Origin of the sequence: Micromonospora sp. A202 (genome assembly GCF_006715105.1) — a bacterium.
GTDB classification, from domain to species: domain Bacteria; phylum Actinomycetota; class Actinomycetes; order Mycobacteriales; family Micromonosporaceae; genus Micromonospora; species Micromonospora zamorensis.
The window spans coordinates 1,303,141-1,532,047 of the sequence record NZ_VFMP01000001.1; the positions used below are offsets into that span (position 1 = coordinate 1,303,141).

The following is a 228,907-nucleotide window of genomic DNA, read 5'->3' on the forward strand; positions in this document are numbered from 1 at the left end:
CGCTGAGCCGGTCCACCCTGATCTACCTGGCCGTCGCCGGTCCGCTGATCCACCTCTTCGACCGGGCATCGGTACGCCTGCTGCGCCGGATCGGCATCGAGCCGATCGAGGAGCTGCCCAGCGGCGCCACCCCGGCGGACCTGGAACAGATCATCGCCGAGTCCCGCGAGGAGGGCAGCCTCGACGTCGAGATGTCCACGCTGCTCGACCGAGGTCTGGACTTCCGGGAGCTGACCGCCGGGGAGGCCATGGTGCCCCGGGTCGACGTGCACACCGTACGGGCGCACGAGCCGGTCAGCCGGGTGGTCGAGCTCCTGGACACCGGCCACTCCCGCTTCCCGGTACGCGGTACGGAGGGCGTCGACGACCTGATCGGCGTGGTCGGCATCGCCGACGTGCTCGGCGTACCCCCGGGGGAGCGGGCGACCACCCCGGTGAGTGCGGTGGCGGGGCCGCCGCTGCTCGTACCGGAGACGTTGCCCCTGCCCACGGTGCTCGACCGCCTGCGGTCCGGTCATCGGCAGATGGCGTGTGTGGTCGACGAGTACGGCGGCTTCGCCGGCGTGATCACGCTGGAGGACATCGCCGAGGAGCTGGTCGGCCCGATCCGGGACGAGGACGACCCACCGGAGCGGGCACCCGCCCGGCAGGACGACGGGTCCTGGGTGGTGCCGGCCCGCTGGCGGATCGACGAAGTCGCCGACAGCACCGGCATCGCCCTGCCCGAGGCCCCGGAGTACGACACCCTGTCCGGGTTGGTGATGCGGGAGCTGGGTCGGGTGCCGGAGGTCGGTGACCGGCTGGAGATCAGCCTGCAACCCGAGGGGGCGGACGGCGAGGTCGACGAGGCGGAGCCCCGCGCGTTGGTCGAGGTGCTGGCCGTGGACCGGCACGTGGCCGACTCGGTGCGGCTTCAGCTCACCAAACCGGGGGTGAGCGCGTGAGCGCGAGGAGTGAGCTTGCGAGCCCCGCAGTCGCGAATGAAGGAAGGCACCGATGAGCCCCGGGATCGCGCTGTTCAGTTCGGTGGTCCTGCTGGCGCTGAACGGGTTCTTCGTGGCCGCCGAGTTCGCCCTGGTGGCCAGCAAGCGCTACCGCCTGGAGCAGGCGGCGGCGAACGGTGGTCGGGCGGCTCGCGCCGCGCTGGACGGCGTCCGCGAGCTGTCGCTGATGCTGGCCGGGGCGCAGCTCGGCATCACGCTGTGCACACTGGGTCTCGGCGCGTTGGCCGAGCCGGCGATCGAGCACCTGCTCAGCCCTCTGCTGCACGCGGTGGGCCTGCCGGACGCGGCCAGTCACCTGATCGCCCTGATCTTCGCCCTCGGGGTGGTCACCTTCCTGCACCTGGTGGTGGGGGAGATGGCACCGAAGTCCTGGGCGATCACCGACGCGGAGCGCTCGGCGACGCTGCTCGCTCTGCCGTTCCGCGCCTTCGCCCGGGTGTCCCGGCCGGTGCTGTCCGCGCTCAACGCCCTGGCCAACGCGATCCTGCGGCTGTTCGGGGTCAACCAGCAGGACCAGCTCGCCCAGGTGCACGGCCCGGACGAGTTGCGGATCCTGCTGGAGCAGTCCCGTGAGCACGGGCTGCTCGGCGCCGAGCAGCACCAGCTGCTGACCAGCATGCTGGAGTTGCAGGGCACGTCGGTGGCGCAGGTGATGGAGCCGTTCGCCACCATGGTGACCGTCCGTCGGGAGGACCCGGCCGGGCGGATCGAGGAGGTCAGCCGCGACAGCGGGCGGTCCCGGCTCGCGGTGCTCGACGAGGCGGGCGACGTCTGCGGCCTCGTGCACGTCCGGGAGGCGGTGCGGGTGGTCACCACCGGTCGCGTCGCCACCGCCGGCGAGTTGATGACACCCGCGTTCACCCTGCCGGCGACGTCCTCGGTCACCGAGGCGGTGGCGGCGATGCGGGCGCGGCAGTCGCAGCTCGCGTTGGTGCGCAACGGCGGTGGCCCGGCCCGGCCGATCGGGTTCGTCGCGCTGGAGGACCTCCTGGAGGAGGTCATCGGCGAGTTCGACGACGAGACCGACACGGTCCCGCGCGGGCGTCGGTTGCGCTGACCTGCCGACCCGGCCGCACTGACGAAGTGCGGCCGGGTCGGCGGTCGGCACGGCAGCGGGCTTGAGCCGACCCCGACCGGGTAGGCGCGCCTGGTGGGGGCCGGCGGGGCCCCGTCCCGGGAGGGGGCGCGCGGTGCGGTTGACGGGAGTGTCCCCGGAGTCCGGCGGGACCGGGCTGTCCGTGCAGACCACGCTCCCCAACCCGAGCACCCGGCCGGGCCTGCGCCTGCCGGGGCGGGTGACCCTCGCGGCCGGGCCGGAGGACGTGCTGGTGCGGCATATCCGGCTCGGTCTCGTCACCACTGTCGAACCTGACGACCCGGCGGCCCCCCGGCGTCTCATGCAGTTCCACCAACTACCGATCGCCGGCCGGTTCGTCGTGCCCGCTGGTCGGCGGCGGGCGGTCGACTTCGCGTTGCCGCTGCCCTGGGAGACCCCGGTGACCACGTTCGGTGGGGTGCCGCTGCTGAGCCTGCGGATGGGTCTGCGGACCGAGGTGTCGCTCGACCCCGATCTCGACCAGGGCGCCATGGTGCCGGTCTTCGTGCATCCGCTCCCGACGCAGCAGCACGTGCTGGCGGCGCTGGACACCCTCGGTTTCATGATCCGTCAGTCCGGGTTGCTGCAGGGCGGGCTGCCCGGGGTGGAGCACACCCTGCCCCTGCACCAGCGCTGGGGCTACTGGGTGGGGCCGCTCTACGCCGGCCCGATCACCGAGCTGGAGGTGATCTTCGTGACGAACTCGGCGGGCCTGGAGGCGATCCTCTGGATGGATCGTCGGCTGGCGCTGGCCGGGATCACCCACCAGAGCATCAGCCGGTTCCGGATCTGGCACGAGGACGCCGAGCGGCGGGACTGGGTCGCCACCGTCGACGGCTGGATCCGGCAGGCGATCAACCGGCACGCCGCCGCGGCCGCGCACGCCGACTGGTCCGCGCAGATAGCGGGGTCCGCCCACGTCAGCCGCCACCCCGACGAGCCGATCCGACCCGGTTACGGCCTCGGCGGCACCGCCGGCGGTGCCGGCGTGGGAGGAGGCGGCTCCGGCGGCGGCGACGGCACCTGACCCCGCAGCCGGGTCAGCCGGCGCTGGCTGTGGCCAGCTTGAGGCTGAAGGCCAGGAACAGAGCTGCCACGGCGGTGGTGCCGCCGGCCGCCAGGCGGCGGCGCTGGCGGAACTGCGAGGCCAGGAAGGTGCCCGCGAAGATCAACGCGGTCAGGTACAGCGCGCTGGTCACCTGGGCGATCAGGCCGAGCAGCAGGAACGACAGCGCCGGCCAGGCGTAGCCGGGGTCGACGAACTGGATGAAGAACGAGATGAAGAACAGGATCGCCTTCGGGTTCAGCAGGCTGATCACCAGCGCCTTGCGGAACGGGCTGCGCATCGCCGCCGGCTCCGCGGCGTCGATGAGCCGCGGCGTGCTCGGGTCGTTGCGGTCGCGCCAGCGCCGCCAGGCGCCGAGCAGCATCGTCACCCCGACATAACCGAGGTACGCGGCACCCGCGTACTTGATCACCATGAACAACGGGGGGTACGCCTTGAGCAGCGACGCCACCCCGGCGGCGGAGAGGAACATCAGCACCCAGTCGCCGACGAACACGCCAGCGGCGGCCCGGTAGCCGACCGCGACACCCCGTTTGGCCGCGGTCGAGAGCACGAAGAGTGAGTTTGGCCCGGGCAGCAGAATGATGGCCACGGTGCCCAGCACGTACGTCCAGATGTCGGTGATCCCCAGCACGCCCGCCATCATCACGCCACCGGTGCCGTCCGCAGAAGCCTTTCTCGCAGCGTGGCCTGTGCGTTCGGCCACTCGTCGACGGTCATCGCGTACTGGACGGTGTCCCGCCAGGAGCCGTCCGGGCGTTGCCGGTGCATCCGCAGCACCCCTTCCCGGGTCGCGCCGAGGCGTTCGATGGCCGCCTGGGAGCGGACGTTGCGGATGTCGGTGTGCCACGCCACCCGTACCGCGCCCAGGTCGTCGAAGGCCCGGCTGAGCAGCAGCAACTTCGCCTCGGTGTTGATCCCGGTACGCCACCAGGGTCGGCCGAGGAAGGTGTGCCCGATCGCCACCGACCGCCGCTCCGGGTCGATCTCGTAGTAGGACGTGCTGCCGACCACCGCCCCGGTCGCCGCGCACCGCTGCACCCAGGCCACCCGCTCGCCACGGTGCTGGGCGGTCAGGGCGGTGCTGATCACGTCGGCGGTTTCGGCGGGGGAGGTCGGTGGTGCGACGCTGAGGTGCCGCCACACCTCCGCGTCCCCGGTGGCGGCGTGCAGCTCGTCGGCGTGCGCCAGGTCCAGCGGCTCCAGCCGGACGTGCTCGCCGTGCAGCGTCACGGGGTCGTGCCAGGGCGTGCGGGCCGTCCGCAGGTACGCCGGCAGCGGTGCGGTGACTCCGGCGTCGGGCTTGGGTTGCCCGGCGGTCACCCGCAGCGGCAGCACCCCGGCCCAGTGCGGCAGGTGCAGGTCGTCCTCGTCCTCGCGCACCCCACCGCTGCGGGCCCGGACGGACACCTCGTGCAGGGGCAACGCCAAAACGGCGGTCTCCGCCAACTCCCGCCGGCTGGGCGGGCGGGTCTGGGTGCTGCGTCCCGCGCCGACCTTCTCCACCAGCGCGGTGAGCATGGCGAGCTTCTCCCGCTCGTCGGTGACCAGTCGGGCGGTGCCGTGCGCGACGACCGAGCGGTAGTTGGCGCTGTGGTGGAACTGGGACCGGGCGTAGACCAGCCCGTCGAGCACTGTCACCGCGACGCAGACCGGGAGACCCTCACCCCGGGCGGCGAGCAGTGGCCGGCTGCCGGTGGAGCCGTGCAGGTAGAGCGTGTCCCCGATACGGACGTGCAGGGTGGGCAGCACCCGGGGCTGGCCGTCGACGGTGAAGCCGAGCGCGCAGTCGTACGCCTCGTCGAGCACGGCGTGTGCGGCGGCCCGGTCGTAGCTCATCCGGTCGCGGGAACGGTGGGGTGTGGTCCGGGCGGTGGGTGGATACATGCGCGCGCCCCTTTGTTCTAGTACAATGTCCTGTTTGTGTCAGCACGCTATCAGCTCAGTGGTACGACGGCCGTCGAGATTTCGGCCAGCATCGAGTCAGGGATCCGTACGGGCGCCCTTCCTCCGGGGGCCGCGCTGCCACCGGTGCGGGCACTCGCCGCCGAGCTGGGCGTCAGCCCGGCCACCGTCGCCCGCGCCTACCAGGAGCTGCGCCAGCGTGGTCTGCTCGCCACCGCCGGTCGGCACGGCACCCGGGTACGCCCCCGCCCACCGGTGGCCGCCCGCCGCTCCGCGCTGCGTCCCACCCCGTTACCCGGAGCCCGTGACCTGTCCCGGGGTGAACCCGATCCCCGGTTGCTCCCGCCGCTCGGCCCGCACCTGGCGGCGCTCGCCGCCGACGCCGGCCCGCCGGTCGGCTACTCCCATGCCGGCGTTCTGCCCGAGCTGGCCGAGGCTGCTCGCGCCCGACTGGGCGCCGACGGCGTACCGGCCGGGGACCTCACCCTCACCGGCGGCGCGCTGGACGGCATCGAGCGGCTGCTCGGCGCCCATCTGCGTCCCGGCGACGCGGTGGCCGTGGAGGACCCGGGCTGGGCCAACCTGCTGGATCTGGTCGCCGCGCTGGGGCTGCGCCCGATCGGCGTACCGCTGGACGACGAGGGCCCGCTGGTGGCCGGGGTGGCCGCCGCGCTCGCCGCCGGAGCGCGGGCGCTGGTGGTCACCAGCCGGGCGCAGAACCCGACCGGCGCAGCCGTCTCCGCCGCCCGCGCCGAGGAGCTGCGGGCGCTGCTCGCCGGCCGGCGGGACGTGCTGCTGATCGAGGACGACCACGCCGCCGAACTGGCCCGCGTACCCCTGCACCCGCTGGCCGGGGCGACCGCGAGCTGGGCCTTCCTGCGGTCGGTGAGCAAACCCTTCGGCCCCGACCTGCGGCTCGCGGTGCTGGTCGGCGACGAGACCACTGTGGCCCGGGTGGCCGGCCGGACGCGCGTCGGTGCCGGCTGGGTCTCCACGGTGCTGCAACGGCTGGTCCTCGCCCTCTGGCGGGACCCGGCGGTCGACGAGCTGGTGCGGCGGGCGGCGCAGAGCTACGAGCAGCGGCGCGACGGCCTGCTGACCGCGCTGGCGGAGCACGGCCTGAGCGCGCACGGCCGCAGCGGCATCAACGTCTGGCTGCCGGTGCAGGACGAGACCAGCGCGGTCACCGCGTTGCGCGACGCCGGTTGGGCGGTGGCCCCCGGCGCCCTCTACCGGATCGCCGCCCCGCCCGCCCTGCGCGTCACCGTCAGCTCCCTGGACGCCGACGACCTGGCACCCCTGGCCGCCGCCCTGGCCCACGCCACCAACCCCACCCCGCCGCCGGGCTTCCCCACCTGACCAGACCTCGTCCCGAGGCACGGCCGGCAGGTTGCGGCAGAAAGCTCACGGTTGCGGTGATTCGGGGTGGACGGGATGGGTATGCGGGCCGCCGGAGGTGGGGGCCATGGCTTCAGGTGGGGCGCGCAAGGGAATCTGGATCGCGGTGGCGTTGGCGATCATCATCATCGTCATCGTGCTGATCGCGATCTCTTCCGGCGGCGACGGCGGCGGCAACGGGTACTGACGCGCGTCGGCGGGCGACACCGCGCCGGGTCGCACCCGGCACGAAGCATCGAACAGGTATATAACAGTCCGCATGGCTGAGCAGACCGACAGCGCCCCGGGCGCCCAGCGGTTCATCCCGCCCGATGCCGACACCATCGACGACCTGCGGACCGCGGCCGGCGGCTGTCGGGGCTGTGAGCTCTATCGGGACGCCTCGCAGACGGTCTTCGGCCGGGGCGACGAGAGCGCCCGGGTGGTGCTGGTCGGCGAGCAGCCCGGCGACATGGAGGACCAGAAGGGGTTGCCCTTCGTCGGCCCCGCCGGCAGGCTGCTGCGCCGCGCGGTCGACGACGCCGGGCTGGACCCGGGTCACCTCTACCTGACGAACGCCGTCAAGCACTTCCGGTTCGAGTTGCGCGGCAAGCGGCGGATCCACCAGACCCCCGACCAGGCGCACATCACCGCCTGCCGCCCCTGGTTGGTCGCGGAGTTCGCCCGCCTGCGTCCGGAGATCGTGGTGGTGCTCGGCGCGACCGCCGCCAAGGCGCTGCTCGGCCCGTCCTTCCGGGTCACCCGGCAGCGGGGCGAGCTGCTGCCCTGGCCGGAGTCGGCCCAACACCCCGCAGACTTCGAGCAGGTGCCGGTGGACAACGCAGGAAAGCGGGCCGACGCGCCGCAGGCTCGGCTGCTGGCCACCATCCACCCGTCCGCCGTCCTGCGGGCCGACGACCAGGACAAGGCGTACGAGGGCCTGGTCGCCGACCTCAGCATCGTCACCCGCGCCCTGCCCGATTAGCCCAACGGCTCTGCCGACCGCCGCGGCGACCGCGCGAGTAGAGCCACGGCCCGCACAACATCGGGGAAAGTGCTGCTTCCGGGCGCGCTGACACAGCAACTTCACCGAAGTTGCGCAGATCTTGGGGCGGGCCGACGGTCGTCGGGGGCGGTCGGTTTTGCTGTCGGCAAAACCCACTGCCGCTGGTCGGTGCGGGTGCGCGAGGATGGGTCATCCCTTCCTGAGGAGCGCCGATGGCGACCGACCTGACCGCGCCGCGTACCGTCGCCCGACCCGACGTCGCGTCGATCCAGCGGCGTACCCTGCGGCTGCTCTTCACCACCCAGATCATCGGCGGGATCGGTGTGACCATCGGCATCGCCGTGGGCGCGCTGCTCGCGGCACGGATCGCCGGGACCGCGGTGGCCGGCGCCGCGCAGAGCGCCGGGGTGGTCGGCGCCGCGCTGCTCGCCGTCCCGGTCACCCGGATCATGGCGCGGCACGGTCGCCGGCCGGGCCTGGTGCTGGCGTACGCGATCGGTGCCGTCGGCGGCGTGCTGGTGGTGCTGGCCGCGGCCACCCGCTGGGTGCCGCTGCTCTTCCTCGGCATGCTGCTCTTCGGCGGTGGCACCGCCGCGAACCTCCAGGCCCGCTACACCGCTGTGGACCTCGCAGAGCCGGCCCGTCGAGGCCGGCAGCTCTCCCTCATCGTCTGGGCCACCACCATCGGTGCGGTGGCCGCGCCGAACTTCGCCGCGTTGGCCGACCGGGTCACCACCGGCTGGGGGCTGCCTCCGCTGGCGGGCCCGTTCGCGTTCAGCGCGGTGGCGTTCGTGCTGGCTGCCGTCGTACTCCTCGGGTTGCTCCGGCCCGACCCGCTGCTCACCGCGCGCAGGCTCGCGGCGGCCGACGCACCGACCGCCGGCCCGCCGCTGGCAGCCGACGCGCCGGCGACCGCCGTGGCGGCCGAGGCGCCGGCGGCCGGCGCTGGTGTGACGCCGGCCACCGCGCCGGTCAAGGTGCGCGCGCCGCGTGCCGCCGGGATGCGGACGGCCTGGTCGGTGGTACGCGGGCGGCCCGCAGCCCGGCTCGGCATCGCCGCCGTGGCGGTGGGTCACCTGGTGATGGTGGCGGTGATGGCGATGACCCCGGTCCGGCTCGGCGAGTCGCACGCCGACGCCGACGTGCTGCGGCTGGTCGGCATCGTGCTGAGCCTGCACATCGCGGGCATGTACGCGTTCTCCCCGGTGGTGGGTTGGCTCACCGACCGGTTCGGCCGGCGGGCGGTGATCCTCGGTGGGGTCGGGCTGCTGTTGGCCGCCTGTGCGGTCGCCGGCACGGCCGGGCACCACACACCCCGGCTGTCGGTGGGTCTGGTCCTGCTCGGGCTGGGCTGGTCGGGGACGATGGTGGCCGGTTCGACGCTGCTGTCCGAGTCGGTGCCGGCCGGTGTCCGGCCGAGCGTCCAGGGGTTCTCCGACCTGATCATGGGATTGGCCGGGGCCGCCGCCGCAGTGGTGAGCGGGTTTGTCATGCAGTTCGCCGGTTATCCGGTCCTCACCCTGCTCGCGGCGGTCGCGGCGGTGCCCCTGGTGGCGCTAGCGTTGCGCCCGGTGCCGACCGGGGCACCGGACGAGGAGGGCTGATCACTGTGCGGCTGACCGATTTCTGGACGCGGCTGGATGAGGCGTTCGGGCCCGGCTACGCGGCCAGCATCGCCCGCGACCAGGTGTTGTCCCAGCTCGGCGGACGGACCATCGAACAGGCACTGGCGTCGGGGGAGCAGACGCACGTGGTGTGGCGGGCGGTCTGCGCCGCGTATCCCGATCGAGTGCCCGCCCGACTACGCTGAGCAGCCTTTTCGTCCATCCGCGTGTCGCTTGCCGAGTCGTACACCTGTTCGGCTACTGTCCACAGCTGGGTGCTCGTCCACAGCTCGCGGCCCGTCGGCTGGTTTTCTGTCGGACCTAGCGCCTAGCGTGTCCGCGTGACGCGAAGCTCAGCAAAGACGCCGGCGAAGGCAGGGGTGGCAAACATGGCAGCAGGGCCTGACCGGGAGAAGGCACTCGACCTTGCTCTCGCTCAGATTGACAAGCAATTCGGCAAGGGCTCGGTGATGCGGCTGGGTGACCGGCCGGTCGTCCAGACCGCAATCATTCCGACCGGCTCCATCGCGCTCGACGTGGCCCTCGGCATCGGTGGCCTGCCGCGCGGCCGGGTGGTCGAGATCTATGGTCCTGAGTCCAGCGGTAAGACCACGGTGGCGCTGCACTCGGTGGCCAGCGCGCAGCGGCTCGGCGGCATCGCCGCTTTCATCGACGCCGAGCACGCGCTCGACCCGGAGTATGCGAAGGCCCTCGGGGTCGACACCGACGCGATGCTCGTCTCCCAGCCGGACACCGGTGAGCAGGCGCTGGAGATCGCGGACATGCTGATCCGCTCCGGCGCGATCGACATCATCGTGATCGACTCGGTGGCGGCCCTGGTGCCGCGCGCCGAGATCGAGGGTGAGATGGGCGACAGCCACGTGGGCCTCCAGGCCCGGCTGATGAGCCAGGCACTCCGGAAGATCACCGGTGTGCTCAGCAACACCGGCACCACGGCGATCTTCATCAACCAGCTGCGGGAAAAGATCGGCGTCATGTTCGGCAGCCCGGAGACCACCACCGGTGGTCGGGCGCTGAAGTTCTACGCCTCGGTCCGGCTCGACGTGCGACGCATCGAGAGCCTCAAGGACGGCACCGACGTGGTCGGCAACCGCACCCGGGTCAAGGTCGTGAAGAACAAGGTCGCCGCACCGTTCAAGCAGGCCGAGTTCGACATCATGTACGGCAAGGGCATCTCGCGTGAGGGCTCGCTGATCGACGTCGGCGTGGAGCAGGCGATCATCCGCAAGTCCGGAGCGTGGTACACGTACGACGGCGACCAGCTCGGCCAGGGCAAGGAAAAGGCTCGGGAGTTCCTGAAGGAAAACCCGGACGTGGCCGCCGAGATCGAGAAGAAGATCCTGGAGAAGCTCGGCGTCGGGGTCGGCGCGGGTGACGCCGCCGGTGGCCCGGAGCTGCCGCCGGTCGACTTCTGATCGGTCGCTGACCCATGGCAGGACGACGCGCCCGTACGGGGCGGGGCTGGGATGCCAGTCCGCCTCGTACGGGCGACGCCAGCGACCCACCCCGTCCTCGACGGGGCCGCCAGGCCGAGCCGCAGGCGGACAAACCGGCGTCCCCACCCCGCGACGAGTCGGAGATGGCCCGCGAGATCTGTCTGCGCCAGCTCGCCGTCCGGCCACGCACCCGGGCCGAGCTGGCCGGAGCGTTGGCCAAGCGGGGCATCTCCGAGCAGGTGTCGGCCGAGGTGCTCGACCGCTATGACGAGGTCGGAATCATCGACGACGCCGCGTTCGCCCGAGCCTGGGTGTCCAGTCGGCACACCGGGCGAGGCCTGGCTCGCCGGGCGCTCGCCAACGAGCTGCGCCGCAAGGGTGTGGACGGCGAGGTGGCCACCGAGGCGCTCGGTGAGCTGGACGAGGAGACCGAGGCCGACACCGCCCGCACCCTCGTGGAGCGCAAGCTGCGCACCGCCCGAGGTGAGCCCGACGCGGTCTTCCGTCGGCTGGTGGGCATGCTGGCCCGCAAGGGCTACCCGCCTGGCGTGGCGATCCGGGCAGTGAAGGACGCGCTGGCCGCGCAGAGCGCCGAGGCGGCCGAGTTCGCCGAGCAGATCGACGCCGACGCGCTCGCCGATGCCGAGGGTGAGCTGGACCGCGACAACCGTCCGGTCGACTGAGAGTCGCGCTGGGTGCTGCGGGGTGGTCCGATGTTGAAGGCGTGTCTGAACGGTGGGCGCAACAGTGACGCCCACCCGGCGGTGCCGGTCACCCCGGCGGAGTTGGCCGCCGACGCGGCCCGTTGCGCCTCGCTCGGCGTCGCGGCCGTGCACGTCCATCCCCGCGACGCGTCCGGTGTCGAGTCGCTGCGCCCGGAGGCCATCGCCGACGCGCTCACCGCGATCCGCGCCGCCCGGCCGGGGCTGCCGGTGGGGGTGAGCACCGGAGCGTGGATCGAGCCGGATCCGGCCGCCCGGGTGGCCGCCGTCCGAGCCTGGGCGGTGCTGCCCGACTTCGCCTCGGTCAATGCGCACGAGGCCGGTGCCGAGGCCGTCGCCGCCGCCCTGCACGAGCGGGGTGTGCTCGTCGAGGTGGGGCTCTGGACGCTCGACGCCGTCGAGGCGTACCGGTCCTGGCGGGTGCCGGTCGGGCGGATCCTCGTCGAGTGCATGGCGGAGGAGGCGCCGGTCGCGGTGGCCGACGCGGCGCGGATACTCGCCGCGCTGCCGTCGTCGACGGGGGCGCCCGCCGGATCGCCGTCGGCGGCACGCTCACCGCAGGACGCGGTGGCTCCGCCGGTGCTGCTGCACGCCGAGGGCCCGGCCACCTGGGCGGTGCTCGCCGAGGCGGTCAGCCGTGGGCTGCACACCCGCATCGGGCTGGAGGACACGCTCCTGCTGCCCGACGGCACGCCGGCACCCGGCAACGCCGCGCTCGTCGCCGCCGCGCTGGCCGCCGGCGCTCGCTGAGCTGAGATTCCCACCAGCCCGGGCGTTCGGGTCAGCAGGGTCGCTGGTGTCACAAAAGTCGGCTCGACGCGGGGTGATGCCGTGGCTGATCAGGCACGACATCCGGATCAGCGCCAGTGACTCGCCGTGTTTGTCCCGTCGTGTCCGACACGGCATCAGCTCGGAGTGACACCGCAACTTCGCTCCGTTCGGGGGGTTTGATCATGAGTCCTTGACCAGAGCACCCCCGGCGACCTAGCCTCGCCATACAGGCTCACATTGCCCGACCATTGCAGGCTAAGCGCACAACATAGATCGCGTAACAAGACAGCATCACTTTGGCCGACTCCGCGGCCTTTGGCGGCAACTCCGGACAGGCCGTTCCGGAACGCCGCGACAACTGCACCCGGTCGCCGACGTTGCCCGCGGGCACCGCCGGCGGAGAGAGCTACCCACGGCCAGCCGCTCCGGTCGGGCGTCCACAGCCGCAGGAGTGTGCCCCGGCACGGTCGCTGCGGTCTCGACCTTAGGGGAGGCGGCCATGGCGGGGCGGCGGCACAGGTTCACCGGTAGACCCGACGGGGTCCCGGCATGAACGCCTTCGACGTCGTGCTCCTCGCGGCCGTCCTCGTCCTCGCGGTGGTGGTGATCGGGGCCGTGCTGGTGGGCATCCGGACACTGCGCCGGATGGGCGCCGCGCCGGCTCCGGAGGATCCCGCCTTCATCGCCGAGAAGGACCGTCAGGAGCAGTCCCTCGCTGCCCTGCGGACCGCGGCCGACGAGGTGAACAGCACGATCGACGTGGCGAAGTCCGCCGCTGCGGCGGCCCGCACCGAGGCGGCGGCGGCGAAGGCCGAGGCGAAGGCGGCCCGCGCCGAGGCACGCCGGGTCCTCGACGACGCCCGCGCCGAGGCGGACACCGTTCTGGAGCGCGCCCACAAGCAGGCCGAGGCGGACGCCGAGCAGTTGCGGACGGCAGCCCGGCGCAGCGGTGAGCGGGAGGTCGCGGTGCTCGCCGCCACCACCCGGGAGCAGGCCGCGGAGGTGGAACGCCGGGCCGCCCGGATGGACGAGCGGGAGCGGATGCACACCGAGGAGGTGGAGCGGTTCGCCGAGCGGGAGCGGCAGCTCACCGCGGCGAAGGCCGCCCTCGCGGCCCGGGAGTCCGCGCTCGCCCAGCGGGAGGCCGAGCTGACCGAGTCGGAGGAGCTGCGCCGCCGGGAGCTGGAACGGATCGCCGGGCTCACCGCCGACTCGGCGCGACTGGAGCTGGTCGAGGCGATCGAGACGTCTGCCAAGCGGGAGGCGGCGCTGCTCGTGCGGGACATCGAGTCCGACGCGCGCAACACCGCCGAGCAGCGGGCCCGACACATCGTGGTGGACGCCATCCAGCGGGTCGCCAGCGAGCAGACCGCGGAGAGCGTCGTCAGCGTCCTGCACTTGCCCGGTGACGAGATGAAGGGGCGGATCATCGGCCGGGAGGGGCGCAACATCCGCGCCTTCGAGTCGGTGACCGGCGTCAACCTGATCATCGACGACACCCCCGAGGCGGTGCTGCTCTCCTGCTTCGACCCGGTCCGCCGGGAGGTGGGTCGGCTGACGCTGGAGAAGCTGGTGCTGGACGGGCGGATCCACCCGCACCGGATCGAGGAGGTCTACGACCTGGCCCGGCAGGAGGTGGAGCAGCTCTGCCTCCGCGCCGCCGAGGACGCCCTGGTCGAGGTCGGCATCACCGAGATCCACCCGGAGCTGGTGACCCTGCTCGGCCGCCTGCGCTACCGCACCTCGTACGGGCAGAACGTGCTCAAGCACCTGGTCGAGACCGCGCACATCGCCGGCATCATGGCCGCCGAGCTGCGGCTGGACGTGCCCATCATCAAACGGTCGGCGTTCCTGCACGACATCGGCAAGGCGCTCACGCACGAGGTGGAGGGCAGCCACGCCATCATCGGCGCGGACCTGGCCCGCAAGTACGGCGAGCACGAGGACGTGGTGCACGCCATCGAGGCGCACCACAACGAGGTGCCCCCGCAGACCATCGAGGCCGTCCTCACCCAGGCCTCCGACGCCTGTTCCGGCGGTCGGCCGGGCGCGCGTCGGGAGAGTCTTGAGGCGTACGTCAAGCGCCTGGAGCGGATCGAGGAGATCGCGGCCAGCAAGCTCGGCGTCGACAAGGTCTTCGCCATGCAGGCCGGCCGGGAGATCCGGGTGATGGTCAAGCCGGACGACGTAGACGACATCGGGGCGGCAGTGCTGGCCCGGGACGTGGCCAAGCAGATCGAGGAGGAGCTGACCTACCCGGGTCAGATCCGGGTCACCGTGGTCCGCGAGTCCCGGGTCACCGAGATCGCCCGTTGATGTCTCGACAAGGGGCGGCGGGGCGAGACCCGGGGTGAAGTCTCGTTCTGGCGGCGATCAGCTCGGGCATCGTCGTGGTGGAAAGCAGTCCTGCGCAGGCGGCTCCCTGCACCGCATCACGGGACTGGAACTACACCTGGGGCGCTAAGTCCCAGTGCGTGACGCAACTACGCCGGAGGGACCTCCGTGTCCAAGGTTCAGTGCGGCTCGGGCGCAACCAAGAGCATCTCCAGCTACGGCGTGGAGCAGGGCCAGGACGACTGACATCCACAGCTCGTACCGAAGCGGCGCAGGGAATGACCTGTGGTCACATCCCTGCGCCGCTTCGGCAGATACCAACGCCCGGTCCTGAGCGGACCGGAAACAGGACCAACTGGTCACACCATCCGGGCGGCGTCTTCGCCCGCGTCCTGTGCGGGTAGCACCTTTGCCGCCGTCCGTGGAGTCCGGCTCATCCGCTTCTGCAACCACCAGGCCAGGGCGGACAGCGCACCGCAGATGGCGATGTAGATCGCTCCGACGACCAGGTAGGTCGGCACGTACGGCAGGCCGAACGGCAATCGGCCGCCAATCTGCTTACCCACGAAGAGCAGCTCGGGGTAGGTGATGATGAAGCCCAGCGCGGTGTCCTTGAGCAGCACGACGAGCTGGCTGACGATCGCGGGGAGCATCGCCCGGACCGCCTGCGGCAGCAGGATCAGCCGTAGCACCTGGTTCTTGCGCAGACCGACCGCGTACGCCCCCTCGGTCTGCCCGTACGGGACCGCGTTGATGCCGGCCCGGAAGATCTCCGCGAGCACCGAGCCGTTGTAGAGCACCAGCCCGATGACCAACGCCCAGAGCTTGTCGATCGACCAGCCGTACTGCAGCGGCACGTAGTACCCGAAGAAGATCAGAATCAGCAGTGGAATCGCCCGGAACAGCTCCACCACGAAGGTGGCCGGGGTGCGCAGAACCCACTTGTCGCTCAGTCGGGCGCTGGCGAAGACCGCCCCGAAGAGCAGTGCCAGGATCGCAGCGATGCCGGCAGCCTTGAGCGTGGCCCACAGTCCGCCCAGCAGCTCGCGCTGCACCGACGCGTACTGCAGTTGCTCCCACTTACGGGACTCGAACTGGCCGGTGTCGGCGAACTTGTAGCCGATGTAGGCGAGCAGGGCGATGATGCCGGCGGTGGAGGCCACGCCCAGGATCGCGTTACGCCGTTTGGCACGGGGCCCGGGCAGGTCATAGAGGATCGACGCCTGGCTCAACTCAGCCACCTCTCGTTCACGACTGCGGGGGTCGCAAGCTCACTCACCGGGCGATCCTCCACTTGCGCTCCAGGAACCGCTGCAGGGTCACGAGCGGCAGGATCAGGATCAGGAAGCCGATGGTGATCCAGAGCAGGACGGCGAACTGTGGCTCGCCCCGCTCAGCCATGTACGCGGGGATCGCGCCGGCCTCCAGGACCGAGAAACCGGCGGCGATGGTGGTGTTCTTCAGCATCGCGATGAACACGCTCATCATCGGCGGGACCATCGCCCGCAGCGCCTGCGGTAGCACGATGAGCGTGAGTACCTGACCGAAGGTCATGCCCAGCGCGCGGGCCGCCTCGGCCTGGCCGGCGGCGACCGTGTTGACGCCGGAGCGGATCACCTCGCACACGAACGCCGAGGTGTAGACCGTCAGCGCGATGGCGGCGCTGGCGAAGTAGTCGATGTTGACGTCCAGCTTCGGCACCGCGAACACGAGGAACGCGAAGACCAGCGTCAGAGGGGTGTTGCGCACCAGGTTGACGTATGTGGCGCCGAACGCCCGCAGCGCCGGCACGGGGGAGACCCGCATCGCGCCGAGCAGCGTGCCGAGGACGAGGCTGCCGACCGCGGCGATCAGGAAAAGTTTGACGGTGTTGGTGAACCCGTCAACGAACAGTTGCCCGTTGTCCGTCAGTACGCGGAAGAACTCGCCCATGCCTCGCTCTCAGTCCTCGGACGAGCGCCGGACGGGGACGAGCCCCGCCCGGCGCCGTAACTCGTGTCGAGCCGGTCGGTCAGTACCGCTCGAGGGTCGGCGGGGTGCCCGCCGAGCCGGACTTGCCGAGCGTTCCGTCGTAGATCTTCTGCCAGGTGCCGTTGCCGAACGACGCCTCGATCTGGTTGTTGACGTAATCGCGCAGCGCCTTGTCGTCCTTCGGCAGGCCGATGCCGTACTTCTCGGTGCTGAACGGCTGGCCGACCACCTTGAGCTCGGTCGGGCTCTGCGCCGCGTAGCCCTTGAGGATGGCGTCGTCGGTGGTGACGGCGTCGACCTTCTTGTCGAGCAGCTGCGAGACGCACTCCGAGTAGGTCTTGAACTCGACGATGTTGTTCGCCTCGGTCAGTCCCTCGTCCCGGATCTTCTGGATTGGGGTCGAGCCGGTGGCCGAGCAGACCTTCTTGCCCTTGAGGCTGTCCTTGCCCGTGATCGACGTCTCGTCCTTGCGGACCAGCAGGTCCTGGCCGGCGACGAAGTACGGACCGGCGAAGGAGATGTCGTTCTTGCGCTTGTCCGTGATCGAGTAGGTGCCGACGTAGTAGTCGACCTCACCACCCTTGATCGCGGTCTCCCGGTTGGCCGACGCGATCTCCTTGTACTCGATCTTCGCCGGGTCGATGCCCAGCGTGCTCGCCACGTACTGGGCGATCTCGATGTCGAAGCCGCACCGCTTGCCCTGGGCGTCCTTGTAGCCGAGGTTCGGCTGGTCGAACTTGACGCCGACCGAGACCTTGCCCGCCGTCTTGATCTTCTCGAAGGTCGGGCTGCCGGCGACAGCGGCGTCCGTCTTCGGGGTGAAGGTCGCACCGGAGGCCTGGCAGGTGTCGGACTGGGCGCCACCGGAGGCGCTTCCGCCCGCGCTGGGGGTCGGCTCGCCCTCCTTGCCGCAGGCCGCGGCCGACAGGGCGAGGGAGGCCATCATGGCGACCGCCGCCACGCGCTTCATACGCATACTCTTCTCCTTCTTCAACGGAGCCCACCAAGGTTCGGCATGCTCCACTACGGACGCCTAGTGCGTGAGGATCTTGGAGAGGAAGTCCTTGGCCCGGTCGCTGCGCGGGTTCTCGAAGAACTCGGCCGGGGACGCGTCCTCGACGAGCTTGCCGTCGGCCATGAAGATGACCCGGTTCGCCGCGTGCCGGGCGAAGCCCATCTCGTGCGTGACCACGACCATCGTCATGCCGTCGCTGGCCAGCGAGGTCATCACGTCGAGCACCTCGCCGACCATCTCCGGGTCCAGCGCGCTGGTCGGCTCGTCGAAGAGCATCGCCTTGGGCTGCATGGCCAGCGCCCGGGCGATGGCCGCCCGCTGCTGCTGACCGCCGGAGAGCTGGGCGGGGAACTTGTCCGCCTGGTTGGCGATGCCGACCCGGTCGAGCAGAGCCAGGCCGCGCTCGCGGGCGGCGGTCGGCTTCTCCTTGCGGACCTTGATCGGGCCGAGGGTGACGTTCTCCAGGATGGTCTTGTGCGCGAAGAGGTTGAAGGACTGGAAGACCATCCCCACCTCGCTGCGCAGCTTCGCGAGGGGCTTGCCCTCGGCCGGAAGCGGCTGGCCGTCGAAGGTGATGGTGCCGGAATTGATCGGCTCCAGTCGGTTGATGGCGCGGCACAGCGTCGACTTGCCGGAGCCGGACGGGCCGATCACCACGACCACCTCGCCCCGACCCACCGACAGCGAGACGTCGTCCAGCACGTGCAGCGGCCCGAACCACTTGTTGACCGCGTCCAGCACGATGAGCGGTTCGCCCGTCGTCACGTCGTCCACCGTCCCCTGTCATCTCCCGGATCGGGGTCGGTTGACCCCCGGTGCGGCCACTGTAGGCGGCCTGATGTGGCGGAATGCAACTCAGCGGGTCACGGAGCGGTAACACCGGCCATGATCGGCCTCGGTCGTCCGATTCTGGTCACCGTAAGGGCCACAACGGTGGCGATCGTGGCGCCTTGTCGCGATCATGGGTGGATGACCGAACCGGTACGGCTGACCCGTTACGCCCGCGGCGGCGGCTGCGCCTGCAAGATCCCGCCGGGCGAGCTTGAGATCATGGTGGCCGGTCTCGGCCCGGCAACCGGCACCGCCGAGTTGCTGGTCGGGCTGGATCACGGCGACGACGCGGCGGTGGTGCGCCTTGACGAGCGGACCGGCCTGGTCAGCACCGCCGACTTCTTCACCCCGGTGGTCGACGACGCGTACGACTGGGGTCGGATCGCCGCGGCCAACGCGCTCTCCGACGTGTACGCGATGGGCGGCACCCCGCTTATCGCGCTCAACCTGCTGTGCTGGCCGCGCGACGTGCTGCCGATGGAGTTGGCCGGCGAGGTCCTGCGCGGGGGGCAGGACGTGGCGCGCGAGGCCGGCTGCCACCTGGCGGGTGGGCACAGCGTGGACGACGACGGCCCGAAGTACGGCCTCGCGGTCACCGGCACGGTCCGGCCGGAAGAGCTCATCACCCTGGACGCCGGGCGGGCCGGGACGCCGTTGTCCCTGACGAAGCCCCTCGGGGTCGGTGTGCTGAACACCCGGCACAAGACCACCGGCGAGAGCTTTCCGGAGGCGGTGGCCACGATGAGCGCCCTCAACCGGGACGCCGCCCGCGCGGCGGTCGCCGCCGGCATCCGCTGTGGCACCGACGTGACCGGGTTCGGGTTGCTCGGGCACGCCTCGAAACTGGCCCGGGCCAGCCAGGTCACCGTGGCCATCGACACGGCCCGGGTGCCCTATCTGGCGGGGGCGCGGGAGGCGCTGCGCGACGGCCACGTCAGCGGCGGCAGCCGGCGCAACCTGGAGTGGGTGACCCCGTGGACCGACTTCGGGGCGGCGGGCGAGGACGAACGGCTGCTGCTGGCCGACGCGCAGACCTCCGGCGGCCTGCTGGTGGCCGGAGAGGTGCCCGGCGCACCGGTGGTGGGCGAGTTGCTGCCCCGGGGCGAGCACCTCGTCGTCCTGCGCTGACCCAACCCGGCCGGCACATCGTTCGACCTGCGGTTGTGGTCGTCGGACACGCGGCTGCGATGGTGCGGATCGGGCACCATACCCGATAAACTGTCACCTTCCCGCTACTCCGAGCAATGCTGCTCAGGGAAATTTTGCCCGGAATGGTCACAGACCGGTAACTTGCCCCCGGCTGGGGTCAAATGCCCCCCACCATCGTGTGTAAGGCCCGATTCGGAGGCCGGTGGGGACGAACGCAGCGAGGAGGCGGAATGACCGAGCTGTGGAACTGGAGAATCGACGGGGCTCAACCCGTGGAGGTCTACCCGGCGCTGGCCGAGGCGCTTGGCCGGGTGGTGATGCCGCTGGCGGTGGCCGACCCGGCCCGGTTGCCGGCGTACGCGGTGGTGTGTGACGTCTGGCAGGCGCCGGGCGAGTTCGCGACGGTGGTGGACTGCTACGGGGTGCCCGATCAGCTCCACGAGCACGCCAGCATCGCCGCGCTCGCACGACTGCTGGGCCGCAACTGCCTGTTGCGCGACGACACGCTCGACGCGGGCCGGCACCTGCTCGTGGCTCCGGACGGCACGGTCCGTCCGGTGCACTTCGACGTGCGGGACACCGACGACGGTGAGGTGCTCAGCAGGTGGCGGCTCTGCACGCTGGGCGACCCGGGCTGCCGGGGCTGGTCGCAGTGTCACCGCTCACGGTGGGCGCCCGACACGGTCGCCCCGGCGCTCGCCGCGGCCTGACCCTCTCCAGGGTCAGGTCCCGGTCGGCCGGGGGTGCCGCGCCGGTCCGTCAGACAGGGCTGGCGGTCAGTGGGAGGCGGTGGCCTGCCGGTCCGGGGTGCCCGAGCCGGCACCCCGCACCACCAACTGGTCGAGCAGGGTGCGGGTCGCCTCGGCCACGGTGGCCACCGCGGCGTCGAACGCGGCGGCGTTGTGCGCGGCGGGCGCCCGGAAGCCAGAGATCTTCCGGACGTACTGCAGCGCCGCCGCCTCGACGTCCGCGTCGGTCACCTGCGGGGTGAACGGCTCACGCAAGGTCTTGATGCTCCGGCACATGTGCGCTCCTCTCGGGTTGCCACTCGTGGTGCCGATGGCTGTACCGACGGTGACACTGGGTCGATATTTGTCTATCCTGGTCACGGACCAGAGCCTTTCGAGCCATTCTCGCCGCTCGCGCCCCCAGCGCCCCGGGCCCCCGGAGACTCATTGTGGACCATGCCCCCACCCGCTCACCCCGTCCCGACCCAGATGACCTCGCACGCAGCCTGCACACCCCGTTGGATCGGATCGCCGTCGAGCACGCCGATCTGATCGAGGCGATCCGCAGGCGCGTCGTCGCGGCCCAATCGGTGCCGTCCGGCAGCGTGCCCGTCGCCGCCTTCAACTCGTCCATCTGAGCGATGGTCTGCCGGTGCGGTGCGCCCGGAGCGGGCGGATCCTGCCGGCCGATCAGCCAGTTCGTGCTGAAGGTGCACAGTCGGTGCGACCTCAGCTGCGACCACTGCTACGTCTACCAGCACGCCGACCAGACCTGGCGGGGCCGACCGGTGCGGATGCCACCGGCGACGGTCCGCGCCGCCGCACGGCGCATTGCCGAGCACGCCCGCGAGCACGAGGTGCCGGACGTGCACGTGGTGCTGCACGGCGGTGAGCCGCTGCTGCTGGGTGCCGCCGGGCTGCGCGAGGTGCTGGCCGAGCTGCGGGCCGCGATCACCCCGTGGACGCGGCTCGACCTGCGCATGCAGACCAACGGTGTGCTGCTCGACGAGGAGCTGTGCCAACTGCTCGTCGACTACGACGTGCGGGTCGGTGTGTCGTTCGACGGCGACCGTGCCGCCAACGACCGCCACCGGGTCTTCGCCCACGGCGGCAGCAGCCACGACCAGGTCCGGCGGGCCCTGGCCCTGCTCCGGCGACCGGCGTACCGCAGCAGCTACGCCGGCATCCTCTGCACTGTCGACGTCCGCAACGATCCCGACCGGGTCTACGAGGCGCTGCTGGCCGAGAGCCCGCCCCGGGTCGACCTGCTGCTGCCCCACGCCACCTGGGACCACCCACCGGAGCGTCCCGGCCCCGGCTCCACCCCGTACGCGGACTGGCTGGGGCGGATCCACCGGCGGTGGGTGGACGACGGGCGCCCCGGGTCGATCCGGCTGTTCGAGGCGCTGATCCCGGGTGGCGGCGGCACCGAGGCGTTCGGCCTCGCGCCGGCCGACGTGCTGGTGGTCGAGGCCGACGGCACCTGGGAGCAGGTCGACTCGCTGAAGACGGCATACCACGGCGCGGCCGGCACCGGGTTCGACGTGTTCGACCATTCGGTGGACGAGGCCGCCCGGCATCCCGGGGTGGCCATCCGGCAGGACGGCGTGCAGGGGCTCTGTGCCACCTGCCGGGCCTGCCCGGTGGTCGACCGGTGCGGCGGTGGCCTGTACGCCCACCGCTGGCGCACCGGCTCCGGCTTCGACAACCCCTCGGTCTACTGCGCCGACCTGCTCCGCCTGATCGACACTGTGGACACCTACCCGGCGCCCGACCACGTCGCGCCGAGCGTGTGGTCCGCCGCCTCTCCGGCCGATGACCTGCTGGACGACCTCGCGACCGGGCACGGGTCGCCGCAGACCGTGAGACGACTCGCCGACGACCAGTTGGCCATCACCCGGATGCTGTTGGCGGCCTGTCGGGAGTTGTCCGACAGCGCGGCCGCCTGGGAGGTGCTCGCCGACCTTGAGCTGAAGGCGCCGGAGGCGGTCCGAGCGGTCCTGGAGCACCCCTTCGTCCGCCCGTGGCTGGTGCACCGCCTCGACCCGTCGGCCCGGTCCGGCGCCCGCGCGGCTACCGACCCCCTGCCGGCCGTCGCCGTCGCCGCGGCCGTCCGGGTGGGCGTCGCCGTCACTGTGGACGTCCCGGTGCGGGCCGACGCGATCACGGTGCCCACGCTCGGCAGCCTGCTGCTGCCCGGTCTGGGGGAGCGCGCCGAGGTGACCGTCCTGCCCGGTGGGTTCCGGGTCCGCGGCGGGTCGGCGGACCGGACCGTCCTCCTCGACACTGTCGAGCCGTCGGCCGGCTGGCGACCGGTGCGCGACGTGCCGACGCCGGCTGGTCGGCTGTCCATCGAGGACGGCGACCCGTACCGGGACTGCTACGGCCAGCCGGTGGCGTCGCGCCTGGACAACCCGGCCGCGCAGGCGTTGGGCCGTACCCTGGTCGAGGCCTGGCAGATCGTGCGCCGGGACGTGCCGGCGCACGCGGCGGCGCTCGACGGCGGTCTGCGCGCCGTCGTGCCGCTGGCACCCGACCCGGCGCGACCACTGCGCAGCGCGACCGCCCGGCACGCGTTCGGTGCGGTCGCCGTCACCCCCCATCCGGACCCGGAGACGATGGCGGTGCTGCTCGTGCACGAATGGCAGCACGCGAAACTCGGTGCCGTGCTCGACCGGTACGACCTGGTGGCACCCGGGCACAGCCCCCGGATCACGGTGCCGTGGCGCCCCGACCCGCGGCCACCCGAGGGGGTCCTCCAGGGGGTGTACGCCCACCTGGCCGTCACCCAGGTGTGGCGGGCCCGAGCGGCGACCGGCGGCGGGGAAGCGTCGGCCCACGCCGCCCGTTACCTGGCGTGGACCCGGGACGGCGCCGACGCGCTGCTGGCCAGCCGGTCGCTCACCGCGGCCGGTGAGCGGTTCGTCGGTCAGCTGCGCCACGCCCTGGAGGAGACCCGTGTCGGGTCCCGATGAACGGCATCCGCCCGCCCTGGGCCGTCCCCACCTCGCCGATGATCTGCGAGCGCTGGGCGTACGCCCAGGTGTGTGCCTCCTGGTGCACTGCGGTCTGCGCCGGGTGGGCCCGCTGGAGCACGGCCCCGCGACCCTCGCCGGCGCCCTGCGGGACGTCCTCGGCCCGGCCGGCACGCTGCTGGTGCCCACCCAGACCGACGGCAACTCGACCACCTCCCGGGCCCACCTGGCGGCTGTCGCCGGGATGGACCGGGCGCAACGCGAGCGGTACGAGGCGGCGCTGCCGGGCTGGGACCGCCAGACGACGCCCTCGCAGCGGATGGGCGTGCTCGCCGAGTACGTCCGCTGTGCCCCAGGTGCGGTGCGCAGTGACCATCCTCAGACCTCGTTCGCCGCGCTCGGCCCTCGGGCCCGGCAGCTCACCGACGGCCACGACCTCACCTGCCACCTGGGAGAACGCTCACCGGTGGGTGGCCTGTACGCGGCCGACGGGCAGATCCTGCTGCTCGGCCTCGGTTACGAGGCGTGCAGCGCCCTGCACCTGGCCGAGTACCGACTGCCGGTGCCGACGCCGGAGCGCGACTACCGCTGTTTCCGGCTCGTCGACGGCCGCCGCGTACGCCTCGACTTCCGCGGGCTCGACCTGGACGACCGCGACTTTCCCCGGGTGGGTGCCGCGCTCGACGGCACACCGATCGTCCGGCACGGGCGGGTCGGGCGGGCCCAGGCTCGCCTGCTGCCGGCGCGAGCCGCCGTGGACTTCGCGGTCGGCTGGTTCGCCGCGAATCGCCTGGCGGCGCAGCGTTGACGCGGGGACTACGCTGATGTTCCGGCCGCGTGGGGAGGGCGGAGGGCTGAGCACAGTGGACGCACCCTCCAGACTGCGCGCCCCGCTCTTCTTCATCAGCTACTCCCGGGCCCCGGTCGGCCGCGCCACCGGCAAACCCGCCGAGTACGTCTCCCGGTTCTTCGAGGACCTCTCCGTCCACGTCAGTGAGCTGGTCGGCCCGGTGACCGGAGTGGACGCCGGCTTTCTGGACAGCTCCATCGCCGGCGGTGAACGGTGGAGCCCGGAGCTGCTCCAGGCCGCCGGCACCTGCCAGGTCTTCGTCCCGCTGGTGTCCAGCGCGCTGCTCGGCAGTGACTGGTGCGGCCGGGAGTGGGATGCGTTCTCCCGCCGGACGATCGTCCCGCGGCACAGCTCCGCCTCGCCCCACGAGACGGCCATCGTGCCGGTCACCTGGTCGCCGACGAACGGCACGGCGCTGCCCCGGGTGCTCCGCGACATCCAACGGTTCACCCCGACCGCCGTGCCGGATCCCGACATCGCGGTGCACTACCAGCGGGATGGGGTCTACGGGTTGCTGACCATGCAGTGGGAGAACGCGTACCGGGCGGTGGTCTGGCGGCTCGCCCAGCGGATCGTGGCGATCCACCGGTCGTACGTGGTGCAGCCCTGGGTGCCGGCGAGTGTGGACGAACTGTGCAACCGGTTCACCGAGGAGCCGGGATGAGCCCGCCGACGGACCGGCGCCGACCGGCAGCGCGCGGGACGTACTTCTTCCTCAGCTACGCCCACTCGGCGCCCCCGCCGGGCGCCCGCGCCGACGCCGACGTCTGGGTCGGCCAGTTCTTCGCCGACCTGTCCGACGAGGTGCGGCGCCAGGCGCGACCAGTGGCGGGGATGCGGATCGGTTTCTTCGACCAGCACATCCCGTTGGGTGCCGACTGGAAGGCGGCTCTCGCGGAGGCGCTGGGCGACGCCGAGGTCTTCGTTCCGCTCTACTCGCCCGGCTACTTCAGTCGCCCGTGGGCGTTGGGGGAGCAGGAGTCCTTCCGGGCCCGGCTGACCGCTGCCGGGTCGGCCCGGCTGACCGCCGGCCACCTCACCCCGGTGCTGTGGATCCCGTTCCCACCGTGGGAGGCGCATCCGGAGCTGGACGGCGCCCTGGACCTGGGCCGGGACGTCCCGGCGTACGCCGAGGACGGCCTGCGGGCGTTCTGCATGCTGGCCTCCTACCGGGCACAGTACGAGCTTCTGCTGAGCCGCCTGGCCAGCCGGATCGTGCACACCGCCGAGCGGCGACCGCTGGGCCCGTCCCGCGCGCCGGGCCTCGACGAGGTCGTCCGCCCGGGGCCGACCGACCCGGACTTCGTCGTCGCCGTCCTGGCGCCGACCCGGGACCACCTGCCGACCGATCGCGACCCCGCCGGCTACGCGGCCAGCGGCCGGCTGTGGCGACCGTACGGGCGCCGCCAGGAGCTGCCCGCCGCCGAGTACGCGGCCAGCACCGCCGAGCGGCTCGGGCTGTCCGCCCGCACGGCGGACTTCGCGCAGGCCGCCGGGCTGCTCGATCGCCGACCGGCCGTGCTGCTTGTCGACCCGTGGATCGCGGCCTCGCCGGACGCCGCCGCGATGCTCGCCGGCCAGCTGCACGGCCTGCGGGAGTGGGTGGTTCCACTGGTGGTCACCGACGACGACGACACCCAGGACGCCAGCCGGTGGGCGACCGAGGTGACGCAACTGCTGCACGACGCCGGCCTGCCCCAGGTCAAGCGGGCGTGCAGCATGCCGGAGTTCGTCGACCTGATGCCGGCGCTGGTCACCGAGGCTCGCCGTCAGTTCCTCAAGTACGGCCCGGTGGTTCCCTTCGAACCGCCGCCGGAGCCGGTGCCGAGCCTGCGTGACGGCCTGCCGCCGGCCGGCTCGACCGCCACCCCCGATCCCGCGTCCACGCCTGACGATCCGGCACCATTGCGTCCCCACGGAGAAAACCGATGAACAACGATCGCGAAGGCCAGGTCGTCACCTTCTACTCGTTCAAGGGTGGGACGGGCCGGACGATGGCGTTGGCCAATGTGGCCTGGATCCTCGCGGCCAGTGGCCGGCGGGTGCTCGTCGCCGACTGGGACCTCGAGTCACCCGGCCTGCACCGCTTCTTCCACCCGTTCCTCGACGCCGAGGCGATCCAGGGCACCAGCGGTGTGATCGACATGATCCGCGACTACGAGTGGGAGACCACCCGGGTCGACGACCGACCGGACCGCTGGATGGAGCAGTACGCCCGGGTGGGGCGGCACGCCTTCTCGCTGCGCTGGAACTTCCCCGACGGCGGGGGTCTGGACTTCCTCTCCGCGGGCCGGCAGAACAGCGACTACGCCGTCTCGGTGAGCGGGCTGGACTGGGACAACTTCTACAACCGGCTGGGCGGTGCGCAGTTCTTCGAAGCGCTGCGGGCGGACATGAAGCGCCAGTACGACTTCACCCTGATCGACAGCCGGACGGGGTTGAGCGACGTCGCCGACATCTGCACCCTGCACCTTCCGGACACGCTGGTCGACTGTTTCACGCTCAGTGACCAGGGCATCGACGGTGCGGCCCGGGTGGCGCACTCGGTACGCGACAGGTACCGGCGGCGCGACATCCGCGTCCTGCCGGTGCCGATGCGCGTCGACCAGGCTGAGAAGGAGCGGGCCGAGGCGGGTCGTCTGCTGGCCATGCGGCGGTTCGCCGGGTTGCCCGCGGGCATGACCGAGGCCGAACGGCGGCGCTACTGGGCTGCCGTCGAGGTCCCGTACCGGCCGTTCTACGCGTACGAGGAGACACTGGCGACGTTCGGGGACCCGCCCGGCTCGCCCACGTCGCTGCTGGCCGCGTTCGAGACGTTGACCGGGATCCTCACCGACGGCGCGGTGACCGCGCTGCCGCTGATGGACGAGTCGGTGCGGGAGCGGGGCAAGGCCCGTTTCCGTCGACGCACCGAGGCGATCGACGACCAGATCGTGCTCCGGTGTGCGCCGGAGGACGCCATCTGGGCCGAGTGGCTGGAGCGGGTGCTCAGCTCGGCCGGGTTGCGGGTGGTGGAGCCCACCGCCGCCGTCGGGTCCGCGGGCACGCCCGCGCCGCGCACGCTGACGGTGGTCTCGCCGGCCTACGTGGCAACGCCGTCCGGCGGTCTGCCCGACCGGGACACCAGCACCGGTTCCACGGCGCTCGCCGTGTACGTCGCCGACCTGCGCCCGCTGGCGGAGTTCCCCTCCCAGAGCTCCACCAACCTGGTCAATGTGAGCGCGGCGACCGCCGTGGAGCGGGTGTTGCGGCTGGTCGGCCGGCCGGTGCCGTCGTCGGCGGACGGCCCGGCGGGCGGGAGCACCCGTTTTCCCGGCACCGAGCCGTTGATCTTCAACGCCCCCAACCGGAACGCCCGGTTCACCGGCCGGGAGGACGACCTGGCCCAGCTGCGCGCGCAACTACAGAGCGGGGGCAGCGCGGTGGTGCTGCCGGTCGCCCTCCAGGGCATGGGCGGCGTCGGAAAGACGCAGGTGGCCCTGGAGTACGTGCACCGTTACAAGACCGCGTACGACGTGGTCTGGTGGATCGTGGCGGACCCGCCGCAGTTCGTCGACACCGCCCTGGCCGACCTCGCCAGCCGCCTCGGCATCCTCGCCGGGCCGACCGTGCCCGACACGGTCCGGTCCGTGTTGCAGGTGCTGGGCCGGGGCGAGCCGTACGAGCGGTGGCTCGTCGTGCTCGACAACGCCGAGGAGCTCGACCAGATCGAGCCCTTCCTGCCCCAGGGCCCCGGGCACGTCCTGCTGACCTCGCGCAACCGCGCCTGGGGTGACCGGGCGAACCCGATCCAGGTGGACGTCTTCAACCGCACCGAGAGCGTCGCGCACCTCGCCCAGCGGGTGCCCACGATCAGCGCCGAGGAGGCCGACCGGGTGGCCGAGGCGCTCGGCGACCTGCCGATCGCGGTGGCGGCTGCCGGCGCGTGGTTGGCCGACACCGGCACGTCGGTCGCCGACTACCTGCGACAGATCGAGCGGCACGGCCCCAGCGCGCTCTCCGTCGAGGCGACCTGGGACCTGTCGCTGAACCGGCTGCTCGACCAGGCGCCCGCCGCGTACCGGCTGTTGCAGCTCTGCTCGGTGCTGGCCCCGGAGATCGCGCTGGAGCTGATCTACAGCGACGAGATGGCGGCGGCCCTCGTGCCGTTCGACCCGTCGGTGTCGGAACGGCTCGTCCGCGGTGCGCTGGTCCAGCAGATCAACCGGCTCGCCCTGCTCAAACTCGACGTCCAGGGCGGCCGGGTCCAGGTGCACCGGTTGTTGCAGGCGGTCGTACGCGACCGGATGACCGACGACGAGATCGACGCGGCCCGACACCAGGTGCACCTGGTGCTGGCGGCGTCCCGGCCCCGCGGTGACGTGGACGACCCGACCACCTGGCCCCGGCTGCGGATGCTCTGGCCGCACCTGGAGGTCTCCGAGGCGTTGAACTGCCCCGACGAGTCGGTGTGTCAGCTGCTCATCGACCGGGTCCGCTACCTGTGGCAGCGCGGCGGTCTGGACCAGGCCGACGGGTTCAGCCAGGAGGTGGACGAGACCTGGTCCGCCCGGCTCGGCGACACGCACGAAGAGGTCGAGGCGTCCGCACTGGGTCGACAGTTGCTGCATCTGCGCTTCAACCGCGCGAACATCCTGCGCAGCCTGGGCCGCTTCGACGAGGCCCGGGACCTGGACGAGGCGGTGCTGGCCGAGCAACGCCGGCTGCTCGGCCCGATGCACCCGCACAGTCTGATGACCGCCGGCAGCCTCGGCGGTGACCTGCGCGCGCTCGGCCGGTACGCCGAGGCGCTGGAACGGGACCGGTCCACGTACGCCTCCTGGCTCCAGGTCTTCGGCGAGGACCACCCCCGGACGTTGAGCGCGGCCAACAACCTCGCCGTCTCCTACCGGCTGGTCGGCGACTACCGGTCCGCCCGCAGGTGGGACGACGAGGTGCACCAGCGGCGGCGGCTGGTGCTCGGCCCCACCCACCCGTACACCCTGGTTTCCGCCGTGCGTCTGGGCAGCGACCTGCGGGAAGCCGGTGAGTACGAGCGGTCGGTCACCCTGCTGCGCACCGTGTACGACACGTACTGCGAGGTGCTCGGGCCGGACGACGGCCAGAGTCTCGCCGCGCAGGTCAACCTGGCGGTGTCCCTGCGCAGCGCCGGTCGGGGAGCCGAGGCCGCGCCGATGTTCGAGACGGCCTACCGCGAGCTCGACGAACGCTTCGGGCCGGACAACCCGGACACGGTGGCGTGCCGGTCGAGCCGCGCGGCGAACCTGCTGGCCGTCGGCGACGCGGCGAGAGCGTTCACCGAGATGACCGCCGTGAGCCAGGCGTACGAGGAGCAACTGCGTCTCGGCCCGGAGCACCCGCACACGCTGGCGACGCTGAGCAACCTCTCCGCCGCCGAGCGCGCGCTCGGGCGCAGGTCGGATGCCCGTGCGTCGGCGGCCCGGGCCTCCGGCGAGCTGCGCAAGGTGCTCGGCCCCGACCACCCGCACACCCTCGCCGCGGACGTGAACCACGCGGTGTGCCTCGCCGAGGAGGGGGAGTGGGACTCGGCGCGGGAACGACTGCGGGAGACCGCCGATCGCCTGGCCACGGTGATCGGCGCGGAGCACCCCGACACGCTGCGCTGCCTCGGTGATCTCGCCCTGGTGTCGAGGCGGGCCGGTGGCGAGGCCCCCGCCGAGGACGTCGGCGCGGTGGCGGACCGGCTCGCCGAGGTGATCGGCCCGGAGCATCCGACAGTGCAGACCCTGCGTGAGCGGCGGTTCGTCGTCCGGGTGATCGACCCGCACACGATCTGACCGGGGTGGGTCCGGCGGGGTGGGTCAGGCCCGCCCCGCCGGGCCGAGCACTGAACGACTGTCGGTCAGACCCGCGGGGTGGTCGCGAGGTCCGGCGTGGCCAGCCAGCTGAGGGTCTGCGGCAGGATCTCCACAGCGCCGAAGTGCGCGGCGCCGGGCTGCACCTGGACCTCGGCCCGCGAGATCTGCGACGCGAGCCAGTGGGAGTGCTCCACCGGCGAGAAGCGATCCTGCTCGCCGTGCCAGAGCCGGACCTCCGCGCGGATGGCGCTCAGGTCGAACCCCCAGCCACGCCGTATCGCCAGCACGTCGTCGATCCAGCCCTCGGGGCCGTGCCGCAACGCCTCGGAGTACATGTCGGTCAGCAGTCGGCGGATCGCGACGTCGTCGACGACCCGGATGTCCTCGTCGGGCAACTGGGGGCGTAGGAAGTCCAGCAGCGTCATCGGGTCCCGCCGGGCCTCCTCCGCGCGGACCTTCAGGTTGAGCGTGAGCTCGGCCAGGTCCTCGTCGGCCTGCCCGTAGTCCTCCACGTTCGACTCGGCCATCCCGGCGTACCAGTCCAGGTCGGGTGCGCCGGCCGGGGCGAGCCCCACCAGCACGGCGGCCCGGGTGACCCGGTCCGGCAGCAACGCCGCGCAGGCCAGAGCGTGTGGACCGCCACCCGACCGGCCCACCACCGCGAACCGCTCGATGCCGAGGTCGTCGGCGATCGCCGCCACGTCGGCGGCGGCGTCGGCGACCCGCCGACCCTCGTGCCGATCGGAGTCGCCGTAACCGGGGCGGTCGTAGCAGACGAGGTGCACGCCGAGGCGGTAGACGACGATGCCCCGGGGCCGAGGGCCGCTGCGGCTGCCCGGGGTGCCGTGCAGCAGGAAGACCGCAGGACCGTCCGGCGAGCCGGAGGTCTCCACCGCGAGGTGTCGCCCGTCCGGGGTGGTGACGGTGCGCTGTGCCGCATCTTGTCGCGTCACGGTTGGCCTCCCGCGGGTCGTCATGTGCTCCCCCGTGAATGGAGCCGCGCATTGTCGGCGCTGAGTGCAAAGCCCCCGAAACCGCCCAGAACACATTCTTGTTGTGCAGCGTACTGCCCGTCGTGGATGCCCGCTATGGGCCGCCGGGTCAATGCCGGTGGGTTGGGGCCGCCGAACGGGCCGCTACCCTGGTAGCCCGAGGGGAAGGGGCACCAAGAGGGTGGCTAGGACCTACAACGTCGTGACGTACGGCTGCCAGATGAACGTGCACGACTCCGAGCGCATCTCCGGCCTGCTCGAACAGGCCGGCTACGTGCGCGCGGTGCCCGCCGACGACACCCCGGACATCGTCGTCTTCAACACCTGCGCCGTCCGGGAGAACGCCGACAACCGGCTCTACGGCAACCTCGGTCGGCTGCGCCCGGTGAAGGACAAGCACCCCGGGATGCAGATCGCGGTCGGCGGCTGCCTGGCCCAGAAGGACCGAGGCGAGATCGTTCGCAAGGCGCCCTGGGTGGACGTGGTCTTCGGCACCCACAACATCGGCTCGCTGCCGGTGCTGCTGGAGCGGGCCCGGCACAACGCTGCCGCCGAGGTGGAGATCCTGGAGTCCCTCGACGTCTTCCCCTCCACGCTGCCCACCCGCCGCGAGTCCACGTACGCCGGGTGGGTGTCGATCTCGGTCGGCTGCAACAACACCTGCACCTTCTGCATCGTGCCCGCGCTGCGCGGCAAGGAGAAGGACCGCCGTCCCGGCGACATCCTCTCCGAGGTGCGCGCGCTGGTCGACGAGGGCGTGCTGGAGGTGACCCTGCTCGGGCAGAACGTCAACTCCTACGGGGTGGAGTTCGGCGACCGGTACGCGTTCGGCAAGCTGCTGCGGGCCTGCGGTGACATCGACGGGTTGGAGCGGGTCCGGTTCACCAGCCCGCACCCGAAGGACTTCACCGACGACGTGATCGCCGCGATGGCCGAGACGCCGAACGTCTGCCACTCGCTGCACATGCCGTTGCAGTCCGGCTCCGACGACGTGCTCCGGGCGATGCGCCGGTCCTACCGCTCCGAGCGCTACCTGGGGATCATCGAGAAGGTCCGGGCGGCGATGCCGGACGCGGCGATCACCACCGACATCATCGTCGGCTTCCCGGGTGAGACCGAGGCCGACTTCCAGCGCACCCTGGACGTGGTCCGCGAGGCCCGGTTCTCCTCGGCCTTCACCTTCCAGTACTCGAAGCGCCCCGGCACCCCCGCCGCGACCATGGACGACCAGTTGCCCAAGCAGGTCGTGCAGGAGCGCTACGAGCGGCTGATCGAAACCGTCGAGGAGATCACCTGGGCGGAGAACAAGCGCCTGGTGGGCGAGACCGTCGAGGTGCTGGTCGCGGTCGGCGAGGGCCGCAAGGACGAGCGCACCGGTCGGATGTCCGGTCGGGCCCGCGACGGCCGGCTCGTGCACTTCGCGACCGACACCGCGGACGGGGAGTCGCTGGCCGACCAGATCCGCCCGGGTGACATCGTGCACACCACGATCACGTACGCCGCGCCGCACCACCTCAACGCCGACGGCGCGCCGGTGGCGCACCGGCGGACCCGGGCCGGCGACGCGGCCGAGGCGGGGCGCTCCCCGCGTACCCCCGGGGTGTTGCTCGGTCTGCCCACGATCGGCGCACCGCCGGTCGCTGCCACACCGACCGCCGGCTGCGCCACCCACTGAGCGCGGGAGGGCCCCTTGTCGTCGCGCGACGACAAGGGGCCCCTCGTTCAGACCGTGACCCGACCGGCGCCGGCGGACGGCCGACGCGGGGGCCGCCGACCGTCCCGACAACTCAGCAGCTGGCGCCGTTGAGCTTCACCGTGCCCGGCGCGCTGGCGGTGCCGTTGGCGGTGAAGCCCACGGTGACCGACCCGCCCGCCGACAGCGACGGGGCGTGCCCCGGCGCGGCCGCGGTGACCGTCGTGCCGGATTGGGAGACCGTGGCGTTCCAGCCACTGCCCAACGTCACCTCGGACGGCCAGGTCCAGGTGACCGACCACGGGTTCACCGCGGCGGAGCCGGTGTTCTTCACGGTCAACTCACCCTGGAAGCCGCCCTGCCAGGCGTTGACCTGCCGGTAACTCACAGTGCAGGCGCCGGTGGGCGGGTCCGTCGGTCCGTCAGGCGGTGGGGTGGTGGTGCCGCCACCGGTCGGCGCGATCAGGTACGGCTGGAGGATCGCCTGCTTGGTGGTGTTGACGTTCGTCCAGTCGTCCAGCGCGATGCCGCCGGTGTCACCCGAGTTCGGGTTCCACGACCAGTAGGTGAAGGACATCCCGGTGACCCCGGTGCCGGTGTAGGCCATCAACTTCTCCAGCCACACCCTGTCCTTCGGGTCCGCCAGGGTGCTGCCGAACTCACCCATCATGATCGGCGCGATGTTCTGCTTGTACAGGTAACCCCAGTACTTGTCCCAGATGGCCGGCATGTTCGCCGGGTAGTCCGGGGCGTCGAACCAGGTCTGCCGGTAGACCGAGGTGGCGTACTCGTGCGGCGAGTAGACCAGCCGGTTCGCCACGTTCAGCCGTACCGGGAACTGACCGGCCCTGGACAGGTTGCCACCCCACCAGCCACAGTCCTCGTCGTTGCTGGTGTCGCCGTCCCACACGTTGGAGAGGCCACCGCTGGGGCAGCTCACCCCCTCCACGAAGATCAACCAGTTGGGTTGGACGCCGAGGATCGCGTTGCCGGCCCGCTCGGCGGCGAGCCGCCAGTCCCGGGTGGTGTCGCCGCAACCCCAGCACGCGCCGGTGGCCGCCGGGTTGGTGCCCTCGGCGTGCGGCTCGTTGTGCAGGTCCGCGCCGATCACCGTGGGGTTGCCCGCGTACCGCTGGGCCAGCATCTTCCAGTCGTTGATCCAGGTCGCCTCGGAGACCGTCGACGTGTACCACAGCGGCGACTGCCCGGCCGCCGTCGGCCGGTGCCGGTCCAGGATGATCCGCATCCCCTTGCTGCCGGCGTAGTCGATCACCTTGTCCAGGATCTGCAACGGCGACAACCCGACCAGATCCGGGTTGACGAAGTCGTTGACCCCGCTGGCGGTCGCGCCCGGCTTCAGCGCGTCGTTCGAGTACGGCACCCGCAACGTGTTGTAACCCAGCCGGGCCATCGTGTCGAGCTGCCCCCGCCACGGGTTGTTCGACCACAGCCCGTGGAAGGTCTTGTTGTCGGTCTCCATGCCGAACCAGTTGATACCGGTCAACCGGACCGTGGCGCCGGTGCTGTCCACGATCTGATTGCCGCTGGTGTGCAGGTAACCGGTGCCGGTGCCACCCGGCGCGGCGACCGCCGGACCGGTGCTGACCGCGACGGCGACGAGCGCGCCAGCCGCGGCGGTGGCGAGCGCGGCCAGCGCGCCGCCGAAAGAGGTGGGACGGTGCATGCGAGCTCCACTTCGGATGCCCGACGCCGCCGTCGGCGGCGCGGGCGGAAGACCGGGGGAGGCCGTCCGCCCGTCACGCTCCCTCAGGAGTACGCGCACAGCGCGGAACGACCCATGTCACGCGGACGTGGTCACTCGCGTAACGCACACCGACGATCCCCGACGACGTCGTACCGCCGTCAGCGCCCTCGCGTCGATGCCCGACCTGGCTCTGTCGCTCATTCTGATCAGCAGTCTTCAATGCGTCAACCAGCCGTCCGGCTGGCCCCACCCACCGCCCCGCGCCCGTGTCCCGCGCCCCGCGCTCGCCCCGGCAAGCCGGCAACTTCAGGGAAACTGCTGCCTCCGGCGCATCTGAGGCAGCAGTTTCGGGGAAGTTGCGAGGATCTTGGGCGGGGCGCGAGGCGCGCGGGGCGCCGGCCGCGAAGGCCTTGGACACGCGGGAGCCCCCGGTCCCCTCGCAGGGACCGGGGGCTCCGGAAGACGTCAGCTCAGCCCGCCTGCTCGGCGAGTTGGAGGAACTGCCGCTTGGCGGTGAGCGCCTGCTCGGCTTCCTTGATCCGGCGTGCGTCCCCGGCGCTCTGCGCCCGGGCCAGCCGGTCCTCGGCTTCCGCCACCTGCGCCCGCATCTGGGCGAGCAGCGGGTTGTCCTCCTTGGTGGTGCGACGCCACGCCGAGTCCATCACGTCGCGGACCTTGTCGTCGATCGCGCGCAGCCGGCGCTCCAGCCCGGCGGCCGCCTCGCGGGGCACCCGGCCGGCCTCGTGCCACTGTGCCTGGATCTCCCGCAGCTTGGCCTGGGCGCCCTTCGGGTCGGCGTCGATGTCCAGCGCCTCGGCCTCGGCGAGTAGGGCCTGCTTGCGCTCCAGGTTGCCACGCTGCTCGTTGTCCCGGGCGGAGAAGACCTCACTGCGCCGGCTGAAGAAGGCGTCCTGCGCACCCCGGAATCGTTCCCAGAGCTTCTGCTCGGCCTCCTTGGAGGCGCGCGGCGCGGCCTTCCACTGGGTCATCAGATCCTTGAGCTGGTTGGCGGTGGCGGCCCAGTCGGTGGATTCCTGGAGCTTCTCCGCCTCGGCGACCAGCTCCTCCTTGACGGTCTGCGCCTGCTTGCGCTGCGAGTCCAGGGAGGCGAAGTGGGCGCCCCGACGTCGGGTGAAACCGTCCCGGGCGGCGGCGAACCGCTTCCACAGCTCACCGTCGGCCTTCTTGTCGACCCCACGGATGGTCTTCCACTCGTCGAGGATCTCCTTGAGCCGGTCCCCGGCGGTCTTCCAACCGGTGGACTCGGCAGCGAGCTTCTCGGCCTCCTCGACCAGCGCGGTCTTGCGGGCCAGGGCCTCACCGCGAGCGGCGTCCCGGGCGGCGCGCGCCTCACCGGCCTTCTCCTCGGCGAGGGTCGCCAGCTTGTCCAGGCGAGCGGCCAGGGCGTCGATGTCGCCGACGACGTTGGCCTCGGGGAGCGTGGCGCGGATCCGCCGGATCGTGCTCAGCGAGTGCCCGGCATCCGCCGCACCCGACTTGAGCCGCGCTTCGGTCAGATCCACCTCGGTGACCAGATCGGCGAAGCGGCGCGCGAAGTGTGCCAGACCTTCCTCCGGCGCACCCGCCTGCCAGGATCCGACCACCCGCTCACCCTCGGTGGTCTTGACGTATACGGTGCCGTCCGCGTCCACCCGTCCGAAGGCAGTCCAGTCGCTCATGTGCCCATCCTCGTTCTCCCGGCGTCGAGGGAATGGACCCCCGTCGCCGCCACGGCGCAGCCAAGTTGCTTCCGGCATTGTCACAGGTCTTACCCGGTCCGCGTCGAGCGCCTATCGCCGACCGTGACCATACGGTGTCCTAGGGGCCGAATGACCGGATCGGCGCGGAGACGCACCGGGGATTCCCGCTACGGTGAACGGGTGCCACTGGTCGCCGCCGCTGTCTGCCCGCATCCGCCCCTGCTCGTGCCGGAGGTGGCCGGCTCCGCAACCCCCGAGCTGGACGACCTGCGGACGGCCTGCGACACCGCCGTACGCCTGTTGCTGGCAGCCGACCCGGACCGCGTGGTGCTGCTCGGTACCGGTCCGGTGACCGGGCCGATCCGCCCCCCGGCCACGGGTTCCCTGCAGCCCTGGGGTGTCGACCTGGATGTGCCGCTGGTCCCCGGTCAGCCCGACCGGGGAGCGGTGCTGCCGTTGAGCCTGACCATCGGCGCGTGGCTGCTGGCCCGGCACGACGCGCGACCGCCGCTGAGCGCCGCGCCGGCCCACACCGCGCCGGCCTCCGCCGTGCCCGTGTCCGCTGTGCAGGTGGCCGCCGACGCCGGTCTGGCCGAGCTTTCCGCGCTCGCCGACGAGGTGTCCGCCACGGGTGACCGGGTGGCGTTGCTGGTGCTCGGGGACGGGTCGGCCTGCCGGGGAGAGAAGTCACCCGGGTACGACGACCCGCGCGCCCTCCCGTACGACCAGCGGGTTGCCGGGGCGCTGGCCGACGCGGACCTGGACGTCCTGCTCGGCCTCGACCCGGTGGTGTCGGCGGAGCTGAAGGCCGCCGGCCGCGCGCCCTGGCAGGTGCTCGCCAGCGCGGCCCGCGCGGCCGGCGGGGGATGGCGCGGCGAGTTGCTGCACGACGCGGCCCCCTACGGTGTCGCCTACTTCGTGGCGTCCTGGGAGCGGGTGTGACCAGCGACGCGGGGGGCACTGCGGGGGGCACTGTCGTCGCGGTGGTCGGCCCGACCGCGGCGGGCAAGTCGGCGCTGAGCATCGCGTTGGCGCACGCCCTCGACGGCGAGGTGGTCAACGCCGACTCGATGCAGCTCTACCGCGGTATGAACATCGGCACCGCCAAGTTGACCGTCGCCGAACGGGACGGGGTGCCGCACCACCTGCTGGACATCTGGGACGTCACCGAGCCGGCGAGCGTCGCGGAGTACCAGCGGCTGGCCCGCGCGGCGGTGGACGACATCCTGTCCCGGGGTCGGGTGCCGCTGCTGGTCGGTGGGTCCGGGCTGTACGTGCGGGCGGTGCTGGAGCGTTTCGAGTTCCCCGGCACCGACGCGGTGCTGCGGGAGCGGCTGGAACGCGAGTTGGCCGAGGTCGGCCCCGCGCCGCTGTACGCGCGGCTGCGCGCCGCCGACCCGGTCGCCGCGGACGGCATCCTGCCCGGCAACGGTCGGCGGATCGTCCGGGCCCTGGAGGTGATCGAGCTCACCGGCGCGCCGTTCACCGCCTCGCTGCCGCAGCCGACGCCGTACTACCCGTCGGTGCAGCTCGGCGTCGACCTGGACACCGGGCTGCTGGACGAGCGGATCGCCCTGCGGGTCGACCGGATGTGGGCTGACGGCCTGGTGTCGGAGACCCGCGAACTGGTCGGGCGAGGGCTGCCCGAAGGGCGGACGGCGAGCCGGGCGCTGGGCTACCAGCAGGTGCTGCGCATGCTCGCCGGTGAGCTGACCGAGTCGCAGGCGCACGACGAGACGGTTCGGGCCACCCGTCGTTTCGTCCGCCGGCAGCGGTCGTGGTTCCGGCGTGACCCGCGGATCCACTGGCTGGATTCGGCGACTCCGGACCTGATCGGGGTCGCCCTCCGTCTGGTGCCCGCCGAGACGCGATAATGGGGGCGTGGAGTTCACCAAGGGCCACGGCACCGGCAACGACTTCGTCCTCCTTCCCGACCCGGACGGTCGGCTCGACCTGACCCCGGAGCTGGTCGCGGCGCTCTGCGACCGGCGGCGGGGCATCGGCGCGGACGGGGTGCTGCGGGTGGTCCGCGCGGCCAAGCATCCGGACGGCGCCGGGCTGGCCGGCGAGGCCGAGTGGTTCATGGACTACTGGAACGCCGACGGTTCGTTCGCCGAGATGTGCGGCAACGGTGCCCGGGTCTTCGTGCGCTACCTGCTCGACACCGGGCTGGCGACGCCCGCCGGCGCGGCGTTGCCGGTGGCCACCCGGGCCGGCGTCGTGCGCGCGCTGGTCGAGGGCGACCTGGTGTCCGTCGAGATGCGCCGACCACAGGTGTACGACAGCTCCGCCGCGACCCTCGGCGGGCTGACCTTGACCGGTGCGGTGGTGGACGTCGGCAACCCGCACCTGGTGTGCGTCCTGCCGGCCGGTGTGGAGTTGTCCGCGCTGGACCTGACGACCGCGCCCGGGTTCGACCCGGAGGTCTTCCCGAGCGGGGTGAACGTGGAGTTCATCGTGGCGGGCGACCCGGTCGACGCCACCGACGCGCACAGCCTGATGAGGGTGTACGAGCGTGGCAGCGCCGAGACGTTGTCCTGCGGCACCGGTGCCTGCGCGGTGGGCGCGGTGGCCCTGCGTGACGCCGGCCGGGACACCGGAGTGGTCGCCGTGGACGTGCCCGGCGGCCGTGTGACGGTCACGGTGACGGCGGACTCCTGCTGGTTGTCCGGCCCCGCCGTCCTGGTGGCAACAGGCGACCTCGACCCCAACGCCCTGCCCCGCCACCCGGGTTGATCAAGAGGTTTGTGTCAGGAACAACGCGGATCCTGACGCAAACCTCTTGATCAACAGGGGGAGTGCGTCAGGGGGTCGCGCTGGCGTTGGCCGCGATCTCGGGGAGGTCCGCCGGGCCGGGGTCGGCTGCCGGCAGTGGGCTGGGGTTGTGCGCGGCGGCGCGGACGGCGGCGGCGACCGCCGGGGCGACCCGGGAGTCGAAGACGCTCGGCACGATCACCGTCGGATTGATCTTTTCCTCACCGACCACGTCGGCGATGGCCCGGGCGGCCGCGAGGGCCATCTCCTCGGTGAACTCCTCGGCGTGCGCGTCGAGCATGCCGCGGAACACACCGGGGAAGGCGAGCACGTTGTTGATCTGGTTCGGCTGGTCCGAGCGACCGGTGGCGACCACCGCGGCGTGCTTGCGCGCCTCCCGGGGGTCGACCTCCGGGTCCGGGTTCGCGAGCGCGAAGACGATCGAGTCCTTCGCCATCTGGGCGATGTCGTCGCCGGTGAGCAGGTTCGGCGCGCTCACCCCGATGAACACGTCGGCACCCCGGATCGCACCCGGCAGGTCGCCCGAGTAGTTCTCCTTGTTGGTGTTCTCCGCCAGCCACTGCCACGCCGAGTTGAGCCCGGTCAGCCCGCGGTGCAGGGCGCCCTCCCGGTCGTACGCGATGATGTCGCCGACGCCCTGGCGCAGCAGCAGCTTCATGATCGCGGTGCCGGCCGCGCCGGCGCCCGAGACGACCACGCGGACGTCCTCGAGCCGCTTGCCGACCACCCGCAGCGCGTTGGTCAGCGCGGCCAGCACGCAGATCGCGGTGCCGTGCTGGTCGTCGTGGAAGACCGGAATGTCCAGCGCCTCGCGCAGCCGGGCCTCGATCTCGAAGCAGCGCGGCGCGGCGATGTCCTCCAGGTTGATCCCGCCGTACGCGGGCGCGATCGCCTTGACGATCTGCACGATCTCGTCGGTGTCCTGGGTGTCCAGCACCACCGGCCAGGCATCCACCCCACCGAAGCGCTTGAACAGCGCCGCCTTGCCCTCCATCACCGGCAGCGATGCGGCCGGGCCCAGGTTGCCCAGGCCGAGCACCGCCGAGCCGTCGCTGACCACCGCGACGGTGTTGCGCTTGATGGTCAGCCGCCGGGCGTCCGCCGGGTTCTCGGCGATCGCCATACAGACCCGGGCCACCCCAGGGGTGTACGCCCGGGACAGCTCGTCACGGTTGCGCAGCGCGACCTTCGAGGTCACCTCGATCTTGCCGCCGAGGTGCAGGAGGAACGTCCGGTCCGACACCTTGCGGACATCCACGCCGTCCAGCGCGGTCAACGCGTCGACCACCTGGTCGGCGTGGCCGGCGTCGGCGGTGTCGCAGGTGAGGTCGACGATCACGTGGGTCGGGTCCGAGTCCACCACGTCCAGCGCCGTGACGATCGCCCCGGCCTCGCCGACCGAGGTGGTGAGCCGGCCGATCGAGGAGGCGTCCGCGGTTACGGCGATCCGGATGGTGATTGAAAATCCGGCGCTCGGCAGTCGGGTGATGGCCACGGGATCCCTCCGTCACGGCTGTGCGGCCAGTCGGCCGCCGCCCGCATTTCTACCGGGTTGTCGAGTCCGACCAGCATTCGCCCCCACTTTTGGCGACCTTCAGCATGGGCATATAGCAGGTGCGTTCGGCGTTGTGTCATGTCAGGATTACGTTCTACTTATCAAAACGGACAGGAGAACCGCTTGCGAGACCAGGAGAGCTTTGTCCCCGTCGAGGACGAGCTCGACGACGTCACCACCGGCGAGATGGAGCTGTCGGAGCGGCAGTCCCTGCGACGCGTCCCGGGCCTGTCAACCGAGCTCACCGACGTCACCGAGGTGGAATACCGCCAGCTGCGGCTGGAGCGGGTCGTCCTGGTGGGCGTCTGGACCGAGGGCACGATCGCCGATGCGGAAAATTCGCTGACCGAGCTTGCCGCGCTGGCCGAGACGGCCGGTTCGCAGGTGCTCGAAGGGCTCATTCAGCGTCGCACACGACCCGACCCGGCGACGTACATTGGCCGCGGCAAGGTCGACGACCTCGGCGCGGTGGTGCTTTCCACCGGCGCCGACACGGTCATCTGCGACGGTGAGCTGTCGCCGTCGCAGCTGCGCAACCTGGAACAGCGCACCAAGGTCAAGGTTGTCGACCGGACGGCGCTGATCCTCGACATCTTCGCCCAGCACGCCAAGAGCAAGGAAGGTAAGGCCCAGGTCGAGCTGGCCCAGCTCCAATACCTGCTGCCCCGACTGCGCGGTTGGGGTGAGACGCTCTCCCGGCAGACCGGTGGTTCCGGCCGGGGCGGCGGCGCCGGTGGCGGTGTGGGTGTGCGTGGTCCCGGTGAAACCAAGCTGGAGACCGACCGGCGGCGTATCCGCCACCGCATCTCCCGGCTGCGCCGTGAGATCAAGAACATGCGCACGGTACGCGTCACCAAGCGTGCCCGACGCACCCGCAACTCGATCCCCGCCGTGGCCATCGCCGGCTACACCAACGCCGGCAAGTCGAGCCTGCTCAACCGGCTGACGGACGCGGGTGTGCTGGTGGAGAACGCGCTGTTCGCGACGTTGGACCCGACCACCCGTAAGGCCACCGCCTCGGACGGGCGGATCTACACGCTTTCCGACACGGTCGGCTTCGTCCGGCACCTCCCGCACCAGATCGTCGAGGCGTTCCGCTCGACGCTGGAGGAGGTCGCGGAGGCGGATCTGGTGGTGCACGTCGTCGACGGCACCCACCCGGATCCGGAGGAGCAGGTCCGGGCGGTGCACGAGGTGCTCGCCGAGGTGAGCGCGGATCGTCTCCCCGAGCTGCTGGTGGTCAACAAGATTGACGCCGCCGACGAGGACACTCTGCTGCGGCTCAAGCGGCTCTGGCCGGACGCGATCTTCGTATCGGCGTACTCCGGCAGGGGCATCGAGGACCTGCGCTCGGCCATCGAGGACCGGCTGCCGCAGCCGGCCGTCGAGGTCCGGGCGGTCCTGCCGTACGACCGGGGTGACCTGGTGTCCCGGGTGCACCGCACCGGCGAGGTGCTCAGCACGTCGCACCTGCCGGAGGGCACCCTGCTGCACGTCCGCGTCAGTGCGGAGCTGGCTGCGGAGCTGGCGCCGTTCGACGTCGCGCGGCAGGGACAGGCGGCCGGCACCCGGTCCTGAGCCCCACGGCGTCATCCACCTGAAACGCGTGGCATGCGACACTGGCCGAATGCGCCGCGTTGTTTCCTCGGTCACGGTTGCCCTCGGCCTGCTCGGGGCAACCGTGGCGCTCGCCGGAGTCGCCGCTGCGGCCCCCGCGCCCGTGTCGTCGGGGCTGTCCGCTGCCGCTCCCGGTCAGAAGCGGTGCACGATCGTCGACGAGCGCCTGCGTGAGCTGTCCGGGCTGGTCGCGACCAAGAGCGGTTACATCGTCGTCAACGATGGCACCGAGGTCCCGGCACGCAAGCGGGTCTTCTTCCTCGACAGCAAGTGCAAGATCTCGAAGGAGCCGGTCCGATACTCCGGGCAGGGCCCCTTCGACACCGAGGATCTGGCTCTCTCCAAGGACGGCCGCACTCTCTGGGTCGCCGACATCGGCGACAACGCCGACTCGAAGGAGCGCCGCAGCCGCATCGCGCTCTGGTCGATGCCGGTCACCGGCACCAAGCAGCCGACGCTGCACCGGCTCGCGTACCCGGAGGCCAAACCGCACGACGCCGAGGCGTTGCTCATCGGCGACGACGGTAAGCCGCTCATCATCACGAAGGTGACCAGCGGCAAGGCCGAGATCTACACCCCGACGGCGGCCCTGAAGAGCGGCGACACCGACCCGGTGCCGATGAGCAGGGCCGGCGAGATCGAGCTGCCCAAGACGCAGACGGAGAACCCGCTCAACACGTTCGGTCGGATCGCCATCACCGGCGCGGCCCGGTCCCCGGACGGCTCCCGGGTGGTCCTGCGCACCTACGCGGACGCCTTCGAGTACGACGTGAGCGGCGGCGACATCGTCGGCGCGCTCACCACCGGCAAGCCCCGGGTGACGGCGTTGGCCGACCCGTTCGGCGAGGCCATCAGCTACACGCCGGACGGGAAGTCGTTCCTGACCGTCTCCGACGCGGCCCGCTTCGCCGAGGACGAGCCCCTCGACATCCTCAGCTACACACCGTCCACCTCGACAGCGGTGCCACTCGCAGCGGCCGGCGGTGCCAAGCCGGCCGCGGCGAAGTCGTGGACCGACGGTCTGAGCCTCGACGACATCACCTACCTGGTCAGCGCCGTCGGGTTGATCGGCCTCCTGTTGGTCGGCGCCGGGATCATCGGCATCGTCCGGGCCCGCCGACGGCCGCCGGCCGCCGACGGGCCCGACTCGCCGGACCCGGATGGTGAGCCGTCAGGCCCACGTGCCGGTCGTGCCGCCGACGGGCCCGCGGGGCCCACCGGCCGGAAGAGCGGTGTCTACGGTGGTGGCGCGCCAGCGGGTGGCGCAGTCTACGGCGGTGCCTCGGGTCGCGGCGGCCCGGCCCCGGCGGGTGGTGCGGTGTACGGCGGCGGTGGTCGCCCGGCCGACGGTGGCTACGGCACGCCACGGCCGGACGCCGGCAGCGGTGTGTACGGCGGAGGTCGTCCCCCAGCCGGCGGAGGTCGTCCCCCGGTCAGTGGTGGCGCTCGTCCTCCGGTTGCTGGTGGCGGTCGCCCTCCGGCCAGTGGTGGCGGTCGCCCCCCGGCTGCTGGTGGCGGTCGCCCACAGGGTGCTGGCGGTCGTCCGCAGAGTGGGGGCGGTCGTCCTGGCGGCGGTGTGTACGGCGATGGCGGCGGCCAGCCCGGCGCCGGTCGGGCGGAGCCGCCCCGGCGCGGTGGGCAGGAACCCGACCAGCGGGGCCAACGGCCCGGCCGCCGGCGTGACGATGACGGGCCCGTCGATCCGTACGGGCAGTATCCCGGGGGCGGCCGCGGCTATCGGGGCGACCGTTACTGATGAGCGTCGCCGCGCTCACGCGCCCCTGAACAACCAACGCGGGTGGGCCGCGCGCCTGAACGGCGGGCGTGGGTGGTCTGCGCTTCTGAACAACGGCGCGGGTGGGCGCCGTGGGCACCCACCCGCCGGCCGGTCAGATTCGGCGCAGGACCGCCACGACCCGGCCCATGATGGTGGCGTCGTCACCGGGGATCGGGTCGAAGGCCGGGTTCTGCGGCATCAGCCAGACGTGCCCGTCGCGCCGTCGGTAGGTCTTCACGGTCGCCTCGCCGTCAAGCATGGCGGCCACGATCTCGCCGGAGTCGGCGGTCGGCTGCTGCCGCACGACGACCCAGTCGCCGTCGCAGATCGCCGCGTCGAGCATCGAGTCGCCCTTGACCTGGAGCATGAAGACTTCACCCTCGCCCACCAGCTCGCGGGGGAGCGGGAAGATGTCCTCCACGGCCTGCTCGGCGAGGATCGGCCCACCGGCGGCGATCCGACCGAGCATCGGCACGTATGCCGGGGTCGGCCGCTGCGCCCGGGACAGCTCGTCGTCGATGGCCTCGCTGGGAGCACGGACGTCCACCGCGCGCGGCCGGTTCGGGTCGCGGCGCAGGAAGCCCTTCTTCTCCAGCTCCTTGAGCTGGTAGGCGACGCTGGACGGCGACACCAGGCCGACGGCCTCGCCGATCTCGCGGACGCTCGGCGGGTAGCCGTGCCGCTCGACCCAGGTGCGGATGAACTCCAGGATGCGACGCTGGCGAGCGGTCAGGTCGATCGTCGCCGGGTCGGGGAAGGCGCTGACCACCGGGGTGACCTGGCGCACGGCGGGCTGACCCGTCCGGCTGCGCGCGGCGCTGCGGCGTCGGGTGGTGGCCGGCGGGCCCGCCTCGGTGATCTGCTGCGGGCTCTTCGGCCGGCTGGCCCGGTCCTCGGTCACGTCCGTCCTCCCTGGTCGGCGCTGGGTGCCTCGTCGGCTCGTGGTGCGTGCGGTGGTGCCACGTTGTTCATGACCGTATAGGTGAGATCGGTCATTTTCAAACATCTGTACGACCTCTCACCGGCGTGTCGGGGTGAAAAAGCGCTCCGGTCGTACGGATGTTCTGATAAATGGTACGTCAGGTAGCACTGGTGTTCGATCATCGGCCGTTTTCCCTGTCACTCTGGCCCGCTGGCCGGTAACCCGGGCGGGCCGTTCGCGTTGGGTCTTCGGGCGTGCCGATGGTCGCGGATGACCGGATGGTGCGTGACGCGCCGGACACGCCGGTCAACTTGACCCGGCTTCCCCAGCGACATACGGTCAACCCCTAGATGTAGTAGTGACATGGGCGTAAGTTGCCCACAGGTTGGGTCCGACTACCGACCGCACTCCCGTAACGTCGATCACGGCGGGCGCCATCCGAGGGTGGCGCCGCCGTGGTGAGTCGTGCCCGGGAGTGTCCGGTGTGGGCGCAGTTGATCATTTTTAGGAGGTGGGCGATGCGGTGTCCGTACTGCCGGCACGCTGACTCCCGGGTGGTCGACTCGCGGGAGGCCGACGACGGCCAGCTCATCCGACGGCGGCGTTCCTGCCCGGAATGCGGCAAGCGGTTCACCACCGTCGAGGAGGCGGTCCTCGCTGTCGTCAAGCGCAGCGGGGTGACCGAGCCGTTCAGTCGTACGAAGATCATCGGCGGGGTGCGCAAGGCGTGCCAGGGCCGGCCGGTGGACGACGACTCGCTCGCGCTGCTCGCGCAGCGGGTGGAGGAGACGGTCCGGGCCAAGGGGGCCGCCGAGATCCCCAGCCACGACGTGGGCCTGGCGATCCTGGGCCCACTGCGCGACCTGGACGAGATCGCCTACCTGCGGTTCGCCAGCGTCTACCGCTCCTTCGACTCACTCGCCGACTTCGAGCGCGAGATCGAGACGTTGCGGGCCGCGGCGCGCGCCCGGGGGCAGGGCAGGGCCGATGCGGTCGAGGCCGCCGGCCGTACCAGCTGAATCTTCACAGTTTTTCAAGAGATTGGGACGCGCGGTGGGTGACCGCGCAGACGAGGGGGGCGACGGCGTGACAACTAGCCGTTCACGAAACAAGGCAGGCGCGGGGCTGAAGATCGAGCGGGTGTGGACGACCGAGGGGGTCCACCCGTACGACGAGGCCACCTGGGAGCGCCGCGACGTCGTGATGACGAACTGGCGGGACGGCTCGATCAACTTCGAGCAGCGGGGGGTCGAGTTCCCGCAGTCGTGGAGCGTCAACGCGGCCAACATCGTGACCACCAAGTACTTCCGGGGCGCGGTGGGGACCCCGGAGCGGGAGTGGTCGCTCAAGCAGCTGATCGACCGGGTGGTCACCACCTACCGCACCGCGGGCGAGGAGTACGGCTACTTCGCCAGCCCGGCCGACGCCGAGATCTTCGACCACGAGCTGACCTGGATGCTGCTGCACCAGGTGTTCAGCTTCAACTCGCCGGTCTGGTTCAACGTCGGCACGCCGTCGCCGCAGCAGGTCAGCGCCTGTTTCATCCTGGCCGTCGACGACTCGATGGACTCGATCCTCGACTGGTACAAGGAGGAGGGGCTGATCTTCAAGGGCGGCTCCGGCTCCGGGGTCAACCTTTCGCGGATCCGCTCGTCGCGTGAGCTGCTCTCCTCCGGCGGCACCGCCTCGGGCCCGGTCAGCTTCATGCGGGGCGCCGACGCCTCCGCCGGCACCATCAAGTCCGGCGGCGCGACCCGCCGGGCGGCCAAGATGGTCATCCTCGACGTGGACCACCCGGACATCGAGGAGTTCGTGGTCACGAAGGCGCGCGAGGAGCACAAGATCCGCGCCCTGCGCGACGCCGGGTTCGACATGGACCTCGGCGGCTCCGACATCGTCAGCGTGCAGTACCAGAACGCCAACAACTCGGTCCGGGTCTCCGACGAGTTCATGTCGGCGGTGGAGACCGGCGGCGGCTTCGACCTGCGCGGTCGGCTGGACGGCTCGGTGATCGACACCGTCGACGCCAAGAAGCTGTTCCGCACCATCTCCCAGGCCGCCTGGGAGTGCGCCGACCCGGGCCTGCAGTACGACGACACGATCAACGACTGGCACACCTGCCCGGAGACCGGGCGGATCACCGCGTCGAACCCGTGCTCGGAGTACCTGCACCTGGACAACTCCTCGTGCAACCTGGCCTCGCTCAACCTGATGAAGTTCCTCCGCGCCGACGGTGGCTTCGAGGTGGAGAAGTTCGTCAAGTCCGTCGAGTTCGTCATCACCGCGATGGACATCTCGATCTGCTTCGCGGACTTCCCGACCGAGAAGATCGGTGAGACCTCCCGCGCCTACCGGCAGCTCGGCATCGGCTACGCCAACCTCGGCGCCCTGCTGATGGCCACCGGCCTGCCGTACGACTCGGACCAGGGCCGCTCGGTCGCCGCGTCGATCACGTCGCTGATGACCGGCACCGCCTACCGCCGTTCCGCCGAGCTGGCCGGCGTCGTCGGCCCGTACGACGGCTACGCCCGCAACGCCGAGCCGCACAAGCGGGTCATGCGCAAGCACGCCGCGGCCAACGACGAGATCAAGCCGACCAGCCCGGTGGCCACCGCGATCGTCCGTGAGGCGACCAAGCAGTGGACCCAGGGCAACAAGATCGGTGACAAGTTCGGCTGGCGCAACGCGCAGGCGAGCGTCCTCGCCCCGACCGGCACGATCGGCTTCATGATGGACTGCGACACGACCGGCGTTGAGCCGGACCTGGCGCTGGTCAAGTTCAAGAAGCTGGTCGGCGGCGGCTCGATGCAGATCGTCAACCAGACGGTTCCGCGCGCCCTGCGCAGCCTCGGCTACCCCGAGGAGCAGGTCGAGGCGATCGTCGAGCACATCGCCGACCACGGCCACGTGGTGGACGCTCCCGGCCTCAAGCCGGAGCACTACCCGGTCTTCGACTGCGCCATGGGAGAGCGGACGATCGCCCCGATGGGTCACGTGCGGATGATGGCGGCCATCCAGCCGTTCGTCTCCGGCGCCATCTCCAAGACGGTCAACATGCCGGAGGCGGCCACCGTCGAGGACGTCGAGAAGATCTACTTCGAGGGCTGGAAGCTCGGCCTCAAGGCGCTGGCGATCTACCGGGACAACTGCAAGGTCGGTCAGCCGCTCTCGGTCGCGAAGTCCAACAAGGCCACCGAGCCGGCCGCCGTCGAGGCCGCGCCGGTCGCGGTGGAGAAGGTCATCGAGTACCGGCCGGTGCGTAAGCGCCTGCCGAAGAAGCGCCCGTCCGAGACGGTCAGCTTCTCCGTCGGAGGTGCCGAGGGCTACCTCACCGCGTCGTCCTACCCGGACGACGGCCTCGGCGAGGTCTTCCTCAAGATGTCCAAGCAGGGCTCGACCCTGGCCGGGGTGATGGACGCCTTCTCGGTGGCCATCAGCATCGGTCTGCAGTACGGCGTGCCGCTGGAGACGTTCGTCAGCAAGTTCACCAACATGCGCTTCGAGCCGGCCGGCATGACCGACGACCCGGACGTGCGGATGGCGGCCTCGGTGATGGACTACATCTTCCGTCGCCTGGCGCTGGACTTCCTGCCGTATGAGCGCCGCGCCGAGCTGGGCATCTTCACCGCTTCGGAGCGGGCCGCCCAACTGCGGGCCGAGGCCGACGCGGAGGCCGCCGGTGTCACCGGTGCCGAGCTCACCGCGATGGCGTCGTCGGCGCCCGTGGAGGCTCCGGCCAAGTCGGAGGCCGTCGCGCAGCCGGCCCAGGAGATGGCCGACGTGGCCGCCGCCAAGCCGGCGCCGAGTGTGGGTTCCAGCACCGAACTGCTGGAGGCCGTGATCGGCAAGGCCGCCGACGCGCCGCTCTGCTTCACCTGCGGTACGAAGATGCGCCCGGCCGGCAGCTGCTATGTCTGCGAGGGCTGCGGTTCCACCAGCGGCTGCAGCTGACGTACGAACGCGAGATCCGTGAGCGCGGCAGGGATCACCTGCCGCGCTCACGGTGTTTTTTGATCGACTCGCGTTTCACGAGACCGGGGCATCAACCTCGCCCGGACACCCCGACTTCACGAAACCCGAGTCGATCACGCGGCCGCAGCACTCCAGGAGGCGGGTGAGGCAGCGCACGGGAACGGGGGCTGAATTACCGAGGAACGGGCTGCGACGATGAGGGCATGACGACCGCCGAGGCGTACGCGGAGTTCGGCAGGCGTGAGGCGCGCGGGGTGTCGCCCACCTATGAGCGTCTGTCGCATGCCGTCGCCGACGACGATGCCCTGCTCGCCCTGCTGGATGCGCTTCCGCCGGCCAAGCGGCAGCCCAACCTGTTGTTCAGCGTCGTCCGCTGGCTCGGCGGCCCGGTCGACGACCCGGCTGCCTTTCACGACTTCACTGTGACGCACTGGCCCGCCGTCAAGGCGGAGCTGCTCACCCGGGCCACCCAGACGAACGAGAGCGGCCGGTGTGCGGTCCTGCTGCCGGTGCTCGCCGCGCTGCCGCAGCCCCTCGCCCTGCTGGAGGTGGGCGCGTCCGCCGGGCTCTGCCTGTACCCCGACCGGTACGCGTACCGCTACGGCGAGCACCAGGTCGGCTCCGGCGAACCGGTCCTGGAGTGCGCGGCCAGCGGTCTGGTGCCGCCGACCCGCGTACCCCAGGTGGTGTGGCGGGCCGGCCTGGACCTCAACCCTCTCGACGTGACCGACCCCGGCGACGTGTCCTGGTTGGACGCGTTGATCTGGCCGGAGCACGCGCACCGGCGGGCCCGGCTGCGCGCCGCTGCGGCGGTCGCCGCGGCCGACCCGCCGCTGCTTGTTCGCGGCGATCTGGTGGACGACCTGCCGGCGCTGGCCGCCCGGGCGCCGGCCGACGCGACGCTGGTGGTCTTCCACACGTCAGTGCTCTACCAGGTGCCGCCGCCGCGCCGGGAGGAGTTCGTCCGGCTGGTCCGTGAGCTGCCCGGTCACTGGATCGCGAACGAGGCACCGGAGGTGCTGCGGCACGACGGGCTGCCCGACCCGCCGGACGATGCCATGCACAACGTCCTCGCGTTGGATGGCAGGCCGTTGGCCTGGGCCCGGGGCCACGGCCAGGCGATGACCTGGTTCGGGTGACGCCGTGAGTCGGCTCAGCGGGCCGGTTCGGGCATCCGGGCGCGTAGGGCCTGGATGAACCACTCCGCCGCCGGGGCGACAGCGTCACCGGTCGACCAGCCGTTGAGCACCGACAGCAGGTCGACATAGCGGTCCCGGCGGGGATCGTTCGCCACGGTCAGTCGGTCGAGCAGCCGCTGGCGCAGGTCGGCGTCGTCAGGGCGGCCCCGCAGGCGCGCGTACCGGTCGATGACCCTCGCGACCACGGCATCCGCCTCGGGAGCGGTCGGATCGAGACCGGCCGCCAGGGCGGGGGCCACCGCGTCCCGAACCACTGCGACGGCGTCCGGGCGCGGCAGCCCCGGGACGTCGTGGTCGGCGGCGTGCTGGCGCGCCAACCGTTGCATGCCCGCCCGGAAACTGGCGTCCTGGCACAGCTCGGCCAGCTCCAGCCACGCCTCGACCTGCTCGGTGCTGGGCTCGTCGGGCAGGCTCGGTGTCATCGACACGACGACACCGGGAGAGGTGGGCTGGTCGCGCAGACCAGCGAAGACGGTGTTCAGGAAGTCGCCCACCAGGTGCCCCCGCTCGCGCGTGGTGAGCTGGGCCAGGCGGTGCAGGTCGTCCACCTCCGCCGGGCCTGCCCCGCGTCTCGCCGCGACGGTGAGCACCGCCTGGCGCAGCCGCAGCACCCGGATCTGCACCGCCAACGCCTCGGCGTGCGCGGCGGCCACCTCGGGCAGGGTCACCTCGCGGTTCACCACGCGGCGAACGGTGGCCAGGTCCACGCCCAGCTCGCGCAGGGTGCGGACCAGTTCCAGTCGGGCAACCGCCTCGGCGTCGAAGAGGCGGTAGCCGGCGGGGCTCCGGTCGGTGGGCGGCACGATTCCCCGGTCGGCGTAGTACCGGATCGTCTTGACGCCCAGGCCGGTTCGCCCGGCCAGGTCGCCGATCGTGTACAGCGGTTTCCCGTTCATGTCCCCACCCTGCTGTCTCCCCCCGCTGGAGACTCAACCCGACACCGGCGACAGGCGCATCCGACTCGCTCAGACCCGTCCCTGGCACTGTTGTGTCCTCCGGCCAGACGTCGGCGGTGGGTCGCGCAACCCGTCCCGGACAGGGCATAGTGGCCCGCGGTGCCATCGACCGGTGTTGCCTGCTCTTGCTGAAGGTGGTTGGAAGTGACGACGCGCTTATGTGTCCGGTGGACCCGAGCGGCCGCATTGATCACGCTGATCGGGGGGACGTTCGCGGTGTCGGCGGCGCCCGCGACGGCCGCCCCGCAGCCCGTCCGGATCCTGAGCGTGTCGGCGGAGAACGTGAAGCCCAACGAGACGGTGCGCGTGCGGTTCAGCGTCACCAACACCGGCAGCAGGGCCGAAACGGCCATCGTGGTGGTCGGCGGCGGCCTGCGATGCACCTCCGGATGCCGGGCAGAGCCGAAGCTGGGACCCGGCCGGAGCCAGACCTTCGACACGACGCTCGTCGCCCCCGCGGCTCGTCCGAATGAGATCACCGGCCTCAACATCTCAGTCGCCGTGCGGCTTGCCGGGCAGAACAGCTATGACCACAGGACGGTCTACGTCCACGGCCCGGGTGCGTCGCCATCCGGCGGGGACAAGCCGGCAGCCGGGGTGAAAAGTGTCTCCGGCCGGGTTCGCGACGCCAGCGGAAAGGCAATCGGCGGCGTGAACCTGACCGTCACGGACAGCGCCGGGCACGAATACCGGACGACCAGCAGCCGCAGCGGCCAGTTCTCGATCACGTCGAGCGACGGCAAGCCGATCGCCGAGGGCACCATCACCGTCCGCGCGACCATGGACGGCTACGGCACCGCTCGCACGACCGTACGAGGCACTGCCGGTGACGTCGCGACAGTGGGGCTGACCCTCTCGGCGGTGGCAGCGCCCACCAGGACGTCCGCGTCGCCCGCCGTGGAGGCAAGCCCTCTCGCCGCGGAGGAGGTGGGCGAGGACACCCCCGCTGCTGCGCTGCCCACCCTCAAGGCAGTCAGCGAGGAGGGAAGCAGTTCGTTGCCTTTCCTGCTCCTGGGTGGCTTGCTGGTCGCCGCGGGCGTGGGCGCGCTCGCACTGGTGGTGATGCGCCTGAGGAACACACCGGACGCTGTCGCGGAGTCCGGTGTTCCCTCGACGACCCAGCTGTTGGCGCCGGCCGGTGGGAGCATGACCGACGCCCCGACAGCGGTACTGCACCTTGGGCCGGTGCGCGGGTTCCCGGGCTCGTACGGCGCGCCCCCGCAGGGTGGCATCCACCAGAACGACTACCGGGGCTGAAAGCGCAGGAACGTCGAGACCGTGGCAGTGAACCTGTCGGCGTCGTCAAGCCACGGGTAGTGCCCCGCGCCCGGCTGCACGACCAGTTCGGCGCCCGGTGCCAGCTCCGCGAGTTGGGCGACCAGGCCGGGCGGGGCACCGAGGTCGACCTCACCGGCCAGCAGCAGCACCGGGCCCCGGTGTGCGGCGAGCGCGGCGCGGGTTGCCGGCGGATCGAAGGCGCCCTCGGCGCCGAAGACCCGGGCCGCGTCCTGGTTGCGCTGGCCCGGTTCCGCCGCCTGGTGCGCGCGGGCGGTGGCGTCCCACCGGCCGTAGAAGAACGGTGCGATCGCCTGCCAGGCATCCGCGGTCGCCCGACCGGCCACCATCGAGTCCAACGCCGCCGCTGCCGCCGGGTACCACGGCTCGCCGGCTCGGACCCGGGTGACCTCCCGGCGCAGCGTGGCGGTCGCCTCCAGTCCGAGAGCCCGCGTGCTCGGTGTGATCAGCGAGAGCCGGCCGATCCGCTCGGGATGGCGGGTCGCGTACCCCAGGGCCAGGTTGGCGCCGGCGGAGTGCGCGAGCACGTCACACCGGTCGAGGCCCAGGTGTCGGCGTAGCGCCTCGACGTCGTCGACCATCTGGTCGCAACGGTAGGTGGAGACGTCCGCCGGTACGGCCGACCGTCCGGTCCCCCGCAGGTCGAGGACGACCAGCGTCCGGTACGCGCCCAGACCGCCGAGATCACCGAGGTACGCCGAGTCCCGCATCGGCCCGCCCGGCAGACAGACCAGCGGGTCGCCCGCGCCGATGCTCCGGTACGCGAGTGTGGTGCCGTCGGACGCGGCGAAGGTGGCCATGGGTACACCCTCCCAGGGCGGTTGGGACGTGCGCTTCCCTAGACTGCCTCGGTGAGCGGAGAGCGACGACCCCTGGCCGACCGGCCGCTCACCGAGCCGCACCCGTCCCGGCTGTCGCCGGAGCACCCCGACCGGGCCCGGATCCTCGCCGCGCACGACGCCGCGCTCGCCGCCGGGGAGGCCGGCTATCTCGATCCGCAGAGCGGGTTGTTCGTGCTCAGCGCCGGCTTCCTGGCCCGCCGTGGCACGTGCTGTGGACGCGGTTGCCGGCACTGCCCGTACGTGGATGATCCACAGCCCGGATAGGCGCGGGCAGACCGGCGGAACGAGGGCTTCCGCCCGCCACCGACACCCCGTACGGTGTCCGACGGACACCTGGCGGGCGCCTTCCGCCGTCGGTCGGCGAGAGGGTGGAACGTGCGCGGGCGGATCGTGGTCGCCGGGGTGGCGGGGCTGCTGGTGAGCGGCTGTGCTGCCGAGGCCGAGCCGGTGGCGGTGCCGCCGCCGGTGCCGATCGCCGTGGACGTGGCGGCGGCCTCCTCGGGTGGGGCCTGCCGGCTGCTGGACTTCGCGGTGATCGAGCAACTGGTCAAGGTGCGCTTCGACGTGGCGGCGCCCAGCGAACAGGGCGACACGCACACCTGTGTGGTGCGGGCCAGGAGCGCGACGCTGCCGGAGCTGACACTGAGTGTGTCCGAGACCACGATCGACAAGGCCACCTTCGCCGCGGATGTGGTGCCCGACAAGGCGGCGAAGGTCACCGGGCTGGGTCAGCAGGCGTACCGGCGGACGACCGCTGCGGCGAGCGGGCATGGGCCGGTCGCCGAGGTGGGCTGGCTGGCCGCCGACGGACGGTTGGCCACTGTGAGTTGGACTGCGGCCCGTGGCGGCGAGCGCTCGGCGGCGGAGAAGCTGACCGGTGGCCTGGCCGCGCTGGCGAAAAAGGTGGACACCCGGGCGTTGTGACGCCCGGGTGTCCGGTTGATCAGTTGACGGCGACTCAGCTGGCGGCGACGAAAACCCGGGAGGCGACCTCGCGGGGCAGCCGCACCCGGTCCCCGGAGCGGTCGATCGAGACGCCGTCGCGCTCCTGTGCCACGGTCACCGTGGCGCCCGGGTCGACACCCGCGGCGTGCAGCTGGCGCAGCACGTCGGCGTCCTTCTGCACGCTCTCGCAGATCCGGCGCACCACGACCGACCCGGAAAGACCGGGGAAGGCCAGGTTGCGCTCACCCTCGGCGGCCTCGGTGGCCTCCGCGGCCGGCGAGCCCAGCTCCTGCAGCCCTGGGATCGGGTTGCCGTACGGGGAGCGGGTCGGCCGGTTGAGCAGGTCGTACACCCGCTTCTCCACCGCGTCGCTCATCACGTGCTCCCAGCGGCAGGCCTCCTCGTGGGCCTCCTCGTAGGGCATCCCGATGACGTTGACCAGCAGCAGCTCGGCGAGGCGGTGCTTGCGCATCACCGACACGGCGCTGCCGCGACCCTGGGCGGTGAGCGTCAGGTGGCGGTCTCCCTCGACGGTGAGCAGGCCGTCGCGCTCCATCCGGGCGACGGTCTGGCTCACGGTGGGGCCACTCTGCTGCAGCCGTTCGGCGATCCGGGCACGCAGCGGCGGCACCCCCTCCTCTTCCAGCTCAAGGATGGTGCGCAAATACATTTCGGTCGTATCGACCAGGTCGTGAGACTTCATAAGGTCAGCGGCCCTCCGATGCACGATGCTACCTCGGGTGTTGGCCCGCCGGCCGCCGCCGAACCGTGAGCCCTCGGCACGAATGGTGTTGGATGGTCGCCATGTCCGGTACCCAGGAGCCGCTGGTCGAGGTCGATCGGCTCGCCGCCGAGCTCGACGACGCCGATCCGCCCACCCTGCTCGACGTCCGCTGGCGGCTCATCGGCCCGTCCGGCCACGACGACTACCTCGCCGGTCACCTGCCCGGCGCGGTCTTCGTCGACCTGGACACCGCGCTCTGCGGGCCGCCCGGCGTCGGCGGTCGGCACCCACTGCCCGACCCGGCCGCGTTGCAGGCCGCGTTGCGGGCCGCCGGCGTCCGCGCCGGTCACCCCGTTGTGGTGTACGACGGTGGCGACGGCCTGGCTGCCGCCCGGGCCTGGTGGACGTTGCGCTGGGCGGGGCACCGGCCGGTGCGCCTGCTGCACGGTGGCTTCCCGGCCTGGGTCGCCGCAGGCCTGCCGGTCTCCACCGAAGCGCCAGCCCCGACCCCCGGCGACATCGTCGTGCGTCCCGGTGATCTTCCGGTGCTCGACGCGGGGCAGGCCGCCGAGCTGGCCGCCGCGGACGACGCGGTGCTGCTCGACGTGCGGGCGGCACCCCGCTACCGGGGCGAAGTCGAGCCGATCGACCCGGTCGCCGGGCACGTGCCGGGAGCGGCGAACCTGCCCGCCGGGGAGTACGTCGGCCCGGACGGGCGCTTCCCGGCCGCCGATGTGCTGAGCGAGCGGTTCGCCGCCGCCGGAGTCACCGGGGCGCGGGCTGTCGGGGCGTACTGCGGCTCCGGGGTGACCGCCGCGCAGGCCGTGCTCGCGCTGCACCTGGCCGGTCGCACGGACGCCGCGCTCTACGTCGGTTCGTGGAGCAACTGGGTGGCCGACCCGACCCGGCCGGTCGCCTCCGGGCGGACTTCCGACCGCTGACCAGCGCGTGCGGTGGGCCGACGAAGGTCCTCGTGCGACGATGGGCTCATGTCCGACGACACTGTGGTGGTGTGGGACGAGTCGCTGCTCGCCTACGACATGGGTGACCATCCGCTCGACCCGGTCCGGGTGGAGTTGACCATCGCGCTCGCCCGCGAGTTGGGCGTCCTGGATCGCCCCGGGGTGCGCATGGTCAAGCCGGAGCCCGCCGACGACGCCGCGCTGACCCGGGTGCACGACCCTGCCTACCTGGCCGCCGTGCGTGCCGCGCCGCGCGATCCGCTCTTCGCCGGGTACGGGCTGGGCACGTCCGACAACCCGGTCTTCGAGGGGATGCACGAGTCCAGCGCGCTGATCGCCGGTGCGACGATGGCTGCCGCCGAGGCGGTCTGGCGCGGTGACGCACGGCGGGCGGTGAACGTGGCCGGTGGCCTGCACCACGCGATGCCCTCCCGAGCCTCCGGCTTCTGTGTCTACAACGACCCTGCGGTGGCCATCGCCCGGCTGCTCGACCTAGGCGCCGAGCGGGTCGCGTACGTGGACGTCGACGTGCACCACGGCGACGGTGTGCAGCAGATCTTCTGGAACGACCCCCGGGTGCTCACGATCAGCCTGCACGAGACCCCGCTGGCGCTCTTTCCGGGCACGGGCTTCCCGGACGAGACGGGTGGGCCGGGCGCGCAGGGCAGCGCGGTCAACATGCCGCTGCCGCCGGGTGTCGAGGACAGCGCCTGGCAGCGGGCATTTCACGCCATCGTGCCGTCGGTGCTGCGCGCGTTCCGGCCGCAGGTGCTGGTCAGCCAGTGTGGCGCCGACGGGCACCGGCTGGACCCGCTCGCCGACCTCAACCTGACGGTGGACGGCCAACGAGCCACCTACCTGGCGATGCGGGCGCTCGCCGACGAGCTGTGCGACGGTCGGTGGGTGGCCACCGGCGGTGGTGGGTACGCCCTGGTCGAGGTGGTGCCCCGGGCGTGGAGTCACCTGCTGGCCGTGGCCACCGGTGACCCGATCGCCCCGGCCACGCTCACCCCGCTCGCCTGGCGGGAGCTGGTCGCCTCCCGTCGTCTGGGCCGGGAGGTGCCGTTGCGGATGACCGACGACGCGGACCCGTCGTTCGAGCCGTGGCAGCCGACCGGCGAGCCCAACGCGGTGGACCGGGCGATCGCCGCGACCCGCAAGACGGTCTTCCCGTTGCTCGGGCTCGACCCGTACGACCCGCGGGACTGAGCCGGGCCAGGGGAGGGCCACGCCGGTGACGACCGTGAGCCAGCCGGTGGACGTGCTGCTCAGCGACGGCAGCACCGTCCAGTTGCGACCGATCGACCCGTCCGACGCGCCGGGCATCGTGGCGATGCACAGCCGCTTCTCCGAGCGCACCCGCTACCTGCGGTATTTCTCGCCGTACCCGCGCATCCCGGAACGGGATCTGATCCGGTTCGTCACCGTCGACCACCGCGACCGGGAGGCGTTCGTGGTGCTGGCCGGCGACCGGATCGTCGCGGTCGGCCGTTACGAGCGGCTCGGCCCGCAGACCCCGGAGGCGGAGGTGGCCTTCGTCGTGGAGGACGCCTACCAGGGCCGGGGCATCGGCTCGGTGCTGATGGAGCACCTGGCCGACGCGGCCCGGCGCAACGGGATCATGAGCTTCGTCGCCGAGGTGTTGCCGGCCAACGGGACGATGCTGCGCGTCTTCGCCGACTTCGGCTACCAGGTCCAGCGTGAGTACGCCGACGGTGTGGTGCACCTGAGCTTCCCGATCGCGCCCACCGAGGCCACGCTGGAGGTGCAGCGCGGCCGGGAACACCGCACCGAGGCCCGTTCCATCGCCCGGCTGTTGGCCCCACGTGGCATCGCCGTCTATGGCGCCAGCGCCACCGGTCAGGGCGTCGGCGCCGCGGTGCTCGGGCACCTGCGCGACGGCGGCTTCACCGGCGTGGTGGTGCCGGTGCATCCGAGCGCGTCGACAGTGGCGGGGCTGCCCGCGTACCCCTCCGCGGTTGAGGCCGGGACGCCGGTGGATCTGGCGGTGGTGGCGGTCCCGCCGGAGGCGGCGACCGCTGTGGTCGCCGACGCTGCCGCCGCGGGGGTGCACGGACTGGTCGTCATCTCGGCCGGCTTCGCCGAGGCCGGCGCCGAGGGCGCGGCCACGCAGCGGGCGCTGGTCCGCGCGGCGCACGCCGCCGGCATGCGGGTGGTCGGCCCGAACTGCCTGGGCGTGGCCAACACCGACCCGACGGTACGCCTCAACGCCACCCTCGCCCCGGCGCTGCCGCCGGCCGGTCGGGTGGGCATCTTCAGCCAGTCCGGCGCGTTCGGGGTGGCGCTGCTCGCCGAGGCGGACCGGCGCGGTCTGGGGCTGTCCAGCTTCGTCTCGGCCGGCAACCGGGCCGACGTCTCCGGCAACGACCTCCTCCAGTACTGGCAGGACGATCCCGGCACCGACGTGATCATGTTGTACCTGGAAACCTTCGGTAACCCGCGTAAGTTCGCCCGGCTGGCCCGGCGGATCGGCCGTGCCAAACCGGTCGTCGCGCTCGCCTCGCCGGCCCGTCCGGTCGGGGTCGGAGACACCGCCGGCCCGGACGAGGTGGCGGTGGCCGCGCTCTTCGCCCAGTCCGGGGTGATCCGGGTGGACACCGTGCCGGAGCTGCTCGACGTGGGTGTGCTGCTGGCCAACCAACCGTTGCCGGTCGGCGGACGGGTCGGTGTGGTCGGCAACTCCTCGGCCCTGACCGGGCTGGCAGCCACCGCCTGCGTCGGGCACGGCCTCACGGTGGCCGACGGTCATCCCCGCGACGTCGGGCCGAGCGCCGGTGCCGCCGAGTTCGCCGCCGCTCTCGCGGAGACGGCCGCCGACGAGGGGGTGGACGCCCTGGTGGTGGTCTTCGCCCCGCCGCTGCCCGGGCAGCTGACCGATGTGGACGCCGACGTGACCGCCGCGCTGCCGGCCGCCCTCGCGCTGGGCAAACCGACAGTGGCGACGTTCCTGGTCGGCCGGCTGCCGCCGGGAGTGCCCGCGTACGGGGGCGTGGAGGAGGCGGTGCGGGCGCTCGCCCGGGTGCACCGGTACGCCGAGTGGCTGCGCCGCCCGCCCGGGGTGGCACCCGAGCTGCCCAGCATCGACCGGGCCGCCGCGCAGGCCGCGCTCCGCGCCGACGGCACCGACCCGGGGGCGCTGCTGGCCGCGTACGGCATCGACGTGGTGGCCTCGGTGCCCGTCGACTCGGTCGGCGCGGCGGTGGACGCGGCGACGCGGCTGGGGTTCCCGGTGGCGCTGAAGGCGGCGGACCCCGGGCTGCGGCACCGGGTCGACCTCGGCGCGGTCCGGCTCGACCTGCCCGACGAGCCGACCCTCCGCCGGGCGTACGCCGAGCTGGCGGCGACCTTCGGCGCGGACATGCTGGTCCAGCCGATGGTGCCGCCCGGTGTGGCCTGCGTGGTGGAGTTGGTGGAGGACCCGGCGTTCGGGCCGGTGGTCGGCTTCGGCCTCGGCGGGGTCGCCACCGAGCTGCTGGGCGACCGGGCCTGGCGGGCGGTGCCGCTGACCGACCGGGACGCGGCCGAGCTGGTCGACGAGCCCCGGGCGGCGCCGTTGCTGCGGGGGCACCGGGGCGCCGCGCCGGTCGACCGGGCGGCCCTGGCCGACCTGCTGTTGCGGGTAGGTCAGCTCGCCGACGAGCAGCCCCGGGTGCGGTCACTGACCCTCAACCCGGTGCTCGCCCGCCCGGACGGCATCTCGGTCCTGCACGCCCAGGTGCGCGTCGGCGGTGTGGTTGCCCGCCCGGACACCGGCCCCCGCCGCCTGTGACGGGGGCGGTCAGGCGCGGCTGGAGATCTGCTGGACGGCCCAGGCGTTGCCGTCCGGGTCGGTGAAGAAGACGAAGCCGACATTGTCCAACGGGTGCGGCGTGGGGCTTGGGCTGGCACCCAGCACCTGGACGTCGCTGACCTCCACGCCACGTTCGACCAGCTCCGCGTGGGCCCGCTCGATGTCGGGCACCACCAGTTGCAGACCCTTGAGCGACCCCGGTGGCATGTCCGGGACGGCGCCCTTGCCGATCACGATCGAGCAGCCGGAGCCGGGCGGGGTCAGCTGGATGATGCGCGCCTCGTCGCCGATCACGGTGTCGTGGTCCACCACGAAGCCGAGTTGCTCGGCGTAGAACTTCTTGGCCCGGTCCAGGTCGGTGACCGGCACGATCACCACTTCCAGCGTCCAGTTCATGGTTGCTCTCCTCGTATCGTCGTTGTGGAACGCAGCAGGTCGGCGAGCCGCGTGTAGCTCTGCCCGACCCCTCGGGTCATCGGGTAGCGCAGCACGGTGTCCCGCCCCTCCGTGGTGCCGTAGCGCAGCGTGGTGGTGACCGTCGTCCGGCCGGCCAGTTCGGTGAACTCGTGGCCGACCAGCGTCTCGCCCGGGTAGGACTGATCGTCGAACAGCTCGGTGCAGACCAGCCGGTGCGGTGGCTCGATCTGCCGGTAGACCCCAGCCTGGACCATCCGCGCGCCCTCCGGGCCCTGCGACACGAACCGCCACCGCCCGCCGACCCGCAGGTCGACATCGCACTCCACCAGCCTCCAGCCGCGCGCGCCGTACCACCGGACCAGCAGCTCGGGTCGGGTGAAGGCGGTGAACACCAGGCGTGCCGGTGCCTCGAACAGCCGGCTCAGCACGATCTCCCGATCACCCGGGGTGTGGACGACGAGCGGGTCGTCGACGCTGCTCACCCGCGCGACCCGTCCGGTCGGGAGCGTCGACGGGCGGAGTCGGTCTGGTCGACGGCCTGGAGTTCGTCGAGCAGCGCGTCGAGGCGCTGATAGCTCTCCGCCCAGTAGTCGCGGTAGTCGGCGAGCCAGGCTGTCGCCTCCCGCAGCGGCCGGGCCTCCAGGCGGCAGGGTCGGCGCTGGGCGTCCCGTCCCCGGCTGACGAGGCCGGCGCGTTCCAGCACCTTTAGGTGCTTGGAGATGGCCGGTTGGCTCATCGCGAAGGGTGCTGCCAGCTCTGTCACTGTCGCCTCCCCGGCCGCGAGCCGGGCGAGGATGGCCCGTCGGGTCGGGTCGGCCAGCGCCGCGAAGGTCGCGTCCAGCAGTTCGGTGCCCACCACGTATAACCTCCTGGTTTTATAACCACATGGTTTCTACCGTGGATGGTGTTACCGGTCAAGCACCCCCGACAGCATGGAAGGCCCCGGCGAACCGCCAGGGCCTTCCATGAGCAGGTGCGTCAGCAGGCGTACGACTCCAGGCGCTGGGCCCGCTCCGGCGCGCGCAGCTTCAGCAGCGTCACCTTCTCGATCTGCCGGATCCGCTCCCGGGACAGACCGAACTCACGACCGACCTCGTCCAGCGTGCGCTGCCGGCCGTCGTCGAGACCGAACCGGAGCCGGATGACCGCCTGCTCCCGCTGGGACAGGGTGGCCAGCACGATGCTCACCTCGTTGCGCAACTCACCCTGGGCGGCGGCGTCACCCGGCTCGGTGCGCGGGTCCACGGAGGCCACGAAGTCGCCGAGCGCGCTCTCACCGTCGTCGCCGACGGCCTGGTCCAGGCTGACCGGCTCCCGGTCGTAGGAGATCAGCTCGATGACCTGGATCTCGGGGATCTCCAGGGCGCGGGCCACCTCGGCGACAGTGGGTTCGCGGCCCAGCGTCACCGCCAGCTCGCGGCGAGCGCGGACCATCCGGTTGACCTGCTCGACCATGTGCACCGGGATGCGGATCGTGCGGGCCTGGTCGGCCATCGCGCGGGTGATCGCCTGCCGGATCCACCACGTCGCGTACGTGGAGAACTTGTAACCCTTGGCGTAGTCGAACTTCTCCACCGCCCGGATGAGACCGAGGTTGCCCTCCTGGATCAGGTCGAGGAACGCCATGCCACGTCCGGTGTAGCGCTTGGCGATGCTGACGACCAGCCGCAGGTTCGCCTCCAGCAGGTGGTCCTTCGCGGCCCGGCCCTCCGCGACGATCAGCTCCAGGTCGGCCCGCAGCTCCGCGGAGACCGGGGTGCAGGTGGCGAGCTTCTCGTCGGCGAACAGGCCGGCCTCGATCCGACGGGCCAGGTCGACCTCCTGCGCGGCGGTCAGCAGCTTCGTGCGGCCGATCCCGTTGAGGTACGCCCGGACCAGGTCGGTGGAGATGCCACGCTCGTCGGTGGCGTCCAGGTCGGTGAGGACCTCGGAGGTCCCGTCGGTGTCGGTCGTGGTGGCCGGGCGCATCCGGTGTTCCGTCATCTGAAGGGCCATCTCTGTCTCTCCCCGTTTCCACGTCTGTGCCGTGTCTCCGGCCCAGTGGTGCCGGTGTGCACACAGCTTGGCGGTCGGGGCGTAAAACGGGAGTGAGGCGATCGGGCACCCGACAGGAATCAGGTCGGATCTCTGGTGCGGTGTGTCGTCCCGGTGTGCGGTTGCCCGCCCCGACTACGTTGCGGACGGCCGGCCAGCTCGGGTCGGCGACGACGAAAGATGGAGGACGGCGTGGTCTTCAAGCGGCTCATGAAGGCGATGGGGGTCGGCGGCCCATCGGTGGAGACGGTGCTGGCCAACCCGAACTGCCGCCCGGGCGGCCAGCTGGAGGGCCGCATCCAGGTGGTCGGCGGCGACCACCAGGTCGACATCGACCACGTGACTCTCGGTCTGGTCACCCGGGTCGAGGTGGAGAGCGGCGACAACGACTACGACACCACTCAGGAGTTCCGTCGCCAGCAGATCACCGGCGCGTTCCGGCTGGAGCCGGGGCAGCGCCACGACATCCCGTTCCGCTTCGACGTGCCGTGGGAGACACCGGTCACCGAGCTGTACGGGCAGCACCTGCACGGCATGACGATGGGCCTGCGTACCGAGATGGAGGTCGCCCGCGCCGTCGACAAGGGTGACCTGGACGCCGTGTCGGTGCACCCGCTGCCCGCGCAGGAGCGACTGCTGGACGCGTTGCTGCGACTGGGCTTCCGGTTCGCCCGCGCCGACGTGGAGCGTGGGCACATCTACGGCGTACGACAGACGCTGCCCTTCTACCAGGAGATCGAGTTCGGCCCGGCGCCCCAGTACGCCCGCTCGATCAACCAGTTGGAGGTCACCTTCATCGCCGACGCGCAGCAGATGCAGGTGGTGCTGGAGGTCGACAAGCGCGGTGGCGTCTTCACCGAGGGGCGGGACGCCTTCGGCCGGTTCACTGTCGACCACGCCACCGCCGACCGCACCGACTGGACCGCCGAACTCGACAACTGGCTCCGCCAGTCCCTGTCCCGCCGAGGCCTCTTCTCCTGACCCCAACCCTTGTGCCCTCCCCGTTGATCAAGAGGTTTGCGTCATGGAAAGGCCGAACTCTGACGCAAACCTCTTGATCACCAAGGGGGGTGGGGTCAGAGGTCCAGGAGGAGGGTTCGGGGGCCTACGTTGGTGCTTTCCACCAGCATGTGGGCGCGGAAGCGGCCGGTTTCCACCGGGGCGTTGCGCTGGCGCAGCGCGTCGACGACGGCGGTCACCAGTGGTTCGGCCACCTCGGCGGGGGCGGCTGCCGTCCAACTTGGACGGCGACCCTTGCGGGCGTCCCCGTAGAGGGTGAACTGGCTGACCACCAGGATCGGCGCGCCGGTGTCGGCGGCGGACCGCTCGTCGTCCAGGATGCGCAACTCGTGCACCTTGCGGGCCATCGTCTGAGCGGTCTCCGCGGTGTCGGTGTGGGTCACCCCGAGCAGCACCAGCAGGCCGTTCTCGATCGCGCCGACCACCTCGCCGTCCACTGTCACGCTGGCCCGCCCGACGGTCTGCACCACCGCACGCATCAGCAGCCCGCCGCAACGCCGGCAGCCGGCGCAGAGCCTGCCCGCGTCACGCGGTCACCGCCTCGATGAAGCCGCGCTCCACCAGGTGCGCCACGATCGGGCCCGCGGCCTCGGCCATCTCGTCGGGCTCGACGTCGTGCGCGGCGGCGAGCAGGGCGAGCTGGTCGCGCAGCGGCAGGCGGCCGTCGGCGCCGCCGACCAGGGCCAGCACCAGCGGGTCGATCTCCTCGGTCCAGCGCAGGCCGTGCGGCATCGCGAGGACCTGCCGATCCACCCCCCAGCCCTCGTCACCCATGGTGGCCTCCTGGCGCAGTTGGAGGCCCTCGGCGGCCCGGTAGCGCTCGGCGAGCAGCGCTTCGGTGTCGCGTACCCGCAGAAAGTCCTGGCGGTCGAACCAGGCGGCCACCTGGTCGCCCAGCGGCGGCTGCACCCGCTGGCGCAGGTCCTCCACCCGGACCACCGGGTCGGCGTGCCCACCCCGCCGCAGTGACACGATGCCGAAGCCGATCCCCTCCACCTTGTGCGCGTCGAACCAGTCGAGCCAGGCGGCCATCCGCTGCGGGTCGGTGGTCTCGCCGGCGTCGGTGAGCCACAGGTCGACGTACGCCATCGGGTCGGCCACCTCGCGCTGGATGACCCAGGCGTCCAGGCCGGTCCCGGAGAACCAGCCGGCGACCCGCTCGTCCCACTCCTCGCCGGCGACGTGCACCCAGTTCGCCAGGTACTGCATGGTGCCGCCCTCGGTGAGCAGGCCCGGGGCGGCGGCGGCCAGCTCGGCGCCGATCGCGTCACCGACCCGGCCGGAGTCACGGTAGACGTGCGTGGTGGTGCCCGGGCCGACCACGAACGGCGGGTTGCTCACCACCAGGTCGAAGCGCCGGCCGGCAACCGGGGCGACCAGGTCGCCGCGCAGCAGCTCCCAGTCCTGACCATTGAGGGCGGCGGTGGTCGCGGCGAAGCGCAGGGCCCGCTCCGAGAGGTCGGTGGCGGTCACCGAGTCGGCGTGGGTGGCCAGGTGCAGGGCCTGGACGCCGGAGCCGGTGCCGAGGTCCAGCGCGCTGCCCACCGATCGGCGGATGGTCGCACCGATCAGGGTGTGGGTGGCCCCGCCGATGCCGAGCACGTGCTCGGCGTGCAACGGGCGACCCGGTCGGGCACTGGCCGGCACGTCGGCGAGCACCCACCAGTCGTCGCCGTACGGCTCCAGGTCGACGCCGGCACGCAGCCCGTCGCCGTACCGCTCGACCAGCCCGCCGGCCAGCGCCTCCTCCAGGCTCAGCGGCGCCAGCGCGGCGGCCACCTGCGCTTCCGGCTCGGTCTGGTCGCAGATGAACACCCGGATCAGGGTGCCCAGTGGGTCGCCGTCCTCGGTGGCGCGCAGCGCGGCCCGGTAGTCGTTGCGGGCGACGGCGGTGGTCGCCTGGGCGCCCAGGCGCTCGGCGATGCCGTGGCTGGTGAAACCGGTCCGGGTCAGCGCGTCGCGGAGCGCGTCGACGCCGGCGGGGGAGAGCAGCATGTCGTGTTCGTCCACCCCGACATCCTGCCTGCCGTCGCGGAGAAAGCCGTCACCACCCGCGAGATTCGACCCCGACCTCCGGCCGCTTCAGCTCCGTTCCGGTCGGCGCCGAGGGCCCGCCGGGCACCGCCACGACCAGGTCCGGCGGTACGACCGTCGCCAGCCCTCGGCGTGCGGCCATCCGGTCGACGACCAGGGCGTACGCGGACAGCACCAGCACGTCGACGAGGACGAGCTGCCATGGGGCGTCGGCCATCGTCTCGTCGGCGCTGAGCCCGCCGAACGCCGCCGCCAGGGTGAACGCGGTCAGATTGTTCACCACGTGCAGCGCGATCGCGGCCTCGAGCCCGCCGGTTCGCACCGTCAACCAGCCGAACAACGCGCCCATGAATGCCAGGTCCAGGAAACCCCAGACCGTGCCCCACCCGTGCGCCGCGGCGAAGAGCACCGCCTGAAGGGCGATCGCGGGCCAGGGTGAGCGAAGGTACGCGCCAACGGCCTGCAACAGCCAGCCCCGGAAGGCGTACTCCTCCGCGGCGGCCTGGAATGGCACCAGCAGCAGGACCATCAGCAGGCCGGCGGCGAACTCCGGCCCACCCACCCACGTGTCCGCCGGGGCGAGCACCGAACTCTCGCCGGTCAGCCCGAGCAGCAGGTCCGCGCCGAACAGCATGACGATGATCAGCGGCGTGGCGATCAGGAGGCAGCGGCCGAGCCAGTTCCACCGCAGCCGGCCGAGCACCGACGAGAGCGTGCCTGCGGGCCGGCGCTGCACGAGCCAGGCCGCGCCGAACAGAAGTGGGAGTAACAACGCCAGCGAGGCGATCAGCAGTGCGGCGTCCGGAATCGGGCCGAAGGTGGGAAGCCCCTCGGCGTCGTACGGGCGGTTGGTGAGCTCGGCCACGACGGCGGCGACGCCGAAGAGTAGGCAGAGGACCACCACCGCCGAGACAACCAGCGCGACGGTGCCGACGAGGGGCTGCCACCAGCGGTGCCGGGCAGTGCGGCCGAGCCGGTGGTACGGGGAACCGGGCGGGGCGGTCCAAAGCATGTCGTCGAGCGTGCCAGACGAGCGCCAGGTGTCGCGAAACGATCGGAGCGTCGGCGTCCGCCCGGATCGGTGGGCCAGGCAGGATGGTCCGCATGACGCTAGTGCTGCCCATCGACCCAGAGGCCAACCGGTTGCTGGAGCGCAGCCCACTGGCCCTGCTCATCGGGATGACCCTGGACCAGCAGGTGCCGATGGAGAAGGCCTTCTCCTCGCCGTACGTGCTGGCGCAGAGGCTCGGCCACGAACTGGACGCGGTCGAGTTGGCCGGGTACGACCCGGAGGCCCTGGTCGCGCTCTTCGCCCAGCCGCCCGCACTGCACCGGTTTCCGAAGGCGATGGCGGCCCGGGTGCAGGAGGTCTGCCAGGTCCTGGTGGAGCGCTACGACGGTGACGCGGCGCTGCTCTGGGCCGACGTCGCCGACGGGCCGGAGCTGCTGCGCCGGGTCTCCGGGCTGCCCGGCTTCGGCAAGCAGAAGGCGCAGATCTTCGTGGCTCTGCTCGGAAAGCGGTTCGGGGTCACCCCGCAGGACTGGCGGACGGCGGCCGGCGGGTACGGCGACCCGGGCGCGTACCGGTCGGTGGCCGACGTCACCGACGCCGACTCGTTGCGCCGGGTGCGGGAGTACAAGCAGCAGATGAAGGCAGCGGCCAAGGCGAAGACCGCCGAGGGCTGAGGCGACGGGCCTGGTGAGGGCTGTCGCTCAGGCGGCGGTGGGGTGCGCCAGCGAGGCCAGCGCGCGCCGGACGTCGGCCAGCGAGACGGTCGCGGAGTCGTCCAGGTCGGCGAGGCCGGCCTCGATCCACTGGCGCATCAGCGTGGTGACCCCGATGCCTCGGGCGTCGGCGGCGGCCCGCACCCGCTCGTACGTCTCCAGTGGCAGCCGGACCGACCGGCTCACCATCGGCACGTCGGTGTCGGGGGCGGGGAGGTCCACCCCCGGGCCCTCGTCGATCAGCTCGGCGATGCGGTCGTCGCCGCTGTGGAACTGCTTGGTCGCGTCGTTTCGGTGCATCGTCACGGCCTCCTCATCGGCGAGATCTCCGCACGGCCTCGTCGTAGCGCTTGGACTCGGCGTCGCTCAGCTCACGAGCGGAGAGGATGTCCCAGTCGTTGTCGGTGCCATCGGCCTCGGCGAGCAGCACCGCCAGTCGGCGGCCCCGACGGGCGGCGGCGTAGACCACCATCACGTCGTCACCCAGATGGCGGATCACCCGTCGGGCGCTGTGCAGCGCCTCCCAGACTTCCCCGGGTGTGACGTCGTAGACCCTCAGGTTGGCCAACGCCTCGTCGGTGAAGCTGAACCTGCTGCCCACGCCAGGCAGCGTACCACGCACGTAACACGCGGCGGGATGAGTCGAAGTTCGCTGATCACGGCCCTGCGGTGACAGGATGAGGCGTAACCCCCTCGAGGAGGTCCATGGTGAAGCGTCAGGCGTACCAGCCGATTCTGATCACCGACGCCTCGCGCAGCCAGGGTGACCAGCTCACCAGCCGTCAGCGCCGCTACGTCCTGATGATGGGCATCCGGGTGGCCTGCATCATCGCCGGCGCGATCCTGGTCGGTGCGAACGCCCCGCTGCTCTGGCTCTGGCTGCCGTTGTGCGCCCTCGGCATGGTGCTCATCCCCTGGCTGGCCGTGCTGCTGGCCAACGACCGGCCGCCGAAGGAAGAGCACCGGCTGGCCAACAGGTTCCACCGCCGGCACACGGACGACACCCCGCCGATGAGCCTCACCGCCGAGGAGCGCCCGCACAAGGTCATCGACGCCGAACCCTGACCCGCGAACGGGCCAGGGTTCGAGCACTCGGGAGCCCCGGCCGTGCGCTGGTGACTACGGCTGCGGTCGTGCGCCGACGGTGGAGACGGCCAGCGCCCCCAGGTCGGTGGCGCGGCTCAGCGCCGCGGCCGGAGTGGCACCCGCGAGCCAGGCGGTGAGCAGGCCAGCCGCGAAGGCGTCCCCCGCCCCCGTGACATCCACCACCGCAACCCGCCGGGCCGCAGCCACGCGGACCGCCGCGGTGCGGTCGACCCAGACCGCGCCGGCCCCGCCGCGCTTGACCACGACCCGCTGGGCCGTCGCCGACAACGCCCGCCCCTGCGCCGCCGGGTCCAGCCCACCGGCGAGCACGGTGGCCTCGTCCGCGTTGACCAGCAGCAGGTCGACGTCGCGTACCCAACTCAGGAACGCCGCCGCGCCCACTCGCCGCAGCGGCGCCGCGGAGGCCGCGTCGACGCTGGTGGTGAGCCCACGCTCGCGCGCGGCGGCCAGCGCCCGCAGCCCGGCGTCGCGCGACCCGGCGTCCAACAGGGTGTACGCGGACAGATGCAGGTGCCCTGCGTCGGGCACCGCCGCGAGGGCCCGCTCGACGTGCGCGCCGGTCAGCCGCAGGTTCGCGCCCCGCTGGCTGACCATGGTGCGCTCGTCGTCGGTGGCCAACACGATCACCGTGCCGGTCGCCACGCCCTCGACGCGTTCAATGGCGCAGTCGACACCCGCCCGCTCCAACTCGGCCACCCGGTCCCGTCCGGCGTCGTCGTCACCGACGGCGCCGACGAGCGTGACGTCCATCCGCTGCGCCGCTACCCAGGCGGCGGTGTTGGCCGCCTGACCGCCACCGCCGATGCTGATCTCGGCTCCGGTGTCCGAGCCGGCCGCGAGCGGCCCGGACAGCACGGCGACCACATCGGTGATCACGTCCCCGACGACGACCATCCGGGCCGGTCGGGTCATGCCGGGCCGGTGGTGCGGCGGGCCGCTGCGGCGACCGCGATCCGCGCGGCCAGGTCGGCGTTGCGCAGGATGATCCGGACGTTCACCGCCAGGCTCGCGCCCTCGGTGGCCGAGTGGAAGTACGACAGCAGGTACGGCGTCACGGCCTTACCGGTGACCCCGTCCCGCTCCAGCAGGGCCAGGCCGTCGGCGAGCGTCCGGTCGTGCAGCTCCGGGTCGAGCTGCTCCTCGACCGGCAACGGATTGGCAACGAGCAGTCCGCCGGTGTGCACGGCGTGCTCGTCGCGGGCGGCGAGCACGGCGGCGACCTGCTCCGGCGAGTCCACCGACCAGTCCAGGTCGAAGCCGGCGTCGGTCAGGTAGAAGCCGGGGAACCGGCGGGTGCGGTAACCGACCACGGCGACCCCGAGGGTCTCCAGCCGCTCCAGCGTCGCGCCCACGTCGAGGATCGACTTGACCCCGGCGCAGACCACCGCGATCGGAGTCTGGGCCAGGGTGCCCAGGTCCGCCGACTCGTCGAAGGTGTGCGCTGCCTCCCGGTGCACCCCACCCAGCCCGCCGGTCGCGAACACCCCGATCCCGGCCGCGGCGGCCACCGCGCTGGTCGCGGCGACGGTGGTGGCGCCGTCCGCGCCGGTCGCCGCCGCCAGTGCGAGGTCGCGGACGGAGAGCTTGGTCACTCCGTCGACGGTGGCGAGGCGGGTCAACTGTGCGTCGTCCAGACCGACCACCAGCCTGCCGCTGATCATGCCGATCGTCGCCGGGACGGCCCCGGCGTCCCGGACCGTCTGCTCGATCTCCCTGGCCACCCGCAGGTTCTCCGGCCGGGGGAGGCCGTGCGAGACGATGGTGCTCTCCAGGGCGACGACGGGCAGGCCGTCGCGCAGGGCCTCGGCGACCTCGGGTCCGTAGCTGATGCGAAAGTCATTCACACAAGCACGGTACGGGGTGGGGCATGGGCCGGCCTCAAGTGGACCCGGCCGTGATGACCTGCCAAACTTGTCGGTTGGAGGTGCAGACGTGAGCACAGAGGTTCTCGAGCGTCCAGAGCTGAAGGACGCCGACACCGGTCCCGAGATGTTCCACTACGTCCGCAAGGAGAAGATCGCCGAAAGTGCCGTCATGGGCACCTACGTCGTCGCGCTCTGCGGCGAGACGTTCCCGGTCACCAAGGCGGCCAAGCCGGGTTCTCCGGTCTGCCCCAAGTGCAAGGAGATCTACGACTCGTACCGCGAGTGAACCTCGGCCGGTGCTCCGGCCGGCGACGTAGCCTGCGGCGGTGACCACCTCCACCGCCCTGCTCCTCGCCGACCTGACCGGGGTGGCGGTGTTCGCCGCATCCGGGGCGTCGGCGGCGGTGGCGAAGCGACTGGACCTGTTCGGCGTCGCTTTCGTCGGTTTCGTGGCAGCCCTCGGCGGCGGGATCTTCCGGGACCTGGTCATCGACGAGGTGCCGCCGCTGGCCTTCGCCGACTGGCGGTACGCGGCCACCGCCGCGATCACCGCCCTCGCCGTCTTCTGGCTGCACCCGCAACTGGCCCGACTGCGCACCACCGTCCTGGTGCTGGACGCGGCGGGCCTGGCACTGTTCACCGTGACCGGCACGCTCAAGGCACTCGACGCCCGGGTGCCAGCGGTCGGCGCCTGCCTGATCGGCATGCTCACCGCCATCGGCGGCGGGCTCGGCCGCGATCTGCTCACCGCCGAGATCCCCGTCGTGCTGCGTCGGGAGATCTACGCCCTCGCCGCGCTGGCCGGTTCGGTGCTGGTGGTGCTGCTATACGTGACCGGTCAGACCGGTCCCGTACCGCTCACCGCCGCTGCCGCCCTGGTCTTCGGGCTACGTCTGATCGCGCTGCGTCGGCGCTGGTCCGCGCCGGTGGCGACGCTGCGCCCGCCGCGTGCCGATGGGGCGGATCCCCGCGCCGACCGGGAGTGGTGAGGCCATCCGTGCCAGGGCGGCGAATGTGACCAGCGTGGCGTCGCCTGGGCCGTGGGGCTCGCGCTGGTTATGCTGAGTCGGCCTTCGCGGCAGCTTCTGCGCGGAGGCGTTTTCATGGGCGGCGGTCATCGTGGCCCTCGCCCCGGGTCCGCCGTCGTGCGGTCGGAGAGGAGCTTTCGCGTGGCAGCCCGGACGCCGGTGCTCGAGACGTTCCCGGCACTACGCGCCTGGCAGCGCAAAGCCCTGGTGGAATACCTGCGCCGGCGCACCGAGGACTTCACAGCGGTCGCCACGCCGGGCGCCGGCAAGACCACCTTCGCCCTGCGGATCGCGGCCGAGCTGCTCGGTGACGGCACCGTGGAGGCGGTCACCGTGGTCGCCCCGACCGAGCACCTGAAGAACCAGTGGGCCGACGCCGCAGCCCGGGTCGGCATCCAGCTCGACGCCGCTTTCCGCAACGCCGACGTGCACTCCGCAGCCGACTTCCACGGCGCGGTGGTCACCTACGCCCAGGTGGGCATGGCACCGCAGGTGCACCGGCGGCGCACCATGACCAGACGCACCCTGGTCATCCTCGACGAGATCCACCACGCGGGCGACTCCCGGTCCTGGGGAGACGGGGTGAAGAACGCCTTCGACCCCGCCGTACGCCGGCTGATGCTCACCGGGACCCCGTTTCGCTCCGACGACAATCCGATCCCGTTCGTCAGCTACGAGCGGGGCGGAGACGGGCTGCTGCGCTCACGTGCCGACTCCGTGTACGGCTACTCCGACGCCCTGCGCGACGGCGTGGTCCGGCCGGTGCTCTTCCTGGCGTACTCCGGGGAGACCCGTTGGCGGACCAACGCGGGGGAGGAGCTGGCCGCCCGCCTCGGTGAACCGATGACTCAGGATCTGGTGGCGCAGGCGTGGCGTACCGCCCTGGACCCGGCCGGGGACTGGATGCCGCAGGTGCTGCGCGCCGCCGACGCCCGACTGACCGTGCTGCGCAACGCGGGCATGGCCGACGCCGGTGGTCTGATCATCGCCACCGACCAGCAGACCGCCCGCTCGTACGCCAAGCTGATCGAGCAGGTGACCGGCGAGAAGGCCGCCGTGGTGCTCTCCGACGACCAGGGCGCGTCCGCGCGGATCGCGACGTTCGCGGCCTCCGACCAGCGCTGGCTGGTCGCGGTGCGGATGGTGTCCGAGGGTGTCGACATCCCCCGACTGGCGGTCGGCGTCTACGCCACCAGCGCCAGCACGCCGCTCTACTTCGCCCAGGCGATCGGCCGGTTCGTGCGAGCCCGCCGGCCCGGCGAGACCGCGTCGGTCTTCCTGCCCAGCGTGCCGCACCTGCTCGGCCTGGCCAGCGAGATGGAGACCGAACGGGACCACGTCCTCGGCAAACCCAAGGAATCCGACGGGCTCGACGACGATCTGCTGGAACGGGCGCAGCGCGACGACCAGGCCAGCGGCGAGTTGGAGAAGCGGTTCGCCGCGCTCTCGGCCACCGCCGAACTGGACCAGGTGATCTTCGACGGCGCGTCTTTCGGCACCGCGGCCCAGGCCGGCACCCCGGAGGAAGAGGAATACCTCGGCCTGCCCGGCCTGCTCACCGCCGACCAGGTGTCGCTGCTGCTGACCAAGCGGCAGGCCGCACAGCTCGCCGCCCAACGCCGCCGTACCGCCGACGGGGCCGCTCAGCCGGCCTCTGCGCCCACGGCGGCGCCACCGGCACCCATGAGCGCCGCTCAGCGTCGCGTGGCGCTCCGGCGCCAACTGAACGCCCTGGTGGCCGCTCGCCACCATCGCACCGGCCAGCCGCACGGCAAGATCCACGCCGAGCTGCGCCGGCTCTGCGGCGGCCCTCCGAGCGCCCAGGCCACCATCGAGCAGCTCGAGGAACGCATCGCGACCGTCCAGACCCTCTAGACCTGCCGCATCGGTGATGCCTGCGGCCGAAGTCTGCGGCCGAGGTCTGCGGCGAGGTCTGCGGTCGAGGTCTGCGGCCGTGCTTGCTTCCGGCGTGATCCACTCGGTTTCCTTGAAAACGCGGTATTCGAGCGCGGAGGAAAGCGCGACTTCCGTGACGGGAGGTAGTGGCATCGGCGCGTCGATGAGGCCACTACATCCTGGTTCGAGCACGATCTTGGGCGGGGCGCGGGGCGCGGGGCGCGGGGCGCGGGGCGCGAAGATCCGCACTACTTCCGTGAAGTTGCTGCCTCCGGCGCCCGGGAGGCAGCAACTTCCCCGAAACTGTGCGGATCTTGGCGGCATCCGGCGGCGTGCGTTCCCTGGGGCTGCGCGGGCGGGGCCAGCGCGCGGGCAAGCGCGGGCGGAGCGAGCGCGCGGGTAGGCGCGGGCCGGGCACGCGCGGGCGCGGGGCGAGGGCGGTGGCCGGGCCGGGGGCGGGGTGGTTTGGGTAGCGAAAAGCCGACCGGAGACACCCTCGGGGTGCCTCCGGCCGGCTATGTCGGTTTGCGGATTTAGTTCGCCATCAGATCGGCGCCACGCCAGCTGAAATCGGGCTCCGTCGCGAACCGCTCGGTGATCTTCACGAGATCCTCCGCGTACTTGTTCGCATGGTGCCCGCAGAACACCAGCTCGCTCCCACCCGTCAGGGTGATCCGGAGCTTCCCGGCAGCATTGCAGCGGTCGCACCGTTCATCGGCGGCTGGGGGAGCCGCCGTCACGGGCGGCGGCGTGAGGGTCGGGGTCATCGCCTTCCTCCTCTGGTCGTCACCGATGAACAATCTCTTCGGTCGTTGCTCACCTATGGTGCAACACCCTTACTAGGCACTGCCTTCCCTGTGTGCCCGCGGGGGACCGAGGTCACACCTGGCAGGGACAGTGTGCCGTGCACCCAGGGTGCCACGTCAACGATCACATTCGTGCATCCGGACGATCACCATCTGGTGTTGCACACCAGGTGGTCAAAACGACACGTTCGGTTGACGAAACCCGCTCAGTCCAGGTAATCCCGGAGGACCTGGGACCGGGACGGGTGACGCAGTTTGGACATCGTCTTGGATTCGATCTGCCGGATCCGCTCCCGGGTCACCCCGTAGACCTGGCCGATCTCGTCCAGCGTCCGCGGCTGACCGTCGGTCAGGCCGAACCGCAGGCGTACCACACCCGCCTCACGCTCGGAGAGCGTCTGCAGCACCTGCTGGAGCTGGTCCTGCAGGAGCGAGAACGAAACCGCGTCCACCGCGACCACGGCCTCGGAGTCCTCGATGAAGTCACCGAGTTGGCTGTCGCCCTCGTCGCCGATGGTCTGGTCCAGTGAGATGGGCTCCCGAGCGTACTGCTGGATCTCCAGCACCTTCTCGGGTGTGATGTCCATCTCCTTGGCCAGCTCCTCCGGAGTGGGCTCGCGGCCCAGGTCCTGGAGCAGCTCACGCTGTATGCGGCCAAGCTTGTTGATGACCTCGACCATGTGCACCGGGATGCGGATGGTGCGGGCCTGGTCGGCCATCGCGCGGGTGATCGCCTGCCGGATCCACCAGGTGGCGTACGTGGAGAACTTGTAGCCCTTGGTGTAGTCGAACTTCTCCACCGCGCGGATCAGGCCGAGGTTGCCCTCCTGGATCAGGTCGAGGAACGCCATGCCACGGCCCGTGTACCTCTTGGCCAGCGACACCACCAGTCGGAGGTTCGCCTCCAGGAGGTGGTTCTTGGCCCGTTCGCCGTCGCGGGAGATCCAGCCCAGGTCACGGACCATGTCCCGGACGAGCTTCTCCTCGCCCTCGTCGGCCGCGCGCAGCCGCTCGGCGGCGTAGAGCCCGGCCTCGATCCGCTTCGCCAGCTCCACCTCCTGCTCGGCGTTGAGTAGCGGAACCTTGCCGATCTGCTTCAGGTATGCACGGACCGAGTCGGCCGAGGCGGTCAGCTCGGCGTCGCGCCGGGCCTGCTTGAGGGCCTCGGACTCCTCGTCGTCCCACTCGAAGTCGTTGTCGGTCGCCGAGGCGGCGGCGTCGGTCTCGGCGGCCTGGGCCAGCTCGGCCGGCTCCTCGACCACCACGTCCTCGATGGCGGCGGCCAGCTCCTCCGGGTCGATCTCACCCTCGGCGCCCTCGCCCTTGGCCTTGGTGCCGGCCTTGGCACCAGCGGCAGCGACAGTGGCCTTGGTGGCCCGGGTCGACTTGGTGGCCTTCGCCGGCGTCGCACCGCCCTCGGCGGGGGTGGCCTTGCGGGCGGCCACCTTGCGCGGGGCAGGCGCGGACGGCGCGTCGTCGGAGGCGGGCGCCTGCTTCGGGGCGGGCGCCGCGGCCTTCTTGGTGGTCTTGGCAGTGGTGGCCCGGGACGCCGGCGTGGTCGAACGGGCCGCGGCGACGCGGCGGCGGGTGCTCGCCGAGCCGTCCACCACCACGGTCACTCCCGCCTCGGAGAGCGCCCGCAGAATCTTCTTGGCCTGGGCCGGAGTCACCTCGGCGGACTCGACGGTGCGCGCGAGCTGGGCCGACGTGAGCTGACCACCGGCGCTCTGCGCGTGGGCGATCAGGGTGTCGGTGAGCGAGCGAACGTCGGCGCCGGTCTGGCGGGGTTCTGTCACGAATGACCTTCCGGAGGCGAAGAGCGGGCACGGCCGGGTTGTCCGGCACAGCGTGGGGCAACCGGGCCGGGCAGTGTGGTTGAGGGACCCCCGTGTCCCGGACCGGCCGGTGGTCGGCGGTCCGTGGCGCGTGGGCAGGGGTGAATTGTAACGCCGTCTGCCGCGATCTTCCTGCGCCGCACTGCTTAACGGCGGTGGGACCGCCGATTCGGCGCTGATGTGGACTTTGTAAGGATGATACTCGCGCGGGGCGCGGAACGCCCCGGTCGCGTGGAAGGGGACGTTGGGATGGACCGTTCGGCGCCTTCACCTCGGGAACTTTTAGCGGTCGCACTGGGCGTCGCGCGCGATGCGGCGGCCACCGCGTACCGGATGCGGGTCGAGGGTGTCTCGGTGGCGGCGACCAAGAGCACTGTCACCGACGTGGTCACCGCGGCGGACCGGGCGGTCGAACGGCAGGTGCTCGACGCGCTGAAGCAGTTGCGGCCGGACGACGCGGTGCTCGGCGAAGAATACGGCATTCGGGACACCGGGCCGGTCGCGCCGGGCGGGGTGCGCTGGATCATCGACCCGATCGACGGCACCGTCAACTACCTCTACGGGCTGCCGTACAGCGCGGTGTCGCTGGCCGCCGAGGTGGACGGGGTGGTGGTCGCCGGCGTGGTGCGCAACGTGAACACCGGCGAGGAGTGGACGGCCACGGTCGGGGGCGGGGCCTGGCGCGACGGTGTCCAGTTGCGCTGCTCCGGCGAGACTGACCTGGGGCAGGCGCTGGTCGGCACCGGCTTCGGCTACGACGCCGGACGCCGCACGCACCAGGCCCAGGTGGTGGCCGGGCTGATCGCACACGTCCGGGACATCCGTCGGCTCGGTGCCGCGGCGCTGGATCTCTGCCTGGTCGCGGAGGGCCGGCTCGACGCGTACTTCGAGAAGGGCCTCGCGGCCTGGGACCTGGCGGCCGGCGGGCTGGTGGCCGCCGAGGCGGGTGTGCGTGTCGCCGGCCTGGCCGGTGGGCCACCGGGGCCCGATCTGGTGGTCGCGGCCCCGCCCGCGCTCTTCGGGCCGCTGCACGATCGGCTGGCCGAGCTGGATGCCGCCGGCGGGCCCTGAGCGGCCGTCAGGGCGGTCAGGGCGTCACTTGGCGACGGGGGACGGGCAGGAGCCCTTGGGTGCCTGTGGCGCGCCGATGTCACCGAGGGACTGGTTGACCTCGGTCGTGGTGGCGAGCTGTTGGAAGCCGTTGCCCAGCACCACGTCCACGACGTCGTCGGTGCGCTTCGGGTCGTAGCCCGGCTCGGCGTTGTTGAGGAAGTACGCCTGCAGCAGGTGCGCGGAGCCGACGCCCTTCGGGCCGTAGCGCAGCACCGCCACGTCGTCGATCTCCTTGGGGTCGTTGCCGACCTTCTTCACCTGGAACTTGCGGTTGCGGAAGTCGTCCGCGACGCTGCCGGCCCGGCCGGGCTCCTCGGTCGTGTTGAACACGTTGATCTTGACGTCCTTGGGCTCGTGCAGTGTCACGTCGGCCAGCGGCCAACCCTCCGGGCAGCCCTCGGCCGTGCCCGCCTTCCCCTGGGTGTCCCGGATGATCGCGGTGACCACGAACGCCAGGGCCAGCACCCCGAGCAGGCCGACGACGACGAGTGCTCGCACTCGCGCAAAACTCATCTGGGCACTCCCGGGACCTCAGGTGGGTGGCGGCAGCCGGCAACGATCAGACTGGCCGCCGGCCGTCGAATACGCCGCTGAGGTTAACGGTTGTCCGGCCGTCGCGTGGAAACAGCCCGACATGCCGGCGCGCCGACCGCGAACCGGGTACTACTACCCCTATCTTCGTGTCGCCTGAATCACATTGGGAACAACTTCGCGTGCGGGGGCGTACATCTCAGCCGCAAGGGCGGTATACATGCCTCGCCCAAGGGGGGGTAAGGTTCCGCGCTCGCAGGGGAGTCGCCCCAGCGAGCTCGACCCGTTCGGTCCTCGGGTCGGGTGCCCGACACAAGTGGTGGCCGGCCAGCGGAACCGAAACAGCGTCGTCCGGCGTTACAACCGGAAGCGACAACATCGATATGGGAGAGTGAAACCGATGGCCACCGACTACGACGCCCCGCGTCGCGACGAGGTCGACCTCGGCGAGGACAGCCTGGAAGAGCTCAAGGCACGGCGCGTCGACTCACAGTCGGGCGCGGTGGACGTCGACGAGGCCGAGGTGGCCGAGAGCTTCGAGCTGCCCGGTGCCGATCTGGCCGACGAGGAGCTCACGGTCAAGGTGCTTCCGATGCAGCAGGACGAGTTCCGGTGCGCCCGCTGCTTCCTGGTACATCACCGTAGCCAGCTGGCAGTCGAGCGTAACGGCGAGTTGATCTGCCGCGAGTGCGTCTGACAACCACGACACCGGCGGCGGCCTCCTGAACGGGGCCGCCGCTGCTGGTGTAGGCATGCGCCGGTAGTGGGTACCTGCTTGACTCGTAGCGGGTAGCCACAGCACCGGGAGGTCCGATGAGCGATCGAGGCGGCACCACCGACGATGGCACGGGCAGCGTTGGTGCCACCGGCGGCACGGACGACCTCGGTGCCACCGTCGCGGCGTTGACCGCTGACGACCTCGCTCCGGCCCGTCGCCGCCAACTGCTGACCCGGATGGTCGGGCAGGCCCGCGCCCGGGGCATCTCCGACCTGTTCAAGCCCCGTGCCGCCGTGCGCTGGATGGTCGACACCGTCACCGAGGTCGCCCCGCACATCCCGGTGCGGGACCTGGCCACCCTGCGCCGCCATTTCCCCGGCCTGGACGATGCCGCCCTGGCCGACCGGCTCATCCGCAACGCGTCCCGGGCCACCGCCGCGATCGGCGCGGCCGGCGGGGGAGTCGCCGCCGTCGAGTGGACGGTCGCCCCGACCCTGCTCTCCGCACCGGTGCTGCTCGCCGCCGAGACCGTCGCCGTGGTGTCGGTGGAACTGAAACTGGTCGGTGAGCTGCACGAGGTCCACGGCGTGGCGCTACCGGAGGGCGGCAGCCAACGGGCGGTCGCACTGGTGCACTCCTGGGCCACCCAGCGTGGGGTCAACCCCATGGTGCCCGGCGTGGGGGTGGGCGCGGTGCTCGGCACCGCGGCCCGCAAGGAACTGCGGGACATGCTGCTGCGGCGTTTCGGTCGCAACCTCACCACGCTCGGGCCGTTCCTGACCGGCGCGGCTGTGGCCAGCTTCCTCAACCGCCGGGCCACCCAGCAGATGGCCGAGCAGCTTCAGGTGGACCTGCGCCGGCGGGGCATCGCCCGACCCGCGCCACCGGCAGCCCTGCCCGGCCCACCGACCGGCACCTGACCGCGTCGACGGCGTTGGATCAGCCCTGCTCACCCGTGCTGGGGCGGGAGAGCGCCAGAGCGTCCCGCGCGGCCAGCACCGCCTCCGCCAGCTCGACGGGGTGCCGCGTGCTCACCACCCAGAACGGGGTCGGATCGGCCGGGTCGTCGAGCACCACCTGCACGGCGCCGCCGATCCACGGCCGCTGCACCACGAAGGCGAGCGGGTCCGCGCCGACCCCGAGCACCTCACGGCGGCCGGCCACGTCCAGCGGCACCACGTCGGCCACGAAGCGGACCGGCAGGCGGGCGTCGTCCACCCGCAGCTCGGAGTCGGCGACCCCGATCCGGATCCGGCCGAGCCACCACAGCCCTGCGGCGGTGAGGGGCAGCAGCACGACGAACGGCAGCCAGGCGCGCACGCCGGCGGCGCCCATCCAGATCTCGACGGCCAGCAGCGCGGCGGCCACCAGCCCGGCCAGCCACAGCCACCAGGGCAGATCCAACCGTTCGGCGTACGCCGGGCGGGCGTCGACCGGCGGCTGATCGGCGGAGGGAGAGGGCGACATGCTCACTCCTGCGAGGGTACGGCGCACGGCGGCTCGGCGAACCGGCAGGATGGCAGGGTCACCCCGAGAACCGGACGGAAGAGGGGACCCGTGACCGACGTCGTACCCGTGCCCGTGCAGCTGCTCGACTCCGAGCTGCCGCTGCCCACGTACGCCCATCCCGGCGACGCCGGGGCCGACCTGGTGGCGGCCGCGGACGTGGAACTGCCGCCCGGTGGCCGTGCCCTGGTGCCCACCGGCGTGGCCATCGCGCTGCCGGAGGGGTACGTGGGTCTGGTCCATCCCCGTTCCGGTCTGGCGGCCAGGCTCGGCGTGACGGTGCTCAACGCGCCCGGTACGGTCGACGCCGGCTACCGGGGTGAGATCCTGGTCAACCTGATCAACCATGATCGGGATGTGCCGGCGAAGATCTCCCGCGGCGACCGGATTGCGCAGCTCGTGGTGCAGCAGGTCGCACGGGCGCGGTTCGAGCCGGTGGTCGAGCTGCCCACGTCCAGGCGTGGGGTCGGCGGGCACGGGTCGACCGGCGGGCACGCCGGGCTGGTGCCGTCGCCGACGGGCCAGGACCGGGTCGAGCGGCGGCCAGACGAGCCGGGCCGCGGGCAGACGGAAGAGGTGGCAGGGTGAGTGTGAACAGCGGAGGGCAGGCGCAGTGATCTTCTCCCGAAAGCGGGCCGACGCCGAGCGGCAGACCCGTGACGAGCGGGCCACCCAGGTCCCCGACCAGGGCGATGCGGCGCCGACGTTGGAGCGCGGCCCGTACGACATCTCCGAGAGCTACGACGACGTGCAGCGACTCGACCTGGGCAGCCTGCACATCCCGGCGATCGCCGACGTCGAGGTGCGGGTGCAGGCCGACCCGCAGGGCGTGGTCCAGCAGGTGGTGCTGGTGCATGGCGACAACGCACTCCAGCTGGGCGTCTTCGCCGCCCCCAGGTCCGAGGGGATCTGGGGCGAGGTGCGCGAGGAGATCCGGCAGTCCCTGCTGCGCGACGGCGCGAGCGCGCAGGAGGTCGAGGGCGAGTACGGCCCGGAGCTGCACGCCCAGGTGAACACCCCGGACGGCCCGACGAACCTGCGGTTCGTCGGCATCGACGGGCCGCGTTGGATGGTCCGCGGGGTGTTCCAGGGCCCGGTGGCCACCAACCCGGCTGTGGCCGGGCCGCTCGTGGAGTGCCTGGACGGCCTGGTGGTCGACCGTGGCCAGGAGGCCAAGCCGGTCCGTGAGCCGCTGCCGCTGCGGCTGCCCCGCGAGATCTCCGACCAGGCCGACGCCGAGGCGGGCGACGCCGCCGCCGAGCCGCGCCAGGTCTGACCCGCGCGCACCGGCCCGCCGGAACCAGCCCCGTCGGCGTACGCTGGCGGCACGGTTCCGGCGCCGCCGGTGCCGGCCGGGGACGGCGAGCGTGGAGAGGGTGACGCGGAGGTCATGACGACCGACGAGGGCCGGGTGTCGCTGCGGCGCATCCTGCAACGGTTCACCGCCAGCGAGGCCGAGATCGACGCGCAGGAGCTGCGGCGCGAGAGCGCCCAGTGTGGCGGGATCCCGGCACAGCAGTGCTCCCGGGGTCAGCTGGTGTCGGTCGCCGGTCGGCTGCGCACGGTGGTCTACACGCCGCGCACCAACCTGCCCACCCTGGAGGCCGACCTGTACGACGGCAGCGACGTGGTCACCCTGGTCTGGTTGGGTCGACGGCACATCGCCGGGATCGAGCCGGGCCGGCACCTGACCGCCCGTGGCCGGGTGGCGGTGCGCGACGAGCGCAAGGTCATCTACAACCCCTACTACGAGCTGGACTCGCCGAAGTGACGGCGTTGCGGACGGAAGGCCGGCGATGACGACGGGACAGCACCGGGCGGCGCAGCCGGAGACCGGCCCTCCGGAGGAGGAGCCGCTGCCGACGATCGCCGAGCAGATGGCCGACCAGCTTGGCGGCTGGCGGGGCCTGGTCGAGTCGAGCATCCCGGTCGTGGTCTTCGTTCTCGCCAACGTCATCGGCGAGCTGCGACCGGCGGTGATCGCCTCGGTCTCCGTCGCGCTGCTGATCGCCGGGCTGCGGCTGGCCCAGCGTCGGCCGATCCGGCATGCCATCAACGGGCTGTTCGGCGTCGGCGTCGGCGCGGCCATCGCCTGGCGCACCGGCGACGAGCGCGATTTCTACCTTCCCGGCATCCTCTACGGCATCGGGTACGGCGTCGCCCTGCTGATCTCGGCGGCAATCCGGCAGCCGCTGGTGGGCTGGATCTGGTCGGTGCTGGTCGCCAAGGGCCGCTCGGAATGGCGCACCGACCCGAAGCTGGTGCGCACCTTCACCCAGCTCACCGTGCTCTGGGGTGTGGTCTGGCTGGCCAAGGTGGGCGTGCAGGCCGGGCTCTACCTGGCCCACCAGGACACCGCGCTGGGCGTGGCCCGGCTGGCGCTGGGCTACCCGCCGTACGCGCTGCTGCTGCTGATCACGGTCTGGACGGTGCGCCGGGTCACCCGGGAGTCGTCGCCGACCCCGCTGCCCGGCGCCTGACCGAACGGCCCGTCGGCTCAGCGTGAGCCGCGGGTCCGCTCGACGCTGTCCGGCCCGAGGATCACCGCGCGGACCTGGTCCTCCACCTCGGCGGTGCAGACGAAGATCAGCTCGTCGCCGGCCTCGATCGGGTCGTCCGGGCTGGGCACTAGGACCCGCTTGCCGCGCAGGATCGCCACCAGCGCGGAGTCGCGCGGCAACGGCACAGCGTGGATCGGCTGACCGACGTAGGGCGCGGTCGGTGGCAGGGTGATCTCGACCAGGTTCGCCTCACCCTGGCGGAAGGTCATCAGCCGGACCAGGTCGCCGACGGTGACCGCCTCCTCGACCAGCGCGGCCATCACCCGCGGCTTGCTCACCGCGACGTCGACGCCCCACTGCTCGGTGAACAGCCACTCGTTCTCGGCCCGGTTGACCCGGGCCACCACGCGCGGCACCGCGAACTCGGTCTTGGCCAACAGCGACAGCACCAGGTTGGTCTTGTCGTCGCCGGTCGCCGCGACCACCACGTCGCACCCGGCGACGTTGGCCTCCTCCAGGCTGGCCACCTCGCACGCGTCGGCGAGCACCCACTCGGCCGCCGGCACCCGGTCCGGGCGCAGCATCTTGGGCTGGCGTTCGATCAGCATCACCTGGTGGCCGTTGTCGATCAGCTCCTGGGCGATCGAGCGGCCCACGTTGCCCGCGCCCGCGATGGCAACCCGCATGGCTCAGTGCCCCCCTTCCGGCGGCGCCGCCGCCACCGACGTGACCGTCGCCACGATGTCATCGCTGACCAGCATGAACACCTGGTCACCCTCCTGTACGACGGTGGAGCCGGTGGGCAGCGTGCCGATGCCGAAGCGGATCAGGTAGGCGACCCGTGCGCCGGACGCCTCCTCCAGGGTGCGCACCGAACGGCCGATCCAGTCCTTGTGGACCGGCACCTCGACGATCGACACGGTGCTCGTGGAATCGCGGAAGATCTCCACGTTGCCCTCCGGCACCAGGTGCCGCAGCATCCGGTCGGCAGTCCAGCGCACTGTCGCGACAGTGGGGATGCCCAGCCGCTCGTAGACCTGCGCCCGGCGCTGGTCGTAGATGCGGGCGGCGACCCGGGACACGCCGAACGTCTCGCGGGCCAGCCGCGCCGAAATGATGTTGGAGTTGTCGCCGCTCGACACCGCCGCAAAGGCGTCCGCGCGCTCGATGCCGGCCTGTCGGAGAACCTCGCCGTCGAAGCCGGCCCCGGTCACCGTGATCCCGGCGAAGTCGGGGCCGAGCCGGCGGAAGGCGTCGGCGTCCTGGTCGATCACCGCCACCGAGTGCCCTCGGGACTCCAGGCTGTGGGCGAGGGTCGACCCGACCCGGCCACATCCCATGATCACGACGTGCACGCTGTCCCTCCCAAGGTGCGTACCGCCCCCGCTTCCGGTGGCCTCCGAGTGCGAGCCTGCCACGTCCCGGCGGGAAGCGGGGACCGACCGTACCCCCGTCGTCGTGAGTAGCCGTGATCGCCCACCCCCGCGCTCCCGCCGTGGTGGTCGTACCCTTGGCGTTCGTGGCCAGTCCCACCTCGCTGCTGAAGCGGCTCCTCCTCGGTCGACCGTTCCGGTCCGACCGGCTCCAGCACACCCTCCTGCCGAAGCGCATCGCGCTGCCCGTGTTCGCGTCCGACGCGCTGTCCAGCGTCGCGTACGCGCCCGACGAGATCCTGCTCACCCTGTCCATCGCCGGCGCCTCGGCGTTCCTGTTCTCTCCATGGATCGCGCTGGCAGTGGTCGTGGTGATGCTCACCGTGGTGGCCAGCTACCGGCAGAACGTGCACGCCTACCCGTCCGGCGGTGGCGACTATGAGGTGGCCACTGTCAACCTGGGCCCGAAGTTCGGCGTCGGGGTGGCCAGTGCGCTGCTGGTCGACTACGTGCTCACGGTGGCGGTGTCGGTCTCCTCCGGGGTGGCCAACCTCGGCTCGGTGGTGCCGTTCGTGGCCACTCACAAGGTCCTGATCGCGGTGATCGCGGTGGTGCTGCTGACCGCTGTCAACCTGCGCGGGCTGCGCGAGTCGGGCACGGCGTTCGCCATCCCCACCTACGGTTTCGTGATCGTGATGCTCGGGATGCTGCTCACCGGGCTGTTCCGGGTCTTCGTGCTGGGCGACGACCTCCGTGCCCCGAGCGCCGACCTGGTGATCCAGGCCGAGCACAGCGTGACCGGGTTCGCGCTCATCTTCCTGCTGCTGCGGACGTTCAGCTCGGGCGCCGCCGCGCTCACCGGCGTGGAGGCGATCTCCAACGGTGTGCCGGCGTTCAAGGCGCCGAAGAGCCGCAACGCCGCCACCACCCTGCTGCTGCTCGGCACCATCTCGGTGAGCATGCTGGTCGGGATCATCTGGCTGGCCCGGCTGACCCACCTGCAGTTCGTCGAGGACCCGGCCCTGCAGATCGTTTCCGGCCCCGAGGGGTACGTGCAGAAGACCGTCACCACCCAGCTCGGTGAGACGGTCTTCGGTTCCGGGTCGATCCTGCTCTACGTGCTGGCCGGGGTGACCGCCCTGATCCTGTTCCTGGCCGCGAACACCGCGTTCAACGGGTTCCCGGTGCTCGGCTCGATCCTCGCGCAGGACCGCTACCTGCCCCGCCAGTTCCACACCCGCGGCGACCGGCTGGCGTTCTCCAACGGCATCACCTTCCTCGCCCTCTTCGCGATCGTGCTGATCGTCGGCTTCCAGGCCGAGGTGACGAAGCTGATCCAGCTCTACATCGTCGGGGTCTTCGTCTCGTTCACCGTCTCCCAGGCCGGCATGATCCGGCACTGGAACCGGCACCTGCGGACCGAGCGGGACCCGGAGGCACGCCGCAAGATGTACCGGTCCCGGGCGATCAACACGTTCGGCATGGGCCTGACCGGCACGGTGCTGGTGATCGTCCTGGTCACGAAGTTCCTGCTCGGCGCCTGGATCGCGATCGCCGCGATGGCGGTGATCTACGTGCTGATGCTGGCCATCCGCCGGCACTACGACCGGATCGCCGTCGAGCTGACCCCGCCGGACGAGGGCCGGGCCACGCTGCCCGCCCGCAACCACGCGATCGTGCTGGTCAGCAAAGTCCACCAGCCGACGCTGCGGGCCATCGCCTACGCCCGGGCCACCCGGCCGGACACGCTGACCGCCGTGACGGTCAACGTGGACGAGAAGGACACCCGGGACCTGCAGGCCGACTGGGAGCGGCGGGAGATGGCCATCCCGCTCACCGTGATCGACTCGCCGTACCGGGAGATCACCCGCCCGATCCTGGACTTCGTCGCCTCCACCCGCCGCAAGTCACCCCGCGACGTGGTCACCGTCTTCATCCCGGAGTACGTGGTCGGCCGCTGGTGGGAGAACCTGCTGCACAACCAGAGCGCCCTGCGCCTCAAGGGCCGGCTGCTCTTCGAACCGGGGGTGATGGTGGTCAGCGTGCCGTGGCAGCTCGCGTCGACAGCGAGCAAGAACCTGGACCGCCTGGACGCCACGCTGTCCCGGACACCGGCACGGGGGCCGCGCGGCACCGTGCCGCCGCTGGTCTCCGCACCGCCGGTGGTTTCTCCGCCACCGCCCGGCGAGGGTGGCAGGGCGGACCGCGCAACGGAAGGAAACGGCCGTGACTGAGTCGGGCGGGCAGCGAACCGCGACAACCCCGGTGCCACCGGCACCCGAGCGTGGGCTGGCCGAGGCGGAAAGGGTCGAGCTGACCGTCGACGCGGTCGCCCCCGGCGGGCACTGCGTGGCACGGGTGGACGGGCAGGTCGTCTTCGTCCGGCACGCGCTGCCCGGTGAACGGGTCATCGCCGAGGTCACCGAGGTGCACAAGGGGTTTGTCCGGGCCGACGCGGTGACCGTGCTGGACCCCTCACCGGACCGCGTCGAGCCGCCCTGCCCGTACGCCAAGCCCGGCGCGTGTGGCGGCTGCGACCTGCAACACGTCGCCCCGGACGCGCAACTGGCCTGGAAGACCGCCGTGGTGCGCGAGCAGCTGGTCCGCCTCGGCGGGCTGACCGACGCCGAGCTGGACCAGCTCGGCGTCCGGGTCGAGGCGCTGCCCGGCGGGCTGCTCGGCTGGCGCTCCCGCGTCCGGTACGCCGTGGACGGCGCGGACCGGGCCGGTCTGCTCAAGCACCGGTCGCACGAGGTGGTGCCGATCGACCGCTGCCTGATCGCCCACCCGGCCATCCAGCAGCTGCCGGTGCTCGCCGAGCGCTGGCCGGCCGCCGAGGCGGTGGAGACGATCGCCAGCACCGGCGGGGACGCGACCGTCACGGAGATCCGCGACGGGGTGCCCACCCCGGTGAGCGGGCCGGCCGAGGTCCGCGAGGTGGCCGCTGGGCGGGACTGGACGCTGCCCGGTTCCGCGTTCTGGCAGGTGCACCCGGCCGCGGCGGACACCCTCTGCGCGGCGGTGCTGGACCTGCTGGACCCACAGCCGGGCGAGACCGGGTGGGACCTCTACGGCGGCGCTGGGCTGTTCGCCGCGGCCCTCGCCGGCCGGGTCGGCGACGCCCGGATCACCCTGGTCGAGTCGGGCCGGGACGGGGTGGACGCGGCCCGGGCCAACCTGGCCGACCTGCCCCAGGTCGAGGTGGTCGCCGCCCGGGTGGAGACCGCGCTGACCCGCCGACGGATCACCGGCCCGGTCGACGTGGTGGTGCTCGACCCGCCGCGCTCCGGCGCGGGCGCCCAGGTGGTGCGTGACATCGTCGCCGCCGGCCCGCGAGCGGTCGCGTACGTGGCCTGTGACCCGGCGGCCTTCGCCCGGGACGTCCGCACCTTCACCGAGCTCGGTTGGCGGCTGGCGGCGCTGCGGGGCTTCGACCTGTTCCCGATGACACAGCACGTCGAGCAGGTGGGGCTGCTGCTCCCGCCGCGGATCGCGCTCTGACCAGGGGCTCAGCCGACCCGCACGGCCCGGGCCTCTCGGCCCAGGCTGCGGAGTACCGGGCGGCCGATAGACTCTCCGGTCATGAGTGTTGAAGAGGACACGGCCAACCACGGCCGGCTGCTGGGGACGGTACGCGGTCCGCAGGACGTCAAGCGGATGTCGGGCGAGGAGCTGGACGTCCTCGCCGCCGAGATCCGGGACTTCCTGATCGCCAAGGTCTCCCGCACCGGCGGGCACGTCGGGCCCAACCTCGGTGTGGTCGAGCTGACGCTGGCCATGCACCGCGTCTTCGACTCGCCCCGGGACCGGCTCCTGTTCGACACCGGCCACCAGGCGTACGTGCACAAGATCCTCACCGGGCGCCAGGCCGGCTTCGACAAGCTCCGTCAGCGCGGTGGCCTCTCCGGCTACCCCAGCCAGGCGGAGAGCGAGCACGACCTCATCGAGAACTCGCACGCCTCCACCGCGCTCTCCTACGCCGACGGCCTCGCCAAGGCGTACGCGCTGCGTGGTGAGGCCCGCAGCGTCGTGGCCGTGGTCGGCGACGGCGCGCTCACCGGTGGCATGTGCTGGGAGGCGCTGAACAACATCGCCACCGCCGGCAACTCCCTCGTGATCGTGGTCAACGACAACGGCCGGTCCTACTCGCCGACCATCGGCGGGCTGGCCGACCACCTCTCCTCGCTGCGGCTCAACCCCGGCTACGAGAAGGTCCTCGACACCGTCAAGGACGCCCTCGGCTCCACGCCGCTGGTCGGTAAGCCGATGTACGAGGTGCTGCACGCGGTCAAGAAGGGCATCAAGGACGCGGTCGCCCCGCAGGCCATGTTCGAGGACCTCGGCATCAAGTACGTGGGTCCGGTGGACGGGCACGACGTGGCGGCCGTCGAGGCGGCGCTGCGCGCGGCGAAGAACTTCGGCGGCCCGGTGATCGTGCACGCGGTCACCCGCAAGGGCTACGGCTACCGCCCGGCCGAGGAGGACGAGGCGGACTGCCTGCACGGCCCGAGCAGCGCCTTCGACGTCGAGACCGGCGCGCTGCTGGCCGCCCCGTCGGTGAAGTGGACGCACGTCTTCGCCGACGAGCTGCTGGCCGTCGCCGACGAGCGGCCGGACGTGGTGGGCATCACCGCCGCGATGGCCGAGCCGACCGGCATCGCCAAGCTGGCTCGCAAGTACCCCGAGCGGGTGTACGACGTGGGCATCGCCGAGCAGCACGCCGCCACCTCGGCGGCCGGGCTGGCGCTCGGCGGTCTGCACCCGGTGGTAGCGGTCTACGCCACCTTCCTCAACCGTGCCTTCGACCAGGTCCTGCTGGACGTGGCGATGCACAAGCTGCCGGTGACCTTCGTGTTGGACCGGGCGGGCATCACCGGCCCGGACGGCCCCAGCCACTACGGCATCTGGGACATGTCGGTCTTCGGGGTGGTGCCCGGGCTGCGGATCGCCGCTCCCCGTGACGCCGCCACGCTGCGGGAGGAGTTGCGCGAGGCGGTGGCCGTCGACGACGGCCCCACCGTGGTGCGCTTCCCGACCGGCGCGGTCGCCGCGGACCTGCCGGCGCTGCGCCGGGTGGGCCCGGTCGACGTGTTGGCCGAGTCGGCGCGTACCGACGTGCTGCTGGTCGCTGTCGGCTCGTTCGGCCAGCTGGGCATGGAGGTGGCCGCCCGGGTCGCCGAGCAGGGCTACGGCGTCACCGTCGTCGACCCCCGCTGGGTGCGTCCGGTCCCGGCGGAGCTGGTCGACCTGGCCGCCCGCCACCGGCTCGTGGTCAGCGTCGAGGACGGCGTCCGGGTCGGCGGGGTGGGCGACGCGCTCGCCCAGGCCATGCGCGACGCCGACGTCCGGGTGCCGCTCAAGGACCTGGGCGTACCGGCCGAGTGGCACCCGCACGGCACCCGCGCGCAGATCCTCGCGGACCTGGGTCTGACCGCCCAGGACGTGGCGCGCAACGTGACCGGCTGGATCTCCGGCCTGGACGCCACCCCGGACCGCCTCACCCCCAGCGACGCGGCCGCGCAGAACTGACGAAACGACGACGGCGGGCGCCCCCTCCCGGGGACGCCCGCCGTCGTCGTCCCACGGGCGGGTCAGTTGGTTGGCTTCACCGAGCGGTAGTGGGTCTTGTCGGTGTTGGCGAGGCTGTAGGTCTGGGAACGGGACGGGCCGGGGATGACCGCCAGGCCGGGGCGTTCGACCAGCAGGGGAGTGCCCGGCGGAACGGACAGGGAGCTGTCCCGGGTGGCTCGCCAGCTCAGCACCACGAGCGGCTGACCGGGCACCGGCAACTGGTACGCCTGCAACGGGGTGGCCCGGTCGGCGGGTGAGACGACGGGCGCGCTCCCGTCGGCCGGTCGGTAGACCACAGCGGTCATCGCGCCGGCGTCGGTGTCCCAGCTGAGCTGCTGCAACTCGGCTGCCTCACCACCGCCGAGGGCGACCTCGCCGAGCGAGCGGACGGTGAGTTTCGCCATCGGCCAGGACGTCGGCACCGAGCGCGGCGCGTCCCGGTCGCCGATCCGGCGGGGGATGCTGCCGAACGGGCCCCGGTCACCGCCCAGCACGCAGGTGTCCAGCCCGGTGAGCGCCCTCCGGCCGGTGCCGGACTCGTCGCGGACCAGCGGATAGCGCGGGTCGACGGTGCCGGTGCCCAGGTCGAGCAGCCGGTCCGCGGCCCGCCCGCGGGGCAGCGACTCGGTGGTCCGCAGGGTCGCTGTCACTCCGACCGCGGTGCAGGACGGCACGTCGACCGGCGCGCTGAGGCCGTCCGTGACGGGCAACGTCCGATCCTGTGGCCCGACCAGCATCTGCACCCGCGCCGAGACCAGGTAGCGGCGGCCGGCGGCGGTCTGCACCGGCAGAACGTCGGAGTAGACGAGGTAGCCCGGGTCGGTGTATTCGGTGGCGCGGGTCACCGCGTACCGGTCGCCGTCACGGGTGAGTTGCAGCAGCCAGGAGGCGCTCTCGCCGGGCACGTCGGCGGCCACGAGTGCCACCGGCGCGCCGTCGACCCGGCCGGAGAAGAGGATGCCGGACGAGGGCAGGTGCGCGCGGTCATCGGCCGGTGACCGCCAGTCGCGGACCGTCCTGGTGACCGCTGCCGTCGCCGTGGCGTCCCCCGAGAGGTCGCCCCGGGGCGGCCACACGACCAACGCGCCGTCCAGGCTGTCGTAGCCGACCCGCAGATCCTGCGGCTTCCTCTCGGCCACCGGACCGCAGGCCGTGGCGGCCAGCAGCGCGGTGAGCAGGACGGGAAGCGCCCTGCCGTACCGACGGCCTGGAGTCACCTGGTCCGCCCCCGATCGCCTCGCCGTCGCTGTCGGAAAGCGCCATAGTACGAGATGTCCGGTGCGGGACCCCAGGTGGTCGCCGTCAAACCCACCACAATGGACGTCACCGGGGCTTTAGTGCGTTTTCGTTGCTCCGGTAGACTCCGCCGACTGTGACGCCTGCCGAGTCCCGCGCCCTGCCCGCGCCGCACCCGGAGGCCGCACCCGGCCCCGACGAGATGGTGAGCTACCGCACACCGGGCGGCCTCTTCGCCGCCACCGCCCCCACCGAAGCACCAGCCGAGCCCGCAACACCGACGGACCCGGATGCGCCGTCCGAGCCCGCAACGCCGTCCGAGCCTGCAGCGCCGTCCGAGCCCGCAGCGCCAGCGGCCCCGCACGCGCCGGCGGAGGACGTGGCGGTGGCCGACGGCGCGGAGGTCGTACCGACGCGGCCATGGTGGCGTCGCTGGACCCGGCGACGGCAGCACCTCGCCGTGGGTGGCCTGTTCCTGCTCGCCGCGGTCTGGGTGACCAGTCGGATCTGGCTGGACCCGTCCGGACGGGTGGCCTCGCTCTACACCGGCGACCCGGCCCAGGTGCAGTTCTTCCTCGCCCACTCGGTACGCGTGGTGCTGCACGGCGAGTACCCGTTCTACACCGAGCAGTTCAACTACCCCGACGGCGTCAACCTGATGGCCAACACGGCCGTGCTGGCGCTGGGCATCCCGATGGTCCCGGTGACGCTGCTCTTCGGGCCGGCGGTCTCCTTCGTGGTGCTGGTGACACTGGGCCTCGCAGGCACCGCCATGGCCTGGTACCTCATGCTCTCCCGCCACCTGGTGCGTACGCCGCTGGCGGCGGCGGTCGGCGGCTGGTTCTGCGGCTTCTCGCCCGCGATGCTGTCGCACGCCAGTTGGCACCCGAACATCATCAGCCAGTTCCTGCTGCCGTTCATCGTCTGGCGGGTGCTGGTGCTCACCCGCTCCCGCCGGCCGGTCCGGGACGGGGCGCTGCTCGCCCTGCTGGTCACCGCGCAGGCGTTCATCAACGAGGAGATCCTGCTCTTCACGGCCCTGGCCTGCGGGGTGTTCCTGCTGGCCGTGCTCGCGCAGGAACCCGCCCGCTGGTCGGCGGCCTGGCGACCGCTCGGCATCGGCGTGGTGACCTGCACGCTGCTGGCCGGGGCGCTGCTGGCGTACCCCCTGTACGTGCAGTTCGCCGGGCCGATGGCCTACCACGGGCTCAGCGATGCCGTGAAGGACTACGGCAACGACATCGCCGCCTTCTTCGCCCCCGGCTCGCCCACCCTCGGCGGCAACCAGCGAGCCAACATCAACCTGGCGCCGAACTACTCGGAGGAGAACGCGTTCTTCGGCTGGAGCCTGTCCATGCTCGCCGTCGGCATCGTGGTCTGGTTGCGCCGGGAGCTGATCGTCCGGGCGCTCGCGGTTACCGGCCTGTTCTTCGCCGTCCTGTCGCTCGGTGAGCGGATCTCCTGGTGGGACCGTGAGCTGGTCAGCGGGCCGTGGCAGTTGCTGGTCCACCTGCCGTTGCTGGACGCGGTGGTGCCGACCCGGTTCGGTCTGATCACCAGTGTGGTGATCGGTCTGCTGCTCGCGCTCGCCGTCGAGCGGGCCTGGGCGTTGCGACCGGCCGACCGGCGCACCGTGCGGACGCTCACCGCGGCGGGCCTGGCGTTCGCGCTGCTGCCGATCGCTCCGATGCCACTGCGGATGGTCTCCCGACCGCCGGTGCCGGACTTCATCACGGCCGACCGTTGGCGGGCATACGTCGGGCCGGACCAGACGCTGGTGCCGATCCCGGTGCCCAGTATGGGTAACACGCACGGCATGCGCTGGGCGGCGGCCACCAACCTCGACTTCAAGATCCCCGGCGGTTACTTCCTCGCCCCGCGCAACGGCAACACCGGTGACGCGGGTCGGTTCGGCGGCCGACCCAGCGGGGTGGGTCAGATGCTGGAGGAGGTGGCGACCACCGGGCGGATGCCGAAGCTCGACGACCGGCAACGCCGCCGCTTCGCCGACGAGCTGCGTCACTGGCGAGCCGCGATCCTGGTGCTGCCGCTCCGTCAGCAGAACGCCGAGCCGTTGCGGCGTACCGTCGAGGACCTGGTCGGCCCCGGCCGCCAGGAGCTGGACGTCTGGATGTGGGACGTCCGGGCGCTGACCGACCGTTCGGTCTGATGACCACCGGGACGACGTCCCCGGCCACCTCGCCCCCGGCGGTGGTGCGCACGTCCCGTCCGGTCTGGCTGCGGGACCTGCTGGTGGTGGTCGGCTATCTGGGCCTGGCCGCGGTGCTGACCAGCGCCCAGTGGGGCCAGCCGTGGCGGCTGTTCCACCAGGCGGGCGACCAGATCCTGTTCGAGTGGATGCTGACCCACGCGGCGCACGCCGTGGTCGCGGGCGACAACCCCCTCCACAGTGCAGGGTTGAACGCGCCCGACGGGGTCAACCTGATGGCGAACACCTCGGTGCTCGGCCTGGGTGTCCCGTTGACCCCGGTCACCCTGCTCCTCGGATCGCAGGTGGCGTTCTGCGTGGCGGTCGTCTGCTGCCTCGCCGGCACGGCCGCCGCCTGGTACGCGCTGCTGCGCCGCCGGCTGGTCACCACCCGTTCCGCCGCTGCGGTCGGTGGGCTGATCTGCGGTTTCGCCCCGGGAATGATCGCCCAGGCGGGCGCGCACCTGCACATCGCCGCGCAGTTCCTGGTGCCCCCGATCCTCGCCCTGGTGTTCCGGCCCGCCGTGGACCGGGCGCACCGGCTCGTCGGCGTGTGGCGGCCGGGCATCGTCCTCGGGCTGCTGCTGGTCTGGCAGGTCTTCATCGGCGAGGAGGTGCTGGTCTTCCTGGCGCTCGCGGCGGGGGTGTTCGCGCTGGGCTACGCGCTCGCCGACCGGGTGGCCGCCCGGCAGCTCGCCCCGGCCCTCCTCGGCCGGCTGGGGGTGGCGGCCGGGGTGGCGGCGGTGCCGCTGGCATACCCGCTGTGGTTCCAGTTCCACGGCCCGCAGCACTACTCCGGGATGGCGTTCGCCACGCACGCCTTCCAGTTGGACGCCGCGTCGTTCACCGCGTCGGCCCGGCAGACAGTGCTCGGCGACGACTGGCTGCCGGGCCTGCTCGCGCCGAACCCGACCGAGGAGAACTCCTTCTTCGGCCCGGGGCTGCTGGTGCTCGCCGTGGTGATCGTGATCTGGCTGTGGCGACGGCCGCTGGTGCGCGCGCTGGCCGGCTGTGGGCTGCTGTTCGCGCTGCTCTCCCTCGGCACCGAGCTGCGGGTCGACGGCACCGCCACCGGCATTCCGGGGCCGTACCGGCTGGTCGCCGGGCTGCCCCTGCTCGACCTTGCGGTGCCGGCCCGGTTCGCGCTGGTCTGCGTACCGGTGCTGGGTGTGCTGGTGGCGCTCTCCCTGGACCGGGTGCGGACGGCGCGCCGGCTGTCGGCCGCACCGGGGCTGCCGGTGCGGCTGCTCTGGGCCGGCGCGGTGGCCGCCGCGTTGCTGCCGCTGGTCCCGACGCCGATCCGGGTGGTGCCTGTCACGCCGGTGCCGGGGTTCGTCGCCGACGGCGGGTGGCGTCCGCTGGTGCCGCCCGGCCGGACGGTGGTCGCCGTACCGCCGGTCACCGGCGCGGCGCAGAGCCCGGCGATGCTCTGGTCCGCCCGTACCGGTCTGGCGTTTCCCACGCCGGGCGGCTATTTCATCGGCCCGAGCGGCCCGGACGACCCGGCGGCCCGCTGGGGCGCGCCGGACCGCCCCACGTCGGTGCTGCTGCGGCGGGTCGCCGAGACCGGCACGGCGCCGGTGCTCACCGACGCCGACCGCCGCCAGGCCGTCGAGGATCTGCGGCACTGGCGGGCCGCCGTGGTGGTGCTCGGCCAGCTGACCAACGGCGAACCGGTCCGTCGGACCGTCGACGACCTGCTCGGCCCGGGCCGCCCGGTCGACGGCGGCTGGATGTGGGACGTCCGGAACCGGGTCGACTGATCAGCTCACCAGGGCGCGGACGTCCCAGACCCAGACGTCGTCGACCCGCTGGGGCGGCCCGATCAGGCCGGTGACCAGCTCACGCAGCACCGCCTCGCGGGGATGCGCCCCGAGCACGACCACCGACGCCCGCCAGAACCGCAGGTCCTCGACGGCCTGGCGGCGGTTCTCGTCGGTGAGCACCGGGACTGCGCCGGCGTCCATCGTGGAGTAGATGAGGGTACTGGTGGGCCGGTTCGGCGCGCCGAAGACACCCTCGCCCAGCTCGTTCGGCCCGATGAAGTAGCCGCCCGGGACGGGGAACTCCTGCCTGGTCAGCGCACTCCACCGCAGCGTCGGCAGGCCGTGCACGTTGCTCGGGATCGGCACCGGCACCAGGGTTCGACCCGCCGGCACGTACGGCCGCCAGCCGCCCGCGCTGATGAAGTGCGGTGGCGGGTCGATCTGCTGGGCGGGCAGCGGCCGGGGAATGAGCGGCAGAACGGCGAGGGCGACAGCCGCGTACCCCACCGGGCGCAGCCACCGGCGGCCCGCCGCGACCGGCGCGGGCGGGCTCGGCTCGTCGGACGTCGCCGGGGCCGCCTCGCTGACGCGCTGGCCCGGCACCCGCGGCTGGTCGGCCACCGGGCGCCCCTGGCGGTGCGCGGCGTCCCAGGTCAGCGCGAGCAGTACGCCCACCGCAGCGGCCACCACCAGCGTCAACCGGGTCGGCATCATCATCTCGACCAGCGGCAGGTCGTCCGGCACGTACGACCACGGGCCGCGCACCCCGGTCTCGACGCCGTTGAACCGCACCCGGGGCCCGATCGACGCCACTGTGAAGACGACGATCAGCACGGCGGCGATCCGGGCCGGCAACGATCGGCGTACGAGCAGCACCAGGGCGACCACCGAGAGCAGCACCAGGGGCCAGCCGAACCAGGTGTTCTGCTCGGTCAACCCGATCGTCTTCTCCACGGCCGGATCGCCGGCCCAGGTGTCCCGGGCGAAGGTGACGAAGGCGACCAGGTCCTCGCCCCAGTTGTGGAAGACGCCACCCTGCAGGCCCCGGTAGGACTGCGGGCCGTTGAACTGGAACCAGATCGGGTACGCGGCGAGCACCAGGGCCAGCCCGCCAGCGACGCCGAGCCCGGCCAGGAACGTGCCGGCGACGGCCCGGGTGGCCGCCGGGCGCTGCACGGCGTACGCCAGCACGACGACCAGGCAGGCCAGCGCGGTGAGCAGCAGCATCTCCTCGTTGATGAAGATCTGGTACGTCACCAGCGCCCCGAGCACCAACCCGTTGCGCCGCCACCGGCCGGCCTCGCCGAGGCGCAGCACCCGCACCACGATCAGCGGCAGCAGGAAGTTGGACACGAAGTTGGGCTGGCCGTTGGCGTGGTGGATGATTCCCGGCGCGAAGCCGAGGAACGCGCCGCCGACGAAGGCCGCCGCCCGGGAGCGCACCAGGTGGCGGGAGAGCATCCAGTAGCCGGTGCCGGCGGTGGCGGCCAGCGCCGCACCGAGGTAGAGCGCGTACATCACCTGCGGGCCGAGCAGCATGGTCAGCGGGGCCAGCGGCACTGTCACCCCGAGCAGCGAGGTGTTGGCCATCATGTTCACCCCGTCCGGGGCGTTCTGCTGGGCCGTGAACAGCGGGTTCTCCAGGTGCCGCACCGAGTACGCGCCGTGCGCGAACAGCCACTCGAACCAGCTGTGGTCGGTGGGCAGGTGCGAGGAGACCCGGCCGGTGACGTCACCCCAGTAGTTGAGGCAGACGAAGACGCCCACCAGGACATAGGCTCCGAGGGCCAGCAGGTCGGCTCGGGCCGGGCGGCGTCGAGGCCGCCGTGTCGACTCGGCCTCGGCCGGGTCGGCGTCGGTCAGGGGATTCAGCGAAGGGTCTACCACCGGCACAGCCACGACGCGCCATCGTACAGGCGTGGTTCGGTCGCTTTTGCCGGCCCGGTGCGCTCACGGTCGGTTTGCCGGACGGTCACCCGTCGGTCAGCCTGAGTGGTGACGGAAGGACGATCGTTGTCGATCATCGAGCTGGGCGAGATCCGGGAGGAGCCGGCGTCGGCGCCTGCGGTCCGCCGCCCGCGCGCCGCCGGTCGCCCGCTGCGCAGTGCGGCGGTGCTGGTGCTCAGCCTGGTGGTGCTGGTCGGCGCCACGCCGTCACCGCAGCGAACGGTGAGCATCGTGCCGGCGTCGCCCACGGCCACGGCATACCTGGCCGGGGACGGCATCTTCGTCATCGACCCGCCGACACCCGACGGGGACCGCTACCTGACCGCCTACGCCCAGCCGGCACCATCCGGAACAGTCGTGCGGCGGCGGTGGCAGACGCCGCTGGTCCGCACCGGTGACTACCTGGACGTCCGGGTCGAGCGAGGGTTGGTGTTGACGATGGCGGTCAGCGCCCCGAACAGGGTGTTCCAGACCACCGCGTTCGACACCGTCACGGGCCGGCAACGCTGGCAGCATCCTGGTGCTCCCCAGCTGACAGCCAGCGGCGCTCTGCTGGTGACCGACGGCCGGGAGGACGGGTCGGGCGCGGTGAGCGGGGTCGAGCCCGACACCGGCCGGGTGCTCTGGTCGGTGTCGGTCCCGCCGGCCGCCAACCCGTCCTACCACCTCACTCCCGAGGGCCAGGTCGACCGGTTCGTGCTCCTGCAACCGACCGGCGAGGTGCAGGTGCACGACGCCGGCACCGGCCGCCTGCTGCGTAGCATCGACACACTGCCCGGTGACCGGTCGGCGTACCAGCGGGTGCAGGTCGTCGACGACCTGCTGCTGCTCGTCCCACCCGGCAGCACCCGGCTGGTGAGCTACGGGCTGGCCGAGTTGGAGCCACGATGGACGGCCGAGGTGACGCTGGTGTCGCATGTGGTCGACTGCGGCGGTCTGCTCTGTGCGGTACCGCAGACCGGCGGCCTCCAGGTGCTCGATCCCGCCACCGGCGCGGTGCGCTGGTCCGAACAGGGCCAGGACAACCTGGCCGACGTCCGGTACGGCCGGTTGCTGATGGCCAGGCCCGGCCAGGGGTACGAGGTGCGGGACGCGGCGACCGGGCAGGTAAGGACCGAGCTGGGCGCGTGGGGCCTGCTGCCGGTGCTCGGCCCGGACGATCCGCTGGTCGGCCTGCGCCAGGGGGCCGACGGCCGGATGGTCGTCGCCGAGCTGGACCTGGTGGCCGGTCAGGCGCGGATCCTCGACGTGCTCCGGGTCATCGCCGGCAGCTGCCAGGCGTCCCTGCCGGTCCTGCTCTGCCAGCGTGTCGACGGCGCGACCGCGTTGTGGCGGTTGACGCGATGAGCGACTCGGTGATCGACCTCGGCGAACTGCGGCACGGCACGGACCCGGAGCCGTTACCCCGCCCACCCCGCGCCAGCGGTCGGCAGCCGCGCTGCGCGCTGGTCCTGCTCCTCGCGCTGTTCACGCTCGCTGCCTCCGCCGTGCCGCCACCCCGGCGGGCCCCGGTGACGCTGCCGGCCCAGCCCGGGTCCGACGTTCTGATCGATGGTGACCTCCTTCTGGTCATGGAGCCGACAAGCCCGGGGTGGCAGGGGCGGCTGGCCGCGTATCGGCTGCCCGGCGGCGAGCCGGTCTGGCAGGCGCCGCTGTCGGCGGAGGCCCGATACTGGGGAATGACTCCACTGGCCGGGATGATGCTTGTCACCGGGTACGAGATCGGCCCCGAGGGTCGGGAGACACGCACCGTCGCTCTGGACCGGGCGACCGGGGCGTACCGGTGGCAGCAGCCGGGCAGCGTCTTTGAGCTGACCGACGGCAACGTGCTGCTGCGTACCGGCGGTGAGTCCGAGCCGAGCACCCTGCGTGCGGTCGATCCGTGCTGCGGCACCGTGCGCTGGCAGCTACCCCCGGTCAACGCCGAGATCAACATCCGGGACACCGGGCACGGGGTGGACCGGGTGGTGCTCAACCAGGCGAACGGGCCGGTCGAGGTACGCGACGCGACCACCGGCGCGGTGCTGGCCCGCGCAGACCTGCGCCCGCCCGACGGTGGTCCCATCAGAGTGGACCTGACGAAGGATCTGTTGCTGGCCATCGACAGAGGCTCGGGCACGGTCACCGGGTACGGGCTGGACCAGCTCGACCAACGCTGGAGCCGCGCGGGTGTCCAGGTGGAGTTCGCGCTCGACTGTGGCCCCGTCCTGTGTGTGCGCACCGGCAACAACGAACTCCAGGCGATCGACGCCACGACCGGTGCGTTGCGCTGGCGCAACAGCCAATGGGGTTGGGCCTGGCCGTACGACGGTCGGCTGCTGGTCAACGTGTTGAGCAGCGAAGACGGGCCGGAGCACTTCGCCGTGCTCGATCCGCTGACCGGCCGGGAGCTGGCCGACCTGGGCCGGTGGGACCTCTACCAACTCAGTGTCGGTGGTCGGCTGATCGGCACACGACAGCATCCCGACGGAGGGGTGATCGTCGGCGAGGTGGACGTCCGCGCCGGGAAGGTGCGCATCCTGGACGTGCTGCCCCAGGCCGGCGGCAACTGTCAGGCGATAAACGGTCACCTGGTGTGCGGTGCCGCCCCGGCCGGCGCGTACCGGATCTGGAAGTTGCCGGACTGACTACCAGTTGGCCTGAGCGGGCGGCGGGGGCAGCGGCACCGACGGGGGCCGCAACACGTACGCCACACCGCCGCTGCCACGCTGCCAGACCGTCTCGAACCGCTGCCGGGGCACGGCACGGCGGACCGCGTCGTCGTCCGGGGCGTACGGGTCGTTGAGCACCGGGTCGCCGTCGACGGTGAAGCCGACCAGCACCATCAGGTGCCCTGCCGTGTCGTACCCGAGCCCCGGCACCTCGTCGGCCCGGAACGCGGCGGAGACGATCAGGGGGATGCCGGCCGCGATGAACGCCTCCGCCTCGACCAGCGACCGCAGCCGGGTGACGAACGCGTCCACCCCGTACCGGCCGGCGTACGCGGTGTTGAACGACCAGTTGCCCGCCCCGGCGTACGCGTGGTCGTAGCAGTGTCGGGCGGCGTGCACCACCACCGGACGCGGGCCGGGCGGCTCCACCCAGGCGTAGTGCTCCGGGGTCGGCTCGGCACCCCAGTGGGCGAGCACCATCGAGGTGCAGGTGGGGCTGCACCAGGAGTCGCCGCCGCCTCCCCACTGCGGGTACTGGCCGGCGTGCAGCCGCTGCGAGTAGCGGGGCACGTCCAGCACCCGGCCCCAGGCTGGGGACGAGGCGGGCTGCGCGTACCCCTGGTCGGGGCCCGTGGGACCGGTGGCGACCGCGCCGACGCTGCGCAGCACCGGGCCGGTCGGGCTTTCCGCCGGCCGGCACAGGGTGACCCGCGCCTGCCAACCGGTGACCGTCGCGCCGGTCACGATCAGGGTGTCGGTGTCGACCCGGGCGTCGCCGTCGCGCTGCCCGGGCACCGACGTGCGTTCAACTGCCAGGTCGTCGGCCGCCCAGCGGGCCAACCGGTACCAGCCGGTGCTCGGCGCGTCGTCGTGCCAGCCGCGCAGCTCGACCTCGATCCAGCAGCCGGCCGGGGTGTCGGCGGTCCAGGACGGCACCACCTCGCTGACGGGGAAGCCGACCCGCACCGGCGGCGACGTCCAGGTGCCCTGCTGGTTCACGCCGTCGAGGGCCAGCCCTCGACCGGTGGCGAGCAGGCCGTCGCCGTTGCCGGCCGTCGTGTCGGCCGGCAGGTGGAAACCCCGGTAGGCGATGTCCCGCCCGGTGGTTGGTGCCGCGATGGTCATGTCAGGTCCGTCCGTCCCTCGGTGCCGCGGGCCAGCATCGCGTACGCCGAGGTGGTCCGCAACGCCGCCCGTGGCGGGCGGCGAGGGACGATGGTTGCCGACCGGCACTAGGTTGTCGGTGGTCAGCAGCGAGGAGGCCGGGATGCGGGTACTGGTGGTGGAGGACGAGCGCAACCTCGCCGACGCGATCGCGCGAGGGTTGCGCAAGCGGGGGATGGCCGTCGACGTGGCGTACGACGGCGACGCCGGCCACGAGGCGGCGTTCGTCACCCGGTACGACGTGGTGGTGCTCGACCGGGACCTGCCGGGCGTGCACGGTGACCAGATCTGCGCCGAGCTGGCCGCCTCCGGCGCGCTGACCCGGGTGCTGATGCTCACCGCGAGCGGCACGGTGGCCGACCGGGTGGAGGGGCTGCAGCTCGGAGCGGACGACTACCTGCCCAAACCGTTCGCGTTCGACGAGCTGGTCGCCCGGGTGCAGGCGCTGGGCCGGCGGGCGACCCCGGCCGCGCCGCCGGTGCTCGAACTGGCCGACCTCGTGCTCGACCCGGCCCGTCGGGTGGCCACCCGCGCCGGCGTGCCGGTCGACCTCACCAACAAGGAGTTCGGGGTGCTCAGCGAGCTGCTCAAGGCTCGTGGCGCGGTGGTGTCCAGCGAGGAGCTGCTGGAACGGGTCTGGGACGCCAACACCGACCCGTTCACCACCATCGTCCGGGTCACCGTGATGACGCTGCGCAAGAAGCTCGGCGACCCGCCGCTGATCGAGACGGTGGTCGGAGCGGGTTACCGCACCGCCGAGGTTGGCGCGTGAGCCGCCGGTTGCGGCCCACCCTGCGGTTGCGGCTGACCCTGCTCAACGGTGTGCTGCTGATCGGGGCCGGTGCGATCCTGGTGCTGCTGGCCTGGCTCCTGGTCCGTGACGCGCTGCGACCCACCGACGAGTTGCTGCCCGGCACGGTCGTGCTGCTGGCGGACGGCGAGTCGATGGACGCCGCCCAGTGGCAGCGGCAACTCGTCGATGCCGCCTCCGGGGAGTTGCTGGCCAAGGGCCTCGTCGCGCTGTTGGCGATCAGCGTCGTCGGGGTGGCCGGCGCGTACGCGGTGGCCGGGCGGGCGCTACGCCCACTGCACCAGGTCACCGCGACCGCCCAGCGGCTCGGCGAGGCGACCCTGGACCAGCGGATCGGCTACTCGGGCGCCGACGACGAGGTGGCCGAGCTGGCCAAGACGTTCGACGCCATGCTGGACCGGATCGCGTCCGCCTTCGAGGCGCAGAAGCGCTTCGTGGCCAACGCCTCGCACGAGCTGCGTACCCCGCTCGCCGTGATGCGCACCGAGATCGACGTGACGCTCAGCGACGACGACGCGGACGCCGCCGAATACCGCCGGATGGCGACAGTGGTCCGTGACGCCTCGGAGCGGGCCAACGGCCTGGTGGACGCGCTGCTGGTGCTGGCCCGCAGCGAGGCCCAGGCCGGGCGGCAGTTGGGCCGGCGTACCGAGTGTGACCTCGCCGCCGGCACTGCCAACGCGCTGTCCGCGATGCGCCGGGAGGTGGAACGGATCGGGCTACGGGTCCAGACGTCACTGGAGTCCGCTCCGGTGGTCGGCGACCCGGGGCTGCTCGACCGGTTGGCCGGCAACCTCATCGAGAACGCGGTCCGCTACAACCACCTGCACGGCCGGCTCTGGGTGCGCACCGGCACCGACGGCGACCGGTCCTGGCTGGTGGTGGGCAACACCGGCTTCGAGGTGGACCAGGCCGACGTGCCGGGGCTGTTCGAGCCGTTCCGTCGCGGTGGCCGGGAACGGACCGGGGCCCGCGGCTCCGGCCTGGGGCTGTCCATCGTCCGGGCGGTCTGCACGGCGCACGGCGGCACCGTACGGGTGATCGCGCAGTCGGGTGGTGGTCTGGAGGTGACTGTCACCCTCCCGTCGGCGGACGCTCCGCCGGTCAACGGGTCGGTGCCCGGCCAGGGATGACGGGGGTTGCGCGCGGCGTTCGGCCGGTGGCAAGATCACGGCGTCAGCCAGGAAGCGAAGGGGGGTGCGTCGATGTCCACCGATCATGACTCCGCGCCCCGGGTGTGCGCCGGCTGACTCCCGGAAGCGGAGCGTCCCATCCCGTACGGAGGGAACACCCGTGTATCCACGGATCCGCAACATCAGTTTTGACTGTCACGACACGTACGCCCTGGCGGGCTTCTGGGCCGCCGTGCTCGGGTACACCCGGCACTCCGAGGACGCCCCGGGTGACCCGGAGGCGGCCCTGCTGCCGCCGGACGACGCCACCCCGAACCTGTTCTTCCAAGAGGTGCCGGAGGAGAAGGTGACCAAGAACCGGCTCCACATCTGCCTGGAACCCGTCGACCGGACCAGAGATGAGGAGGTCGAGCGGGTGCTCGGCCTCGGTGCCACAGTGGTCGCCGACCGTCGGCGCGCCGACGGCACGGGTTGGGCGGTGCTCGCCGACCCCGAGGGGAACGAGTTCTGCGTGGTCCGCAGCGCTGGGGAACGTCTCGCTACCACCACCGTGGAGGACCAGCTGTGAGTTCGACGATCCACAACATCAGCATCGACTGTCACGACACGTACGCCCTGGCCGGCTTCTGGGCGCAGGTCTTCGACTGCCCCCGGCAGCCCGACGACTTCCCCGGTGACCCGGAGGCGATGCTCCTACCGCCGGGCGGCCCGGAGGTGCTCTTCCTCGCCGTGCCCGAGGGCAAGACGGTGAAGAACCGACTGCACCTGGACCTGCAACCCGCCGACCGCACCCGGGCCGAGGAGGTCGAGCGGCTGCTCGGCATCGGCGCGACGCTCGTCGCCGATCACGTCGGCCCGACCGGCGGGGGTTGGGTGGTGCTCGCCGACCCGGAGGGCAACGAGTTCTGCGTGCTCGGCAACGCCGCCGAACGGGCGGCGGCAGCGGCGGCGCGCGCCGCGGCGGGAGACGACGCACCGGTCTGACGGCCGGCGTACGGTTCGGGGCCCCGGTCACCCTCGGGCGGTCGGGGCCCCGGCACCACGCTGCCCGGGCGGGGACCCGACCGTCGGGTCAGGAACGCGGTGAGGGCGCGTCCTGGCCTTCGGCGATGTCGGCGAGTTGTGCGGTCACCGAACCCCAGCCGTCCACAAAGCCGATCTTCTCGTGCAGGTCACGAGCGGCGGGATCACCGTGGCGGACGACGATCCGGTAGTCAGTACCGTCCGGATGATCTCTCATGGTGATCTCCGCGGTCATCGGGACCGGGGCAGGGTTCGCGGGCCGCCAGGCGCTGTCGATCACGTTCGTGAACACGATCCGTTCATGATCGTCGACGACGAGGAAGCACGCGTCGAGGTGTGGGACGAACTCCACCCCGTCATCGCTCAGTAGGGTCACCAGCGCGCCACCGGGCCGCACGTCCAGGCGATCGACGCGGCACAGGGACGGCGCCGGGATCCACCACTTCGCGAAGCGGGACGGGTCGGTCCAGGCGCTCCACACGGCGGCACGGGGGGCGCGGATGATCCGCGTCATGGTCAGATCCAGGTCGGGATTCACTGCTGATCCTCCTGCTGATCGGTGACGAGGCGTTCGAGGCGATCCGTGCGCTCTTCCCAGATCCGGCGCTGCTCCGCGAGCCAGTCGTCGACGAGGGCGAGGCGCTCGCGATTGAGCACGCAGGTGCGCACCCGGCCGGACTTGGTCGTGCGGATCAGCCCGTTCGATTCGAGCGTCTGCACGTGCTTCATGAACGACGGAAGGGTCATCGGGAACTCGCGGGCGAGATCGCCGACGCTCGTCGGGCCGTGGCCGAGGCGTCGGATGACCCAGCGCCGGGTCGGGTCGGCGAGGGCGACGAACACGCCGTCGAGCTGCGCCGAAAACTGTGCCATGTGGCTAAGTATTGCGTGAGACGACACTTAGCGCAAGGGCAAAGTATTTACCAGGATGGGCACCCCGATGCTCGGCAGACACGGCACGGGGCCCCGACCACCCGAGGGTGGCCGGGGCCCCGTCGCCTGTCAGGAGCGCTGCTCGACCTGGCCCCGGATCGTGATGAACTCGGCCTTGGCCTGTTCGGCGGACTTGAAGTACGTGACCACCATGCCCAGGCTGCCCTTGTCAGCCCAGACGCAGACGCCCAGCGGCACGCTCTCCGCCTTGCCGTCGCCGCAGCTCGCCTCACCGCCGAGTGGGCCGGGATCGACGGCCACCATGTTGGTCACCGTCAGCTGGGCGGAAAGCCCGCTGATGGCGTCGTCCATCTCCTTCTTCGGGTCGGACATCAGGCCGGACGCGCCGGCGATCATGACGAGGTCCTGCTTGGTCGGGTCGCCGTAGAAGGCGCCGACCGTGCTGGTCTCGTTCTGCACCGACGACTTCATCTCGCGGACCAGCTCATCGGCGGCCGTCTGGAGCTGCGCGTCGGTGACCTTCGGCCGGCCCGCGAGGGTGGCCGGCGCGACCAGCCGGGTCTTGCTGGCGTCCACGACGTCGCCCACCGGCCCCTTGACCGCGAACCAGGTGATCACCCCGCCGCCGACGCAGAGCACCAGCACCACGGCCAGCACGATCAGCACGATCTTGCCGGCTTTCGACTTCTTCTTCACCGGCTGCGGGGCACCGAGCAGGTTGGGATCGCCGTACGGCTGACCCGGCTGCGCGGGCGGGAATCCCTGCTGCTGCGGCGGGGACCAACCACCGGGCTGCTGCGGCTGGCCCGGCTGACCGGGCTGCTGCGGCGGGGTGGGGGAATCGTGCGGCGGGCCGTAAGGGTTGGCCGGCGGCTGGGACATTCAGTCAGCTCCAAGTTGGGGGTGCAAAGCGCGTGATCTTAACCCGCCGAGGACCCCGGCGTTGTCCCTGCACAGGCCCCCTGCCAGCCGCCATGTGATCACAAACAGTCGCGGTGGCCGGATCATCCACGAGGGACGCTCCGACCACCGCGACGGTGGTGCTGCGATCGGTCAGGCCGGCAGGCTCGCCGCCCCGCGCGGCAGGAACCGCTGACCGGTGACCCGCTCGGACGTGCCGGTCCGGTCCAGGTATGGAGTGACCCCACCCAGGTGGAACGGCCAACCCGCGCCCAGGATCATGCACAGGTCGATGTCCTGCGCCTCGGCGACCACGCCCTCGTCCAGCATCAACCGGATCTCCTGCGCGAGCGCGTCGAGCGCGTTCTGGCGCACCTGCTCGGCGGTCAGCGGCTGGTCACCGACGACGAGCAGCTTGGCCACCTCGTCGTTGACCTGGTCGTCGACCACGATCGGTTGGCCCGAGTCGGCGATCCGCTTGAGGTTCTCGCTGACACCGAACCGGTCCGGGTACGCGGCGTGCAGAGTGCCGCCCACGTGGTACGCGACGGCCGGACCGACCAGCTGGAGCAGGGCCAACGGGCGCATCGGCAGGCCCAGCGGGTCCAGTGCGCTGTTGGCCACGTCCAGCGGGGTGCCCTGGTCGACAGCGGCGAAGACGGTGCCCAGGAAGCGGGTGAGCAGCCGGTTCACCACGAACGCCGGAGCGTCCTTGACCAGCACGCTCGACTTCTTGAGCTGCTTGCCGACCGCGAACGCGGTGGCCAGCGTGACGTCGTCGGTGCGCTCGCCCCGGACGATCTCCAGCAGCGGCAGCACCGCCACCGGGTTGAAGAAGTGGAAGCCGACCACCCGCTCCGGGTGCTCCAGCTCGGCGGCCATCTCGGTGATCGACAGCGAACTGGTGTTGGTGGCGAGCACCGCCTCCGGGGAGACGATCTTCTCCAGTTCGGACCAGACCTGCTTCTTGACGCCCAGGTCCTCGAAGACCGCCTCGATGACGAAGTCGGCATCCGCGAAGGAGCTCTTGTCGACAGTGCCGCTGACCAGGCCGTACAGCTTGGCGGCGGTGTTCTTGTCCATCCGGCCCTTGGTGACGGCCTTCTCGATCTGGGTGTGCACGTAGCCGACGCCCTTGTCCACCCGGGACTGGTCGAGGTCGGACATCACCACCGGCACCTGGAGGCGGCGGGCGAACAGCAGCGCCAACTGGCTGGCCATCAGGCCGGCGCCGACGATGCCGACCTTGGTGATCGTGCGGGCCAGGCCCTTGTCCGGCGCACCGGCCGGCCGCTTGGCCCGCCGCTGCACCAGGTCGAAGGCGTACAGACCGCTGCGCAGCTCCTCGGAGAAGACCAGGTCTGCGAGGGCCTCGTCCTCGGCGGCGGTGCCGGCGGCGAAGTCGCCGTCCTTCGCCGTCTCCAGCAGGTCGAGCGCCTTGTACGCGGCCGGGACCGCGCCGTGCAGCCGCTGGTTCAGCGTCTCCCGGGCGAAGTAGAGCACGCCCGCCCACATGTCCTTGTCGACCTCGGGCCGGGTCACGGTGACCTGACCCCGGACCACCCCGGCGGCCCACTCCAGGGACCGCTCGAGGAAGTCGGCCGGCTCCAGCAGGATGTCAGCGATGCCCAGCTCGGCGGCCTGCTTCGGCTTGAGCATCTTGTTCTGCATGAGCGGGTTCTGGATGATCACCTGGGTGGCGGCGGGAATGCCGATCAGGTTCGGAAGCAGCTGGGTGCCGCCCCAGCCCGGCACCAGGCCGAGGGAGACCTCGGGCAGGGCCAAAGCCGCCGCACCACCGGAGAGCGTCCGGTAGTGGCAGTGCAGCGCCAGCTCCAGGCCGCCGCCCATCGCCGCGCCGTTGACGAAGGCGAAGGTGGGGACGGTGCTGTCCTTGAGTCGGGCGAAGACCCGGTGACCCAGCCGGCCGATCTCCAGCGCCTGCGCGCGGTCGGCGAGCTGCGGCAGGCCGACGATGTCCGCGCCCACGCAGAAGATGTACGGCTTACCGGTCACCGCGATGAACGCCGGGTCGGCGGCGAGCGCGGCGGTGATCGCCTCGTCCAGGCTGGCCAGACCACCGGGGCCGAACGTGTTCGGCTTGGTGTGGTCGAAGCCGTTGTCCAGCGTGATCAGGGCGGCCGGACGGTCCAGCCCCGGCACGTTCACCTGGCGAAGCAGCGCCTTGGTGACGACCTCGTTGGGTGCGGCGAGCGCGCTCACTTGTTGCCCTCCGTCCAGTGCGGGTTCTCCCAGATGACCGTGCCGCCCATGCCGATGCCGATGCACATGGCAGTGAGGCCGTAGCGAACCTCGGGGTGCTCGGCGAACTGGCGGGCCAACTGGGTCATCAGGCGTACGCCGGAGGAGGCCAGCGGGTGACCGATGGCGATCGCGCCGCCCCACGGGTTGACCCGCGCGTCGTCGTCGGCGATGCCGAAGTGGTCGAGGAACGCGAGCACCTGAACGGCGAACGCCTCGTTCAGCTCGAACAGGCCGATGTCGTCGATGCTGAGCCCGGCCAGGCGCAGCGCCTTCTCCGTCGACGGGATCGGGCCGACGCCCATCACCTCCGGCTCCACACCGACGAAACCGAACGACACCAACCGCATGGCGATCGGCAGGCCCAGCTCACGGGCGGTGGCCTCGTCGGCGAGCAGGCTCGCGGTGGCGCCGTCGTTCAGGCCGGCCGCGTTGCCCGCGGTGACCTTGCCGTGCGGGCGGAACGGGGTCTTCAGGGTGGCGAGCTTCTCCAGCGAGGTGTCCCGTGGGGCTTCGTCCACTGTGGCCAGACCCCAGCCACCCTCGGCGTCGCGGATCGACATCGGCACCAGGTCGTCCTGGAGCTTGCCGTTGGCGTACGCCTTGGCGGTCTTCTGCTGCGAGGCGAGCGCGAACGCGTCGGTGCGTGCCTTGGTGATGTGCGGGACCAGGTCGTGCAGGTTCTCCGCGGTGGAGCCCATGACCAGCGCGGACGGGTCGACCAGCTTCTCCGCGATGATGCGCGGGTTGGGGTCGACGCCCTCACCCATCGGGTGACGGCCCATGTGCTCGACGCCACCCGCGATGGCGATGTCGTACGCGCCAATCGCGATGCCGCTGGCCACGGTGGTCACCGCGGTCATCGCGCCGGCGCACATGCGGTCGATGGCGAAGCCGGGAACGGTCTTGGGCAGACCCGCCAGCAGCGCGGCGGTGCGGCCGATGGTGAGGCCCTGGTCACCGATCTGGGTGGTGGCCGCGATGGCGACCTCCTCGACCCGCTCCGGGGGCAGCTGCGGGTTGCGGCGCAGCAGCTCACGGATGCAGCGGATCACCAGATCGTCGGCGCGGGTGTTGGCGTACATGCCACCCGCCTTGCCGAACGGGGTACGGACGCCATCGACGAAGACGACATCCCGAACTTCACGGGGCACTTGAGCCTCCTATTCGACCATGATCCGGCTTTCGCGCCGAGCGGCGCTGCGGACTGAACCAAGGGTCGCCGACACGGGCAGGTTCCCCCGAAATGCTACTCGCCAGTAACCAACCCCGTCCCGACCCCCCGCTGTGGCCCACCCCACACTGCCCGGTGACCCACGCCCCCGAGCGCCGGGCCGGAAGCGTGGGGTCAGGGGGTGGGGTCCAGGGCTTCGGTCAGGTCGGGTGTGAGGAGGCCGATCTGCCACTCGCGGGCGTTGAGACCGCGCAGGGTCTCCGCGACCGTCTCCTCGGTCAGCTCCTCCGGCGGGGTCCAGGCCAACCGGCGGACCGAATCCGGCGTGATCAGGTTTTCCGGCGGCAGGTTGTGCTCACCGGCGATGCGGATCACCACCTCCCGGCAGCGGGCCAGTCGACCAGCCGCCACCGGGTCCCGTTCGGCCCAGCGGTGCGGCGGGGGCGGGCCCTCCACGGTCGGGGAGACCGGCAGGGAGTCCTCCGGGAGCTGCCGGGCGTCGTCGAGCGCGGCGAGCCAGGTGCGAGCCAACCGCCGCACCGACCGGCCGCCGAAACCGGGCAGGGTCAGCAGGGTCTTCTCGTCCTTCGGGTCCAACTCGGCCGCGGCGATGATCGCCGAGTCGGGCAACACCCGACCGGGCGCGGCGTCCCGCCGGGAGGCGATCTGGTCCCGGGCGTACCACATGGAGCGGACCCGGGCCTGGGCCCGCGCTCCCCGCAGCCGGTGGATGCCGGACGTGCGCCGCCAGGGCTCGGCGCGGACCCGCGGTGGGCGCGCCCCGGTGCGGACCAGCGCGGCGAACTCCTCCGCGGCCCAGGCCGACTTGCCCTGCCGGGTCAGCTCGGCGTCGAGCGCGTCGCGCAGGTCGGTGAGCAGCTCCACGTCGAGAGCGGCGTACGTCAGCCACGACTCGGGCAACGGTCGGCTCGACCAGTCGGCCGCCGAGTGGTGCTTCTCCAGGGTGAACCCGAGTAGCTGCTCGGTCAGCGCGGCCAGCCCGACCCGCTCGAATCCGGCCAGCCGAGCAGCCAGTTCGGTGTCGAACAACCGGCGCGGGCGCAGCCCCACCTCGGCCAGGCAGGGCAGATCCTGACTGGCAGCGTGCAGCACCCACTCGGCCTCGCCGATCGCCGCGTCCAGCGTGCTGAGGTCCGGCAGCGGCAGCGGGTCGATCAGCGCCGTACCCGCGCCGGCCCGGCGCAGTTGCACCAGGTACGCGCGCTGGCTGTAGCGGTAACCGGAGGCTCGCTCGGCGTCCAGGGCGACGGGGCCGGTGCCCGCCGCGAAACGGGCCACGACCTCGGCAAGCTCGGCCGGAGCGGCCACCGGATCAGGGGTGCCGTCACGCGGGGCGATCAGCGGAACGGGCCCACCGTCGGCCGGGTCGGCTCCCTCGCCTGCCAGCTGCGGCTGGGCCGACGGCGGGTGCTGGGGTGCGTTTCCCGGAAGGTCTTCGGTGGGCCGACGGCGCAGGGGTGGTTCGTCGGTCACCTGCCAACCCTAGTGCGCGCGATGAACCGGCGGGTGCAGCCGGTCCGGCGTGTGTCGGTCAGGTGTCCACAAGGCGTCCTTCGGATGCCGGACATCGGGGGAGACAAAGCCCGATCGCACAGGTACGTTCCATCGAACCGCCGGCCGGGACGACGAGTCGACGGCGGCGGGAAGACCACGGGAAAGGCACGGCGATCATGACGGCTGGCTTCGGTTCGGGGGACGGGCGACCGGCGGGTGCCGAACCCGCCGACGCGAGCGGGTCGATGGCCGGCCGACCCGGTCCGCTGCCACCGCGCATCGAGCCCCAACCCGGTTCGACCTGGTCCACGCCCCCCTCGGGCGGCACGGACCATGCCCGACCCGTCCCCGCACCCCGCCCCGAGCGTCCCGTCCCGCCCAACACCGGGCAGTGGGGCCCGCCGCCGACCCCGTTCGGCGGCGCCGGGCACCAAGGCCCGGGCGCTCCGACGGCCGCCCCCTATCCGACGGCTGCCCCCGGCCCCGGCGCCTATCCGCCGGCCGCACCCGGGTTTCCGGGCGTGGCCGGTTATCCGCCGCCCGGTCCGGCCGGCACTGGGCCCTCCACGACCGCCGGTTACCCCGGCGGCCCCGCGCACTGGCCAGCCTCCCCGCCGGCCGACCGGCCCACCCGTCGTCGGTGGCCGGCCGTGCTCGCCACGGTGGCCGTCGTCGTGCTCGCGGCGGTGGCCGGGCTCCAGGCGTACCAGCTCGACCGGCTCGGCGACCGGCTCGCCGACACCGACCGCCGGCTGGCGCAGGCCCAGGACGGCGACCTCGCCCGCCTCGACAGCCTGGACAAGCGCGCGGAGACGTTGGAGAAGCAGGCAGGTGCCGCGTTCAACCCGGAGGCGGTGGCCAGCGCGGTGCTGCCGAGCGTGTTCCGGGTCCGGGCCGGTGAGTTCACCGGCACCGCGTTCGCGGTGGGCAAGCCGGCGAGCGGCGGCGGGACGAACCTGTTCACCAACTTCCACGTGGTCGAGGCGGTCTGGGACGGCGGCGGCCGCGAAGTGTTCCTGGAGCGCACCAGCCAGCGCTTCCCGGCGACGATCGTCAAGGTCGACAAGACCAACGACGTGGCGCACCTGCGTGCCAGCGGCAAGTTCAGCGGCCTGGTCACCGCGCCCGCCGCGGCGAAGTCCGGCCAGCAGATCGTCGTCGTCGGCGCGCCGCTCGGCCTGGAGGACAGCGTGACCACCGGCGTGGTGAGCGCGTTGCGGCCGGCCCAGGGCGGGTCCGGCCCGGCGATCCAGTTCGACGCCCCGATCAACCCCGGCAACTCCGGCGGGCCGGTGATCAACGGCAGCAAGGAGGTTGTCGGCATCGCCACCGCCAAGGCGCGCAACGCCGAGGGCATCGGGCTGGCCGTACCGATCAAGGTCGCCTGCGACGGCTTCAAGATCTGCTGAACCGGTGACCGGTGACCGGCGACGCCGCCGGCCGCACGCACCACCCACGGCCATTGCCGACCCATCGCCGATCCATCGCCGACCCGGCCGATCAGCCGGCATCAGGCGATCTCTTCGCAGCACGTCACCGCGCCTGCCGAGGCGGGCGCGCCCATCTGGAGGAATGAAGATGTCCCAACCATCGCCCGAGTCGCAGGCTGTCCCGCCGGCCTCTCCGACGCCCCCCGACCCCGACCGGACCGTGGCGCACGCCGTAGGTCCCCAGGCCGGTCCGTCCGGCGCTGAACCGACCGTTCCACAGCAGGCCGTTTGGCAGTCGACAAACGCCGTCCCGACCGTCCCGCACCCGGTCGCCCAGCCCGCCCCGCAGCCGTACACGCCGGGACAGGCCCCGCCGCAGTACCCCGCGAACCCTCCCGTGCCACCCCAGTACGGCATGCCGCAGGGGTCGCCGGGCTACCCGGCCAGCGCCCCGCCGTACACCGGCCAGCCGATGTCCGCGCCGCCGATGTCCGCGCCCCCGGTCTCCGGCCCGGGGTACGGGCCGCCGATGTCCGCGCCGCCGGTCTCCGGCCCGGGATACGGGCCGCCGTACGGCCCTCCCGGTGCGCCGGCGGCCGGGCGGGGACGCGCGGTGCTGGTGCTGGCCCTGGTGGCCGCGCTGCTCTTCGTCGTCAGCGGCGTGATGACCGGGCTGTTCGTGACGAAGAACAACGAGCTGAACCGCACCGAGAAGCGTCTCACCGGTCAGGTCAGCCAGCGCGACGGCACCATCGCCGCCAACGCCACCGAGATCACGAGGCTGAAGGCCGATCTGGGGACGATGCAGGCGAAGCTCGACAACACCGAGCAGGACCTGACCGGCACCCGCAACGACCGTGACGAGCAGGCCCGGCAGAAGACGGTCATCGCGAGCTGCCTGGACAAGCTGACGACCGCGCTGGGAGCGGCGTCGGCCGGCAACAAGGCCGCCTACGACGCGGCGATGAAGGGTCTCGACAAGGTCTGCAACGAGGCGGAGAACTACCTGTAGCCCCCAGCCGCCCCTCGCCGGGTCAGGCTGCGCCGGCGGGGCGGCGGTCGGACAGGGCCGTCACGCCGGGTGGGGGGAGGCCGGCCGTGGAGGCGAGCAGCGCACACCAGCCGAGCAGGTGCGCGCTGAGGTCGTCGTCGACCGGCGTCCAGGAGGCGCGGATCTCGATGTCACCGACTGTCGGTGGGCCGGCGAGGTCACCGAACCGGGTCGACATGGTCTGCGTCACCGTCCCGCCGATCGCCCGGTGGCCGGCGTCCTGGGCGTCCAACGCGTCGGTCAGCCACGTCCAGCCAACCCCGGGCAGCAGCGGGTCGGAGGCCAGGTCGACCTCCAACTCGGCGGTCACGTAGGTGACCAACCGCAGGGTGCCCTGCCACGCCTCGTGCCCGACCGGGTCGTGCAGCAGGATCAGCCGGCCGGTGGCCACCTCGTCGCCGTCGCGCAGCACGGCCGCCGAGAGCGCGAACGCGTACGGGGCGAGCCGCTGGGGGGCGCCGACCTCCTCCAGGGTGATCTCCGGCCGGGGGGCCGCCGACCGCAGCCCGGCGACCGCGCGGGCGAACGTCTCCGGGAGCGCGATCGGGGGGGCCATGTCGGCAGCCTATGCCGCCGCCCGTCCCCCGCTTCGACGGCGCGCCGACGCTCATGAAGGGCGCCGGGCGTAAGGAACGGTGCCCTTCATCTCACCCCCACCCGGGTGGGGGTGGTGGGCGTGGCACGATTGCGGCGATGACCACGGACACCACGGGCACTGTCGCCCGAGACGGAGAATCCCGCCCCGGCGGACCGGCCGACTCGCCCTTCATTCGGGCCTGCCGACGCCGGCCCGGCCCGCACACCCCGGTCTGGTTCATGCGCCAGGCCGGCCGCTCGCTGCCGGAATACCGGGAGATCCGGGCGACCGTGCCGATGCTGGAGTCCTGCCGCCGCCCGGAGCTGGTCACCGAGATCACCCTCCAGCCGGTGCGCCGGCACGGGGTGGACGCGGCCATCCTGTTCAGCGACATCGTGGTGCCAGTGGCCGCGGCCGGCGTCGACCTGGACATCGTGCCGGGCACCGGTCCGGTCGTCGCCGAGCCGATCCGCACCGCCGCCGACGTGGAGCGGATCCGCCCGATCACCCGCGACGACGTCTGGTACGTCGACGAGGCCGTCCGGCAGTTGGTGGTCGAGCTGGGTGACACCCCGCTGATCGGTTTCGCCGGCGCGCCGTTCACCCTGGCCAGCTACCTGGTCGAGGGCGGGCCGTCGCGGACCCACGCGAAGACCAAGGCCCTGATGTACGGCGACGAGGAGCTGTGGCACGCGCTCTGCGGCCGGCTGGCCGAGGTGACGCTGGCCTTCCTGCGGGTGCAGATCGACGCCGGCGTGTCCGCCGTGCAGCTCTTCGACTCGTGGGCCGGGGCGCTCTCCGAGGCCGACTACCGCCGTTTCGTGCTGCCGCACTCGACCGCCGTGCTGAGCGGGCTTGTTGACGCCGGGGTGCCGCGGATCCACTTCGGGGTGGGCACCGCCGAGTTGCTCGGCGCGATGGGTGAGGCCGGCGCGGACGTTGTCGGTGTCGACTGGCGTACGCCGCTGGACGTGGCCACCGGCCGGATCGGCCCGGACAAGGCGGTGCAGGGCAACCTGGACCCGTGTGTGCTGCTCGCGCCGTGGCCGGTGGTCGAGGCCGAGGTGCGCCGGATTCTGGAGCAGGGCCGGGCGGCTCCCGGGCACGTGTTCAACCTCGGTCACGGGGTGCTGCCGGAAACCGACCCGGAGGTGCTGACCCGGGTGGTCGCGCTGGTGCACGAGCTGTCCAGCCGCCGGGCCGACCAGGGCTGACCGGCGATGCGGCAGCCCTGGCGGGTGGCGGTGGTCGGCGGCGGGATCGCCGGGCTGGCCGCCGCGGTCCGCCTGCGCGACCGCGCACCGGCCGGCACCGAGATCACTGTGTACGAGCAGTCCGGCGCGCTGGGAGGCAAGCTGCGCACCGGTGAGCTGGCCGGCCAGCCGGTGGAGTTCGGCGCCGAGTCGTTCCTGATGCGCGACCCGGCGGGCGCCGAGAGCGCGGCGGTGGCGTTGGCCCGCCGGCTCGGTCTCGCCGAGAAGATCGTGCACCCCACGGTGGGGCAGGCCGCGCTGGTCGTCGACGGAGGGCTGCGCCCGATCCCGGGCGGCACACTGGTGGGCGTACCCGGGGATCTGGACCGGGTGACGTCGGTCGCCCGCCCCCTCGCGGGCGCCGACACCGACGGTGGTCGGCCGCTGGTCGGGCCGGACGCGGACGTCTCGGTGGGTGCGCTGGTCCGGTCCCGCTTCGGTGACGAGGTGGTCGAGCGGCTGGTCGACCCGATGCTGGGCGGCGTGTACGCGGGCCGCGCCGACGATCTCTCCCTGGTCACGACGATGCCGGCGCTGGCCCGCACGGCCCGGGTGGAGCACACCCTGACCGGTGCGGTCCGGGCCGCGCAGGCCGCCGCGCCGCGCGCGCCCGGCGCCCCGGTTTTCGGCACCCTGGTCGGTGGGCTCAGCACCCTGATCGGGGCCGCCGTGACGGCCAGCGGCGCGACGGTACGACGGGACGCCGCCGTCCGTGAGTTGACCCCGACCGACACGGGTTGGCGGCTCACTGTTGGCCCGACGCGTGGGCCTGAGCTGGTCGACGTGGACGCCGTGGTGCTGGCGGTGCCGGCGCGACCGGCGGCCCGGCTGCTCGCGGGCCCGGCCCCGGTGGCCGCGGCGGGCGTCGGCGAGCTGGACTACGCGAGCGTCGCGTTGGTCACCCTCGCGGTGCCGCAGCCGCAGCTGCCCGAGCTGTCCGGCTTCCTGGTGCCGAGCACCGAAGGGCTGCTGATCAAGGCCGCCACCTTCTTCACCACCAAGTGGGGGCACCTGCGCCGGCCGGACGGCGTGGCGTTGGTGCGCGCCTCGGTGGGCCGGTACGGCGAGGAGGCGCATCTTCAGCGCCCCGACGCGGACCTGGCGGCCACCGTGCATCGAGAGCTCTCGGCGGTGCTCGGCACCCCGCTGCCGGCCCCGGTCGACGGGTACGTGCAGCGGTGGGGCGGGGCGCTGCCCCAGTACGCCCCCGGGCACGCCGACCGGGTCGCCGCCGCGCGCACGGCGTTGCGGGCCGCGCACCCCACACTGGTCCTCGCCGGCGCCGGATACGACGGCGTCGGCATCCCGGTCTGCGTCCGCTCCGGCGAGACGGCGGCCGAGGAGATCGTCACAGCACTGGGAGGATCGGCGAGATGACCGAGCAGACCAACGCGGCCCGCCTGCGGGAGCTCAACGACAGCATCCGCTACACCATGTGGTCGGTGTTCCGGGCTAGCGCGCCGCTGCCCTCACTGCGGGACAACGTCACCAGCGAGGTCGTGGCCCTCTTCGACGAGCTGGCCGGCAAGGACGTGGTGGTCCGGGGCGTGTACGACGTCGCTGGTCTGCGCGCCGACGCGGACGTGATGATCTGGTGGCACTCCGCGTCCCCCGACGCGCTCCAGGACGCGTACCTGCGGTTCCGCCGCACCACGCTGGGGCGGGCGTTGACCCCGGTCTGGTCGCAGATGGCGCTGCACCGGCCGGCGGAGTTCAACAAGAGCCACATCCCGGCGTTCCTGGCCGGCGAGGAGGCCCGCCCCTACATCTGCGTGTACCCGTTCGTCCGCTCCTACGAGTGGTACCTGCTGCCCGACGCCGAGCGGCGCGAGATGCTCGCCGAGCACGGGAAGATGGCCCGCGGCTACGCGGACGTCCGGGCCAACACGGTGGCCTCGTTCGCGCTCGGCGACTACGAGTGGATGCTCGCCTTCGAGGCCGACGAACTGCACCGGATCGTCGACCTGATGCGGGACCTGCGCGCGTCCGGCGCCCGCCGGCACGTCCGGGAAGAGGTCCCCTTCTACACCGGCCGCCGACGCTCGGTCGCCGAGATCGTCAACTGCCTGGTCTGAGCCCGGGACGCTGCCTGGTCTGAGCCCCGGACGCACGCTTCGGGCCCGCCGGCCGGTGCCGCACCCCCGCCCGGGTGCGGCACCGGACGGGGGTCAACTGGTCGTCGTGCAGGAGACCAGCGGAACCGGGTTGCTGCCGTTCCACGAGCCGAGGAAACCGAACGTGGTGCTCGCTCCGGCGGCGAGGGTGCCGTTGTGGTTGGCGTTGCGTGCGGTGACCAGTCCGCCGCTGGTGCTGATCGTGGTGTTCCACGACGAGGTCACCTGCTGGCCGTTGTTGTAGTTCCAGCTCACCGACCAGCCTCGGGTGGGTGAACCGCCAGCGGTCACCTTCACCTCAGCCTGGAAGCCGCCGGCCCACTGGCCGGTGACCTGGTACGTCGCCGAGCAGGCCCCAGCCGGCGGCGGGGTGGTCGGCGGCGGGGTGGTGGGCGGGGGAGTGGTGGGCGGCGGGGTCGTCGGAGGGGGAGTGGTGGGCGGCGGGGTGCCCGTTCCACCGCCGAAGTCGACGTCGCTGCACAGGTAGTACGACTGGTCCAGGTGGCTGGCCTGCCAGACGGTGTAGACGATGTGGCGCCCGGTGCGTCCCGACGCGTTGACCGGGACCTGGATGGAGACGCCACCGGTGTCCGGGTTCCACTGCGAGGCCGGGGTGTTGCCGATCTGGCCGGCCAACTCCAGGTCGTCCCAGCCGAGCGGCTCGGTGAGCGCGTTGAAGCCCTGCCTGGTCACGTACACCCGGATGTAGTCGGCGCCGTGACTGGCCTGGTCGAAGAAGCGGAGCCGGAAGTTGTTCGACACCGAGGTGGTCTTCCAGGCGCCGATGGTGTCCAGCGAGTTGTAGCGAGGGCTCTGGGTGCGGCCGCCGCTGCACAGCTGGCCGTTGGGGACGGCGCCCTGGTGGTTGCCGCCCACGCCCTCACGGAACAGGCCGTTCCAGTTCCACATGGCGGCCGGATCGGCCTGCCAGGCCTGCCAGCACATCGGGTCCTCGGTGGCCATGCGAGGGTTCTGGAAGTCGTCACCCCAGCGCTGCCAGCAGCTGTAGTTGCGCGAGGCCGGGTCGACGACCGAGCCGTGCGCGGAGGCGGGCCTGGCCTGGATCGTGGTCAGCGCGGTGGTCAACAGGAGCGCGGCGGCCGTCGCGATGGCGAACAACCAGAACACGCGTCGTGAACGGATGAGAGTGGACATGGAGCCCCCGGGGGGATGAGGTCGGACGACGACACCCGGACCGACGGGAGTTGCCCACTCCCGCGCCTACTCGCTGGCTCCTGCGATGGCTCTACCCGGCACCATGCCAGCTCGATCGTCAGACGTCAATGGCATCGCGTCGCATCGGCGTGTGCGGGATGCCGTCCTCGACGTACTCCGGGCCGCTGACCGCGAAGCCGTGCCGGGTGTAGAAGGCGACCAGGTGCGACTGGGCGTCCAGCACGCAGGGCCGGTTGCCCACCACCTCCAGCGCCGCGGTCATCAGTCGGCCGGCCTGCCCGCCGCCGCGCGCCGCCGGTGCCACCACCACCCGACCGATCCGGGCGGTGCCGTCCGGGTCGGCCAGGATCCGCAGGTACGCCAGCGGCGCGCCGCCGTCGGTCAGCCAGAGGTGCCGCGTGCCCGGCTCGACGTCGCGCCCGTCGAGTTCCGGGTACGGGCAGTTCTGCTCCACCACGAACACGTCGATGCGCAGCTTGAGCAGGTCGTGGAAGGTGCGGGTGTTCAGGTCGGCGAAGGAGGCCGTCCGGATCTCGGTGGTCTGCGAGGGCATCCGACGATGGTAGGCCGCCTCACCTGATGCCCGGTCGAGGTGCCAGGTAGGTGGCGGCCACGGCGCTGAGCAGCAGGACGCCGCCGGCGACGACCGGCAGCGGAAGCGGCTCGTGCAGCAGCGCCACCGCCAGTGCCGCGGCGGTGAGCGGTTCGAGCAGGGTCAGCACGGCGGCGACGCTGCCCGGGGTGGTGCGCAGCCCGGCGTAGAACAGCGCGTACGCCACCGCGGTGGTGATCACGCCGAGGTGCAGCAGCAGTGCCACCGTGTCGGGGCGTACCGGCACGCTCACCCCGGCGACCACGGCGAACGGCGCCAGGGTCAGCGCTCCGACAACTGTGGAGACGGTGGTCAGCGTCATCGGTGCGACGCGCTGCGACACCTGTCGGCTGATCAGGGTCGTCACCGCGTACCCGAGGCCGGAGCCGGCAGCCGCGAGCAGGCCGAGCAGCGGCGCGGGCGCCGCGGCGGTCGGGTCCGCCGTCGCCCCGGTGATCAGGGCGAGACCGACCACGGCCGCGACCAGCGTGGCGAGACGCAGCGGGCCGGGGATCCGTCGGGCGCGCGCCGACTCCCAGGCCGCGGCGAGCACCGGGGCCAGACCCAGGCTGACGACGGTGGCCACGCTGACGCCGGCCCAGGCCACGGCCGCGAAGTAGAGCGCCTGGTAGAGGCCGAGACCGACGCCGGTGAGCAGCAGGGGTACGGGTGCCGCGCGCAGGGTGGCGAGGATCGCGCCGAGCCGACCGGCGGTGCACGCCAGCAGGACGAGCGCGGCGATCGCGAGGCGGTGGAAGCCGATGCTCACCGGGCTGAGCCCGGTGCTGTCGTGCAGGAGTTGCACCGCCACGCCGGTGGTGCCCCACAGCACGCCGGTGACGGTGATCTGGATCAGGCCGGTGCGGGCCTGGTCGACGGCCGGCGCCGAGGCAGCCGGTTGCACGGTACGGGAAACGGACACGGATGCGCTCCGAAGGATGAGCCGTTGACGGGGACGACGTCGACGGAGCGCGTACGGCGGCGAGCCGGGTCGGGTCAGGTCACCCGATCGGCGAGAGGCGCGGCGCTCCGCTCAGGAGCGCGGCGGGGGCAGGACGCCCAGCAGTGGCCGCATGGGGACGACCGTACCGCAGGCGCGGTCAGGCCGGGCGTGCGCCGACGGCGTCGCGGATCTCCGCGCCCACGTCGCCCTCGACGGCACGGGCGCAGTGCCCGCAGCAGAAGAAGCGGCCGTTGACCTCGACGCCGTGCCCGACGATCTTGATCTGACAGTGTTCGCAGATCGGCGCCAACCGGTGGATCGCGCACTCGAACGAGTCGAAGGTGTGCACGTCACCGCTGACGGTGCGCACCTCGAACGCCATCCAGTAGTCGTTGCCGCAGACCTCGCACGTTGCCACTGAAACCTCCCATATCACGACCTGTGCCTACAGACTGCTCTCGGCTCGGCGGCTCGCGAGGCGAAATGTCGAGGTGCAGGGCTCGTGGCGGCGTGTCGGCGTCGGCGTGTTGTCCGTTGTGTGGGGTGAACCGCCGCAACCCCGGAGGATCACAGTGATCAAGCGCAACAAGCTCTTCGGCAACCAGACCCGGGTCACCTTCTGCCTCCCCCGGGACGCCCCGCCCGGCCCGGTGAGCGTGGTCGGCTCCTTCAACGGGTGGGAGCCGGGCCGGCACGAGATGGTGACCCGCCGCGACGGCACCCGAACGGTGACCGTGAAGCTTCCCCCGGGTGAATACCGGTTCCGCTACCTCGCCACCGGCGGCGTCTGGCTGGACGACGAGTCAGCCGACCAGGTCGACGACCGGGGGAGCCTGCTCCGGATCTGAGAGAAAACTCGCCACCATCGATGGATTTATCGATGGGAGTCTTTACTGTTAACAAAGTTTAAATTACCTTGAGGGGCACCCACCGTACCTGGAGAAGGAGCTGCCCCGATGCGTCGAAGAATGACCATTCCGCTGGTGGCGGCGGGTGCTGTCGCCGCCACCCTCACCGTCGCCGCCCCCGCGCAGGCGCACGGCTACGTCTCCGCCCCACCCAGCCGGCAGGCGCTCTGCGCGCAGGGCCGGGTGCCCGACTGCGGGCAGATCAAGTACGAGCCGCAGAGCGTCGAGGGCCCGAAGGGCCTGCGCAGTTGCAACGCCGGAATCGCCCAGTTCGCCGTCCTCAACGACGACAGCCGGGGCTGGCCGGCCACCTCGGTGGGCAGCTCGCTGACCTTCACCTGGGTGAACACCGCCCGGCACGCCACCAGCAACTGGGAGTACTGGATCGGCAACACCCGTGTCGGCGTGGTCAACGGCAACAACCAGCAGCCGGGCGCCACCGTCTCGCACAACGTCAACCTCGGCGGCTTCTCCGGCCGGCAGAAGATCCTCGCGGTGTGGAACATCTCCGACACGGCGAACGCCTTCTACTCCTGCATCGACGTGCAGATCGGCGGCGGCGGGTCGAACCCGACCCCGACCCCCACCCCCACCCCCACCCCTTCACCCACCCCACGGCCCACGCCGACCGCCACGCCGACCACTCCGCCCGCGCCGGGCGGCAGTTGGACGACGGGTCGGGCGTACCAGGTCGGCGACCAGGTCACCTACGGCGGAGCCACCTACCGCTGCCGGCAGGCGCACACCGCGATTCCCGGCTGGGAGCCGCCGAACGTACCGGCGCTCTGGCTCCAGGTCTGACCGCACGGGTGCGGCCCATGGCCGCACCCGTGTTCGCCGCCCTCGCGTGAACGGAGCACCCGGTATGCCTCGCCGTACCCGTCTGGCATCAGTGGTCGCCGCTCTGCTGCTCACCGGCGGCTGCGCCGGCTCGCCCACGTCGAACTCGTCAACCCGGCCGCAACCGGCGCCCGCGTCCCCGGCCGGGTCCGCGGATGCCGGTTCCCCGGGCGCCGGAGCCTCAGGCGCCGGTGCCGCCCCGGCCGGGGACACGATCGACGCCGCCACGATGAGCGGGATCGACGTGGTGTTCCTCAGCACGATGGTCGGGCACAGCGAACGCACCCTGCAGATCGTCCGGTTGGCTTCCGACCGGCTCCGCGACGACGCGCTGCGCACCCTGGCCGCCGCCATCGAGGCGACCGAAGCCGACGAACTGGCCGCGATGCGTGGCTGGTTGCCCACGACCGGGCCCGGCGCCAGCGCGGCCGCCCACCACCACGAAGGGCACGGCGACGACGCCGCGCTCGACCGGCTGCGGACCGCGCCGGACGCGGACGTCGACCGGGTGCTGCGCGAGGTGCTCGCCGACCACCAGGGGTCGGCAGCCGACCTGGCCCGGGCCCAGGTCGACGTCGGCCGCAACGAGCGGGTCCGCGACCTGGCCCGGCGCATCGAGCAGTCCCGGACCGCCGAGGTCGAGCTGTTGAGGGGTACGCCCTGAGCGTGGTTACGCCCTGGTCAGCGGGGTTCCAGCTTGATGGAGACCGAGTTGACGCAGTGCCGGGTGTCCTTCGGGGTGAAGCCCTCGCCGTGGAAGACGTGCCCGAGGTGACTGTCGCAGCGGGCGCAGCGGATCTCCGTACGCGCCATGCCGAGGGTGCGGTCCTCGATTTCCTTCACCCGGCCCGGAATGGCGTCGTCGAAGCTCGGCCAGCCGCAGTGCGAGTCGAACTTCGTGTCACTGGAGAACAGCTCCAACCCGCAGGCGCGGCAGTGGTAGACGCCCTGGGTCTTCGTGTCCACGTACTCGCCGGTCCACGGTCGCTCGGTGCCGGCCTCCCGTAGGACGTGGAACTCCTCGGGGGTCAGTCGGACCCGCCACTCGTCGTCGGTGCGGGGCAGCTCATTGTCGTCAAGACTCACCCGTCAACGGTACGTCGAAGGTCGGGGTCGTGGCATAAGGTCGCGGGATGGCTGGCACCAAGGCAGCGGTCACCGAGGTCGAGGTGGCCGGGCACAGCGTACGGCTGAGCAGTCCGGACCGGGTGATCTTCCCCCAGCGGGGGTTCACCAAGGCGGACGTCTTCCACTACTACCTCGCCGTCGGCGACGGGATCATGCGCGCCCTGCGGGACCGGCCCACAACGCTGCAACGCTTCCCCGAGGGCGTCGAGGGTGAGGCGTTCTTCCAGAAGCGGGTGCCCACCCGAGGGGTGCCGCAGTGGGTGACGACCGCGCAGATCACCTTCCCCAGCGGTCGGAGCGCGGCGGAGCTGTGCCCGGTCGACCTCGCACACGTGGCCTGGGCGGCGCAGATGGGCACCATCGTGTTCCACCCCTGGCCCGTCCGCGCCGCCGACGCCGACCGGCCCGACGAGCTGCGCATCGACCTGGACCCACAGCCCGGCACCGACTTCGCCGACGCGGCCCGGGCCGCCGCGGAGGTTCGTGCGCTCCTCGACGAGCTGGGCGTGGCCGGTTGGCCGAAGACCTCTGGCGGCCGAGGTGTGCACGTCTACCTGCGAATCCAGCCCCGTTGGACGTTCACCGAGGTGCGCCGGGCCACCATCGCGCTCGCCCGGGAGGTGGAACGCCGCCACCCCGACCTGGTCACCACCGCGTGGTGGAAGGAGGAACGCGGCAGCCGCGTCTTCGTCGACTTCAACCAGATGGCGCGCGACCGCACGATCGCCTGCGCGTACTCGCTGCGGGCCAACGCCCGGGCCACCGTCTCGACCCCGGTCACCTGGGACGAGCTGCCCGACGTCGACCCGGACGACTTCGACCTGCGTACCGTCCCGGCCCGGCTCGCCGAACGCGGCGACCCGCACGCCGGCATCGACGACGCACCGTGGGACATCACCCCGCTGTTGGAGTGGGCCGACCGGGACGCCGCCGCCGGTCAGGGCGACCTGCCGTACCCGCCGGACCACCCGAAGATGCCCGGCGAACCCAAGCGCGTGCAGCCCAGCCGCGCCAAGCGCACCCCCGACGACGACAACGCCTGATCGGCCGGGCATCGCTTTTCGCGGGGCCGGAATTTGTCGTACACCTGTTCTAGGGTTTGGGTGTGATCGATGAGTTGGCGGGGGCGGAGAGTGCGGTGGCGACCTGCGCCGACGTCGCCGCCTGGCCTCTCGCCGAGCACGAGCTGATCGCGGCGCTCGACGCGGCGCACCGCTTGGAGAAGCGTCTCGCCGCTGTGAAGCTGGCGTTGGTGCGGGAGGTGGACGGTCGGGGCACTGCGGTCGCGCAGGGCGCGTCCAGCACAGCGGTCTGGTTGCGCGAGCGACTGCGGTTGACCATTCCGGTGGCCCGCCGGTTGGTCGATCTCGCGGCCTGCGTCGACGCGGCCCCGACAGCCGTGCGGGATGCGCTGGCGGCCGGCGCGATCAGCATGGAGCAGGTGCGGGTCATCGCCGACACCGTCACCACCGTGCAGACGGCCGCCGGGCCGGAGGTGACCGACAAGGCCGTCGGTGTGCTGGTCGACTGGGCCGGCCAGTTCGACCCCACCCTGCTGCGCAAACTCAGCACCCGCATCCTCGACCACGTCGCACCCGACATCGCCGCCGCCGCCGCCCGCGCCGCACTCGACGCCGAGGCCGCCCGGGCGACCCGCGACCGGCACCTCACCATCTCCGAGCAGACCGACGGTCGGCTGCGCCTCACCGCCACCCTCGACGCGGAAACCGCCGCGCTGCTGCGCGCCGCCATCGACCCCCTCAGCGCACCCGCCGGCCCCGACGACAACCGCTTTGCCGGCCAGCGCCGCCACGACGCCCTCGCCGACGTGTGCCGCCTCGCCCTGCGCACCGGTGAGCTACCCGACAGCGGCGGCGACCCCGCCCAGATCGTCGTCACCACCAGCTACGACACGCTGACCCGGCAGCTGGGCGATGGAGCGCTCGACATCGGCCTGCACCTCACACCGGAAACGGTGCGCCGACTCGCCTGCGACGCCGCGATCCTCCCCGCCGTCCTCAACAGCACCGGCCAACCACTCGACCTCGGCCGACAACGCCGCCTCATCACCGGCCCACTACGCCGCGCCCTCGTGCTCCGCGACCGCGGCTGCGCCTTCCCCGGCTGCGACCGCCCACCCCGCTGGTGCGACGCCCACCACATCCACCACTGGGCCGACGGCGGCCCCACCAACCTCAACAACGCCGTCCTGTTCTGCGGCCACCATCACCGACACCTCCACCACAACGACTGGACAGTGCGGCTTGGCGACGACGGCCATCCGGAGTTCGTGCCCCCGGCCTGGCTCGACCCCGACCAGCTCCCGCGCCGCAACCACTACCACCGACGGATGTAGGCAACCGGCACCGGTCACCGGTGATCTGCGAGTGCGGGGTTCTCGTGACTCATCCATCCATCCGAGCGCGTGCCTGCTCGATGTCGGAGGCGTGCGCGACTGCCCATTCGCCGACGGCGATGACCAGTGGCAGAAGTGAGCGGCCCAGGTCGGTGAGCGCATATTCGACACGCTCCGGTGTCTGCTGACGGCTGATCAGCCCGTCGCTCTCCAGGGTGCGCAGTGTGCGGGTGAGGATGCGTCGGCTCAGACCGTGGATGGTGCGGTCGAGTTCGTTGAAGCCGTGGGGGCGTTCGCGGAGCACCGCGAGAACGAGAACACTCCACTTCTCGCCTACGCGGCGCAGCACGTCGGTTGCCGGACACGCCGCACGGTCGGCCGGGGTCACGGGTAGCTGCAGTGCCGGTGACATCGATGTGCCTTCTTTCGAGTGGGCCGACAGAAGCCAACGATGAAGTATGCGCACAGTGGTGATTGCAGGCGGGACACGTGGCATCGGCGGTGCCCTTGCCGACAAACTGCGGCGAGCCGGAGATCGGGTGGTCGCGATCGGCAGTGCCGACGCCGACCTCACCTCGGTCCGGCAGACCTCCGCACTGGCAGACCGGTTACCGGACAAGATCGACGTGTTGGTACTGGCGGCAGGGCGTTTCGACCAGCGGCGGATCGTCACCGGTGAGGGCTTCGAGCAGACCTTCGCGATCCACGTCCTCGGTCGCTATCTGCTCGCCGAACGGCTCCGCCCGGCATTGGAACGTGCTCAGACACCGGTCATCCTCAACCTCAGCGGCACCGGCGGAATCCGGGCCGGCCGAATCCACTGGGACGATCTGCAGCTGGCCAGCGGATACACCATGTTCAAGGCGACGATGCAGGGCGCGCGCGCCAACGACCTCCTCGGCGCCGGCTTCGCGGCGCACAACCCGAACAGCCCAATCCGATACGTGCTGTACAACCCGCTGTTCGTCGACAGCGGTATGCACCGTCAACTCCGCCAACCGATGCGCGCCCTCGTAGGGGCGTCCGCCGCGCTCTTCGGATCCTCCACCGCTGACGCTGCCACCCTCCTGGCAGCTCTGCTGGCCGAGCCGCCGGCCGCTCGGCTGACGGCGCTGCGGCGCGGCGCGCCGGTCCCTCTCACGCGACCGGAGTTCGACCAGTCGGCGGCTGCCCGGCTCTACACGGTCCTTGCCGAGCTGACCGCTGCCGCGTGAGTCGCCCTTCGACGTCCCGACAGCGCCCCGGACTCGCCGATTGACTTTCGATAGGTAACGAGCGAAACTCGATGCATGGTTACGGAGTATCGAGCGGTAGCCGCTCTCAGAGTCTTTCTCGTGGTGCTGTTTGGGGTGCTGGTCGTGTTCCAGACCCTCTCGCTGCCAGGGCAGTTCGCGTACATGGCCCAGGAGTCGCCGGAGGACGCCTACCTGCGATGGCCGGCGACCATCGTGACGGTGTTCTGGGTGCTGTGCGTGCAGGTGGTCATCGTCGCGACGTGGCAGTTGCTCAGCCTCGTCAAGAACGACCGCATCTTCACCGAAGCGTCCCTGAAATGGGTGGACGCGATCGTGTGGGCCATCGGCGCCGGGTGGGCTGTGCTCGTGGGCGTCTTCCTCTACGTCGGCTTCAACGCGGATGACCCGGGCGTGCCGCTGCTGCTGTTCCTGCTGACGGTGGGCGTCACCGTGCTGGGGCTCCTGATGGTGGTGATGCGTGCGCTGCTGCGGCAGGCGACCACGCTGCGGACCGACATGGAAGCGGTGATCTGATGCCCATCGTCGTCCGCATCGACGTCGAGTTGGCCAAGCGCAAGATGAGCGTCGGCGAGTTCGCCGAACGCGTCGGGCTCACTCCGGCCAACGTGGCGGTGCTGAAGAACGGCCGAGCCAAGGCCGTCCGCTTCAGCACCCTGGAAGCGATGTGCCGGGTGCTCGACTGCCAGCCCGGGGACCTGCTCGAGTGGGTTGAGGAGGAAACCTCATGAGGTACGTCCTGACCGTCGTCGCCGTCCTCGGCGTCGCGCTCGGTGTCGCCGGCATCGTGCACGGGGAGGCCGACGACTCGCCGGGCCTCCAACTCCTCGGCGTCGTGCTCGTGATCGGCGCGGTGGCGTTCGGCATCCGCAACGTACGGGGCGGTAGCTGACCGTCCGGGGCGCACGGGCCGGGGTGAGCTGACCCTCTCGTAGTAACGATCATGTAACGGGCGCGAACCTTTCCCGGGGGGTGGCCTGTCTTGATGGTCGTCGGCCCACCGGGGCCAGGGGAGGCGTCGGATGAAGCTGGTGTGGAGGCGGGCCCGCGAGGCGCGAGGGCTGCTGGTTGCCGCGGTGATCGCCGCCCTCGTCGCCGTCGCGTTGGTTACCGGGCTGTCCGACTACAACCGCCGGGCGGTGGACGCCGGGCAGCGTGCCCTGGTCGCCGCCTCGCCGGCCGAGGAACGCGGCCTGTTGGTCAATGGCTCAGGTGGGCGTGACGCGGCCGAGTTCGCCACCCGGGACCAGGCGGTCCGAGCCGAGTTCGCCAACGGGCTCGCCGGTGCCCCGGTCAGCGTCGCCGCCGCCCGCTACGGCACCGGCCGGGAGCTGACCGGCGATCTCGGGCAGGTCACCCGTCCGGACGACGAACCGGTCTTCGCGAACCTGGCCACGCTCGACGACCTCGCCGCCCACGCGGAGCTGACCAGCGGAGCCTGGCCCAGCCCGGGCGCGAACCCCGTCCAGGTGAGCCTGCCGGAGCGGGTCGCCGGCACGCTGGGCCTCAGCGTCGGCGAACGCATCCCGGTGCGTGACCGGGCCACCGAACGACGCGGTGAGCTGGCCCTCGCCGGCACCTGGCGGCCCCGCGACCCGACCGACGCGTACTGGCTGCTGGCCCCCGGGGTGGGGGCGGGCAGTGCCGGTTCCGGCACCTCGTACGGGCCGTTCACCCTCGACCCGGTCGACTTCGTCGCCACCTCGCCGGGGTCGGTGTCGGCGTCCTGGCTGGCCGAACCGGACCTCGCGGGCGTCGACACCGCCGATCTGCCCGCCGTGCGGAAAGCCCTCACCGAGGCGACCTCGGCCGTGCCCGAGGCCGCTCAGCTCGGCAGTTCCGGGCAGACGGTGACCAAGATGGAGACACTGCTGGACCGGATCGCCCGCGCCGACCTGGTGGGTCGTTCCTCGCTGGCCACCCCGCTGTTGCTGATCCTGGTGCTCGGTGGGTACGCGCTGGTGCTGGTCGCCGCGCTCCTGCACGAGGACCGCCGCCCGCAGACCGCGCTGCTCCGAGCCCGCGGCGCCGCCCGTCGGCAACTGGCCGGCCTGGCCGCTCGCGAGGCGACCCTGGTGGTCGCCCCGGCCGCCGTACTCGGTCCGCTGATCGCCGGCGAGGCACTGCGGTTCGTCCGACCCGGCGGGTCGGCCGACCTCTCCACCGCCGGTGGCAACACCACACTGATCTGGGCGGCAGCGGCGGCCACCGCGGCCGGTTGCCTCGTCGCCATGGTTCTCCCGACGCTGCGCAGCGCCGGCACGTACGTGGCCGACATGGCCGCCCGGTCCCGGCCGAACCGGTCGGCGAGCATCCAACGTGCCAGCGTCGACCTGGTCCTCGTGGCGCTCGCCGTACTCGCCTGGGTGCAGCTACGCCGGTACGCCTCCCCGCTGGCCGGATCCGGCGGTCGACTCGGGATCGACCCACTGCTGGTCGCCGCCCCGACGCTCGGCGTGCTGGCCGGCGCCGTGCTGGCGCTGCGGGTGCTTCCGCCGCTCACCCGGTTCGCCGAGCGGTTCGTCGACCGGCGGCCCTGGACGGCCACCATGTTCGGTATGTGGCAGGCCGGTCGGCGTCCGCACGCCGGCCCGGTGCTCCTGCTGGCCCTGGCCGTCGGTGGCAGCACCCTGGCCTGGTCCCTGATCAGCACCGGGGAGCGGTCCCAGGTCGAGCAGGCCGGACACACGGTCGGTGCCGACCTGCGGGTCACCGAACGGACCGGCGCCGCCCCGCCGACCCGGGGCGACCAGCTCGCCGCTCTGCCGAGCGTCAAGCGGGTGCTCCCGGCGTGGCGGGACGAGATACGGGTCGGCCGGGAGGACCTCCAGGCGACCGTGATCGGTGTCGACGCGGCCAGCGCCGCCGGGGTCGTCCGTCTCGCCGACCGCCTGAGCGACGGAACCGCGTCGACACAGTTCGAGCGGATGGTCAAGGCGCGGGGAGCCTTCGCAGGCGTCGAGCTGCCCGCCGACGCGCGCGCGATCACCGGCACGGTCCGTACCCCGGTGAGCAACGCGAGCCGGCCGGTTCAGGTCGCGGTGACGCTGTTGATCACCAGCTCCGACGGTCTCGCCCTGCGGCTGCCCGCGGCCAACTCCGCCAGCGACGGCCGGGCCAGCCAGTTCACCGTGCAGCTGCCCGACGCCCGCGGGGCACGGCTGCGGCTGACCGGATTCGAAGCTGACGGTGGGCTGGCGGCCGGCAACGCCTACCGACTCCAGATCGACGGGCTGACGGTGGTCAACGCCGACGGCACCACAGCGCCCGCCGGTCTGAGCGGTAGGTGGACGATGACGGCCCCCCGCGAGCAGCAGCCCACGCCGGTGCGGACCACTCCCACGGGCTTCGCCGCGGTCCACCCGGTGGACGTGATTCCTGGCGGGCAGTTCCTGTACCAGCCGCCGACCCGGTTCACGATCGTGCCCGGCGGGGAGAGCAAGCCCATCGCGGTGCTGATGACCCCCGGGGTCCGTGAGGCGCTGAGCCTGCGCGTCGGCGACACCGTCGACCTGACGCTCTCCGGGACGACGCTGCCCGTCCAACTGGTGGGCGAGCTGAGTGCGGTGCCGACCACCACCGGGGAAGGCATGCTGCTGGACCTGCCCGCGGCCGTCGACACGCTGGTCCGGGGCAATGGCACGATGCGACCCGTACCGGAGTGGTGGATCGGCGCCGACGACGCGACGACCGCCGCCCAGGCGGCCGGCGAGCTGCCGGGCGTCACAGTGCTCAACCGGGAAGCGGTGTACGAGTCGGCCGCCGACGACCCGTACTGGCAGGGCTCGCGTACCGGAATGCTCGCCGCCGCGCTCGGCGCGGTGCTGCTCGCCCTCGTCGGCCTGATGGTGGACGTGTGGGCCACCGCGCGACACCGGCTCGGCGAGTTCGCGGTGCTGCACACCCTCGGCGCCACGCCTGGGCTGCTGGCCCGGGCGTTGCTGGCCGAACAGACGTTCCTCGCCGGCATCGGCGTGGGGGTCGGGTTGTTACTCGGTGCCGGAGTCGGCGCCACCATGGCGCCACTGGTCATCCTCACCTCGGCCGCCGATCGGCCGATCCCTCCGGCGACGTTCGCGCTGCCCTGGGTGCCGATCGGTCTGACCGCGGTCGGCCTGCTGCTGGCGGCGCTCGCCTTCAGCGCGTTCATCGCCGCCGGCATCCGTCAGCGGGTGGCGGCGGTGCAGCTGCGAATCGGGGGAGAACGATGAGCGTCGGCGCGGCCGTCCGGCGGGTCCGGGCGTACGGCGGGCAGTTCCTGCTGCTGGCGGTGCTGACCCTGGTGGTCACGCTGCTGATCAGTGGGGTGCCCCGGTTGGTCAACCGGCTCGCCGAACAGGGCCTGCGGGCGCAGCTGAGCAGTGAGCCAGCCGCCCGCCGGGACATCTCGTACACCACCGGGGTGGTGGCCGCGACCTCCAGGAACACGGCCATGGGCGGCGCTTCCGAGCGGTTCGACCGCCTGGCCGCGGAGATGCCGCCGCAGGTGCGGTCGGCGGTGACCGAGCGGTGGTACAACGTGGACTCCCCGGCGGCCCGTGTGGTCGGCCCGGATCTCGCGGCTCGCAACCTGCTGGTCGACCTGGGCCTACGCGCTGTGCCGGACATCCAGGACGCGGCCACCCTCGTCGAGGGAGCGTGGCCGAGCGAGACCTACATTCCCGACCGACCGATCGACGTGGCGCTCGACGTCGACGTGGCCGGCAGGCTCAACCTGCGCGCCGGCAGCCAACTGCGCATCGGCAACGCCGATGACAAGGGAAAACTCTCGGACGCTGCCCCGATGGTGGTGTCCGGGCTGTTCCGCCCCGTCGACCCCGCAAACGGCATCTGGGATGGGCTGCCACAGCTGCTGCGGGTCATCGAACCGCCCGGCGACGCCCAGGCGAAAGTCATCGTCGGCGTGGTCGCCCAGTCGGCCCTCAACAAGCGGGTCGCGGCGGGTTGGCCGGTCCAGTACAACTGGCGATACCGCCTGGGCGCCGACCGGATCGACGCACGCGAGCTGGACCAGTTGATCGACGGTCTGCAGACGATGCAGCGCACCCGGCCCCAGGACCTCACGTTGACCCAGGGCGTCGACGTCCCGTTGCGCGCGTTCGGCGCCCAGGTCGATGCCGCCCGGACTCTGCTCGCGGTGATCGCCGCCGGGGTACTGGCCACTCTGGCCGGGCTCATCGTGCTCGCGGCCAGCCTCGCCACCCGACGGCGCCGTTCGGAGTTCGTGCTGCTGCGGGCCCGTGGTGGCGCGGCCACCGCCGGTGCTCGGCGTAGCCTCGCCGAATCGCTGCTGGTGGTGCCGGTCGCCGCCGCGCTGGGCTGGTGGCTGGGCACCCTGTTCCCCGGCGAGCCGGACCCGACCACGCCGTACGTCATCGCGGCGACCGTCCTGGTCACGCTCGCGCTCCCGTTGGCGACGCTGGCAGTACCGGGCGGCGCGGCGGCCCGCCGTGACCTGATCCGGGTGCGCCCCTCGGCCCGTCGGCTCACCGTCGAGGTCTCCCTGCTGCTGCTGGCCGGGCTCGCCGCGGTGCTGCTGCGCCGACGTGGCCTCACCCTCGGCGAGGTGGACCCGCTGCTCGTGTCGGTGCCGGTGCTGCTCGCGGTAGCGGCGGCAGTGCTCGCGCTGCGGGCGTACCCCTGGCCGTTGTTGCTGGTCAGCCGGCTTGCGGCGCGGACCCGGGGCAGCGTGGCCTTCCTCGGCACGGCGCGGGCCGGCCGTTCCGCCGTCGCCACCCCGCTGGTCGTCGTGGTGCTGGCGATCGGCACCGCGGCGTTCTGCGCGGTCGTCGCCGCCGGCGTCGACGCGAGCCGGGAACGGGCCGCCGAGCAGATCGTGCCCGCCGACGCGGTGATCCGCGGTGAGCGGTTCGCGCCCGACACCATCGACGAGTTGGGTCGTCTGCCGGGGGTCCGGGCCGTCACCCGGGTGCTGTACCAGGCGGACGAGCGGCTGGCGGTCGACGAGATCGGCACCGACGCGTGGCTCGCGCAGACGGACGTGCTCCTGGTCGACGGCTCAGGGCTGGATGTGGTGGCCCGCGAATCCGAGGTCGACCTGTCGGTGCCGCCCGCGCTGCTCGCCGCCCGGCCCGGGGCGGGTCCGCTGCCGGCGATCGTCTCCCCGGCGGTCGCCGCCGACCTGGCCAAGGCCGGGCTGAACGACTCGGCCTTCATTTCCGTGCAGGGCCAGCGGTACGAGTTCCGGGTGGCCGACACCCAGGAGGGTTTCCCGCTGTTGTCGGCGAACACCAGCCGGTTCGTGATCCTGCCCTGGCAGGCGCTGCCGGAACGCACCACCACACCCGTGCCGACCAGCCTGCTGGTCGCCGGGGACCCACTGGACGCCGAGGCGCTGCGCGTCGCCGGTGACCAGGGGCAGGCACGCTACCAACGCGACGGAGCGGTCACCGGTCGGGACCGGCCACTCGGGGTCACCGTCGACACACGCGCGGACGTCCGCCGGGAACTCGGCGACGGCGGTGCGAACGGGATGCTGGCCTTCGGGTTCGTGGCCGGCGCCGTCGGCGGCACCGTGCTCGGGCTGCTGGCCATCGCGTTCACCGTGCTGGCCGGGGCGCGTGCCCGGGGGCAGATGCTGTCCCGGCTGCGTACCCTCGGCCTGTCCCGCCGGCAGTGGCGTGGGCTGCTGCTGGTCGAGTTGACCCCGCTGGTCGCGGTGTCGGTGCTGACCGGTGCGCTGGTCGGTGCGGTGCTGCCCCTGCTGCTCAATCCGGTGCTCGGCCTGTCGGCGTTCACCAGTGGTGTGCCGGTCCAGGTGGCTTTCGAGCCCAGCCTGGTCGCCGCGGTGCTCGCGCTCGGGGCGGTCGCCCTCGGCTTCGCGGTCGCCGTCGAGGCCCTGAACAACCGCCGGTTGCGCCTCGGTGAGGTGCTTCGGCTCGGAGAGGAGAGCTGAGATGACCGCTACCGCCCAGACTCCACTGGTGCCGGACCTGGCCGCCCTGCAACAGCGGGCAGCGCAACGCGCCGCCGAGCGGGCCGGCGGGCAGGACCGCCTGCGCGGGCACATCGTCTGCGACGGCCTGGTGCGCATCTTCAAGACCGAGGGGGTGGAGGTGGTCGCACTGCAGGGGCTCGACCTGGTCATCGACCGGGGTGAGCTGGTCGCGATCGTCGGCGCCTCCGGCTCGGGCAAGTCGACCCTGCTCAACATCCTCTCCGGCCTGGACACGCCGACCGCCGGCATCGCCCGGGTGGCCGACTACGACCTGCTCTCGCTCTCCGCGAAGCGTCGGCTGAGCTACCGGCGGGAGCTGGTCGGGTTCGTCTGGCAACAGACCGGCCGCAACCTCCTGCCGTATCTGAGCGCGCTGGAGAACGTCGAGTTGCCGATGCAGTTGGCCGGCAAACTCAGCGGCAAGGCCCGTCGGCAGCGAGCCCGGGAACTGCTCGACATGGTCGGCGTGGGCTACTGCGCCGACCGGCGGCCGGGGCAGCTCAGCGGCGGTGAGCAGCAGCGGTGTGCGGTCGCGGTGGCCGTGGCCAACGACCCGGAGGTGCTCTTCGCCGACGAGCCGACCGGCGAACTGGACGAGGCGACCGGCGCGGAGGTCTTCGCGGCGCTGCGCACCATCAACGCCGAGCTGGGCGTGACCATCGTGGTCGTCACCCACGACCACGCCGTGGCCACGCAGGTCCGCCGGACCGTCGCGATCCGCGACGGCCGGACCGCCTCCGAGGTACGCCGCACCGCTCGGGTCGACGCGGACGGCAACACCGAGCTGGTCAGCGAGGAGTACGCGGTGCTGGACCGGAACGGCCGGATGCAGCTACCGGCCGCGTTCGTCGACGCGCTCGCGCTGAAGGAGCGGGTCCGGCTCGACCTGGAGCCGGACCATGTGCAGGTACGGCCCGGTGACCGGGCCTCGGACGAGCGGGGGGCACGGGCATGAGCCAGCAGGACATGGTGGTGACCGGCGCGGCCGGGTTCGGCGGTGTGCCGTCGGCGCACCCGGCAGAGGTGGTGCGGGTCAGTGACGTCAGCCGGACCTTCGGCCGGGGCGAGCACGCCGTCCACGCCGTGCAGGGCGTCTCGTTCACGGCCAACCGGGGCGAACTGGTCGCCATCCGGGGCCGGTCCGGAGCCGGTAAGACCACCCTGCTGAACGTGATCGGCGGGCTGGACCGGCCGGACAGTGGTCAGGTGGTGGTGGCCGGGCACGAGGTCACCTCAGCGGGAGAGGCGGAGCTGCTGCGGCTGCGCCGGGGCACCGTCGGGTTCGTGTTCCAGACCTTCGGGCTGGTGCCGATCCTCTCCGCCGCCGAGAACGTCGGAGTGCCGTTGCGGCTGGCGCAGGTGCCGGCGGCGGAACGGGAGCAGCGGGTCGCGGTGCTGCTGGAACTGGTCGGCCTCGGTGGGCACGCGGCGCAGCGTCCCTACGAGCTCTCCGGTGGGCAGCAGCAGCGGGTCGCGGTGGCGCGCGCGCTGGCCAACGAGCCGGACCTGCTCATCGCCGACGAACCCACCGGTCAGCTCGACTCGGAAACCGGACGCTCCATCATGGACCTGCTGCGCGCGGTGGTGCACGCCCGTGGCATGACGGCCCTGGTGGCGACGCACGACCCGGCCCTGATCGACCTCGCCGACCGGGTGCTCGTGCTGCGCGACGGTCGCCTGGTCGACAGCTGACCGCCGCCGTGGGGCGCGGTCAGGGTCAGAGCGCTAACTTCATGCCCTCGTGGCTGGCCACGAAGCCGAGGCTCAGATAGAAGCGGTGCGCGTCCTCGCGGGTCTTGTCGGTGGTGAGCTGCACCAGCGCGCAACCCCGCTGCCGGGCCTGGTCGACCGCCCAGGTCATCAGCTCCCGGCCCAAACCCTGGCCGCGCCGGTCGGAGCGGACCCGGACCGACTCGATCAGCGACCGCTCGGCACCGTGCCGGCCCAGCCCGGGGATGTAGGTGATCTGGAGGCAGCCGACCAGCTCGGCGTCCTGCTCGGCCACGATGAGCTGGTTGCGCGGGTCCGCGCTGATGTCCGCGAACGCCCTCTCGTACGCCTCGTCGACCTCGGTGAAGTCGCGGGCCTTGCCCAGGACGTCGTCGGCGAGCAGGGCGATGACGGCGGGCAGGTCGGCCCGGACCGCCTCCCGGTAGGTCACGTCGGTCATGCTGATGAGCCTGGCACAGCGGCGTCGACGGATGGGTCGGCGGCGGTTGCCACCACGGGGCAGCATGAGCGGCATGGAAGTCTTGCTGCTGCCGTTCCGGTGGATCTACCGGGCGTTGGTGTGGTTCGCGAACTCACCCCGCACGCTGATCACGTCGTACCTGCTGATGATCGTCGTGGCCGGGGTCATCTACGGGGAGGTCGAGCACCGCAGCCCGGCGGACGCCGTCTGGTGGGCGGTGGTCACCGCGTCCACCGTCGGGTACGGCGACATCTCGCCGACCACCTGGGCGGGCCGGACGCTCGCCGCGCTGCTCATCTCGACCATGGTGCTGCTGGTCATCCCGCTGATCACCGCGCACTTCGCGAGCCGGCTCATCGTCGACGACGACGCGTTCGTGCACGAGGAGCAGGAGCAGCTCAAGACCGACGTGCGCCGGATGCGGGCGCTGCTGGAGGAGTTGGCCGCCCGGCAGGGAATCGAGGTGCCACCGCTGCCGCCGGTCCAGCCGGTCAACGGGCAGGGCAGCGCAGGCCCTCGCGCGGGACGGTCAGGTCGATCAGGTACGCGTCGACCGCGTCGGTGATGCAGGACGTCTGCGGGTAGGCGGTGTGCCCCTCACCCTCCCAGGTGAGCACCCGGCCGACGCCCAGCATCGAGGCGAGCCGGGGCGTCTGCTCGTACGGTGTCGCGGGGTCGCCGGTGGTGCCGACCACCACGATCGGCGGCGCGCCGTTGGCCTTCCCGGTCGGGTAGGGGTCACGCCCGCCCGGCCACTCCACGCAGCTCAGCATGCCGACCGCCAGCGCCGGCCCGAACAGCGGGTATTTGCCGCGCCACTCCGACTGCAACTGCCGGATCTGCTCCCGGCTCGGCTTCTCTGTCTCGTCGGCGCAGTTGATGGCCAGGTTGGCGTCGAACAGGTTCGAGTAGTGCCCGTCGTCGGCCCGGCCGGCGTACGCGTCGGCGAGCCGGAACACGTCCTTCGGGTCACCCTCGCCCAGCCGGTCGATCGCCTGGGCCAGCTCCTGCCAGCCGGATTCGGTGTAGAGCGACGAGATGACCGCGTAGAACACCCAGCCGGCGGTGGCCTCCCGGCCGTCGGCGCCGCGTACCGGGGAGACCTTGGCCTTGTCGATGGCCGAGGTGACAGCGGCGCGCGCGTCCGGGGCGATCGGGCAGCGGCCGGCGTTCGCCGTGCACCAGCGGGTGAAGTTGGTGAAGGCCCGTTCGAAGCCGCGGGCCTGGCTCTCCGAACCCTCCACCAGCCGCTGCTGCGGGTCGACAGCGCCGTCGAGCACCAGCGCCCGCACCCGCTGCGGGTAGAGCTGGGCGTACGTGGCGCCGAGCAGGGTGCCGTACGAGTAGCCGAGGTAGGTGAGCTTGTCGTCGCCCACCGCGGCGCGTACCGCGTCCATGTCTCGGGCGGCCTGCTCGGTGCCGTACAGCGGCAACTGGTCGCCGTAGCGGTCGCCGCAGCCGCGCCCGATCCGCTGGCTCAGGCCGACGAAGCCGTCGAACGCCGACTGGCTCGTCGGGTCGGGGTCGAAGCCGAAGCTGGCGTCCAGGTCGGCGTCGGAGATGCACTTCACCGGGCTGGACCGGGAGACGCCGCGCGGGTCGAAGCCGACGATGTCGAAACGCTCGGTGATCGAGGCGGGCAGCCCGCCGAACTGGGTGCCGAAGGAGAGGTAGACGGCGGTGTCGACGCCGGAGCCGCCCGGGCCACCCGGGTTGACCACCAACGAGCCGACCCGGTCGCGCTGCTTGGTGGACCGGGCGCGCAGCAGGGCGATCTCGAACGTCTCCCCGGCGCCCGGGCCGGTGCTCGCTCCGGCCCCGGTGCCCCAGTCGCGGGGCACCGCGATGCGCGCGCACTCGTAACGCATGTCCGGTGCGCCACGCCCGACCAGTTCGTCGGGCACCTCCGGGCAGGGCCGCCACGTCGGGGCACTTCCGGTCGGCGCGGCGGCACCCTCCACCTCGGTGCGCGGCGCGAACGCCGGCAGCGTGCAGCCGGCGGTGAGCAGCGCGGCCGCCACGAAGGCGGCCAGGTGCCGGCGGACCCGGCGAGTGGTCGCCATCCGGGGCTGACGGTCGGTGCGGGTCACGTGGTCCTCCGGGATCGGGTCGACGGCCAGGTTACGCCGGGCCGGTGGCGGCTCGGTCCACGGTGGCCGTCGGGTCGCCGCGCAGCACCTGGTCCACATCGAAGCGGATCGGGCGGTCGAGCTGGTCGTAGCGGCAGGAGCGGGGGTCGCGGTCCGGGCGCCAGCGGACGAACTGGGCGGTGTGCCGAAACCGCTCGCCCTCCATCGCGTCGTAGCCCACCTCGACCACCAGCTCCGGGCGCACCGGCTCCCACTCCAGGTTCTTCGTGCCCGTCCACCGGCTCACCCCGCCGGGGATGCGCTGGCCGCGTTCGTGGTCGCCGTGCACCCACGGGTGCTCGCCTCCGGTGTCCCGGTAGGGCGCCAGCTCGTCGAGCAGCTCGGCGCGGCGGGCCATGCTGAACGACGCGCTCACGCCAACGTGGTGCAGGACCCCGGAGTCGTCGTACAGGCCGAGCAGCAGCGAGCCCACCACCGGGCCGGACTTGTGCCAGCGGAACCCGGCCACCACGGCGTCCGCGGTGCGGGCGTGCTTGACCTTGAACATCAGCCGTTTGCCCGGCTCGTACGGAAGGTCAGCCGGCTTGACGATCAGCCCGTCCAACCCGGCGCCCTCGAACACGTCGAACCAGCGACGGGCAGTGTCCGGATCGGTGGTGACCTGGGTGACGTGCACCGGCGGACGCACGCCGGCCAGCGCCTCGACCAACCGTTCCCGGCGGCGCGGATAGGGCTGGTCGAGCAGGGCCTCGTCGCCGATCGCCAGCAGGTCGAAGGCGACGAAGTCGGCCGGAGTGGTCTCGGCCAGCATCTTCACCCGGGACGCGGCCGGGTGGACGCGCTGGGCCAGCAGCTCGAAATCCAGCCGCGGCTGGCCGCTCGGCCCGTCGCGCCGGATCACGATCAGCTCGCCGTCGACCGCGCACCGCTCGGGTAGCTGTCGACGGGCCTGCTCGACCACCTCGGGGAAGTAGCGGGTCATCGACTTGCCGCCCCGGCTGGACAGCTCGACCTCGTCGCCGTCGCGGAACACGATGCACCGGAACCCGTCCCACTTGGGCTCGTAGGTGAGGCCCGGGGTGGTGGGCAGCTTGGGCACGCTCTTGGCCAGCATCGGCTCGACCGGCGGGTTGATCGGCAGGTCCACGGCGCCAGTCAATCAGACGGTGCCGACAGTCGTGAGGCAGATCACCGTCGGTGCCGGGGCGGCGTGTCCGCCGCTGCGCTGCTCGTCCCGACCGACCGGATCGGATAACCGCAGGTCAGAGCTACTTTCGCGGGGTGTCCGAGTGGGTCTGCGACTGCTGTGGGCGGTGGCGGGTCAGCGTCGAGCTGATCCGGGGCCGCTACCGCTACCGGCTGACCCGGCGTTACCCGGAGCGGTTCGGCGGCGGTCGCAACGTGCTCGGCGAGGTCGGTTCGGTGCCGGAGCTGGAGGAGCTGTTGCGCCGGCGTACCCCGCTGAGCCTGGCCGACCTGCGCGAAGCGGCGTGATCCCACCCAGCTTGCGCCCGGGTGTCACGATCCACCCGGAGGCCTCGTCTGCACCCCGGCGGTGCCGACCGGCGCCGCCGGGAGGAGACACGATGCGGTTCGAAGCGGATACGGAAATCGCCGCCGACGTCGAGCAGGTCTGGGCGGTGCTGGTCGACGTGCCGCGCTGGTCGGAGTGGACGGCCTCGGTGTCGCGGGCCGAGCGGGGAGAGCCGGGACCGCTCGCCGTGGGCGCGACGGCCCGGCTGACCCAGCCGAAGCTGCGGCCGGCCGTGTGGCGGGTCACCGACCTGACCGAGGGCCGGGAGTTCACCTGGGCCTCCCACACCCCCGGTGTACGCACCAGGGGGGAGCATCGTCTGCTGCCGCTGCCCGACGGGCGCACCCGGGTCGAGCTGGCCATCGCCCAGTCCGGGCCGCTGGCCGGCGTGATCGGCTGGCTCTACGGCGACCTGCTCCGGCGCTACCTGCGTCTGGAGGCCGACGGGCTCAAACGTCGGAGCGAGCGGGGCTGACCACCGGCTTCTCCAGCACGGCCAACCGGATGCCGTTCGGGTCCGGCCGGTGCGCCACGATCCGGTAGCCGTGCCGCTCGTACAGCCGCAGGTTGCGCGCGCTGTCCGCGCCGGTGAACAGGGTGAACAGGGCCACCCGGCCGGCGCAGGCCACCTCGATCGCGGTGAGCAGCCGCCCACCGATCCCCCGACCCTGCTGGTCCGGGGCCACCGAGAGTCGCCCGACGTGCGCGGTGTCCCCGGCCAGGTGGGCCCGCACCGAGCCGACCAGTCGGTGCCCCGACCGGGCCGCGAGGACGACGCCCGGGCCGGTCAACACCGACCGGACCTCGTCCAGCGTCTCGGTCAACGGCGGCAGGAACGGGTCGCCGTAGTGCTGTGCCTCGGTCAGGTACGCGGCCCGTTGCACGGTGAGGATCTCGCCGGCGTCCGCGACACCGGCCGGGACGATGCTCGCCTCGACGCTCATCGGGGCAGCACACCACGACCGCCGATGTCCTCGGCGGGCGGCCCCGTCCGCGCCGGCCGTACGCTGCCCGTGTCCAGCCGAGAACGAGGGGGAGCGGTGGCCGAGCTGACGTACCCGGAGGTGGGGCGGACCCGGCACGGGGCGCTGCCCGGCGGCTACCACCACCTGCGCCACCGGTATCCGTTGCCGGCGGGCAGCTTCGACACCGCGGCCGAGGCGGTGCTGAGCTGGCGGCTGCACTGCGCCGCCGGGGTCCGGATGCGGACGACCGCCGCACGCGCCGCCGAGGGGGTGCTGGTCACCGCCGGCCTGGGCGTCGGCCCGGCCCGCATCTGGGGGCCGTGTCAGGTGATCTGGAGCGAGGAGTCACCCACCCGCGCGGGCTTCGGCTACGGAAGCCTGACCGGGCATCCGGAGCGGGGCGAGGAGGCGTTCGTGGTCGGCCGCGAGGACGACGGCGCGGTCTGGTTCGAGGTACGCGCGTTCAGCCTCCCGGCCCGCTGGTTCACCCGTGCCGGCGGCCCGGCTGTCCGGGCGGTGCAGCACACGTACGCTTGGTGGCTCGGCCGTACCCTGCGGCGGCTCTGTGTGAGCCGCTGAGCGCCGGGCACGATCGCTCCGACGAGGCTCAGTAACCCGCGAACGAGCGGATCGGGGCGCGCGGGCCGTACTTCGGCGCGCGGATGCCGGCGGCCTCCAGGAGCAGGCAGACCCGGCCCCGGTGACCCCGGAACGGCTCCAGCAGCTCCAACATCCGGGCATCGTCGCCCCTCGGCTCGCCGGCGAGCGCCCAGGCGACAGTGTTCGGGATGTGGAAGTCGCCGACGCTGACCGCGTCCGGGTCCCCGTACGCGATCCGGACCACCTCCGCGGCCGTCCACGGCCCGATGCCGGGAATTGCGGTCAGCCGTCGGGTGGCGTCGGCGGCGTCGGTGCTGCGCTCCAGGCGGTCGGCGAGCGCAGCGGCGCGACGGAGTGTGTCGGCTCTGCGCTGTTCCACCCCGAACGGGTGGAACACCCAGTACGGGGCTGCGGCCACGGTGGCTGCCTCGGGCGGCAGGAGCAGCGGCTGCAACGGGCCGGGAGCCGGCTCCCGGAAGTGCCGCACCATCGCCGAGTACGCCCGGTAGGCCTCCTTGCCGGTGACCTTCTGCTCGAAGACCGCGCGCAGAAGTCGGGGGAAGACCTCCCCGGTTGCGGGCATCCGGAGGCCCCGGTGCTCCCGGGCCAGCCGGGCGACCAGCGGGTGCGCCGCTGCCAGTTCGGCGAAGCCGGTCAGGTCGTCGCGCAGCCCGGCGATCGCGTCGGCGCGGGCGAGGACGTGCTCCGCGCCGGGCCCGTACCCCTCGGCGAGCAACTCGCCGCAAGCCGGTCGTAGCGCGAGCGTGGCCGGACCGTCAGGGGTGCGGGTGGCCCACCAGAAGGTGCCGGCAGCCACCCGGGCGCACGGATCGTACGGGCTGAAGGTGAGCGCACGGACCGAGGCGGTCAGCCGGTAGCCGACCGGTGGGTGCAGCACCCTGGTCGCGGCGGGTTCGGTCTCGGTCACCCCGTCACTCTGCCAGGTCACAGTGAGGGCTGGCGACCGGCCGTACCGGTCCCGCCCGCGGTTGAGGAGCTTCGCGAGGATACGTTCGCTCGACCGTCCCGGTGTCATTGAACCACCCGAATGGCCAGGATTATCTTGGCGAACAGGCGCATACCGCCCTTATGCCATCTTTGGCGGTGGGTCAGGTATCGATCATGTGGTTGTTTGATGGCCTGCAGGTAAACGCACTGCCCCGGGCCACCTGCGGCGGCCAGCAACTCCCACTCGCGGGAGAACCCGGTTCGGCCCGGAGACCGGTGTCCCGCCGACAGCCGCCACCAGGCTGCGCGCGGCCGACGTCGGATCGCCACGCAGTGTCAACGGGGGATCTGTGAAAGGGCATGCAGTGATGGCTGCGCGAGTCTGTATCGAATCATCGCGAGTGGGATCTCACCCCGCTATCCGTCCGCAGGGCTGACAGGTGCCCGCTGACGAGTGGGCCGTCCCGGGCGGACGGCCCAGCGCATGATCGCTCTGAAGATCTATCGACTCCTCCCGTCGTCGGCACGGCGACGGGTGCTGGGTCTGCTGCCCGTACACCGGCGGATCGGCCTGGTGCAGACGCTCTCCCGACCGCGAGGCAGCGACACGGTGCATCACCTCGGCGCCCGGGTGGCCGTGACCGACGGTGGCGTTCGGACCCGGGCCGAGGTCGTCGCCACGGCGACCCCGCTGGAGCAGTGGCACCGCAACCTCACCGCCGTCACCACCGCGTTGCACTCCGCCGGCATCGAATACCACTGCATTCGTAACGACGACCACCTGCGCAGCACCGTCGCGGTCCTCGACGACCAACGGCCGGCGGTGCAACGCCTCGTCCGCTCCGCGCCGGCGCTGTCCGGCGCGGACGTCCGGGTGGTGCAGGTCCAGCCCCGTCGGGACCAACCGGACGGCGCCCCGACCGAGGTGATCCAGGTCTGCTTCCCAGTGACCGACGCCCGCGCCGGGGTGGTCCTCGGCGCCCAGTTCGCCTGCGAGATCGAGTTCTGGAGCCGGCGCGGGGACATGGTCCGTGCTCCCCGGCGCAACGGGGTCGTCGACGAGGCCCCCGCCAGGGCCCAGCCGGTCCGGGTGGCGGCGGCGCTGATGAGCCACTTCGTGCCCGAGGCCGACGACCACACCTACGGCACCCGCCGGGACCTGGCCGTCCGGGCGCCGGACCGGGTCGGCTTCCCGATCGACGCCGTCTACACCTGGGTGGACGGCTCCGACCCGCAGTGGCTGAAGCGGAAGTCGCTGGCGCTCGGCGCTCCGGACGGCCCGCTGCACGCTGTCGCCGCGAACTCGTCGCGCTACCACAACCGCGACGAGCTGCGGTATTCGTTGCGCTCGCTGCACAGCTTCGCGCCCTGGCTGCGGCGGATCTTCCTGATCACCGACAGCCAACTGCCGAGTTGGCTCGACCCGAGCCATCCGATGATCACGGTCATTTCGCACGCCGAGCTCTTCGCCGACCTCGGCGGCCGGTCGTCGTACAACTCGCACGCCATCGAGTCCCGCCTGCACCGCATCGACGGCCTGGCCGAACACTTCCTCTACCTCAACGACGACGTGTTCCTCGGTCGTCCACTGTTGCCGAACCACTTCTTCCACGCCAACGGGATCGCGAAGTTCTTCCCCTCGCCGGCCCAGTTCGGCCTGGGGGAGGCGAAGCCGGAGGACCCTCCGGTGAAGGCCGCCGGAAAGAACAACCGTCGGCACATCCAACGGCAGTTCGGTGTGACCATCACGCAGAAGATGAAGCACACCCCGTTCGCGCTGCGCCGCAGCATCATGCAGCAGATCGAGGGCATGTTGCCGGACGAGGTGGCGGCCACCGCGCGGCACCGGTTCCGGCACCACGGCGACCTGTCCATCCCGTCGTCACTGCACCAGTACTGGGCGTTCCTGACCGCGCAGGCCGTCCCCGGTGACATCGAGTACGAGTACGCCGACCTGGGTCACCCCTCGACGCCCGCCCGGCTGGCCGAGCTGCTGGGTCGCCGGCACCGCGACGTGTTCTGCATCAACGACACCGACTCCGACCCTCGGTCCTTCGCGGAGCAGGAGCGGATGCTGGCCGACTTCCTGCCGCGCTACCTGCCTTTCCCCGCCCCGTTCGAGCTGCCGGACGACGTGGTGGCGGAGCGGCGGAACGTGGGCGCGGGGGAGCTGTGGCGGCGCTCGTACCGCCCGGTGCCGGATGCCCGTCGGGGCACCCCGGTCGACGCGCCCACCATGCCCAACAACATGCTCAACACGGTCACCGACTTCAAGGCTGTCGTGACGAGGCCGGACGGCTGACCGACCGCGCCGCCCAGCCAGTGTTTTCCGTACACCGTCCCCAGTGGAGTCCAGCTTGGTACGCCCCGCACCCCAGCCGTCGTCCGAGCCGCCCCGGGCGCTCGGTGAACCGTCGGGGCTCGTTGATGTCTACCGCCGGGTGTTGAGCGCGCAGACCCGCCGTGCCATTGCGACGAAGGTGAGTCCGCGAGCGCGCCACCAGCTGAAGCAGTGGGTCGCCCGGGCGTCCCGTGACGCCCAGGTGGCGGGACGCCGTAGCGAGCGGCTGGCCCGGCGGCAACCGGAACTGCTCGCGGGTGGTGATCGGGCGGTGGTGACGGCCGACCGCGGGTCGCGGATCGCCAAAGTCGACGCGGCTGTCACGCCGCTGGGTGCCAGGACGGCGAATCTGACGGCCGTAACGGCAGCGCTGGACGAGGCTGGCGTGGACTACTTTCGCGTCCGGGGGCGGTCACCGAGGGCGTCGGTGGTCGCCGTTGACGCCGGTGACCGCAGCCGGGTGTACGCCGCGCTCGCGGCGGCGTGCGCCCGGGTGCCCGGTTATGTCTCCGTACCCCGGGCCAGCGGCGAGCGGCCCCCGGCCCCGGGGTTCGAGCCGAAGACGTGGGAGCGGGTTGCGGGCGCCCCGGTTGTGCGGCTGACCTGGTACTGGACCGACCCCCGGCACCGGCTGGTGCTGGGGCTGGCGTACGGCTGCGACGTCGAGTTCTGGACCCGGCAGGGGGATACGCTCGTCGCCCCGCGTCGTAACCCGGTGGCGGAGCAGGTCCAGGTGTCGTCGCCTTCGGTCCTCGTACCCGAGTCGCTGTTCACCGGCCTGGTGCCGCCCACCGACAGCACGACCGTTCGAAGCCGGCCGGAGTTCGCCGGCCGGTCCCCGGAAGACGTGGCCTTCCCCATCGACGTCGTCTACACCTGGGTGGACGGCACAGATCCGGACTGGTTGCGTCGACGCGCCGCCGTGACCGGAATTCCCTACCACGCCGAGGCGGCGAGTCCGGCTCGGTTCCTCAGCCGCGACGAGCTGCGCTACTCGCTGCGGTCGGTGCATCTGTTCGCGCCGTGGGTGCGGCACATCTACCTGGTGACCGACGACCAGGTGCCGAGTTGGTTGGACCCGTCGGTGCCGGGGATCCGCGTGGTCAGCCACCGGGAGATTTTCACCGACCCATCGGTGTTGCCCACCTACAACTCGCACGCGATCGAGAGCCAGCTGCATCACGTCGACGGGCTCTCCGAGCACTTCCTGTACTTCAACGACGACGTCTTCCTCGGCACCGAGGTGCTGCCCCAGGACTTCTTCCTGGCCAACGGCATTTCCCGCTTCTTCCCGTCGCCCGCGCTCGTGCCGCCGGGAGCGCCGAGCGCCGAGGACATTCCGTCGTCAGCCGCTGGGAAGAACAATCGGGCACTGCTCGCCGAGCGCTTCGGCACAGTGCTCAACAAGAAGATGAAGCACATGCCGCACGCGCTGCGGCGCAGCGTCCTGTACGAGATCGAGCAAGAGTTCTCGGCACCGCACCGTGGGACCGCCGCGAGCCGGTTCCGTGGCCTGACGGACATCTCGGTCGCCTCGTCGCTGCACCACTACTATGCGTTCCACACCGGTCGGGCCACGCCGGGCGAGCTGGAATACACCATCGCCGAGTTGTCCCACCCCGACACTCCCGCGCGACTCGCGCACCTGCTGGCCCGGCGGGACCGGCACGTCTTCTGTCTGAACGACGCCTTCTCGTCCGAGGAGGACCTGGCCGCCCAGCTCGCGGTCCTCACACCCTTTCTCGACACCTACTTCCCGGTGCCCAGCCCGTGGGAGAAGGCCTGACATGGTTGCCGCCCTCGTTGCACGCCATCGCTCGGCGACCCGTCGTCGCTGTCCCAGACCGGGGGTGACGCCATGTTCTGGTTGAGACACGGTGTCGGCAGGGCCAATCCCACGTCGACGCGTCACCTCGCGGCTTATCTCCAGGTCGTCGCGCACCCCGACGACGACCTCTTCTTCCTCAACCCCGCCGTGCAGCATGCGATCGACAGCGGTTCCCCGGTCACCGCGGTCTATCTCGCCGCTAGTGAGTCGGACGGCCGCAACGCTCCCCAGAACCACCCCGATCGCCGTGCCGTTCCGGTTGATTTCGCCGGTTACGCCGCAGCTCGCCAGAACGGCATCCGGGCGGCGTACGCACAGATGGCTCTCGGCGACCGGAGGGCCGCCTGGTCGCGGGTCGCTCAGGTGCTGGCGGGCGGCGTGCCGGTGGAGATCGCCACCCTGGTCGGCGCGCCCGCAGTGCGCCTGGTCTTCTTCAATCTGAGGACGCAGGACGCCGTCGCGGACGAGCCGCCCCGGTGGCTCAGCGCGTTGTGGGAGGGGAGCCTGCCAGCGCTGCCGGCCCTGCGGCCGACGGGCAGCCCGTTGGGGGCTGTCGGCGAGTACGACCGCGAGCAACTGCTCACCGCGCTGACGGCGCTGCTGCGGGAGGTCGAGCCGACCGTCGTGCGGTTGCTCGACCCCGATCCGGACCACAAGACCTACGACGCCGCCAGCGGGGAGATCGCCTACTCCGACCACCTCACGCACACGGCCAGCGCGTACTTTGCCCTTGAGGCGGTACGACGCTACGAACAGGCCGGCGGGCGGCCGGTCCTACGCGAGAGCTACCGGGGCTACTACAACCGGCACTGGCCGCGGAACCTTGGGCAGGAGGCGTTCGCCGCTAAGAAGGCGCTGCTGGACATCTACGGAGGCGTCCCCCGGGACTGCGGGGACCCGGTGGGTTGCGGCGACTACCAGGTCGGCGATCAGGGCCACGTGCCCGGTTACGGGCAGAGCACCCATCCCCGCTATCCCGGGAGCGGCTCCTGGCTGCTCCGACAGGCCGACGGGCGGCTCGCCGCGTTCGGGGTTCTCGGGGACCAGGCATCGGTGTGGCGGGAGACCCGAGCCGGCAGCGGGAAATGGAGTGGGCCCGATCTGGTCGACGGGGCAGGGCTGGTGCCGCATCTGTACGCGCTTGTGGGTGCCGACGCTCGGATCCACCTCTTCGGTGTCCGGCAGGTGCTGGACCTGGCGCGGGAGGGACACCGGCGCGTCCTGGTGACCGCTGTGGAGTCGGAACCGGGCGGACCGTTCGGGCCCTGGGTGGACCTGGGCAACCCGGCGGACGGCGCGGTCGACGCGGAGGTTCGGCGGCTGGAGATGGGCATGCCGGTTGCCGCTGTCGGCGCCGACGGTCGAGTACAGGTGTTCGTCCGAAACTTCGGGCGCGGCGTGAGCAGACGCGCGCAGACCGGCCCGGACACCTGGGGCCCCTGGGGTGACCTCGGCGGCAGTGTCGTGCAGGAGGGGCTCGCGGTTACTAGCGCGGCCGACGGTCGCATCGAGCTGTTCGCGGGAACCCACAAAGCGGTGCTGCATTGGCGCCAGGCCACTGTCGACGGGCCGTTCGAACGGCCATCGATGCTGTCCGTTCCGGCTCCGGCGGGTCCGCTGACAGTGGTGAAGGAGCCCGGCGGCCGGCTGCTGCTGGTGTTCCGCGAGGCGGAGAGCGGTCGGGTGCTGGCCCTGCGGCAGCGGGTCGGCGGTGGCTGGCCGGTCAACCCGGCGAGCCTCGACGGCCGGGGCGGCTTCGGACCGGTAGCCGCGGCGGCGGTGCCACGAGATCCGGGCGGTACGGTCCTGGTGAAACGCGATGACACCGGTACGACCAGCCTGTCCTGGCAGCCGGCGGGGCGGGGGGTGTCCACAGCGTGGTCCACCTCCGGTGTCCTCTTCGTCGGCTCCCCGGCGGTGGCGGTGGACGCCGGCGGACGAGTTGTGGCTGGTGCCGTCGGGGTGGATGGACGGCTCTGGACGGCCAGGCAGCGGCGGGCGGGCAGTGGCGAACAGTTCGGTGATTGGACGGCCGTAGAGAACGGGCGGAGACGGGCATGAGCGGGACAGGCATGGACGGGGCGCACCTACGCGATCTGGCGTCCGACGCGCTGCGGCGCTGGCCCCGGCTGCGGGTCGCCCTGCGCCGGGCCGACCGGCAACTGGGCCGGCAGGTGGCGCAGCTGAAGGGCACGATGCGGGCACCGGCCCCCCGGCGGCTCTTTCGGGCCGCGCTGCCGGCCGGATCGTCGATCCAGGCCCGCTTCGTGGGTGTGCTCGACGGGCACACCCTCAACCTGGACCTCGAGGTGCCGCCCGCGCTCGCCGCCGACGTCGTCGGTGCCGAGCTGCACCTCGTCCGTGGGAGTACGCGGCTCACCGTGCCCGCTGACCTGCGTCACGCCGGTGACGGTCTGGCCGTGTCCGCCGCCGTCCTGCTCTGCGCTCGGCCGGGCGGCCTGGACCTACCCTCGGGTGGCTCGTGGCGGGTGGAGTGCCGCCTGGTCAGCGAGACGGGTGGGGGAGACCCCGTCCGGGTGGTCGGAGGCGCGACCGAACGAGCTGCCGGCCCCACCGTGTCTGCCCCGCCCTGTCCCGACTCGGGATACCGGTACCGGCCGGTGACCGACCAAGCTGGCCGACTCGCGCTCGCCGTCACGGCTCCCGGGGCGTTGGCCGAACTCACCGACGTCCGCCTGGACTGGACCGGGGCGAGCCTCCAGGTGCGGACGTTCGGTTGGCGGGCCGACGGGCCGGTGGAGGTGGGGCTGGAGCCGCGCGGTGGCGGCGAGTCTCTCCGGGTCCAGGGTGAACTGGTCGGCCCCGACCTGCTGCGGTTCAGCCTGCCGCTGTCGGCGATGACGGAGGCCAGGCACGTTCGAGAGCGGATCTTCGACGTCCGGCTGCACGCCGAGTCCCGCCGGCTGCGCGTCGGCACGGTGCTGCACGATCTCACCAACCCCAAGAAGTCCCTCCGGCCGCCGGCGGCGATCGTCTGGGCCGCGCCCGGCCGTTCAGTCCGCGTCCGCCCCTACTTCACCCCGGCAGGCAGCCTCGCCCTGGCCTGCCTGCCCATCCAATCCCGCCCGACGGACGGCAACTCATGAAGATCACCTATCTGCTCACCTGGGCCGATGCCATCGGTGGCACGGAACGCACCGTCCTACGGCAGGCGAACTGGCTGGCCCGTCGGCACGAGGTGGAGATCGTCGGAGTCCTCCGCACCCGCGACGAGATGCCCTTCGAGGTGGATCCCGCGGTTCGGCTGGTGCACCTTCTCGACACCCGTGAGGGTGTGGTCCGGCCAGTGCGGGGCGGGATGCCCGACGCCGTCGCCGAGACGCTCGCCGCCGAGCCCAGCACGTTGGTGCAGCGACACTGGGAGGGCGCGTTCTCCGCGCTGTCCGACCTCGAACTCGAACGCGTACTTGGCGAGAACGACGCCGACGTGGTGGTCACCACCACTCCCGCGTTGCTCGCCGTCGCCGCGAAGCTATTGCCCCGACGCGTGGTGATCGTCGCGCAGGAGCACCGTGTCGCCGAGCTGCGGGGTTCCTCCGGTGAGCCTTTCGGGCTCTTCGCAGCCCGGGCCGACGCGATCGCGCTGCTCTCCCAACCCACCCGGGACTGGTTCGCCGACCTTCTGGGAGACGCTGCTCCCCGGCTGGTCGTGCTGCCCAACCCGATCGAGGAGGGCTACCGGCCGCGGTCGACCCGGGAGACCCGCAGCGTGGTCATGGCGGGTCGGTTGAGCCCTGAGAAGCAGTTCGAGCACGCGATCGCCGCCTTCGCCCAGATCGCCCCGGACCACCCCGACTGGCGGCTGCGCATCTTCGGGGGCGGTTCACGGGCGCGGCTGGAGGAGCGCATAGCCGGCCTCAAACTCGGCAATCAGGTCCAACTGCTCGGTCCGACGGAGAGCATCGAGGACGAGTGGGCCAAGGCGTCGGTCGCGATGGTGACGTCCCGCGTCGAGTCCTTCGGTCTCACCCTGATCGAGGCGATGAGCGCTGCCGTCCCGGTGGTGGCGTACGACTGTCCCAATGGGCCGCGTGAGGTGATCGAGGATGGCGAAACCGGATTCCTGGTCGCTCCCGACAACATCGATGAACTCGCCGCCGCACTGCGCAAGCTCATCGAGGACGATGGGCTGCGGCACACGATGGGGCACGCCGCCTTGCGCGATGTGGAGCGCTTCTCGGTCGACCGGGTGATGCCGCAGTGGGAACAGCTCTTCACCGACCTGCTCGCCGACCGTGACGGTCCTGGATGGACGGAACGGCGATTCGCCGCGGTTGCGGCCAACCAGGCCCGCAGGGCGGCACCCAACGTGGTGCCGAGCAAAGCCGCCGCCCGCAGCGTGGGCACTGTCGATGTCGAGGCATGGGCTGCTGGAGTCGAGGCCGGACGCGAGGACCTGATCTGGACTCGGGGGCAGTTGACGCGCCTGCGGGACTCCACGCCGTACGAGGTCGCGCGGGACAACCTCGACCTGACGGTGGACAGTCTCGACACCGCGGGCATCGACTACTTCCTCGTCCGACAGATGTCGCCGACCTTCCGGGTGGCCGTTCGCGAGGAGGCCCGACAGTCCGTCGTGGCCGCCCTCGCCCGTCGATACGCCGGTCGCCCGGTCTACGTGGAGGCCTTTGACCAGCGGAACCGCACGATGGGGGTCTGGCCGGCCGCAGCCACACCAGGGGTCACCGCGATGGCCACAGCCTCGTGGCTGCGAGTCTTCGAACCCGCAATGACCCTGTCGCAGACGCTGCGGATGGGCACCATCTACGGGTGTGCCGTGGAGTTCTGGCACACCGCCGAGGAGGGAACGGACCTCTGCGGCCCATCCCGGACCCTGGTGGGGGACCGGTTGGCAGCCGAATCCCTCACCCCCGCCGTGGTGACCGTGGGCGGGCAGAGTTACCGATCCGTCGATCCGTTCACGCGACGGCTCGCTGACGAGATCACCTTCCCCATCGATCTCGTCTACACCTGGGTGGACGGAGCGGACCCGGCCTGGGCGCGCCGTCGGGCGCAGGCTCTGGGGATCGGGTACGCCGAGCATGATTCGCTGCAGGGCGCCGCACGTTTCCGCAGCCGGGACGAGCTGAGGTATTCGCTGAGGTCGGTCGACCTCTTCGCACCGTGGGCGAACCGGATCTGGATCGTCACCGACGGCCAGGTGCCGGAGTGGCTCGACACCACGCATCCCAAGGTCCGGATCGTCGACCACCGGGAGATCTTCAGCGACCCGGGGGTGCTGCCGACGTACAACTCCCACGCCATCGAAACTCAGCTGCACCACATCGAGGGGTTGTCCGAGCACTTCGTCTACCTCAACGACGACGTCTTCTTTGGTCGCCTGTTCGGCCCCGACATGTTCTTCAACCCGGGTGGGCTCCCCAAGTCGTTCCGTAGCCCCACACAGATCCCGCTCACGTCCCCCAATCTCGACGACGAGGCGTTCGCGGTGGCCGGCAAGAACAATCGCCGGCTGCTGGAGGAGGCCTTCGGCAAGACGCTGATCCACGCGTTCCTGCACGCGCCGCACGCACATCGGCGCAGCACCCTCTACGAGGTCGAGGCGGCATTCCCGGAGGCGGTCCGACAGACGGCGGCCAACCGGCTCCGGTCGACCGACGACGTGTCCATGCTCTCGTCCCTCGCGCACCACTTCGGGCTGATGAGCGGACGGACGACGGCGGGGTCGGTCCGTTGCACCTTTGCCAACGTCGGCCTGGCCGCTCACCTGCCGCGGCTGGACAGCCTGCTGGCCAGCCGGGCGTTCGACGTGTTCTGCCTGAACGACTACCACGACGGCGACGTGCCGGCGGAGGATCAGGCAAGGATCCTCGAGGCGTTCCTCGGTGCCTACTTCCCCATCGCCAGCCAGTTCGAACGAGGGAGTGAGCGCAACCTCCGGCTGTCCACCGCCGCGTGGCGGTGACGGTGCCGCTGAACCTCCGGACACGACGGTGGCCGGTCGCGCCCTCCCCGGCGACGACCGACCACCGTGCCCTTGTGACGAACGGGCTCAGTACGAGTAGCCCGAGCCGCCGGCGTCGTTCGAGCCGCTGTCCGCGGGAGGTGCGACCGCCTTCGGCGTGGAGGTGGGCAGGCAGCTGAGGTTCTTCTTGCCGTCCGGCTGGACCACGAACCAGGTGCCACCAACAGCCTGGCCCTTCCACTGGCCGGGCTTCTTGTCGCCGATGTAGCGGTACACGGGCCAGCCGCCGACGGTGAGCTGACGGGTGCCGTCCTGGCGGGTCACGCTGCTGACCTTGTCGTCGGAGACGCCGGTGAGCTGCGGGTTGCCGTCGGTCAGCGCCGGAGGCCACACCTCGGCGCACTTGTCGACGCAGTTCGACGACGGCGGGTCGGCGGTGTCCTTGTCGAAGCGGTACAGGATCCAACCGTCCTGGTCGGTGACCACCTTGCCCATCCGGGCGACGCTCTTGCCGACCAACTTCTCGGTCAGGTCCACGTTCGCGGGCGGCGCGTCGGCGGCGGGCGCCTCCGCGGACGCCGACGCCTCGGGTACAACCGACGCGGTGGGCTCGGCCGCGGCGACGGCGACCGGCTCGGCCGCGCTCGAGTTCGCTCCGTCGTAACCTGCGGGAGCGCAGGCCGTTAGTGCGACCATCGCGCTCGCGACGATGACGGTCCGCTTCATCTGTGCCACGTGCCCTCCTCATTCTTGGCAGTTCACCCATAGGTACGGGAAGTGGGCTGTCAAGGTTGAAGTAGTAACAGTGGTCAATTTCACGTTCTTTGATTGAACCGATCGGGGCAGCGATACGTACGCCCCCGCAGGGGAGAAATCCCCACAACGACAGATCGACGCCGGTCATTGTGACAATGACCGGCGCCGAAGCGTACGCGCGACTACAGGGGGACCGTGACCAGCGGACTCGCCACACCATTGGCATCGATCGACTGCACCTGGAGCTGTTTGATCTCACTCACCAGAGCAGACGTCGAGGCACTCAACTCAAGACCCTGCGGGCGGGTGCTGGTGCCGTAACCACCCTCCGGCACCGACCAGGTCGAAATCACCTCGGGGTCGGCGTTCTTGCGCACCACCACCAGCCGACAGACGCGCGGGCCGGGCAGCTTCCGCAGGCTGAAATTGATCCGGGTGCCGTACTCCCGCTTGACCAGGAACACTGTCGTCTGCACGCCCGTGGTCGGGTCGGTCGCGTCGACCTGGTCGCCCTCCTCCTCCGTGCCGCCCACACCAGGGCCGCTCGGCGGAGCAGTCGGCCCGCTGGTCTGCGGGTCGATCGGTGCGTTCGACGTCGGGCCGGCGACCGGAGTCGAGCCGCTGTCGGTCACGCTGACGAACCCGTACCCGCTCAGTCCGCCGAAGACCACCACCGCGGCGGCCGTCGCCAACATCTGCCGGAATCGGGTACGCCGACGATCGGCCCGGACCGCGCCCAGCGTCCGGTTCAACAACGCCGGATCGGTCGCCGTCTGCTCCAGCGCCATCATCGTCTCGCCGTCGATGTCGGAGAGCAGCCCGACCACCGGCACCATCGTCTCCAACTCCGCCGCACACGCCCAGCAGGTCGCGAGATGCTCCTCGAACCGCTCGGTATCCTGCTCGTCGAGCACACCGAGCGCGTACGCCGCGACGTCCATGTGGTCCGGCCGGCTCATTCTGTCACCCCCCGCTCCTGCAGAGCCGTGCGCAGCGCGCGCAGCGCGTAGTAGACCCTCGACTTGGCGGTGCCGAGCGGCAGCCCCAACTCCTCGGCCGCCTCCGGGACCGTGCGCCCCCGGAAGTACGTCGAGATCAGAATTTCCCGGTGCGACTGACTGAGCGTACGCAGCGCGTCCGCCACCGTCATCGTGCGCAACACCCGGTCGGTGCTGTCCGCCTCGGCGAACGCGGTGAGGTCCCGGTCGTACGTCTCAGGTGGCCGGGCCTCCTGGCTGCGGTGCTCGTCGATGGCGATCCGACGGGCCACCGTGACGAGCCACGGCCGCAGCGAGCCCTGCCCCTGCGTGCCGAGGCGGTGCGCGTTGCGCCAGGCCCGCAGCAGCGTCTCCTGGACGATGTCCTCCGCACGCTGCCGATCCCCCCCGGTGAGACGCATCACGAACATCAGCAGCGGACCGGCGTGCTCGGCGTAGAGCTGACGGATCAACTGGTCGGAATGGCTGGCCTCGGTTGTCGTCGCCTGATGGCGCCCGGGCGCCGGTCGCGGCGTCACCGGACCATTCTGGCGAGACGTCGCGTGCGCGTCGACCCCCCGAGCAGGGGGCGTCGGCCGCGACGAGGACCGCGCCGACAACCAGTCCGCGCGTACCGCGTCGCCATGCCAACCGGCCGCCACCGCATGCATGCAGACCTCCGGGATGTCCGTCACCAACGCCGGCCCACGAGGTGGGCCGCCCGGTGGTACGCGCCAGCGCCCCGAACGGATCAACAAACCGCGAGAAAAAGTTCTGCGCCGGTGTCGGGTGGACCGTCAGCGGCGGACCGAGAACAGCCCGGGAGGCGGGGGATCGGAGCCGGTCGCGTCGGCGTCCCGGACGATCTGGGACCCACCGGCGAAGCGGTCCAGGTCGTCGCCGGCCACCACCCGACCCGGAAACCAGTCACCGGCGGCGCGCCGGGTCAGCTCCGGCACCGGCGGTGTGACCCGCCCGGCGACCAGCACCAGATTGCCGTACCGGCGGCCACGCAACACCGACGCGTCGCCCACCAGACAGGCCTGCGGCAGCACCGAGCGGACCGTGGCGACCTGCGCGCGGGCGTGCCGCAGCGGTGGGCCGTCGGCCAGGTTCGCCAGATACCAACCCGCGGGGCGCAGCACCCGAGCCACCTCCGCCGCGTACTCCACGGACGTGAGATGAGCCGGGGTACGGGCACCGGCGAACACGTCGGCGACCACCACGTCGTAGCTGGCGTCGCGGGTGGATGTCAACACCGCCCGCGCGTCCTCCACCCGCACCCGCAGCCGGGTGTCGGACGGCCACGGCAACGCCCGACGGACCAGCTCCACCAACGCGCCGTCCACCTCGGACACCCGCTGGGTGGACCCGGGACGGGTTGCGGAGACGTACCGGGGAAGGGTCAGGGCCCCACCGCCCAGATGCAGCACCCGCAGCGGCTCACCGGCGGGCGCGATCAGGTCCAGCGCGGCGGCCAGCCGTCGCACGTACTCGAATTCCAGGTGGGTGGGGTCGGTCAGGTCGACGTGCGACTGCGGCGCGCCGTCCAGCAGCAGGGTCCACGAGCCCGCCCGGTCCGGATCCGGAACGAGCTCGGCCTGCCCGGTGTCGACCTGCTCGACCACCCGGTCAGCCGCCCGTTTACGTCCCATCGTGATCAGCGCCCGTCTACCGCGCGGCGCGAGCCGCGGCGGTCAACGCGCGGTGCAGCAGTCGGGAGTCGCCGAGCAGGGCACGCAGTCGGCGTTCCAGACCGGCGATCGGGATCAGGTTCTGTGGGGCGCGGGGATCCTTGTACGGGGTGGAGGCGAAACGCGGCAGGGTGACCAGCGACAGGTCGGCCAGCTCGATCGCCGCCTCGACGGGCAGATCAGCCGAGCACTCCACCCGGACGATGCCCGCCCACGGCGCGCCGACCGCCACCGGCAACCGCAGATACCACGACCAGCCACCCCAGGCGGTGCCGAGCCGGAACACCGGTGAGCGCTCACCCGACGCCATACCGGTCACCACCGCGGTCAGTCGGGCATCCAGGTACTGGCTGTGCTGCGTCTTGATGTAACCCAGGGTGCGCGGCAACTGCCGGCGACTCCGCAACGGGCCGTCCACCACCAGCAGGTCACCGTCGACCCGGGCGGCGTCGGACACCGCCACCTCCAGCGCGGTCAGCGGGCCCTGCACCGCGGCCGGCAACTTCGCCAGCTCACCGGTGCCACCCACCCGGTGCACCGGATAGCGGATCGCACCCGCCACCACGTCCTGCGCCGACGGGCTCGCGGTGAACAGACCCCGGCCTACCCGGGTGCCGGCCAACTGCGCCGCACCCCGGCCCAGGTCGCACCGGACCACCCCGGCCGCGTACGAGGCGGCCAACCCGGGAAACGACACGCCGTCGGTCTCGGCCGTCCAGATGCTCGCGTCGATCCGGCGAACCCCGTCGACCAGCAGCACCACGTCGGGCGCCCGCACCCCCGCCCGTACCCCGATCGCCCGCCAGTCGACAGCGGGCACCTCGGCGTCCGCGTCGACCTGCGCGCTGCTCGGCGCGGCCGGCCCGGCAGCGGACGCCTCGAACGACGCCCCGTACGCCGGATCCCACGAGTCGACGAAGAACGCGGCGTCGCTCACCGAGCTGGCCCTTCGTTCGCGACTGCGGGGCTCCGCTGCGCTGCACTCCTCGCGCTCACCGGCCCGTCCGCTCTATGCGCGCCGAACGCGCGTCCTTGCGCACCTCGAACCGGACCGGGATCCGCTCGGCCAGCGCCGGGACGTGGGTGACCACGCCGACCATCCGGTCACCCCGGGCGGCCAGGTTTTCCAGGGTGGCGGCCACCGTGTCCAGGGTGGCCGCGTCGAGCGTGCCGAAGCCCTCGTCCAGGACGATCGACTCCAAGCTGGCCGCCGTGGTCGACATCCCGGCAAGCTGCTCGGAGAGCGCCAGGGCCAGCGCCAACGACGCCTGGAACGTCTCACCCCCGGAGAGGGTGCGAACGCCCCGGCGCAGCCCCGCGTCGTGGTGGTCGACCACCACGAACTCGCCCTTGTCGTGCACCAGCTCGTACTGGCCGGAGGACAGCTCCCGCAGGATCCCCGACGCGCCGTCGACCAGCAGGTCCAAGGCCTCCGCCAGCAACCACCGCTCGAAGTTGTTGGCCCGCAGGTGCCCGGCGAGCGCCCGCGCCACCTGCGCCTCCCGCTCGTGCCCGGCACGCTGCTCGCGCAGCGTCCCGGCCTGCTCCCGGCGCTCCCGCAGCCGGCGGAGGTCGGCGTCGGCCCGCTCCACCGCGACGGTCGCGGCGTGCACCGGGTCCTCGCCGACCGGCACGTCGGCGTCGGCGAAGATGCCGGCGATGCGCCGCCGCACCGCGTCAGCCACCGACTCGGCCTCGGCGACGGCGACCGCCCGGCTCGCCCGATCTTCGCGGCGGCGGTCGGCCTCGGTCGTCGCCCAACCGGTCAACGCGGCCCACGCGGCGGCCACATCGTCCCGATCGGTCGCCGGCGGGCCGAACCGCGCCAACCCGTCGCGGGACGTGTCGAAGGCCCGCCAGGCCGCCCGCAGCCGCTCCTCGGCGGCATCCACCCCGGCCCGGGCCTGACGTGCGGCCTCGCGGCCCGCCCGCACCGCTGTCGCCGCCTCCTCCAGGGCGCGCCGCAACCGGGCGTGCTCGGCCAACTCCCGGCGCAACACGGCCGGCTCCGCCGCCCCGGCGAGCTGCCCGTCCAGCTCGGCCAGCCGGGAGTCCACCTGCTCCTGCCGGGCCCGCGCCTGCACCAGCAGGCGCTCCAGGTCACGCGCCGCCTCGTCCCGCTGCCGCACCGCGGTCTGCGCGGCCTTGGTCGCGGCCCGCGCCGCCTTGCCCGCCGCCGTCGCGGCCGCCACCGCCGAATCGGCCGGCACCGCCGGCACCTGCGCCACCGGCTGCTCACAGACCGGGCAGGGCGCGCCGGCATGCAGGTGCACCCGCAGACTGACCGCCAGGTCGGTGGCCTTCGCCTCCTCGTGCGCCCGGAAGGCCGCCTCCAGGTCGACCTCGGCCTGCTCGGCCTCCGCGCGGGCCACCGCCAGCGCGGCCACCGCCGTGGCATGCTCGTCGCTCGCCGCGCGCACCGCCGCCCGGACCGTGTCGGCCTCAGCGGACAGCCGGTCCCGATCGTCGTACGCCCGCAGCAGCAGCCGCGCCGCGCTCTCGTCGCCAGCGCCGGCCAGCTCCCCGCGCAGCTTCTCCTCGCTCTCCTCGGCCAACGACACGCCCGTCGCCGCGGCCTCGGCGTCGGCCCGCGCCGCAGTGACCGCGCGTGCCACCTCGGCCACCCCGCGCGGCGCGCGGATCCCGGTCAGCACGGACAGCTCGTCGTCGAGAGCGGTCAGCGCCGCCGCCGCCTCGCGCGCGGTGGTCCGGGCCGCCGCCAGCTCCGGCACCGCGGCCGTCACCGCCGCCGCCAGCTCGGCCATCCGCTCGACCCGGGCTTCGGCCTCAGCCAACGCCTCGTCGTCCACGCCGGTGAGCCCGGCGAGCACCTGGTCGACCGCGTCGAGTCGGGCGTCCGCCTGCGCGGCACGCGCCGTCGCCTTCTTCTGCACGTCCTCGTAGACGCCGAGGCCCAGCAGGTTGACCAGGATCTGCTGCCGCGTCGCCGGCTTGGCGTGCAGGAAATCGGCGAACTGCCCCTGCGGCAGCACCACACAGCTGGTGAACTGCTCGTACGGCAGCCCCACCGCCTCCAGCACCGCCTGCTCCATCTCGGCGGGGGTGCCGGCCACCACCTCACCGAGGTCGTCCGGACTCAACCCGGTGTCCAGTTTGGTCACGTCGAAGCCGGCTGGCATCAGCTGCAACCCGGCGTTCGCGGTCTTCACATTGCCCCGGCCGTCCCGCCGGACCACCCGGGTCGCCACGTAGCGGGCCCCGCCGGACTCGAAGACCAGCCGCACCCGGGCCTCGGTCGCCGACGGCGCGAGCGCGTTCGCCAGCCCCCGGGCGCCACCCCAGCGGGGGACCATGCCGTAGAGCGCGAAGCAGATGGCGTCCAGCACTGTGGACTTGCCCGAACCGGTCGGGCCGATCAGGGCGAAGAAGTCGGCGTCGGTGAAGTCGACTGTGGTGTCGTCCCGGAAGACCGTGAACCCGGCCATGTCCAAGCGCATCGGACGCATCAGTGCTCGACCTCCTCGAAGAGCTCGTCGAAGAGTTCCTGCACGCCCTCGTCGGCGTGGCCCCGGCTGTCCAGGTAGTCGGCGAACAACTCCCGCGGCGAACGCCCCGAGCGCTGCGCGATGCGGGCACCGCTGCCCGGCGCTGCCAGCAGCTCCGGGTCGATGCGGATCTCCAGCGCCCGGGGCAGCAGCTCCTGCACCTCCTCGCGCAGGCCGGCGCGGGGTTGCTCCCGCACGTACACCCGCAGCCAGGCGTCCGGTGCCTCGATCTCGGCGAGCTGGGCCAGGGTGCCCCGCACCGTCCGCAGCGCGCTCGCCGCCGTCACCGGCACCTCCCGCACTCGGGCGGCGGTGCTGGCCGTCACCTCGACAATCGTCACCGAGGGGACGTTCTCCTGCTCACCGAAGTCGACAGCGAGCGGGCTGCCGCTGTAGCGCACCGGGCAGGGGCCGATGACCCGCTGCGCCCGGTGCAGGTGGCCCAGCGCCACATAGTGCGCGGTGGCCGGGAAGACGGTGGCCGGGACGGCGTAGCCCAGCACCGTGTGCGCGTCGCGTTCGCCGCCACCGGTGGTCGCGCCGGTCACCGTGACGTGCGCGGTGACCAGGTGCACCCGGTCCGGTTCGGTGAACCCCTCGGTCAGTCGCCCGAGCACCCGGCCCAGGTGGTCGGCGTACGTCTGGTTGGTCTCCGCCGCGGTCAGCTCGTACATCTCCAGCGCGCGCACCGCGTACCGCTGGGACAGGAACGGCAGCGCGGCCAGCTGCCACCGCTCGCCGCCGGCGGTGGTGCCGTCGATGACGTGCTCGTCCGGATTTTCCCGCACCCCGCCGCGCAGCGTGATGCCGGCGGCATCGGCCCACGGCCGCAGCGCGTCCAGCGCCGGGCCGTTGTCGTGGTTGCCGCCGATCGCCACCACGTCCGCGCCGGTGCGACGCAGCGCGGTCAGCGCCCGGGTGACCAGACGGGTCGCCTCCGAGGTGGGCGCGGCGGTGTCGTAGAGGTCACCGGCGACGATCACCAGATCCGGCTGCTCGGCACGGGCGATGTCGATCACCCCGGCCAGCACGGCCTTGTGTTCCTCGGCCCGGGACTGCCCCTTGAGCACCTTTCCCACGTGCCAGTCGGAGGTGTGCAGGATCTTCATTGCTGTGGCTGGCCCCTGCCTAGAACGGGATGTCGTCGTCGGTGCTGCCGCCGCCGGAGCCCACCACGGCGAACGGGTCGGCGGACTGGGTGATCGAGCGCAGCGTCTCCGATGGTGCCCGGCCCGCCTCGGAGACCCGGGTGGCCCAGGCCGGGAAGGGGAACTCCAGACAGAGCGGCACCGGGATGTCCGGCTGGTTGACGAACATGGTGCCCGGCTTGGCCAGTAGCGCCCGCTGGCGCTGTGCGGGCGGGAGGAAGCCGTATTCCGGGCGGGACGCCTCGGCCGGGTCGAGCCGGCCGACCACCCGGATCGCTGAGTTGGTGACGATGCGCCGCTCCACCTCGCTCGCCGTCTGCTGCGCGCCGATCAGGATCACCCCGAGCGAGCGGCCCCGCTCGGCGATGTCGAGCAGCACCTCCTTGATCGGCGAGGAGCCCTCTCGGGGGGCGTACTTGTTGAGCTCGTCGAGCACGACGAAGAGCAACGGCTTGGCGGTGCCGGACTTCTCCTTGCGCTCGAACTCGCTCTTCAGCGTCACACCCACCACGAACCGCTGGGCGCGGTCCGGAAGGTTGTGCAGGTCGACGACGGTGACCTGCGCGGACTCGCTGGTGTTGATCGAGTGCGGGCGACGGGTGGCGAGGTCGCCACGGATCAGCCGGGCCAGGTCCTTCTTGCTGCCGATCAACCGCCGGGCGAACGCGTTGACGGTGCCCAGGCCGACCGCGCTGCCCGCCCAGTCGGAGCGGGTCTCGTCGTCGTTGAGCTGGTCGACGATGTGGTCGACCAGGTCGCCGTAGGAGCCGAGCCGGACCCCGTCGATGCTCACCCCGCCGTCGGCCGGCTGGGCGTAGCGGGCCAGGTGCGCGGCCACCGAGTGGACCACCATCGTGTACTGCTGGCGCTCGTCGTCGGCGTCGGCGAAGACGTACGGCAGGAGACGGTCGGCGCAGAACTCGTCCAGCGTCCAGTAGAACGAGTCCACCCCGGTGAGCCGGCTGCTCACATCCGGCGTGCCGGCCGCGTCACCGACCCGGGGCGGGGCGTAGACCCGCACGTCGGGGAAGGCGCCGGCACTGAGGCCGAGCTTCGCGTAGGCCGCACGGGTGGGATCGTCGAGGCGGGTGTTGGGATGGTCCAGGAAGAGCAGGTCCTCACCCTTGACGTTGAAGATCAGCGCCTTGGCGTTGACCGCGTCGCCGCCCAGCACCCCGGAGCGGAACACCGAGTAGAGCAGGAAGGTGGCGAAGCTGGTCTTGGTGGCCACCCCGGAGATGCCGGAGATCGAGACGTGTGCGCCGCGGCTGCCGTCGAGGAAGTCGGCGTTGAGATAGACCGGGACGCCGTCCCGACCCATCCCCATCGGGATGCGCCGTTCCATCCGGTCGAAGTGCAGCGCGCGCGCCCGGGCGTCGCCCTCGGCCCGGTGCACCACCGCGCCGGGGGTCGGCGGCACGTACAGCTCCGGATCGACCCGGGTGGTGGTGACCTCGGCGGCCTCCTGCACCTGCGCGGGCAGCGTGCCGTCGGCGATGGCGAACACGTCGGACTCGAACTGGGCGCCCTCGTGTCGAGCGCGGACCTGGGTGACCACGCCGGCGATCGTCACCGGCTCCCGGTCCGGCAGCTCCCGTCGGGTGACCACGACGTCGTCGAGCTGGAGATAGCTGCCGGGTGCCACGGCCGTCCAGAACTGCAACGGGGTGGCGTCAGCGGTGCCCAGCACCCGCCCGACCACCTCGCCCGGGCTGTCGAGCTCGGCGTCGGTCATCGGGCGACTCGGGTCGGTCGGGCAACACGGTCGGGAACCATGAGGTGCATCCTGCCCGAGGAGTACGACAGGTCGCCACGCGACGCGGCGGACGACACCATGCGCCGTCACACTCATGACGCTGGGTGCTCGACCGAGCGCATGAGGTGGGCGGGAGTCGTGTAGGCGTGTCACCGCGCGAGGTCCGGACTCAACCCCCGAGGCACCGGTCGCGTTACCTAGGCATGGAGCACGTATGAATGACGACTTCGGCGCTTTCGTCGCGACGAGCGGCCCGCGACTGCTCCGCTTCGCCGTACTGATCACCGGGCAGCGGGCGGACGCCGAGGACCTGCTGCAGGAGGTGCTGGAGCAGGCGTATCCGCGCTGGCCCGTGGTCCGGCAACGGCAACCGGAGGCCTACCTGCGTCGTGCCATGACGAACCGGTTGGTCAGCCGGTGGCGCTCTCCGTGGAACCGACGTCGGGTCGCCGGCCTTCCGGACGCGGTGCCGCAGCAGGATGAGACTACCCGGGTCGACGACCGGGAGTTGCTGCTGGCGGCACTGCGGGAGCTTCCACCGCGGATGCGGGCGGTGGTGGTGGTCCGGTACTGGCTCGGCTTCTCCGAGGCGGAGGCTGCTGCCGAACTGGAATGTTCTGTGGGCTCGGTGAAGAGCCAGGCTTCCCGTGGCCTGCACCGCCTACGGGCCCGACTGGAGGCGGCCGGTGTTCCCCCACTCGACCTAGACCTCGCGGAGGAGAACCATGCGTGACAACGAGGTGGCCGCCCTGCTCGACCACGCCGTCGCGACCGTGGAGCTGCCACCCGGTCTCGCGCAACGGGTCGTCACGAGAAGCCGGGCGCGTCGCCGTCGGCGTCTGCTGCTGTCGGGTGGCACGGTGGCCATGGTGGTCGCCGCCGGGGCACTGCTGCTCCCGCAACTGGGGCCGGCCGGCAGCGAGGGCGGGGGCACCGGGCCGATCGCCGCTGCCGAGGTTCCGGTCGGGATCGTCGGTCCCGACGGTCGACCGGTGACGCAGGCGCAGGTCGTGGCGGTCGGCCGGGTCGGTACGGAGACGCTCGTGCTGATCCGGCGCGAACCACGCGCCGAGGAGCGTGCCGCCGGGGGACAGGCGGTCGAGGTCCTGACCGCCCCGGACGTGGGCGAACCGCGCCGGTTGCTCGACCACCTCTCGTACGACCTGGCCTGCGTCGACGGTGATGTGGTCTGCGCGGCTGTCCGATCCGCCGGCGGTGGGCTGGGCGTTGCCGTGGCCCGTCGCTCCGGCGGCCGGCTCTACGTCCTGGTCCAGGTGCCTCAGGGGCGTACCGTCGAGGTCGTCGCCAACGGCGTGCTGCATCCGCTCGGTGCGGCGCCGCGGGGCGCGGTGGTCGAGGTGGTCGCCGCCGAGCCGTACGAAGAGGTGCAGGTCTGGGCGAGCACCGAGGACGGCCGGCGATACCAGATCCCGTGGGCTCCCGGGGCGGTGCTCATCGACTGAGATTTCACGGACGGACGTGGCGGAGCAGGAGGACGCCGTCCTCGGCGGCCAGCACGTGCCGCAGTGGCAGGTGCCGGGGCGGTGCGGCCTCGCCGGCGGTGATCCGGCCCGGGCCGGGCCCGGCGAGCAGCGGCGCGACGGTGAGGCACAGCTCGTCCACCAGGTCGGCGGCGGTGAGCGCGCCGAACAGGTGCGGGCCGCCCTCACAGAGCAGTTGGGTGAGCCCGCGTCGGTGCAGCTCGGCGAGGCCGGCGGCCAGGTCGACCCGCCCGATGCCGCAGCGCAGCAGGTCGGCGACGTCCGTCAGGCCGGGCGGTGGCTCGGCGTCGGCGTGGGTGAGCACGATCGGACGGGTCGGCGCGTCGGCGAAGGCAGCCTGCGCCGGATCGAGGTCGAGCGAACCGGAGACGACCACCAGCGTCGGATACTCGGCCAGCCCGTGCTCGCGTCGCCAGGCGCGGCGGCGCTCGTCGAGGCGGACCGCCCGGTATCCCTCGTGGCGCAGCGTGCCGGCGGCCACCACCAGCGCGTCGCAGACCATCCGCAGCACGCCGAACACCCGCTTGTCCGGCTGGCCGGATAGCCCTGCGGAATAGCCGTCCAGGGTGACCGCGCCGTCCAGGCTGGCGACGAAGTTGACCCGGAGTCGGGGCTGGTCGGCGCGGCCGTAGAGCGTGGTCAGCGCGGCGTCGTCGAGTTGTTGCGTCGAAGGCTCGGGCCAGAGCCGTCGGATCGGAATTCCGACGCTCATTCGCCGGCCGGACCAGTGACGGGAGGGGTCGGTTCGGCGGTACGGTGCTGGCAGTCGCACCAGTTCCGGCCCGGGCAGTCGTCGTGTCGCCGGGCCCGGCACGCTCGGCAGATCATGCTCGCAGCCTAAGCCGCGGGAGGACAGGACAGCATGCCGCGTCAGATCTTCCAGCTGAAGATGTCCCTCGCCGGCGTCCGCCCGCCGGTGTGGCGCCGGGTGCTCGTGCCGGCCGGCTACACGCTGGACCGGCTGCACCGGGTGGTGCAGCACGCGATGGGTTGGCGGGACTGCCACCTGCACTCGTTCGAGATCGACGCCGTGCAGTACGGCGACCCCGACCCGGACGGCGAGTTGGCGCTGCACGACGAGCTGGACGTGCGGCTGGACGCGGTGCTCGGCAAGGGCAGCCGGTTCTCCTACACGTACGACTTCGGTGACTGGTGGGAGCACGACCTGGTCGTGGAGGACGCGCTGACCGCCGACCCCGACGAGCGGTACCCGGTCTGCCTGGACGGTGAGCGGGCGTGCCCGCCCGAGGGCGTCGGCGGGCCGCTGGGCTACCAGGTGCTCCTGGACGACCCGACCGTCCCGGCCGACCCGGCCGACCTCGTCAGCCCTGGCCACGGGTTGTTGCACGAATGGGCAGGCTCTTCCTTCGACCCGTCCCGCTTCGACCCGGACCAGACCACCACCCTGCTCCGCCGCTTCTGCTGAAGCTCCGCCGGTCCGAGGCGGAGTTGCGAGGCGGAGTTACCAGGTGAGCTGAGCGGTAACGATCTGGGAACGCTCCCATCGCCCTATTGACACTCCCGTTACCTGTCGGCAATCTCATGGGAGCGCTCCCGAGGGTGGCATGGGTCACTGACGCATCCCCGGCCAGGCGTGATGAGCACCCCACCACGACACATCCAGCCTCACCACCGGAAAGAGGGGTCAGCGAATGAGTGTCACCACGCGGCGTACCCGCCTGGCGGCCGCTGCCCTGGCCGCGATCACCGCTATCGGCGGTCTCGCAGCCTGCGGCAACGACGACGACAAGCCGGCGGCCGGCGAGAAGCCAGCCAAGCTGGTCGTCGACACCTTCGGCGAGATGGGCTACGACGAGCTCGTCAAGCAGTACGAGAAGGACACCGGCATCAAGGTCGAGCTGCGCAAGACCGCGCAGCTCGCCGAGTACCGGCCGAAGCTGGTCCGCTACCTGGCCACCGGCAAGGGTGCGGCGGACGTCACCGCCCTGGAAGAGGGCATCCTCAACGAGTTCAAGCCCAACGCGCGCAACTGGTCCGACCTCGCGCCGCTGGTCTCGGACCACTCCAAGGAATACCTGCCCTGGAAGTGGGAGCTGGGCAAGGCGCCCGACGGCCGGCTGATCGGCCTGCCGACCGACGTCGGCAGTCTCGCCGTCTGCTACCGCAAGGACCTGTTCCAGGCTGCCGGCCTGCCCACCGAGCGCGACCAGGTGTCGGCGCTCTGGTCGGACTGGAACGGCTTCCACGAGGCCGGCCGGAAGTACAAGCAGGGCAGCGGCGGCAAGGCGTTCATCGACTCGATCACCGCCGTCTCCAACGGCGTGATGTTCCAGGGCAACGGTGACCTGTTCTACGACAAGGAAGACAACATCATCGCGGACACCAGCCCCGCGGTGAAGAACGCCTGGGACACCGCCACCTCGATGGCGGACATCTCCGCCAAGGCGCAGACCTGGTCGCCGGAGTGGTCCGGTGGCTTCAAGCAGGGCACCTTCGCGGCGACCTTCTGCCCGTCCTGGATGCTCGGCATCGTCACGGAGAACTCCGGTCCGGCCAACAAGGGCAAGTGGGACGTGGCGTCGGTGCCGGGCGGCGGCGGTAACTGGGGCGGCTCGTGGCTCGCGGTTCCGGCGCAGAGCAAGTACCCGAAGGAGGCGGCGAAGCTCGCCGAGTACCTGACCAACGCGAAGAGCCAGGTGGAGGCCTTCAAGGCCAAGGGCCCGCTGCCCACCAACCTGGAGGCGCTGAAGAACGACGCGTTCATCAGCTACACCAACGAGTACTTCAGCAACGCGCCGACCGGCAAGATCTTCGGGGAGAGCGTCGCCAAGATCCAGCCGACCCACCTGGGCCCGAAGCACCAGGCGATCAAGGAGAACGCACTCGAGCCGGCCCTGCGGGCGTTCGAGAGCGGGCAGGCCGACAAGGCGAAGGCCTGGGAGCAGTTCACGAAGGACGCCAAGACTCAGGGTGCCTTCTGAGTGATTCCCTGCCGGTGGCGTTCGGGGCTTCCCGGACGCCACCGGCCGGTCCCCTCCGCGTAGCGCCCTGCGCGAGGGCCCCCGGGCCTCGCCGGAAAAGGAAATTCGCATGAGCCTGTCGGCCACGACGGCACCGCCGTCGCCAGCAGCACCGCCTTCTCCCGATCTCCCTTCCCGGCAGCGCCGGGGAAGGCTACTCAACCGCCTCGATGTCAAGTACTCGCCGTACCTCTACATCGCCCCGTTCTTCCTGATCTTCGGCGCGTTCGGGCTGTATCCGATGGTGCGTACCGCCTGGATGTCTCTGCACGACTGGGACATGATCGGCGATCACTCGTTCATCGGCTTCGACAACTACACCCGGCTGTTCTCCGACGAGTACTTCTGGAACGCGCTGGTCAACACGTTCGGCATCTTCGCCATGTCGACCATCCCGCAGCTGTTGCTCGCCCTCTTCCTGGCGAACCTGCTCAACCGGACCTTCCTGCGCGCCAAGACCTTCTTCCGGATGGCCATCTTCATGCCGAACGTGGTGTCGGTGGCCGCGGTCGCGATCGTCTTCGGGATGCTGTTCCAGCGAGAGTTCGGCCTGTTCAACTGGCTGCTCAGTTTCGTCGGTGTCGACCCGGTCGACTGGGACGGGCAGCGGTGGAGCTCGTGGTTCGCCATCTCATCGATGGTCAACTGGCGGTGGACCGGTTACAACACCCTGATCCTGCTCGCCGGCATGCAGGCGATCCCGAAGGACCTCTACGAGGCTGCGGAGATCGACGGCGCCGGCCCGTGGCGGCAGTTCTGGCAGATCACCCTGCCCATGCTCAAGCCCACCTTCACCTTCGTGGTCATCCTGTCCACGATCGGCGGCATGCAGCTCTTCACCGAGCCGCTGCTCTTCGCCAACGGCAACATTCTCGGCGGCAGCCAGCGGGAGTTCCAGACGCTGGCCATGTACATGTACGAGATGGGCATCGCGAACCTGAACACCGCCGGCTACGGAGCCGCGGTCGCCTGGGCCATCTTCATGATCATCGTCGTGGTGTCGCTGTTCAATTTCCTACTCGTCCGCCGCTCGGCGAAGTGAGGAGAGATCGATGATCTCGGCTTCCCAGCGCCTGTGGCGCACCAGCCCGCTGACCTACGTGGCGCTCATCCTGGCGGCACTGCTGTCGATCTACCCGTTCTACTACATGCTGGTGATCGGCAGTCGCAGCCTGGACAACATCAACGACGTGCCGCCGCCGCTCACCCCGGGCGGGGCGTTCGGTGACAACTTCGGGCGGGTGCTCGACAACGACGCCGCCAACTTCCTCACCGGCATGATGAACTCGATCATCGTCTCCTCGGTGGTCACCCTGTCGGTGGTGCTCACCGGTTCGCTGGCCGGGTTCGCCTTCGCCAAGCTGAAGTTCCGGGGCAGCAACGCTCTTCTGCTGGCGATCATCGTCACCATGATGATCCCGACCCAGATGGGCCTCATCCCGCTCTGGTCCATGATGCAGGACCTGGGGTGGTACGACACCCTCTACGCGGTCACCGTGCCGTTCCTGGTCAGCGCCTTCGGCGTGTTCATGATGCGGCAGTACGCCAGCCAGGCCATCTCCGACGAGCTGATCGAGGCCGGCCGCGTCGACGGGGCGAGCACGTTCCGGATCTACTGGAGCATCGTGCTGCCCGCGCTACGTCCCGCCGCCGGCGTGCTCGGTCTGCTGACCTTCATGGAGACCTGGAACTCGTTCATCTGGCCGTACGCCATCCTCACCCCGGAGAACCCGACCCTCCAGGTCTCGCTCTCCTTCCTCTCGTACGCCTACTACACCGACTACTCCCAGGTGTTCGCCGCCACGGCGATCGGCACCATCCCCCTCGTGCTCGTCTTTCTCGTGTTCGGCCGCCAGATCATCGGCGGGATCATGGAAGGTGCCGTCAAGTCGTGAGCAACCCCGCCAGCCCACCCGCCGTCGACGTCCTCGACGAGCGCCCCGGGCTGACCTTTCCACCCGGATTCCTCTGGGGGGCCGCGACTGCGGCGTACCAGATCGAGGGGGCGGCGGCCGTGGACGGTCGCACCCCGTCGATCTGGGACACCTTCAGCCACACCGAGGGTCGGGTCGTCGCCGGGCACACCGGGGACGTCGCGTGCGACCACTACCACCGGCTCGGCGACGACGTCGCGCTGATGGCGGAGCTCGGCCTCAAGTCGTACCGTTTCTCGGTCTCCTGGCCCCGGGTGCAGCCCGGCGGAACGGGCGCGGCCAACCCGCAGGGCCTGGACTTCTACCGGCGGCTGGTCGACGAACTGTTGGCCAACGGCATCGAGCCGTGGCTCACCCTGTACCACTGGGACCTGCCGCAGCCGCTGGAAGACGCCGGCGGCTGGCCGGCCCGGGACACCGCGGCCCGCTTCGCCGACTACACGACGCTGCTGGCCGACGCGCTCGGTGACCGGGTGCGTTACTGGACTACGCTGAACGAGCCGTGGTGCTCCGCGTTCCTCGGCTACGGCTCCGGTGTGCACGCCCCCGGCCGCACCAACGGGGCGGACGCGGTTCGCGCCGGGCACCACCTGATGCTCGGTCACGGCCTGTCCGTGCAGGCGTTGCGGGCTGCCCGGCCGACCGCCGAGGTGGGCGTGACCGTCAACCTCTACCCGGTCGACCCGGCCAGCGACACCCCTGCTGACTCCGACGCCGCCCGGCGGATCGACGGGCTGGCCAACCGGTTCTTCCTGGACCCGCTGCTGCGCGGGTCGTACCCGGAGGACCTCGTGGCCGACCTGCGCACGGTGACCGACTTCGGCCACGTGCGCGACGGCGACCTGGCGACCATCTCCACGCCGCTGGACCTGGTCGGGGTCAACTACTACAGCCGGCACGTGGTCGCCGCACCGACCGAGGGTGTCGCGACCGACAGTGCTCCCTCGTGCTGGCCGGGCAGCGAGGACGTACGGTTCGTCACCCGGGGCGTCCCGGTCACCGACATGGGCTGGGAGATCGACGCCCCGGGCCTGACCGAGACGCTGCGGCGGGTGCACGACTACACCGACCTGCCGCTCTACGTCACCGAGAACGGGTCCGCGTTCGTCGACTCGGTGGTCGACGGGCAGGTCGACGACGTCGACCGGCTGGCCTACTTCGACGCGCATCTGCGCGCCGCGCACGAGGCGATCAACGACGGAGTTCCCCTGCGGGGATACTTTGCCTGGTCGTTGATGGATAATTTCGAATGGGCCTGGGGTTACACCAAGCGGTTCGGCATGATCCACGTCGACTACGACAGCCAGGCCCGCACCCCCAAGTCCAGCGCCAAGTGGTACGCCTCGGTGATCCGGCGCAACGGTCTGGCCGCACAATAGGCTCGGGCCAGCCATCAGGACGGTCCTGGCGTCCACCTCCCGCAGGTGGCGCCGGGTCCGTCCGCCGTCGGAGGAGCAGACGATGACAACGCAGCGCACCCGGTCGCTCGGGCGCCCGACCCTCGACGCGGTCGCGGCGCGTGCCGGCGTCGGCCGGGGCACGGTCTCCCGCGTGGTCAACGGCTCGCCCCAGGTCAGCCCGGAGGCACGGGCCGCGGTCCAGCAGGCCATCGCCGAGCTGGGGTACGTGCCGAACCGGGCTGCCCGTGCGCTCGTCACCCAGCGCACCGACTCCGTCGCCCTGGTGGTGTCCGAGTCCGGCGAGCGGGTCTTCACCGAGCCGTTCTTCGCCTCGATCGTGCGGGGCATCAGCTCCGCGCTGCTGGAGACGCCGATGCAGCTCTGGCTGGCCATGGCGCAGTCGCCGGTCGAGCGGGAGCGGGTCGAGCACCACCTGACCAACCAGCACGTCGACGGGGTGCTGCTGCTGTCGTTGCACGACTCCGACCCGCTGCCGACCCTGCTGGAGGAGCGCGGCCTGCCCGCCGTGCTCGGCGGTCGGCCCGCCCGGATGCTGCAACCCGGCGCCCAACCGGCCTGGTTCGTCGACGTGGACAACGTTGGCGGGGCTCGGCAGGCGGTGGAATACCTGACCGGGTTGGGGCGCCGACGCATCGGCACCATCGCCGGGCCACAGGACATGGGCGCCGGCCTGGCCCGCCTGGCCGGCTACACCGAGGCGGTCAAGGCCACCGGGGGCGGCGTCAACCCCGACCTGATCGCGTACGGCGACTTCAGCGAGGGCAGCGGCGCGGCCGCCATGCGCCGGCTACTGGACTCCTGCCCGGACCTGGACGCGGTCTTCGTGGCGTCCGACCTCATGGCGTTCGGCGCGCTGCGTACCCTGCGCGAGGCCGGCCGGCGCGTGCCCGAGGACGTCGCGGTGATCGGCTTCGACGACGCCACGATCGCCAAACAGGCCGAGCCGCCGCTGACCACCGTCTTCCAGCCGGTGGAGGAGATGGGTCGACAGATGGCCCGCCTGCTGGTCGCCCGCATCCGCGGCGACGACCTCCCGGCCCCGCATATCCTCCTGGACACCCAGCTGGTCCACCGCGCCAGCGCCTGACCCCCACCGCGGGGCGGCGCTGTGCGGGTTACGGGGCCCAGCGGCGGAGTTCCCGCTTGGCGAGGGAGTTGCGGTGGACCTCGTCGGGGCCGTCGGCCAGGCGCAGGGTGCGGGTCTGCGCCCACAGGGCAGCCAGTGGCGTGTCCTGGCTGACGCCGGCGCCGCCGTACCCCTGGATGGCCTTGTCGATCACCCACTCCGCCATCGCCGGGGTGCCGATCTTGATGGCCTGGATCTCGGTGTGCGCGCCCTTGTTGCCGACGGTGTCCATCAGCCAGGCCGTCTTGAGCACCAGCAACCGGGCCTGCTCGATGCGCACCCGTGACTCGGCGATCCACTCCCGGACCACGCCCTGCTCGGCCAGCGGTCGGCCGAACGCGACCCGCTCGAGCGCCCGCTTGCAGAGCAGTTCCAATGCCCGCTCAGCCATTCCGATCAATCGCATGCAGTGGTGGATCCGGCCGGGACCCAGCCGGGCCTGGGCGATGGCGAAGCCGGTGCCCTCGGCGCCGATCAGGTTCTCCGCGGGCACCCGGACATCGATGAAGTCGATCTCGGCGTGCCCACCGTGTGAGCCGTCGGTGTAGCCGAAGACGCTCATGCCCCGACGGACGTTCACCCCGGGGGTGTCCCGGGGGACCAGCACCATGCTCTGCTGGCGGTGCCGGTCGGCGTCCGGGTCGGTCTTGCCCATCACGATGAAGATCTCGCAGCGCGGGTCCATCGCGCCGGACGACCACCACTTGCGCCCGTTGATCACGTACTCGTCGCCGTCGCGGATGATCCGGGTGGCGATGTTGGTGGCGTCGGAGGATGCCACGTCCGGCTCGGTCATGCAGAACGCGGAACGGATCTCGCCCTCCAGCAGCGGCATCAGCCAGCGCTTCTGCTGCGCTTCCGAGCCGAACTCGGCCAGCAGTTCCATGTTGCCGGTGTCCGGTGCCGCGCAGTTGACCGCCTCCGGCGCCAGGTGCGGGCTGCGCCCGGTCAACTCGGCCAGCGGCGCGTACTGGAGGTTGGTCAGGCCGGCGCCGTAGCGCGGGTCGGGGAGGAACAGGTTCCACAGGCCGCGTTTGCGGGCCTCCGCCTTCAGCTCGGCCAACACGGGGGTACGCGACCACGGGTCACCGGTGGCGACCTGCTCGGCGTGCACGGCCTCGGCCGGGTAGACGTGCTCGGTCAGGAATCGGGTCAGCTCGCCGCGTAGTTCCTCGGTCCGGCTGTCGTATGAGAAGTCCATCAGCGCTCCCTGGCGGTGGTCAGCCCGTGTGCGACCAGCGGTGCCACCATCTCGCCGATCCGGTCGAAGCCCTCGCCGAGCGTCTGCCCGAGCGTGTGGCGGTAGTGGATGCCCTCGCAGATGACCGCGAGCTTGAAACAGCCGAGTGCCACGTGCCAGTGCAGCGGCCCGACGTCCACGTCGCTGCGCCCCGCGTACCGGTCGATCAGCTCGGCGCCGGTGGGGAAGCCGGCGCGCGGCCCGAGCCCGTCGGCGACCGGGTTGCCGTCGGCCGTGTCGCTGCCACCGAGCACGTCCCAGTAGGTCAGGAGCAGCCCCAGATCGGCGAGGGGGTCGCCGAGGGTGGCCATCTCCCAGTCGAGGACGGCGTGCACGGCCACCGGGTCGGCCGAGGCGAGAAGATTGTCCAGTCGGTAGTCGCCGTGCACGATCCGGCCGGCGTTCGCGCCCTCCGGGGCGGTGGCCGCCAGCAGGTCACGCAGCTCGTCGATGCCGGGCAGATCACGGCTGCGCGAGCGGTCGAGCTGCCCGCCCCAGCGGCGGACCTGCCGGGCCAGGTAGCCCTCCGGGCGGCCGAAGTCGCTCAGCCCCACCGAGGACGGCTCGACGCTGTGCAGCGCGGCGAGAGTGTCCATCATTGCCATGGCGAGGGCGCGGCGTCGCTCGTCGCCCAGCGGGTCGGTCTGTGCGCGGGTGCGGAACACCTCACCGGGCATCCGCTCCATGAGGTAGAACGGCGCGCCGATCACCTCCGGGTCGGTGCAGAGCAGCAGCGCGCCGGGCACCGGCACCTCGGTCGGGGCCAGCGCCGAGATGACCCGGAACTCCCGGGCCATGTCGTGCGCGGTCGCCAGCACGTGCCCCAGCGGCGGGCGGCGCAGCACGACCTCACGGTCGCCGAGGCGCAGCAGGTAGGTGAGGTTGGACTTGCCGCCCGCGATCAGGTTGGCGCGCAGTGGCCCGACGGCCAACTCGGGTCGGTGCTGAGCCAGATAGTCGGCGAGTCGGTCCAGGGCGAGCCCGGTGGGGGAGCCTGGGACGGCCTCCGGCCGCAACGCATCGATGGCCGGATCACTCATCCGACTAGTTGATGGCAGCCGGTTCACGTTGTCAATATGAGATTTTCCGCTCGGGACATGCCTTTGCAACAGGGACGAAATGGTCAACGACCAGGCTGGGGCCAGCCTGCCGGTCGCACTCTGCCGGCCCGCCGAGCGGAGGGACAGACATGTTGCTGCGAGTTCGGGTCACCCTGCCGGACCGTCCAGGCACGCTCGGCCAGGTCGCCCGCACGCTGGGCGTCTCCGGCGCGGACATCGTCCAGGTGGTGGTCCTCGAACGCCTCGGCGGGCGCGCGGTGGACGACTTCACAGTGGTCTGGCCGGGCGCGGCGCGGGTGGAGCGGCTGCTGGCCGGTCTCGCGGCGATCCCCGGCGTGCGGGTGGACGGCGTGTGGCGGGCGATCGGCGCGCCCACCACCACCGGGCAGGACGCGGAGCTGCTGGCGCAGGTCGCGGCCAACCCGGCCGACGGGCTCGCCACCCTGGTCGACGCGGTTCCCGGGCTGCTGGCAGCCGACTGGGCCGTCGCCGCCGTGGTGCCTGTCGACTGGGCCTCGCGGACCGGGGGCGGCGGGGCGACAGTGGGGCACGCGAGCTGGCGTGCACCCGTACCCCTGCGGTTGCCGGAGGTGACCCCGCTGCGCGGCCGGTCGATGACCACGCCCGACGGCACGCACCACGCGGTCGCGCCGTTCGGACGGGCGGGCCTGGTGCTGGTGGTGGCCCGCGAGCACAGCGAGACCCTCTCCGCCGCCGCGTTCCACAGCACCGAGGTGGATCGCCTCACCCAGCTCGTCCGGGCCTGCGCGGTGATCCTCGGTGACCGGCTCGACCTGGTCGGCGCGCCGCCGGTGGTCGCCGGCCCCTGATCGGCCCGAGGAGTTCCCGGGCCGACACCGCTGAGCAACCGGGCGGCAACAGGCGAGGGCGAGGCTCTGAGGTGGGGAAGGGAGCCAACCATGACGTTGTGGCGGATCAGGGCCACCGTGGACGACCGGCCGGGTTACCTGTCGGTGCTCACGGCGAGCCTTGCGTTGCGCGGGGTCAACATCCTCACCGTGCAGGTGCAGCCCACCGAGCAGGGCGCGGTGGACGACTTCCTGGTCGACGCGCCGGACGCGCTGGACGAGGCCGGGCTGATCGCCGCCGTCGAGCGGGGTCGGGGCCGGGACTGCTGGGTGGCGCGCAGCGAGGCGCGCGGCCTGGCCGACCAGCCCACCCGGGTGCTCGGGCTGGCCAACCGGCTGGTGCGTGACCCGGACGCGACGGGCGCGGCGCTGCGCACCCTGCTCGGTGCCGACTCGGTCAGCTGGCGACCCGCGTCGACCGGCGTCGAACGGGGGATCACCGGCGCCACCATGCTGCTGGCCGACCCGGCAGGTGGTTCGTTCTCGCTGCGTCGGGTCGCGCCCGCCTTCACCCCGGCGGAGTACGCCCGGGCGCAGGCCCTGGTCGAGCTGGCCGCCACGGTGGTCCGTCGGGCCGCCGAGCAGATCACCCTGGTGCTGCCCGACGGTGCCGAGGTTGCCGTGCGGCCCGCCTGCGCTGACGATCTGTCCGGCGTCGTGGAGCTGCACGAGGCGTGCTCGCCGCGCAGCCGGCACCGGCGTTACCTGGGCGGGGCGGCGTTGCCGCAGCCGGCCCGGCTGCGTCGGCTGCTGGAGCCGAGCCGAGGGCTGACCCTGGTGGCCACGGCCACCGGCGCCGACGGCGAGGCGGAGTCGGTGGTCGCCCTGGCGAACCTGCTCGGCGAGGGTGACGAGGCCGAGGTGGCGCTGCTGGTGCGCGACGACTGGCAGCGGCGAGGGCTCGGCTCAGCGCTGCTGCGCCGGCTGGCCCAGCATGCCGACCGATCCGGGTACGCGGCGCTGGTGCTGCACGTCCAGGCCGACAACGCCCCGATGCTGCGGACGCTGCGCCGGCTGAACCGGTCCAGCTCGGCGGAGCGCGACGGCACCCTGCTCACCCTCACCGTCCCGCTCGCCGCGGACCGGAAGGGCACCCTCTCGACGCCTGGTTCGTAGGGCGGGCCCTGTCACCGCGCGGGGCGTTCCCGGCGGCCGGACACGCAGAACCGGTTGCCCTCCGGGTCGGCGAGCACGACGTACGGGGGTTCGGTCGGGTGCGGGTCGGTGGGGTAGTGCCGCCAGTCCACCCGTTTGGCGCCGAGCGCGAGCAACCTGTCGAGTTCCTCGTCGAGGCTGCGCTCGCCGGCGTCCAGGTCCAGGTGGAGGCGGGGAAAATCCTGCACCGGGCTTTCGCTCAGGTCCATCGCGATCGCCATGCCCGGCGCGCCCGGCTGGGGCTCCAACACGATCCACTCGTCGCCGTCGAATCGCGGTGCCCGGCGACGGTAGTCGAGGGCCGCGGCCCAGAACCTCGCCGCCCGTTCGGCGTCGGACACACCCAGGGAAAGCTGCTCGATCGTCGCCATCTCGCGACGGTACGCCGCCGGCCCCCTGTCACACGCGCCGGGCGTCGACAGGGGGCCGGCGCCGACCTCAGGTGGCGGGGTAGCTGTTGTAGTCGGGGAAGTTGCCGTAGAGACGGCTGTCGCCGCCCACTGTGACCGCCTGCACCAGCAGGTCGCCGCCGACGAACGCGCCCTTCCAGGAGGCACCCCGGCCGCCGAACGGCTCGTCCCGGTCACCCCGTGAGCGCGGCTTGTTGATGCCCACCTTGAACGCCTGGAGGTCCACCGCGAGCTTGCTGGCCTCGTCGGTGTCGTCGCAGGCCAGGGAGGCGACCAGTGCCCCGTTGGAGGCGTTCATCGCGGCCAGCAGCTCGTCGGTGGTGTCCACCACGACGATCGTGTCGACCGGCCCGAACGGCTCGGCGTGCATCAGCCGGGACCGGCCGGGCGGGGCGAGCAGCACCGACGGCGCCACGTACGCCGAGGTGTCCTGCCCGGGCAGGAACGGCGCGCCGGTGAGCTTGCCCCTGTGCAGCGGCACCGCTCCACCGCGAACCGCCTCGTCGACCTTGCGGTGCAGCTCGTCGGCCTTGGCCGCGCTGATCAGCGGCCCGAAGTCCAGCTCGGGCAGCGGGTCTCCCGCGGCCCAGTCGTCGCCGACGGCGAGCGGGTGACCGAAGCGCACCGAGCGGACGACTGGCAGGTACATGTCGAGGAACTCGTCGACCAGGTCACGTTGCACCACGAACCGGGGGTACGCGGTACAGCGCTGCTTGCCGTACTCGAAGCCCTTCTTCAGATGGGCGGCGAGCAGGTCCCAGTGGGAGAAGTTCCAGATGCCCCAGGCGTTGAGGCCCTCCTGCTCGATGAAGTGCCGCTTGTCGGTGTCGAGCAGCGCGGCCGCGACCTTGCCGCCGTTGGAGCGTCCGCCGACGAACGCGACGGCACCGATCTCGGGTGCGCGAACCAGCACCTCGGACAACTCCTCGCCACCGCCGCTGACGAGGGTCGCGGGTAGGCCGGCGCGGCGCATCAGCGCGTGTGCGACGGTCAGGCAGACGGCGCCGCCCTGGGACGGGGTCTTGGCGATGACCGCGTTGCCGGCCAGCAACTGCACCAGCTCGGCGTGCACGAGGACGCTCATCGGGTAGTTCCACGACGCGATGTTGCTGACCGGGCCGGGCAGCGGCTCGCGACCGCTGGCGAGCATCCGGTCGATCTCGTCCGCGTACCAGCGGACGCCGTCGAGCGCGCGGTCCACGTCGGCGCAGGCGAGCCGCCAGGGCTTGCCGATCTCCCAGACCAGCAGCATGGCGAGCAGGTCGCGGTGGGCGGTGAGCGAGTCCAGTGCGTCGGCGACGCGGGCCTTGCGGTCGGCGAGCGGGGTCCGGGCCCAGGTCCGGTGCTCGGCGGCGGCGTGCAGGACCGCGGCGCGGGCGGTGTCGGCGTCGAGCCGGCGCAGGTTGATGACGACGGTGTTGTCCACCGGGGTGCGGACGGGGGCGGGCTGACCGGTGGCCCGCCATTCGCCCTCGACCAGGTTCTGCAGGGTGGTGACGCCGTCCACTTCGGCGCCGAACGCTTCTCCGGTGGCGGCCACCGCGCGGGCCAGGACGTCGGACCAGGCGGTGCCGTCGGCGAGTCGTAGTGCCATCGCTTCTCCTCAGGGTCGACCGGGGAGCGGCGGCGTCGATGACACCGCTGATGAGCCGTACTGTCTCGCGGCGGGTAGCGGGTCGGCAACAGTACGTTTGTCTGACAGGGGTCGCGACGCTCGAACGGCCCCGTTGCCGGCCCGGCGACAACTGGCCTGAGCAGCGGCGATGCGACTCGCTCAATCGAACATAATCGATGATGTGAGATGGTTTTAGGGGTCTTCTGGCGCGGGTCTTGACGCAGGTCGCGGTCGCGGCGACGGGGTGGGCCCGGGTGCCTCTTCACAAAGCAGTGACGAGCGCATTACATTGTCGCTTATCCATGGGAGCGCTCCCGCGCTTCCGGTTCCACCACCACAGCCGCCGGCAGCCCGCACCACCCGACACCGTCCCGCGTCCAGGTCGGTGCTGACCGGCGGCGCCCACCGACAGGAGCCCGCCATGCACCGACCGCAGCGGTTCCGCTTCCGATCTCGGCGACCGGTCGTCGACCAGCCCTGGCCGCGGCGGTTGCTGGCCGCTGGCGTCGCCCTGCTCACGGGTCTCGCCCTCGCGGTCGCCGGGCCGACGTCGTCGCCCGCCTCCGCCGCGCCAGCGGCCTACAACTACGCCGAGGTGCTGCAGAAGTCGCTGCTCTTCTACGAGGCGCAGCAGTCCGGGCGGCTGCCCGACTGGAACCGGGTCTCCTGGCGCGGCGACAGCGCGCTCACCGACGGCGCCGACGCTGGGCTGGACCTCACCGGCGGCTGGTACGACGCGGGTGACCACGTGAAGTTCGGCTTCCCGATGGCGTTCAGCGCCACCATGCTCGCCTGGGGCGCTGTGGAGTACCGCAGCGGCTACACCACGTCCGGCCAACTGCCGCACCTGCTCAACAACCTGCGCTTCGTCAACGACTACTTCATCAAGGCGCACCCGTCCGCCAACGTCCTCTATGGACAGGTTGGTAAGGGCGACGACGACCACAAGTGGTGGGGTCCGGCCGAGGTGATGGCTATGGCGCGGCCCGCGTACAAGATCGATGCGAGCTGTGGCGGCGCGGACCTGGCGGGGGAGACGGCGGCCGCGATGGCCGCGTCCTCAATGGTCTTCCGTCCCACCGACGCGGCCTACGCCGACCGGCTGCTCGGGCACGCCCGGCAGCTCTACACCTTCGCCGACACGGTGCGGAAGTCCTACCACGAGTGCATCACCGATGCGACCAGCTTCTACCGCTCGTGGAGCGGCTGGCAGGACGAGCTGGTCTGGGCGGCGATCTGGCTGCACCGGGCCACCGGCGAGGCCAGCTACCTGGCCAAGGCCGAGAGTGAGTACGACAAGCTCGGCACCGAGAACCAGTCCACCACCCGCTCCTACAAGTGGACGATCGCCTGGGACAACAAGCAGTTCGGGGCGTACGTGCTGCTGGCCAACCTGACCGGCAAGCAGAAGTACGTCGACGACGCCAACCGCTGGTTGGACTACTGGACCGTCGGGGTGGACGGGCAGCGGGTGCCGTATTCACCCGGTGGGATGGCGGTGCTCGACTCCTGGGGTGCGTTGCGCTACGCGGCCAACACCTCCTTCGCCGCGCTGGTCTACAGCGACAAGACCACCGACACCACCCGTAAGGCGCGCTACCACGACTTCGCCGTCCGGCAGATCAACTACGCGCTGGGCGACAACCCGCGCAACTCCAGCTACGTCATCGGGTTCGGCGCCAACTCGCCGCGCAACCCGCACCACCGCACCGCCCACGGTTCCTGGTGGGACAGCCAGACCGTGCCCGTCGAGACCCGGCACACCCTCTACGGCGCGCTGGTCGGCGGCCCGTCCTCGGCCAACGACGCGTACAGCGACAGCCGGTCGGACTACGTGATGAACGAGGTGGCCACCGACTACAACGCCGGCTTCACCTCCGCGCTGGTCCGGCTGGTGTCCGAGTACGGCGGCACGCCGCTCGCCAACTTCCCGGTCGCCGAGACGCCGGACATCGACGAGCTGACAGTGGAGACCACTGTGACGCAGGCCGAACCGCGGGCCACCGGGCTCAAGGTGATGGTCTACAACAAGTCGGCGTTCCCGGCCCGGGCCCTGACCGACGGCCGGTTCCGGTACTACTTCCGGCCCGACGGCACCGGCCCGGTGCAGGTCACCGCCGGCTACACCCAGGGCTGCCCGTCCCCGACGACGGCCAAGCAGTTCAGCGGTGACATCTGGTACGTCGAGGTGGACTGCACCGGGCACACCATCGCCCCGGCCGGGCAGTCGCAGCACCGGATGGAGGTCCAGTTCAAGATCGGTGTGCCGGAGGGTGGCACCTGGGACCCCACCAACGACCCGTCGTACCAGGCCACCGCCGGGCCCAACCGGAAGGTGCCGCTCTATTCCGGCTCCACCCGCGTCTGGGGCGAGGAGCCGGGCCCGGTCGTGCCGGACACCACCAAGCCGACCGTCCCGGGCACCCCGGTGGCGTCCAACCTCGGCCCCCGCACTGTCACCCTGACCTGGGCGCCGTCCACGGACAGCGGCGGCAGCGGGCTGGCCGGCTACGACGTCCGCGAGTTCATGGTCGGCAACGACGTGGTGGCGACCCGGCGGGTCACCGAGAACTCGATCACCATCACGACGTTGCTGCCGGAGCGGACGTTCGAGTACACCATCGTGGCCCGCGACGGCGCTGGCAACGAGTCGGCCGCCTCTCCGAAGCTCAGCGTGACCACGCCACCGGCCGGCACCGCCGACACCACAGCGCCGAGCACGCCCGGCACTCCGGTCGCCTCGGCGGTCACCGCCACCGGGCTCACCCTGGCCTGGACCCCGTCGACCGACAACGTCGGCGTCATCGGTTACCGGGTCTACCGCGAGGCCGGCGCCACCGACGCGTTGGTCGGCTCGCCGACCGGCACCACTGTGGCGCTGTCCGGGCTGACCGCATCGACGGCCTACCAGTTCTACGTGGTGGCCGTGGACGCGGCCGGCAACACCTCCGCGGCGTCCGCGCCGGTCGCGGTGACCACCGCGCCCCCGCCGGTCGGCGGCGCCTGCAAGGTGGGGTACGTCACCACCGACTGGAGCACCGGCTTCACCGCCACGGTGACGATCACCAACACCGGCACCACCGCGATCAACGGCTGGACGCTGCGGTTCGGCTTCCCGGGTGGGCAGACCGTCAGTCAGGGCTGGTCGGCGACGGTCAGCCAGACCGGCGCGGCGGTCACCGCGACGAACCTGTCCTACAACGGCACGCTCGCGCCGGGCGCGTCGGTGAGCTTCGGCTTCAACGGCGCCCACACCGGCACCAACCCGAAGCCGACGGCCTTCACCGTCAACAACGCCACCTGCACGCTCGCCTGAGCCGGGTCATAACGAGATCTTGGACAGTTGTCGTTCGGCCGCCGGAACGACAACTGTCCAAGATCTCGCCCCGGACCGGGGATAACCGAGAGGGATTCCGGGCAAGTCAGCCATGTGCGGGAGTTGTTGACCGTTGGACACGGCACAGCCGACCGGGTGCGGCTGGGAGAGCTGCTGACCGGGGCCGGGGTGGCGCTGCTGGTGGACGTGCGACGCTACCCGGCCAGCCGCACCAACCCCGACGTGCACCGCGAGGAGCTTGAGCGGTGGTTGCCCGAGTACGGCATCGACTACCGCTGGGAGCCGCACCTGGGCGGCCGCCGGCACGTCCCGGCCGGGGAGCCCGAGCCGGACACCTGGTGGAAGGTCGCGGCGTTCCGGGCATACGCCGCCTACACCCGGACGCAGGACTTCGACACGGCGCTGACCGGGGTGCTGGCCGAAGCGGCCGAACGCACCACCGCTGTCATGTGCAGCGAGAGCCTCTGGTGGCGCTGCCACCGCCGGCTGATCGCCGACGTCGCGGCGCTCGGTCGCGGAACGCCGGTGGCGCACCTCATGCCGGAGGGGCGGCTCAGCCCGCACCAGCCCGCCGAGGGCGCCCGTCGACTCCCCAACGGGCACCTCTGCTGGGCCGGTTGAGGTGCCCGTTCACTCCACCAGGTCGTCGGCGAGCAGGTCCATCAGCAGACCGTCGTGCCAGCGGCCGTCCTCGCCACGCTCGTAGCGGCGCAGCACCCCCACCGGGCGGAAACCCACCTTCGCGTACGCGCGGATCGCGGCGCTGTTCGCCGCCGCCGGGTCGATCGTGAAGCGGTGGTGGCCGTACTCGTCGATGAGGTGCCGGGCCAGGGTGCGGATCGCGTCCCCGCCCAGGCCGGCACCGCGGGCCGCCGGTTCGAGGAAGACGTCCAGGCTGGCGTGGCGGTAGTCCGGGTCCGCCTCGGCGTACCACTGGATGGCGCCGATCACGCGGCCGTCGTGCTCGATCGCGTACACGTGCAGGTCGTCGTCGCCGAGGTCGGCGCGGACCGAACCGGTCAGGTCGTCGCCGCCCCGCCACCACCGGCGGACCTCCGGGTCGGCCCGGATCGCGACGAGGGCCTCCACGTCCGCGGCCGTCGCCGGTCGCAGGACAACCGCCCGCCCGCGCAGCACCGGCTCAGCCCCGAACTTCGCCGTGCTCGACGCAGACCGCCGACCAACCCACCGGCAGCACCTGCACCTTCATCCGGCGTCGGCACCGGGGACAGAACCGGGGCGGCTCCAACTCGCGAGCCGACGCGCAGGCCGCGTGGGCGGTGGCCGTCGCCGACTCACCGCACCGGTCGCACCACAGCTCCGTCGTCGTCACGGTCGTCACAGCGTGTCGGAGAGCGCCTTGACCGGCATCTTCAGCTCGGCCAGCAGATCCAGGTCGGCGGTCGCCGGTCGACCCAGCGTGGTCAGGTAGTTGCCGACGATCACCGCGTTGATGCCGCCGAGCAGACCGTCACGGGTGCCCAGGTCACCGAGGGTGATCTCCCGGCCGCCCGCGTACCGCAGGATGGTGCGCGGCATGGCCAGCCGGAACGCGGCGATGGCCCGCAGCGCGTCCTTGCCCTCCACCACCGGGCGGTCGCCGAGCGGGGTGCCGGGGCGCGGGTTGAGGAAGTTGAGCGGCACCTCGTGCGGGGCCAGCTCGGCGAGCTGCGCGGCGAACTCGGCCCGCTGCTCGACGGTCTCGCCGAGGCCGAGGATGCCGCCGCAGCACACCTCCATGCCGGAGTCGCGGACCATCCGCAGCGTCTCCCAGCGCTCCTCCCAGGAGTGCGTGGTGACCACGTTGGGGAAGTACGACCTGCAGGTTTCCAGATTGTGGTTGTAGCGGTGCACGCCCATGTCGACCAGGTCGTCGACCTGCTCCTGGGTGAGCATGCCCAGCGACGCGGCGACCTGGATGTCGACCTCCGCCCTGATGGCGGCGACGCCCTCGCGCATCTGCTTCATGAGCCGGGCGTCCGGGCCGCGCACCGCCGCGACGATGCAGAACTCGGTCGCCCCGGTCTTGGCGGTCTGCTTCGCCGCCTCGACCAGCGACGGGATGTCCAGGTAGACCGAGCGCACCGGAGAGGTGAACAGGCCGGACTGGGAGCAGAAGTGGCAGTCCTCCGGGCAGCCGCCGGTCTTCAGCGAGACGATCCCCTCGACCTCGACCTCCGGGCCGCACCAGCGCATCCGCACGTCGTGGGCGAGCTGCAGAGCGGCGGGCAGGTGCTCGTCGGGCAGGTTCAGCACGGCGAGGATGCCGGCCTGGTCGAGGCCGACACCGTCACCGAGGACCTGGGTCCGGGCCTGGTCGAGGATCGCTGGCATGGCTCGTACCTTACAAGGCGCCCCGATCAGCCGGAATGACCTAACAGCCGTCGATGCCTCGCAGCGAGTGGATCCGCCGGGCGTCGGCGGCGGGTGGTAATTTCGCCCGGCGGGTGTCGGGCTGACCGGCGCGGACGGCGGTGAAGGGGTGACGTGGCGGACTGGCTGGCGGCGCTCGACCGCCGCGCGGAGTTGCGGGCGAAGGCCGGGTTGACCCGGCGACTCAATCCGCGTCCCGCCGACGATCAGATGACCGATCTGGCCGGCAACGACTACCTCGGTCTGGCCACCCATCCGCAGGTCACGGCCGCTGCCGCGGCTGCGCTGTCGGCGTACGGGCTGGGGGCGACCGGGTCGCGCCTGGTGCGTGGCTCCACCGACGCGCACCAGGCGTTGGAGGACGAGCTGGCGCAGTGGCTGGGCACCGACCGGGCCCTCGTCTTCTCCTCGGGCTACCTGGCCAACATCGGCGCGCTGCGGGCACTCGTCCAACCTCGGACGCTGCTCGTCTCCGACGCGCACAACCACGCGTCCCTGATCGACGGCTGCCGGATCTCCGGTGCGGAGACGGTGGTCACCCCGCACGCCGACGTGAACGCGGTGGCTGCCGCACTCGCGGCCGCTCCGGGTCGCCCGGCGGTGGTGGTGACCGAGTCGGTCTTCTCGGTCGACGGTGACCTCGCCCCGCTGGCCCGGCTGCACGCGGTGGCCCGCCGGCACGGTGCGCTGCTGCTGGTCGACGACGCGCACGCGCTGGGCGTGATCGGTCCGGCCGGCGCGGGCGGGGTGGCCGCCGCGAAGCTGTCCGGTGAGCCGGACGTGGTGGTCACCGCCACCCTGTCCAAGGCGCTCGGCGGCGCGGGTGGGCTGGTGGCCGGCCCGGCCGAGTTCGTCAGGCACCTGGTCGAGACCGGGCGTACGTTCATCTTCGACACGGCCCTGCCGCCGGCGGTCGCCGCCGGTGTGCACGCCGCGCTGGGGCTGGTCCGGGCTGGCGACGACCTGCGCGCGGAGCTGTCCGACCGGGTGGGGTTGGCGGTCGACCGGCTGCGTGCGGCCGGGCTGACCGTCTCCGCGCCGGACGCGGCGGTGATCTCGGTGACGGCCCCCGGGCCGGAGGCGGCGACCACCTGGGCCGCCGACTGCCGGGACCGGGGCGTCGCGGTGGGCTGCTTCCGGCCGCCGTCCACCCCGGACAGCCGCTCCCGCCTGCGGCTCACGATCAGCGCGGGGGTGCCCCGGGCGGCGTTCGAGCGGGCTGTGGACGTCATCGTGGAAACTGCCCCATGACCGCGTGGGAGGGCCCGGTTCTGGTTACCGGGACTGACACCGAGGTCGGTAAGACCGTGGTGACCGCGGCGATCGCGGCCGCCGCGCAGGCCGCCGGGTTGCGGGTGGCGGTGGTCAAGCCGGGCCAGACCGGTACGGCCAGCGGTGAGCCCGGCGACGTGGACGCGGTCAACCGGTTGGCTGCCCCGCTGACCGGCCGGACCCTGGCCAGTTATCCCGATCCGCTCGCCCCGTTGGCCGCCGCCCGGGTGGCGGATCTGCCGCCGCTGGAGTTGTACGCGGTGGTGGACGCCGTCCGCGCCGAGGCGGACAAGCACGACCTTGTGTTGATCGAGGGCGCGGGTGGGTTGCTGGTGCCGATGGGGCTGCGCCCGTCGGGCGAGCCGTGGACGATGGCCGACCTGGCGGTGTCGCTCGGCGTACCCGCGGTGGTGGTCGCCCGCGCCGGGTTGGGCACGCTCAACCACACCGCGCTGACCCTGGAGGCACTCGACCGGCGTGCCGTGCCGGCCGGCGTGGTGATCGGCGCCTGGCCGACCAGACCGGAGCTGGTGCACTGGACGAACCTCACCGACCTGGTGCCGAACCTGCTCGGCGCGTTGCCCGACGGCGCCGGTGCGATGGACCCTGGGGTGTTCCGGCGGTCCGCGCCGGGTTGGCTCACCCCGGCCCTGCACGGCGTGCTCGACGACTGGCGGGTGTGGGCCGAGGAGAGCGGCTGAACACCTGACTTTCGTCGGTGTCCGCCCAGGTCGGACGTGGGTAGCCTGACCGCCGTGCCGATTTTCGACTTCTCGCCGCCGGGTTGGTCGAACCGGTGGCGTCGGCTGCTGCGGGACGTGCTGCTCTGGGCGGTGGTGGCCGCCCCGGTCGGCTATGCCGGGTTCAGCCCGCCCTATCCGCGGTACGCGTTGCCGCTGGTGGTCGGCAAGTTGGTGCTGCTCGGCGTGGCGGCGGTGCTGGCAAATCGGCGCGCACCGTTGGCGGCCCTCGTGCTGGTGGTGCTCGGGTCGGTCGTCGACGGCAACTTCGTGTTCGCGATCCCGGTCTTCAGCTATCTCGCCGGGCGGCGCAGCGCGTCCGCGGGCCGGGCGGCCGGGATCTTCGTGTTGATCGCGGCGGGCGGCACGGCGCTCAACCTGGGCGTGCTCGGCACCGGCCCGGCCACCTGGTTCCTGCTCGCCTCGGTGCTGCTCTTCGCCGCGGTGTTCCCCTGGTTGGTCGGGCGGTACCGCCGTCAGCAGCAGGAGTTGGCCGACGCCGGTCGACGGCACGTGGAGGCGCTGACCCGCGAGGAGCGTGGTGCCGCCGAGCGGATCCGGCTGCGGGAACGGGCCCGGATCGCCGGGGAGATGCACGACTCGCTCGGTCACGACCTCAGCCTGATCGCGTTGCGGGCCGCCGCCCTGGAGGTCGCCGCCGACCTGGACGACCGGCACCGGGCCGCCGCGGGGGAGCTGCGGTCCAGCGTCTCCGCCGCCACCGAGCGACTGCACGAGATCATCGGGGTGCTCCGGGAGGAGGGCGGCGCGTCGGTGCGTCCGAGCGGGGAGACCGTCGCCGATCTGGTCGAGGGTGCCCGGGAGGCCGGCATGGCGGTACGCATGGAGGCCGCCCCGGCGGTCGCGGAGTTGCCGGCGATGACCGGTCACGCGGCCCACCGGATCGTCCGTGAGGCGCTGACCAACGCCGCCCGCTACGCACCGGGTGCCCCGGTGGAGGTGAGCCTGACCCGGGACGCTGACCGGGTCGAGGTCGCCGTCGTCAACGGCGCCGCGCCGGCGGGGCCGCTGCCCGCCCCACCGTCGCAGGGCAGCGGGCTGCTCGCCCTCGCCGAACGGGTCCGTCTCTCCGGTGGGACGCTGCACGCCGGCCCGCGTACCGAGGGCGGCTTCGTGGTACGGGCGGTGTTGCCGGCAAGCGCGCCGCCGGTGGAGGCGATCGAGGGCGGCGACCAGCCCGGCCCGGTGGAGCGGCCGGTGGACGCCGAGCGGCGGCTGCAGGACGCCCGCCGACGGGTGCGCCGCAGCCTCCTGGTGGCGCTCGCGGCACCGGTCGGCTTCGCCCTCGTGCTCTCCCTCGTCTACTACCCGGTGGCTACCGCCGGGACGGTCCTGGACCGGGCCACCTTCGACCAGATGCGGGTCGGCGCGGCCCGGTCGGAGCTGGCCGGGCTGCCCCGGCGGCAGCTGGAACGCCCCACGCCGGCCGACCGGGCGGACTGCGAGTACTACACCGACGGCAACTTTCCCCTCGCGCAGCCGACCTGGCGGCTGTGTTTCACCGACGGCCGGCTGGTCAGCAAGGAGTGGATCGCGTAGTGAACACCGACACGACCGGGGCAGCGCCGGTCCGGGTCGTCCTGGCCGACGACGAAGCGATGATTCGGGCGGGCGTCCGGGCCATCCTCGCCACCGATCCCGGCATCGAGGTGGTCGCCGAGGCCGGCGACGGGCACGCGGCGGTGGAGCTGGTCCGTGCGCACCGACCTCGGGTCGCGCTGCTGGACATCCGGATGCCGCGGATGGACGGGCTGGCCGCCGCCGCCGAGATCCGCCGGGTCGTGCCGGAGACCGCGACAATCATGCTGACCACGTTCGGCGAGGACGACCACGTGGCCCGTGCGCTGGGGCACGGCGCCAACGGGTTCCTGCTCAAGGCCGGCGACCCACGTGAGCTGATCGCGGGCGTGCACGCCGTCGCCGACGGTGGTGCGTACCTGTCGCCGCAGGTGGCCCGCCGGGTGATCGAGCTGGGCGCCGGGCGGTTGGCCCGCCGGCCCGCCGCACGGGACCGTACGGCAGGGCTGACCGAGCGGGAACGGGAGGTGCTGGCCCTGGTCGGGGCGGGGTTGTCCAACGCCGAGATCGCCCGCCGGCTGCACCTGGTGGAGGGCACCGTGAAGAGCTACCTGACCAGCATCTTCACCCGGCTCGACGTGCGCAACCGGGTGCAGGCGGCGATCCTCGCGTACGAGGCGGGGCTGGTCGACGGCTGAGCGGGGGCGGCGCGGCCCCCGCTCAGCCGCCGGCGTCACGCGTCGCGGCGGCGCAGCGCGGCCCGGCCCAGCAGGAGCGCGGCCCCCGCCCAGCCGGCGAGCAGCAGCAGCCCGACGAGGCTGGGGTACGGCTCGGTGTCGCCGGCCAGGAAGTGCGCTCCGGCCACGCCGGGGAACACGTCGGCGATCCGGTTCAGCACGTCGATGTCCGGCTCCTGAAGCGACAACGGCACGATCATCAGGGTGGCGAGGAGCACGGTGATCGTGAGTACCGCGTTGCGCAGCGCGGCGCCGAGGCCCAGGGCGAGCACGCCGATGAGCGCCAGGTAGGCGGCCACCGCCACGATGTCGCCGATCGTGCCGGCCACCGGGGCGCTGCCCCACTTGCCGAGCACCGGTCGGGCCACCAGGGCGCCGACGCCGCCGAGCAGCAGACCGAGGGCGAAGGTGACGGTGCCGGCGACGGCGGCCTTGGCCAGCAGTACGCGGCCACGCGACGGGGTGCACTGGAGCGTGGTCCGGATGGTGCCACTGGTGAACTCGGCGGTGATCGCCAGCAGGCCGAGCGCCAGCACCACGTACTGGGTCAACTCGACCGAGTCGATCAGCACGCTGCCGACGGTGACGATTCCCCGGTCGTCGGTCGGGTCGTCGTTGGTGTTGTCGTTGGCGGCGTAGATGGCCAGCTGACCGGCGCTCGCGGCCATCACCAGCAGCCCGGCCAGCGCCGTCCACCAGGTGCTCGGCACCGAGGAGAGCTTGGTCCACTCGGCGGCCACCGCCCCACCACGGGTCCTGGTGCTCATCGCGCCCCACCTCCGGTCGTTCCGCCCGCGTACTCGACGCTGTCGGCGGTCAGTTCCATGAACGCCTGCTCCAGCGACGCGCCGTGCGGGCTCAGCTCGTGCAGTCGTACGCCCAGCTCGTGTGCCAGGTCCCCGATGCGGTCGGCGGTGGCGCCGGTGACGGTCAGCTCGTTGCGGTCGGCCGCCTGCACTGTCGCGCCGGCGGCGGTGAGGCGCGCGGCCAGGGCGGCGAGGCCGTCCGGGTGCGGGCTGCGGACCCGGATCGCGACCGCGCTGCCGGCGATCACCTCGTCGGTCGGGGCGTCGGCGAGCAGTCGTCCCCGGCCGATCACCACGAGCTGGTCGGCGGTGAGCTGCATCTCGCTCATCAGGTGGCTGGAGACGAAGACGGTCCGTCCCTGGTCGGCCAGCGAGCGCATGAGCTGCCGCACCCAGCGCACCCCGTCCGGGTCGAGGCCGTTCACCGGCTCGTCGAACATCAGCACCGGAGGGTCGCCGAGCAGCGCGCCGGCGATGCCGAGCCGCTGGCCCATGCCGAGGGAGAGGGTCCGTCCCGGTTTCCTGGCGGCCCGCGCGTCCAGTCCGACGGTGTCGAGCACCTCGTCCACCCGGCGGGTGGGGATGCCGTTGCTGCGGGCGATGGCCAGCAGGTGTGCCCGGCCGGAGCGGGCCGGGTGGATGGCGCGGGCGTCGAGCAGCGCCCCGACCTCGTGCAGCGGCCGGCGCAACTCCCGGTACGCGCGCCCGCCAATGAGGGCCTGCCCGGCGCTGGGACGGTCCAGCCCGAGGATCATCCGCATGGTGGTGGACTTGCCGGCGCCGTTGGGGCCGAGGAACCCGGTGACCCGGCCGGGCGCGATGTCGACGGTCAAGGCGTCGACCGCGACGGTCGCCCCGAACCGTTTCGTCAACCCACGTAATGTGATCATGCGCTGACGCTAGGCGCGCGGCCCCCTGCCGCACCGCGCCCGAACGGCAGCACCGGACCCTGACTTTCGTCAGGTCGCGGCCGGGTCGGTCAGCGGACGTAGTCCTCCAGCAGGGCCGGTGTCAGCCCGGCCCGGTGGATCGCCTTCAGCGCCGCGAGCAGGTCGTCCATCAGCGCCGGCCGGAAGTGCATGAGCAGCACGTCGCCGGGCTGGACGAGCCTCTCCGGGGTCTGGTAGCGCACCTTGCCCTCGTGCACGGTCTCGGTCCAGTGGAAGACCGCCTTCGCGCCGCAGTCGTGCGCGGCCCTCAACGTGGTGGTGTCGTGCTCGCCGAACGGTGGCCGGAACAGCGTCGGTCGCTTGCCGAACAGCGCCTCCAGCTTGTCCGCGGCACCGCAGATCTCGTGCCTCTGGCGGTCGTACGACCGGCCGGCCAGCGAGTTGTGCGTGATGGTGTGGTTCTCGACGACCCCGCCCGCCACGATGATCTGCCGGAAGTAGACGTCGTGCTCCTCGGCGGCCGGTGAGTTCAGGAACATCGTGACCGGGATGTGCGCCCGCCAGATGAATTCGGCCACCTCGGGCGGACGGGCCAGCCCACCGTCGTCGATGGTGATGAAGGCGACCCTCTGATCGGTCGGCAGGCGGTGCCAGAACTGGGCCGCGCCGGTCTCGGGCAGCGGCACCGGTTGCGGCGGCGGCGCCTCGGGGAAGGTCGGCACTTGGGACACGTACCAGTCAAGGCTCCCGGGCGCGGGCTTCGTCGTCGGAGACGGCGAGGTCGACGTCGACGGCGCGGCAGGCGAGGCGGACAGGGCCGGCTGGTCCGTGGCGATCCGTCGGACGTGCAACGCCGGTCCGGCTGTGCAGGCACTCAGCACCAGCAGGGCCAGAAGTGTTACGACGGCGAGGATCCGACGCGCAGGGGTCGCTGACACGCCCGGAAACCTACCGAACAGAGATCAGGATCTCCTCAGGCCGGTGCCCCCGACGAGCGCCGGACGACGAAGGCGTCGGGCATCCGGAAGGTGAGATTGTCCGGGCACCAGGGCGGACGTACCACCCGCACCCCGTCCAGCAGCGGCGCTGCCTCGGCCACCACCACTGCCGCCTCCATGCGGGCCAGCACGTCGCCGACGCAGCGGTGCGCGCCCGCCCCGAATGCCAGGTGCCGGCGCGACCCGCGCTGACCGGGGCGGAACTCGTCGGGGGACTGCACGACAGCCGGGTCCCGGCCGGCGCGACCCAGCCACAGCACGAGGCTGCTGCCGGCCGGCACCGCCGTGCCACCCAGCGTGCTGTCCGTCGCCGCCGCCCGCCGCCAGGTGACGATCGGAGGCTCCAGCCGCAGCCCCTCCTCCACCACGTCGGCCACCGCGACCTCGCCGGTGCGCAGGCCGGCCCGGACCGCGGGCTCGCCGGCCAGCCGGTGCAGCAGCAGGGTGAGGAACTGCGAGGTGGTCTCCTGCCCGGCGACCAGCAGGAAGAAGAGCGCGCCCACCACCACGTCCGGCGGGTGCCCGGCCGCGCGCAGCTCGGCGGCCAACCCGCCGCCGGTGGTCGCGAAGTCGCGCAGTACGTGGTGGAACCGCCCCACCTCGGCGGCGAGCGTCACCTGCCGGTCGACGTCCAGCGGGGCCCAGAACAACTCCAACGCGGCACGGGCGAACTCCTTGACCGCGCCGACCGGGGCGTCCGGCAGCTCCACCAGCCGGGCCAGCACCAGCAGCGGCAGGTCGGCGGCGAGGTCCGCGTACAGGTCGACCGGTTCGCCAGCGTCGAGGGCCGCGCCGAGCCGAGCGACCCGGTCCCGGACCAGCGCGGTCAGCCAGGGCCGCTGCGCGGCGACCCGGGCGGGGTGCAGCGCGTCCGCTACGATCGCCCGGATCTGCGGGTGGCTCGCACCCGAGTTGTTGGCGAGGGTCGGCGGCAGCCGGAACCGGTGCCCGGCCAGCACCCGCAGCGCGGTCACCGGCATCGGCGTCACCGCGTCCAGCGCGTTGTCCGGCCGATAGGTGACCGGGTCGGCGAGGACCTGACGGACCAGCGCGTGCCGGGTGACGACCAGGTGCGTGCCGCCGACGTGGTCCGGCACCCGGGCCACGTCCGGCCATGCGGGGTCGGTCACCTGCGCCCAGCTGCGGAACAGCACCCGGACACGCTAGCCGGGGGCTCCCGGCAGCCCGGCGCGCAACCTCCAGACGGTGGTGCGCTTCACCCGCACGCTCTCCAGAGCCTCCGGCACCGGCACGTCGTACGCCGCTAGCTCGTCGAAGCGGTCCCGGGGCAGGAACGCCCGGCCGGGGTCACCGACCAGCGCCGGTGCGCCGGCCCGGGTGGCGCGCAGCAGGAACCGCAGCACCCGGCGGGCCATCGCGTCGCTGTAGAAGACGTCACCGGCGAGCACCACCTCGGCGTCCCCGGCGTCGCCGTCGAGGATGTCGCCGAACTCGGCGTCGACGCGTACCCCGTTGGCTTCCGCGTTGAGGGCGACCGCCGCCACCGCCAGTTCGTCCACCTCGACGGCTCGCACCGACGCCGCGCCGGCGCGGGCGGCGGCGATGGCCACCAGGCCGGAGCCGGAGGCGAGGTCGAGCACCCGGCGGCCGGCGACCAGCTCCGGGTGGTCGGTCACGTAGCGGGCGAGCGCCTGCCCGCCGGCCCAGGCGAACGCCCAGAACGGCGGCGGCCGGTCGGTGGAGAACTCGCCCTCGGTCAGCTCCCACAGGCCGATCGGTTCGTCCGCCTGGTGCAGCCGCACCTCGGGGACGAACGGGACCGGGGCCAGCCGGGCGTGCAGCCGGACGAACGTGCTGGAGAGCTCGGACACGTCGCCGATTGTCCCAGCGGCCCGGTGTCCGGCGTGTCGCGGGGGAGCGGTGACCGGTTCACCACCGTCGGTGAAAACCCACCCCGTCCTTGCCGGTCGGTGCGAACACACCCGTCTGGTCCGGCCGGGGGGCCGCTCCTAGCGTTGCTCAGTGGAGACGACCGAACGGAGGGCGGCGGTGGTGACGGTGTGGCGGAATGCGGTGCGGGTAGGGGTGGTGCTGGCCTGTCTGAGCGGGGTGGAGCTGGCATTGGCCGCACCGGCGCAGGCGGCGTTCAGCACCGAACTGAGTGGGCTGCCGGCCCGGTTCACCGCCGGCGAGCAGGTGCGCACGGTGTCCGCCGTCGTCTCCCGGACGGACCGGCGCGGGGGCTGCGTGAAGGTGCGCTGGTCGATGGTGCTGAGCGTGCAGGGCCTCCGGCTCGACCAGGTGAAGATGGACCGGGTGGAGGAGACCGGTGACTTCCCGCTGCAGATTCAGACCGACGGTGACGTGGCCCGGTTGACCGACCGGCAGCTCGACCCGGGCACGCTCTGCCCGGGGCGCACGGTCACCGCCCGCTACCGGGTGGCCTTCGCCGAGGACGTCACCCAGGGGCGGGTCACTCTCGCCGCCGAGGCGTACGACGCCAACGCGCGCCTGCTGGCCCGACAGACGGCCACCCGCTCGGTGGTGGGTCCGGGTGGCACCCCGACCAGCACGCCGAAGCCGACCGCCACCCCGTCGGAGCCCAGCGAGACACCGAGCGCGCCGGCCGAGGAGGAGAGCACGTCCGTGGATGAGCCGGTGGGGGACTACCCGGTCGACGCCGCGCCACCGGCGCCCGGACGCCCGGTCTCGCAGACCGGCGGGTTCGGGGTGGTGCAGGCCGCGTTCCTGCTCGGCGGGCTGCTGCTCTTCCTCGGAATGGGGTTGCTGCTGCGGCTACGGCACCTGACCCGGGCCGCCGGCGGAGATCCTGCGGAGCCCGACGTCCCACCGGTGGACCGGCGCTGGGAGCGGCCCGCCACCGCCGACCGTTGGCGACCGGCCCGCCGCTGACCTCAGGGCCGTGGGGGCCGGCGGACCTGCCGCCGACCCCCACGGTTTCTCAGTTGGAGAACGCCTGGAACTCGGCGATCCTGACCTGCGATCGGGCCGGACTGGCCGTCGCGCAGTCCGTCGTGGTGGCCGGGTCGTCGTCCTGCTCGCCCGCGTAGTGCGGGCCACCGGTGCACTGGCTCGCCAGCACCTCCAGTCGCAGGTGGGTGGCGACGGTGCTGGGCACCGCGAACGTCCGGAGGTTGATGTCCCGGCTGTACGCCCGGTACGCCCCGCCGGGGAACGCGTCGCCCGCGCTGGTGTAGATGCGCTGCCACCGCGCCGGGTCGGCGCAGTCGGTGGTCGTCGCGTTGCAGGCGGACACCGCGAACGAGCGCATCGCGCTGAGCGCGTTCTGACTGCCGGTGTCGGCGTCGCCGGCGATCGCCGGGCGCAGCATCGCGCTGACGTTCACCCGCTTGACGGTCTGCGGGGCGCCCCCGGGCAGCGCCACGGTGAGCTGCCGGCCGGCCACCCCGTCCAGGGAGGCCCAGTTCGTCGCCTCGGTGTCGTCGGCGACCCGGTCCAGGTTGACCCCGTCGCCGGTGATCGTCGCCCCGGACGCGGTGGACGCCAGGTTACGGCTCATCCGCAGGTCCACGTACCCGTCCTGACCGGCCCGGGCGACCACGCTGAGCCGCTGGTGCCCGAAGCCGGGCGCGACGGCCAGCAGGTCGTACGTGCCGGCCACCATCTCCACGGTGTCCGGGATCGGCGTCGCCGGGTCGGTGTCAGCGATCGGCGTCGCCCGCGCCTCGTACGTCCCGACGTACACCCGGATCGGCGCGTCGGCGCTGTCCCCGCGTGGACGGAGGGTCAGCGTGGCGTTGCCACCACGCGGCGAGGCGAAGCTCGGCGTCGGGTCGGTGTCGGTGGCGCCGTTGGTTGCGGCGTCCCGGCCCATCCCGGAGCGGGCGAACTCGGCCCAGATCAGGTCCTGGTTGGCACCACCGAAGCGGAGCAGGTCGGCGGTGAGCATGTTGTCCCGCATGTCGAGCATGCTGACCTGGCTGGCGGCCTGGAGCAGGAACGAGTCGAACACCAGTTGCGACCAGCGCCGGTTGCCCGGGCACTGGTCGGCGGTGACCTTCCCCTGTGCGCAGTCGAGCTGCCGCTGCGGGGTGCCGAGGCCGTACCGCTTGACCAGCGCGGAGCGGACCCGGAAGTTGGTGGCGCCCCAGATCTCCCCGTCGGCGTGCACGGCCGGACCGCCGGTGTTGTAGCCGATGTCGGAGTAGTTGAGCGGGCTGCGGCTGAGGTCGTAGTTGCGAATGCCGCTGACCAGGTTGCCGGTGACGTAGCCGCCGGTGATGAAGGGCGTCTCGCCGGGCGCGCGCAGCCCGTGCTGGAAGAGGTACTCGGCGGCGAGCAGGTCGCCCCACGACTCACCCATCGCCCCGCCCTGGTGGCCGCTGATCCCGCTGTCCGGGCCGGCGATCATCCGGTTGGTGATCGCGTGGGTGTATTCGTGGCCGATCACCGTCATGTCGTAGTCGCCGTCCACACACGGCGGGTACGGCCCGCCCGCCTGCGGCTGCCACAGGTACATGTTGGTGGTCGGCGGTAGCCCGTCTCGCGGGGTGCCCTGGTTGGCGTTGTTCCGGTTGCCGGTCAGCGCGCCCTGCTGGGCACGGCCCTGCTCGGCGTCACCGCCCAGCCCGGCCGGGGTGAGGTTGACCGCCTGGAGGTTCCACGCCGACTCGGTGAAGCCCAACTGGTAGGACCAGTCGTGCATCCGGTTGTGCATGGCGAACAGGTTGGCGATCGACGCGTCGGCGTCGTTGCGTTGGGCGGAGGTGAACACCTCCGGGTTGCACTTCGACTGGTGCCACTGGTCGGTGAAGGGGTATTCGTAGCGACGGTCCGGGCTGGTGGGCGCCGGGACGACGGGGGTGCCGGCACCCCAGGAGAGCACCGTGTTGGCCGAGTTGCCGCGCGAGGTGAAGGTCGGCGTGCCGGTGGCCGCGTCGACGTCCCACGGCTGGCCGGTGGCCGGGTCGCGCCAGGCGGCCTGGCAGCCGGGTGCCGGGTCGCCGCACCAGCGCACCCGGGGGTCCTGCCCGGGGCCGAGGTCGCGGGGCGGGGTTGCCGGGAAGACCGCCCAACTCGGGTTGTCGGAGTCGAAGTCGACAAGGTCCTCGCGGACCAGCACCTGCCCGGTGCTGCCGTCCACGTAGGTGGTGAACGCGGCCGGGTGCTCGGTGTCCGCGCCGATCATGGTCACCTCGTAGGCGGCCCGTGGCCCGTCCAGCGGGGTGGGTACGGCCACCGACCGGATGGTGTGACTGGCCACCGCGCCGGGGGTCAGCTTGGCGTCGGCGAGCGCGGCGGCGTACGCCTGCTCGGCGGTGCGGGTCGCGGGTGCCGGTGTTCCGGTGTTGCGGGCCAGCGAGGAGCTGGCCGAGAGCACCGTGCCCTTGGCGACCGCGAGGGTGACGAGGCCGTCCGGCCCGGCGGGCAGGTCGCCGAACCGTTGCCGGAGGGTGACCACGGCACCGCTGCCGATCGGCCGGACCAGCACGCGTTCCATGGCGGCCACCGAGGCGGCGTCCAGCCCGAACAGGTCGCGGTTGGCGGTCAGGTAGGCGCGTGCGGCGGCCTCCGGGTCGGCGGGCAGCCCGGTGGCGAGAGGGGTACGACCGGGGCCGAGCGCCTGCGGGGTGCCGAGTCGGTTCCACCGGACGTCGGGGTCGGCGGCGCGGGCCAGGCCGCGCTGGCGGGCGTCGGGTGCCGCCGTACCGGTGCGGTTGTCGACGTCTGCGGGCTCGTGGCCCTCTGCGAACGGTCCGGAACTGCGCGCGGCGGACGCCGCGTTGCCGGTGGGGGCCGCGGTGCTTACGCCGGTGGGGAGCAGCGCGGCGACCGTCGCCGTCGTTGCCAGGACGGCGATGAGCCGGCGTCGACGCCGGCTCATCGGGGGTAACCACTCCGGTTGTGGCACGGGACCTCCTCGTGGGAGCGGGATGGCCGGCGAATCGCCGACCGTCAGTGCGCGATGACGCATGTGCATCTGTGGATATCAGTCGATCGTGATGGCGGCAAGGGCTGGGGGCGCCCACGGGCCAGGAGTTCGAAGTCTTCGCCCGGGTTCCGGTGATCGACATGCTGATCGGCGACGACCGGCTACGGGCATTCCACGTCGCGCACGACGACGGCCACCACCTACGGTGGCGGCCGTCGAGCTGGTGCCGCCGCTGTGGCGGCGGGTGATGTATGGGGGTGCTCGTCCCAACGGCGGCGACGGCACACGGGGCGTCCATCGCCGGAGCGTGACGCCGCGGGAGGGGTCAGTCGCTCGGCGCCCAGTCGGGGTCGCGGCCGAAGGCGGCCAGGAGGTGGTCCTGCTCGTCGGCGTCGTCGGGCACCCGCACCCCGGTCCGGACCAGGTTGTTGCGCCGGTAGTCGTCGATCTCGTTGGCGAACCACCGTGCGGCCACGCGCACGGCGTCCGGGTCGAGCCGAGGCTGTACGCCGATCGCCACCGCCACGTCCCAGCCGTGGATGAGGTGCTCGGCGAGGAGTTGCTGGAGGTATTCCGCGGCAGGGGTGTCGCCACCGGAGAGGTGCACGGTGCGGTCGATCGTGCCGGGATGGGTGGCGGCGATCTCGGCCTGCGCGGCCGCCTCCCGCGCCGCCGTGATCGGGTCGGCGCCGAGCTGGTCACCGTCGAGTCGGTCGCCGACCTCCTCGATGGTCCGGCCGGCCAGCAGCGGAACGCTCCACCGGTCCTCGTTCACCACGTGGTTGACCAGCGTGCGCACGTCCCAGTCCGAGCAGGGTGTCGGGTCGGACCACTGGCCGGGCTCGACCTGGTCCACCCGGTCGACGAACTCGGCCAGGCTCCGGCGGTACGCCTCCAGCAGATCCATGCTGCCGATTGTTCCGGTCCACGGGGCGGGCCGAGCCGTTTTGCCCGGCCTGGTGTGGGTGATTGCGCTGGCCGCCCGGCTCAGTCCAGGTCGGTGGGGTCGAGGCCGAGCTCCCGGGCGGTGACCAGCCGGACCCACTCGCCGAACTGCCGGCGGGAGATCACCCGGTCGTGCACGGCGAGTTGGACGGCGAGGCCGTCCATGACCGCGCTGATCCGCCAGGCGGCCCCGTCCGGGTCGGCGCACTGGAAGGTGCCGTCGGCCACGCCCGCCGAGATCACCGCCGCCAGGTCCTGACGCCAGCGCAGGTCGAGTCGGCGGGAGACCTTCTCCAACTCCGGCGTACGCAGCGACTCGGACCAGCCGTCGATCCACATCGACCACGAGGCACCACGGCCGGCCGGGGTGTAGAGCTTGAGGATCCGGCGGAGCTTGGTCAGCGGTGGGGCCGAGGACCGGGTCACCACGTCCAGTCGGGCGAGATCCTGCTCGACCGCGTACGCGAAGGCCTGTGAGAGCAACCGTTCCTTGGTGGCGAAGTGGTAGAAAACCAGTGCCTGACTCACGCCGGCGGCCTGCGCCACATCCGCCGTTCGGGTATTGGCCAGCCCGCGCTCCACGATCACGTCACAGGCGGTGCGCAGCAGGGCATCCAGGCGGATCTCGGCCGCACGTCTCGTCACGACCGTTACCGTAACCCATCCGAGTGAACACGAACAGTTACCACCACGCCCTGATCCGCGCTGCCACAGTCGGAAGCCGGACACTTTCTCAGGCCCTCGTCGGTCGTTCTTCAAGGAGTGTCCGTCGAGGTCCGCCGGCACGAGCTGATGCGCGCGTACACCCTTCTCGCGACCTGCGACATGATGATGACGATGATTGCCTAATGGTTTCGGAGGGTGACCGTCCGCAACGAATGGCAGCATCAGGCCAGCCCCCTAGGAAGCCCTGCGGGAGGGTGCTGATTCCACCCGCGCCGAGGGCGGGACGCGCCGAGGCGACCCCGAGTTGGCAGTCGTTCACCGGCTCGGCTAAAGTTCTCATCCGTCACCCGGGAACGTTCGGGGGCGTGCGGACGTAGCGCAGCTGGTAGCGCATCACCTTGCCAAGGTGAGGGTCGCGGGTTCGAATCCCGTCGTCCGCTCGGAGCTGCCGCCACGCATGACGGGGGCAACCTCGGTGGGGTGGCCGAGAGGCGAGGCAACGGCCTGCAAAGCCGTCTACGCGGGTTCAAATCCCGTCCCCACCTCGGCAACAAGCACGGGCGATTGGCGCAGTGGGAGCGCGCTTCCTTGACACGGAAGAGGTCACTGGTTCAAACCCAGTATCGCCCACCACAGAGAACGGCTCGTCACCGAAAGCCCGGTGACGAGCCGTTCTGCTTATCCCTGGGGCTCATCCGACGCTGAGCCGGTAACCGATCCCGCGAACGGTGTGCACGCGCAGGGTGTCGTCGGCGGCGCGCAGTTTGCGGCGTAACCGCTTGACGGCCGAGTGCAGGATCGACGTGTCGCCGAGGTACGCGCAGCCCCAGACCGACTCGAAGAGTCTCTCGTACGTCCAGACTCCGAGCGGTGCGGTGGCGAGCTGGGTGAGCAGGCGACGCTCGAGTCGGGTCAGGGCCAGCGGTTGTCCACGCCACGTCACCAGATGGCCGAGCGGGTCGATCGTGAGGTCACCGAGACTGGTCCGGCCGGCGGTGACGGCGGGAGCGGCTGCGGCGGGAGTGGGAACGGTCGCGGAGGTGGAGAGCCGCGCCGGCCGGCTGCTGGCCGGCGGGCCGATCATCGCCTGCAACTCCGCGAGGTCGGTGCAGATCACCAGGGTGCCGAGGCCGTTCAGGCGCCGCACCATCCGCTCGCGCACCGACACGTCGGCGGTCACGCAGAATACGAGGGACACATCATCGATCACTGTTGTACCTCCCCAGGGCCAGTGAAAGACAACGCTGTCTGAACCCCGTAGTCAATGGTTTCCGCACCCCGTGACCCGTTCGGGTTCGCTGACCACGCGCTCTCCGCTTCGCCCGCACACCACGTTCTGTGCGAAGTCGAGCGGATCAGGCTGGCTCAAAATCTCCCGTTCGATCGCCGCGGCCACGCCCTCCGCCGGGATTCCGGACACCCGGGGACAGGCCGGCACGAACGAGGCCAGGGCGGTGGTTTCGGCGCCGAGGACGACCAGGTCTCATCGTCGGCGCGTCGATGGAGCGCGCACACCAGGACCAGCGGGTCGCCGACGCAGTCCCTGGAGTCGGCGCTCTACGACCTACCGGGCGGCGCTGACGCGCTACGCCGAGGTCGCGCTCACCTGCCTGGACTGAGTGGGGTGTCGCGCGCACGGGCCGACCACCTCGATCGAGGCGGCCGGCCCGTGACGCTGAGCCCTCACAGCGGAGGTGCGATGTCCCGCCGCTCCTCGACCTGGCGGTACTCCACCGGCTGCTCGGTGGTGGTGACGACCTGGCGGCGGCGACTGAAGATCAGCGTGGTCATGATCAGGCCGAGCACGCCGGCTCCCATCAGGATCCAGCCGACCACGTCCAGGTCGATGCCGCCGACGCTCGCATCCAGCGCGAAGGTGAGGATCGCGCCGAGCGCGATGAGGAAGATGCTGGTGCCGATACCCACGACAGCCTCCTTAAGGGGGTGTGGTGTGCTGTCGAGATTCCTCAATACCCCGCTGCCGACCAGTGCAACCGCAACCGCCCAGGGGGCCGCGCCAAGCGATCTTGGCATCAGGTAGAGTTCACCTGTCGCCGGCGGTTGTCGGGGACGTGCGGACGTAGCGCAGCTGGTAGCGCATCACCTTGCCAAGGTGAGGGTCGCGGGTTCGAATCCCGTCGTCCGCTCGCGATCCGCCCCACGGGCCTGGCTGCCGGTTCGGGTGGTCACCACGGGCGATTGGCGCAGTGGGAGCGCGCTTCCTTGACACGGAAGAGGTCACTGGTTCAAACCCAGTATCGCCCACCAGAGATGCGACGGCTCGTTACCGGAAGACCCGGTGACGAGCCGTTTCCGTTCACCACCCCCCTGGTAGTCCCTCTTCGGACCGCACCGTGCCCGGTGGTTCTGCCACGGGCAGATCCGCTACCGGTGAAACGGGATGCCGCCCGCCGGGCCGCGCCGGCACTGTGGGGCGCATGAGGCTTCTGGTGCTGGGTGGTACGGGTTTCGTGGGCGGGGCGACGGTCACCGAGGCCGTGCGGCGGGGTTGGTCGGTGACCGTGTTCAACAGAGGTCTGCACGGCTCGGTGCCCCCGGGCGTACACCGGTTGCGGGGTGACCGCACCGCGCCGGACGGTCTGGCTTCGCTGGCGGGCGGCGAGTGGGACCTGGTGGTGGACACCTGGGACGGCGCGCCGCGCGCGGCCCGCAACGCCGCCCGCGTCCTGGTCGACGCGATCGGCCACTTCGTGTACGTGTCCAGCGGGTCGGTCTACACCGACCCGTCCACCACGGGGTTGAGCGAGGACTCCCCGGTGGTGGACGCCGACCCGGGCGCCGTCGACGGCGACTACCCGCAGCTCAAGTCCGGTGCCGAGCGTGCCGTGCGGGAGGTCTTCGGCGACCGCGCGCTGGTCGCCCGGGCCGGGTTGATCCTGGGCCCGGGGGAGGACATCGGCCGGTTGCCCTGGTGGTTGCGTCGCGTCGAGCGCGGCGGCGACGTGCTCGCGCCCGGGCCGGTCGACCTGCCGGTGCAGTACGTCGACGTTCGCGATCTGGCGGCGTGGATGTTGGACGCGGGCGCCCGACGGTTGGGCGGCACGTTCAACGCGACCGGTCGTCCCGGGCAGACCACGATGGGTGAGCTGCTCGACGCGTGCGTGGCTACCACCGGTGCCGACGCCCGGCTGCGCTGGACCGATCCGGCGACGATCCTCGCCGCCGGTGTGCAGGCGTGGAACGAGCTGCCGATCTGGCTGCCGACCGGTCACCCCTACCGGGGGCTGCTGGAGCGGGACGTGACCCGCGCTCTCGCCGCCGGGTTGACCTGCCGGCCGGTGACCGAGACTGTCGACGACACCTGGCGGTGGCTACGCGAGGTCGGCACCGTGCCCTCCCGCGCCGGGCGACCGCTGCACAGCTCGATCGGGCTGGACCCGGCCCGGGAGGCCGCGGTGCTCGCCGGCTGACCGTCCCGTCAGCCCTGCCCGCCGCGCACCGCGGAGGTGTCGACCACCTGCGCGGCGGTCAGTCGCGGCGTGTGCGGTGGGCCCGAGTGTGCCGGGTCCGCGATGCCCAACCGCAGCACGATGTACGGGTAGCCGATCACGGAGAGCATCTGCCGCAGGGTCTGCCGGGTGCCCGGCACCTCCACCGCGGCGCTGAGCGGCACCACCGACACGCCGAGCCGAGTGGCGGTCAGCCAACCGGCGGACAGCGCCTCCCCGGCACGCAACCAGCTGTCCCGCTCGTCCTCGTCGCCGTGCAGGATCGCGTACACCGCCATGCGGTCGTGGCCGGGACTCACGGGCAGGCTGCCGGGGCGGCCGAAGTCGCGACCCGGCACTGTGGTCTGCGGCGGCTGCTCGGGCAGCACCTCCGCCGGCAGGCCGGTGCCCTCGCCGGCGCGGCTGGTCCAGTAACGCAGCTCTGCGCGCAGCTCCGGGTCCTCGGCCTCGATCGTGTCGGCGTGACTGGCGGTCGCGGCCAGCTCCAGCACCTGGTCGCGGTCGAGGATCTGCAACCGGCAGCCCTCCGCGTTGACCGCCCGGGTGATCTGCTCGATCGCCGTGGACGGCACCGGCTCGTCGCTGACCGGCCGCCGGTCGGTGTGCCGGACCTGCATGCACTGCACCATGTGCATGGCGTCCGGGTCCGCCTTTGTCTGGCTCAGGTCGGTCAGTCGGGCCAGCAGCTCGCTGTCGCCCGGGTCGGGCAGTCGCTCCACCACGGCGCGCCACCCCTCGGCCGCCAGCGCGAGCCGTGCGTGGTGCAGGGCGGTGCCACAGCTGATCGCGAGCAGCCGGCCCTCCGGGTCGGAGGCGGCGAGCTGCCGGTCGGCGACCGAGCGCAGCTCCAGCGCGTCGGGCAGCACCCGCCAACGCCACGGCTGGGTGTTGTGCACCGAGGGGGCGTGGCCGGCGGTGGCGGCGGCCTCCGCCAGCGCGGTGGTCAGCTGGTTCTCCTGACTCATGGTCACGACCTTTCCGTCTCTGCTCATCGTGCCTCACGACACGGCTGTGGTGCGGGGGTTGCCGCACCATCATGTGCACACCGGTGGTGTCACCGCAGGGCCACAGGTCCCGACCTCGGCGGGCCGGTCCGCCCGCCGAGGTCGGTCCGAAACCCTCGACACCGCGCTCCAGGTCGGCGGAGGTCAGCGTTCCCGGACCACCGCCACCGGGCAGTTTGGCGTGCTGGATCAGGCCGCTGGCGTCCTGCAGCAGCAGCCGGGGCGTTACGGTGAGCGGGGCGTCGGTGGGCTCGTCGGCGAGCAGAAGCTGGGGCGAGGCGGCCAGCGCGCGGGCGATCGCCACCCGCCGCTGCTGGCCGCCGGACAGCGCGGCCGGCCGCTGCCGGGCGTGGTCGGCTAGGCCGACCAGCTCCGATCCGGCGACGGTTCTCGCCGCCGGTGTGCAGGCGTGGAACGAGCTGCCGATCTGGCTGCCGACCGGTCACCCGTACCGGGGGCTGCTGGAGCGGGACGTGACCCGCGCTCTCGCCGCCGGGTTGACCTGCCGGCCGGTGGCCGAGACTGTCGACGACACCTGGCGGTGGCTACGCGAGGTCGGCACCGTGCCCTCCCGCGCCGGACGACCGCTGCACAGCTCGATCGGGCTGGACCCGGCCCGGGAGGCCGCGGTGCTCGCCGCACAGGGAGTCAGTGACATCGGGTGCCAGGGCCACCGACCCCGCTCCGTACAGCCAGACCAGCGTCTGGTCCGACTGGTGCACGTTCCTGGCGGACACCCAGGTCCCACCGGTGACCGCGACGCTGACCGGAGGGTCGACGGTGCCGGGCAGCACGGCCACCTTCACGATCCGGTCCACCGACCTCACGGTGACGAAGTTCGCGTACGGCTGGGTCAGCCCGGCCACCACGCAGATCGCGGCGACCAGCGGCATCTGGCAGGACCCACTGGGCGTCCGGGTGCCCGTGATGCAGGCGGTCACCTCACTCGTGGTGCCGAAGTACGGTTTGAACACCCTTTACATCTCGGCCACCGACGGCGCCGGCAACGTCGGCCGGGGTTCGCAGGAGTTCATCGCCGCGCGTCCGGCGCCGCCTGTCGCCCGCTGGGGTCTGGAGACGTACCCCGGCGTCACGGCGGCGAACGCGCTCGACGACATGCAGCAGTCCCCGCCGTCGGGCCGCACCCCGTTGTCCTCGGGGAGCGTCTCCTGGACGGGGGACCTGCGGATGATCCGCGGTGAGACCGCCTCGTTCAACGGCACCTCGTCGGCCCTGGCGACGGCCGGACCGGTACTGGACACCACCAGGTCGTTCAGCGTGGCGGGATGGGTGCGACTGGGGGTGCTCCCGACCACGAGCGACATGGTCGTCGCCGCGCAGGCGGGCACCAGCACCACGGGGTTCCAGTTGGGGACCCGACTGGAGGGCTCCCCGGCGACGCCCCGCTGGTCGTTCATGATGAAGGACACCGACCTGACCACCAGCACCAGCCGACCCGCGGTCAGTGCCGCCCTGACCGCCGCGGACGTCGGTCGGTGGACGCACCTCGCCGGCGTCTACGACAAGACCGCCGGAAAGGTCCGGCTGTACGTCAACGGCACGCTTACCGGCGAGGTCGACCGGACCGCGACGGCCTGGAGCGCGGGCGGCATCTTCACCGTTGGCCGCGGGTGGGCCGCGGGCTCTTCGATCAACTGGTTCAAGGGCAACCTGGCCGACGTGCAGGTCTATGACCGGGTCCTGGTCGCGCACGACTTCACCGGTCAGCTCGCCGAGGACCCGAATTCCGGTGGCTTCGACGAGCCGGGGATGCTCGCGGCGATCAAAGTGGGCGACTGGAGCTTCGCCAGCGGCATGGCCTGCTACGAGGAGTCGTCCGACCCCACGCTGTGCAGCGCGCCGGAGGACGGCCAGTTCGGCCGCCGACTGGCGCTGACCCGGGGCGTCGACTTCGGCTCGCTGTCCGATGACAAGTTCCTGGCGCTGGACCGGCAGAGCATCGAGGATCCCGCCCAGCAGACGACGGAGTATGGGCGCTCCCAGGACAATCTCGCTGAGCCGCAGAACCCGGTCTGGCAGGACGGCCGTGTGCTGCGTACCGATCAGTCCTTCAGCGTGTCGGTCTGGGTGCGACCCGACGCGGAGGCGTTGGGCACCATGACCGCCGTCAGCCAGGCCGGCAGTCAACAGTCGGCCTTCTACCTCGGCCAGCGGGCCTTCACGGTGGGCAGCTCGACCGAGTACCGGTGGTGTCTCAGCGTCTTCGGTGCCGACGACGACGTCATCTCGGGCCAGACCGTGGAGGTCCCGATGACGTCGCGGGTCCTGACGGAAGACGACTGGGCCCGGTGGACGCATCTGGTCGCCGTCTACGACGCGTCCCGGCGCGAGGTCCGGCTCTATGTCAACGGAAAGCTGGAGGGCATCCAGGGCTACGGCAGCGGTGCCTTCACACGTACGACGTCAAGGGTCGCCAGATCAGCGCGAAGGACCCGGACAAGGGCACCACCACGACGTCGTACAACCAGTACGACCAGGTGGAGAAGACCACCGACGCCGCCAACAACGTCCTGGTGAACGATTACGACGCCATGGGGCGGCGCAAGGGCCTCTACGCCAACAGCATCGCGGCTGGCAACAAGATGGCCGAGTGGAAGTACGACAAGCTCTACAGCGGCAAGACGGTCCGCGGTCAACTGACCGAGAGCATCCGGTACGAGTCCGCAGGATCGGCCAACGCCTACAAGTGGCAGGTGAAGGACTTCACCGACCGCTACCAGCCGGACGGCGCGAACTACGTCATCCCCACCAACGAGGCCCAGAGCCTCGCGGGCACCTGGTCCTACGCCTACGAATACTCCCCGTACGACGGCAGCCCGACGTCGATCACCTATCCCGGTGGCGGCGGTCTGACCCCCGAGAAGGTGGAGACGAAGTACGACTCGACGACCGGCCTGCCCACGGAGTTGGCCACGAACCTGATCAACGTGGGACGTTACGTGATTGGCCAGCAGTACACCCAGTACGGCGAGCCGACACTCACCACCCGCAAGACCGACGGCGGCGTGTACGTCGAGGACAACACCTACTACGACCTGACCACCCGGCGTGTCGACCGGATGACGGTCAAGCCGGAGACCGGCGCCGGCACGGTGGTGGACGCCAACTACAAGCGTGACGCCATCGGCAACATCCTCTGGATCAAGGACACCCCGCAGGTCGGTACGGCGGACACCCAGTGCTTCCGCTACGACGACCTGCGTCGGATGACCAACGCCTGGACGCCCAAGACGGGTGTGGACTGCGCGGCGGATCCGAGCGTGCTCAACCTGGGTGGGCCGGCACCGTACTGGCACGAGTGGACCCTCGACGCGGTCGGCAACCGCAGCACGGAGAAGGTGCACACCGCGGCGGGCGACACCAAGCGCGACTACACGACGCCGGCCAGCGGCAAGAACGTTGTACGGCCACACGCCGTCACCTCGGTCGCCACGGAGGCGCCCGGCCAAGCCGCCGTCACCACCCAGTACGCCTACGACAACGTCGGCAACATGACCTGCCGGCCGGCGGCCACCACCGCGAACAACTGCGCGACGGCGGCGAACTCGCAGACCCTCACGTGGAACGCCGAGGGCAAGCTCGCCACGGTGAAGGTCGGCGGCCAGACCGTCGAGACCAACATCTACGGCGCCGACGGCGCACGCCTGATCCGGCGTGACGCCACCGGCAGCACGCTCTACCTGCCGGGGCAGGAGATCCGGCGGGACAACAACTCCGTCCTCACCGGCACCCGCTACTACAGCTTTGCCGGCAAGATGGTCGCCAACCGTACGCCGAGCGCGCTGACCTGGCTCTACTCCGACCATCAGGGCACCCAGCAGACCGGCATCAACGCGGCGTCGCAGGCGGTCACCGTACGCCGCCAGACCCCGTACGGCGATCCTCGCGGCAGCCAGCCGCAGTGGACCAACAACAAGGGCTTCGTCGGAGGCGACAAGGACCCGACCGGCCTGACCAACATCGGGGCCCGGCAGTACGACACCGGTCTCGGGCGGTTCATCTCGGTTGACCCGGTGCAGGACCTGGCCGACCCGCAGCAGTGGAACGCCTACGCCTACAGCAACAACAGCCCGATCACGTTCTCCGACCCGAGCGGCCTCCGGGCCTGCTCCGACGACGCCTGCGGCCCGGGCGCCGACTACGAGGACATGTACGGCAACTACGTCGAGGTCGCGGGCGACAACGACGGCTGCGGCGGCAGTTGCGGCGATGACGACTGGGCAGAGGCCCACGCCGCGCATGAGGCTGGTGGCGGCAACGGCGGCGGTGGCGACAAGGGCGGCAAGGGCGGCGGCAAGAACGGTGGCCCTACCGACGAGGAGGTCAAGCGGGCCAAGGAGGTCAAGAAGCAGAACGCCATCTCGATCATCATCAAAGCCGGTGGTCAGCTTCTGCTCGAGTTCTTCGGCATCAACGACATCCTGGACTGCATCCACGGCGACCTGATGGCCTGCGTCTACTCGCTTGCCGGCATGCTGCCCTGGGGTAAGGCCGCCCAGGTCATTCGCAAGGCCAAGCCGATGGCCAAGGTCCTCGGCAAAGCCGCGAAGGCCCTGGTGAAATGGTCTCAGGACACGAAATGGGCCGACGATGTCCTAGAGGCTGCCGAGAGTTGCCTGGTCAAACGGCACAGCTTTGCGCCGGGGACGAAGGTCGTGCTGGCCAGCGGTGGTTACAAAGCCATTGAGGAGCTGCAAGAAGGCGACCAGGTCCTCGCCACCGACCCGGAGACCGGCGAGACCGCGGCTCGTGAGGTCACCCGCACTCACCGCAACGAGGATGCGGACCTGACGGACCTGACGGTCGTGGTGGCCGGCGCAGAGCCTTCCGTCATCAAGACCACGCAGCACCACCCGTTCTGGAGCGAGGACCGGAAGGACTGGATCGACGCCGCCGATGTGCAGGTCGGCGAGTCGCTGCGGGCTCTGGATGGCAAAGCGGTAACCGTCCAGGCCGTCCGGTCGTACGCGGGCCTGGAGGCGATGCACGACCTGACGGTCGCCGACATCCACACGTACTATGTGGTGGCCGGCACTACTCCGGTCCTTGTCCACAATTGCGGACCTGGGCAGGAGTTTGGCACGGCGTGCACATGTAGCGCGGATCAGAGCTTTACCAGACTCGGCACCAGTTGGGAAAGTACGGGGCGCCTTGAACGATCGGCCGCTGCTGCGGAAGCTAGCGGCAGGTTTGGTCACGGCGTTTCGGTGACAACTCGTACGGCAGAAGGCGCGAGCACGGCTACACGAACGGAGATCGAAGAGGCTGGCTTCAGCCTGAGGTACACGCCGACGAGGAGCGACTCAACGCACCATACGCTGGAGCTTCCGAAACCCGTAGACTCCAGTGTCGCGAGGGGATTCAACGTGCTTTTTGGTAGACGGCGGTGACCGGGATCGACGAACTTTTAACAGCAGCCCAACGCGGGTTGCTGAGGCTGCAAGCGGTGGTCATCACAGACTGGCGTGATGGTCCGATTGAGGGCATCGCGCGACTGTCCGCCGGAGATGGGCTGTGGAAGTTCAAAATTTTCGCTGACGACGCCAGCAGCGAGGACGTCAGCGACAGGTTGTATCTGCTCTCCGCCCTGCCAAAGGAGTCAGTCGAGCCGCGAATTTGGGAACTGATCGCAGGTGTGCGTCTACCGCTGGTGTGGCCGTTCGACGACCAATCGAACGCTGCTGCCGCAAAATCTGCAGTCGATCTGGCCCTCGACGCTTCGGGGCAGGCAACTCTGGTAGTAAGTTCGAAAGGGTTCGATGTTGTAGTCAAGGCGTGGTTGGTAGAGGTTGAATTTCGGCCGGCTGCCTGAACGTCTCATCGCTTTGCCGTCAAAGCGTCGTCTGCGGAATCGGCGAATAAGGTCGGTGGGTTTCTAGAAGACTCGGCCACGGGCCGGGTGGGCTCTCGCGTTGAGGGCCCACCCGGCCGGCCGGTAGCGACTCGCCGTGCGAGTAAGCCAGCACTCGTCGCCCGTTCGACGCGAGTTCTGAGCCGTTCCACATCCGTTCGCGTTTTCAGCACTGCGATCGCTCACGAATCAGCGGCACGCCGAAGCCCGCGTTGACTGGGCAGCCTGCGCTTCGCTCCGCTGCCCACCCGCTGAGGCTGTCGCGCCAGCACCCGGCGCCGGACGCTCATCGCCTGACGCTCGGGTCAGCGCTCCCGGACGACGGCGACCGGGCAGCCGGCGTGCTGGATCACCTGCTGGCTGACCGAGCCGAGCAGCATCCCCGCGAGCCCGCCCCGGCCGCGGCTGCCGACCACCACCAGCCGCGCGTCGCGACTCGCCTCGATCAGCATCGCCGCCGGGCTGGTCGGGACCAGGTCGACAGTCACGGCCAGATCGGGGAACGTCCGCCGCCACGGCTCCAGCGCCTGCTCCACAGCGGCCTGCTCGTCGGGCACGCCGGCCGCCCCGCCGGGGCCCGGTGTCCAGGCGTGCAGGACGCGCAGCGGCACCTGGCGCTGCGCCGCCCGTTCGGCCGCGAAGCCGAGCGCCACCAGCGACGGTCCCGAGCCGTCCACACCGACGGCCACCCGGCCGGTCGACGCGTCGGCCGGAGCGCTGCCAGCCCCATCCCGGACCACGACGACCGGGCAGTGGGCATGCGCGGCGACCGAGATCGCCGTCGACCCGGCCAGCAGACCACCGAAGCCACCGTGGCCTCGGCTGCCGAGCACCAGCATGCCCGCCTCGGCTGAGCGTTCCTGCAGCACCAGGGCGGGCGGCCCGTCGTACACCTCGCCGGTGATCCGCAGGCCGGGGTTCGCGGCGGCGGCGTCGGCCGCCGCCTTGCGGACCAGCTCGTCGACCTGCCGGCGGGCGGTGTCGTCCGGCCAGACCCCGGGCGCCACGCCGGGGCCGACCCAGCTGGCCACGGTCAACCACTCGAAGACGTACGCCAGCCGCACCGGTTGGCCGCTGTGCCGCGCCTCCTCCAGCGCCCAGTCGAGAGCCACCGAGGCGTCGGTGGAGCCGTCGTAGCCGACCAGGATCTCCGCGTCGCGCACGTCGTTCTCCTTCAGGGGTTGGTCGGGTCGGTTTCGCGGACCCAGCGCCACTCGGCGACCTGCGGGTCGTCCTCGCCGTACTGGCGGGTGTAGTCGCGGGCCGCCTGCCGGGCGTCGACCATCCGTTGGCGCAGGTGCGCGGCCCGGGCGCCCAACCCGGGCACCCGGTCGATGACGTCGATGACCAGGTGGAAGCGGTCCAGGTCGTTGAGCATCACCATGTCGAACGGTGTGGTGGTGGTGCCCTCCTCCTTGTAGCCGCGCACGTGCAGGTTGTCGTGGTTGGTACGCCGGTAGGTGAGTCGGTGGATCAGCCACGGGTAACCGTGGTACGCGAAGATGATCGGCCGGTCCGGGGTGAAGATGGTGTCGAATTCCTTGTCCGGCAGGCCGTGCGGGTGTTCGGTGTCCGGCTGGAGTCGCATCAGGTCGACGACGTTGACCAGTCGCACCTTCAGCTCCGGCAGGTGCTGGCGCAGCAGTTCGGCGGCGGCCAGCGTCTCCAGGGTGGGCACGTCCCCGCAGCAGGCGAGCACCACGTCCGGCTCGCTGCCGTCGTCGTTGCTGGCCCAGTCCCAGATGCCCAGGCCGCGGCGGGTGTGCTGGATCGCCTCGGTCATCGTCAGCCAGTTCGGCGACGGCTGCTTGCCGGCCACCACCACGTTGATGTAGTGCCGGCTGCGTAGACAGTGGTCCATCGTGGCCAACAGGGTGTTGGCGTCCGGCGGCAGGTAGACCCGGACCACCTCGGCCTTCTTGTTGACCACGTGGTCGATGAAGCCCGGGTCCTGGTGCGAGAAGCCGTTGTGGTCCTGCCGCCAGACATGGCTGGACAGCAGGTAGTTCAGCGAGGCGAGCGGCTGCCGCCAGGGGATGGCCCGGGTCACCTTCAGCCACTTGGCGTGCTGGTTGAGCATCGAGTCGACGATGTGGATGAACGCCTCGTAGCTGGTGAACACGCCGTGCCGGCCGGTCAGGAGATAACCCTCCAACCAGCCCTGGCACAGGTGCTCGGAGAGCACCTCCATGACCCGGCCGTCGGGCGAGAGGTGGTCGTCGCCGGGCACGGTGGCGGCAACCCACGCCCGGTCGGTCACCTCGAAGGCGGCACCCAGCCGGTTGGAGGCGACCTCGTCCGGGCCGAACAGCCGAAACGTCTGCGGGTTGGCGCTGATCACGTCGCGGATCCACGGACCCAGCACGCCGGTCGCGCCGGCCATCGGCGTGCCCGGCTCGGGGACCTCCACGCCGTAGTCGCGGAAGTCGGGCAGGGCCAGGTCACGCAGCACCAGACCGCCGTTGGTGACCGGGTTGGCGCTCATCCGCCGGTCACCGCGCGGCGGCAGCGTCCGCAACTCGTCGACCGGTGCGCCGGTGGCGTCGAACAGCTCCTCCGGCCGGTAGCTGCGCAGCCACTGCTCCAGCTCGGCCAGGTGCGCCGGGTTGTCGCGTACGCCCGACAGCGGCACCTGGTGGGCACGGTAGGTGCCCTCCACCTGGATGCCGTCGACCTCGGCGGGACCGGTCCAGCCCTTCGGCGTCCGCAGGATGATCATCGGCCAGCGGGGACGTTCGACGACTCCACCGGAGCGGGCCCGCCGCTGGATCTCGGCGATCTCGTCCAGTGCCCGGTCCATCGTCGCGGCGAGCGTGCCATGCACCTGCGCCGGGTCGTCGCCAGCCACCACGTACGGCTGGTAGCCCGAGCCGCGCATGAGGTCGAGCAGGTCGGCCTCGGGGATCCGGGACAGCACGGTCGGGTTGGCGATCTTGTAGCCGTTGAGGTGCAGGATGGGCAGCACCGCGCCGTCGCGTGCCGGGTTGAGGAACACGTTGGAGAGCCAGCTGCCGGCCAGTGGCCCGGTCTCCGCCTCACCGTCGCCGATCACGCAGGCCACCACGAGGTCCGGGTGGTCGAACGCGGCGCCGTAGGCGTGGCTCAGCGCGTACCCCAGCTCACCGCCCTCGTGGATCGAGCCCGGCACGTCCGCCGCCACGTGGCTGGGGATGCCGCCGGGGAAGGAGAACTGGCGGAACAGCTTGGACATCCCGGCCTCGTCGCGCGCCACGTCGTGGTAGCGCTCGGACCAGGTGCCCTCGAGCCAGGTGTTGGCCACGATGGCCGGACCGCCGTGGCCGGGGCCGGTGACCAGCATGGCGTTGACGTCGTGGGCGACGATCACCCGGTTGAGGTGGGCGTAGATCAGGTTGAGGCCGGGGCTGGTGCCCCAGTGGCCGAGCAGCCGCGGCTTGATGTCGTCGACTGTCAACGGCTCCCGCAGCAGCGGGTTGTCCAGCAGGTAGATCTGCCCGACGGTGAGGTAGTTCGCGGCGCGCCAGTAGGCGTCCAGCCGACGCAGTTCGTCTTCGGTCAGAGGGCCGTGCAGGTCAACAGCGGAGTCCATGCTGCGTAAGCCTCTCGCGGGTCGGGTGGGCGTCCGGCGTCCAGTCTCGTCGCTGCGGTCGCCGGTGGTCAGGGCCGTTGGTCCCGGGCCGGGCGGGCAGTGTGCCCGGTGAGCGGCTTCTCGGCCAGGCCGCGGACGACGACCACCGGGGCCGGGGAGTGGTAGAGCAGGGACTGGGCGACCGCGCCCAGCATGGCTCGGCCTGGCTCGTCGCCACGGGCGGCGACCACCGCCACCTGTGCCGAGCGGGACATGTCGATCAGCACCTCGGCGGGATCGCCCCGGACGACGCGGCACTCGGTGGGCACCGAGCCGTGGAGATCGGTGTGCCGATCGAGCGCCTCGCTGAGCTGCTCGGCGACCGCGTCGGTGTCCTCGTCGTACTCCACCACCCGCAGGGCCAGCAGTCGGGCGTCCCTGCGGGCCGCGCACTCCACGGCCCACTGCAGGGCCAGATGTGAGCTGGGTGAGCCGTCCACGCCGACCAGCACCGGCCCCTGCGGGGGCGGTTCGCGGCGGACGACCATCAGCGGGCAGCCGGCCCGCGCGGCCAGCTGCACGGCAGACGTCTCGGCCGGGATGCACTGGCCGCTGCCGGCCATGCCACTGTCACCGACCGCGAGCAGGAATGCCGTCTCGGACCGCCGGATGAGGGTGGGCAGCAGGGCGCTCTCGACGATCTCAGCGCCAACGGTCAGCCCCGGCTCGGTCTGGTGGGCGAGTTGGGCCGCCTGTGTGATCAGTTGCTCGGCCCGGTCGCGGGGCGCGGCGACGGTGTCCGCCGCGAAGGCAGCCTGCCAGTCGAAGGTGTGCAGCAGGTGCAGTGGCCGGCCGTGCCCGGCGGCCTCCTGCGCGGCCTGTGCGACGACCGGAAGGTCGAGGTCCGACCCGAGGCCGACCAGCACCGGTGCGTCGGCGGGTGCGGCCATCCGATATCACCTCCCGGGCGTCGCGCCCGGCACGACCAGCCTGTCCTGACCGAGGCTAGTCGGATGGGTTCGGCGGCGGGGCGGTTCTCGTTACGTCACCGTCGTCCGTCAACCAGGGTTGACGACGATGGCGCTGTCAACGTATGTTGACGGCATGAGTCAGGCGACAGAACTCGCGGCGGCAGCCGGCAGCACCGACCCCCGGGTCGGGCTGCGCGCCGTCCGCGCGCTGCGTCGGCTGCTCGAGCGGCTTGAGGTGGTCCAGGTGGACAACGCCCGTCGACAGGGCTGGTCCTGGCAGGAGATCGCCGACGCGCTCGAGGTCAGCCGGCAGGCGGTGCACAAGAAGCACGCCGGGCGACCGGCGGTCAACCAATCCTGGGAGGCGTGATGTTCGAACGGTTCACCGACCGGGCGCGCGACGTGGTGCGCCGGGCGCTGGAGGAGGCACGGGTCGAGGGCCAACGGCCGGTCGGCACCGAGCACCTGCTGCTCGCCCTGCTCGCCGACGACGCGGGCCTGGCCAGCCGGGTGCTCGCCGACGCGGGAGTGCGCGCCGACGACCTGCGCGAGCGCGTCCGCCGGCACACCGTCACCGGCGGCGCGGGCCTCGGCGACGCGGACGCGGCGGCCCTGCGGGAGATCGGCATCGACCTGGCCGCGATCGTGGCCCGCATCGAGCAGTCCTTCGGCCCGGACGCGCTGCGCGAGGCCGTGCCGGCGCCGCGTCGTCGCTGGGGGCGCAAGCGGTTCCTCGGCGGCCCGTTCTCACCCCGGTCCAAGAAGGTGCTGGAGCTGTCCCTACGCGAGGCCCTGCGGCTGCGCCACCGCCACATCGGCACCGAGCACATCCTGCTCGGGGTGCTCCGGGAGGGCCACGGGCTGGGCGCTCTGGTGCTCACCGAAGCCGGAGTTGACCTCGACGATCTGCGCCGCCGGGTGGAGGCCGCGCTCCGGGCGGCCGCCTGACGGGGGCGGTCGCGTTGAAACCTGTCTGTGGCACTTCCGACGCGGGCCGGTCACCGGGTCGCTGAAGCCGTCCGGGTGCTGCACACTGACGCCGTGGATCCTGGACAGGACAGGCGGCCCTCGGGCGGCGACGGCGGGCTGCGCTCCGCCGTGGTGGTCAACCCCGTGAAGGTCGACGATCTCGACGAGTTGCGCCGCACCGTCGATGACGCCCTGGCGGCGGCCGGCTGGCCCGCGCCGCAGTGGTTCGAGACGACAGTCGACGACCCGGGCCGCGGTCAGACCGAGCAGGCCGTCAAGGACGGTGTCGACCTGGTCTTCGCCTGCGGTGGCGACGGCACCGTGATGTCCTGCGTCAGCGGTCTGGTCGGCACCGACGTGGCTCTCGCCGTTCTGCCGCAGGGCACCGGCAACCTGCTCGCCGCCAACCTGGGCCTCTCCACCGACCTGGCCGCCGGGTTGCAGGTCGCCGTCGAGCGGGGCCGACGGCTGCTCGACGTGGGCGCGGTCGAGGACAAATACTTCACCGTGATGGCCGGCATGGGCTTCGACGCCCAGATGCTCGAGGCCACCAACGAGACCACCAAGGCCCGCATCGGCTGGCCCGCGTACGTGGTGGGTGCCGCCCGGCACCTGCGGGACCGGCCGATGCGGGTGCAGATCCGCATCGACGACCGCCCTCCGCTGCGCCGCCGGGCCCGCTCGGTCCTGATCGCCAACGTGGGTCGACTCCAGGGTGGGGTCCGCCTGCTCACCGAGGCAGAGCCGGACGACGGCTGGCTGGACGTCGCAGTGCTCACCCCGCGCAGCCTGCGTCACTGGCTCGCGCTCGGCTGGGCGGTGATCCGCCGCAGCGGCCAGGTGCCGCGGATGGAGGTCTTCCGGGGTCGGCGCGTCGTGGTCACCAGCAACCGCGCGCAGCCCCGGGAGCTGGACGGCGACCTCATCTCCCCGGGTCGGCGGCTGCACGCCGAGGTTCGCCCCCAGGCGCTCTGGCTCTGCGTCCCCCAGCCCGAGGACGCCCCCGACCTGGCCGTCGACGCGCAGGGCGCAGGGGAGCGGGGCGAGCAGCTGATCGAGGAAGCGCGCCGTGAGTAGCACCCGGATCGTGCCGGAGACCCGGCTGATGGCCGACGAGGAGCTGTCCGCCGACGACGCCTGGCACACACTGCGTCGCGAGGGCGGCTGGCACCTGCTGCGCGACGCCTTCATCCGCTTCCGCTACGGCGACGGGTTCAGCCACTCCCGGGCCTTCGCGCTGCAGCTGTGCCTCGCCGTGGTTCCCTTCCTGATCGCCCTCACCGGCCTGATCAGCGAGCTGGGTGTCCAGGAGGGCGGCCAGGTTGTCGCCGACACCGTCCTGGCGGTCACCCCCGGCCAGAGCGCGCAGATGGTCGGCGAGCTGCTCGGTGAGGGCGAAAGGGTGGAGGACGCCGGGGAGCTGGCACTCACCCTCGGTCTGCTCACCGGCCTGTTCGCCCTGACCACCACGATGGCCCAGATCGAGCGGGGCGCCAACCGCATCTACGGGGTCGAACGGGACCGCCCGGCGCTGCGGAAATACCTCCGCGCCGCCGTGCTGGCCGTCACCGCCGGTCTGCCCGCGCTCGCCGGCTTCCTGATCCTGGTCGGCGGCGGCGCGATTGGCGACTCGGTACGTGAGCACTACGAGTGGGGTGAGGTCGCCACCGGCGTCTGGAACGTGGTCCGCTTCCCGCTGAGCCTCGGGCTGACCATCCTCGCCGTTGCCGTGCTGTTCCGGCAGGCGCCACGCCGCAACCAGCCCGGCCTCTCCTGGCTGTTCTTCGGCGCTGGCATCGCCACGGCTCTGTGGTGGCTGGCCAGCCTGCTGCTCGCCGCGTACGTGCGGTTCAGTGACGATTTCGGGCAGACCTACGGTGCGTTGACCGGCATGATGGCGTTGCTGCTCTGGGCCAACCTGACCGGGATGGCCCTCTTCGGAGGGCTGGCCTTCGCCGCCCAGTTGGAGGCGCTGCGCATCGGTGTGCGGGAGCCCGCCCAACCGGACCTGTGGGAGCCCGAGGCGGACCGGGCCGAGCTGGTCGACACCGGGGACATGACCGCGCTCTAGTGCTGTGACCACTAACGTTCACCGGGTTGTCGGTGGTGTTGTGGTTCCTCGCCCAGACGTTGTCGGAGCGAGCGACTCCCCACCGGTAGTGGGGCGGGCCTCAGCCGGCCAACCGACCCTGACACCGCTGGTGGGCGGCGTGGGTCACGCCGGGACAGCCCGGCACCGGGAAGGTGTCGGCCTGCTCGACGGTGCGTGATGACCGCACCCATGTCGGGTGCGGTGGTGGTGACGCCGCCCGGGGCCCGGGTGGCGATGGTGAACGCCGCGGCAACATCACGATGCCCGACGAACCCGCAACTCCTGCACATCATGGTCCGCCCGCGGGGCTTGACCACTCTGCGCTGGCACACCGGGCAGGTCGACGACGTACCCCGCTCATCGACCAGATACACGGTGATCCCGACCAGCTCCGCCTTGTCCTTCAGGACCGCGATCGCCCGGCCGAGTTGCCACTGCCGCAACCGCAGGTTGTGCCGCCGACCCGCCGGCAGATCGAGGACACCACGCGGGTCACCGACGGTCAGCGTCCCGACCCGGTGCTGCACTGCCCAGTCGATCACGGTCTTCGCGGCCTCGTGCCCGGCCTGCCGTACCCGACGCCGATGCCGCCCCTCCATCAGCCGAGCCCGCCGGCGGGTCTTGCGCCACCGCCGCGAACCCCGCTGGCCCCTCTTCGGCGCACGGGCGGCGGTCGCCCGGCGGCGGCCTTTCGTGTCGGCCAGGTGCTGACGGTGCTCGGCGCGGATCGCCCGCCCGGACACCAGCAACATCTGCCCATCACCGGCTGCCACCGCGTACGGGTGAATGATGCCCAGGTCGACCCCGGCGACCCGCCCCCGCTGCGGCTCCTGACCCGCAGCGTAGGTCGCGACCGGAAGCTCCGCGGTGACCTCGACCCACAACCGCCCCTGATCGAACACCAGCGTCACTGACCGCACCGCATCACGGGGGTAGGGAACCGCCCGGTCCAGGCGCACCACCAGCGGCGGGCTCCCGAGCGAGGTCGGCAACCGCAGCCGCCGTTCACTCAGACCGAACGTGCCGTGATACCAGCGGACCGGCATCAACGACCGTCGCCGCCGCGGATACCGCACCTCACCATGCCCCGCCCTACGGCGGGCGGCAGCGCTGAACCACGCATCAGAATAGCGACGCAACACCGACCGGGCGCCGGTCGAGTCGAGCTCACCGAACGTGCCCGGACCAGACGCGGCGAGCAGTCGACACAACTCCTGATAACCCGCGACCGGCCGATCTTGACGACGATGCCGCCAGCTGTTGTATTCCAATACACACGCCCAAAGATCCCCGGCCGCGCGGAGCAGACCGAAGCAGCGTTGCCGCTGCGCCCGGGTCAGACGCAGGCCGACCCGGGCGGTGCGGCACACCACCCGCGGCGCCCCCGAATCCCTACGTCTGGGCATACCCGAAGCCAACCACGAGGGTCTGACACAACCCGGCCAACGTTAGTGGACACAGCTCTAGCTGCCCGGCGTGTACGCGTGACGCAGATCGGGTAAAGCGCCTCGCCAGACAACAAGGGAGGTGCGGGGTGACCGCGGTCAAAGAGGTGGCACGGCGTCCGATCGGTCATTTCGCCGAACGGAGCATCGCCGGCCTGGTGGCCGTCACCGGCGCCGGGGTGGCCTTCGGGCTGCTGTTGATGCTCGTCCGGGTGCGGTGGAGTCCTCTGCAGGACGCCGACCACGCCGTCGCCGAATGGTTCAACGGGCTCATCGCCCCGCACCACGCACTCGTCACCGTCCTGCAGGCGGTGACCGACCTGGGCGGCCGACCGATCCTCATCTGGCTGGTCACCATCGCCGTGGTCGGGCTGCTGATCCGGCGCCAGCCCCGACTGGCCGTCTATCTGATCATCACCGGGGTCGGTGGTCTGATCCTCGACCCGTCGCTGAAGACGCTGGTCGGCCGGCTCCGTCCGGTCGTGGACGTGCCGATCGCCAGCGCCCCGGGCAACAGCTTCCCAAGCGGGCACGCGCTCGGCTCGTTCGTCGCGTACGGGGCCCTGCTGCTGGTGTTCCTTCCGGCGATGGCGCCGCGCTGGCGCAAGCCGGTGATCGTCGCGGTCGGCGTGCTGGTGGCGCTGATCGGTCTGACCCGGATCGCGCTGGGCGTGCACTTCATCTCCGACGTGCTGGCCGGCTGGCTGCTCGGCGCCGCCTGGCTGGGCGTCACCGCGTACGCCTTCCAGCTGTGGCGGCGCGAGCGCGGGCGACCGGTGCCGCCGTTGAGCGAGGGCCTGGAGCCGGAGGCGGGGCACGACATCGCCGCCGCCCCCGACGAGGAGCACGTGCTGGCCCACCCCCGCTCGGCGGTGGCCGAGCTGCTGGTCTGCTGGGTGCTCGTGTTCGGGGCGTTGTACGGCTTCGGCACGTACGTCAGCTACCACGCCAAGGGCACCTTCTTCGACACCCTCGACACCGACGTGCCGCGCTGGTTCGCCGAGCGGCACACCGACGTGCTGACCGAGGTGAGCTGGTGGTGGAGCAAGTTCGGTGACACCCACGCGATCCTGCTGATCTCGCTGGTGTTCTGCCCGCTGGTGCTGGCGGTGTGGCGGCGCTGGCGGCCGGTGCTGTTCGTGGCGCTGGCGATGGTGGGCGAGCTGACCCTGTTCCTCGCGTCGGCGCGGGCGGTCGACCGGCCCCGCCCGGCCGTGGAGAACCTCGACGGGCAGATGCCCACCTCGTCGTTCCCGTCCGGGCACATCGCGGCCACGATCTGCGTCTGGCTGGCGATCACCCTCATCGTGTTCCCGCGTACCGACCGGTGGTGGCGTTGGATCTTCGTGGCGGTGGCCGTGATCATGCCGGTCGGGGTGGCCACCTCCCGGATGTACCGGGGGATGCACCACCCCACCGACTTCATGGGCGCGATCCTGCTCTCCGCGCTCTGGATCGGGCTGCTCTACCTCGTGGTCCGCCCCAACGCCGACCTGTTGGAAGGCAACCAGCCGGCCATCGAGTCGGAGGACGTGGACACCCTCGACGACGAGCTGGCGCGGGCCGGCCGAGCGGACTGAGCGCCGCCGTGCTGCGGGTGATGACGTGGAACATCCGCACCGGCGGTCGTGATCGTGGCGGCCCCGACCGGCTGGATCAGGTGGTTCAGGTCGTCAACGAGCAGGCACCTGATGTGCTGGCCCTCCAGGAGCTGCGCGGCTTCGACCGTGACGGGCTGATGGCCACAGTGGCGGGCCGGGTGGGGATGACACCCCACCTGGCCTGGTCCTGCTTCGGGCAGCCGGTGGCGGTCCTGGTCCGGCCTCCGTACCAGGTCGTCGACGCGGGGACGCTGCGCCGGCCGTTCCACCACGGCGCGGCCCGGGTCGTGGTGGCCACCTCCGCCGGCCCGTTCACAATGTTCGGCACGCACCTCTACCCGTATTCGGGGGGACGGCGGCGGATGGAGGTCGACTGGCTGGTCGCCGCGCTGCGGCGTACTCCCGGGCAGTTGGCCCTGATCGCCGGTGACCTCAACTCGCTCGACCCGACTGTCGACCACACCGCTCAACTGGCCGGCATGGCCGCCCTCTACCGGCGGCGGCACCTGCGCCGGCGCGGTGGCGCCGTGGACACCCGCGCGATCGCCCGGCTGCTCGCAGCCGACCTGGTCGACCTGTGGCCGTCGTGCAACGTCGGAGCGCCGGAGGCTGACGGCCGCACCGTTCCGACCCGGTTCGGCGGGGCCGAGTTCGCCGGGATGCGGCTGGACTACCTGCTCGGCACCCGGGCGGTGGCGCAGCGGGCGGGGGAGTGCCGGGTGATCCGGGGCGCGACGGCGGACACCGCCTCGGACCACTACCCGTTGCTGACCACGCTCGACCTCGGCCCGGCCGCAACCGACACCTGAGGCCTGGCACGGACCGGTTACCGTGCCCACCGTGACCGACCGTCCCATCGCCCACTCGCCGCTGCCGGGGCCGTCGAGCGAAAACCGTGGCGCACCAACGGTGGTGCGTCCGACACCGTCGGCTGTGGACACGGCAGAGCCGGCCGCCGTCGCGCTCCCGCTCGTCGCGGCCGTCGCGCGGGGTGTGGCGCTGGTCGTGGTGCTGCCGGTACGCCTGCTCTGGGAGTTGATCGCGGCTGCCGGCCGGCTGGTGTACCGGAGCCTGCTCAGCCCCGTCGGCCGGTTCCTGCACCGGTGGCTGCTGTCCCCGCTGTCCTGGGCGCTGCACCGACTCCTCTGGGTCCCGCTGGTCTGGTGCGCCCGCACCCTGATCTGGCAACCGCTGGTGTGGCTGGCGTACGGCATCGCCTGGGTTGCCGGCGCGCTGGTCTGGGCGCCGCTGGTCTGGCTTGTCGAACGACTGGTCCTGCCGCCGCTGCGCTGGCTGGGCGCGGCGCTCACCCCCGTCGGCCGGCTGCTGTGGCGGGGCATCGGCGTGCTCGCCGGGGCGGTGCGCGCCGCGCTCGTCGGGTTGGTCCGGGCGATCTGGTGGGTCGTCATGGGCTTCGGCCGGCTGGTCGTCGCCGCGGTGGTCGGCGCGTGGCGGGCGGCCGGACGGGTGCTGCGGCTGCTCCACCGCCTGCTGCTGCGCCCGCTCGGGCGTGGGCTGCGCTGGGTGTGGCGGCACACGGTGCTCCCGCTGGTGCGGGGTGTCCGGTGGGTCTGGTCAATGACTGTCGTGCCGGTGGCGCGCGGGCTCGGGGTGGCCTGGCGGGCCACCGTCGTACCGGTGGCCCGCTGGATCCGCCGCGCGGTACTCGACCCGGCCCGGTTGGCCTACCGGGAGGTGCTCAGCACCCTGGGCCTGCGGCGCTGACCGTCACGCGCCGAGCGACGCCGCTGACAGTGGCAGCGCCGAGGCGCGGACGCCTCAGAGCACCAGGTTGAACAGGACGGTGAGCACCACCGAGGCGAGGATCGAGAAGAGGATCATCAGGAGGCAGCCGAGGCCACCGCCGAGCGGGCGGATCTCCACGTTGCCGAAGCGCATGAGCGTCACCTGTCCAGGAGTGCGGGATGAGGGGCGAGCAGGCGGCGGCACGCGTCCGCCACCTGCGTCGGGGCCGTCGTGACCACGTTGTGCGCGGCGCCGGGGACGACTACCAGGTCGGCGTCCGGCACCAGCCGGGCCGCCTCGTCCCGCCACGGCGCCGGTACGACCGGGTCGCGCTCACCGGTCACGACGAGGGTGGGCGCGGTGACGCGGACGAGGTCCGCCTCGATCGTGTTGTGCACCGAGTGCGACAGCGTCGCGAAGACCCGCCAGGGCCGGGCGTTCCAGACGTCCCGGACCAGGATCGGCGCCTGCAACGGCGCTTCGTGCAGGCCGTCCACCAGCCAGCGGCCGAACTGGGCCGTGCGGGACCGCGCGGACGGGTCAGTGGTCGGTCCGGCCAACACCAGAGCGCGTACCGCGTCCGGGTGGTTCGCGGCGAGCGCGGCGGCCACCTCCGCGCCGAACGAGTGACCGAGCAGGCAGACCGGCGGCAACCGGTACGCGGCCAGCCAGGCGGCCACGTGCTCGGCGTGAGCGGCCACGTCGTACGCGCCCCGGGGGTGCTGGCTCAGCCCGAAGCCGGGCAGGTCCGGCACGTACACCGGGTGGGTGGGGGAGAGCGCGACGGCCAGCGCGGTGAGGTACCGGTGCGAGACCGCCAGGCCGTGCAGCAGCACCACGGGAGGCGCCCCGGTGCCCGGGTCGGCCCCGCGCCGGGTGTGGGTGCGCAGTCCGTCGACGAGCCGCCACTCGCTGGTCAGCCCGGCGGCCGACCGGGGAGCGGCCATGGCGAGCCGCAACTCGGCGGGGCCGAACCGGCCGGCGGGCGTCAGACGGGCCGACTCCTCCGACTCACCGGTCGGGTTCACAGCTCGCGCAACCGGGGCAGCAGTTGCTCCTGTGCCCAGTCCAGGAACATCGGCTGGGTCTCCCCACCGACCTGGATGATCGCCACGTGGGTGAAGCCGGCGTCGACGAACTTGCGGAACGCCTCCACGTGCGCGTCCACGTCCGGGCCGCAGGAGACGCCCTCGGCGACGTCCTCCTCCCGGACGAACTGGGTGGCGGCGGCGAAGGAGTCCGGCCCGGGCAGGTCGGCGTTGACCTTCCAACCCATCCCGAACCAGCGGAACTGGTCGTGCACGATCTTGCGACACTCCGCCTCGTCGGGGCCGTAGCAGATGGCCACCTGTCCGTAGCGGGGCTGACCGGCGCCGCCGGCGTCGTCGTACATCTCGATGATGTGCCGGTCGGGTTCGGTGGAGATGATGCCGTTGCCGTACTCGGCGGCCAGCGTCGCGGACTGTCGACCGGACGCGGCGACGGCCATCGGCACCGGCCGCTCCGGCCGGTCCCAGATGTAGGCGTCGGGCACGTCGAAGTGGTTGCCGGAGAAGGTCAGCGTCTCCCCGTTCAGCAACGGCCGGATGATCTGCAACGCCTCCTCGAACATCTCGTGGCGTTGCTGCACGTGCGGCCACCCGCCGACCACGTGCTCGTTCAGGTTCTCGCCCGCACCGAGGCCGAGGGTGAACCGGCCGTCGGAGAGCGCGCCGATCGTGCTGGCCTTCTGCGCCACGACGGCCGGGTGGTAGCGGCGGATCGGGCAGGTCACGAAGGACATCAGCTCCGCGCGGGAGGTGGCGTGGGCGACCGCGCCGAGGACCGACCAGGCGTACGGCGAGTGGCCCTGCGAATCCAGCCAGGGGTAGTAGTGGTCGGACATCACGAGCTGGTCGAAGCCGGCGGCCTCGGCGCGTACCGCGTGGTCCACCAGTTGCTTGGGACCGGCCTGCTCGCCCATCAGGGTGTAACCGACGCTGACCATCCTGTATCCCCTTTCACCGACGGATCGTTCCCGGGATACCCAGGTCGGCGGCCGTCAACCCTCCCGTCCGGTTCGACGCCGGTGCTGCTTGACGGATCGCGGCGACCTGCCTACCGTCGCTCTTAACCGGTTAAGAGCCGGCTGTGGCGCACATCCTGTGGTGGGGATGATCGCCCCGTGACGGCCCGCGTTCGCGTGGGCCGTTGCGGCTGTCTGGGCTCGGAGCCTGCCAACTGAACCGGTTGCGGTGGCCAAGCCATCGTCCTACGCTGATGCGTGCGCGCCGGGATCCGGGCGCGGCTGCCGGGCTGCAGCCGCCTTCCCCTGTCACGTCCCACCCCTGTCGGGCACCGGGGGTCCTCCCTGAGGAAGGCCATGAAGACTCGACTCTCCGCCGTCGCGGCGGCCCTGCTCGCGTTGCTCGTCGCCGTGCTGGCATTCGGCCAGCCGGCGCACGCCGCGGCTGGTTTCTCCGTCGCGAACGGCAGGTTGTACGACGCCAACGGCACCGAATTCGTCATGCGCGGCGTCAACCACGCCCACACCTGGTATCCGCAGCAGACCAGCTCGTTCGCCGACGTCAAGGCGCTCGGCGCGAACACCGTTCGGGTGGTGCTCTCCAGCGGCGACCGGTGGACGCGCAACACCAACGCCGACGTCGCCAACGTCATCTCGACGTGCAAGGGCAACCGGTTGATCTGCGTGCTGGAGGTGCACGACACCACCGGGTACGGCGAACAGAGCGGCGCCATCACTCTCGACCGCGCGGTCGACTACTGGCTCAGTCTCGCCGACGTCCTCGCCGGCCAGGAAAGATTCGTGATCGTCAACATCGGCAACGAGCCGTACGGCAATCAGAACTACGCCTCCTGGGCCACCGACAACGCCAACGCGATCAAGCGTCTGCGTGCCGGTGGGCTGACCCACACGATCATGGTGGACGCCCCGAACTGGGGACAGGACTGGTCGTTCACCATGCGCGACAACGCCGCGTCGGTCTTCGCCGCGGACCCGGCCCGCAACACCGTCTTCTCCATCCACATGTACGGGGTCTTCGACACCGCCGCGGAGATCAGCGACTATCTGGGCCGTTTCCGTTCGGCGGGGCTGCCCATCGTGGTCGGTGAGTTCGGCTTCAACCACTCCGACGGGGACCCGGACGAGGACACCATCCTCGCCTACAGCCAGGCGAACGGGATCGGCTGGCTCGGTTGGTCGTGGAGTGGCAACGGCGGCGGCGTGGAATATCTCGACCTGGCCACCTCGTTCAACCCGGCCAACCTGACCACGTGGGGTCAGCGGCTCTTCAACGGCGCCAACGGCATCCGGCAGACGGCCCGGGAGGCGAGCGTCTTCAGCAGTTTGCCGCCGACCACCCCGCCGCCCACGACGCCTCCGCCGACCACGCCGCCCCCGACCACGCCTCCACCTGCGGGTGGCTGCACGGCGACCTACACGGTGACCGGCCAGTGGCAGGGCGGCTTCCAGGGTGAGGTGCGGGTGACCGCCGGCAGCGCCGCGATCACGGGCTGGACCACCCGGTGGACGTTCGCCAACGGCCAGAGCGTCAGCCAGACCTGGAGCGCGACAGTGACCAGCAGCGGGGCCACCGTGACCGCCCGCAACGTGGACTACAACGGCCGACTGGCCGCCGGTGCCAGCACCACCTTCGGATTCATCGGCGGCTGGACTGGCACCAACGGTCTGCCGGCGGTGAGCTGCACGGCGAGCTGACCGTCGCACCGGTGGCTGGGTCCGCGTCGGACCCGGCCACCGGGAACCGTCCTGGTCAGTGCTCCCCGGTCAGGTTCACGATGACCACCCCGGCGATGATCAGCGCGATGCCGGTGAGCTTGGCGAGCCCCACCGACTCACCCAGGAACACCGCCCCGATCGCCACGATGGCCGCGGTGCCCAGACCCGACCAGAGGGCGTACGCGACGCCCACCGGGATCTCCTTGACGGCCTGGGCCAGCAGGAGGAACGCCAGCGCGTAGCCGCCGAGACACGCCACCGTCGGCCAGAGCCGACTGAACCCGGCGGTGCTCTTGATCAGGCTGGTCGCCACCACCTCGGCGAGAATGGCAATCCCCAGCAGCACGTACGCCATGCGTCCCCTTGGTCCTTCGTGGTAGATGAACCCGTCGTCGCCCAGGCTAGTGCCGGCGCTGTCCTTGCCCCGCCGACCCGCCCCACCTCAGGTTGATGTCCAGCCAACCCGTCGCGTGGCGTCCGTGTGGCATCCCCGCCGCCCACCGCTGCGGGCTGCGCCGTCGTCGGTCGCGCCGCCGCCCTGGGTCGTTTCCTCGCGCTGGGGTCACGACGGGGCTGGGGGCAGGGCTGGCAGGGTAGATCTTGGACACTTTCCGTTCCGCGCTAACGGAAACTGTCCAAGATTGCCCACTGTGGCGGGTGAAGCTGCCTGGATCACGCCGCGCGGGACGAGTTGATCCCTGTCGTTACGCGAGATCGACGGACTCGGCGGCGAGCCGGGCCGCTCGCATGGTGAGATAGCGCTGCTCGGGCAGGCTGCTCGTCCGCGCGGCGGCGGCCCGGTAGTCGACGATCGCCTGCTCGCGGTCACCGGCCATCTCGTGCAGGTGGGCGCGGGCGGCGGGCAGCCGGTGGTGCCCGGCCAACCTGGGGTCGTCGGCCAGGGCGTCGAGGGCGGCGAGGCCCGCTGCCGGCCCGTGCACCATGGCCGTTGCCACGGCCCGGTTGAGTGCCACCACCGGGCTGCAGACGAGCCTTTCCAGCACCTTGTAGAGCGCCAGGATCTGCGGCCAGTCGGTCTGCTCGGTGCTCGTTGCCTCGTCGTGCAGGGCGGCGATGGCGGCCTGCACCTGGTACGGGCCGACCGGCCCACGCGGCAACGCCCGGGTGACGAGGGCGACGCCCTCGGCGATCGCCGTCGCGTCCCAGCGGCCGCGGTCCTGGTCGGCCAGTGAGATCAGCTCGCCGGACGGCCCGGTCCGTGCCGGGCCGCGCGCCTCGGTGAGCAGCATCAACGCCAGTAGACCGGCCGACTCGCTGTCGTCGGGCAGCAACGCGTGCAGTGCGCGGGTCAGCCGGATCGCCTCGGCCGCGAGGTCGATCCGGCGCAGGTCCGGGCCGGTGGTGCTGGTGTGCCCCTCGGTGAAGACCAGGTAGAGCACCTGCCGTACGGCTGCCAGCCGGTCGGACCGCTCCTCCGGCTCGGGCATCCGGAACGACAGCCCGGACGCGCGGATGCGCTGCTTGGCACGGCTGATCCGCTGGGCCATGGTCGCCTCGGGCACCAGGAACGCGCGGGCGATCTCGGCGGTGCTCAGTCCGCCGACGGCGCGCAGGGTCAGCGCCACGGCCGACGTCGGGGCGAGCGCCGGGTGGCAGCAGAGGAAGAGCAGGACCAGGGTGTCGTCCCGCTCGGCGGTCAACTCGTCGTCCGCGGCGGGTGCGTACCGCTGGTCGTCCGGGTCCCGACGGGCGACGAGGTCCTCCCGTCGGCGCCGGGCCTGCTCGCCCCGGATCAGCTCGATCATCCGGCGGTAACCGACCTGGATCAGCCAGCCGCGCGGATTCGCCGGCAGCCCATCGACCGGCCACTGGGTCGCGGCGGCCAGCAGGGCCTCCTGCACCGCGTCCTCGGCGATGGCGAAGTCACCGAAACGGCGGGCGAGCACGCCGAGGACCTGCGGCGCCAGCTCGCGCAGCAGGTCCTCGACGTGGGGATCGGTGGCCAGCGTTCACAGCTCCTGCGGTGGGGCGGACATCACCGGGTGCACCTCGATCGGCATGTTCAGCGGCCGTCCGCCGGGGCCGGGCGCGGTGGAGATGTGCGCGGCCAGCTCCACCGCCCGCTGCGGGCTGTCGCAGTCCACGATCCAGAAGCCGGCGAGGAACTCCTTCGTCTCGGCGAACGGCCCCTCGGTGACCACCGGCGCGCCGCCCTCCCCGGCGCGGACGATCCGGGCCTGCTGCGGGCCGCCGAGGCCCTGCCCGTCGACCCACTCCCCAGCGGCGGTGAGCTTCTCGTTGACCTCGCCCATGAACGCGATGTGCGCCTGGACCTCCGCCGGGGTCCAGGTGTCGATGCTCGGGAAGTCGGTCCCGGCGGCGCTGAACTGCATCAGCAGCATGTACTTCATGGTTTGCTCCTCACAGCTGCGCACCATCCTCGGTGCTCTCACCCTGAGGTAGAAGCAGCCAGCGCCGTTCTCGACACCCCGCCCGAAGAATCTCCAGAATCCTTTCAGTCGACGGCGTCGACCTCCAGCACCAGGCTCTGCTCCGGGTGCAGCGCGGGCAGTTGGACACCCATCCGGGCCAGTGCCGCCCCGCTCAGGACGACGCCGCCCGCGAGCCGGCCCGGTGCGGACCGGTCGATGGCCGCCGGCGCCGGCATGCCGGATGCCGGCCGCACCCGGTAACGGCGGTCCGGGTCCAGGCCCGGCAGCCGGACGGGGCCGGGGTGCGGCGTCGCGGAGGTGGCCAGCCGCGCCACCGCGTACACCGCTCGGGTGCCGTCGTGGTCGATGACGCCGTGCGCCCAGACGGCCGGGTCGGGGTGGTCGACCCGGACCACCCGGCCGGCGTGCAGCAGCGGGCGCAACCGCTTGTGCAGTGCCACCCAGGCAGCCAGTTCGGTCTGCTCGTCGGTGCTGATCGAGGCGATGTCCCACTCGATGCCGTGGTGGCCGAAGAGTGCGGTGGCCGCCCGGAAACCGAGGTCGTGCACGCGGTTGGTGGTGTGCGAGCGTTGCGGGCCGATGTGCGTGCCGATCAGCTCCGGCGGCAGCAGCAGGCCGGTCCAGCGCTGGATGCTGAGCCGTTCCAGGGCGTCGTTGCAGTCACTGGCCCAGACCCGGTCGGTGCGCGCCAGGATGGCCAGGTCCACCCGCGCCCCGCCGGACGAACAGCTCTCGATCTCCAGATCCGGGTGGAGGCTGCGCAACTCGTCGAAGAGCCGGTAGACCGCAAGGGTCTGCCCGTGCACCCCCGGGTGGCCGTGGTGCCCGGCCTCGGTGAGGTCCCGGTTCTGGTCCCACTTGAGATAGCTGATGCCGGGGTGTTCGGTGAGCAGCGCGTGGAGCCGGTCCCGCACGTGGTCGTACGCCTCCGGGCGGCCCAGGTCGAGCACCTGCTGGTTGCGCCAGGACGGCGGCAGTCGCCCCGGTACGGCCAGCAGCCAGTCGGAGTGCGCGCGGAACAGGTCGGAGTCGGGGTTGACCATCTCCGGCTCCACCCAGAGACCGAACTGCAGACCCCGGCCGGTCACGTGGTCGATGAGCGGTTGCAGGCCGTCGGGCCAGACGCCCTCGTCGACGTACCAGTCGCCGAGGCCGGCGGTGTCGTCGCGCCGACCGCGGAACCATCCGTCGTCGAGCACGAACCGCTCCACGCCGATCTGCGCGGCCCGGTCGGCGAGGGCCCGCAGCCGGTCCAGGTCGTGGTCGAAGTAGACCGCCTCCCAGACGTTGAGGGTCACCGGGCGGGGGGAGCGCGGGTGCCCGGGCCGGGCCCGCAGGTGCGTGTGCAGCACGTCGCTGAGCCCGTCCAGCCCGGCGTCGGACCAGACCGCGTAGAGCAACGGAGACTCGTACGACTCGCCGGGGCCGAGCCGGATCTCACCGGGGGTGAGCAGCTCGCCGCCACCGAGGGTCGACTCGCCGGTGGGCCGGCGCTCGGCGAAGGTGACGTGGTCGCCGCTCCACGCGGTGTGCACACCCCACACCTCGCCGTGGCCGAAGCCGAACCCGGCGGTGCCCGCCACCAGCAGCAGTGTGGCGTCGTGACCGGTGCGACCGTGTCGACCCTCGCGCACCCAGGCGCCCTGCTGCCACCGGTGCCGCTGCGGGGACCGCTCCCGGCACCACCGGCCGGTCAGGTCGAGCAGCTCGGTGGCGACCGCCGGCACTGGCAGCACCGGGGTCAGCTCCCGTAGCTCGTAGGCCGTGTCGCCGTCGTTGCGCAGCCGGTGCCGGACGGTCAGCAGGCCGTGCGGGTCGAGCATGATCTCGTTGGTCAGGGTCAGCCCGGCGGCCGGGTCCGACGCCCGCACGGTCAGCAGCGCCGCTCCGGGCCCGTCGTCGCGCACGTCCAACCCGTCGAGGCGGAAGGAGGTGGACCAGTCCCGTCCGTCGCGGTGCCCGGCCAGCCCCGGGCGGCCACTCCAGCCCGCACTCGCTTCCGGCAGCAGCGACAGCACGGGCGGCTCGTCGAAACTGCTCGGCACCACCGGCGGCACTGTCGCGTCCACGAGCTGGCGCAGGCCGTCGTCGTCGAGGTCGCCGACGTCGCCGCCCCAGTGCACGACCCGGGGCAGCCCCGGGCCGCGGGCGTCGAGCACCAGGCTGGTCCGCGTGCGGCGCAGGTGCAGGATCGTCATCCCTTTGAGGCTCCCAAGGTCAGGCCCCGGACGAAGTGCCGCTGGAGCATAAAGAAGATCACCAGGGTGGGGATCGCGACGAGCACGCTGCCCGCCGAGACCAGGTTGTTGTCGGTGAAGAACTCGCCGCGCAGGTTGTTCAGCGAGCTGGTCACCGGGAACTTGTCGCCGGTGCGCATCAGGACGGTGGCCCAGAAGAACTCGTTGTAGATCCAGGTCACCTCCAGGGTCGCCAGCGCGGCCAGGGCCGGCCGGCACAGCGGCATGGTGACCTGCCAGTACTGCCGCCAGATGCTCGCCCCGTCGACCATCGCCGCCTCGTACAGGTCGCGCGGTAGCGCCTTCATGTAGTTGCTGAGCACGAAGACGCAGAATCCACACTGGAAGGCGACGTTGATCAGGATCAGGCCCCAGTAGCTGTCGTACAGCAGCTCCGAGTCGCTCATGAACTCCGGCAGTGGCACCTCGGTGAACACCCGGAACAGTGGGATGAGCAGCGCCTGCTGGGGCAGCAGGTTGGCTGCGGTGAACACCCCGAGCAGCACGATGTTGAGCTTCCAACTGAACCGGGCGATCACGAACGCCACGCAGGAGGCGAGGAAGAGGGTCAGCAGCACGGCCGGCACGGTGATGTAGACCGAGTTGAGGAAGTGCTGGCCGAACTCCGCCGTCTGCCAGGCGGTGACGTAGTTGTCGAAGGTCCAGCCGCCGAACGAGACGTAGCCGTTGGCGGCGGTGTAGTCGTACGAGCGCAGCGAGGTCAGCACCGCCCAGGCGATCGGGAAGAGCCAGACCAGCGCGACGACGATGAGGAAGCCGTGCAGCAACAGCCGCAGCGGGGTCAGCTTGCGGCGGCGCGCCGGCGCCTCGGGCTCGCCCTCGGTGGGCCGGGTGACGGTCGCGGTGCTCATTCCCGGTTCTCCCTCATCACGGTCGCCAGGTAGATGGTGATGAAGACCAGCGAGACGATCAGCATGATCGTCGCCAGCGCCGAGCCGAACCCGATCCGGCTCGCCTCACCCACCACGTTCTGGGTGACCAGCGCCGAGATCAGCTCCAACCCGTTGCGACCCTTGTTGACCACCCAGACCAGGTCGAACGCTCGCAGCGACTCGATCACCGTCACCACCAGCACGATGATGTTGATCGGCCGCAGCACCGGGAAGACGACCCGGAAGAAGGTGCGGCTCTCCGAGGCGCCGTCGACCGCCGCGGCCTCCCGCAACGACGGGTCGACGCCCTTCAGCCCGGCCAGGTAGAGCAGCATGATGTACCCGACGTGCCGCCAGCCGGAGGCGACCATGACCGCCCAGATGTTGACGCTGGAGTCGCCGTACCAGTCGACGTTGCTGCCGAACACCGCGTTGATCAGGCCCTGGTCGCGGGAGTACAGCAGCTGCCAGACGAAGCCGATGAGCGCCAGCGAGAGCACCACCGGCAGGTAGAGCGCGGTCTGGTAGAAGCGGCTGCCTTTCAGCTCCTTGTCGAGCAGGACGGCCAGGAACATGCCGAACGGGGTGGCGATCACGAACAGGACCGCCAACCACAGCAGGTTGTGCTGGACCGCCGGCACGAACGGCGGATAGTTGTTCACCACGTCGCTGTAGTTGCGGGCGCCGATGAACTCGATTTCGTTGAGGGGGCCGATGCCGTCCCAGTTGGTGCCGGAGAGCAGCACGGTGGCCGCCGCCGGCAGCCAGACGAACGCGGTGACGAGCAGCAGCGGGACGAGCACCATCAGCGTGATGACCACGCGGTCGGTGCGGGACAGGAGCCGTAGCCGCCGACGACGGCCACGACCACCCGTGGAGGTGGTCGCGGCCGGCGGCGGCACGGCGCGATCCGCTTGGATCAGGGGCAGGTCGGACACGATGTCCTCCCCTTTCCGCCGTCAGTCAGTGAAGATCGACTTTTTCTGGTTCTCGATGGACGAGGTGAGCCCGCTGATGTCCTTGGGGTTCTTGATGAACTGCTGGATCGCCGGGATGATCACCGTCGAGGCGAAGTCCGGCCGGGTGTCGCGGTCGAGGAACTGGGCGATCTCGGTGGCCGAGCCGACCAGCTCGGCGGCCTTCTTCTGCAACGCGGTGTAGCCGCTGACGTCGGCGCTGCTGTTGGCGACGAGGGTGGCCGGGTCGTTCTTCACCGTGATGTTGGCAGCGTCCTTGCCGCCCACGTACTCCAGCAGCTTCCTGGCGTTGGCCTCGTTCTTGGGCTTGCGGGCCATCATGTAGCCGTCGATCGGCGCGTCCAGCGCCTTGGCCCCGATCGCCGGGTCGATCTCCGGGAAGGTGAAGAAGTCGAGGTCGCTCTGCTCCTCGTTGCTGAACTGCTGGCCGACGAAGAGACCGAGCAGGTACATGCCGCTCTTCTTCTGCTGAAGCGACTGCGCCGCCTCCTGCCAGGTGCGGCCGAGGCTGTCCGGCTGGTGCAGGGGGAGCAGACCGGCCCAGGTGTCGAAGACCTTCTTGACCTTGTCGGAGGTCCAGGCCTCCTTGCCGGCCATCAGGTCGATGTGGAACTGGTAGCCGTTGATCCGCAGGTTGAGGATGTCGAAGGTGCCCATCGCCGGCCAGCCGTCCTTGTCGGCGAACGC

The 228,907-nt window shown here is 71.8% G+C and carries 206 protein-coding genes, 5 tRNA genes and 2 pseudogenes (2 of these 213 running past the window's edge); 119 read left to right on the forward strand and 94 right to left on the reverse strand.

What is annotated here, in order from left to right:
• From FBZ33_RS06090 to FBZ33_RS06100, 3 genes are all read left to right on the forward strand, one after another.
• Positions 1-944 carry the 3' portion of a hemolysin family protein gene (locus FBZ33_RS06090; RefSeq protein WP_141908299.1) on the forward strand. The gene continues 412 nt to the left of window position 1, outside the view, so 944 of the gene's 1,356 nt are visible here — the last part of the coding sequence; the start codon falls outside the window, past its left edge; its stop codon occupies positions 942-944.
• Between the two features lie 52 nt (positions 945-996).
• The gene (locus tag FBZ33_RS06095) at positions 997-2,061 is read left to right on the forward strand and encodes a hemolysin family protein (RefSeq protein WP_141908300.1); all 1,065 of its coding nucleotides are present in this window, start codon (positions 997-999) and stop codon (positions 2,059-2,061) included.
• 133 nt (positions 2,062-2,194) lie between these two features.
• Positions 2,195-3,127: a sporulation protein gene (locus FBZ33_RS06100; protein WP_088946750.1), complete on the forward strand. Its 933-nt coding sequence runs from the start codon at positions 2,195-2,197 to the stop codon at positions 3,125-3,127.
• 13 nt (positions 3,128-3,140) lie between these two features.
• On the opposite strand, the gene leuE is transcribed toward FBZ33_RS06100, so the two are convergent.
• Both leuE and FBZ33_RS06110 read right to left on the reverse strand, forming a co-directional pair.
• A complete protein-coding gene (leuE, locus tag FBZ33_RS06105) occupies positions 3,141-3,812 on the reverse strand; it encodes a leucine efflux protein LeuE (RefSeq protein WP_088946751.1) in 672 nt (223 codons plus the stop codon).
• The gene (locus FBZ33_RS06110; protein ID WP_141908301.1) at positions 3,812-5,053 is read right to left on the reverse strand and encodes a bifunctional pyridoxamine 5'-phosphate oxidase family protein/GNAT family N-acetyltransferase; all 1,242 of its coding nucleotides are present in this window, start codon (positions 5,051-5,053) and stop codon (positions 3,812-3,814) included. The genes leuE and FBZ33_RS06110 overlap by 1 nt, the downstream gene beginning before the upstream one ends.
• A 36-nt stretch (positions 5,054-5,089) precedes the next feature.
• On the opposite strand from FBZ33_RS06110, the gene FBZ33_RS06115 reads away from it, so the two are divergent.
• From FBZ33_RS06115 to rny, 8 genes are all read left to right on the forward strand, one after another.
• Positions 5,090-6,430, forward strand: a complete 1,341-nt coding sequence (locus FBZ33_RS06115) for an aminotransferase class I/II-fold pyridoxal phosphate-dependent enzyme (protein ID WP_141908302.1) — start codon at positions 5,090-5,092, stop codon at positions 6,428-6,430.
• A gap of 298 nt (positions 6,431-6,728) precedes the next feature.
• Positions 6,729-7,433, forward strand: a complete 705-nt coding sequence (locus tag FBZ33_RS06120; RefSeq protein WP_141908303.1) for a UdgX family uracil-DNA binding protein — start codon at positions 6,729-6,731, stop codon at positions 7,431-7,433.
• A 233-nt stretch (positions 7,434-7,666) separates the two neighbouring features.
• Positions 7,667-9,058, forward strand: a complete 1,392-nt coding sequence (locus tag FBZ33_RS06125; RefSeq protein WP_141908304.1) for an MFS transporter — start codon at positions 7,667-7,669, stop codon at positions 9,056-9,058.
• 5 nt (positions 9,059-9,063) lie between these two features.
• On the forward strand, positions 9,064-9,264 hold the full coding sequence (locus tag FBZ33_RS06130) for a DUF3046 domain-containing protein (protein WP_030489422.1): 201 nt from the start codon (positions 9,064-9,066) through the stop codon (positions 9,262-9,264).
• A 183-nt stretch (positions 9,265-9,447) separates the two neighbouring features.
• The gene (gene recA, locus FBZ33_RS06135) at positions 9,448-10,494 is read left to right on the forward strand and encodes a recombinase RecA (protein WP_053656326.1); all 1,047 of its coding nucleotides are present in this window, start codon (positions 9,448-9,450) and stop codon (positions 10,492-10,494) included.
• A 14-nt stretch (positions 10,495-10,508) separates the two neighbouring features.
• A complete protein-coding gene (locus tag FBZ33_RS06140) occupies positions 10,509-11,198 on the forward strand; it encodes a regulatory protein RecX (RefSeq protein ID WP_088946756.1) in 690 nt (229 codons plus the stop codon).
• A 30-nt stretch (positions 11,199-11,228) separates the two neighbouring features.
• A complete protein-coding gene (locus FBZ33_RS06145) occupies positions 11,229-11,987 on the forward strand; it encodes a 3-keto-5-aminohexanoate cleavage protein (RefSeq protein ID WP_141908305.1) in 759 nt (252 codons plus the stop codon).
• Between the two features lie 570 nt (positions 11,988-12,557).
• The gene (gene rny, locus FBZ33_RS06150) at positions 12,558-14,324 is read left to right on the forward strand and encodes a ribonuclease Y (protein ID WP_141908306.1); all 1,767 of its coding nucleotides are present in this window, start codon (positions 12,558-12,560) and stop codon (positions 14,322-14,324) included.
• A 377-nt stretch (positions 14,325-14,701) separates the two neighbouring features.
• Here the strand turns inward: rny and FBZ33_RS06155 are convergent, their stop codons facing one another.
• The 4 genes from FBZ33_RS06155 to FBZ33_RS06170 form a co-directional block, all read right to left on the reverse strand.
• Entirely contained in the window at positions 14,702-15,574 is an 873-nt protein-coding gene (locus FBZ33_RS06155; RefSeq protein WP_141908307.1) for an amino acid ABC transporter permease, read from the reverse strand.
• A 43-nt stretch (positions 15,575-15,617) separates the two neighbouring features.
• On the reverse strand, positions 15,618-16,274 hold the full coding sequence (locus FBZ33_RS06160; RefSeq protein ID WP_099851350.1) for an amino acid ABC transporter permease: 657 nt from the start codon (positions 16,272-16,274) through the stop codon (positions 15,618-15,620).
• 79 nt (positions 16,275-16,353) lie between these two features.
• Positions 16,354-17,289, reverse strand: coding sequence for a glutamate ABC transporter substrate-binding protein (locus FBZ33_RS06165; RefSeq protein ID WP_099851352.1), 936 nt, complete (start codon positions 17,287-17,289; stop codon positions 16,354-16,356).
• A 57-nt stretch (positions 17,290-17,346) separates the two neighbouring features.
• Positions 17,347-18,102: an amino acid ABC transporter ATP-binding protein gene (locus FBZ33_RS06170; protein WP_099851354.1), complete on the reverse strand. Its 756-nt coding sequence runs from the start codon at positions 18,100-18,102 to the stop codon at positions 17,347-17,349.
• Between the two features lie 195 nt (positions 18,103-18,297).
• Between FBZ33_RS06170 and selD the strand changes: the two genes are divergently transcribed.
• Both selD and FBZ33_RS06180 read left to right on the forward strand, forming a co-directional pair.
• Entirely contained in the window at positions 18,298-19,287 is a 990-nt protein-coding gene (selD, locus tag FBZ33_RS06175; protein ID WP_141908308.1) for a selenide, water dikinase SelD, read from the forward strand.
• Positions 19,288-19,538: 251 nt separating this feature from the next.
• Positions 19,539-20,018, forward strand: a complete 480-nt coding sequence (locus FBZ33_RS06180; RefSeq protein WP_141908309.1) for a hypothetical protein — start codon at positions 19,539-19,541, stop codon at positions 20,016-20,018.
• 66 nt (positions 20,019-20,084) lie between these two features.
• Here the strand turns inward: FBZ33_RS06180 and FBZ33_RS06185 are convergent, their stop codons facing one another.
• Complete coding sequence (locus FBZ33_RS06185) at positions 20,085-20,333, reverse strand: DUF2277 family protein (RefSeq protein ID WP_088946765.1); 249 nt, start codon at positions 20,331-20,333, stop codon at positions 20,085-20,087.
• Between the two features lie 404 nt (positions 20,334-20,737).
• Between FBZ33_RS06185 and FBZ33_RS06190 the strand changes: the two genes are divergently transcribed.
• Genes FBZ33_RS06190 through fxsT form a run of 5 tightly spaced genes read left to right on the forward strand, consistent with a single transcriptional unit; the run spans position 20,738 to position 29,659 of the window.
• Entirely contained in the window at positions 20,738-23,011 is a 2,274-nt protein-coding gene (locus FBZ33_RS06190) for an FxsB family cyclophane-forming radical SAM/SPASM peptide maturase (RefSeq protein WP_255508729.1), read from the forward strand.
• The gene (locus FBZ33_RS06195; protein WP_255508730.1) at positions 22,995-23,819 is read left to right on the forward strand and encodes an aminoglycoside N(3)-acetyltransferase; all 825 of its coding nucleotides are present in this window, start codon (positions 22,995-22,997) and stop codon (positions 23,817-23,819) included. Before FBZ33_RS06190 ends, FBZ33_RS06195 begins: the two co-directional genes overlap by 17 nt.
• Positions 23,820-23,835: 16 nt before the next feature.
• A complete protein-coding gene (locus FBZ33_RS06200) occupies positions 23,836-24,525 on the forward strand; it encodes a TIR-like protein FxsC (RefSeq protein WP_141908311.1) in 690 nt (229 codons plus the stop codon).
• A complete protein-coding gene (locus FBZ33_RS06205; RefSeq protein WP_141908312.1) occupies positions 24,522-25,793 on the forward strand; it encodes a TIR-like protein FxsC in 1,272 nt (423 codons plus the stop codon). The genes FBZ33_RS06200 and FBZ33_RS06205 overlap by 4 nt, the downstream gene beginning before the upstream one ends.
• Positions 25,790-29,659, forward strand: coding sequence for an FxSxx-COOH system tetratricopeptide repeat protein (gene fxsT, locus FBZ33_RS06210; protein ID WP_141908313.1), 3,870 nt, complete (start codon positions 25,790-25,792; stop codon positions 29,657-29,659). Before FBZ33_RS06205 ends, fxsT begins: the two co-directional genes overlap by 4 nt.
• A 65-nt stretch (positions 29,660-29,724) precedes the next feature.
• On the opposite strand, the gene FBZ33_RS06215 is transcribed toward fxsT, so the two are convergent.
• A complete protein-coding gene (locus FBZ33_RS06215) occupies positions 29,725-30,633 on the reverse strand; it encodes an alpha/beta fold hydrolase (protein ID WP_255508731.1) in 909 nt (302 codons plus the stop codon).
• Between the two features lie 220 nt (positions 30,634-30,853).
• Between FBZ33_RS06215 and miaB the strand changes: the two genes are divergently transcribed.
• Positions 30,854-32,347 (forward strand): tRNA (N6-isopentenyl adenosine(37)-C2)-methylthiotransferase MiaB, encoded by a 1,494-nt coding sequence (gene miaB / locus FBZ33_RS06220; RefSeq protein ID WP_141908315.1) that lies wholly within the window; start codon positions 30,854-30,856, stop codon positions 32,345-32,347.
• A 112-nt stretch (positions 32,348-32,459) separates the two neighbouring features.
• On the opposite strand, the gene FBZ33_RS06225 is transcribed toward miaB, so the two are convergent.
• Both FBZ33_RS06225 and FBZ33_RS06230 read right to left on the reverse strand, forming a co-directional pair.
• The gene (locus FBZ33_RS06225) at positions 32,460-34,049 is read right to left on the reverse strand and encodes a cellulase family glycosylhydrolase (protein WP_141908316.1); all 1,590 of its coding nucleotides are present in this window, start codon (positions 34,047-34,049) and stop codon (positions 32,460-32,462) included.
• A gap of 491 nt (positions 34,050-34,540) precedes the next feature.
• Positions 34,541-35,749 carry a DUF349 domain-containing protein gene (locus FBZ33_RS06230; protein WP_141908317.1) on the reverse strand — a complete coding sequence of 403 codons (1,209 nt, stop codon included), beginning with the start codon at positions 35,747-35,749 and terminating at the stop codon, positions 34,541-34,543.
• 150 nt (positions 35,750-35,899) lie between these two features.
• Between FBZ33_RS06230 and FBZ33_RS06235 the strand changes: the two genes are divergently transcribed.
• The 3 genes from FBZ33_RS06235 to dapF are packed head-to-tail and all read left to right on the forward strand — an operon-like array spanning position 35,900 to position 38,506.
• Positions 35,900-36,712 (forward strand): class III extradiol dioxygenase subunit B-like domain-containing protein, encoded by an 813-nt coding sequence (locus tag FBZ33_RS06235; protein WP_141908318.1) that lies wholly within the window; start codon positions 35,900-35,902, stop codon positions 36,710-36,712.
• Positions 36,709-37,644: a tRNA (adenosine(37)-N6)-dimethylallyltransferase MiaA gene (gene miaA / locus FBZ33_RS06240; RefSeq protein WP_141908319.1), complete on the forward strand. Its 936-nt coding sequence runs from the start codon at positions 36,709-36,711 to the stop codon at positions 37,642-37,644. The genes FBZ33_RS06235 and miaA overlap by 4 nt, the downstream gene beginning before the upstream one ends.
• A 7-nt stretch (positions 37,645-37,651) precedes the next feature.
• Complete coding sequence (dapF, locus tag FBZ33_RS06245; protein WP_141908320.1) at positions 37,652-38,506, forward strand: diaminopimelate epimerase; 855 nt, start codon at positions 37,652-37,654, stop codon at positions 38,504-38,506.
• 67 nt (positions 38,507-38,573) lie between these two features.
• On the opposite strand, the gene FBZ33_RS06250 is transcribed toward dapF, so the two are convergent.
• A complete protein-coding gene (locus tag FBZ33_RS06250; RefSeq protein WP_141908321.1) occupies positions 38,574-40,040 on the reverse strand; it encodes an NAD-dependent malic enzyme in 1,467 nt (488 codons plus the stop codon).
• Positions 40,041-40,223: 183 nt separating this feature from the next.
• Between FBZ33_RS06250 and hflX the strand changes: the two genes are divergently transcribed.
• Both hflX and FBZ33_RS06260 read left to right on the forward strand, forming a co-directional pair.
• A complete protein-coding gene (gene hflX, locus FBZ33_RS06255) occupies positions 40,224-41,678 on the forward strand; it encodes a GTPase HflX (RefSeq protein ID WP_141908322.1) in 1,455 nt (484 codons plus the stop codon).
• A gap of 49 nt (positions 41,679-41,727) precedes the next feature.
• Positions 41,728-43,473 (forward strand): hypothetical protein, encoded by a 1,746-nt coding sequence (locus FBZ33_RS06260; RefSeq protein ID WP_141908323.1) that lies wholly within the window; start codon positions 41,728-41,730, stop codon positions 43,471-43,473.
• A gap of 133 nt (positions 43,474-43,606) precedes the next feature.
• Here FBZ33_RS06260 and lexA read toward each other — a convergent pair whose 3' ends face one another.
• Positions 43,607-44,395: a transcriptional repressor LexA gene (lexA, locus tag FBZ33_RS06265; RefSeq protein WP_088946780.1), complete on the reverse strand. Its 789-nt coding sequence runs from the start codon at positions 44,393-44,395 to the stop codon at positions 43,607-43,609.
• Between the two features lie 539 nt (positions 44,396-44,934).
• On the opposite strand from lexA, the gene nrdR reads away from it, so the two are divergent.
• The 3 genes from nrdR to FBZ33_RS06280 all read left to right on the forward strand — a co-directional run bounded on the left by nrdR (position 44,935) and on the right by FBZ33_RS06280 (position 49,527).
• Positions 44,935-45,435 (forward strand): transcriptional regulator NrdR, encoded by a 501-nt coding sequence (nrdR, locus tag FBZ33_RS06270; protein ID WP_088946781.1) that lies wholly within the window; start codon positions 44,935-44,937, stop codon positions 45,433-45,435.
• A gap of 67 nt (positions 45,436-45,502) precedes the next feature.
• A complete protein-coding gene (locus tag FBZ33_RS06275; RefSeq protein WP_370453076.1) occupies positions 45,503-48,367 on the forward strand; it encodes a vitamin B12-dependent ribonucleotide reductase in 2,865 nt (954 codons plus the stop codon).
• Between the two features lie 224 nt (positions 48,368-48,591).
• Positions 48,592-49,527 (forward strand): DUF2332 domain-containing protein, encoded by a 936-nt coding sequence (locus FBZ33_RS06280; protein WP_141908324.1) that lies wholly within the window; start codon positions 48,592-48,594, stop codon positions 49,525-49,527.
• 14 nt (positions 49,528-49,541) lie between these two features.
• Here FBZ33_RS06280 and FBZ33_RS06285 read toward each other — a convergent pair whose 3' ends face one another.
• Positions 49,542-50,483 (reverse strand): MerR family transcriptional regulator, encoded by a 942-nt coding sequence (locus FBZ33_RS06285; RefSeq protein WP_141908325.1) that lies wholly within the window; start codon positions 50,481-50,483, stop codon positions 49,542-49,544.
• Positions 50,484-50,687: 204 nt separating this feature from the next.
• Between FBZ33_RS06285 and FBZ33_RS06290 the strand changes: the two genes are divergently transcribed.
• Positions 50,688-51,800, forward strand: a complete 1,113-nt coding sequence (locus FBZ33_RS06290; RefSeq protein WP_141912435.1) for a carboxypeptidase-like regulatory domain-containing protein — start codon at positions 50,688-50,690, stop codon at positions 51,798-51,800.
• Here FBZ33_RS06290 and FBZ33_RS06295 read toward each other — a convergent pair.
• Entirely contained in the window at positions 51,788-52,639 is an 852-nt protein-coding gene (locus FBZ33_RS06295) for an alpha/beta fold hydrolase (protein ID WP_141908326.1), read from the reverse strand. The genes FBZ33_RS06290 and FBZ33_RS06295 overlap by 13 nt on opposite strands.
• Before the next feature lie 51 nt (positions 52,640-52,690).
• Here FBZ33_RS06295 and FBZ33_RS06300 point away from each other — a divergent pair, with 51 nt between their 5' ends.
• Complete coding sequence (locus FBZ33_RS06300) at positions 52,691-52,945, forward strand: DUF5522 domain-containing protein (protein WP_141908327.1); 255 nt, start codon at positions 52,691-52,693, stop codon at positions 52,943-52,945.
• Positions 52,946-53,056: 111 nt separating this feature from the next.
• Entirely contained in the window at positions 53,057-53,605 is a 549-nt protein-coding gene (locus tag FBZ33_RS06305; RefSeq protein WP_141908328.1) for a hypothetical protein, read from the forward strand.
• A gap of 34 nt (positions 53,606-53,639) precedes the next feature.
• Here the strand turns inward: FBZ33_RS06305 and FBZ33_RS06310 are convergent, their stop codons facing one another.
• On the reverse strand, positions 53,640-54,329 hold the full coding sequence (locus FBZ33_RS06310; protein ID WP_088946789.1) for a metal-dependent transcriptional regulator: 690 nt from the start codon (positions 54,327-54,329) through the stop codon (positions 53,640-53,642).
• A 101-nt stretch (positions 54,330-54,430) separates the two neighbouring features.
• Between FBZ33_RS06310 and FBZ33_RS06315 the strand changes: the two genes are divergently transcribed.
• From FBZ33_RS06315 to FBZ33_RS06325, 3 genes are read left to right on the forward strand one after another with little or no spacing between them, the layout of a single operon-like run.
• Positions 54,431-55,291, forward strand: coding sequence for a sulfurtransferase (locus FBZ33_RS06315; RefSeq protein WP_141908329.1), 861 nt, complete (start codon positions 54,431-54,433; stop codon positions 55,289-55,291).
• A gap of 48 nt (positions 55,292-55,339) precedes the next feature.
• Positions 55,340-56,521, forward strand: coding sequence for an acetoin utilization protein AcuC (locus tag FBZ33_RS06320; RefSeq protein WP_141908330.1), 1,182 nt, complete (start codon positions 55,340-55,342; stop codon positions 56,519-56,521).
• 25 nt (positions 56,522-56,546) lie between these two features.
• Entirely contained in the window at positions 56,547-59,102 is a 2,556-nt protein-coding gene (locus FBZ33_RS06325) for a bifunctional GNAT family N-acetyltransferase/acetate--CoA ligase family protein (RefSeq protein ID WP_141908331.1), read from the forward strand.
• 9 nt (positions 59,103-59,111) lie between these two features.
• On the opposite strand, the gene FBZ33_RS06330 is transcribed toward FBZ33_RS06325, so the two are convergent.
• The 4 genes from FBZ33_RS06330 to sigB all read right to left on the reverse strand — a co-directional run bounded on the left by FBZ33_RS06330 (position 59,112) and on the right by sigB (position 61,535).
• A complete protein-coding gene (locus FBZ33_RS06330; protein ID WP_088946792.1) occupies positions 59,112-59,519 on the reverse strand; it encodes a VOC family protein in 408 nt (135 codons plus the stop codon).
• Complete coding sequence (locus tag FBZ33_RS06335) at positions 59,516-60,022, reverse strand: SRPBCC family protein (RefSeq protein WP_141908332.1); 507 nt, start codon at positions 60,020-60,022, stop codon at positions 59,516-59,518. The genes FBZ33_RS06330 and FBZ33_RS06335 overlap by 4 nt, the downstream gene beginning before the upstream one ends.
• Complete coding sequence (locus tag FBZ33_RS06340; RefSeq protein ID WP_141908333.1) at positions 60,019-60,396, reverse strand: helix-turn-helix transcriptional regulator; 378 nt, start codon at positions 60,394-60,396, stop codon at positions 60,019-60,021. Before FBZ33_RS06340 ends, FBZ33_RS06335 begins: the two co-directional genes overlap by 4 nt.
• Before the next feature lie 122 nt (positions 60,397-60,518).
• Positions 60,519-61,535 (reverse strand): RNA polymerase sigma factor SigB, encoded by a 1,017-nt coding sequence (gene sigB / locus FBZ33_RS06345; RefSeq protein WP_370452985.1) that lies wholly within the window; start codon positions 61,533-61,535, stop codon positions 60,519-60,521.
• A gap of 231 nt (positions 61,536-61,766) precedes the next feature.
• On the opposite strand from sigB, the gene FBZ33_RS06350 reads away from it, so the two are divergent.
• A complete protein-coding gene (locus FBZ33_RS06350) occupies positions 61,767-62,555 on the forward strand; it encodes a sporulation protein (RefSeq protein ID WP_141912438.1) in 789 nt (262 codons plus the stop codon).
• A 95-nt stretch (positions 62,556-62,650) separates the two neighbouring features.
• Here the strand turns inward: FBZ33_RS06350 and dtd are convergent, their stop codons facing one another.
• The 3 genes from dtd to FBZ33_RS06365 are packed head-to-tail and all read right to left on the reverse strand — an operon-like array spanning position 62,651 to position 65,640.
• Complete coding sequence (dtd, locus tag FBZ33_RS06355) at positions 62,651-63,073, reverse strand: D-aminoacyl-tRNA deacylase (protein ID WP_088946794.1); 423 nt, start codon at positions 63,071-63,073, stop codon at positions 62,651-62,653.
• A 46-nt stretch (positions 63,074-63,119) separates the two neighbouring features.
• On the reverse strand, positions 63,120-64,604 hold the full coding sequence (locus tag FBZ33_RS06360) for a methyltransferase (RefSeq protein WP_185755220.1): 1,485 nt from the start codon (positions 64,602-64,604) through the stop codon (positions 63,120-63,122).
• Positions 64,605-64,638: 34 nt separating this feature from the next.
• Positions 64,639-65,640 carry a CPBP family intramembrane glutamic endopeptidase gene (locus FBZ33_RS06365; RefSeq protein ID WP_141908334.1) on the reverse strand — a complete coding sequence of 334 codons (1,002 nt, stop codon included), beginning with the start codon at positions 65,638-65,640 and terminating at the stop codon, positions 64,639-64,641.
• An 83-nt stretch (positions 65,641-65,723) separates the two neighbouring features.
• Here FBZ33_RS06365 and FBZ33_RS06370 point away from each other — a divergent pair, with 83 nt between their 5' ends.
• Positions 65,724-66,314: an HhH-GPD-type base excision DNA repair protein gene (locus FBZ33_RS06370; RefSeq protein WP_141908335.1), complete on the forward strand. Its 591-nt coding sequence runs from the start codon at positions 65,724-65,726 to the stop codon at positions 66,312-66,314.
• A gap of 27 nt (positions 66,315-66,341) precedes the next feature.
• Here FBZ33_RS06370 and FBZ33_RS06375 read toward each other — a convergent pair whose 3' ends face one another.
• Positions 66,342-66,653 carry a hypothetical protein gene (locus tag FBZ33_RS06375; protein WP_088951534.1) on the reverse strand — a complete coding sequence of 104 codons (312 nt, stop codon included), beginning with the start codon at positions 66,651-66,653 and terminating at the stop codon, positions 66,342-66,344.
• Between the two features lie 13 nt (positions 66,654-66,666).
• Positions 66,667-66,954, reverse strand: coding sequence for a hypothetical protein (locus FBZ33_RS06380; protein WP_088946797.1), 288 nt, complete (start codon positions 66,952-66,954; stop codon positions 66,667-66,669).
• Positions 66,955-67,058: 104 nt separating this feature from the next.
• Here FBZ33_RS06380 and FBZ33_RS06385 point away from each other — a divergent pair, with 104 nt between their 5' ends.
• Entirely contained in the window at positions 67,059-67,418 is a 360-nt protein-coding gene (locus FBZ33_RS06385) for a DUF3099 domain-containing protein (RefSeq protein WP_172861971.1), read from the forward strand.
• Between the two features lie 54 nt (positions 67,419-67,472).
• Here FBZ33_RS06385 and FBZ33_RS06390 read toward each other — a convergent pair whose 3' ends face one another.
• Entirely contained in the window at positions 67,473-68,372 is a 900-nt protein-coding gene (locus FBZ33_RS06390; RefSeq protein ID WP_141908336.1) for a carbohydrate kinase family protein, read from the reverse strand.
• Positions 68,369-69,304 carry a pseudouridine-5'-phosphate glycosidase gene (locus tag FBZ33_RS06395; RefSeq protein ID WP_141908337.1) on the reverse strand — a complete coding sequence of 312 codons (936 nt, stop codon included), beginning with the start codon at positions 69,302-69,304 and terminating at the stop codon, positions 68,369-68,371. The genes FBZ33_RS06390 and FBZ33_RS06395 overlap by 4 nt, the downstream gene beginning before the upstream one ends.
• Before the next feature lie 88 nt (positions 69,305-69,392).
• Between FBZ33_RS06395 and FBZ33_RS06400 the strand changes: the two genes are divergently transcribed.
• From FBZ33_RS06400 to FBZ33_RS06410, 3 genes are all read left to right on the forward strand, one after another.
• On the forward strand, positions 69,393-69,611 hold the full coding sequence (locus tag FBZ33_RS06400) for a DUF3039 domain-containing protein (protein WP_088946800.1): 219 nt from the start codon (positions 69,393-69,395) through the stop codon (positions 69,609-69,611).
• 40 nt (positions 69,612-69,651) lie between these two features.
• Positions 69,652-70,314 (forward strand): trimeric intracellular cation channel family protein, encoded by a 663-nt coding sequence (locus FBZ33_RS06405; protein WP_088946801.1) that lies wholly within the window; start codon positions 69,652-69,654, stop codon positions 70,312-70,314.
• 180 nt (positions 70,315-70,494) lie between these two features.
• Positions 70,495-72,228 carry a DEAD/DEAH box helicase gene (locus FBZ33_RS06410; protein WP_088946802.1) on the forward strand — a complete coding sequence of 578 codons (1,734 nt, stop codon included), beginning with the start codon at positions 70,495-70,497 and terminating at the stop codon, positions 72,226-72,228.
• A 554-nt stretch (positions 72,229-72,782) separates the two neighbouring features.
• Here the strand turns inward: FBZ33_RS06410 and FBZ33_RS06415 are convergent.
• Complete coding sequence (locus FBZ33_RS06415) at positions 72,783-73,016, reverse strand: hypothetical protein (RefSeq protein WP_030489368.1); 234 nt, start codon at positions 73,014-73,016, stop codon at positions 72,783-72,785.
• Between the two features lie 245 nt (positions 73,017-73,261).
• The gene (locus FBZ33_RS06420; RefSeq protein WP_141908338.1) at positions 73,262-74,851 is read right to left on the reverse strand and encodes an RNA polymerase sigma factor; all 1,590 of its coding nucleotides are present in this window, start codon (positions 74,849-74,851) and stop codon (positions 73,262-73,264) included.
• A 288-nt stretch (positions 74,852-75,139) separates the two neighbouring features.
• Between FBZ33_RS06420 and FBZ33_RS06425 the strand changes: the two genes are divergently transcribed.
• Positions 75,140-75,961, forward strand: coding sequence for an inositol monophosphatase family protein (locus FBZ33_RS06425; RefSeq protein ID WP_141908339.1), 822 nt, complete (start codon positions 75,140-75,142; stop codon positions 75,959-75,961).
• A gap of 24 nt (positions 75,962-75,985) precedes the next feature.
• Here the strand turns inward: FBZ33_RS06425 and FBZ33_RS06430 are convergent, their stop codons facing one another.
• A complete protein-coding gene (locus tag FBZ33_RS06430; protein ID WP_185755472.1) occupies positions 75,986-76,501 on the reverse strand; it encodes a LytR C-terminal domain-containing protein in 516 nt (171 codons plus the stop codon).
• A 433-nt stretch (positions 76,502-76,934) separates the two neighbouring features.
• On the opposite strand from FBZ33_RS06430, the gene FBZ33_RS06435 reads away from it, so the two are divergent.
• Both FBZ33_RS06435 and FBZ33_RS06440 read left to right on the forward strand, forming a co-directional pair.
• Positions 76,935-77,231, forward strand: a complete 297-nt coding sequence (locus tag FBZ33_RS06435) for a DUF4193 domain-containing protein (protein WP_007075406.1) — start codon at positions 76,935-76,937, stop codon at positions 77,229-77,231.
• Between the two features lie 116 nt (positions 77,232-77,347).
• On the forward strand, positions 77,348-78,172 hold the full coding sequence (locus FBZ33_RS06440) for a hypothetical protein (RefSeq protein ID WP_088946806.1): 825 nt from the start codon (positions 77,348-77,350) through the stop codon (positions 78,170-78,172).
• 19 nt (positions 78,173-78,191) lie between these two features.
• Here the strand turns inward: FBZ33_RS06440 and FBZ33_RS06445 are convergent, their stop codons facing one another.
• Positions 78,192-78,719: a DUF3093 domain-containing protein gene (locus FBZ33_RS06445; RefSeq protein WP_141908341.1), complete on the reverse strand. Its 528-nt coding sequence runs from the start codon at positions 78,717-78,719 to the stop codon at positions 78,192-78,194.
• A 90-nt stretch (positions 78,720-78,809) separates the two neighbouring features.
• Here FBZ33_RS06445 and dut point away from each other — a divergent pair, with 90 nt between their 5' ends.
• From dut to FBZ33_RS06465, 4 genes are all read left to right on the forward strand, one after another.
• Positions 78,810-79,346, forward strand: a complete 537-nt coding sequence (dut, locus tag FBZ33_RS06450) for a dUTP diphosphatase (RefSeq protein WP_088946808.1) — start codon at positions 78,810-78,812, stop codon at positions 79,344-79,346.
• A 25-nt stretch (positions 79,347-79,371) separates the two neighbouring features.
• Positions 79,372-80,034 carry a DUF3710 domain-containing protein gene (locus tag FBZ33_RS06455; protein ID WP_141908342.1) on the forward strand — a complete coding sequence of 221 codons (663 nt, stop codon included), beginning with the start codon at positions 79,372-79,374 and terminating at the stop codon, positions 80,032-80,034.
• Between the two features lie 114 nt (positions 80,035-80,148).
• Complete coding sequence (locus FBZ33_RS06460; RefSeq protein ID WP_088951536.1) at positions 80,149-80,529, forward strand: OB-fold nucleic acid binding domain-containing protein; 381 nt, start codon at positions 80,149-80,151, stop codon at positions 80,527-80,529.
• Between the two features lie 25 nt (positions 80,530-80,554).
• Positions 80,555-81,238: a DUF3159 domain-containing protein gene (locus tag FBZ33_RS06465; RefSeq protein ID WP_088946810.1), complete on the forward strand. Its 684-nt coding sequence runs from the start codon at positions 80,555-80,557 to the stop codon at positions 81,236-81,238.
• 17 nt (positions 81,239-81,255) lie between these two features.
• Here the strand turns inward: FBZ33_RS06465 and FBZ33_RS06470 are convergent, their stop codons facing one another.
• Both FBZ33_RS06470 and FBZ33_RS06475 read right to left on the reverse strand, forming a co-directional pair.
• Positions 81,256-81,945, reverse strand: coding sequence for a TrkA family potassium uptake protein (locus tag FBZ33_RS06470; RefSeq protein ID WP_099851425.1), 690 nt, complete (start codon positions 81,943-81,945; stop codon positions 81,256-81,258).
• 3 nt (positions 81,946-81,948) lie between these two features.
• Entirely contained in the window at positions 81,949-82,614 is a 666-nt protein-coding gene (locus FBZ33_RS06475; RefSeq protein ID WP_141908343.1) for a TrkA family potassium uptake protein, read from the reverse strand.
• A gap of 164 nt (positions 82,615-82,778) precedes the next feature.
• On the opposite strand from FBZ33_RS06475, the gene FBZ33_RS06480 reads away from it, so the two are divergent.
• The 3 genes from FBZ33_RS06480 to dxs all read left to right on the forward strand — a co-directional run bounded on the left by FBZ33_RS06480 (position 82,779) and on the right by dxs (position 88,161).
• The gene (locus FBZ33_RS06480) at positions 82,779-84,866 is read left to right on the forward strand and encodes an APC family permease (RefSeq protein ID WP_141908344.1); all 2,088 of its coding nucleotides are present in this window, start codon (positions 82,779-82,781) and stop codon (positions 84,864-84,866) included.
• A gap of 31 nt (positions 84,867-84,897) precedes the next feature.
• On the forward strand, positions 84,898-86,133 hold the full coding sequence (locus FBZ33_RS06485) for a class I SAM-dependent RNA methyltransferase (RefSeq protein WP_141912442.1): 1,236 nt from the start codon (positions 84,898-84,900) through the stop codon (positions 86,131-86,133).
• 81 nt (positions 86,134-86,214) lie between these two features.
• Positions 86,215-88,161, forward strand: a complete 1,947-nt coding sequence (gene dxs, locus FBZ33_RS06490; RefSeq protein ID WP_088946814.1) for a 1-deoxy-D-xylulose-5-phosphate synthase — start codon at positions 86,215-86,217, stop codon at positions 88,159-88,161.
• 62 nt (positions 88,162-88,223) lie between these two features.
• Here the strand turns inward: dxs and FBZ33_RS06495 are convergent, their stop codons facing one another.
• Complete coding sequence (locus tag FBZ33_RS06495; protein WP_141908345.1) at positions 88,224-89,420, reverse strand: hypothetical protein; 1,197 nt, start codon at positions 89,418-89,420, stop codon at positions 88,224-88,226.
• Positions 89,421-89,575: 155 nt separating this feature from the next.
• On the opposite strand from FBZ33_RS06495, the gene FBZ33_RS06500 reads away from it, so the two are divergent.
• Both FBZ33_RS06500 and FBZ33_RS06505 read left to right on the forward strand, forming a co-directional pair.
• Positions 89,576-91,609 (forward strand): hypothetical protein, encoded by a 2,034-nt coding sequence (locus tag FBZ33_RS06500; protein ID WP_370452987.1) that lies wholly within the window; start codon positions 89,576-89,578, stop codon positions 91,607-91,609.
• Positions 91,609-93,411, forward strand: a complete 1,803-nt coding sequence (locus tag FBZ33_RS06505) for a hypothetical protein (RefSeq protein WP_141908346.1) — start codon at positions 91,609-91,611, stop codon at positions 93,409-93,411. The genes FBZ33_RS06500 and FBZ33_RS06505 overlap by 1 nt, the downstream gene beginning before the upstream one ends.
• Here the strand turns inward: FBZ33_RS06505 and FBZ33_RS06510 are convergent, their stop codons facing one another.
• Complete coding sequence (locus FBZ33_RS06510; protein WP_185755473.1) at positions 93,412-95,301, reverse strand: hypothetical protein; 1,890 nt, start codon at positions 95,299-95,301, stop codon at positions 93,412-93,414.
• A gap of 126 nt (positions 95,302-95,427) precedes the next feature.
• Between FBZ33_RS06510 and FBZ33_RS06515 the strand changes: the two genes are divergently transcribed.
• Positions 95,428-96,708 carry a PQQ-binding-like beta-propeller repeat protein gene (locus tag FBZ33_RS06515; protein ID WP_185755223.1) on the forward strand — a complete coding sequence of 427 codons (1,281 nt, stop codon included), beginning with the start codon at positions 95,428-95,430 and terminating at the stop codon, positions 96,706-96,708.
• Positions 96,705-97,988 carry a PQQ-binding-like beta-propeller repeat protein gene (locus tag FBZ33_RS06520; protein ID WP_185755224.1) on the forward strand — a complete coding sequence of 428 codons (1,284 nt, stop codon included), beginning with the start codon at positions 96,705-96,707 and terminating at the stop codon, positions 97,986-97,988. Before FBZ33_RS06515 ends, FBZ33_RS06520 begins: the two co-directional genes overlap by 4 nt.
• Here FBZ33_RS06520 and FBZ33_RS06525 read toward each other — a convergent pair whose 3' ends face one another.
• Complete coding sequence (locus tag FBZ33_RS06525) at positions 97,989-99,137, reverse strand: peptidase C39 family protein (protein WP_141908350.1); 1,149 nt, start codon at positions 99,135-99,137, stop codon at positions 97,989-97,991.
• 142 nt (positions 99,138-99,279) lie between these two features.
• On the opposite strand from FBZ33_RS06525, the gene FBZ33_RS06530 reads away from it, so the two are divergent.
• The 4 genes from FBZ33_RS06530 to FBZ33_RS06545 all read left to right on the forward strand — a co-directional run bounded on the left by FBZ33_RS06530 (position 99,280) and on the right by FBZ33_RS06545 (position 102,104).
• Entirely contained in the window at positions 99,280-99,948 is a 669-nt protein-coding gene (locus FBZ33_RS06530; RefSeq protein ID WP_141908351.1) for a response regulator transcription factor, read from the forward strand.
• A complete protein-coding gene (locus FBZ33_RS06535) occupies positions 99,945-101,120 on the forward strand; it encodes a cell wall metabolism sensor histidine kinase WalK (RefSeq protein ID WP_141908352.1) in 1,176 nt (391 codons plus the stop codon). Before FBZ33_RS06530 ends, FBZ33_RS06535 begins: the two co-directional genes overlap by 4 nt.
• 160 nt (positions 101,121-101,280) lie before the next feature.
• Positions 101,281-101,688: a VOC family protein gene (locus FBZ33_RS06540; RefSeq protein WP_141908353.1), complete on the forward strand. Its 408-nt coding sequence runs from the start codon at positions 101,281-101,283 to the stop codon at positions 101,686-101,688.
• On the forward strand, positions 101,685-102,104 hold the full coding sequence (locus FBZ33_RS06545; RefSeq protein WP_141908354.1) for a VOC family protein: 420 nt from the start codon (positions 101,685-101,687) through the stop codon (positions 102,102-102,104). Before FBZ33_RS06540 ends, FBZ33_RS06545 begins: the two co-directional genes overlap by 4 nt.
• Before the next feature lie 88 nt (positions 102,105-102,192).
• Here FBZ33_RS06545 and FBZ33_RS06550 read toward each other — a convergent pair whose 3' ends face one another.
• The 6 genes from FBZ33_RS06550 to FBZ33_RS06575 all read right to left on the reverse strand — a co-directional run bounded on the left by FBZ33_RS06550 (position 102,193) and on the right by FBZ33_RS06575 (position 108,867).
• On the reverse strand, positions 102,193-102,681 hold the full coding sequence (locus FBZ33_RS06550) for an SRPBCC domain-containing protein (RefSeq protein WP_141908355.1): 489 nt from the start codon (positions 102,679-102,681) through the stop codon (positions 102,193-102,195).
• The gene (locus FBZ33_RS06555; RefSeq protein WP_141908356.1) at positions 102,678-103,016 is read right to left on the reverse strand and encodes a helix-turn-helix transcriptional regulator; all 339 of its coding nucleotides are present in this window, start codon (positions 103,014-103,016) and stop codon (positions 102,678-102,680) included. Before FBZ33_RS06555 ends, FBZ33_RS06550 begins: the two co-directional genes overlap by 4 nt.
• Before the next feature lie 129 nt (positions 103,017-103,145).
• Positions 103,146-103,919 carry a hypothetical protein gene (locus tag FBZ33_RS06560; protein ID WP_141908357.1) on the reverse strand — a complete coding sequence of 258 codons (774 nt, stop codon included), beginning with the start codon at positions 103,917-103,919 and terminating at the stop codon, positions 103,146-103,148.
• A 171-nt stretch (positions 103,920-104,090) separates the two neighbouring features.
• A complete protein-coding gene (locus FBZ33_RS06565; RefSeq protein ID WP_141908358.1) occupies positions 104,091-106,160 on the reverse strand; it encodes a 3-hydroxyacyl-CoA dehydrogenase NAD-binding domain-containing protein in 2,070 nt (689 codons plus the stop codon).
• Positions 106,157-107,353 (reverse strand): thiolase family protein, encoded by a 1,197-nt coding sequence (locus tag FBZ33_RS06570; protein ID WP_099851449.1) that lies wholly within the window; start codon positions 107,351-107,353, stop codon positions 106,157-106,159. The genes FBZ33_RS06565 and FBZ33_RS06570 overlap by 4 nt, the downstream gene beginning before the upstream one ends.
• A 194-nt stretch (positions 107,354-107,547) precedes the next feature.
• Positions 107,548-108,867, reverse strand: coding sequence for a ribonuclease D (locus FBZ33_RS06575; RefSeq protein WP_099851451.1), 1,320 nt, complete (start codon positions 108,865-108,867; stop codon positions 107,548-107,550).
• A 197-nt stretch (positions 108,868-109,064) separates the two neighbouring features.
• Here FBZ33_RS06575 and FBZ33_RS06580 point away from each other — a divergent pair, with 197 nt between their 5' ends.
• A complete protein-coding gene (locus tag FBZ33_RS06580; RefSeq protein WP_141908359.1) occupies positions 109,065-110,297 on the forward strand; it encodes a trypsin-like peptidase domain-containing protein in 1,233 nt (410 codons plus the stop codon).
• A 418-nt stretch (positions 110,298-110,715) separates the two neighbouring features.
• Positions 110,716-111,330 (forward strand): hypothetical protein, encoded by a 615-nt coding sequence (locus FBZ33_RS06585; protein ID WP_255508732.1) that lies wholly within the window; start codon positions 110,716-110,718, stop codon positions 111,328-111,330.
• A gap of 22 nt (positions 111,331-111,352) precedes the next feature.
• Here FBZ33_RS06585 and FBZ33_RS06590 read toward each other — a convergent pair whose 3' ends face one another.
• The gene (locus FBZ33_RS06590) at positions 111,353-111,925 is read right to left on the reverse strand and encodes a DUF3000 domain-containing protein (protein ID WP_141908361.1); all 573 of its coding nucleotides are present in this window, start codon (positions 111,923-111,925) and stop codon (positions 111,353-111,355) included.
• A gap of 137 nt (positions 111,926-112,062) precedes the next feature.
• Here FBZ33_RS06590 and hemE point away from each other — a divergent pair, with 137 nt between their 5' ends.
• Genes hemE through hemQ form a run of 3 tightly spaced genes read left to right on the forward strand, consistent with a single transcriptional unit; the run spans position 112,063 to position 115,274 of the window.
• Positions 112,063-113,160 carry a uroporphyrinogen decarboxylase gene (gene hemE / locus FBZ33_RS06595; protein WP_141908362.1) on the forward strand — a complete coding sequence of 366 codons (1,098 nt, stop codon included), beginning with the start codon at positions 112,063-112,065 and terminating at the stop codon, positions 113,158-113,160.
• 6 nt (positions 113,161-113,166) lie between these two features.
• Entirely contained in the window at positions 113,167-114,576 is a 1,410-nt protein-coding gene (gene hemG, locus FBZ33_RS06600) for a protoporphyrinogen oxidase (RefSeq protein ID WP_141908363.1), read from the forward strand.
• Entirely contained in the window at positions 114,573-115,274 is a 702-nt protein-coding gene (hemQ, locus tag FBZ33_RS06605; RefSeq protein WP_141908364.1) for a hydrogen peroxide-dependent heme synthase, read from the forward strand. The genes hemG and hemQ overlap by 4 nt, the downstream gene beginning before the upstream one ends.
• A gap of 93 nt (positions 115,275-115,367) precedes the next feature.
• Here the strand turns inward: hemQ and FBZ33_RS06610 are convergent, their stop codons facing one another.
• The 4 genes from FBZ33_RS06610 to FBZ33_RS06625 all read right to left on the reverse strand — a co-directional run bounded on the left by FBZ33_RS06610 (position 115,368) and on the right by FBZ33_RS06625 (position 118,442).
• Positions 115,368-116,468 (reverse strand): lytic polysaccharide monooxygenase, encoded by a 1,101-nt coding sequence (locus FBZ33_RS06610; protein ID WP_141908365.1) that lies wholly within the window; start codon positions 116,466-116,468, stop codon positions 115,368-115,370.
• Positions 116,469-116,586: 118 nt separating this feature from the next.
• Positions 116,587-117,042, reverse strand: a complete 456-nt coding sequence (locus tag FBZ33_RS06615; RefSeq protein ID WP_099851458.1) for a GNAT family N-acetyltransferase — start codon at positions 117,040-117,042, stop codon at positions 116,587-116,589.
• A 19-nt stretch (positions 117,043-117,061) separates the two neighbouring features.
• Positions 117,062-118,003 carry a DMT family transporter gene (locus FBZ33_RS06620; protein WP_255508733.1) on the reverse strand — a complete coding sequence of 314 codons (942 nt, stop codon included), beginning with the start codon at positions 118,001-118,003 and terminating at the stop codon, positions 117,062-117,064.
• 178 nt (positions 118,004-118,181) lie between these two features.
• Entirely contained in the window at positions 118,182-118,442 is a 261-nt protein-coding gene (locus FBZ33_RS06625) for a Prokaryotic metallothionein (protein ID WP_099851461.1), read from the reverse strand.
• A 154-nt stretch (positions 118,443-118,596) separates the two neighbouring features.
• Between FBZ33_RS06625 and FBZ33_RS06630 the strand changes: the two genes are divergently transcribed.
• From FBZ33_RS06630 to FBZ33_RS06640, 3 genes are all read left to right on the forward strand, one after another.
• On the forward strand, positions 118,597-118,872 hold the full coding sequence (locus FBZ33_RS06630; protein WP_088946839.1) for an isoamylase early set domain-containing protein: 276 nt from the start codon (positions 118,597-118,599) through the stop codon (positions 118,870-118,872).
• 108 nt (positions 118,873-118,980) lie between these two features.
• The gene (locus FBZ33_RS06635) at positions 118,981-119,733 is read left to right on the forward strand and encodes a lytic polysaccharide monooxygenase (protein ID WP_141908366.1); all 753 of its coding nucleotides are present in this window, start codon (positions 118,981-118,983) and stop codon (positions 119,731-119,733) included.
• 64 nt (positions 119,734-119,797) lie between these two features.
• Complete coding sequence (locus FBZ33_RS06640) at positions 119,798-120,436, forward strand: DUF305 domain-containing protein (RefSeq protein ID WP_141908367.1); 639 nt, start codon at positions 119,798-119,800, stop codon at positions 120,434-120,436.
• A 17-nt stretch (positions 120,437-120,453) separates the two neighbouring features.
• On the opposite strand, the gene msrB is transcribed toward FBZ33_RS06640, so the two are convergent.
• Complete coding sequence (gene msrB, locus FBZ33_RS06645) at positions 120,454-120,858, reverse strand: peptide-methionine (R)-S-oxide reductase MsrB (protein ID WP_088946842.1); 405 nt, start codon at positions 120,856-120,858, stop codon at positions 120,454-120,456.
• A gap of 47 nt (positions 120,859-120,905) precedes the next feature.
• Between msrB and ligD the strand changes: the two genes are divergently transcribed.
• On the forward strand, positions 120,906-121,943 hold the full coding sequence (ligD, locus tag FBZ33_RS06650) for a non-homologous end-joining DNA ligase (protein ID WP_141908368.1): 1,038 nt from the start codon (positions 120,906-120,908) through the stop codon (positions 121,941-121,943).
• 62 nt (positions 121,944-122,005) lie between these two features.
• Complete coding sequence (locus tag FBZ33_RS06655; protein WP_141908369.1) at positions 122,006-123,256, forward strand: HNH endonuclease signature motif containing protein; 1,251 nt, start codon at positions 122,006-122,008, stop codon at positions 123,254-123,256.
• A gap of 49 nt (positions 123,257-123,305) precedes the next feature.
• On the opposite strand, the gene FBZ33_RS06660 is transcribed toward FBZ33_RS06655, so the two are convergent.
• On the reverse strand, positions 123,306-123,668 hold the full coding sequence (locus FBZ33_RS06660) for a helix-turn-helix domain-containing protein (RefSeq protein WP_141908370.1): 363 nt from the start codon (positions 123,666-123,668) through the stop codon (positions 123,306-123,308).
• Between the two features lie 46 nt (positions 123,669-123,714).
• Between FBZ33_RS06660 and FBZ33_RS06665 the strand changes: the two genes are divergently transcribed.
• From FBZ33_RS06665 to FBZ33_RS06695, 8 genes are all read left to right on the forward strand, one after another.
• On the forward strand, positions 123,715-124,470 hold the full coding sequence (locus tag FBZ33_RS06665; RefSeq protein ID WP_141908371.1) for a short-chain dehydrogenase: 756 nt from the start codon (positions 123,715-123,717) through the stop codon (positions 124,468-124,470).
• 120 nt (positions 124,471-124,590) lie between these two features.
• Positions 124,591-125,025: a DUF2975 domain-containing protein gene (locus tag FBZ33_RS06670; protein ID WP_231927257.1), complete on the forward strand. Its 435-nt coding sequence runs from the start codon at positions 124,591-124,593 to the stop codon at positions 125,023-125,025.
• The gene (locus FBZ33_RS06675) at positions 125,025-125,240 is read left to right on the forward strand and encodes a helix-turn-helix transcriptional regulator (protein WP_088946848.1); all 216 of its coding nucleotides are present in this window, start codon (positions 125,025-125,027) and stop codon (positions 125,238-125,240) included. The genes FBZ33_RS06670 and FBZ33_RS06675 overlap by 1 nt, the downstream gene beginning before the upstream one ends.
• On the forward strand, positions 125,237-125,401 hold the full coding sequence (locus FBZ33_RS32620) for a hypothetical protein (protein WP_172861973.1): 165 nt from the start codon (positions 125,237-125,239) through the stop codon (positions 125,399-125,401). Before FBZ33_RS06675 ends, FBZ33_RS32620 begins: the two co-directional genes overlap by 4 nt.
• A gap of 130 nt (positions 125,402-125,531) precedes the next feature.
• Positions 125,532-128,720 carry an ABC transporter permease gene (locus tag FBZ33_RS06680; RefSeq protein ID WP_141908373.1) on the forward strand — a complete coding sequence of 1,063 codons (3,189 nt, stop codon included), beginning with the start codon at positions 125,532-125,534 and terminating at the stop codon, positions 128,718-128,720.
• A complete protein-coding gene (locus FBZ33_RS06685) occupies positions 128,717-131,425 on the forward strand; it encodes an FtsX-like permease family protein (RefSeq protein ID WP_141908374.1) in 2,709 nt (902 codons plus the stop codon). Before FBZ33_RS06680 ends, FBZ33_RS06685 begins: the two co-directional genes overlap by 4 nt.
• Position 131,426: 1 nt before the next feature.
• Positions 131,427-132,422: an ABC transporter ATP-binding protein gene (locus FBZ33_RS06690; RefSeq protein ID WP_141908375.1), complete on the forward strand. Its 996-nt coding sequence runs from the start codon at positions 131,427-131,429 to the stop codon at positions 132,420-132,422.
• An 11-nt stretch (positions 132,423-132,433) separates the two neighbouring features.
• Complete coding sequence (locus FBZ33_RS06695) at positions 132,434-133,159, forward strand: ABC transporter ATP-binding protein (protein WP_088951542.1); 726 nt, start codon at positions 132,434-132,436, stop codon at positions 133,157-133,159.
• 25 nt (positions 133,160-133,184) lie between these two features.
• On the opposite strand, the gene FBZ33_RS06700 is transcribed toward FBZ33_RS06695, so the two are convergent.
• The gene (locus FBZ33_RS06700) at positions 133,185-133,637 is read right to left on the reverse strand and encodes a GNAT family N-acetyltransferase (protein ID WP_141908376.1); all 453 of its coding nucleotides are present in this window, start codon (positions 133,635-133,637) and stop codon (positions 133,185-133,187) included.
• Positions 133,638-133,710: 73 nt separating this feature from the next.
• Between FBZ33_RS06700 and FBZ33_RS06705 the strand changes: the two genes are divergently transcribed.
• Positions 133,711-134,223, forward strand: coding sequence for a potassium channel family protein (locus FBZ33_RS06705; RefSeq protein ID WP_141908377.1), 513 nt, complete (start codon positions 133,711-133,713; stop codon positions 134,221-134,223).
• Here the strand turns inward: FBZ33_RS06705 and FBZ33_RS06710 are convergent.
• Both FBZ33_RS06710 and FBZ33_RS06715 read right to left on the reverse strand, forming a co-directional pair.
• Complete coding sequence (locus FBZ33_RS06710) at positions 134,150-135,721, reverse strand: alpha/beta hydrolase (RefSeq protein ID WP_141912447.1); 1,572 nt, start codon at positions 135,719-135,721, stop codon at positions 134,150-134,152. The genes FBZ33_RS06705 and FBZ33_RS06710 overlap by 74 nt on opposite strands.
• A gap of 58 nt (positions 135,722-135,779) precedes the next feature.
• Positions 135,780-136,895 carry an ATP-dependent DNA ligase gene (locus FBZ33_RS06715; RefSeq protein WP_088946854.1) on the reverse strand — a complete coding sequence of 372 codons (1,116 nt, stop codon included), beginning with the start codon at positions 136,893-136,895 and terminating at the stop codon, positions 135,780-135,782.
• A gap of 134 nt (positions 136,896-137,029) precedes the next feature.
• Between FBZ33_RS06715 and FBZ33_RS06720 the strand changes: the two genes are divergently transcribed.
• Both FBZ33_RS06720 and FBZ33_RS06725 read left to right on the forward strand, forming a co-directional pair.
• Positions 137,030-137,242: a hypothetical protein gene (locus FBZ33_RS06720; RefSeq protein ID WP_099851492.1), complete on the forward strand. Its 213-nt coding sequence runs from the start codon at positions 137,030-137,032 to the stop codon at positions 137,240-137,242.
• 92 nt (positions 137,243-137,334) lie between these two features.
• Positions 137,335-137,757, forward strand: coding sequence for an SRPBCC family protein (locus FBZ33_RS06725; RefSeq protein ID WP_141908378.1), 423 nt, complete (start codon positions 137,335-137,337; stop codon positions 137,755-137,757).
• Here FBZ33_RS06725 and FBZ33_RS06730 read toward each other — a convergent pair.
• A complete protein-coding gene (locus FBZ33_RS06730) occupies positions 137,732-138,226 on the reverse strand; it encodes a GNAT family N-acetyltransferase (protein WP_141908379.1) in 495 nt (164 codons plus the stop codon). The genes FBZ33_RS06725 and FBZ33_RS06730 overlap by 26 nt on opposite strands.
• Positions 138,227-138,322: 96 nt before the next feature.
• Between FBZ33_RS06730 and FBZ33_RS06735 the strand changes: the two genes are divergently transcribed.
• Positions 138,323-138,826: a DUF1990 family protein gene (locus FBZ33_RS06735; RefSeq protein ID WP_185755225.1), complete on the forward strand. Its 504-nt coding sequence runs from the start codon at positions 138,323-138,325 to the stop codon at positions 138,824-138,826.
• A gap of 28 nt (positions 138,827-138,854) precedes the next feature.
• On the opposite strand, the gene FBZ33_RS06740 is transcribed toward FBZ33_RS06735, so the two are convergent.
• Positions 138,855-139,775 carry a DNA-3-methyladenine glycosylase gene (locus FBZ33_RS06740; RefSeq protein ID WP_141908381.1) on the reverse strand — a complete coding sequence of 307 codons (921 nt, stop codon included), beginning with the start codon at positions 139,773-139,775 and terminating at the stop codon, positions 138,855-138,857.
• 504 nt (positions 139,776-140,279) lie between these two features.
• On the opposite strand from FBZ33_RS06740, the gene FBZ33_RS06745 reads away from it, so the two are divergent.
• The 5 genes from FBZ33_RS06745 to FBZ33_RS06765 all read left to right on the forward strand — a co-directional run bounded on the left by FBZ33_RS06745 (position 140,280) and on the right by FBZ33_RS06765 (position 149,911).
• The gene (locus FBZ33_RS06745) at positions 140,280-142,097 is read left to right on the forward strand and encodes a stealth family protein (RefSeq protein WP_141908382.1); all 1,818 of its coding nucleotides are present in this window, start codon (positions 140,280-140,282) and stop codon (positions 142,095-142,097) included.
• A 43-nt stretch (positions 142,098-142,140) separates the two neighbouring features.
• A complete protein-coding gene (locus FBZ33_RS06750; protein WP_221629435.1) occupies positions 142,141-143,922 on the forward strand; it encodes a stealth family protein in 1,782 nt (593 codons plus the stop codon).
• A gap of 72 nt (positions 143,923-143,994) precedes the next feature.
• The gene (locus FBZ33_RS06755; RefSeq protein WP_141908383.1) at positions 143,995-146,025 is read left to right on the forward strand and encodes a PIG-L family deacetylase; all 2,031 of its coding nucleotides are present in this window, start codon (positions 143,995-143,997) and stop codon (positions 146,023-146,025) included.
• Positions 146,022-147,071, forward strand: coding sequence for a hypothetical protein (locus tag FBZ33_RS06760; RefSeq protein WP_141908384.1), 1,050 nt, complete (start codon positions 146,022-146,024; stop codon positions 147,069-147,071). The genes FBZ33_RS06755 and FBZ33_RS06760 overlap by 4 nt, the downstream gene beginning before the upstream one ends.
• On the forward strand, positions 147,068-149,911 hold the full coding sequence (locus tag FBZ33_RS06765; RefSeq protein WP_141908385.1) for a stealth conserved region 3 domain-containing protein: 2,844 nt from the start codon (positions 147,068-147,070) through the stop codon (positions 149,909-149,911). Before FBZ33_RS06760 ends, FBZ33_RS06765 begins: the two co-directional genes overlap by 4 nt.
• 87 nt (positions 149,912-149,998) lie before the next feature.
• Here FBZ33_RS06765 and FBZ33_RS06770 read toward each other — a convergent pair whose 3' ends face one another.
• From FBZ33_RS06770 to FBZ33_RS06805, 8 genes are all read right to left on the reverse strand, one after another.
• The gene (locus FBZ33_RS06770; protein WP_088946860.1) at positions 149,999-150,646 is read right to left on the reverse strand and encodes a hypothetical protein; all 648 of its coding nucleotides are present in this window, start codon (positions 150,644-150,646) and stop codon (positions 149,999-150,001) included.
• Between the two features lie 203 nt (positions 150,647-150,849).
• On the reverse strand, positions 150,850-151,626 hold the full coding sequence (locus FBZ33_RS06775) for an anti-sigma factor (protein ID WP_141908386.1): 777 nt from the start codon (positions 151,624-151,626) through the stop codon (positions 150,850-150,852).
• Positions 151,623-152,315: a sigma-70 family RNA polymerase sigma factor gene (locus tag FBZ33_RS06780; RefSeq protein WP_088951545.1), complete on the reverse strand. Its 693-nt coding sequence runs from the start codon at positions 152,313-152,315 to the stop codon at positions 151,623-151,625. Before FBZ33_RS06780 ends, FBZ33_RS06775 begins: the two co-directional genes overlap by 4 nt.
• A gap of 126 nt (positions 152,316-152,441) precedes the next feature.
• Positions 152,442-153,299 (reverse strand): spermidine synthase, encoded by an 858-nt coding sequence (locus FBZ33_RS06785; protein WP_141908387.1) that lies wholly within the window; start codon positions 153,297-153,299, stop codon positions 152,442-152,444.
• Positions 153,300-153,315: 16 nt separating this feature from the next.
• A complete protein-coding gene (locus tag FBZ33_RS06790) occupies positions 153,316-154,275 on the reverse strand; it encodes a hypothetical protein (protein WP_088946863.1) in 960 nt (319 codons plus the stop codon).
• Between the two features lie 55 nt (positions 154,276-154,330).
• Positions 154,331-156,805: an AAA family ATPase gene (locus FBZ33_RS06795; protein WP_141908388.1), complete on the reverse strand. Its 2,475-nt coding sequence runs from the start codon at positions 156,803-156,805 to the stop codon at positions 154,331-154,333.
• On the reverse strand, positions 156,805-157,953 hold the full coding sequence (locus FBZ33_RS06800; RefSeq protein WP_099851514.1) for an exonuclease SbcCD subunit D: 1,149 nt from the start codon (positions 157,951-157,953) through the stop codon (positions 156,805-156,807). Before FBZ33_RS06800 ends, FBZ33_RS06795 begins: the two co-directional genes overlap by 1 nt.
• Before the next feature lie 19 nt (positions 157,954-157,972).
• Positions 157,973-159,727, reverse strand: a complete 1,755-nt coding sequence (locus FBZ33_RS06805; RefSeq protein ID WP_141908389.1) for an ATP-binding protein — start codon at positions 159,725-159,727, stop codon at positions 157,973-157,975.
• Between the two features lie 235 nt (positions 159,728-159,962).
• Here FBZ33_RS06805 and FBZ33_RS06810 point away from each other — a divergent pair, with 235 nt between their 5' ends.
• Both FBZ33_RS06810 and FBZ33_RS06815 read left to right on the forward strand, forming a co-directional pair.
• On the forward strand, positions 159,963-160,481 hold the full coding sequence (locus FBZ33_RS06810; RefSeq protein WP_141908390.1) for a SigE family RNA polymerase sigma factor: 519 nt from the start codon (positions 159,963-159,965) through the stop codon (positions 160,479-160,481).
• The gene (locus FBZ33_RS06815) at positions 160,474-161,211 is read left to right on the forward strand and encodes a hypothetical protein (protein ID WP_141908391.1); all 738 of its coding nucleotides are present in this window, start codon (positions 160,474-160,476) and stop codon (positions 161,209-161,211) included. The genes FBZ33_RS06810 and FBZ33_RS06815 overlap by 8 nt, the downstream gene beginning before the upstream one ends.
• Before the next feature lie 4 nt (positions 161,212-161,215).
• Here the strand turns inward: FBZ33_RS06815 and FBZ33_RS06820 are convergent, their stop codons facing one another.
• Entirely contained in the window at positions 161,216-161,962 is a 747-nt protein-coding gene (locus tag FBZ33_RS06820) for a pyrimidine reductase family protein (RefSeq protein WP_141908392.1), read from the reverse strand.
• Positions 161,963-162,112: 150 nt separating this feature from the next.
• Between FBZ33_RS06820 and FBZ33_RS06825 the strand changes: the two genes are divergently transcribed.
• The 6 genes from FBZ33_RS06825 (at position 162,113) to FBZ33_RS06850 (ending at position 168,673) form a co-directional block, all read left to right on the forward strand.
• A complete protein-coding gene (locus tag FBZ33_RS06825; protein ID WP_141908393.1) occupies positions 162,113-162,676 on the forward strand; it encodes a plasmid pRiA4b ORF-3 family protein in 564 nt (187 codons plus the stop codon).
• A gap of 226 nt (positions 162,677-162,902) precedes the next feature.
• The gene (locus FBZ33_RS06830; RefSeq protein WP_141908394.1) at positions 162,903-164,192 is read left to right on the forward strand and encodes an ABC transporter substrate-binding protein; all 1,290 of its coding nucleotides are present in this window, start codon (positions 162,903-162,905) and stop codon (positions 164,190-164,192) included.
• A gap of 109 nt (positions 164,193-164,301) precedes the next feature.
• Positions 164,302-165,273, forward strand: coding sequence for a carbohydrate ABC transporter permease (locus tag FBZ33_RS06835; RefSeq protein ID WP_141908395.1), 972 nt, complete (start codon positions 164,302-164,304; stop codon positions 165,271-165,273).
• Positions 165,274-165,283: 10 nt separating this feature from the next.
• Positions 165,284-166,126 carry a carbohydrate ABC transporter permease gene (locus FBZ33_RS06840; protein WP_088946871.1) on the forward strand — a complete coding sequence of 281 codons (843 nt, stop codon included), beginning with the start codon at positions 165,284-165,286 and terminating at the stop codon, positions 166,124-166,126.
• Complete coding sequence (locus tag FBZ33_RS06845) at positions 166,123-167,544, forward strand: GH1 family beta-glucosidase (RefSeq protein ID WP_141908396.1); 1,422 nt, start codon at positions 166,123-166,125, stop codon at positions 167,542-167,544. The genes FBZ33_RS06840 and FBZ33_RS06845 overlap by 4 nt, the downstream gene beginning before the upstream one ends.
• 82 nt (positions 167,545-167,626) lie before the next feature.
• A complete protein-coding gene (locus FBZ33_RS06850) occupies positions 167,627-168,673 on the forward strand; it encodes a LacI family DNA-binding transcriptional regulator (RefSeq protein WP_141908397.1) in 1,047 nt (348 codons plus the stop codon).
• A 28-nt stretch (positions 168,674-168,701) separates the two neighbouring features.
• Here FBZ33_RS06850 and FBZ33_RS06855 read toward each other — a convergent pair whose 3' ends face one another.
• Both FBZ33_RS06855 and FBZ33_RS06860 read right to left on the reverse strand, forming a co-directional pair.
• Positions 168,702-169,913 (reverse strand): acyl-CoA dehydrogenase family protein, encoded by a 1,212-nt coding sequence (locus FBZ33_RS06855; RefSeq protein WP_141908398.1) that lies wholly within the window; start codon positions 169,911-169,913, stop codon positions 168,702-168,704.
• Positions 169,913-170,992, reverse strand: a complete 1,080-nt coding sequence (locus FBZ33_RS06860; protein WP_141908399.1) for a phosphotransferase family protein — start codon at positions 170,990-170,992, stop codon at positions 169,913-169,915. Before FBZ33_RS06860 ends, FBZ33_RS06855 begins: the two co-directional genes overlap by 1 nt.
• A gap of 149 nt (positions 170,993-171,141) precedes the next feature.
• Here FBZ33_RS06860 and FBZ33_RS06865 point away from each other — a divergent pair, with 149 nt between their 5' ends.
• Together FBZ33_RS06865 and FBZ33_RS06870 are read left to right on the forward strand one after the other, a co-directional pair.
• Positions 171,142-171,843, forward strand: coding sequence for an amino acid-binding protein (locus FBZ33_RS06865; protein WP_141908400.1), 702 nt, complete (start codon positions 171,142-171,144; stop codon positions 171,841-171,843).
• A 90-nt stretch (positions 171,844-171,933) separates the two neighbouring features.
• Positions 171,934-172,998 (forward strand): GNAT family N-acetyltransferase, encoded by a 1,065-nt coding sequence (locus FBZ33_RS06870; RefSeq protein ID WP_141908401.1) that lies wholly within the window; start codon positions 171,934-171,936, stop codon positions 172,996-172,998.
• Positions 172,999-173,009: 11 nt separating this feature from the next.
• Here FBZ33_RS06870 and FBZ33_RS06875 read toward each other — a convergent pair whose 3' ends face one another.
• Together FBZ33_RS06875 and FBZ33_RS06880 are read right to left on the reverse strand one after the other, a co-directional pair.
• Complete coding sequence (locus FBZ33_RS06875) at positions 173,010-173,408, reverse strand: VOC family protein (protein WP_141908402.1); 399 nt, start codon at positions 173,406-173,408, stop codon at positions 173,010-173,012.
• Positions 173,409-173,475: 67 nt separating this feature from the next.
• The gene (locus FBZ33_RS06880; protein ID WP_141908403.1) at positions 173,476-175,041 is read right to left on the reverse strand and encodes an aldehyde dehydrogenase family protein; all 1,566 of its coding nucleotides are present in this window, start codon (positions 175,039-175,041) and stop codon (positions 173,476-173,478) included.
• A gap of 442 nt (positions 175,042-175,483) precedes the next feature.
• On the opposite strand from FBZ33_RS06880, the gene FBZ33_RS06885 reads away from it, so the two are divergent.
• Both FBZ33_RS06885 and FBZ33_RS06890 read left to right on the forward strand, forming a co-directional pair.
• Entirely contained in the window at positions 175,484-178,378 is a 2,895-nt protein-coding gene (locus tag FBZ33_RS06885; RefSeq protein ID WP_255508734.1) for a glycoside hydrolase family 9 protein, read from the forward strand.
• Positions 178,379-178,534: 156 nt separating this feature from the next.
• Positions 178,535-179,020 (forward strand): DUF488 family protein, encoded by a 486-nt coding sequence (locus FBZ33_RS06890; RefSeq protein WP_255508735.1) that lies wholly within the window; start codon positions 178,535-178,537, stop codon positions 179,018-179,020.
• A gap of 9 nt (positions 179,021-179,029) precedes the next feature.
• Here FBZ33_RS06890 and FBZ33_RS06895 read toward each other — a convergent pair whose 3' ends face one another.
• From FBZ33_RS06895 to bioB, 3 genes are read right to left on the reverse strand one after another with little or no spacing between them, the layout of a single operon-like run.
• Positions 179,030-179,536 carry a GNAT family N-acetyltransferase gene (locus FBZ33_RS06895; RefSeq protein WP_141908405.1) on the reverse strand — a complete coding sequence of 169 codons (507 nt, stop codon included), beginning with the start codon at positions 179,534-179,536 and terminating at the stop codon, positions 179,030-179,032.
• Between the two features lie 4 nt (positions 179,537-179,540).
• A complete protein-coding gene (locus FBZ33_RS06900) occupies positions 179,541-179,741 on the reverse strand; it encodes a hypothetical protein (RefSeq protein ID WP_099851538.1) in 201 nt (66 codons plus the stop codon).
• Positions 179,738-180,733 (reverse strand): biotin synthase BioB, encoded by a 996-nt coding sequence (bioB, locus tag FBZ33_RS06905; RefSeq protein ID WP_099851540.1) that lies wholly within the window; start codon positions 180,731-180,733, stop codon positions 179,738-179,740. The genes FBZ33_RS06900 and bioB overlap by 4 nt, the downstream gene beginning before the upstream one ends.
• A 153-nt stretch (positions 180,734-180,886) precedes the next feature.
• On the opposite strand from bioB, the gene FBZ33_RS06910 reads away from it, so the two are divergent.
• From FBZ33_RS06910 to FBZ33_RS06925, 4 genes are read left to right on the forward strand one after another with little or no spacing between them, the layout of a single operon-like run.
• Positions 180,887-182,023: an 8-amino-7-oxononanoate synthase gene (locus FBZ33_RS06910; protein ID WP_141908406.1), complete on the forward strand. Its 1,137-nt coding sequence runs from the start codon at positions 180,887-180,889 to the stop codon at positions 182,021-182,023.
• Positions 182,020-182,745: a dethiobiotin synthase gene (bioD, locus tag FBZ33_RS06915; protein ID WP_099851543.1), complete on the forward strand. Its 726-nt coding sequence runs from the start codon at positions 182,020-182,022 to the stop codon at positions 182,743-182,745. Before FBZ33_RS06910 ends, bioD begins: the two co-directional genes overlap by 4 nt.
• Before the next feature lie 54 nt (positions 182,746-182,799).
• Positions 182,800-184,344 (forward strand): sensor histidine kinase, encoded by a 1,545-nt coding sequence (locus FBZ33_RS06920; RefSeq protein ID WP_255508736.1) that lies wholly within the window; start codon positions 182,800-182,802, stop codon positions 184,342-184,344.
• Positions 184,344-185,021, forward strand: coding sequence for a response regulator transcription factor (locus tag FBZ33_RS06925; protein ID WP_088946892.1), 678 nt, complete (start codon positions 184,344-184,346; stop codon positions 185,019-185,021). The genes FBZ33_RS06920 and FBZ33_RS06925 overlap by 1 nt, the downstream gene beginning before the upstream one ends.
• A gap of 35 nt (positions 185,022-185,056) precedes the next feature.
• Here the strand turns inward: FBZ33_RS06925 and FBZ33_RS06930 are convergent, their stop codons facing one another.
• The 5 genes from FBZ33_RS06930 to FBZ33_RS06950 form a co-directional block, all read right to left on the reverse strand.
• Positions 185,057-185,827, reverse strand: coding sequence for an ABC transporter permease subunit (locus FBZ33_RS06930; RefSeq protein ID WP_141908408.1), 771 nt, complete (start codon positions 185,825-185,827; stop codon positions 185,057-185,059).
• Complete coding sequence (locus FBZ33_RS06935) at positions 185,824-186,756, reverse strand: ATP-binding cassette domain-containing protein (RefSeq protein ID WP_141908409.1); 933 nt, start codon at positions 186,754-186,756, stop codon at positions 185,824-185,826. The genes FBZ33_RS06930 and FBZ33_RS06935 overlap by 4 nt, the downstream gene beginning before the upstream one ends.
• Positions 186,757-186,845: 89 nt before the next feature.
• On the reverse strand, positions 186,846-187,694 hold the full coding sequence (locus FBZ33_RS06940) for a polysaccharide deacetylase family protein (protein ID WP_255508737.1): 849 nt from the start codon (positions 187,692-187,694) through the stop codon (positions 186,846-186,848).
• A gap of 35 nt (positions 187,695-187,729) precedes the next feature.
• Complete coding sequence (locus tag FBZ33_RS06945) at positions 187,730-188,908, reverse strand: cytochrome P450 (protein WP_141908411.1); 1,179 nt, start codon at positions 188,906-188,908, stop codon at positions 187,730-187,732.
• A gap of 9 nt (positions 188,909-188,917) precedes the next feature.
• Positions 188,918-189,586, reverse strand: a complete 669-nt coding sequence (locus tag FBZ33_RS06950; RefSeq protein WP_088946896.1) for a methyltransferase — start codon at positions 189,584-189,586, stop codon at positions 188,918-188,920.
• Between the two features lie 151 nt (positions 189,587-189,737).
• Between FBZ33_RS06950 and FBZ33_RS06955 the strand changes: the two genes are divergently transcribed.
• Complete coding sequence (locus FBZ33_RS06955; protein ID WP_255508738.1) at positions 189,738-190,628, forward strand: hypothetical protein; 891 nt, start codon at positions 189,738-189,740, stop codon at positions 190,626-190,628.
• Positions 190,629-190,677: 49 nt separating this feature from the next.
• Here FBZ33_RS06955 and FBZ33_RS06960 read toward each other — a convergent pair whose 3' ends face one another.
• From FBZ33_RS06960 to FBZ33_RS06970, 3 genes are all read right to left on the reverse strand, one after another.
• Entirely contained in the window at positions 190,678-193,608 is a 2,931-nt protein-coding gene (locus tag FBZ33_RS06960; protein WP_185755226.1) for a M36 family metallopeptidase, read from the reverse strand.
• A gap of 346 nt (positions 193,609-193,954) precedes the next feature.
• Positions 193,955-194,536: a TIGR03086 family metal-binding protein gene (locus FBZ33_RS06965; RefSeq protein ID WP_088946898.1), complete on the reverse strand. Its 582-nt coding sequence runs from the start codon at positions 194,534-194,536 to the stop codon at positions 193,955-193,957.
• Between the two features lie 80 nt (positions 194,537-194,616).
• The gene (locus FBZ33_RS06970; RefSeq protein WP_088946899.1) at positions 194,617-195,219 is read right to left on the reverse strand and encodes a TetR/AcrR family transcriptional regulator; all 603 of its coding nucleotides are present in this window, start codon (positions 195,217-195,219) and stop codon (positions 194,617-194,619) included.
• Positions 195,220-195,607: 388 nt separating this feature from the next.
• Between FBZ33_RS06970 and FBZ33_RS06975 the strand changes: the two genes are divergently transcribed.
• From FBZ33_RS06975 to FBZ33_RS06985, 3 genes are all read left to right on the forward strand, one after another.
• Positions 195,608-195,680, forward strand: a tRNA-Gly gene (locus tag FBZ33_RS06975).
• Between the two features lie 34 nt (positions 195,681-195,714).
• A tRNA-Cys gene (locus FBZ33_RS06980) sits at positions 195,715-195,785 on the forward strand.
• 13 nt (positions 195,786-195,798) lie between these two features.
• Positions 195,799-195,873, forward strand: a tRNA-Val gene (locus FBZ33_RS06985).
• Between the two features lie 58 nt (positions 195,874-195,931).
• Here FBZ33_RS06985 and FBZ33_RS06990 read toward each other — a convergent pair.
• The gene (locus FBZ33_RS06990) at positions 195,932-196,408 is read right to left on the reverse strand and encodes a winged helix-turn-helix domain-containing protein (RefSeq protein ID WP_255509109.1); all 477 of its coding nucleotides are present in this window, start codon (positions 196,406-196,408) and stop codon (positions 195,932-195,934) included.
• A 515-nt stretch (positions 196,409-196,923) separates the two neighbouring features.
• A complete protein-coding gene (locus FBZ33_RS06995; RefSeq protein WP_088946900.1) occupies positions 196,924-197,166 on the reverse strand; it encodes a DUF6458 family protein in 243 nt (80 codons plus the stop codon).
• A gap of 148 nt (positions 197,167-197,314) precedes the next feature.
• Between FBZ33_RS06995 and FBZ33_RS07000 the strand changes: the two genes are divergently transcribed.
• From FBZ33_RS07000 to FBZ33_RS07010, 3 genes are all read left to right on the forward strand, one after another.
• Positions 197,315-197,387 (forward strand) — tRNA-Gly (locus tag FBZ33_RS07000).
• Positions 197,388-197,433: 46 nt separating this feature from the next.
• Positions 197,434-197,508: transfer RNA gene (locus FBZ33_RS07005), tRNA-Val, on the forward strand.
• Between the two features lie 170 nt (positions 197,509-197,678).
• Positions 197,679-198,671, forward strand: a complete 993-nt coding sequence (locus tag FBZ33_RS07010) for an NAD-dependent epimerase/dehydratase family protein (protein ID WP_141908412.1) — start codon at positions 197,679-197,681, stop codon at positions 198,669-198,671.
• Positions 198,672-198,679: 8 nt separating this feature from the next.
• On the opposite strand, the gene FBZ33_RS07015 is transcribed toward FBZ33_RS07010, so the two are convergent.
• Both FBZ33_RS07015 and FBZ33_RS07020 read right to left on the reverse strand, forming a co-directional pair.
• Positions 198,680-199,675: a nitroreductase gene (locus tag FBZ33_RS07015; protein ID WP_141908413.1), complete on the reverse strand. Its 996-nt coding sequence runs from the start codon at positions 199,673-199,675 to the stop codon at positions 198,680-198,682.
• 283 nt (positions 199,676-199,958) lie between these two features.
• A pseudogene (locus FBZ33_RS07020) lies at positions 199,959-200,087 on the reverse strand (ATP-binding cassette domain-containing protein); the annotation flags it as partial.
• A gap of 10 nt (positions 200,088-200,097) precedes the next feature.
• Here FBZ33_RS07020 and FBZ33_RS33250 point away from each other — a divergent pair.
• From FBZ33_RS33250 to FBZ33_RS07040, 4 genes and pseudogenes are all read left to right on the forward strand, one after another.
• A pseudogene (locus tag FBZ33_RS33250) lies at positions 200,098-200,355 on the forward strand (reductase); the annotation flags it as partial.
• 10 nt (positions 200,356-200,365) lie between these two features.
• Positions 200,366-202,252, forward strand: a complete 1,887-nt coding sequence (locus tag FBZ33_RS33255) for a LamG domain-containing protein (protein ID WP_255508739.1) — start codon at positions 200,366-200,368, stop codon at positions 202,250-202,252.
• The gene (locus FBZ33_RS33260) at positions 202,213-205,125 is read left to right on the forward strand and encodes a polymorphic toxin-type HINT domain-containing protein (protein WP_255508740.1); all 2,913 of its coding nucleotides are present in this window, start codon (positions 202,213-202,215) and stop codon (positions 205,123-205,125) included. The genes FBZ33_RS33255 and FBZ33_RS33260 overlap by 40 nt, the downstream gene beginning before the upstream one ends.
• Entirely contained in the window at positions 205,122-205,547 is a 426-nt protein-coding gene (locus FBZ33_RS07040; protein ID WP_141908415.1) for a hypothetical protein, read from the forward strand. The genes FBZ33_RS33260 and FBZ33_RS07040 overlap by 4 nt, the downstream gene beginning before the upstream one ends.
• A gap of 344 nt (positions 205,548-205,891) precedes the next feature.
• Here FBZ33_RS07040 and FBZ33_RS07045 read toward each other — a convergent pair whose 3' ends face one another.
• The 3 genes from FBZ33_RS07045 to FBZ33_RS07055 all read right to left on the reverse strand — a co-directional run bounded on the left by FBZ33_RS07045 (position 205,892) and on the right by FBZ33_RS07055 (position 210,083).
• Positions 205,892-206,749, reverse strand: coding sequence for a universal stress protein (locus FBZ33_RS07045; RefSeq protein WP_141908416.1), 858 nt, complete (start codon positions 206,747-206,749; stop codon positions 205,892-205,894).
• A gap of 11 nt (positions 206,750-206,760) precedes the next feature.
• Positions 206,761-209,154, reverse strand: a complete 2,394-nt coding sequence (locus tag FBZ33_RS07050) for a phosphoketolase (RefSeq protein WP_141908417.1) — start codon at positions 209,152-209,154, stop codon at positions 206,761-206,763.
• Between the two features lie 68 nt (positions 209,155-209,222).
• The gene (locus FBZ33_RS07055; RefSeq protein WP_141908418.1) at positions 209,223-210,083 is read right to left on the reverse strand and encodes a universal stress protein; all 861 of its coding nucleotides are present in this window, start codon (positions 210,081-210,083) and stop codon (positions 209,223-209,225) included.
• Positions 210,084-210,237: 154 nt separating this feature from the next.
• On the opposite strand from FBZ33_RS07055, the gene FBZ33_RS07060 reads away from it, so the two are divergent.
• The 4 genes from FBZ33_RS07060 to FBZ33_RS07075 all read left to right on the forward strand — a co-directional run bounded on the left by FBZ33_RS07060 (position 210,238) and on the right by FBZ33_RS07075 (position 213,144).
• Positions 210,238-210,474, forward strand: a complete 237-nt coding sequence (locus FBZ33_RS07060) for an HTH domain-containing protein (RefSeq protein ID WP_074318164.1) — start codon at positions 210,238-210,240, stop codon at positions 210,472-210,474.
• Complete coding sequence (locus FBZ33_RS07065; protein ID WP_141908419.1) at positions 210,474-211,052, forward strand: Clp protease N-terminal domain-containing protein; 579 nt, start codon at positions 210,474-210,476, stop codon at positions 211,050-211,052. The genes FBZ33_RS07060 and FBZ33_RS07065 overlap by 1 nt, the downstream gene beginning before the upstream one ends.
• Before the next feature lie 93 nt (positions 211,053-211,145).
• Positions 211,146-212,150 carry a diacylglycerol kinase family protein gene (locus FBZ33_RS07070; protein ID WP_141908420.1) on the forward strand — a complete coding sequence of 335 codons (1,005 nt, stop codon included), beginning with the start codon at positions 211,146-211,148 and terminating at the stop codon, positions 212,148-212,150.
• Entirely contained in the window at positions 212,143-213,144 is a 1,002-nt protein-coding gene (locus tag FBZ33_RS07075) for a YihY/virulence factor BrkB family protein (RefSeq protein ID WP_141908421.1), read from the forward strand. The genes FBZ33_RS07070 and FBZ33_RS07075 overlap by 8 nt, the downstream gene beginning before the upstream one ends.
• A gap of 11 nt (positions 213,145-213,155) precedes the next feature.
• Here the strand turns inward: FBZ33_RS07075 and FBZ33_RS07080 are convergent, their stop codons facing one another.
• A complete protein-coding gene (locus tag FBZ33_RS07080) occupies positions 213,156-214,571 on the reverse strand; it encodes an RNA-guided endonuclease TnpB family protein (RefSeq protein WP_141908422.1) in 1,416 nt (471 codons plus the stop codon).
• Positions 214,572-214,699: 128 nt separating this feature from the next.
• On the opposite strand from FBZ33_RS07080, the gene FBZ33_RS07085 reads away from it, so the two are divergent.
• The 3 genes from FBZ33_RS07085 to FBZ33_RS07095 are packed head-to-tail and all read left to right on the forward strand — an operon-like array spanning position 214,700 to position 217,936.
• Complete coding sequence (locus FBZ33_RS07085) at positions 214,700-216,190, forward strand: phosphatase PAP2 family protein (protein ID WP_141908423.1); 1,491 nt, start codon at positions 214,700-214,702, stop codon at positions 216,188-216,190.
• An 8-nt stretch (positions 216,191-216,198) separates the two neighbouring features.
• Positions 216,199-217,020: an endonuclease/exonuclease/phosphatase family protein gene (locus FBZ33_RS07090; RefSeq protein WP_141908424.1), complete on the forward strand. Its 822-nt coding sequence runs from the start codon at positions 216,199-216,201 to the stop codon at positions 217,018-217,020.
• A 31-nt stretch (positions 217,021-217,051) separates the two neighbouring features.
• Complete coding sequence (locus tag FBZ33_RS07095; protein WP_141908425.1) at positions 217,052-217,936, forward strand: hypothetical protein; 885 nt, start codon at positions 217,052-217,054, stop codon at positions 217,934-217,936.
• 179 nt (positions 217,937-218,115) lie between these two features.
• On the opposite strand, the gene FBZ33_RS07100 is transcribed toward FBZ33_RS07095, so the two are convergent.
• Both FBZ33_RS07100 and FBZ33_RS07105 read right to left on the reverse strand, forming a co-directional pair.
• On the reverse strand, positions 218,116-218,985 hold the full coding sequence (locus FBZ33_RS07100) for an alpha/beta fold hydrolase (protein ID WP_255508741.1): 870 nt from the start codon (positions 218,983-218,985) through the stop codon (positions 218,116-218,118).
• Positions 218,982-219,944, reverse strand: a complete 963-nt coding sequence (locus tag FBZ33_RS07105; RefSeq protein ID WP_141908426.1) for a TIGR03557 family F420-dependent LLM class oxidoreductase — start codon at positions 219,942-219,944, stop codon at positions 218,982-218,984. Before FBZ33_RS07105 ends, FBZ33_RS07100 begins: the two co-directional genes overlap by 4 nt.
• A 375-nt stretch (positions 219,945-220,319) precedes the next feature.
• Between FBZ33_RS07105 and FBZ33_RS07110 the strand changes: the two genes are divergently transcribed.
• Positions 220,320-221,678 carry a cellulase family glycosylhydrolase gene (locus FBZ33_RS07110; RefSeq protein ID WP_141908427.1) on the forward strand — a complete coding sequence of 453 codons (1,359 nt, stop codon included), beginning with the start codon at positions 220,320-220,322 and terminating at the stop codon, positions 221,676-221,678.
• Positions 221,679-221,733: 55 nt separating this feature from the next.
• On the opposite strand, the gene FBZ33_RS07115 is transcribed toward FBZ33_RS07110, so the two are convergent.
• The 7 genes from FBZ33_RS07115 to FBZ33_RS07145 form a co-directional block, all read right to left on the reverse strand.
• Entirely contained in the window at positions 221,734-222,054 is a 321-nt protein-coding gene (locus tag FBZ33_RS07115) for a multidrug efflux SMR transporter (RefSeq protein WP_099851579.1), read from the reverse strand.
• Between the two features lie 349 nt (positions 222,055-222,403).
• A complete protein-coding gene (locus FBZ33_RS07120; protein ID WP_141908428.1) occupies positions 222,404-223,666 on the reverse strand; it encodes an RNA polymerase sigma factor in 1,263 nt (420 codons plus the stop codon).
• Between the two features lie 3 nt (positions 223,667-223,669).
• On the reverse strand, positions 223,670-224,071 hold the full coding sequence (locus FBZ33_RS07125) for a YciI family protein (protein WP_088946921.1): 402 nt from the start codon (positions 224,069-224,071) through the stop codon (positions 223,670-223,672).
• Positions 224,072-224,175: 104 nt separating this feature from the next.
• Positions 224,176-226,311: an alpha-galactosidase gene (locus tag FBZ33_RS07130; protein WP_141908429.1), complete on the reverse strand. Its 2,136-nt coding sequence runs from the start codon at positions 226,309-226,311 to the stop codon at positions 224,176-224,178.
• Positions 226,308-227,222 carry a carbohydrate ABC transporter permease gene (locus tag FBZ33_RS07135; RefSeq protein ID WP_088946923.1) on the reverse strand — a complete coding sequence of 305 codons (915 nt, stop codon included), beginning with the start codon at positions 227,220-227,222 and terminating at the stop codon, positions 226,308-226,310. The genes FBZ33_RS07130 and FBZ33_RS07135 overlap by 4 nt, the downstream gene beginning before the upstream one ends.
• Positions 227,219-228,181, reverse strand: coding sequence for a carbohydrate ABC transporter permease (locus FBZ33_RS07140; protein WP_141908430.1), 963 nt, complete (start codon positions 228,179-228,181; stop codon positions 227,219-227,221). Before FBZ33_RS07140 ends, FBZ33_RS07135 begins: the two co-directional genes overlap by 4 nt.
• A 21-nt stretch (positions 228,182-228,202) precedes the next feature.
• Positions 228,203-228,907: the 3' portion of an ABC transporter substrate-binding protein gene (locus FBZ33_RS07145; RefSeq protein WP_088946925.1), read on the reverse strand. 624 nt of this gene lie beyond the right edge of the window; the window shows 705 of its 1,329 coding nt (coding positions 625-1,329); its start codon lies off the right edge, out of view — the gene reads right to left on this strand; the stop codon is at positions 228,203-228,205.

Coding starts and splice junctions, on each gene's coding strand:
- FBZ33_RS06095 (WP_141908300.1), top strand. CDS start 997: ATGAGCCCCGGGATCGCGCTGTTCAGTTCGGTGGTCCTGCTGGCGCTG.
- leuE (WP_088946751.1), bottom strand. CDS start 3,812: ATGATGGCGGGCGTGCTGGGGATCACCGACATCTGGACGTACGTGCTG.
- FBZ33_RS06110 (WP_141908301.1), bottom strand. CDS start 5,053: ATGTATCCACCCACCGCCCGGACCACACCCCACCGTTCCCGCGACCGG.
- FBZ33_RS06120 (WP_141908303.1), top strand. CDS start 6,729: ATGGCTGAGCAGACCGACAGCGCCCCGGGCGCCCAGCGGTTCATCCCG.
- FBZ33_RS06125 (WP_141908304.1), top strand. CDS start 7,667: ATGGCGACCGACCTGACCGCGCCGCGTACCGTCGCCCGACCCGACGTC.
- recA (WP_053656326.1), top strand. CDS start 9,448: ATGGCAGCAGGGCCTGACCGGGAGAAGGCACTCGACCTTGCTCTCGCT.
- FBZ33_RS06140 (WP_088946756.1), top strand. CDS start 10,509: ATGGCAGGACGACGCGCCCGTACGGGGCGGGGCTGGGATGCCAGTCCG.
- FBZ33_RS06145 (WP_141908305.1), top strand. CDS start 11,229: ATGTTGAAGGCGTGTCTGAACGGTGGGCGCAACAGTGACGCCCACCCG.
- rny (WP_141908306.1), top strand. CDS start 12,558: ATGAACGCCTTCGACGTCGTGCTCCTCGCGGCCGTCCTCGTCCTCGCG.
- FBZ33_RS06160 (WP_099851350.1), bottom strand. CDS start 16,274: ATGGGCGAGTTCTTCCGCGTACTGACGGACAACGGGCAACTGTTCGTT.
- FBZ33_RS06165 (WP_099851352.1), bottom strand. CDS start 17,289: ATGCGTATGAAGCGCGTGGCGGCGGTCGCCATGATGGCCTCCCTCGCC.
- selD (WP_141908308.1), top strand. CDS start 18,298: ATGACCGAACCGGTACGGCTGACCCGTTACGCCCGCGGCGGCGGCTGC.
- FBZ33_RS06180 (WP_141908309.1), top strand. CDS start 19,539: ATGACCGAGCTGTGGAACTGGAGAATCGACGGGGCTCAACCCGTGGAG.
- FBZ33_RS06185 (WP_088946765.1), bottom strand. CDS start 20,333: ATGTGCCGGAGCATCAAGACCTTGCGTGAGCCGTTCACCCCGCAGGTG.
- FBZ33_RS06200 (WP_141908311.1), top strand. CDS start 23,836: ATGTTCCGGCCGCGTGGGGAGGGCGGAGGGCTGAGCACAGTGGACGCA.
- FBZ33_RS06205 (WP_141908312.1), top strand. CDS start 24,522: ATGAGCCCGCCGACGGACCGGCGCCGACCGGCAGCGCGCGGGACGTAC.
- fxsT (WP_141908313.1), top strand. CDS start 25,790: ATGAACAACGATCGCGAAGGCCAGGTCGTCACCTTCTACTCGTTCAAG.
- FBZ33_RS06225 (WP_141908316.1), bottom strand. CDS start 34,049: ATGCACCGTCCCACCTCTTTCGGCGGCGCGCTGGCCGCGCTCGCCACC.
- FBZ33_RS06230 (WP_141908317.1), bottom strand. CDS start 35,749: ATGAGCGACTGGACTGCCTTCGGACGGGTGGACGCGGACGGCACCGTA.
- FBZ33_RS06235 (WP_141908318.1), top strand. CDS start 35,900: ATGACCGGATCGGCGCGGAGACGCACCGGGGATTCCCGCTACGGTGAA.
- FBZ33_RS06260 (WP_141908323.1), top strand. CDS start 41,728: ATGCGCCGCGTTGTTTCCTCGGTCACGGTTGCCCTCGGCCTGCTCGGG.
- nrdR (WP_088946781.1), top strand. CDS start 44,935: ATGCGGTGTCCGTACTGCCGGCACGCTGACTCCCGGGTGGTCGACTCG.
- FBZ33_RS06280 (WP_141908324.1), top strand. CDS start 48,592: ATGACGACCGCCGAGGCGTACGCGGAGTTCGGCAGGCGTGAGGCGCGC.
- FBZ33_RS06285 (WP_141908325.1), bottom strand. CDS start 50,483: ATGAACGGGAAACCGCTGTACACGATCGGCGACCTGGCCGGGCGAACC.
- FBZ33_RS06295 (WP_141908326.1), bottom strand. CDS start 52,639: ATGGCCACCTTCGCCGCGTCCGACGGCACCACACTCGCGTACCGGAGC.
- FBZ33_RS06310 (WP_088946789.1), bottom strand. CDS start 54,329: ATGAAGTCTCACGACCTGGTCGATACGACCGAAATGTATTTGCGCACC.
- FBZ33_RS06315 (WP_141908329.1), top strand. CDS start 54,431: ATGTCCGGTACCCAGGAGCCGCTGGTCGAGGTCGATCGGCTCGCCGCC.
- FBZ33_RS06320 (WP_141908330.1), top strand. CDS start 55,340: ATGTCCGACGACACTGTGGTGGTGTGGGACGAGTCGCTGCTCGCCTAC.
- FBZ33_RS06330 (WP_088946792.1), bottom strand. CDS start 59,519: ATGAACTGGACGCTGGAAGTGGTGATCGTGCCGGTCACCGACCTGGAC.
- sigB (WP_370452985.1), bottom strand. CDS start 61,535: ATGGCCCTTCAGATGACGGAACACCGGATGCGCCCGGCCACCACGACC.
- dtd (WP_088946794.1), bottom strand. CDS start 63,073: ATGCGTGCGGTGGTGCAGACCGTCGGGCGGGCCAGCGTGACAGTGGAC.
- FBZ33_RS06365 (WP_141908334.1), bottom strand. CDS start 65,640: ATGCTTTGGACCGCCCCGCCCGGTTCCCCGTACCACCGGCTCGGCCGC.
- FBZ33_RS06370 (WP_141908335.1), top strand. CDS start 65,724: ATGGTCCGCATGACGCTAGTGCTGCCCATCGACCCAGAGGCCAACCGG.
- FBZ33_RS06375 (WP_088951534.1), bottom strand. CDS start 66,653: ATGCACCGAAACGACGCGACCAAGCAGTTCCACAGCGGCGACGACCGC.
- FBZ33_RS06385 (WP_172861971.1), top strand. CDS start 67,059: ATGGTGAAGCGTCAGGCGTACCAGCCGATTCTGATCACCGACGCCTCG.
- FBZ33_RS06390 (WP_141908336.1), bottom strand. CDS start 68,372: ATGACCCGACCGGCCCGGATGGTCGTCGTCGGGGACGTGATCACCGAT.
- FBZ33_RS06415 (WP_030489368.1), bottom strand. CDS start 73,016: ATGACCCCGACCCTCACGCCGCCGCCCGTGACGGCGGCTCCCCCAGCC.
- FBZ33_RS06425 (WP_141908339.1), top strand. CDS start 75,140: ATGGACCGTTCGGCGCCTTCACCTCGGGAACTTTTAGCGGTCGCACTG.
- FBZ33_RS06435 (WP_007075406.1), top strand. CDS start 76,935: ATGGCCACCGACTACGACGCCCCGCGTCGCGACGAGGTCGACCTCGGC.
- FBZ33_RS06440 (WP_088946806.1), top strand. CDS start 77,348: ATGAGCGATCGAGGCGGCACCACCGACGATGGCACGGGCAGCGTTGGT.
- FBZ33_RS06445 (WP_141908341.1), bottom strand. CDS start 78,719: ATGTCGCCCTCTCCCTCCGCCGATCAGCCGCCGGTCGACGCCCGCCCG.
- FBZ33_RS06460 (WP_088951536.1), top strand. CDS start 80,149: ATGACGACCGACGAGGGCCGGGTGTCGCTGCGGCGCATCCTGCAACGG.
- FBZ33_RS06465 (WP_088946810.1), top strand. CDS start 80,555: ATGACGACGGGACAGCACCGGGCGGCGCAGCCGGAGACCGGCCCTCCG.
- FBZ33_RS06470 (WP_099851425.1), bottom strand. CDS start 81,945: ATGCGGGTTGCCATCGCGGGCGCGGGCAACGTGGGCCGCTCGATCGCC.
- dxs (WP_088946814.1), top strand. CDS start 86,215: ATGAGTGTTGAAGAGGACACGGCCAACCACGGCCGGCTGCTGGGGACG.
- FBZ33_RS06505 (WP_141908346.1), top strand. CDS start 91,609: ATGACCACCGGGACGACGTCCCCGGCCACCTCGCCCCCGGCGGTGGTG.
- FBZ33_RS06520 (WP_185755224.1), top strand. CDS start 96,705: ATGAGCGACTCGGTGATCGACCTCGGCGAACTGCGGCACGGCACGGAC.
- FBZ33_RS06525 (WP_141908350.1), bottom strand. CDS start 99,137: ATGACCATCGCGGCACCAACCACCGGGCGGGACATCGCCTACCGGGGT.
- FBZ33_RS06530 (WP_141908351.1), top strand. CDS start 99,280: ATGCGGGTACTGGTGGTGGAGGACGAGCGCAACCTCGCCGACGCGATC.
- FBZ33_RS06555 (WP_141908356.1), bottom strand. CDS start 103,016: ATGGCACAGTTTTCGGCGCAGCTCGACGGCGTGTTCGTCGCCCTCGCC.
- FBZ33_RS06560 (WP_141908357.1), bottom strand. CDS start 103,919: ATGTCCCAGCCGCCGGCCAACCCTTACGGCCCGCCGCACGATTCCCCC.
- FBZ33_RS06580 (WP_141908359.1), top strand. CDS start 109,065: ATGACGGCTGGCTTCGGTTCGGGGGACGGGCGACCGGCGGGTGCCGAA.
- FBZ33_RS06590 (WP_141908361.1), bottom strand. CDS start 111,925: ATGGCCCCCCCGATCGCGCTCCCGGAGACGTTCGCCCGCGCGGTCGCC.
- hemE (WP_141908362.1), top strand. CDS start 112,063: ATGACCACGGACACCACGGGCACTGTCGCCCGAGACGGAGAATCCCGC.
- hemG (WP_141908363.1), top strand. CDS start 113,167: ATGCGGCAGCCCTGGCGGGTGGCGGTGGTCGGCGGCGGGATCGCCGGG.
- hemQ (WP_141908364.1), top strand. CDS start 114,573: ATGACCGAGCAGACCAACGCGGCCCGCCTGCGGGAGCTCAACGACAGC.
- FBZ33_RS06610 (WP_141908365.1), bottom strand. CDS start 116,468: ATGTCCACTCTCATCCGTTCACGACGCGTGTTCTGGTTGTTCGCCATC.
- FBZ33_RS06615 (WP_099851458.1), bottom strand. CDS start 117,042: ATGCCCTCGCAGACCACCGAGATCCGGACGGCCTCCTTCGCCGACCTG.
- FBZ33_RS06635 (WP_141908366.1), top strand. CDS start 118,981: ATGCGTCGAAGAATGACCATTCCGCTGGTGGCGGCGGGTGCTGTCGCC.
- FBZ33_RS06640 (WP_141908367.1), top strand. CDS start 119,798: ATGCCTCGCCGTACCCGTCTGGCATCAGTGGTCGCCGCTCTGCTGCTC.
- ligD (WP_141908368.1), top strand. CDS start 120,906: ATGGCTGGCACCAAGGCAGCGGTCACCGAGGTCGAGGTGGCCGGGCAC.
- FBZ33_RS06660 (WP_141908370.1), bottom strand. CDS start 123,668: ATGTCACCGGCACTGCAGCTACCCGTGACCCCGGCCGACCGTGCGGCG.
- FBZ33_RS06665 (WP_141908371.1), top strand. CDS start 123,715: ATGCGCACAGTGGTGATTGCAGGCGGGACACGTGGCATCGGCGGTGCC.
- FBZ33_RS06675 (WP_088946848.1), top strand. CDS start 125,025: ATGCCCATCGTCGTCCGCATCGACGTCGAGTTGGCCAAGCGCAAGATG.
- FBZ33_RS32620 (WP_172861973.1), top strand. CDS start 125,237: ATGAGGTACGTCCTGACCGTCGTCGCCGTCCTCGGCGTCGCGCTCGGT.
- FBZ33_RS06680 (WP_141908373.1), top strand. CDS start 125,532: ATGAAGCTGGTGTGGAGGCGGGCCCGCGAGGCGCGAGGGCTGCTGGTT.
- FBZ33_RS06685 (WP_141908374.1), top strand. CDS start 128,717: ATGAGCGTCGGCGCGGCCGTCCGGCGGGTCCGGGCGTACGGCGGGCAG.
- FBZ33_RS06690 (WP_141908375.1), top strand. CDS start 131,427: ATGACCGCTACCGCCCAGACTCCACTGGTGCCGGACCTGGCCGCCCTG.
- FBZ33_RS06695 (WP_088951542.1), top strand. CDS start 132,434: ATGGTGGTGACCGGCGCGGCCGGGTTCGGCGGTGTGCCGTCGGCGCAC.
- FBZ33_RS06700 (WP_141908376.1), bottom strand. CDS start 133,637: ATGACCGACGTGACCTACCGGGAGGCGGTCCGGGCCGACCTGCCCGCC.
- FBZ33_RS06705 (WP_141908377.1), top strand. CDS start 133,711: ATGGAAGTCTTGCTGCTGCCGTTCCGGTGGATCTACCGGGCGTTGGTG.
- FBZ33_RS06710 (WP_141912447.1), bottom strand. CDS start 135,721: ATGGCGACCACTCGCCGGGTCCGCCGGCACCTGGCCGCCTTCGTGGCG.
- FBZ33_RS06725 (WP_141908378.1), top strand. CDS start 137,335: ATGCGGTTCGAAGCGGATACGGAAATCGCCGCCGACGTCGAGCAGGTC.
- FBZ33_RS06730 (WP_141908379.1), bottom strand. CDS start 138,226: ATGAGCGTCGAGGCGAGCATCGTCCCGGCCGGTGTCGCGGACGCCGGC.
- FBZ33_RS06745 (WP_141908382.1), top strand. CDS start 140,280: ATGATCGCTCTGAAGATCTATCGACTCCTCCCGTCGTCGGCACGGCGA.
- FBZ33_RS06755 (WP_141908383.1), top strand. CDS start 143,995: ATGTTCTGGTTGAGACACGGTGTCGGCAGGGCCAATCCCACGTCGACG.
- FBZ33_RS06760 (WP_141908384.1), top strand. CDS start 146,022: ATGAGCGGGACAGGCATGGACGGGGCGCACCTACGCGATCTGGCGTCC.
- FBZ33_RS06765 (WP_141908385.1), top strand. CDS start 147,068: ATGAAGATCACCTATCTGCTCACCTGGGCCGATGCCATCGGTGGCACG.
- FBZ33_RS06775 (WP_141908386.1), bottom strand. CDS start 151,626: ATGAGCCGGCCGGACCACATGGACGTCGCGGCGTACGCGCTCGGTGTG.
- FBZ33_RS06780 (WP_088951545.1), bottom strand. CDS start 152,315: ATGCATGCGGTGGCGGCCGGTTGGCATGGCGACGCGGTACGCGCGGAC.
- FBZ33_RS06785 (WP_141908387.1), bottom strand. CDS start 153,299: ATGGGACGTAAACGGGCGGCTGACCGGGTGGTCGAGCAGGTCGACACC.
- FBZ33_RS06795 (WP_141908388.1), bottom strand. CDS start 156,805: ATGCGTCCGATGCGCTTGGACATGGCCGGGTTCACGGTCTTCCGGGAC.
- FBZ33_RS06800 (WP_099851514.1), bottom strand. CDS start 157,953: ATGAAGATCCTGCACACCTCCGACTGGCACGTGGGAAAGGTGCTCAAG.
- FBZ33_RS06805 (WP_141908389.1), bottom strand. CDS start 159,727: ATGACCGACGCCGAGCTCGACAGCCCGGGCGAGGTGGTCGGGCGGGTG.
- FBZ33_RS06810 (WP_141908390.1), top strand. CDS start 159,963: ATGAATGACGACTTCGGCGCTTTCGTCGCGACGAGCGGCCCGCGACTG.
- FBZ33_RS06815 (WP_141908391.1), top strand. CDS start 160,474: ATGCGTGACAACGAGGTGGCCGCCCTGCTCGACCACGCCGTCGCGACC.
- FBZ33_RS06820 (WP_141908392.1), bottom strand. CDS start 161,962: ATGAGCGTCGGAATTCCGATCCGACGGCTCTGGCCCGAGCCTTCGACG.
- FBZ33_RS06825 (WP_141908393.1), top strand. CDS start 162,113: ATGCCGCGTCAGATCTTCCAGCTGAAGATGTCCCTCGCCGGCGTCCGC.
- FBZ33_RS06830 (WP_141908394.1), top strand. CDS start 162,903: ATGAGTGTCACCACGCGGCGTACCCGCCTGGCGGCCGCTGCCCTGGCC.
- FBZ33_RS06835 (WP_141908395.1), top strand. CDS start 164,302: ATGAGCCTGTCGGCCACGACGGCACCGCCGTCGCCAGCAGCACCGCCT.
- FBZ33_RS06840 (WP_088946871.1), top strand. CDS start 165,284: ATGATCTCGGCTTCCCAGCGCCTGTGGCGCACCAGCCCGCTGACCTAC.
- FBZ33_RS06850 (WP_141908397.1), top strand. CDS start 167,627: ATGACAACGCAGCGCACCCGGTCGCTCGGGCGCCCGACCCTCGACGCG.
- FBZ33_RS06855 (WP_141908398.1), bottom strand. CDS start 169,913: ATGGACTTCTCATACGACAGCCGGACCGAGGAACTACGCGGCGAGCTG.
- FBZ33_RS06860 (WP_141908399.1), bottom strand. CDS start 170,992: ATGAGTGATCCGGCCATCGATGCGTTGCGGCCGGAGGCCGTCCCAGGC.
- FBZ33_RS06865 (WP_141908400.1), top strand. CDS start 171,142: ATGTTGCTGCGAGTTCGGGTCACCCTGCCGGACCGTCCAGGCACGCTC.
- FBZ33_RS06870 (WP_141908401.1), top strand. CDS start 171,934: ATGACGTTGTGGCGGATCAGGGCCACCGTGGACGACCGGCCGGGTTAC.
- FBZ33_RS06875 (WP_141908402.1), bottom strand. CDS start 173,408: ATGGCGACGATCGAGCAGCTTTCCCTGGGTGTGTCCGACGCCGAACGG.
- FBZ33_RS06880 (WP_141908403.1), bottom strand. CDS start 175,041: ATGGCACTACGACTCGCCGACGGCACCGCCTGGTCCGACGTCCTGGCC.
- FBZ33_RS06885 (WP_255508734.1), top strand. CDS start 175,484: ATGCACCGACCGCAGCGGTTCCGCTTCCGATCTCGGCGACCGGTCGTC.
- bioB (WP_099851540.1), bottom strand. CDS start 180,733: ATGCCAGCGATCCTCGACCAGGCCCGGACCCAGGTCCTCGGTGACGGT.
- bioD (WP_099851543.1), top strand. CDS start 182,020: ATGACCGCGTGGGAGGGCCCGGTTCTGGTTACCGGGACTGACACCGAG.
- FBZ33_RS06930 (WP_141908408.1), bottom strand. CDS start 185,827: ATGAGCACCAGGACCCGTGGTGGGGCGGTGGCCGCCGAGTGGACCAAG.
- FBZ33_RS06935 (WP_141908409.1), bottom strand. CDS start 186,756: ATGATCACATTACGTGGGTTGACGAAACGGTTCGGGGCGACCGTCGCG.
- FBZ33_RS06965 (WP_088946898.1), bottom strand. CDS start 194,536: ATGGATCTGCTGGAGGCGTACCGCCGGAGCCTGGCCGAGTTCGTCGAC.
- FBZ33_RS07010 (WP_141908412.1), top strand. CDS start 197,679: ATGAGGCTTCTGGTGCTGGGTGGTACGGGTTTCGTGGGCGGGGCGACG.
- FBZ33_RS07015 (WP_141908413.1), bottom strand. CDS start 199,675: ATGAGTCAGGAGAACCAGCTGACCACCGCGCTGGCGGAGGCCGCCGCC.
- FBZ33_RS07050 (WP_141908417.1), bottom strand. CDS start 209,154: ATGGACTCCGCTGTTGACCTGCACGGCCCTCTGACCGAAGACGAACTG.
- FBZ33_RS07055 (WP_141908418.1), bottom strand. CDS start 210,083: ATGGCCGCACCCGCCGACGCACCGGTGCTGGTCGGCCTCGGGTCGGAC.
- FBZ33_RS07060 (WP_074318164.1), top strand. CDS start 210,238: ATGAGTCAGGCGACAGAACTCGCGGCGGCAGCCGGCAGCACCGACCCC.
- FBZ33_RS07065 (WP_141908419.1), top strand. CDS start 210,474: ATGTTCGAACGGTTCACCGACCGGGCGCGCGACGTGGTGCGCCGGGCG.
- FBZ33_RS07080 (WP_141908422.1), bottom strand. CDS start 214,571: ATGCCCAGACGTAGGGATTCGGGGGCGCCGCGGGTGGTGTGCCGCACC.
- FBZ33_RS07105 (WP_141908426.1), bottom strand. CDS start 219,944: ATGGTCAGCGTCGGTTACACCCTGATGGGCGAGCAGGCCGGTCCCAAG.
- FBZ33_RS07110 (WP_141908427.1), top strand. CDS start 220,320: ATGAAGACTCGACTCTCCGCCGTCGCGGCGGCCCTGCTCGCGTTGCTC.
- FBZ33_RS07115 (WP_099851579.1), bottom strand. CDS start 222,054: ATGGCGTACGTGCTGCTGGGGATTGCCATTCTCGCCGAGGTGGTGGCG.
- FBZ33_RS07125 (WP_088946921.1), bottom strand. CDS start 224,071: ATGAAGTACATGCTGCTGATGCAGTTCAGCGCCGCCGGGACCGACTTC.
- FBZ33_RS07130 (WP_141908429.1), bottom strand. CDS start 226,311: ATGACGATCCTGCACCTGCGCCGCACGCGGACCAGCCTGGTGCTCGAC.
- FBZ33_RS07135 (WP_088946923.1), bottom strand. CDS start 227,222: ATGAGCACCGCGACCGTCACCCGGCCCACCGAGGGCGAGCCCGAGGCG.